The sequence below is a fragment of the Kiloniella sp. EL199 genome, from assembly GCF_900313065.1.
Taxonomy (GTDB): domain Bacteria; phylum Pseudomonadota; class Alphaproteobacteria; order Kiloniellales; family Kiloniellaceae; genus Kiloniella.
Genome location: NZ_OMPU01000014.1, coordinates 1 through 230,686 on the forward strand (window position 1 = coordinate 1; position 230,686 = coordinate 230,686).

Annotated in this window: 212 protein-coding genes, 1 tRNA gene, 2 other RNA genes and 2 pseudogenes (1 of these 217 cut by a window edge); 85 read left to right on the forward strand and 132 right to left on the reverse strand. The window is 45.6% G+C overall.

Annotated elements, in window-relative coordinates:
* Together D9A03_RS17830 and D9A03_RS17835 are read right to left on the reverse strand one after the other, a co-directional pair.
* A pseudogene (locus D9A03_RS17830) lies at positions 1 to 424 on the reverse strand (IS3 family transposase); the annotation flags it as partial.
* 118 nt (positions 425 to 542) lie between these two features.
* On the reverse strand, positions 543 to 1,466 hold the full coding sequence (locus D9A03_RS17835) for an OmpA family protein (protein ID WP_120498589.1): 924 nt from the start codon (positions 1,464 to 1,466) through the stop codon (positions 543 to 545).
* Between the two features lie 317 nt (positions 1,467 to 1,783).
* On the opposite strand from D9A03_RS17835, the gene D9A03_RS17840 reads away from it, so the two are divergent.
* Positions 1,784 to 2,632: a serine protease gene (locus D9A03_RS17840; protein WP_120498590.1), complete on the forward strand. Its 849-nt coding sequence runs from the start codon at positions 1,784 to 1,786 to the stop codon at positions 2,630 to 2,632.
* Positions 2,633 to 2,701: 69 nt separating this feature from the next.
* Here the strand turns inward: D9A03_RS17840 and D9A03_RS17845 are convergent, their stop codons facing one another.
* From D9A03_RS17845 to D9A03_RS17855, 3 genes are all read right to left on the reverse strand, one after another.
* Entirely contained in the window at positions 2,702 to 5,005 is a 2,304-nt protein-coding gene (locus D9A03_RS17845; protein ID WP_120498591.1) for a molybdopterin guanine dinucleotide-containing S/N-oxide reductase, read from the reverse strand.
* A 75-nt stretch (positions 5,006 to 5,080) separates the two neighbouring features.
* Positions 5,081 to 5,437: a hypothetical protein gene (locus D9A03_RS17850; RefSeq protein WP_120498592.1), complete on the reverse strand. Its 357-nt coding sequence runs from the start codon at positions 5,435 to 5,437 to the stop codon at positions 5,081 to 5,083.
* Positions 5,438 to 5,498: 61 nt separating this feature from the next.
* Positions 5,499 to 5,720 (reverse strand): hypothetical protein, encoded by a 222-nt coding sequence (locus D9A03_RS17855; protein ID WP_162938236.1) that lies wholly within the window; start codon positions 5,718 to 5,720, stop codon positions 5,499 to 5,501.
* Between the two features lie 262 nt (positions 5,721 to 5,982).
* Between D9A03_RS17855 and D9A03_RS17860 the strand changes: the two genes are divergently transcribed.
* Entirely contained in the window at positions 5,983 to 6,450 is a 468-nt protein-coding gene (locus D9A03_RS17860) for a hypothetical protein (RefSeq protein WP_120498594.1), read from the forward strand.
* Positions 6,451 to 6,537: 87 nt separating this feature from the next.
* On the opposite strand, the gene panB is transcribed toward D9A03_RS17860, so the two are convergent.
* The 6 genes from panB to D9A03_RS17890 all read right to left on the reverse strand — a co-directional run bounded on the left by panB (position 6,538) and on the right by D9A03_RS17890 (position 12,119).
* Complete coding sequence (panB, locus tag D9A03_RS17865) at positions 6,538 to 7,308, reverse strand: 3-methyl-2-oxobutanoate hydroxymethyltransferase (protein WP_120498595.1); 771 nt, start codon at positions 7,306 to 7,308, stop codon at positions 6,538 to 6,540.
* A 142-nt stretch (positions 7,309 to 7,450) separates the two neighbouring features.
* Positions 7,451 to 8,776 carry an acetyl-CoA hydrolase/transferase family protein gene (locus tag D9A03_RS17870; protein WP_162938237.1) on the reverse strand — a complete coding sequence of 442 codons (1,326 nt, stop codon included), beginning with the start codon at positions 8,774 to 8,776 and terminating at the stop codon, positions 7,451 to 7,453.
* Between the two features lie 102 nt (positions 8,777 to 8,878).
* Positions 8,879 to 9,334, reverse strand: coding sequence for a PAS domain-containing protein (locus D9A03_RS17875; protein ID WP_162938238.1), 456 nt, complete (start codon positions 9,332 to 9,334; stop codon positions 8,879 to 8,881).
* 98 nt (positions 9,335 to 9,432) lie between these two features.
* Positions 9,433 to 10,347, reverse strand: a complete 915-nt coding sequence (locus D9A03_RS17880) for a U32 family peptidase (protein WP_120498597.1) — start codon at positions 10,345 to 10,347, stop codon at positions 9,433 to 9,435.
* 6 nt (positions 10,348 to 10,353) lie between these two features.
* Positions 10,354 to 11,334, reverse strand: a complete 981-nt coding sequence (locus tag D9A03_RS17885) for a peptidase U32 family protein (protein WP_120498598.1) — start codon at positions 11,332 to 11,334, stop codon at positions 10,354 to 10,356.
* Entirely contained in the window at positions 11,334 to 12,119 is a 786-nt protein-coding gene (locus D9A03_RS17890; RefSeq protein ID WP_120498599.1) for an SCP2 domain-containing protein, read from the reverse strand. The genes D9A03_RS17885 and D9A03_RS17890 overlap by 1 nt, the downstream gene beginning before the upstream one ends.
* 125 nt (positions 12,120 to 12,244) lie before the next feature.
* On the opposite strand from D9A03_RS17890, the gene mog reads away from it, so the two are divergent.
* On the forward strand, positions 12,245 to 12,793 hold the full coding sequence (mog, locus tag D9A03_RS17895) for a molybdopterin adenylyltransferase (RefSeq protein ID WP_120498600.1): 549 nt from the start codon (positions 12,245 to 12,247) through the stop codon (positions 12,791 to 12,793).
* 40 nt (positions 12,794 to 12,833) lie between these two features.
* Here mog and D9A03_RS17900 read toward each other — a convergent pair whose 3' ends face one another.
* On the reverse strand, positions 12,834 to 13,253 hold the full coding sequence (locus D9A03_RS17900; RefSeq protein WP_120498601.1) for a secondary thiamine-phosphate synthase enzyme YjbQ: 420 nt from the start codon (positions 13,251 to 13,253) through the stop codon (positions 12,834 to 12,836).
* A 176-nt stretch (positions 13,254 to 13,429) separates the two neighbouring features.
* On the opposite strand from D9A03_RS17900, the gene D9A03_RS17905 reads away from it, so the two are divergent.
* From D9A03_RS17905 to dtd, 3 genes are all read left to right on the forward strand, one after another.
* Complete coding sequence (locus D9A03_RS17905) at positions 13,430 to 13,918, forward strand: PAS domain-containing protein (protein WP_120498602.1); 489 nt, start codon at positions 13,430 to 13,432, stop codon at positions 13,916 to 13,918.
* 150 nt (positions 13,919 to 14,068) lie between these two features.
* Positions 14,069 to 14,482 (forward strand): OsmC family protein, encoded by a 414-nt coding sequence (locus tag D9A03_RS17910; RefSeq protein ID WP_120498603.1) that lies wholly within the window; start codon positions 14,069 to 14,071, stop codon positions 14,480 to 14,482.
* 27 nt (positions 14,483 to 14,509) lie between these two features.
* Positions 14,510 to 14,959: a D-aminoacyl-tRNA deacylase gene (gene dtd, locus D9A03_RS17915; RefSeq protein WP_120498604.1), complete on the forward strand. Its 450-nt coding sequence runs from the start codon at positions 14,510 to 14,512 to the stop codon at positions 14,957 to 14,959.
* A gap of 22 nt (positions 14,960 to 14,981) precedes the next feature.
* Here dtd and D9A03_RS17920 read toward each other — a convergent pair whose 3' ends face one another.
* Together D9A03_RS17920 and D9A03_RS17925 are read right to left on the reverse strand one after the other, a co-directional pair.
* Positions 14,982 to 15,740, reverse strand: coding sequence for an aspartate/glutamate racemase family protein (locus D9A03_RS17920; RefSeq protein ID WP_120498605.1), 759 nt, complete (start codon positions 15,738 to 15,740; stop codon positions 14,982 to 14,984).
* A 69-nt stretch (positions 15,741 to 15,809) separates the two neighbouring features.
* Positions 15,810 to 16,937, reverse strand: coding sequence for a Xaa-Pro peptidase family protein (locus tag D9A03_RS17925; RefSeq protein WP_120498606.1), 1,128 nt, complete (start codon positions 16,935 to 16,937; stop codon positions 15,810 to 15,812).
* Positions 16,938 to 17,265: 328 nt separating this feature from the next.
* Here D9A03_RS17925 and D9A03_RS17930 point away from each other — a divergent pair, with 328 nt between their 5' ends.
* Positions 17,266 to 18,651, forward strand: coding sequence for a multicopper oxidase family protein (locus D9A03_RS17930; protein WP_120498607.1), 1,386 nt, complete (start codon positions 17,266 to 17,268; stop codon positions 18,649 to 18,651).
* 25 nt (positions 18,652 to 18,676) lie between these two features.
* Here D9A03_RS17930 and D9A03_RS17935 read toward each other — a convergent pair whose 3' ends face one another.
* Positions 18,677 to 20,623 carry a tetratricopeptide repeat protein gene (locus D9A03_RS17935; RefSeq protein ID WP_120498608.1) on the reverse strand — a complete coding sequence of 649 codons (1,947 nt, stop codon included), beginning with the start codon at positions 20,621 to 20,623 and terminating at the stop codon, positions 18,677 to 18,679.
* A gap of 89 nt (positions 20,624 to 20,712) precedes the next feature.
* Positions 20,713 to 21,582, reverse strand: coding sequence for a LysR family transcriptional regulator (locus D9A03_RS17940; RefSeq protein ID WP_120498609.1), 870 nt, complete (start codon positions 21,580 to 21,582; stop codon positions 20,713 to 20,715).
* A gap of 120 nt (positions 21,583 to 21,702) precedes the next feature.
* Between D9A03_RS17940 and D9A03_RS17945 the strand changes: the two genes are divergently transcribed.
* The 3 genes from D9A03_RS17945 to D9A03_RS17955 are packed head-to-tail and all read left to right on the forward strand — an operon-like array spanning position 21,703 to position 24,322.
* A complete protein-coding gene (locus D9A03_RS17945; protein WP_120498610.1) occupies positions 21,703 to 22,869 on the forward strand; it encodes a gamma-butyrobetaine dioxygenase in 1,167 nt (388 codons plus the stop codon).
* The gene (locus tag D9A03_RS17950; RefSeq protein ID WP_120498611.1) at positions 22,866 to 23,459 is read left to right on the forward strand and encodes an HD domain-containing protein; all 594 of its coding nucleotides are present in this window, start codon (positions 22,866 to 22,868) and stop codon (positions 23,457 to 23,459) included. The genes D9A03_RS17945 and D9A03_RS17950 overlap by 4 nt, the downstream gene beginning before the upstream one ends.
* Positions 23,460 to 23,488: 29 nt before the next feature.
* The gene (locus D9A03_RS17955) at positions 23,489 to 24,322 is read left to right on the forward strand and encodes an alkaline phosphatase family protein (RefSeq protein ID WP_120498612.1); all 834 of its coding nucleotides are present in this window, start codon (positions 23,489 to 23,491) and stop codon (positions 24,320 to 24,322) included.
* 56 nt (positions 24,323 to 24,378) lie between these two features.
* Here the strand turns inward: D9A03_RS17955 and D9A03_RS17960 are convergent, their stop codons facing one another.
* From D9A03_RS17960 to D9A03_RS17970, 3 genes are all read right to left on the reverse strand, one after another.
* Positions 24,379 to 26,724 carry a hypothetical protein gene (locus tag D9A03_RS17960; protein ID WP_162938239.1) on the reverse strand — a complete coding sequence of 782 codons (2,346 nt, stop codon included), beginning with the start codon at positions 26,722 to 26,724 and terminating at the stop codon, positions 24,379 to 24,381.
* Positions 26,654 to 27,436 (reverse strand): DUF3142 domain-containing protein, encoded by a 783-nt coding sequence (locus D9A03_RS17965; RefSeq protein WP_120498614.1) that lies wholly within the window; start codon positions 27,434 to 27,436, stop codon positions 26,654 to 26,656. Before D9A03_RS17965 ends, D9A03_RS17960 begins: the two co-directional genes overlap by 71 nt.
* Before the next feature lie 182 nt (positions 27,437 to 27,618).
* Entirely contained in the window at positions 27,619 to 27,984 is a 366-nt protein-coding gene (locus tag D9A03_RS17970; protein WP_120498615.1) for a hypothetical protein, read from the reverse strand.
* Between the two features lie 322 nt (positions 27,985 to 28,306).
* Here D9A03_RS17970 and D9A03_RS17975 point away from each other — a divergent pair, with 322 nt between their 5' ends.
* The 6 genes from D9A03_RS17975 (at position 28,307) to D9A03_RS18000 (ending at position 33,653) form a co-directional block, all read left to right on the forward strand.
* Positions 28,307 to 28,681: a DUF2946 family protein gene (locus tag D9A03_RS17975; protein ID WP_120498616.1), complete on the forward strand. Its 375-nt coding sequence runs from the start codon at positions 28,307 to 28,309 to the stop codon at positions 28,679 to 28,681.
* Between the two features lie 35 nt (positions 28,682 to 28,716).
* Positions 28,717 to 30,264 carry an ABC transporter substrate-binding protein gene (locus tag D9A03_RS17980; protein WP_120498617.1) on the forward strand — a complete coding sequence of 516 codons (1,548 nt, stop codon included), beginning with the start codon at positions 28,717 to 28,719 and terminating at the stop codon, positions 30,262 to 30,264.
* Positions 30,265 to 30,358: 94 nt separating this feature from the next.
* On the forward strand, positions 30,359 to 31,312 hold the full coding sequence (locus D9A03_RS17985) for an ABC transporter permease (protein WP_120498618.1): 954 nt from the start codon (positions 30,359 to 30,361) through the stop codon (positions 31,310 to 31,312).
* Positions 31,309 to 32,142 carry an ABC transporter permease gene (locus tag D9A03_RS17990; RefSeq protein WP_120498619.1) on the forward strand — a complete coding sequence of 278 codons (834 nt, stop codon included), beginning with the start codon at positions 31,309 to 31,311 and terminating at the stop codon, positions 32,140 to 32,142. Before D9A03_RS17985 ends, D9A03_RS17990 begins: the two co-directional genes overlap by 4 nt.
* The gene (locus D9A03_RS17995) at positions 32,136 to 32,915 is read left to right on the forward strand and encodes an ATP-binding cassette domain-containing protein (RefSeq protein WP_120498620.1); all 780 of its coding nucleotides are present in this window, start codon (positions 32,136 to 32,138) and stop codon (positions 32,913 to 32,915) included. Before D9A03_RS17990 ends, D9A03_RS17995 begins: the two co-directional genes overlap by 7 nt.
* A complete protein-coding gene (locus tag D9A03_RS18000) occupies positions 32,916 to 33,653 on the forward strand; it encodes an ABC transporter ATP-binding protein (RefSeq protein WP_120498621.1) in 738 nt (245 codons plus the stop codon). It abuts the gene before it with no gap.
* Positions 33,654 to 33,748: 95 nt separating this feature from the next.
* Here the strand turns inward: D9A03_RS18000 and D9A03_RS18005 are convergent, their stop codons facing one another.
* The 4 genes from D9A03_RS18005 to D9A03_RS18020 all read right to left on the reverse strand — a co-directional run bounded on the left by D9A03_RS18005 (position 33,749) and on the right by D9A03_RS18020 (position 36,720).
* Positions 33,749 to 34,714: a Gfo/Idh/MocA family protein gene (locus D9A03_RS18005; RefSeq protein ID WP_120498622.1), complete on the reverse strand. Its 966-nt coding sequence runs from the start codon at positions 34,712 to 34,714 to the stop codon at positions 33,749 to 33,751.
* A gap of 197 nt (positions 34,715 to 34,911) precedes the next feature.
* A complete protein-coding gene (locus tag D9A03_RS18010) occupies positions 34,912 to 35,652 on the reverse strand; it encodes an SIS domain-containing protein (protein WP_120498623.1) in 741 nt (246 codons plus the stop codon).
* A 6-nt stretch (positions 35,653 to 35,658) separates the two neighbouring features.
* Positions 35,659 to 36,396 (reverse strand): GntR family transcriptional regulator, encoded by a 738-nt coding sequence (locus tag D9A03_RS18015; protein ID WP_120498624.1) that lies wholly within the window; start codon positions 36,394 to 36,396, stop codon positions 35,659 to 35,661.
* 247 nt (positions 36,397 to 36,643) lie between these two features.
* Positions 36,644 to 36,720 (reverse strand) — tRNA-Met (locus tag D9A03_RS18020).
* Between the two features lie 276 nt (positions 36,721 to 36,996).
* Between D9A03_RS18020 and D9A03_RS18025 the strand changes: the two genes are divergently transcribed.
* Positions 36,997 to 37,500, forward strand: a complete 504-nt coding sequence (locus D9A03_RS18025) for a DUF6653 family protein (protein ID WP_371682970.1) — start codon at positions 36,997 to 36,999, stop codon at positions 37,498 to 37,500.
* Between the two features lie 38 nt (positions 37,501 to 37,538).
* Here D9A03_RS18025 and D9A03_RS18030 read toward each other — a convergent pair whose 3' ends face one another.
* From D9A03_RS18030 to cobA, 5 genes are all read right to left on the reverse strand, one after another.
* Positions 37,539 to 38,717 carry a winged helix-turn-helix domain-containing protein gene (locus D9A03_RS18030; RefSeq protein ID WP_254055089.1) on the reverse strand — a complete coding sequence of 393 codons (1,179 nt, stop codon included), beginning with the start codon at positions 38,715 to 38,717 and terminating at the stop codon, positions 37,539 to 37,541.
* 141 nt (positions 38,718 to 38,858) lie between these two features.
* Positions 38,859 to 40,013: a tRNA 2-thiouridine(34) synthase MnmA gene (mnmA, locus tag D9A03_RS18035; RefSeq protein WP_120498843.1), complete on the reverse strand. Its 1,155-nt coding sequence runs from the start codon at positions 40,011 to 40,013 to the stop codon at positions 38,859 to 38,861.
* Positions 40,014 to 40,345: 332 nt separating this feature from the next.
* On the reverse strand, positions 40,346 to 41,734 hold the full coding sequence (locus D9A03_RS18040; protein WP_120498627.1) for an alpha/beta hydrolase: 1,389 nt from the start codon (positions 41,732 to 41,734) through the stop codon (positions 40,346 to 40,348).
* A 143-nt stretch (positions 41,735 to 41,877) separates the two neighbouring features.
* Positions 41,878 to 43,260: a cobyrinate a,c-diamide synthase gene (locus D9A03_RS18045; protein WP_371682971.1), complete on the reverse strand. Its 1,383-nt coding sequence runs from the start codon at positions 43,258 to 43,260 to the stop codon at positions 41,878 to 41,880.
* The gene (gene cobA / locus D9A03_RS18050; protein ID WP_120498628.1) at positions 43,257 to 44,105 is read right to left on the reverse strand and encodes a uroporphyrinogen-III C-methyltransferase; all 849 of its coding nucleotides are present in this window, start codon (positions 44,103 to 44,105) and stop codon (positions 43,257 to 43,259) included. The genes D9A03_RS18045 and cobA overlap by 4 nt, the downstream gene beginning before the upstream one ends.
* Before the next feature lie 162 nt (positions 44,106 to 44,267).
* Between cobA and D9A03_RS18055 the strand changes: the two genes are divergently transcribed.
* The 7 genes from D9A03_RS18055 (at position 44,268) to D9A03_RS19820 (ending at position 49,258) form a co-directional block, all read left to right on the forward strand.
* Positions 44,268 to 45,374: a cobalt-precorrin-5B (C(1))-methyltransferase gene (locus D9A03_RS18055; protein WP_120498629.1), complete on the forward strand. Its 1,107-nt coding sequence runs from the start codon at positions 44,268 to 44,270 to the stop codon at positions 45,372 to 45,374.
* Entirely contained in the window at positions 45,371 to 46,171 is an 801-nt protein-coding gene (locus D9A03_RS18060; RefSeq protein ID WP_120498630.1) for a cobalt-precorrin-6A reductase, read from the forward strand. Before D9A03_RS18055 ends, D9A03_RS18060 begins: the two co-directional genes overlap by 4 nt.
* Positions 46,172 to 46,204: 33 nt before the next feature.
* The gene (locus D9A03_RS18065; RefSeq protein WP_120498631.1) at positions 46,205 to 46,438 is read left to right on the forward strand and encodes a DUF2164 domain-containing protein; all 234 of its coding nucleotides are present in this window, start codon (positions 46,205 to 46,207) and stop codon (positions 46,436 to 46,438) included.
* 142 nt (positions 46,439 to 46,580) lie between these two features.
* Complete coding sequence (locus D9A03_RS18070) at positions 46,581 to 47,579, forward strand: Gfo/Idh/MocA family protein (RefSeq protein ID WP_120498632.1); 999 nt, start codon at positions 46,581 to 46,583, stop codon at positions 47,577 to 47,579.
* Between the two features lie 188 nt (positions 47,580 to 47,767).
* The gene (locus D9A03_RS18075) at positions 47,768 to 48,037 is read left to right on the forward strand and encodes a hypothetical protein (RefSeq protein ID WP_120498633.1); all 270 of its coding nucleotides are present in this window, start codon (positions 47,768 to 47,770) and stop codon (positions 48,035 to 48,037) included.
* Positions 48,038 to 48,193: 156 nt separating this feature from the next.
* Positions 48,194 to 48,994, forward strand: a complete 801-nt coding sequence (locus tag D9A03_RS18080; RefSeq protein WP_120498634.1) for an ABC transporter substrate-binding protein — start codon at positions 48,194 to 48,196, stop codon at positions 48,992 to 48,994.
* Positions 48,995 to 49,084: 90 nt separating this feature from the next.
* On the forward strand, positions 49,085 to 49,258 hold the full coding sequence (locus D9A03_RS19820; RefSeq protein ID WP_162938241.1) for a YegP family protein: 174 nt from the start codon (positions 49,085 to 49,087) through the stop codon (positions 49,256 to 49,258).
* Between the two features lie 8 nt (positions 49,259 to 49,266).
* On the opposite strand, the gene D9A03_RS18085 is transcribed toward D9A03_RS19820, so the two are convergent.
* The 7 genes from D9A03_RS18085 to D9A03_RS18115 all read right to left on the reverse strand — a co-directional run bounded on the left by D9A03_RS18085 (position 49,267) and on the right by D9A03_RS18115 (position 56,588).
* Entirely contained in the window at positions 49,267 to 50,100 is an 834-nt protein-coding gene (locus D9A03_RS18085) for a hypothetical protein (RefSeq protein WP_120498635.1), read from the reverse strand.
* A 125-nt stretch (positions 50,101 to 50,225) separates the two neighbouring features.
* A complete protein-coding gene (gene cobM, locus D9A03_RS18090) occupies positions 50,226 to 51,044 on the reverse strand; it encodes a precorrin-4 C(11)-methyltransferase (protein WP_120498636.1) in 819 nt (272 codons plus the stop codon).
* Complete coding sequence (gene cobJ / locus D9A03_RS18095; protein WP_120498637.1) at positions 51,041 to 52,909, reverse strand: precorrin-3B C(17)-methyltransferase; 1,869 nt, start codon at positions 52,907 to 52,909, stop codon at positions 51,041 to 51,043. The genes cobM and cobJ overlap by 4 nt, the downstream gene beginning before the upstream one ends.
* Positions 52,909 to 53,616 (reverse strand): precorrin-2 C(20)-methyltransferase, encoded by a 708-nt coding sequence (locus D9A03_RS18100; RefSeq protein WP_046508982.1) that lies wholly within the window; start codon positions 53,614 to 53,616, stop codon positions 52,909 to 52,911. Before D9A03_RS18100 ends, cobJ begins: the two co-directional genes overlap by 1 nt.
* Positions 53,606 to 54,850: a precorrin-6y C5,15-methyltransferase (decarboxylating) subunit CbiE gene (gene cbiE, locus D9A03_RS18105; protein ID WP_120498638.1), complete on the reverse strand. Its 1,245-nt coding sequence runs from the start codon at positions 54,848 to 54,850 to the stop codon at positions 53,606 to 53,608. The genes D9A03_RS18100 and cbiE overlap by 11 nt, the downstream gene beginning before the upstream one ends.
* The gene (locus D9A03_RS18110) at positions 54,847 to 55,482 is read right to left on the reverse strand and encodes a precorrin-8X methylmutase (RefSeq protein ID WP_120498639.1); all 636 of its coding nucleotides are present in this window, start codon (positions 55,480 to 55,482) and stop codon (positions 54,847 to 54,849) included. The genes cbiE and D9A03_RS18110 overlap by 4 nt, the downstream gene beginning before the upstream one ends.
* A 23-nt stretch (positions 55,483 to 55,505) precedes the next feature.
* The gene (locus D9A03_RS18115; RefSeq protein WP_120498640.1) at positions 55,506 to 56,588 is read right to left on the reverse strand and encodes a sirohydrochlorin chelatase; all 1,083 of its coding nucleotides are present in this window, start codon (positions 56,586 to 56,588) and stop codon (positions 55,506 to 55,508) included.
* A gap of 123 nt (positions 56,589 to 56,711) precedes the next feature.
* Here D9A03_RS18115 and cbiB point away from each other — a divergent pair, with 123 nt between their 5' ends.
* The gene (gene cbiB, locus D9A03_RS18120) at positions 56,712 to 57,710 is read left to right on the forward strand and encodes an adenosylcobinamide-phosphate synthase CbiB (protein WP_254055090.1); all 999 of its coding nucleotides are present in this window, start codon (positions 56,712 to 56,714) and stop codon (positions 57,708 to 57,710) included.
* Positions 57,711 to 57,739: 29 nt separating this feature from the next.
* Here the strand turns inward: cbiB and D9A03_RS18125 are convergent, their stop codons facing one another.
* From D9A03_RS18125 to cobU, 6 genes are all read right to left on the reverse strand, one after another.
* The gene (locus D9A03_RS18125) at positions 57,740 to 58,498 is read right to left on the reverse strand and encodes a sulfite exporter TauE/SafE family protein (protein WP_120498642.1); all 759 of its coding nucleotides are present in this window, start codon (positions 58,496 to 58,498) and stop codon (positions 57,740 to 57,742) included.
* 70 nt (positions 58,499 to 58,568) lie between these two features.
* Positions 58,569 to 59,189, reverse strand: coding sequence for a flavin reductase family protein (locus D9A03_RS18130; RefSeq protein ID WP_120498643.1), 621 nt, complete (start codon positions 59,187 to 59,189; stop codon positions 58,569 to 58,571).
* 152 nt (positions 59,190 to 59,341) lie between these two features.
* Positions 59,342 to 59,986 carry a cob(I)yrinic acid a,c-diamide adenosyltransferase gene (cobO, locus tag D9A03_RS18135; RefSeq protein ID WP_120498644.1) on the reverse strand — a complete coding sequence of 215 codons (645 nt, stop codon included), beginning with the start codon at positions 59,984 to 59,986 and terminating at the stop codon, positions 59,342 to 59,344.
* Between the two features lie 52 nt (positions 59,987 to 60,038).
* On the reverse strand, positions 60,039 to 63,776 hold the full coding sequence (gene cobN, locus D9A03_RS18140; RefSeq protein ID WP_120498645.1) for a cobaltochelatase subunit CobN: 3,738 nt from the start codon (positions 63,774 to 63,776) through the stop codon (positions 60,039 to 60,041).
* 114 nt (positions 63,777 to 63,890) lie between these two features.
* The gene (cobW, locus tag D9A03_RS18145; RefSeq protein ID WP_120498646.1) at positions 63,891 to 64,925 is read right to left on the reverse strand and encodes a cobalamin biosynthesis protein CobW; all 1,035 of its coding nucleotides are present in this window, start codon (positions 64,923 to 64,925) and stop codon (positions 63,891 to 63,893) included.
* Between the two features lie 25 nt (positions 64,926 to 64,950).
* On the reverse strand, positions 64,951 to 65,499 hold the full coding sequence (gene cobU / locus D9A03_RS18150; protein ID WP_120498845.1) for a bifunctional adenosylcobinamide kinase/adenosylcobinamide-phosphate guanylyltransferase: 549 nt from the start codon (positions 65,497 to 65,499) through the stop codon (positions 64,951 to 64,953).
* A 193-nt stretch (positions 65,500 to 65,692) separates the two neighbouring features.
* Here cobU and bluB point away from each other — a divergent pair, with 193 nt between their 5' ends.
* Entirely contained in the window at positions 65,693 to 66,331 is a 639-nt protein-coding gene (bluB, locus tag D9A03_RS18155; protein WP_120498647.1) for a 5,6-dimethylbenzimidazole synthase, read from the forward strand.
* A gap of 50 nt (positions 66,332 to 66,381) precedes the next feature.
* Here the strand turns inward: bluB and pepN are convergent, their stop codons facing one another.
* Positions 66,382 to 69,024: an aminopeptidase N gene (gene pepN, locus D9A03_RS18160; RefSeq protein WP_120498648.1), complete on the reverse strand. Its 2,643-nt coding sequence runs from the start codon at positions 69,022 to 69,024 to the stop codon at positions 66,382 to 66,384.
* 313 nt (positions 69,025 to 69,337) lie between these two features.
* Positions 69,338 to 69,544 (reverse strand): bacterioferritin-associated ferredoxin, encoded by a 207-nt coding sequence (locus D9A03_RS18165; protein WP_120498649.1) that lies wholly within the window; start codon positions 69,542 to 69,544, stop codon positions 69,338 to 69,340.
* Between the two features lie 197 nt (positions 69,545 to 69,741).
* Here D9A03_RS18165 and D9A03_RS18170 point away from each other — a divergent pair, with 197 nt between their 5' ends.
* Positions 69,742 to 70,299, forward strand: a complete 558-nt coding sequence (locus D9A03_RS18170) for a nitroreductase (RefSeq protein WP_120498650.1) — start codon at positions 69,742 to 69,744, stop codon at positions 70,297 to 70,299.
* Positions 70,300 to 70,350: 51 nt separating this feature from the next.
* On the opposite strand, the gene D9A03_RS18175 is transcribed toward D9A03_RS18170, so the two are convergent.
* Both D9A03_RS18175 and D9A03_RS18180 read right to left on the reverse strand, forming a co-directional pair.
* The gene (locus tag D9A03_RS18175) at positions 70,351 to 70,773 is read right to left on the reverse strand and encodes a hypothetical protein (protein ID WP_120498651.1); all 423 of its coding nucleotides are present in this window, start codon (positions 70,771 to 70,773) and stop codon (positions 70,351 to 70,353) included.
* 14 nt (positions 70,774 to 70,787) lie between these two features.
* The gene (locus D9A03_RS18180) at positions 70,788 to 71,240 is read right to left on the reverse strand and encodes a hypothetical protein (RefSeq protein ID WP_120498652.1); all 453 of its coding nucleotides are present in this window, start codon (positions 71,238 to 71,240) and stop codon (positions 70,788 to 70,790) included.
* Between the two features lie 206 nt (positions 71,241 to 71,446).
* Between D9A03_RS18180 and D9A03_RS18185 the strand changes: the two genes are divergently transcribed.
* The gene (locus D9A03_RS18185; RefSeq protein WP_120498653.1) at positions 71,447 to 72,733 is read left to right on the forward strand and encodes a nucleotide sugar dehydrogenase; all 1,287 of its coding nucleotides are present in this window, start codon (positions 71,447 to 71,449) and stop codon (positions 72,731 to 72,733) included.
* Positions 72,734 to 72,785: 52 nt separating this feature from the next.
* On the opposite strand, the gene rodA is transcribed toward D9A03_RS18185, so the two are convergent.
* The 9 genes from rodA to miaA form a co-directional block, all read right to left on the reverse strand.
* Entirely contained in the window at positions 72,786 to 73,943 is a 1,158-nt protein-coding gene (rodA, locus tag D9A03_RS18190) for a rod shape-determining protein RodA (protein WP_120498654.1), read from the reverse strand.
* A gap of 2 nt (positions 73,944 to 73,945) precedes the next feature.
* Positions 73,946 to 75,844, reverse strand: coding sequence for a penicillin-binding protein 2 (mrdA, locus tag D9A03_RS18195; protein WP_120498655.1), 1,899 nt, complete (start codon positions 75,842 to 75,844; stop codon positions 73,946 to 73,948).
* 11 nt (positions 75,845 to 75,855) lie between these two features.
* Entirely contained in the window at positions 75,856 to 76,368 is a 513-nt protein-coding gene (gene mreD, locus D9A03_RS18200) for a rod shape-determining protein MreD (RefSeq protein ID WP_120498656.1), read from the reverse strand.
* Positions 76,365 to 77,246 (reverse strand): rod shape-determining protein MreC, encoded by an 882-nt coding sequence (gene mreC, locus D9A03_RS18205; protein ID WP_120498657.1) that lies wholly within the window; start codon positions 77,244 to 77,246, stop codon positions 76,365 to 76,367. The genes mreD and mreC overlap by 4 nt, the downstream gene beginning before the upstream one ends.
* 131 nt (positions 77,247 to 77,377) lie before the next feature.
* Positions 77,378 to 78,415 (reverse strand): rod shape-determining protein, encoded by a 1,038-nt coding sequence (locus D9A03_RS18210; protein WP_046509031.1) that lies wholly within the window; start codon positions 78,413 to 78,415, stop codon positions 77,378 to 77,380.
* 350 nt (positions 78,416 to 78,765) lie between these two features.
* Positions 78,766 to 79,785 carry a ketol-acid reductoisomerase gene (ilvC, locus tag D9A03_RS18215; protein WP_120498658.1) on the reverse strand — a complete coding sequence of 340 codons (1,020 nt, stop codon included), beginning with the start codon at positions 79,783 to 79,785 and terminating at the stop codon, positions 78,766 to 78,768.
* Positions 79,786 to 79,853: 68 nt separating this feature from the next.
* Positions 79,854 to 80,360 (reverse strand): acetolactate synthase small subunit, encoded by a 507-nt coding sequence (gene ilvN / locus D9A03_RS18220; protein ID WP_218044028.1) that lies wholly within the window; start codon positions 80,358 to 80,360, stop codon positions 79,854 to 79,856.
* A 96-nt stretch (positions 80,361 to 80,456) separates the two neighbouring features.
* Positions 80,457 to 82,220, reverse strand: a complete 1,764-nt coding sequence (locus tag D9A03_RS18225; RefSeq protein ID WP_120498659.1) for an acetolactate synthase 3 large subunit — start codon at positions 82,218 to 82,220, stop codon at positions 80,457 to 80,459.
* Positions 82,221 to 82,354: 134 nt separating this feature from the next.
* The gene (gene miaA, locus D9A03_RS18230) at positions 82,355 to 83,305 is read right to left on the reverse strand and encodes a tRNA (adenosine(37)-N6)-dimethylallyltransferase MiaA (RefSeq protein WP_254055091.1); all 951 of its coding nucleotides are present in this window, start codon (positions 83,303 to 83,305) and stop codon (positions 82,355 to 82,357) included.
* A gap of 109 nt (positions 83,306 to 83,414) precedes the next feature.
* Between miaA and serB the strand changes: the two genes are divergently transcribed.
* Positions 83,415 to 84,308, forward strand: a complete 894-nt coding sequence (gene serB / locus D9A03_RS18235; RefSeq protein WP_120498660.1) for a phosphoserine phosphatase SerB — start codon at positions 83,415 to 83,417, stop codon at positions 84,306 to 84,308.
* A gap of 82 nt (positions 84,309 to 84,390) precedes the next feature.
* On the opposite strand, the gene D9A03_RS18240 is transcribed toward serB, so the two are convergent.
* From D9A03_RS18240 to hflK, 4 genes are all read right to left on the reverse strand, one after another.
* Complete coding sequence (locus D9A03_RS18240) at positions 84,391 to 85,911, reverse strand: DegQ family serine endoprotease (RefSeq protein WP_120498661.1); 1,521 nt, start codon at positions 85,909 to 85,911, stop codon at positions 84,391 to 84,393.
* A gap of 180 nt (positions 85,912 to 86,091) precedes the next feature.
* Positions 86,092 to 86,280 carry a DUF2065 domain-containing protein gene (locus D9A03_RS18245; protein WP_120498662.1) on the reverse strand — a complete coding sequence of 63 codons (189 nt, stop codon included), beginning with the start codon at positions 86,278 to 86,280 and terminating at the stop codon, positions 86,092 to 86,094.
* Between the two features lie 102 nt (positions 86,281 to 86,382).
* Positions 86,383 to 87,264, reverse strand: a complete 882-nt coding sequence (gene hflC / locus D9A03_RS18250; RefSeq protein WP_120498663.1) for a protease modulator HflC — start codon at positions 87,262 to 87,264, stop codon at positions 86,383 to 86,385.
* 17 nt (positions 87,265 to 87,281) lie between these two features.
* Entirely contained in the window at positions 87,282 to 88,358 is a 1,077-nt protein-coding gene (gene hflK / locus D9A03_RS18255) for an FtsH protease activity modulator HflK (RefSeq protein ID WP_120498664.1), read from the reverse strand.
* Positions 88,359 to 88,623: 265 nt separating this feature from the next.
* Here hflK and apbC point away from each other — a divergent pair, with 265 nt between their 5' ends.
* Positions 88,624 to 89,745, forward strand: coding sequence for an iron-sulfur cluster carrier protein ApbC (gene apbC, locus D9A03_RS18260; protein WP_120498665.1), 1,122 nt, complete (start codon positions 88,624 to 88,626; stop codon positions 89,743 to 89,745).
* Between the two features lie 157 nt (positions 89,746 to 89,902).
* Positions 89,903 to 90,697: a DUF1194 domain-containing protein gene (locus D9A03_RS18265; RefSeq protein WP_120498666.1), complete on the forward strand. Its 795-nt coding sequence runs from the start codon at positions 89,903 to 89,905 to the stop codon at positions 90,695 to 90,697.
* A 17-nt stretch (positions 90,698 to 90,714) separates the two neighbouring features.
* On the opposite strand, the gene D9A03_RS18270 is transcribed toward D9A03_RS18265, so the two are convergent.
* A complete protein-coding gene (locus D9A03_RS18270) occupies positions 90,715 to 91,218 on the reverse strand; it encodes a dihydrofolate reductase (RefSeq protein WP_120498667.1) in 504 nt (167 codons plus the stop codon).
* 203 nt (positions 91,219 to 91,421) lie between these two features.
* On the opposite strand from D9A03_RS18270, the gene D9A03_RS18275 reads away from it, so the two are divergent.
* The 6 genes from D9A03_RS18275 (at position 91,422) to D9A03_RS18300 (ending at position 98,215) form a co-directional block, all read left to right on the forward strand.
* A complete protein-coding gene (locus D9A03_RS18275; RefSeq protein ID WP_120498668.1) occupies positions 91,422 to 92,105 on the forward strand; it encodes a GntR family transcriptional regulator in 684 nt (227 codons plus the stop codon).
* A 145-nt stretch (positions 92,106 to 92,250) separates the two neighbouring features.
* Positions 92,251 to 93,258, forward strand: a complete 1,008-nt coding sequence (locus tag D9A03_RS18280) for a proline racemase family protein (RefSeq protein ID WP_216825534.1) — start codon at positions 92,251 to 92,253, stop codon at positions 93,256 to 93,258.
* 316 nt (positions 93,259 to 93,574) lie between these two features.
* Positions 93,575 to 95,005, forward strand: a complete 1,431-nt coding sequence (locus D9A03_RS18285) for an aldehyde dehydrogenase family protein (protein WP_120498669.1) — start codon at positions 93,575 to 93,577, stop codon at positions 95,003 to 95,005.
* Between the two features lie 35 nt (positions 95,006 to 95,040).
* Positions 95,041 to 96,300 (forward strand): FAD-binding oxidoreductase, encoded by a 1,260-nt coding sequence (locus D9A03_RS18290; RefSeq protein ID WP_120498670.1) that lies wholly within the window; start codon positions 95,041 to 95,043, stop codon positions 96,298 to 96,300.
* Between the two features lie 62 nt (positions 96,301 to 96,362).
* Positions 96,363 to 97,364 carry a 4-hydroxyproline epimerase gene (locus D9A03_RS18295; protein ID WP_120498671.1) on the forward strand — a complete coding sequence of 334 codons (1,002 nt, stop codon included), beginning with the start codon at positions 96,363 to 96,365 and terminating at the stop codon, positions 97,362 to 97,364.
* 302 nt (positions 97,365 to 97,666) lie between these two features.
* Positions 97,667 to 98,215 carry an STM3941 family protein gene (locus D9A03_RS18300; RefSeq protein WP_120498672.1) on the forward strand — a complete coding sequence of 183 codons (549 nt, stop codon included), beginning with the start codon at positions 97,667 to 97,669 and terminating at the stop codon, positions 98,213 to 98,215.
* Between the two features lie 224 nt (positions 98,216 to 98,439).
* Here the strand turns inward: D9A03_RS18300 and D9A03_RS18305 are convergent, their stop codons facing one another.
* The 4 genes from D9A03_RS18305 to D9A03_RS18320 form a co-directional block, all read right to left on the reverse strand.
* Positions 98,440 to 100,227, reverse strand: a complete 1,788-nt coding sequence (locus D9A03_RS18305) for a methyl-accepting chemotaxis protein (RefSeq protein ID WP_162938243.1) — start codon at positions 100,225 to 100,227, stop codon at positions 98,440 to 98,442.
* A 118-nt stretch (positions 100,228 to 100,345) separates the two neighbouring features.
* A complete protein-coding gene (locus D9A03_RS18310) occupies positions 100,346 to 100,909 on the reverse strand; it encodes a rhomboid family intramembrane serine protease (RefSeq protein WP_120498674.1) in 564 nt (187 codons plus the stop codon).
* A 42-nt stretch (positions 100,910 to 100,951) separates the two neighbouring features.
* Entirely contained in the window at positions 100,952 to 102,082 is a 1,131-nt protein-coding gene (locus D9A03_RS18315) for an alanine racemase (protein WP_120498675.1), read from the reverse strand.
* 69 nt (positions 102,083 to 102,151) lie between these two features.
* A complete protein-coding gene (locus D9A03_RS18320) occupies positions 102,152 to 102,946 on the reverse strand; it encodes a thymidylate synthase (RefSeq protein WP_120498676.1) in 795 nt (264 codons plus the stop codon).
* A 192-nt stretch (positions 102,947 to 103,138) separates the two neighbouring features.
* Between D9A03_RS18320 and D9A03_RS18325 the strand changes: the two genes are divergently transcribed.
* The 3 genes from D9A03_RS18325 (at position 103,139) to D9A03_RS18335 (ending at position 104,952) form a co-directional block, all read left to right on the forward strand.
* Positions 103,139 to 103,855: a DUF3592 domain-containing protein gene (locus tag D9A03_RS18325; protein WP_120498677.1), complete on the forward strand. Its 717-nt coding sequence runs from the start codon at positions 103,139 to 103,141 to the stop codon at positions 103,853 to 103,855.
* 71 nt (positions 103,856 to 103,926) lie between these two features.
* Positions 103,927 to 104,289, forward strand: a transfer-messenger RNA (tmRNA) gene (ssrA, locus tag D9A03_RS18330).
* 105 nt (positions 104,290 to 104,394) lie between these two features.
* Positions 104,395 to 104,952 (forward strand): SspB family protein, encoded by a 558-nt coding sequence (locus D9A03_RS18335; protein ID WP_120498678.1) that lies wholly within the window; start codon positions 104,395 to 104,397, stop codon positions 104,950 to 104,952.
* 289 nt (positions 104,953 to 105,241) lie between these two features.
* On the opposite strand, the gene D9A03_RS18340 is transcribed toward D9A03_RS18335, so the two are convergent.
* On the reverse strand, positions 105,242 to 108,034 hold the full coding sequence (locus D9A03_RS18340) for a bifunctional aconitate hydratase 2/2-methylisocitrate dehydratase (RefSeq protein WP_120498679.1): 2,793 nt from the start codon (positions 108,032 to 108,034) through the stop codon (positions 105,242 to 105,244).
* A 187-nt stretch (positions 108,035 to 108,221) separates the two neighbouring features.
* Complete coding sequence (locus D9A03_RS18345) at positions 108,222 to 108,425, reverse strand: hypothetical protein (RefSeq protein WP_120498680.1); 204 nt, start codon at positions 108,423 to 108,425, stop codon at positions 108,222 to 108,224.
* A 63-nt stretch (positions 108,426 to 108,488) separates the two neighbouring features.
* Here D9A03_RS18345 and D9A03_RS18350 point away from each other — a divergent pair, with 63 nt between their 5' ends.
* The 4 genes from D9A03_RS18350 to D9A03_RS18365 all read left to right on the forward strand — a co-directional run bounded on the left by D9A03_RS18350 (position 108,489) and on the right by D9A03_RS18365 (position 111,451).
* The gene (locus D9A03_RS18350; RefSeq protein ID WP_120498681.1) at positions 108,489 to 109,127 is read left to right on the forward strand and encodes an alpha/beta family hydrolase; all 639 of its coding nucleotides are present in this window, start codon (positions 108,489 to 108,491) and stop codon (positions 109,125 to 109,127) included.
* Positions 109,124 to 109,486 carry a TfoX/Sxy family protein gene (locus tag D9A03_RS18355; RefSeq protein ID WP_120498682.1) on the forward strand — a complete coding sequence of 121 codons (363 nt, stop codon included), beginning with the start codon at positions 109,124 to 109,126 and terminating at the stop codon, positions 109,484 to 109,486. The genes D9A03_RS18350 and D9A03_RS18355 overlap by 4 nt, the downstream gene beginning before the upstream one ends.
* Positions 109,487 to 109,697: 211 nt before the next feature.
* Positions 109,698 to 111,104, forward strand: coding sequence for a class II fumarate hydratase (gene fumC / locus D9A03_RS18360; protein ID WP_120498683.1), 1,407 nt, complete (start codon positions 109,698 to 109,700; stop codon positions 111,102 to 111,104).
* Between the two features lie 71 nt (positions 111,105 to 111,175).
* Entirely contained in the window at positions 111,176 to 111,451 is a 276-nt protein-coding gene (locus D9A03_RS18365) for a ribbon-helix-helix domain-containing protein (RefSeq protein WP_085901268.1), read from the forward strand.
* Positions 111,452 to 111,534: 83 nt separating this feature from the next.
* Here D9A03_RS18365 and D9A03_RS18370 read toward each other — a convergent pair whose 3' ends face one another.
* Positions 111,535 to 115,023, reverse strand: a complete 3,489-nt coding sequence (locus tag D9A03_RS18370) for an AsmA family protein (protein WP_120498684.1) — start codon at positions 115,021 to 115,023, stop codon at positions 111,535 to 111,537.
* A 230-nt stretch (positions 115,024 to 115,253) separates the two neighbouring features.
* On the opposite strand from D9A03_RS18370, the gene D9A03_RS18375 reads away from it, so the two are divergent.
* Complete coding sequence (locus D9A03_RS18375) at positions 115,254 to 115,586, forward strand: Rap1a/Tai family immunity protein (protein ID WP_162938244.1); 333 nt, start codon at positions 115,254 to 115,256, stop codon at positions 115,584 to 115,586.
* The gene (locus tag D9A03_RS18380) at positions 115,579 to 116,772 is read left to right on the forward strand and encodes an MFS transporter (RefSeq protein ID WP_120498686.1); all 1,194 of its coding nucleotides are present in this window, start codon (positions 115,579 to 115,581) and stop codon (positions 116,770 to 116,772) included. The genes D9A03_RS18375 and D9A03_RS18380 overlap by 8 nt, the downstream gene beginning before the upstream one ends.
* On the opposite strand, the gene D9A03_RS18385 is transcribed toward D9A03_RS18380, so the two are convergent.
* The 7 genes from D9A03_RS18385 to D9A03_RS18415 all read right to left on the reverse strand — a co-directional run bounded on the left by D9A03_RS18385 (position 116,769) and on the right by D9A03_RS18415 (position 125,632).
* Positions 116,769 to 118,226, reverse strand: a complete 1,458-nt coding sequence (locus tag D9A03_RS18385) for a sigma-54 dependent transcriptional regulator (RefSeq protein ID WP_120498687.1) — start codon at positions 118,224 to 118,226, stop codon at positions 116,769 to 116,771. The genes D9A03_RS18380 and D9A03_RS18385 overlap by 4 nt on opposite strands.
* 119 nt (positions 118,227 to 118,345) lie before the next feature.
* The gene (locus D9A03_RS18390) at positions 118,346 to 118,648 is read right to left on the reverse strand and encodes an Hpt domain-containing protein (RefSeq protein WP_162938245.1); all 303 of its coding nucleotides are present in this window, start codon (positions 118,646 to 118,648) and stop codon (positions 118,346 to 118,348) included.
* A gap of 312 nt (positions 118,649 to 118,960) precedes the next feature.
* Positions 118,961 to 120,517, reverse strand: a complete 1,557-nt coding sequence (locus D9A03_RS18395; RefSeq protein ID WP_120498689.1) for a SpoVR family protein — start codon at positions 120,515 to 120,517, stop codon at positions 118,961 to 118,963.
* 63 nt (positions 120,518 to 120,580) lie between these two features.
* Positions 120,581 to 121,885, reverse strand: a complete 1,305-nt coding sequence (locus tag D9A03_RS18400; protein ID WP_120498690.1) for a YeaH/YhbH family protein — start codon at positions 121,883 to 121,885, stop codon at positions 120,581 to 120,583.
* Between the two features lie 47 nt (positions 121,886 to 121,932).
* The gene (locus D9A03_RS18405) at positions 121,933 to 123,876 is read right to left on the reverse strand and encodes a PrkA family serine protein kinase (RefSeq protein WP_120498691.1); all 1,944 of its coding nucleotides are present in this window, start codon (positions 123,874 to 123,876) and stop codon (positions 121,933 to 121,935) included.
* A gap of 298 nt (positions 123,877 to 124,174) precedes the next feature.
* The gene (locus tag D9A03_RS18410) at positions 124,175 to 125,212 is read right to left on the reverse strand and encodes a low specificity L-threonine aldolase (RefSeq protein WP_120498692.1); all 1,038 of its coding nucleotides are present in this window, start codon (positions 125,210 to 125,212) and stop codon (positions 124,175 to 124,177) included.
* Positions 125,213 to 125,266: 54 nt separating this feature from the next.
* The gene (locus D9A03_RS18415; protein WP_120498693.1) at positions 125,267 to 125,632 is read right to left on the reverse strand and encodes a hypothetical protein; all 366 of its coding nucleotides are present in this window, start codon (positions 125,630 to 125,632) and stop codon (positions 125,267 to 125,269) included.
* A gap of 99 nt (positions 125,633 to 125,731) precedes the next feature.
* On the opposite strand from D9A03_RS18415, the gene D9A03_RS18420 reads away from it, so the two are divergent.
* The 3 genes from D9A03_RS18420 to D9A03_RS18430 all read left to right on the forward strand — a co-directional run bounded on the left by D9A03_RS18420 (position 125,732) and on the right by D9A03_RS18430 (position 128,602).
* Positions 125,732 to 126,718: an RluA family pseudouridine synthase gene (locus tag D9A03_RS18420; protein ID WP_216825535.1), complete on the forward strand. Its 987-nt coding sequence runs from the start codon at positions 125,732 to 125,734 to the stop codon at positions 126,716 to 126,718.
* Between the two features lie 132 nt (positions 126,719 to 126,850).
* Positions 126,851 to 127,735, forward strand: coding sequence for an RNA polymerase sigma factor RpoH (rpoH, locus tag D9A03_RS18425; protein WP_120498694.1), 885 nt, complete (start codon positions 126,851 to 126,853; stop codon positions 127,733 to 127,735).
* 162 nt (positions 127,736 to 127,897) lie between these two features.
* A complete protein-coding gene (locus tag D9A03_RS18430; RefSeq protein WP_120498695.1) occupies positions 127,898 to 128,602 on the forward strand; it encodes a hypothetical protein in 705 nt (234 codons plus the stop codon).
* Here the strand turns inward: D9A03_RS18430 and D9A03_RS18435 are convergent.
* The 3 genes from D9A03_RS18435 to D9A03_RS18445 all read right to left on the reverse strand — a co-directional run bounded on the left by D9A03_RS18435 (position 128,595) and on the right by D9A03_RS18445 (position 132,123).
* Positions 128,595 to 129,062: a hypothetical protein gene (locus D9A03_RS18435; RefSeq protein ID WP_120498696.1), complete on the reverse strand. Its 468-nt coding sequence runs from the start codon at positions 129,060 to 129,062 to the stop codon at positions 128,595 to 128,597. The genes D9A03_RS18430 and D9A03_RS18435 overlap by 8 nt on opposite strands.
* Positions 129,063 to 129,070: 8 nt before the next feature.
* Positions 129,071 to 131,098, reverse strand: a complete 2,028-nt coding sequence (locus D9A03_RS18440; protein ID WP_120498697.1) for a serine/threonine-protein kinase — start codon at positions 131,096 to 131,098, stop codon at positions 129,071 to 129,073.
* 158 nt (positions 131,099 to 131,256) lie between these two features.
* On the reverse strand, positions 131,257 to 132,123 hold the full coding sequence (locus D9A03_RS18445) for a LysR family transcriptional regulator (protein WP_120498698.1): 867 nt from the start codon (positions 132,121 to 132,123) through the stop codon (positions 131,257 to 131,259).
* A 120-nt stretch (positions 132,124 to 132,243) separates the two neighbouring features.
* Here D9A03_RS18445 and D9A03_RS18450 point away from each other — a divergent pair, with 120 nt between their 5' ends.
* From D9A03_RS18450 to D9A03_RS18470, 5 genes are all read left to right on the forward strand, one after another.
* On the forward strand, positions 132,244 to 133,386 hold the full coding sequence (locus tag D9A03_RS18450) for an ABC transporter ATP-binding protein (RefSeq protein WP_120498699.1): 1,143 nt from the start codon (positions 132,244 to 132,246) through the stop codon (positions 133,384 to 133,386).
* The gene (locus D9A03_RS18455; RefSeq protein ID WP_120498700.1) at positions 133,386 to 134,306 is read left to right on the forward strand and encodes a carbohydrate ABC transporter permease; all 921 of its coding nucleotides are present in this window, start codon (positions 133,386 to 133,388) and stop codon (positions 134,304 to 134,306) included. Before D9A03_RS18450 ends, D9A03_RS18455 begins: the two co-directional genes overlap by 1 nt.
* Positions 134,299 to 135,216 carry a carbohydrate ABC transporter permease gene (locus D9A03_RS18460; protein WP_216825536.1) on the forward strand — a complete coding sequence of 306 codons (918 nt, stop codon included), beginning with the start codon at positions 134,299 to 134,301 and terminating at the stop codon, positions 135,214 to 135,216. The genes D9A03_RS18455 and D9A03_RS18460 overlap by 8 nt, the downstream gene beginning before the upstream one ends.
* 106 nt (positions 135,217 to 135,322) lie before the next feature.
* The gene (locus tag D9A03_RS18465; protein WP_120498701.1) at positions 135,323 to 136,591 is read left to right on the forward strand and encodes an extracellular solute-binding protein; all 1,269 of its coding nucleotides are present in this window, start codon (positions 135,323 to 135,325) and stop codon (positions 136,589 to 136,591) included.
* Positions 136,592 to 136,660: 69 nt separating this feature from the next.
* Positions 136,661 to 137,485 carry a metallophosphoesterase gene (locus tag D9A03_RS18470; protein WP_120498702.1) on the forward strand — a complete coding sequence of 275 codons (825 nt, stop codon included), beginning with the start codon at positions 136,661 to 136,663 and terminating at the stop codon, positions 137,483 to 137,485.
* A gap of 123 nt (positions 137,486 to 137,608) precedes the next feature.
* Here the strand turns inward: D9A03_RS18470 and D9A03_RS18475 are convergent, their stop codons facing one another.
* The 4 genes from D9A03_RS18475 to D9A03_RS18490 form a co-directional block, all read right to left on the reverse strand.
* On the reverse strand, positions 137,609 to 138,910 hold the full coding sequence (locus D9A03_RS18475) for an adenylosuccinate synthase (protein ID WP_120498703.1): 1,302 nt from the start codon (positions 138,908 to 138,910) through the stop codon (positions 137,609 to 137,611).
* A 1-nt stretch (position 138,911) separates the two neighbouring features.
* Entirely contained in the window at positions 138,912 to 140,069 is a 1,158-nt protein-coding gene (locus D9A03_RS18480; protein ID WP_120498704.1) for an ATP phosphoribosyltransferase regulatory subunit, read from the reverse strand.
* A gap of 250 nt (positions 140,070 to 140,319) precedes the next feature.
* Positions 140,320 to 141,897: a phosphoglycerate dehydrogenase gene (gene serA / locus D9A03_RS18485; RefSeq protein WP_120498705.1), complete on the reverse strand. Its 1,578-nt coding sequence runs from the start codon at positions 141,895 to 141,897 to the stop codon at positions 140,320 to 140,322.
* A gap of 12 nt (positions 141,898 to 141,909) precedes the next feature.
* The gene (locus D9A03_RS18490; RefSeq protein WP_120498706.1) at positions 141,910 to 143,070 is read right to left on the reverse strand and encodes a phosphoserine transaminase; all 1,161 of its coding nucleotides are present in this window, start codon (positions 143,068 to 143,070) and stop codon (positions 141,910 to 141,912) included.
* 262 nt (positions 143,071 to 143,332) lie between these two features.
* On the opposite strand from D9A03_RS18490, the gene D9A03_RS18495 reads away from it, so the two are divergent.
* Positions 143,333 to 145,111, forward strand: coding sequence for an SLC13 family permease (locus D9A03_RS18495; RefSeq protein ID WP_120498707.1), 1,779 nt, complete (start codon positions 143,333 to 143,335; stop codon positions 145,109 to 145,111).
* Here the strand turns inward: D9A03_RS18495 and D9A03_RS18500 are convergent.
* Genes D9A03_RS18500 through D9A03_RS18510 form a run of 3 tightly spaced genes read right to left on the reverse strand, consistent with a single transcriptional unit; the run spans position 145,108 to position 147,772 of the window.
* Positions 145,108 to 145,566, reverse strand: coding sequence for a GNAT family N-acetyltransferase (locus tag D9A03_RS18500; RefSeq protein WP_120498708.1), 459 nt, complete (start codon positions 145,564 to 145,566; stop codon positions 145,108 to 145,110). The two genes, D9A03_RS18495 and D9A03_RS18500, sit on opposite strands and share 4 nt — an antisense overlap.
* Before the next feature lie 45 nt (positions 145,567 to 145,611).
* A complete protein-coding gene (locus D9A03_RS18505) occupies positions 145,612 to 146,394 on the reverse strand; it encodes a PhzF family phenazine biosynthesis protein (protein ID WP_216825537.1) in 783 nt (260 codons plus the stop codon).
* 19 nt (positions 146,395 to 146,413) lie between these two features.
* Entirely contained in the window at positions 146,414 to 147,772 is a 1,359-nt protein-coding gene (locus D9A03_RS18510) for an aminotransferase class V-fold PLP-dependent enzyme (RefSeq protein WP_120498709.1), read from the reverse strand.
* A 158-nt stretch (positions 147,773 to 147,930) separates the two neighbouring features.
* Between D9A03_RS18510 and D9A03_RS18515 the strand changes: the two genes are divergently transcribed.
* On the forward strand, positions 147,931 to 149,325 hold the full coding sequence (locus tag D9A03_RS18515) for a PLP-dependent aminotransferase family protein (RefSeq protein ID WP_120498710.1): 1,395 nt from the start codon (positions 147,931 to 147,933) through the stop codon (positions 149,323 to 149,325).
* 54 nt (positions 149,326 to 149,379) lie between these two features.
* Here D9A03_RS18515 and glmM read toward each other — a convergent pair whose 3' ends face one another.
* From glmM to D9A03_RS18590, 15 genes are all read right to left on the reverse strand, one after another.
* Positions 149,380 to 150,735 carry a phosphoglucosamine mutase gene (glmM, locus tag D9A03_RS18520; protein ID WP_120498711.1) on the reverse strand — a complete coding sequence of 452 codons (1,356 nt, stop codon included), beginning with the start codon at positions 150,733 to 150,735 and terminating at the stop codon, positions 149,380 to 149,382.
* A gap of 45 nt (positions 150,736 to 150,780) precedes the next feature.
* On the reverse strand, positions 150,781 to 151,854 hold the full coding sequence (gene folP / locus D9A03_RS18525) for a dihydropteroate synthase (RefSeq protein WP_120498712.1): 1,074 nt from the start codon (positions 151,852 to 151,854) through the stop codon (positions 150,781 to 150,783).
* A 91-nt stretch (positions 151,855 to 151,945) separates the two neighbouring features.
* Positions 151,946 to 153,886 carry an ATP-dependent zinc metalloprotease FtsH gene (gene ftsH, locus D9A03_RS18530; protein WP_120498713.1) on the reverse strand — a complete coding sequence of 647 codons (1,941 nt, stop codon included), beginning with the start codon at positions 153,884 to 153,886 and terminating at the stop codon, positions 151,946 to 151,948.
* An 89-nt stretch (positions 153,887 to 153,975) separates the two neighbouring features.
* Positions 153,976 to 155,349, reverse strand: a complete 1,374-nt coding sequence (tilS, locus tag D9A03_RS18535; protein WP_120498714.1) for a tRNA lysidine(34) synthetase TilS — start codon at positions 155,347 to 155,349, stop codon at positions 153,976 to 153,978.
* Between the two features lie 24 nt (positions 155,350 to 155,373).
* Positions 155,374 to 156,423, reverse strand: coding sequence for a tol-pal system protein YbgF (ybgF, locus tag D9A03_RS18540; RefSeq protein ID WP_120498715.1), 1,050 nt, complete (start codon positions 156,421 to 156,423; stop codon positions 155,374 to 155,376).
* A 166-nt stretch (positions 156,424 to 156,589) separates the two neighbouring features.
* Positions 156,590 to 157,111: a peptidoglycan-associated lipoprotein Pal gene (pal, locus tag D9A03_RS18545; RefSeq protein ID WP_120498716.1), complete on the reverse strand. Its 522-nt coding sequence runs from the start codon at positions 157,109 to 157,111 to the stop codon at positions 156,590 to 156,592.
* A gap of 164 nt (positions 157,112 to 157,275) precedes the next feature.
* Positions 157,276 to 158,613, reverse strand: a complete 1,338-nt coding sequence (gene tolB, locus D9A03_RS18550; RefSeq protein WP_174233672.1) for a Tol-Pal system beta propeller repeat protein TolB — start codon at positions 158,611 to 158,613, stop codon at positions 157,276 to 157,278.
* 365 nt (positions 158,614 to 158,978) lie between these two features.
* Positions 158,979 to 159,941 (reverse strand): hypothetical protein, encoded by a 963-nt coding sequence (locus tag D9A03_RS19835; RefSeq protein WP_174233667.1) that lies wholly within the window; start codon positions 159,939 to 159,941, stop codon positions 158,979 to 158,981.
* Between the two features lie 11 nt (positions 159,942 to 159,952).
* Complete coding sequence (gene tolR / locus D9A03_RS18560) at positions 159,953 to 160,408, reverse strand: protein TolR (protein WP_120498718.1); 456 nt, start codon at positions 160,406 to 160,408, stop codon at positions 159,953 to 159,955.
* 1 nt (position 160,409) lies between these two features.
* The gene (tolQ, locus tag D9A03_RS18565) at positions 160,410 to 161,180 is read right to left on the reverse strand and encodes a protein TolQ (protein ID WP_085901230.1); all 771 of its coding nucleotides are present in this window, start codon (positions 161,178 to 161,180) and stop codon (positions 160,410 to 160,412) included.
* A 58-nt stretch (positions 161,181 to 161,238) separates the two neighbouring features.
* On the reverse strand, positions 161,239 to 161,685 hold the full coding sequence (locus D9A03_RS18570; protein ID WP_162938246.1) for a YbgC/FadM family acyl-CoA thioesterase: 447 nt from the start codon (positions 161,683 to 161,685) through the stop codon (positions 161,239 to 161,241).
* An 11-nt stretch (positions 161,686 to 161,696) separates the two neighbouring features.
* Complete coding sequence (gene ruvB, locus D9A03_RS18575) at positions 161,697 to 162,773, reverse strand: Holliday junction branch migration DNA helicase RuvB (RefSeq protein ID WP_120498720.1); 1,077 nt, start codon at positions 162,771 to 162,773, stop codon at positions 161,697 to 161,699.
* Positions 162,770 to 163,396 carry a Holliday junction branch migration protein RuvA gene (ruvA, locus tag D9A03_RS18580; protein WP_120498721.1) on the reverse strand — a complete coding sequence of 209 codons (627 nt, stop codon included), beginning with the start codon at positions 163,394 to 163,396 and terminating at the stop codon, positions 162,770 to 162,772. The genes ruvB and ruvA overlap by 4 nt, the downstream gene beginning before the upstream one ends.
* Positions 163,393 to 163,980, reverse strand: a complete 588-nt coding sequence (ruvC, locus tag D9A03_RS18585) for a crossover junction endodeoxyribonuclease RuvC (protein ID WP_120498722.1) — start codon at positions 163,978 to 163,980, stop codon at positions 163,393 to 163,395. Before ruvC ends, ruvA begins: the two co-directional genes overlap by 4 nt.
* Positions 163,981 to 164,008: 28 nt before the next feature.
* Complete coding sequence (locus D9A03_RS18590) at positions 164,009 to 164,761, reverse strand: YebC/PmpR family DNA-binding transcriptional regulator (RefSeq protein WP_120498723.1); 753 nt, start codon at positions 164,759 to 164,761, stop codon at positions 164,009 to 164,011.
* A gap of 262 nt (positions 164,762 to 165,023) precedes the next feature.
* On the opposite strand from D9A03_RS18590, the gene D9A03_RS18595 reads away from it, so the two are divergent.
* Positions 165,024 to 165,317 (forward strand): hypothetical protein, encoded by a 294-nt coding sequence (locus D9A03_RS18595; RefSeq protein ID WP_120498724.1) that lies wholly within the window; start codon positions 165,024 to 165,026, stop codon positions 165,315 to 165,317.
* Between the two features lie 9 nt (positions 165,318 to 165,326).
* On the opposite strand, the gene D9A03_RS18600 is transcribed toward D9A03_RS18595, so the two are convergent.
* From D9A03_RS18600 to D9A03_RS18620, 5 genes are all read right to left on the reverse strand, one after another.
* A complete protein-coding gene (locus D9A03_RS18600) occupies positions 165,327 to 166,148 on the reverse strand; it encodes a TIGR00282 family metallophosphoesterase (RefSeq protein ID WP_120498725.1) in 822 nt (273 codons plus the stop codon).
* A 146-nt stretch (positions 166,149 to 166,294) separates the two neighbouring features.
* Positions 166,295 to 166,918 (reverse strand): 5-formyltetrahydrofolate cyclo-ligase, encoded by a 624-nt coding sequence (locus D9A03_RS18605; RefSeq protein WP_120498726.1) that lies wholly within the window; start codon positions 166,916 to 166,918, stop codon positions 166,295 to 166,297.
* A gap of 43 nt (positions 166,919 to 166,961) precedes the next feature.
* Positions 166,962 to 167,118, reverse strand: a non-coding RNA gene (gene ssrS / locus D9A03_RS18610) — 6S RNA.
* Between the two features lie 9 nt (positions 167,119 to 167,127).
* Positions 167,128 to 167,469 (reverse strand): cell division protein ZapA, encoded by a 342-nt coding sequence (locus tag D9A03_RS18615; RefSeq protein WP_120498727.1) that lies wholly within the window; start codon positions 167,467 to 167,469, stop codon positions 167,128 to 167,130.
* A 4-nt stretch (positions 167,470 to 167,473) separates the two neighbouring features.
* Positions 167,474 to 167,698, reverse strand: a complete 225-nt coding sequence (locus tag D9A03_RS18620; RefSeq protein WP_120498728.1) for a hypothetical protein — start codon at positions 167,696 to 167,698, stop codon at positions 167,474 to 167,476.
* Between the two features lie 290 nt (positions 167,699 to 167,988).
* Between D9A03_RS18620 and tkt the strand changes: the two genes are divergently transcribed.
* The 9 genes from tkt (at position 167,989) to D9A03_RS18665 (ending at position 178,797) form a co-directional block, all read left to right on the forward strand.
* Positions 167,989 to 170,004 carry a transketolase gene (tkt, locus tag D9A03_RS18625; RefSeq protein WP_120498729.1) on the forward strand — a complete coding sequence of 672 codons (2,016 nt, stop codon included), beginning with the start codon at positions 167,989 to 167,991 and terminating at the stop codon, positions 170,002 to 170,004.
* Between the two features lie 29 nt (positions 170,005 to 170,033).
* On the forward strand, positions 170,034 to 171,032 hold the full coding sequence (locus tag D9A03_RS18630) for a class I fructose-bisphosphate aldolase (RefSeq protein ID WP_120498730.1): 999 nt from the start codon (positions 170,034 to 170,036) through the stop codon (positions 171,030 to 171,032).
* A gap of 102 nt (positions 171,033 to 171,134) precedes the next feature.
* Entirely contained in the window at positions 171,135 to 172,145 is a 1,011-nt protein-coding gene (gene gap, locus D9A03_RS18635; protein WP_120498731.1) for a type I glyceraldehyde-3-phosphate dehydrogenase, read from the forward strand.
* A 148-nt stretch (positions 172,146 to 172,293) separates the two neighbouring features.
* On the forward strand, positions 172,294 to 172,947 hold the full coding sequence (locus D9A03_RS18640) for a thiamine phosphate synthase (protein WP_120498732.1): 654 nt from the start codon (positions 172,294 to 172,296) through the stop codon (positions 172,945 to 172,947).
* A gap of 86 nt (positions 172,948 to 173,033) precedes the next feature.
* Positions 173,034 to 173,600 (forward strand): elongation factor P, encoded by a 567-nt coding sequence (efp, locus tag D9A03_RS18645; RefSeq protein ID WP_046508240.1) that lies wholly within the window; start codon positions 173,034 to 173,036, stop codon positions 173,598 to 173,600.
* Between the two features lie 86 nt (positions 173,601 to 173,686).
* The gene (locus D9A03_RS18650; RefSeq protein ID WP_120498733.1) at positions 173,687 to 174,487 is read left to right on the forward strand and encodes an inositol monophosphatase family protein; all 801 of its coding nucleotides are present in this window, start codon (positions 173,687 to 173,689) and stop codon (positions 174,485 to 174,487) included.
* 178 nt (positions 174,488 to 174,665) lie between these two features.
* A complete protein-coding gene (locus D9A03_RS18655) occupies positions 174,666 to 176,204 on the forward strand; it encodes an OmpA family protein (RefSeq protein WP_216825539.1) in 1,539 nt (512 codons plus the stop codon).
* Between the two features lie 103 nt (positions 176,205 to 176,307).
* On the forward strand, positions 176,308 to 177,468 hold the full coding sequence (locus D9A03_RS18660) for a flagellar motor protein MotA (RefSeq protein WP_120498735.1): 1,161 nt from the start codon (positions 176,308 to 176,310) through the stop codon (positions 177,466 to 177,468).
* A gap of 6 nt (positions 177,469 to 177,474) precedes the next feature.
* On the forward strand, positions 177,475 to 178,797 hold the full coding sequence (locus tag D9A03_RS18665; RefSeq protein ID WP_120498736.1) for a peptidoglycan -binding protein: 1,323 nt from the start codon (positions 177,475 to 177,477) through the stop codon (positions 178,795 to 178,797).
* Between the two features lie 106 nt (positions 178,798 to 178,903).
* Here D9A03_RS18665 and D9A03_RS18670 read toward each other — a convergent pair whose 3' ends face one another.
* Positions 178,904 to 180,736: an ABC transporter transmembrane domain-containing protein gene (locus tag D9A03_RS18670; RefSeq protein WP_120498737.1), complete on the reverse strand. Its 1,833-nt coding sequence runs from the start codon at positions 180,734 to 180,736 to the stop codon at positions 178,904 to 178,906.
* A gap of 237 nt (positions 180,737 to 180,973) precedes the next feature.
* Here D9A03_RS18670 and rpmE point away from each other — a divergent pair, with 237 nt between their 5' ends.
* Positions 180,974 to 181,198: a 50S ribosomal protein L31 gene (gene rpmE / locus D9A03_RS18675; RefSeq protein ID WP_046508232.1), complete on the forward strand. Its 225-nt coding sequence runs from the start codon at positions 180,974 to 180,976 to the stop codon at positions 181,196 to 181,198.
* Positions 181,199 to 181,232: 34 nt separating this feature from the next.
* Here the strand turns inward: rpmE and D9A03_RS18680 are convergent, their stop codons facing one another.
* Positions 181,233 to 181,631 (reverse strand): DUF1465 family protein, encoded by a 399-nt coding sequence (locus tag D9A03_RS18680; RefSeq protein ID WP_120498738.1) that lies wholly within the window; start codon positions 181,629 to 181,631, stop codon positions 181,233 to 181,235.
* 299 nt (positions 181,632 to 181,930) lie between these two features.
* On the opposite strand from D9A03_RS18680, the gene D9A03_RS18685 reads away from it, so the two are divergent.
* On the forward strand, positions 181,931 to 182,392 hold the full coding sequence (locus D9A03_RS18685) for an Hsp20 family protein (RefSeq protein WP_120498739.1): 462 nt from the start codon (positions 181,931 to 181,933) through the stop codon (positions 182,390 to 182,392).
* Positions 182,393 to 182,957: 565 nt separating this feature from the next.
* Here D9A03_RS18685 and D9A03_RS18695 read toward each other — a convergent pair.
* From D9A03_RS18695 to D9A03_RS18705, 3 genes are read right to left on the reverse strand one after another with little or no spacing between them, the layout of a single operon-like run.
* A complete protein-coding gene (locus D9A03_RS18695; RefSeq protein WP_120498741.1) occupies positions 182,958 to 183,746 on the reverse strand; it encodes a 3-hydroxybutyrate dehydrogenase in 789 nt (262 codons plus the stop codon).
* A gap of 33 nt (positions 183,747 to 183,779) precedes the next feature.
* Positions 183,780 to 184,739 carry an AEC family transporter gene (locus D9A03_RS18700; RefSeq protein ID WP_120498742.1) on the reverse strand — a complete coding sequence of 320 codons (960 nt, stop codon included), beginning with the start codon at positions 184,737 to 184,739 and terminating at the stop codon, positions 183,780 to 183,782.
* 42 nt (positions 184,740 to 184,781) lie between these two features.
* A complete protein-coding gene (locus D9A03_RS18705) occupies positions 184,782 to 184,964 on the reverse strand; it encodes a DUF1192 domain-containing protein (RefSeq protein ID WP_120498743.1) in 183 nt (60 codons plus the stop codon).
* A gap of 173 nt (positions 184,965 to 185,137) precedes the next feature.
* Between D9A03_RS18705 and D9A03_RS18710 the strand changes: the two genes are divergently transcribed.
* Positions 185,138 to 186,121, forward strand: a complete 984-nt coding sequence (locus D9A03_RS18710; RefSeq protein ID WP_120498851.1) for an NAD(P)H-quinone oxidoreductase — start codon at positions 185,138 to 185,140, stop codon at positions 186,119 to 186,121.
* 146 nt (positions 186,122 to 186,267) lie between these two features.
* The gene (locus tag D9A03_RS18715; RefSeq protein ID WP_120498744.1) at positions 186,268 to 186,921 is read left to right on the forward strand and encodes a DUF1013 domain-containing protein; all 654 of its coding nucleotides are present in this window, start codon (positions 186,268 to 186,270) and stop codon (positions 186,919 to 186,921) included.
* Positions 186,922 to 187,011: 90 nt separating this feature from the next.
* On the opposite strand, the gene D9A03_RS18720 is transcribed toward D9A03_RS18715, so the two are convergent.
* Together D9A03_RS18720 and D9A03_RS18725 are read right to left on the reverse strand one after the other, a co-directional pair.
* Positions 187,012 to 188,913, reverse strand: coding sequence for a propionyl-CoA synthetase (locus D9A03_RS18720; RefSeq protein ID WP_120498745.1), 1,902 nt, complete (start codon positions 188,911 to 188,913; stop codon positions 187,012 to 187,014).
* 240 nt (positions 188,914 to 189,153) lie between these two features.
* Entirely contained in the window at positions 189,154 to 189,324 is a 171-nt protein-coding gene (locus D9A03_RS18725) for a YdcH family protein (protein WP_120498746.1), read from the reverse strand.
* A 390-nt stretch (positions 189,325 to 189,714) separates the two neighbouring features.
* Between D9A03_RS18725 and D9A03_RS18730 the strand changes: the two genes are divergently transcribed.
* Positions 189,715 to 190,302: a UbiX family flavin prenyltransferase gene (locus D9A03_RS18730; RefSeq protein WP_120498747.1), complete on the forward strand. Its 588-nt coding sequence runs from the start codon at positions 189,715 to 189,717 to the stop codon at positions 190,300 to 190,302.
* Positions 190,303 to 190,424: 122 nt separating this feature from the next.
* Here the strand turns inward: D9A03_RS18730 and D9A03_RS18735 are convergent, their stop codons facing one another.
* Positions 190,425 to 190,970, reverse strand: a complete 546-nt coding sequence (locus tag D9A03_RS18735) for a TIGR02444 family protein (protein WP_120498748.1) — start codon at positions 190,968 to 190,970, stop codon at positions 190,425 to 190,427.
* A gap of 238 nt (positions 190,971 to 191,208) precedes the next feature.
* Between D9A03_RS18735 and D9A03_RS18740 the strand changes: the two genes are divergently transcribed.
* A complete protein-coding gene (locus D9A03_RS18740) occupies positions 191,209 to 191,424 on the forward strand; it encodes a YdcH family protein (RefSeq protein ID WP_254055092.1) in 216 nt (71 codons plus the stop codon).
* A 45-nt stretch (positions 191,425 to 191,469) separates the two neighbouring features.
* Here the strand turns inward: D9A03_RS18740 and D9A03_RS18745 are convergent, their stop codons facing one another.
* Positions 191,470 to 192,237, reverse strand: coding sequence for a GGDEF domain-containing protein (locus D9A03_RS18745; protein ID WP_120498749.1), 768 nt, complete (start codon positions 192,235 to 192,237; stop codon positions 191,470 to 191,472).
* 251 nt (positions 192,238 to 192,488) lie between these two features.
* On the opposite strand from D9A03_RS18745, the gene purE reads away from it, so the two are divergent.
* The 4 genes from purE (at position 192,489) to D9A03_RS18765 (ending at position 195,947) form a co-directional block, all read left to right on the forward strand.
* The gene (gene purE, locus D9A03_RS18750) at positions 192,489 to 192,986 is read left to right on the forward strand and encodes a 5-(carboxyamino)imidazole ribonucleotide mutase (protein ID WP_120498750.1); all 498 of its coding nucleotides are present in this window, start codon (positions 192,489 to 192,491) and stop codon (positions 192,984 to 192,986) included.
* A gap of 54 nt (positions 192,987 to 193,040) precedes the next feature.
* Complete coding sequence (locus D9A03_RS18755) at positions 193,041 to 194,141, forward strand: 5-(carboxyamino)imidazole ribonucleotide synthase (RefSeq protein WP_120498751.1); 1,101 nt, start codon at positions 193,041 to 193,043, stop codon at positions 194,139 to 194,141.
* Positions 194,142 to 194,311: 170 nt separating this feature from the next.
* On the forward strand, positions 194,312 to 195,076 hold the full coding sequence (locus D9A03_RS18760; protein ID WP_162938247.1) for an ABC transporter substrate-binding protein: 765 nt from the start codon (positions 194,312 to 194,314) through the stop codon (positions 195,074 to 195,076).
* A gap of 19 nt (positions 195,077 to 195,095) precedes the next feature.
* On the forward strand, positions 195,096 to 195,947 hold the full coding sequence (locus tag D9A03_RS18765; protein ID WP_120498753.1) for a hypothetical protein: 852 nt from the start codon (positions 195,096 to 195,098) through the stop codon (positions 195,945 to 195,947).
* Between the two features lie 25 nt (positions 195,948 to 195,972).
* Here D9A03_RS18765 and D9A03_RS18770 read toward each other — a convergent pair whose 3' ends face one another.
* Both D9A03_RS18770 and D9A03_RS18775 read right to left on the reverse strand, forming a co-directional pair.
* The gene (locus tag D9A03_RS18770; protein WP_120498754.1) at positions 195,973 to 196,611 is read right to left on the reverse strand and encodes a COQ9 family protein; all 639 of its coding nucleotides are present in this window, start codon (positions 196,609 to 196,611) and stop codon (positions 195,973 to 195,975) included.
* 38 nt (positions 196,612 to 196,649) lie between these two features.
* The gene (locus D9A03_RS18775) at positions 196,650 to 197,207 is read right to left on the reverse strand and encodes a peptide deformylase (RefSeq protein WP_120498755.1); all 558 of its coding nucleotides are present in this window, start codon (positions 197,205 to 197,207) and stop codon (positions 196,650 to 196,652) included.
* Positions 197,208 to 197,485: 278 nt separating this feature from the next.
* Here D9A03_RS18775 and rpsU point away from each other — a divergent pair, with 278 nt between their 5' ends.
* Positions 197,486 to 197,689: a 30S ribosomal protein S21 gene (rpsU, locus tag D9A03_RS18780; protein ID WP_046508209.1), complete on the forward strand. Its 204-nt coding sequence runs from the start codon at positions 197,486 to 197,488 to the stop codon at positions 197,687 to 197,689.
* Between the two features lie 141 nt (positions 197,690 to 197,830).
* Here the strand turns inward: rpsU and D9A03_RS18785 are convergent, their stop codons facing one another.
* From D9A03_RS18785 to D9A03_RS18805, 5 genes and pseudogenes are all read right to left on the reverse strand, one after another.
* The gene (locus D9A03_RS18785) at positions 197,831 to 199,129 is read right to left on the reverse strand and encodes an Hsp70 family protein (RefSeq protein WP_162938248.1); all 1,299 of its coding nucleotides are present in this window, start codon (positions 199,127 to 199,129) and stop codon (positions 197,831 to 197,833) included.
* Positions 199,130 to 199,323: 194 nt separating this feature from the next.
* Positions 199,324 to 200,727, reverse strand: a complete 1,404-nt coding sequence (locus tag D9A03_RS18790) for an NAD(P)(+) transhydrogenase (Re/Si-specific) subunit beta (protein ID WP_120498757.1) — start codon at positions 200,725 to 200,727, stop codon at positions 199,324 to 199,326.
* A gap of 12 nt (positions 200,728 to 200,739) precedes the next feature.
* The gene (locus tag D9A03_RS18795) at positions 200,740 to 201,150 is read right to left on the reverse strand and encodes an NAD(P) transhydrogenase subunit alpha (protein WP_120498758.1); all 411 of its coding nucleotides are present in this window, start codon (positions 201,148 to 201,150) and stop codon (positions 200,740 to 200,742) included.
* A gap of 239 nt (positions 201,151 to 201,389) precedes the next feature.
* Positions 201,390 to 202,580: pseudogene (locus D9A03_RS18800) on the reverse strand (Re/Si-specific NAD(P)(+) transhydrogenase subunit alpha); the annotation flags it as partial.
* Positions 202,581 to 202,821: 241 nt separating this feature from the next.
* On the reverse strand, positions 202,822 to 204,207 hold the full coding sequence (locus D9A03_RS18805) for an AarF/ABC1/UbiB kinase family protein (protein ID WP_120498760.1): 1,386 nt from the start codon (positions 204,205 to 204,207) through the stop codon (positions 202,822 to 202,824).
* 276 nt (positions 204,208 to 204,483) lie between these two features.
* On the opposite strand from D9A03_RS18805, the gene D9A03_RS18810 reads away from it, so the two are divergent.
* Positions 204,484 to 205,560: a PLP-dependent cysteine synthase family protein gene (locus D9A03_RS18810; protein WP_120498761.1), complete on the forward strand. Its 1,077-nt coding sequence runs from the start codon at positions 204,484 to 204,486 to the stop codon at positions 205,558 to 205,560.
* Here the strand turns inward: D9A03_RS18810 and D9A03_RS18815 are convergent.
* Entirely contained in the window at positions 205,557 to 206,189 is a 633-nt protein-coding gene (locus D9A03_RS18815) for an OmpW family protein (RefSeq protein ID WP_120498762.1), read from the reverse strand. The two genes, D9A03_RS18810 and D9A03_RS18815, sit on opposite strands and share 4 nt — an antisense overlap.
* A gap of 192 nt (positions 206,190 to 206,381) precedes the next feature.
* Positions 206,382 to 208,184: a M3 family oligoendopeptidase gene (locus D9A03_RS18820; RefSeq protein ID WP_120498763.1), complete on the reverse strand. Its 1,803-nt coding sequence runs from the start codon at positions 208,182 to 208,184 to the stop codon at positions 206,382 to 206,384.
* A 154-nt stretch (positions 208,185 to 208,338) separates the two neighbouring features.
* Between D9A03_RS18820 and D9A03_RS18825 the strand changes: the two genes are divergently transcribed.
* On the forward strand, positions 208,339 to 210,177 hold the full coding sequence (locus D9A03_RS18825) for a long-chain fatty acid--CoA ligase (protein ID WP_120498764.1): 1,839 nt from the start codon (positions 208,339 to 208,341) through the stop codon (positions 210,175 to 210,177).
* Here D9A03_RS18825 and D9A03_RS18830 read toward each other — a convergent pair.
* Positions 210,068 to 210,790: a BCCT family transporter gene (locus D9A03_RS18830; protein WP_120498765.1), complete on the reverse strand. Its 723-nt coding sequence runs from the start codon at positions 210,788 to 210,790 to the stop codon at positions 210,068 to 210,070. The genes D9A03_RS18825 and D9A03_RS18830 overlap by 110 nt on opposite strands.
* A gap of 581 nt (positions 210,791 to 211,371) precedes the next feature.
* On the opposite strand from D9A03_RS18830, the gene D9A03_RS18835 reads away from it, so the two are divergent.
* Positions 211,372 to 214,857 carry an acyl-[ACP]--phospholipid O-acyltransferase gene (locus D9A03_RS18835; protein ID WP_174233668.1) on the forward strand — a complete coding sequence of 1,162 codons (3,486 nt, stop codon included), beginning with the start codon at positions 211,372 to 211,374 and terminating at the stop codon, positions 214,855 to 214,857.
* A gap of 6 nt (positions 214,858 to 214,863) precedes the next feature.
* Here the strand turns inward: D9A03_RS18835 and D9A03_RS18840 are convergent, their stop codons facing one another.
* From D9A03_RS18840 to D9A03_RS18850, 3 genes are all read right to left on the reverse strand, one after another.
* Entirely contained in the window at positions 214,864 to 215,601 is a 738-nt protein-coding gene (locus D9A03_RS18840) for a hypothetical protein (protein WP_120498766.1), read from the reverse strand.
* Between the two features lie 204 nt (positions 215,602 to 215,805).
* Entirely contained in the window at positions 215,806 to 216,153 is a 348-nt protein-coding gene (locus D9A03_RS18845; RefSeq protein ID WP_174233669.1) for a DUF2312 domain-containing protein, read from the reverse strand.
* A gap of 177 nt (positions 216,154 to 216,330) precedes the next feature.
* Positions 216,331 to 216,630: a DUF1244 domain-containing protein gene (locus tag D9A03_RS18850; RefSeq protein ID WP_174233670.1), complete on the reverse strand. Its 300-nt coding sequence runs from the start codon at positions 216,628 to 216,630 to the stop codon at positions 216,331 to 216,333.
* Between the two features lie 151 nt (positions 216,631 to 216,781).
* Between D9A03_RS18850 and D9A03_RS18855 the strand changes: the two genes are divergently transcribed.
* Complete coding sequence (locus tag D9A03_RS18855; protein WP_120498767.1) at positions 216,782 to 218,932, forward strand: methyl-accepting chemotaxis protein; 2,151 nt, start codon at positions 216,782 to 216,784, stop codon at positions 218,930 to 218,932.
* A gap of 65 nt (positions 218,933 to 218,997) precedes the next feature.
* Here the strand turns inward: D9A03_RS18855 and D9A03_RS18860 are convergent, their stop codons facing one another.
* On the reverse strand, positions 218,998 to 219,786 hold the full coding sequence (locus D9A03_RS18860) for an N-formylglutamate amidohydrolase (protein WP_120498768.1): 789 nt from the start codon (positions 219,784 to 219,786) through the stop codon (positions 218,998 to 219,000).
* A gap of 359 nt (positions 219,787 to 220,145) precedes the next feature.
* Here D9A03_RS18860 and D9A03_RS18865 point away from each other — a divergent pair, with 359 nt between their 5' ends.
* Positions 220,146 to 221,432 carry a glycerate kinase gene (locus D9A03_RS18865; RefSeq protein WP_120498769.1) on the forward strand — a complete coding sequence of 429 codons (1,287 nt, stop codon included), beginning with the start codon at positions 220,146 to 220,148 and terminating at the stop codon, positions 221,430 to 221,432.
* 157 nt (positions 221,433 to 221,589) lie between these two features.
* On the opposite strand, the gene rarD is transcribed toward D9A03_RS18865, so the two are convergent.
* Complete coding sequence (gene rarD / locus D9A03_RS18870; protein ID WP_120498770.1) at positions 221,590 to 222,489, reverse strand: EamA family transporter RarD; 900 nt, start codon at positions 222,487 to 222,489, stop codon at positions 221,590 to 221,592.
* Between the two features lie 269 nt (positions 222,490 to 222,758).
* On the opposite strand from rarD, the gene D9A03_RS18875 reads away from it, so the two are divergent.
* The 3 genes from D9A03_RS18875 to D9A03_RS18885 all read left to right on the forward strand — a co-directional run bounded on the left by D9A03_RS18875 (position 222,759) and on the right by D9A03_RS18885 (position 225,389).
* Positions 222,759 to 223,139 carry a YciI family protein gene (locus tag D9A03_RS18875; RefSeq protein WP_120498771.1) on the forward strand — a complete coding sequence of 127 codons (381 nt, stop codon included), beginning with the start codon at positions 222,759 to 222,761 and terminating at the stop codon, positions 223,137 to 223,139.
* 31 nt (positions 223,140 to 223,170) lie between these two features.
* Positions 223,171 to 224,871: a DUF6596 domain-containing protein gene (locus D9A03_RS18880; protein ID WP_162938249.1), complete on the forward strand. Its 1,701-nt coding sequence runs from the start codon at positions 223,171 to 223,173 to the stop codon at positions 224,869 to 224,871.
* Between the two features lie 83 nt (positions 224,872 to 224,954).
* A complete protein-coding gene (locus D9A03_RS18885; protein ID WP_162938250.1) occupies positions 224,955 to 225,389 on the forward strand; it encodes a hypothetical protein in 435 nt (144 codons plus the stop codon).
* Between the two features lie 25 nt (positions 225,390 to 225,414).
* On the opposite strand, the gene glcF is transcribed toward D9A03_RS18885, so the two are convergent.
* The 5 genes from glcF to D9A03_RS18910 all read right to left on the reverse strand — a co-directional run.
* Positions 225,415 to 226,719 carry a glycolate oxidase subunit GlcF gene (gene glcF, locus D9A03_RS18890; RefSeq protein ID WP_120498773.1) on the reverse strand — a complete coding sequence of 435 codons (1,305 nt, stop codon included), beginning with the start codon at positions 226,717 to 226,719 and terminating at the stop codon, positions 225,415 to 225,417.
* A gap of 9 nt (positions 226,720 to 226,728) precedes the next feature.
* A complete protein-coding gene (locus D9A03_RS18895) occupies positions 226,729 to 227,934 on the reverse strand; it encodes an FAD-binding protein (RefSeq protein WP_120498774.1) in 1,206 nt (401 codons plus the stop codon).
* Positions 227,935 to 228,006: 72 nt separating this feature from the next.
* Positions 228,007 to 229,494 (reverse strand): FAD-linked oxidase C-terminal domain-containing protein, encoded by a 1,488-nt coding sequence (locus D9A03_RS18900; protein ID WP_120498775.1) that lies wholly within the window; start codon positions 229,492 to 229,494, stop codon positions 228,007 to 228,009.
* 209 nt (positions 229,495 to 229,703) lie between these two features.
* On the reverse strand, positions 229,704 to 229,829 hold the full coding sequence (ykgO, locus tag D9A03_RS18905) for a type B 50S ribosomal protein L36 (protein WP_046503444.1): 126 nt from the start codon (positions 229,827 to 229,829) through the stop codon (positions 229,704 to 229,706).
* A gap of 172 nt (positions 229,830 to 230,001) precedes the next feature.
* A protein-coding gene (locus tag D9A03_RS18910; RefSeq protein ID WP_120498776.1) for a class I SAM-dependent methyltransferase crosses the window boundary here: on the reverse strand, positions 230,002 to 230,686 show its 3' portion. 254 nt of this gene lie beyond the right edge of the window; the window shows 685 of its 939 coding nt (coding positions 255-939); its start codon lies beyond the right edge, outside the window; its stop codon occupies positions 230,002 to 230,004.

The following is a 230,686-nucleotide window of genomic DNA, read 5'->3' on the forward strand; positions in this document are numbered from 1 at the left end:
TCAAACAAAGGGCACACCCTTGCGAGCTGGATCAGTCCTTTTTCTTTACTGACCCAGAGAGTGTGCTTAAGTACTTTTTTCGCAGATCAATCCCGTATTCTTCGTGAATAACATTCATCATTTCCCCATAAACAATGTTCTTGAGCTGTTCATCCTCAAGAGCCCGTTCAAGGCGTTTGATCTTCTGGGCGGGAGTTTCTTTGTTCTTTGGCATGGCTAAATGGTTCAAAGGTTTCGACCAATCAAGTTTACCATGCTTGCGAAGCCACGTTAAGCAAGTACTCCGGCCTTGAATGCCATAAAGATCCTGAGCTTGCTTATAAGTCAGATCGCCTTTTTCTATCTCATCAACAACTGAAAATTTAAAGCCTAAAGGATAATCCTTTTGACTACGCCTAACCCGCTCTGTCTTTGAATGTCCCATTATAAGTCTCCAATATGTAAACTTATTTCAGGACGGGACATAGATAACAAAAAAGCCCCACCGAATCGGCAGGGCTTTTAGATGACCAGGAGGTCGAATTTTACATAGTCAAATCAGATTACTGAACCAGATCGATTTCCACGACGCGGTTACCAGGCTCACGAACACCATCTTCAGTTGGTACCAGAGACTGCGTCTCACCAACAGCATCTGGAACGATACGCCCGACATCAACACCGGCACGCGCCATTGCTTCCATCACGACAGATAAACGGCGCTGAGAAAGTGCCTGGTTGTAATCAACTGCACCGGAACGGTCAGCGTGCGCAACCATACGAACTGTTGTCGCATCATTGCTTTGCGCTGCCGAAAGCGCTTCTTCCAGAGATTGACGCCCGGCGTCTGTTGCAACAGTGCTGTCAAAGTTGAAGTACACAAGGAAAGAACTTGCCAGTGGTGCCTCTTCTGCAGCTGGTGCAGGAGAGATGTACGGCTGGAAGTCTGTCAGCTTGAAAGTTGCAAGCGCATCAAGGCCGTTCATCGCAGCATCGAAAGCTTCTTTACACTCAGCACCACGTGATGAGGGTTGATACTGAACAGAGCGCCCAGCTTCTGTTGCTTCAATCCAGCAATCATAATTAACCTGAGCTTTAGCAGCCAACTGAGGCGCAACAACGCGACCACCACGATCAAAAGCTTTGCGCATACGCAACAGTGCATCGGCAAACTCAGGCTTTTGATCATCGCGCAACCAACGATCATCCGGAGCATCCGGCAAGACAGAAGACCGACGCGCAGCAGTACGTGCTTTGTGATTGAAATGCTCGGCATCAACCAGATCCCAGTTATCATCACGCTCTTCGGAAAGAGCAAGATAACCGTCGTACAAGGCATTACTGAACTGAACACCTTCAACTTCAAGACCCTGAGCACTGTCAGTATCGAATAAACCACCGAACATAGCGTCCAGCGGACCAGCGTTTGCCGGTGCAGCAGCGATCACAGCCGCAACAGCCCCGAACAGAAAACTTTTGGTTTTCATTGTCCACCCCTTAATGAGTGCTGCAACCCACAGCAAGAAATAAATTCAGTGATAGCTATACCGTTTCAAACTCTTAAGAGCAAGTCATAGTATAGAATTTTCTCTTCTTCACCACTGTTTTTCATCTAAACAGGCAAAAACAGGGCTAAATTTCAATTGTCAAACTTAAAACCAGAATAGCTATAGGGGTTTGAATTTATTAAGAATCGGTTAAAAAAAGAACCCCAAAATGGTCACACTCACCCCCGAGACAACTTGATACCTTCGTTCTCACCACAGAGTTAGCCGTAGAGTTTTTAACAGAAGTTTGTTTGTAGATGTTTCATAAGTATCCAGCCTTGTCTGCTCAAATATCGAAGCTTTTTGCCCTCGGTCTTGGCGCCTTTATTTTATCAGTAGTAACCGTTCCTGCAACACAGGCTTCCTCCTTCTACAATGAGAAAGCTGTAAAGGTATCTTCCTCAAAAAAAATAGAGGATAACAAAGGCACAGTCGATGCACTGACGTATCCCTGGAGTACAATCGGGCGCCTGAACATTGGTGGTAAAAGTCATTGCACTGGCGTCATGATCGGGAAGAAACACCTCTTTACCCAGGCGAACTGCCTTTACAACAAAGCGGAAAAGCGATGGTGGAACAGCAATGAACTTCACTATCGTGCAGCCTATCAACATGACAGACACATGGCGTCTTCAAACATTGCACGCGTAGAGATATCTGACAGCTATGATCCCAAATCACCTAATAGTCTCGCCAGTATTGCGGGTGACTGGGCGATCGTCACATTGAAAGAACCCTTGGGACAATACACAGGCTGGCTTGGGTTAAAAAGCTTGAATAAAGGTATACGGCGTCACCTGCGATCAGGATCAGCCAAGATGTTTAACGCCGGATATCACAACGGCTGGGAACATGCTGTTCGCCTTTCCAGTGGATGCTCACAACAGGTTTCCAAACAAAGGTTGCCTCATGTTGGTGCCATTCCCTGCCGCGGAACGAATGTAGCACAAAGATCCTTGCCGACCTTTATATACCAGAATGGTGCCTATCATCTGATTTCATCAGCCGCTTTCAATAGAAATGACGCCCCAAGGAAAAACGACAGTTGGGTTTTCGCCAGCCTGAAAAACGCGACCTATAAATGGGGCACCAGCCATCGCCCATAATATCCCGGCCTCTAACCATCCCGGAAGTCGATATAATCTCTTGTGCAGAGGGATTAGTTAAGGGATTAGTTACAACAAGATCATTTCAGGGGGTATATAAGCTGTAACCTCGGGAACAGAGCCTTCATACTTTTCAACTTCAACCAGTGTTGAGTGAGCTGCAGGACCCTGCCCCAGTTCTGACGTACCTTCATCTCTTGTCAAGACATTGGGGTTACCAGCTTTATCCAAGCTTCCAATCACTCCAGGCTCAATCGGGTCGTACCATGCCCCTGTCGGAAGCTGGATAACACCGGGCTGTACAGCTGTGCTGATAATCACGCCTGCGAGGGTCGCACCACGTTCATTGAAAACCCGAACCACATCCCCGGCCTTAAGATCTCTCTCTCGCGCATCATCAGGATGTATTGTCATGGCTTCACGGCCAGATACCTTGCTTTCTTGACTGGTCTTCCCATGGTCAAGCTGGCTATGGAGGCGCGTTGTCGATTGATTGGATATCAGATGCAAAGGAAATTTCTTCGCACAAGAAGATCTCAACCACTCTTTAGGTTCCAGCCACATTGGATGTCCCTGGCAACTTTCCAGCTTAAAAGAAGCAACTGTCTGGGAATAAATCTCAATCAATCCAGATGGTGTTCTAAGCTTGTGACCTTCCGGGTCATTACGGAAATCTTCAAGCAGGACTAAATCTTTACCCGCAGGCAACGAATATTCGCCAGTTTCCCAAAAAGTGTCAAAGTCAGGCATATCAATCCCAAAACTAGCCGCACGCTGCCGATTTTTAGCGTGAAACAGCTTGAGCCAATCCATTTCATTGCGGCCTTCACTGAAACGATCCAGAGCGCCAATAGAGCGTGCAATCCCGCAAAAAATATCATAATCGTTTTTTGCCTCTCCGATGGGTTCAACAATCTGTTTCAATGCAAAAATATCATCGTCACGCTTGGCACAGGCAATATCATTGCGTTCCGCTGTCATCGTTGCAGGCAGAACAATATCAGCGTGGCGGGATAAGGCATTCCATGTCTGTTCATGCACAATAACGCTGTCCGGTTTTTGCCAGGCTTTCAATAACCTGTTCAAATCCTGATGGTGATGGAACGGGTTGCCACCTGCCCAATACACCACTTTTGTATCGGGATAGGTATAGCTTTGGCCATTATAGGTGAAACGCCCCCCGGGATTTAAAAGCAAATCGCTGATCCGTGCCACAGGGATAAAATCCCGAACACTATTAACACCCTGATCAAGCGACGCCCATATAAAATTCCTGAACTGATGCCCAATCCCATTAACACCAGCATAACCAAGCCCGAAGCCCCCACCCGGCAAACCGATCTGTCCCAGCATGGCTGCCAGAACGATTGTCATCCAATGGGTTTGCTCTCCGTGATCAGCACGTTGAAGGGACCAACTAGCCGTGACCATTGTTCGCTTGCTTGCCATGTCCACAGCAAGATTGCGAATGATCGATGCTTCTACACCTGAAATCTTCTCAGCCCAGTCTGCATCCTTGGCCTGTCCGTCGGTTTTGCCCAGTAAATAAGGTTTGAACTGGTCAAATCCGACACAGTATTTATTCAGAAATTCCTGATCATGAAGGCCTTCGGTATAAAGGTGATAAGCCAAGGCAAGCATGACGGCGACATCACTCCCGGGGAGCAATTGATGGTGTTGCGCGTCCAAAGCATCATCAACGTCTTCACGGATCGGGCCAAAGTTCACAAACTTGGTTCCCGCCGCTTTACAGGCGAGCAACCCTTCCTTTGCCGTATGGCGGCCAACACCACCGGCATTAAGCTGTCCGTTTTTAAGGGCAATTCCCCCAAACATTACCATCAGTCGGCAATGCTTTTCCAGAACAGGCCAGGATGTATGCTGTGCCAGTAACCAGTCCATCGTGCCAACAACATGAGGTAAAATTACTTCAGAAGCAGCATAGCTATATGTATTCACAGATTTGGTATAACCACCAATAGAATTCATAAAGCGATGAATTTGGCTTGGCGCATGATGAAAACGCCCTGCACTGGCCCAACCGTAAGATCCTGCAAAAATAGCCTGATTACCAAAATCGGTTCGAACACGATCCAGTTCTTTGGCAACCAGGTCAAAAGCAGTATCCCATTCCACCTCGACAAAGAGTTCTGCACCACGCTTATCTGTTGCGGCCCCCGGGCCTTTTTCCAGATAGCTTTTTCGCACAGCAGGACGCTTTATACGACAGGGATGTTGTATGCCATCAACAAATGACTGGCCGATAGCAGATGGATCGGGATCCATTTCATGAGGTTCAACAGCAGTAATCTTGCCCTGATCAACAGAAAGATAATATGTTCCCCAATGAGACGCCGTTAATCTCTTTTCCATCTCTGCAACACTCTTGTTCGGCCTATTAAGCCCTTAAGGCAAACCTGATCTTCTACGCCCGACAAACGGATTGAATTACTTCGGCGCTTGCAATCGAGAATCTGCAATAGCTTCTTCAACCAATGACACATCTGATCTCATTGCCATATGCCGGTTTGCAATAATATCATCAATCAACAAAATAAAAGCATTCCACTGGAATTCCTGCAAAGCTTCACCCTGTAAATTTTCCACACCTTTTTTCAAACCTGCAGAAAATTTCTTGATGGTAGATCGCAAGATTGCTTTGCGATGAGAACCTTTGATCGAAATCTGATCTTCGATTTCCTGCTTAATCACAGAGGCCTTTAGTGGAATAACAACCTCACTGCCACGCAAAGTAACAATTGCATCCCATGAGAATTCGTCTTCTTTGGTTTCGTTTTCGCTCATATCTTCGTTCTTTGTCTTCTAGGTCCCGCTTTATCTTCTAGGTTCTGGCCACTCGCACCACTCATTTCTTTGTCTTATTCTCACGGCGATAGGCTTTTACATAATCTTCCAAAAGATCAGCTACCAGTTCCGGATCACCCAGAGAATCCCAGATGGAAAGATCAATTTCATCATCATCTGTGTAGCGAAGACCAAAAACGATCAAGTCTTCCGCGCCAAACTCGACCAGCTCATCCCTCAAGCCATCAAGAAGCTCATCACTTTCAGTATTTCTTTCACTCACGTTCATGCCCTCATTTATAATATGTTGTCTATAATTTCATTGCGAGAAAGCAGGCATAAATCCACGCTCTCGTACCTGATGCTCTTATGTCAGAGCCAGTGAGATCATAAAAGAAAATTCGACCATTCGGGGATGTTTAAGCCCTCTTTCAGAAATTGAATAGCTCCATTCAACATAATTTTACTTTTTAAAGAGGCAGTAATCTTTAAAACAAAGACATTCACTTCCAATCACGTCAGCAATAATAATTACGGATCCCCCAATGCACGCTTTGACAGATAATTTTGAAACCAACGTGAAAGGTCAGATACATCTGCTTAATCAAGGACACGTCCTGGAAGCTTTGGATCTCTATTTTCACGACACAGGGATCATGTTCGAAAATGATAATTTGTTTGCACACAACAAAGCCGAGAGTCGAAAAAAACAAGAGCCCTATATCAATAGCGCAAAAAAAATAAGCGGAAAGATCGAAGGTTTGACGATTGTCCCAGAGCAACAAATTTGCCTGTTTTTCAACAAATCACTCTTTACGAATCAAAAAGATCAGGAGTTTCACATCAACGGTCTCCACTGGCAGCAATGGTATGGGAGCAGAATTCAGGAAGAACGATATTACAGCGGCTCACGTATGCAGGAACTCATAAAAAAGGGACTCACCGAGGCCCCTGAAAAGCTAAAATTCTGGTTAGAGAGAGAATATACTCCTAAACAAAACCGTAACCGTTAAACATCCCGAAACATGTTCTACAGAACAGATTGATTAAAAGGCCACCTGATTAAGAAATCATTCTTGCAGATCGCTAACTTCTTGTAGCTAATTATTAGGGAAATCCCGGTTGCGAACATCATTGGCATAATTCTGTACTGCTTTGGTGATGTCTTCATGCACCTGTGCATATCGTCTTACGAAAGAAGGAACATAGCCTGTTCCTTGCCCAATCATATCTTCGGTGACGAGTATTTGACCATCGCAATCAGACCCAGCGCCAATTCCAATTGTCGGAATTGCAATCTCTTCGCTTATCCGGTGCGAGATTGCAGGTTCAGTACATTCAATTACCGTTGCAAAAGCTCCTGCCTCAGTAACAGCATGGGCATCAGCCAGAATCTTTTCTTCATCACGTTGTGTCAAAAAACCACCAACTCTGTTGGCATGTTGAGGCAACAGCCCTACATGTGCCAAAACGGGCACACCGCGCTCTACAAGAAAAGCGATGGTTTCGGACATTTCCTGGCCTCCTTCAAGCTTTATCCCCGCACACCCCGTCTCGGACATAATCCGTGCCGCGTTTTCAAATGCTTGTGCAGGAGAAACCTGATAGCTACCAAAAGGCATGTCCACGATCACACAGGCCTTTTTGCTACCGCGAACAACCGCCGCACCATGAGCAATCATCATATCCAGTGTTACACCCAGCGTATTGGACATTCCGTATATGACCATTCCCATGCTATCGCCAACCAACAGAAGATCGACATGCTCGTCCAACAGATTAGCCAGCGATGCCGTGTAAGCCGTCAGACTCACAATAGGGCGTTGCCCTTTAAGGCGCATAATCTGTGGGATAGTTGTACGTTTAGTCATTCTATAAATCTCTGTAGTGTTCGGGATAATACTCGTGCTCAATGACACGCAAGAGATACTATAACCAGATCAATTGTGCACCGCAACAAAGCCCGTCATATAATTATAACAGGACTTGATCGCAGGAAGATAATTAATCTCGCTAACAACTTAACAAACCGCGTGATTTAGCCATTTCTCTTAATTCATCGCGAAAATCCGGATGGGCAATGGCAATCAGAGACTCTGCTCTTTGAGAAAGAGATAATCCCTTCAGATCAACCATACCATATTCAGTCACAACGTGATGTGTATCCATGCGAGGATCTGTCGCGGGCCCGTCCAGTTGCGATACAATCCGCGAGACACTGCCCGACTTTGCCGTTGAATGCAGAGCAACAAAAGATTTACCACCACGCGAGGCATAGGCTCCACGAACAAAATCAAGCTGTCCACCCGGGCCACTAAACTCCCTCCCCCTCAGATATTCAGCATTAATTTGTCCGGTTAAATCAACCTGTAATGCTGAATTTACAGAAATCATATTCTCATTCTGAGCAATAACTGTCGGATCATTAATGTAGGAAGCCGGATAGCCTGCAAGTGAGGGATTGTCATCCATAAAATCATAGAGTTCTTTATTACCCAGTGCCAAAGTAAAGAGGTGTTTCAATCTATGTAATGTCTTACGCTGACCGTTGATAACCCCACTTTTGATCAGGTTCATAATTCCCGGCGACAAGAGTTCACTGTGCAATCCCAAATCGTTGTGTTTTCCCAGATAACCAGCGACCGCATTTGGTACGCCACCAACGCCCATTTGAATGGTAGCACCATCCGGGATCAGCTCTACTATCTGCCTGGCAATTATTTCATCCACCTTTTGTGGTATTGACGGCAAAACTTCCTGAAGCGGAACATGATTTTCGACAATTGCATCCACTTCCGAGATATGAATCAACGCTTCGCCAAAAACCCTTGGCATTTCCCTGTTAACCTCAACGATCAATTTCCCGCAATTACGGGCAACTGTGGTTCCGTAATCACTATTGGTTCCCAGGCTAAAATATCCATGTCGATCCATAGGGGAAACGGTCGTAATAAAACAATCAGCTCCTAAAGTTTCGCTCATGAGACGGCCTACCTGATGAAAGGTACATGGAATGTATTCCAGCCAGCGCTCGCCTTGTTCCAAGCCAAGTTTTTCAATCTGTCGGTCATGGCTACTCATAAAGAATGAATGCGGTTTGATAACAGACATAACTTTTGGATCAAGAATTGTCTCACCCGCATGCGAGCTGGCATGCATGTAATAAGCTTTCAGACATGTAAGATCACCCCTCATTGCCCGGTCAGCAATCGCCCGCATTAACGCCGGGGGCATAGACACCCCCATAGAAATCATAAGATTGCTCTTGTCTTTAATCATCTGTGCTGCTGTGGATGCAGACATTAATTTTTCAAGATAAGACTCTTGCACGGCAGCCATAATTTTTCCTCGAGAAAATGAGTTACAGTTAAAATAACGTTTCATTAAGTTTAGAAAGAAAATGTTCTGCAAATATCTCAAACAGAACAAATACAAATGAAATTAAAAATAGACAGTTAAAGCTAAAATCATATTCACATCAGTACCATTTTCAGCCAACGGCAACATAATACGCTCAATCATTTTATAATTCGGAATGTGAAATGAAGCAGGACCTTTGCGATAACTTGATATTTTTTTATCGACAATACTTATATAATCACCATAAACCCCTGAACCCAAAAAGTCTGGAAAAGCCTCGTCAACCCACATCCCTGTACAATCCCGATCCATTGCACCATAATGCGCAGTACCAAACAGGCGAAACCGAAAACGCACCGGATCTTTAACAACATCAGTAAGCCAAACATTTGGTAATAATGATGGAATATCAATTGGGTCAAGGTGTTGCCGCCCCGGAAGCGTGTCTTTATCAGGATGAATGGAAAGCCAGTACTCGTATAGAATCCTGTTTTTCTCATCCCACGTCAGACGCTCTTGTTTAGAATATAAATCCAAGCCAACCTGCGAAGCGATATATTTCCCTACCGAGGAGCACTATAACACGTTCACAGCAGGGCTGCCATAATTGGAGCTACTGTTATACTCAGAGCTAATTATTCGACCAGCCTATTCCCCTCTACCCCATGGTAAAAGCCATTCGCAAAGGGCGCAAAATCAATAAGGTCTGACAAAGTTTCTTGCCCCTCTTTGTGTGTAATCGTTCCGTCCAGCTCCGCACGATAGGTTTCTATAACCCGAACCATATCAACCTGTTGTGGCCACAATCTGAAATGCGTCACCCCTAATCTGTTTAAATCGACAATCTCAGCCAACAGATTATTTACTGTGTAAGACATTGTCTGCGTTCCATTCACCGTAAGAAATGCCTCCCCATCCAGTGTTTCAACGTTCATACCATCAGGATCTTGTTCACATACATACAAGCAACCATCCTTACTCAGGCCATGAGATCTGGCGTGATAACAGCGTGCAGAAAGGGCCAGTGGAACACGCCCGAAAGCCTGAATTTCTATCTCTCTGTTTTTATTAGATGCCAGAAGTCGCTCGATAGCTTTCCCCGATAACTCGCACGGCAAGACAACCCGCTGTGCACCATTCCGATAAAAGTAATCCAATGTATCTTCGTTATAGACATTTACAAAGGGACCAACGATATGCGCGCGCTCCTTGAGTAATTCTATGGCCGAAAGGTCATTTGCTTCCAAAATCCAGGGATTATCCTGAACAAGTTCGTGCTGCTCCTTCCTCTCCCTCTTGGACATCACGAGTGAAAGGCTTGAGATAACAACTTCTTTGCCAGCCTTTTCCAGACGATCACAAATCTCTGGAATGAAAGGTGTAAAGAACGGCGCTCTCTTGGAACAGGTAACTTCACCAATATAGACAACGTCAACAGGTGCTTCGTCTGCTATCTGAAAGTAAAAATCACGCCTTTGTTCCGCTGGCCAATTATAAAGAACAGGACCAAGTGTCAGTTTCGCCTGTGAATTTATTACCCGTGAACTCATTAAATCTTATCTCCAGTTCTTTTCATAGGCACCTGCCGTTGACCGGGTTCCCTCGGTAATATTCCCCATATCTATAAATGGAACTGGTTCACCTTTCATTGCGGCATCAATGGCTTTTCGATAACCGGACACAACCTGATAAACGTAGGCTTTACCCCGTTGACGACCTTCTATCTTGAGTGCCCTTACCCCTGCCTGAATAAGTTCCGGCAGCATCATCATGACATTCAGCGATGTTGGCTCTTCAAAAAGATACGACGGATCGCCAGTGTGTCCGACAAACCTGCCTTTACATAGAGTTGGGTAGCCTGCAGCTTCATCATTAGGAAAAGAGTTAATGGTAAATTCCCCTAACCTCGACACAAGTTTTCCGCGACGCTGCTCATATTCAACATGGCTGGCTGGCGAACAAACACCGTTCATATTGGGGGATTTACCTGTCGCATAGGAAGAGAGTGAACACCGACCTTCCGCCATGACACACATCCCACCAAAGGCAAAAACCTCGGTCTCAACATCAATTTCTTTAATTAACTCTCCAATTTCGCGAACGGTTAATACACGCGGAAGCACGACACGCTGAACATCAAATGCAGAGCGATAAAAATTGATTGATTCGGGATTAGATGCAGAGGCTTGGACAGATAAATGCCGTCTTAATTCCGGGTGCTGTCGTTTGGCATAATCCAGCAACCCGATATCGGCCAGAATAACGGCATCAACACCGATTCTAGCAGCATTATCAACCGCTTTATACCAAGGGTCCAAATTTCCAGCTTGCGGATAGGTGTTGATTGCAACATAAACCTGACGTCCCATATCGTGAGCTTTTTGCAAACTCTCCCTTAGCTCCTCAGGGCTAAAATTCAGTCCCGGGAAATTACGGGCATTCGTTTCATCCCTAAAGCCGACATATACAACATCAGCACCCGCATCCAACGCAGCTCGCAAAGAAGCTGGTGTGCCAGCAGGACAAACAAGCTCCATTATCTAGCTCCTTGCACTTGCTGCGATGATTTCTTCAGGGATGTTTTCACTTTGACAAGCTCTTTATCCATCTTCATCATCCGATTTTCCATCCTGTCCAGCTCTTCATCCACTTCCCGCATATGCCGCGCCGCCGGAAGCAAAATCGATTGTTGTACCGTTACAAAATCTCTCTCAAGCTGTTCGAAAACAGAGCCAATTTTTGAGAGCATTTTGTCAAACCCGGGCTTCATAAAAGCAACTGGCCCACCCATCACATCAACAAGAGAAACATCAGCACTATCCACAGCATTCCGAAGTGTCAGCACAGCCTCGGTATCACCCTCGATATTCAAGGTTCTGGAAAAGAAAAGAGCATCACCATCGACGCGTCCTTCCAGCAATCTGATCAAGTCCAGCATTGGCCCAGAAATAACAGCCTGAAACTCGGGATGCTCAGTGCTATTATCCCTGACCTCAACATGTGTTTCACCTTCTTGAACAGACAGATGAAAGCTGTAATGCAAATCTGTCGGTCGAATGAGAAAATTGGTATTTTCCAAAATAGCCAACCGGGAAAAAATTTCTGGATATAACTTTTTCATCCTGTCCAGAACATGTTTGACAACTGGCTTGAAAGAAAATGCCGGGATCGGGCGGATCAGAAATCCGGCAAACAGCATTGGTGTAAAAGGCGGCACCCGAGGAGGTGCATTTTTGTTATACATCAGGAAGAGCTCTGAAATGAATCGATAATTGTGTCGCCGATAATGCTTATCACCAGCTATTGACGCCTTGATCTTCATCAAATACGCCACATCTTTAATTTACTATATGAGATGACAACGCTGCTCTTCTAACTTCCCTGTTGATTGCAAGAATAAAGATCAAGCGTTTAAAACAGTTATCAAATCTAGGAACCTTCAAGACCATGATCACCGATCCATCCTCCATTGCAAAAATTGGAATTGTTACCGTATCTGATCGGGCCAGCCGTGGTAAATATGAAGATCTTGGTGGTCCGGCAATTCACAAAGAATTATCACAAATTCTCACTTCCCCCTGGGAGCCTGTCACACGGATTATTGCCGATGACCAGGATCTGATAAAACAGACATTAATCGAACTTGCCGATACTGAAGGCTGCTGTCTGATTGTAACAACAGGTGGCACTGGGCCAGCCCCGAGGGATGTCACCCCCGAAGCAACGGAAGCCGTGAGTGAAAAGCTCATGCCGGGCTTTGGCGAGCTGATGCGACAGGTAAGTCTAAAGTTTGTGCCAACGGCCATTCTATCGAGACAGACAGCCGGTATTCGAGGGAAAAGCCTGATGGTCAACCTGCCCGGCAAACCATCGGCAATCAAAGACTGTCTGGATGCTGTTTTCCCTGCCATCCCCTATTGCATTGATCTGATCAACGGACCATTCTTGGAGACAGATACCACCTACTGCAAAGCTTTCCGCCCCAAAAGTAAATAATCGTCAACGTCAGAACAACTGAATAACCACAGGAAGTTATCTATTCCCCTATCAGATGAGTGACAACCTGACGTTCATGAGCCATAGCACGGTGCTCAAAAAGATAAATTCCCTGCCAAGTTCCAAGCGCCAGCGAGCCATGAACTATTGGAATGCTAAGTTGTACGTCCGTTAGGGCCGAGCGGATATGTGCAGGCATATCATCCGGCCCTTCACAGGTGTGCCGATAAAGGGAAGGATTTTCTTCGACGACTCGGCGAAAGAAATTATTCAGATCGAATTGCACGTCAGGATCAGCGTTCTCCTGAATTGTCAAAGAGGCCGAAGTATGCCGAATAAAAAGGTTTAATAAACCACAAACAAACCCTTGCTGCTCTGCCCACAGAGAAACTTCGCGCGTAAATTCATAAAGGCCTTGCCCTTTCGTATGAATATCAAATATCGTCTGCACCTGTTTCATTCAATACCCCGGCAATTCTAGCCTCTACAAGCCTTCAAGAATGTGAAATTTATCTTTTGACAGATAATTATCATATTTTTGCCGGATATTAACCCATGTTCGAATGAAACATGTTAAATACGGTGGCCTTGCCGCGATAGCGTCTCATTTAAAGTGTATTAAACAGTACTGTAACCATGGCAAAAACGTTTGATATAGTTAAAGTTTTGGAAGTGACCGAGCAGAATTTAAAATCTGTTGCTCAGGCCAATCTCTATCGCTATTGGCTGGACCTAAAAGCAGACAAAGAACTGCCTGTCTGGTCGGACTTTAATCCAGGTGTTGTGCGTGAATCCCTGCCGGACATCATGCTGTTTGACTCCCACAATGATGCAAATTTTTTTGTATCTATTACAGGCGATAATTGCCGGGAAAACTTTGGTATCAAAGCCAGTCGCTTACCCTTGGAAAAAGCTTTGCCTGAAAATGCTATTTCCGATGCAAAATCCCGCTTGACGCATGTCTATAATACCAGAAAACCACATCTGGTTGCCAAAGAGATGAGATGGGAAACAGCTATAAAGAAAGAACTGCAGCAACAGTCATATACTATACTCTTTCTTCCCTTCGATGTTGAGCATGATACAATAAAGTTGAAGATCCTGAATTCCCTCTATTTTGGATAGTCCTTGGCTATTTCGGATAACGCTTGGTTTATTCAACTAACGTCTTCTTGATCTTTTCATAAATTAGTGATCTCAGCACATTTCCTCTTGTACCGGTAAAGAAGTGAAAGCTACCTTGCGTGTGAGTTTATCTATTATGGAATAAAAGACATGAAAACGCGTATCAAATGGGTAGAGAATGTTGCCTTTATGGCTGAAAGTGGTTCCGGCCATGCTGTTGTCATGGATGGAGCCGTCGAAGGCGGAGGTAGAAACCTGGGACCACGCCCGATGGAAATGCTTTTGATGGGAATGGGAGGCTGTTCAGCTTATGATGTTGTTTACATCCTGAAACGTGGACGTGAAAACGTCGAAGATGTCAATGTGGATGTCGAAGCTGAACGCGCAGATACAGACCCTAAAGTCTTTACCAAAATCCATATGCATTTCCGAGTTAAAGGAGAGGGTTTGAACGAACGTAAGGTAGAGCGCGCTGTTGAACTCTCAGCTGATAAATATTGCTCTGCTTCTATTATGCTTGGAAAAGCTGCCGAAGTTACTCATAGCTTTGAACTGGTTAAATAACGAAATCCGACTAAGGAAAAGCAACACATGAGAGTAGTTCTACAACGGGTTAGTGAAGCTTCTGTCACCGTCGATGGCAATATAACCGGAGCAATCAAACAGGGGCTACTTGTTCTCTTTTGTGCTGAACATAACGATAACGATGATGAAGCGGCTTATTTTGCCAGAAAAATCAGCAAAATGCGGATTTTTACTGATGACGATGGCAAAATGAACCGTTCTGTTCTTGATGTTAGTGGCTCTGTATTAGCTGTCAGTCAGTTTACCCTCGCAGCCAACTGGAAAAAAGGCAACCGTCCCGGGTTTTCCGGCGCAGCTGCCCCGGCTGAAGGGGGAAGACTTTATGAATTTTTCTGTAGTGCTTTAAAAAGCGAGGGTCTCACAGTAGAAAAAGGTGTTTTTGGCGCGCACATGGATGTCAGATTACTTAATGATGGCCCCGTGACGGTTGTTATGGATTCAAAAGACAGTGCATAAATTTAGTGAAATACGAACACAATTAAGTTGCTCGAAGCTCTTTTGAAAATAACTTCCCTGGCACTGTGCCCTGCCCTTCGACCCCTGCAAGTCTTAACATATGCCATATAAGCGCCAAGTTACTTGAGACGACAGGTTTTCCAAGTATTTTCTCGGCTTCTTCCAATACCCCGAACGTACGTAAATTGGTGCAGGAAACAAAAACACCCTCGCAATCTGTCTCTTTACCAATCCTGACAATCGCTTCCAGCATGGAAGCTTCGGATATTCTTGAAACAACCTTCTCCTGATCCTGTTCAAAAGAACCAAAGCTGACAATTTGAAGCTCATTTTCTTCCAACAGAGTTCGCATTGCGTTTGAAACTTCAGGAAGATAGGGTGTTAAAAAACCCAACTTCTTTATTCTTAAAGTACGACAGGCAGTAATCACTGCCGTTATAGGATCAGTTACGGGAACTCCCGGATGTTGCGTATGTATTTTAGCAGCAACCTCGGATGGTCCGATAACGGTCGCACCGGATGTGCAGGCATAGGCCATCGCATTAAACGTTGTACTCTGGGGAAGCAGTCCTGCAGCTGTCGGCATATCTTCGGCCATTTGAGCCAAAGTTTCTTTGGTCACAGAGGGACGACTGGGAATACGCGAATGAAAAAGAGAAACATCAAAATCTCGAATAGCATGCCGGAATTCATTTTTCAGCGTTTCATCGGCCTGTAAAACGATCAGACCGAGGCAAACTTTGGCTGCGTTCCCCTTATCAAGCGTAAAATTCAGCTTCATCTTTCAATCCTACAGTTTTTCATCCCAGAATCTCTGCTTTCGAAATCTTGGAACAGATAGCTCTTATTTTTAAATTATCGGCAACTCAGGGGCAGCACGTTGCGTTAACAATACCGGCACCTCTTCTGTAATCAGAATATTTTCCTCATGAACCATTATTTTCCCTTCCGAAATTTCAAGGCTTGGTTCCAATGTCATGACCATTCCGGGTTTCAGGACTGTATGATCATGAGCATAAATAGATGGCCATTCCGTCAACTGCATTCCAAGTCCATGACCATAACGTCCAACATCAGAAGAACCACCACCCATGGCTTCATGCATCACGCTAAACAGATTGGAACAACGTGTACCGGGCCGCGCATGTTTCATGCCCACTTCTGTTGCGTGCCACAGTTTCTCATAGCCTTGTCTTGCCGCATCGTCTGCATGGGAAATTGCAAAATTCCGGTCAAAATCACAAAAATATCCCTTCAGGGTTGACCCTGTGTCCAGCATTAAAACATCGCCGTCACGCAAAGGCGTTTCTGTCGGCGGCGAGATAACATCGCCATAGCCACCTTGTCCTGCGGCACCGACAAGATAGGGAACATCCTCGGCCCCTTCTTGTAAAAGGGCGATTTTGAATTGTCGGAAAACATCATCCAATGGCTGTCCCGCAGAAAAAAGCTCCCCTGCTCTGGCGAAAGCAGAGCTGCCAATCTCACAGATGTTCTTGATAATTTTTAGTTCGGCCTCTGACTTCACCATTCTCAAAGCTTTGAGAAGATCGGTACAATCGACAAAATCAGCCCCACAGCTTGAACGCAATTCATCAAAATCGCGGACCGGAATACGCAAATTCGTCTCTGGTCCCATTGGCCATCCAATACGGGAATAATTGTTCAGGGCTTTCGTCAAAAGACTAATACCGTCATCTGTTGGATGTGGCGAAGACCAGGTTCGGATATCTTTCACCCAAGTCTTCTGCATTAAATCTGCACCAATTGCCGGAATAACGGCTATTGGTTCGCCCTTTTGGGGGAGCACCAAGAACCATGGGCGTGTCGGGCTTTGCCAAAAAAGTGTACGAAACCCGGTAAAATAGCGAACCTCTGCTTCTGTACAAAAAACCAACGCATCAAGGTTACTTTCACACATTGCCTTTTGAGCAAGAGACAGTCGTGTCTGGTATTCAACTAAATCAAAATCGCTCATTTATATTTCCTGAAACGAGAGGTCTTTTGAATGCATTTCATGGCTAAGAAACAATTCAGAAATCACAGTCTAATAATTATCCGGATACTAATTTACTCATTTTCGAAGATAGTTATAAAAAATATAATACTATTTTCCATTTTGATGCTTGAATTTAATCAACAGTCAATTTCCCGAGACAAGAAATATAATCCTGATTGAACCTCGCAAACACCACAGTTCTGGATGCGACATTCCGGCTCTTTGACTTCCCATCCGTATGGGATTACTCCTTAATTGATAATAATTCCTATTCACAAACCATTCTTTCCAAAGATTTTAGAACACGATGCTGAACAGAAGACATTTTTTAAAAGCCGGTTTGGCCACAGGTTCCACAGTTATTGGCGGTGGGTCACTTGGATTGCTCGCATCACAGGCAAATGCAACACCTGATCTGGTTCTCAAGCCAAGAATAATCGAACAGAATATTATAGGACATAATCCAACCAAGAATGTGTTTTCGTACAATGCATCCGGTCCAGCACCTATCCTTCGTGCGAAACAGGGCGAACCTTTCCATGTACGTCTGGAGAACAAGCTACCGGAGCCGACAACAATTCACTGGCATGGCTTGCGCTTACCCAATGCGATGGATGGCGTGCCATTTGTCACCCAGCCCTATATCTATAAAAACGAAACGTTTGATTACATCTTCACGCCACCTGATGCTGGAACCTATTGGTATCACCCCCATTGCAATACCTTGGAACAAATGAGTTATGGACTCACAGGGGTATTGGTTGTTGATGAAAAAGAAACTCCTGATTTCGACGCCGATGTTACTTTAAACTTGCGAGACTGGCGTTTGGGATCAGATGGTCAATTTATTAACCTGTACAAAGCCAGAAAAAGCGCACGCGCAGGTACTTTCGGGACGGTAAAAACCACTAACTGGGAAGAAAACCCGGTTTATAACGTTCCCAGCGGTGGTATCGTTCGTCTGCGAGCAGTGGTCAGTGACGTTACCCGGATTTTCAAACTAAAAACAGAAGGAGCAGACGCAACAGTCATTGCTTTGGATGGTTATCCAGTACCACAACACTTCCCCCTTGATCACCAAGCGGTTGGTCCAGGACAACGCATTGATATCGCGATTAGAATGCCCGATGACGAAGGTAAAGAAGTCAAACTTATCAACGCCTCTTCATCAAAAGCCTGGACGGTTGCCACCTTGCGATCACAGGGCTCACCCTTGAAACGTGATATACGCGACCTCAAACCTCTCCCTCATAATCCTGTGCCAATTCCCGATCTCAAAAATGCTGAGCACATTCCTTTCGAGTTTACAGCAACAGCAGAATCAGCCCCGAAAAACGGATTTTGCGGCACAATCGGTTTTTCTTTCTGGGCTATCAATCGAAAAGCATGGCTGGGCGTTTCGCCAGATCCAATGGAACCACTCGCAGAACTAAAATTGGGGAAAAGCTATATTTTTAGCTTCAGGAACAGAACACCCCATACACACCCGATTCACCTGCACGGGCTTTCCTTCACCCTGCTCAATTCCAATAAGCGACAGATTGCCCCCTTTGTCACTGATACCGCTCTTGTCTTGCCCGATGAACGTATGGAGGTCGCCTTTGTTGCCGATAATCTGGGTGACTGGCTTCTTCACTGCCACATTATCGAACATCAAAAGACCGGTATGAGCAGCTTTATCCGAATAACTTAGTAAAATAGCATAACGATTGTCCTAGCTATTCAAAGATAGAAAGAATTTTAATAAGCCAAAGCTTTCCAGATGCTGCCTCGTACCCTTGATCTACTGCCATCTGAAAATATTTTTCAGATTTTTGATAGTCAACTTCTGTTCCATTACCAGTCATATACAGCACGCCCGTTTCATATTGAGCTTCTGCATTTCCCCCATCCGCAGCAAGCTTAAACCAACGAAAAGCTTGGTAATAATCCAGCTCGACACCTCGTCCTTCGGCATAAAGCTGTGCCAACCTATTTGCCCCAAGTGGATTATCTTGTTTTGCGGCAAGCTTATAAAAGTGAACTGCCTGCGCCATATCGACTTTAGTTCCTTTTCCTTCTTCAAAAGAAAGGCCTAGATAATATTGACTATACGAGTGTTCCTGTAGCGCAGATTGTTGAAAAAACTCAAAAGCTTTCTCATAGTTTTTGGAAATACCTATGCCGCGAAAATAGAACCGAGCAAGATTATAGAGCCCATAAGCATTCTCTTGATTTGCAGCTTTTTCATACCAATAAACGGCCTTCTTAAGACTTCTAGAAACACCATCTCCTTCTTCATAAAAGACGCCAATACTGTTTTGAGCCAAAGCATCGTTTTGTTTTGCGGCCTTAAGATACCATTCAAACGCGGCGTCTGCGTCTCTCGCTCTACCCAAAGCATAATCATACATGTTAGCCAATTCATACTGACCGCCAGCATATCCTAGCTCAGCCGAACGCTTATAGTATTCGAACGCTTTATCGTAATCTTTCTCAACGCCAACACCAAACTCATACATCTCTCCGAGATTACTGAAAGCATAAGCATTATCTTGTTCAATAGCCTTTAAATACCAATGAAGCGCTTTATCATAATCTTGTTTAACACCATCGCCGCTTTCATAAAAAACACCAACCCAGTTTTGGGCATTAGCATCCCCCTGTTCACTAGCACGAAGAAACCATTTGAGGGATTGCTCATAATCAATTTCACCAAAATCACCGTCCATATACATATGTGCGAGGTAACTCTGCGCATCCAGATAATCCTGTTCAGCAGCTTTTTCTATCCATACTCTGGCTTGATTCAGGTCTTTGTCTCGCCCCAAACCTCTCTCATACATTTTCCCGATTTCTAATTGAGCCCCGGGATATGTTGCCGTCTCAACGGCCATACTATAAAGCTCAAAAGCTTTCTGGTAGTCAGGTTCTTTGTTAAGACTATAACGATAAACATCGCCAAGATTGGTCATCGCATAGTAGTTTTTTTGCTTTATAGCCTTTTCGAACCATTCAATCGCTAAATCTAAATCTTTAACAACCCCTTCCCCATTTAAATATTGCAACGCAAGATCATTCTGAGCATCGCCTATTCCCTTTTTTGCTGCTTTTAAATACCACTCATGAGCCAGTTCAAAATCAGGTTCACGGCCAAGTCCAGAATCATATATATAGCCGATGTGATACAGGGAATAAGCATGACCAAGAGCAGCTGCCTGTTCGTAATACACAAGAGCCTGATCATAATTCTGCTCTATGCCCAAACCTTCTTCATAGAGATAGGCCAAATTATAATACGCATACTGATTGTTTTGCTTTATCGATTTTAGGTATAATTCCCTGGCTTTTGTGTAATCTTGCTCTACACCACGTCCCTCTTCATAAAAAAGTCCGAGAACATTACTGGCATCATCATTCCCTGCTTCAAAAGACTGAAAATAGAGGTTGAAGGCTTTTTTATCGTTCTGTTCAACGACAAATCCATTATCATAAAACTTTGCCAGATAATACAAAGCCTCTGCGTTCCCTTCTTGAGCAAGAGGCTCTATGAAAGAAAATGCCTTTTGATAGTTTTCATTTCTATAAGCTTGTATTCCCTGAGTAAGCGATTCATTTGCCAAAGCATAACAGGTTACAAAAAAGCTTAAAAATGATACAACTATGGCCTTCTTAATCACACTCATAGCAAGAACTCGCGAGACAAAAAATTACAATAGGGAACAACTTTATTGATATATTTATTTAAAATCAATCAATTGAGCTTCAGGCCATATTAGAAAGCCTGTGCATGTGAAATCAATCGACAAACTTCTTCAATATCCGCCCTCATCTGCCCTGCTTCTTTTCTGACAAGCCAGTTTCCACTGGGCATCGCAAGCTCTATGGGGGACAGACGAATCACATCGCCGCGGGCCAAAGCTCCCTCACTTAACGGGAGTGAGGCCAGCAGCACACCGACACCTGCTTTTGCTGCATCCAGTGCAGTGATAAAACTATCAAAACGAATTGCTGTTTTTCGGGGGGGAGAGACCTTTGCTTCAATCGCCCATTCTGACCAACCACTCCGTCGCCCAGCCAACCGAATACATGGCAAATTTTGCCACATATTCTCATCAACATCTTTTAACAGTTGTGGTGCACATATCGGTGATAAAACCTCGGAGAAAAGGTGTGTCGCAATCTTCCCTTCCCAATTTCCAGCACCAAACCTGATCTCAATATCTGCATTAATTGCTTCATAGTCTGCTGGGCGATGAATAGACGCAATTGAAAGAGTGACATTGGGCCGTGCTTCTCTGATCCATGACAAGCGAGGCACCAGCCACAAAGACGCAATGGATGCAGGGCAAGCTATCGTTATGATTTTTGCCCCCTTCTTGCCAAACAGATCTTCAGTTGATCTCGCCAGAGCGTGGAGTGAGGATCGAACAGATGGAAGATACGCATCCCCCTCTGCGGTCAGTTCAACGCCTCGTGCCAAGCGATGAAACAAGGTAACGCCAAGATGAGCTTCCAGCTTTCTTATCTGTTGGCTAACCGCTGCTTGTGTCAGACCGAGTTCCAGACCAGCTTCTGTGAAGTTTTCATGACGGGCCGAAGTTTCAAATGTTCGCAACCAGTCCAAAGGAGGTAATGATGCCAATAACTTACTCCATAGCCATAAAAATAATTAGGTCATAGGGTTACATTATATTGATTGTTTTTATTCCTTATAACTGGACTAATCCAGTCAATTATAAAAATTCTGTCTTGGAGAGATGAAATGAAATTGGACGCCGCAACCATTTTAAATGACGGCAAGGCATTGCAAGTAACCTGGCAAGACGCTTCGTCTGCCCGTTTTCATGCGCTTTGGCTCAGGGATAATGCTCTGGATGCCGCAACACGATCAGAAGGAAATGGACAAAGACTCATCACCATTCTGGATCTGCCTGCCGATACCTCTATTTCAAGTGCAGTGATAGATGCCGAAGGTGTACTTGAAATAACTTTTCATCCCGAAAACAAAACCGTTGTTTTCTCTGGCGATTGGTTAATGGAACACGCCTATGATAAAACTCATTCCACAGATAAAGGCTGGGTCAACACCCGTATAAAAACATGGGATTCCAGCCTCTCTAATACGGCCAGAATTCCAACTGTTGATTACGCTACGGCCCAAGAAAAGGGAACTGAGTTTGGCAACTGGCTCGAAGCTGTAGAAGCCTACGGATTTGCCGTTATGACAGACCTGCCTCTCGAGAGTGGTACTCTTTGTGATGTGGCAGAGTTTTTTGGTTTTGTAAGAGAAACAAACTATGGCCGTTTCTTTGAAGTCCGATCAGAAGTCAATCCTGTAAACCTCGCCTACACAGGATTAGGATTACAGGCTCATACCGATAATCCCTACCGCGATCCGGTTCCAACACTTCAACTCCTCGCTTGTATGGAAAATTCCGCTGATGGCGGAGATTCAATTGTTGTTGATGGCTTTAAAGCCGCTGAAATCTTGCGACAGGAATCGCCAGAAAGCTTTGAGCTTCTCGCCAGTTTCCCGGTACGCTTTGAATACGCTGGAAGCGGTGATGTAAAGCTACAATCCAAACGCCCAACCATTGAACTCGGCCCTGACGGGGAAATGCTGTCGATCCGCTTCAACAATCGTTCGTCTGCCCCCTTTACTGACATTCCCTTTGACCAGATGGATGTTTTTTATACGGCCTATCGTAAATACGCAGAGATCATTGAACGTCCTGAAATGGAAGTCAGCTTTATGATGAAACCCGGCGACCTCTTCATCGTAGACAACACCCGTGTTATGCACGCAAGAAAAGGCTTCTCAGGTGCTGGGACCCGCTGGCTTCAGGGATGTTATGCAGACAAAGATGGTCTGTTATCAACACTCGCGTCAATTAAAGCCAAGGTAACCACGCAGGAGGCAGCCCAATGAGTACAGATAAATTCCAAACACTGACCAAAGAAAACATTGTCAATTTCATCGGTGATATTTTCCATCGCCGTGGTGCGGACTCCTATCTGGGCGAAGATGTGACAATGTCCGAACATATGCTTCAGGGCGCACAACTCGCAGAAAAAGCCGGAGCAGACGACGCTTTGATTGCCGCCGCGCTATTGCATGACATCGGACATTATACCAACGAATTCCCAGACGATGCTCTGGAAAAAGGTATTAATAATCATCACGATGAAGCTGGTGCTGCTGTATTGGAAAAGTTCTTTCCCCCAGTGATCACAGAATGTGTTCGTCAACATGTCGCCGCGAAAAGATATCTCTGCGCAAAAGACGAAGCTTACTTTTCACGCCTGTCAGATGCCTCGATCCATACTCTTAATCTTCAAGGTGGGCCAATGAGTGAAGCCGAGATGAAAGAGCTGGAAAAAAATCCGCATTTGAAGGAAATTATTCAGGTCCGTTATTGGGATGACGAAGGCAAAGATCCTGCAGTAACGACGCCCCCCTACGAATATTATGCACCGATCCTGCAACGCGTTGTTGACAACTTTTGTGTTGCTGCATAGTGACGAGACATCAAACAGGTTAAAATGATATGTCCAATAAAGTAATTCTCGTCATCATGGATGGTGTTGGTTATGACACCGCGCTCTCTCAATGTGGTTATCTGGAAGGAATGGTTGAACTGGGCCGAGCCCATCGTTGGAAAATGCGTACAGCTTTACCAACTATTTCAGCGGCAATGTATGAAACTATTCACACCGGCCTGTCGCCACTTGATCATGATGTCAGTGGCAACGAAGCTCTACGACGCTCAAACGTTCCAAATGTCTTTGATCAGCTACATCAGGCCGGACATAGCACGGCAGCTGTCGCACATTCCTACTTTCACACACTCTATAATGGACCTTACAATCCTGTTGAACATGTCGAAGTAGAAGATGAAACAAAAGTCATCCAGTACGGGCGTTTCTATTCGATGGAAGGCTATTCAGCAGCAAACATCTGCGCCCCTGCCGAAATTGACCTCTGCGCGCAGGCGACAAGCCTCATTCGTCGCCATACGCCGGATTATGTTCTATTGCACAGTTCATCTGTTGACAGTCTTGGTCATAAATACACTGCGGACTCTGCACAATACCGTATTCAAACCTGGCATATAGATAATGCACTGGCACGAACGGTACCAATCTGGCTAGAAGCCGGATACGACGTTTTCGTTACCGCCGACCATGGTATGAATGCTGATGGCCATCACGGTGGAACTGAGGAAATCATGCGCCATGTTCCCTTTTACTATTTTGGTGCAGCGCAAGTTCCTGCAAAAGATCAGATATTGGACCAACTCGCGATAGCCCCAACTGTCCTCTCACGGATTGGTGTTGATATTCCCGATAGCATGAGACAAAAACCTCTACTGCAGGAATAACAAACGTTACAAGAAGATGCTTGTTCAGGATTAATGATCTGAATTAATAGTCTTGATCAATGGATACTCAAGCCATAAGGGCCGCCATCCAGATATCCAAGATAGGCATCTTTTTCGTACCAGTATTCCTGATCCAGTTCTTCCCCGGCCCTGTTGATATAAACACCTGTATAAAACGGCAAATCGTAATACCAGTATTTAACCCGTTCTGATTTTGGATACTTCAAAGCCAGCGTTTCAAACCAGCCCTGAAATTTCTTTTTCGGAATATCTTTCCAACGCAAACAGTAACTGACGTTATTTGCACCTTTGGCACAAAATATCATGATTCGAAGTAATCTGGCTTGTTCAGCAGTCGTCCCTTTTTCCTGGCGATAGAGATCCAATGCTTCTGCAAACATCTCAATCGGTGCTCTTGGCTGATCAGCCGTTTTATTTTCCGTCCAAACACCTTCGGCAGCTAAATGTACATAAACAGGCTGACAGTCCTCAAGGTAACTGTTGATCAACTTGGTACGTGCATAACTACAGCGCGGCGCAATATGATTTTCGTATAGAAAATAGGCAACATTCGACAAGGCTTTAGCCCGATCCCGACTTTCTGCCTGCTTTAAAGCAAGTGCTTCCAAGTCTTGCCCAAGATCAGCATAGAGCTTTATTTCTTCCCTTAATTTGTTTGATTTCTCCAGCGCACTGACTTGAAGAACGGCTTTCCAATCCAGCTTTCTCGAGAGCATTATCGCACCCTGCCAATCTTCCTGAATCATTGCTTCATCCAGATGTGGGCGGATCAAAGCAAATTGTAACAAGGGATCTGCTGTACCAGACAAAGCCGAGATGAAATCATTAGCGCTTAAGAAATAACGAGACACCTGTTCATACAGCACAGTATCCAGTACTCTAAGTTCCGAAAACATCCCATCTTCGCCAACGTTAACCTGCTGAATACTATCTTCCAAAATAAAAGCCAGCGGTGTCTTGTTCTTTAATCGAGCTTCTAGTTGTTTGGTTCGCAAAGCGAATAGATTATCAAGCGAAGTTGCTTTTCTTGCTGCTATATCCGTGATTTGCGTTCGAACATTATCAAACTTGCCTTCTCCTAGGTTAACCATCATCTCAAAAGCTTGAGCATGACCGTAGAGTGGCGTGTTTATATATGGATCACTTGAAGGCCTTTTCCCTTCAAGCAGATAATCGCAAACCATTGTACTATAGCTTTCAATTTCTTCATACTCCCCAGAAACAACTGTCTTTATTTGCGAACACAGTCCCTCCAGTTCTTCTGGCTTGGTCCAATCTCCTGATTTGGAAAGACCTGACATAGAAAGAAGTGAAGCTAAAAGCGTAATCCCATCACGATGAGTAAGTGGGCGGGTCGCAATTTCATCAATATTGGCGCGCAAAGCATTGATCGCGAGATGATCAAGCTGATCTATTTGACCTTCATCACTGGTCAGCAACTGGCTATTAGAAATTTCATCCAGAAGTTCAGTGTAATAACGATCACGATCTCCATAATGCAGCCAAATGCCGATCTCCATATCCTCTACATGGCGTCGGTATTCTGATTGAGGAAAATCGGTCAGAAATGCTTCTGTAAAACTATTGAAAATTGCTGGCAGGAAAACCTTTTCCTGCCCCTCTCTGCCATTGTGAAACAGGGCCAGAACTTCCATATAACGAGCGGTTTCGATTAACCATCCGGCTTCACGACCTTCGTTTTTTTCCTCAAGCGCTATCATTGCAAAAAGTTCTGCAGCCTCGGGAAAGAAGCCGTCGTGATAAAAGGCTGCCGCTTCGATATATTGGGACCAGTTTTTATATAAACCCTGTTCTTTACCTATATGTTCCTGAAATATCTGAGAGCTTTTCAAATAGTCATCAAGGTTGAAAAGGCAATCTTGTACAAGAGCAAGGCGCATCACGGCCAGATGCCTGATTTCGTCCTGTTCCAAGTTGCTACTTTTCAAGCCAGTATAATAGCTGTGAAGGTTTGAGAAACTACCTCCGCTGTAACAATATCCTTGAGACAGATAGTCCCCATTGGCAAAAATATCTTCATTCTCTTCACGGACAAAGGCGCCTAATTCTTGCGATGCAAGTTCTTCAATACGATAGGCTTCATGGAAAGCTCCAACATCTGTTAAAATTTCAGAATCTTTATCTGACCTGTCAACACTCTCAAGTAATTCCAACCGATAACCACGAATCAATTGTTCCAAAAATGCCTTTGCGCGACTTTCTTGTGGAACAAGCATATCAAGTTGGGTTGACGAACAATAGCGCGAAGCGATGGGTTGCTGGCAAGGGGGACCGCCCCCTGCTGCGAGATCACGAGGGAGCAAGCTCGCGATTAACATGACACTCAGCAGTAATGAATATTGCCATGCGAAACGTCCCATATTTCTTTTGCTCCTTTAAAAGACTATGCCATCTATCATCATTACAGAGAAACCCGTATCTGATGTTATTCACCCCCTTTATGGCATCAAGAAGGTGGTCTGTTATCGGCGTTTGTTTTTGCCGATAAAACATCAACGAAACCTCTGCTACAACCACAGCCAGCTTCTTTGCAGCTTGTCGGTTGTCTTCATACCAGGTCGGTAAACCTGTTATACTGATAGAAACATCCTCGGGCATCTGCTTCGTTACAGCCTGTAACCAATCACGATAGTCATCAAGCTTTGAACTCGGGCTATCATAATCAATTTCAACACCAACAATGTTCCGGCCGGCCCGTTTCCAAATATTAATGTCACGATTAATGAAAGCAACAATTTCTCTGTTACTAACCTGTTTTTCCATGCGATATGTCAGTATAATTTTTTCTGTATCTGGAAAAGATTTCGGACTGTGATGCGGCGTTGATTTTTGACCATTCTCATGCCCCCAGGAGCGCACGAGGACTCTGATCTCACCCTTTTGACAGGCTAGCTCAAGCATTTCACAGCTATCTATAAATTTTTGCTGGTTCTGATCTCTGTCATTCAGCGATTGCCCCGCCCACACCCAATGATCAACAATCAGGTCTTGCGCACAAACGGGCGAGCAAAACAAAAAAACGAATATACCAAACAGCATTTTCGATGTTTTGCCTGAACCTATCCGCCTCATAAGTCTATTCGCCTATCATTCACTTAACTGAACACAAGCAGATTAACACAAAAAACTATACGTTAGACAAGCTTGTGAAAGAGTAAGGACTATTACTTCACAAAGAAAACACAAGGCAAAATCATCAACAGAACAATGCCCTTAAAAGATCTCTAATTGAGTGAATTGACACCCCAAATTTATCAAGGAGCTTTGGGAAGGTACAATTCAAGATCGTCTTTGTCACTGGTGATTTCAGCATGCATCAGAATTTTGGATGTAAAAGCCATCGACGTATCAATGACCCATCTTACATGCTTTTCACCAGCTTCATTCTGGGCCGCTACAACTTCTGGCAAAATTTGTTTCTGAAGAAATCCTGCAACACCGGCCAAAGCACGAGATCCCAAACGCAGATCCTCTGCCTTTAGCTTAAAAGCGGATTTTGTCTCAATTTGATTGGCAATGTCACCCAGAATATCCATCATTCTGGAGACCTCTTCATTCATCCGTCCGGTCCGATTGGCAATAAATCTTAAATGACCTACGTAAAAAGTATAATCAGACATTCATCTAATCCCAATAAGTTGCCAATCCGTCATCTCAGAACTCAAAAGTCAGTAGTCCTGCTGCATCCCCCCAAGTTTATCTATTCCAGTAAAGCCCGAGTTCAACACTCAATAACCATTCGTTCTGAAGCAGGCAATAAGATTACCGGCAATCAACCCAACTTTGACCTGACCTATATCATTGCCGATATCAAGCTGGGAGATAAACTATATTATGTGGATCATTAATGTCGAAGAAATACATTTGGACAATATAGCACATTGCATTCTCAAGGATGCTGACATAGCTTAGCAAAAATTACAGGACCAAAGGTTTAAAGTTGTGAGATTGATTTCGGCAAAAAGAGGGTTGTTTGCGCTATACTTCGCGCTGCTACAGCTTCTTGTACCGCCTGGTCTCATGGCAGCTAACGGTTCAGATGGTATTGAAATTGTCATCTGTACTGCGCAAGGCATGAAAACCATTGTGGTTGATGAGAACGGTCAACCAATAAAACCCGACCCCAAACAACAACAAAATTCTGTCTGTGGTTTTGCATCAAACGCTATAAAAGCAACAGCGTACCATTCGACGAATTTGCCCGTTCCGTCACAGGAACGTCAATTACACCTGTTGCCCCAAGATGATATTTGTCATCTTTTCTCTCCTCTTCTGACATCTTACCGCCCCCGGGATCCGCCTTCTATTTTGAGTTAACACCGAACTATTTCTCAAAATCCAAGGACAAGATCATGTCAGCATTTACCCGCACGTTACGTGCAGGGAGTATCGCAATTGCCTGTTGCTTATTGCCACTCTCACCTTCAGCAATTGCAGAAGAATCAACACATCTTCGTATTGCCGTCAAAAAAGACCGTTACAGCGTTGATGCAAAAAAATTCTCTTTCACAACCCGCCGTCCCTCTGCACAAATTGTTGAGACTGCGGTCAAGCCGGACGCAAACTTCAAACCACAAGGTGTCCTGTTTAAAGACTGGGATTATAAAAACGGAGTTTATTCAATTAATGTCCGTGAAGGCATCAAATTCCACGATGGTTCAGACTTTAATGCCGAAGCCGCAATCGCGGCGTTGAAGCTCTATGATCAGGGGAAATCCGACTTCCTTCAGATTGACCAAGCAAGCTTTGAACAAACAGGTCCCTATAGCTTTACATTCAAATCCGAAATCGGTTCTGCGCTCGTTATCGAAAACATGACACATCGCAGCGCTTCTTTGTTCTCGACCATGGGTGATCGCAGCAAAAACCCTATTGGGACAGGTCCATACCTGTTGGAAGATTACCAACCAAAACAATCCATCACGCTAAAACGAAACGACAGTTACTGGGGCGAAAAACCAGCAATTGAGAAAATCTCCTATCGCTTTATCGCTGATGATCAGGTCCGCCTTCTCGCTTTAAAAAACAACGAAGTTGATGTCATTGCCGAAGTCACCCCGCAAATGATGTTGGCACTACCTAAAGATGGCTCGATTGTTGTTCATCAATCTCGTCCTATCCGCTACGTTGCCCTACTGGCAAATATGCACGGCAAAACCCCTTTTGACACCATGCAAGACAAACGGGTCAGAGAGGCTATCGCCCATGCTATTAACCGTCCGCAATTGGCAGAGATCCTGTTCGATGGTCGCGGTGAAGTTGCCAAGGGCATATTGCCAAACTGGATGTTTGATCTGGGTGATGATCACGTAGATGGCTTTGCATACGATCCTGACAAAGCTGGTGCTCTTCTGGATGAAGCTGGCTGGGTCAGAGGGGAAAATGGCATGCGCGCAAAAGATGGGCGCCCGCTGAAACTCAGACTGGTTGCGGCCTATCCAAACGTTTCTTCCGTTCGTCCGATGCCAGAATTGCTGGAACAGATGTTCCGTTCCATCGGCATCGATATTGATCTGGTACAGGTGGATGATTCCGGCGTGTATGACGATACCTATCTCGCGACTGGTGAAGCTGATCTCTATATGGAGTTTGCATCCAACAACAACACAGACCCAACCTATCTGCTTTATAACCTGTTCCATTCAAAAACACCTTGGGGGTATCAGTACACAGCCCCGGGAAAAACAGTAGACGCCTTGCTGGAAAAAGCCCGGGCGGCGCAAAGTCGTGAAGAAATCATCGATTATGTTCGCAAAGCACACAGATCTATTGTGCAAGATGAGCTGGCCGCTATTCCAATCCTTATGGTGCCTAACTTCAACCTGTCACGTCCCGGCATGGAAATCCCTATGTTTGAGCACGCTGACTGGATTGATTATGGTCGTGTAACAGTCAAATAGTTCGACTTGTGAGTTCCGCAAGCTGATGTATCGGCCTGCGGATCGCGACTTGAGATCACGCATAAATAAGCCTTGAGCGAGGGAAGTATTCCACTTGAGAAGCTTTATTCTAAAACGAATGGCAACGGCAATTCCAACTCTACTTGGTATGTCCATGCTGGGTTTTTTCATGGTTGCCTTGACCCCCGGTGATCCTGTCGAGATGGAATTGCGCCGTCTTGGCGTTATTTTCACACCGGATCAAGTGGTTGCCCTGCGTCAGGAATATGGCTTGGATCAACCAATCTTCAAACGTTATCTCGACTGGTTAATACGACTCCTACACCTGGATATGGGACAGTCTATTGCTTCTGGCCGCTCCGTACTGGAAGAATTTAAAACACACCTTCCCCTAACCCTAACACTGGCATCTTTATCTCTCGCGCTGTCGATTTTACTCTCGGTCTTGTTCGGCATAACTGCCGCGCTAACCCGGTCAAAGGTTCTGGAAAGTTTTGTCCAGTTCTTTTCCATATTTATGGTTTCCATTCCTTCCTTTTGGCTTGCTCTCCTCTTGTTATTTATTTTTGCCCTAAGTCTTGAATGGATTTCGCTATTGGGATCAGGAGCATGGTATGACCTCGTCTTGCCTGTTTTAACACTTTCCCTCGGCAGTGCTGCAACAATGGGACGCTTGATAAGAGATCGAATTTTAGCAGTCATGAGTGAAGATTATATCCGTCTGGCAATAGCCAAGGGTCTTCCCCCTACCCTTATCCTGCGTCGTCACATTATGAAATCTATCCTGCCACCTTTGGTGACCAATTGGGCGGTGACCTTTGGTGCATTACTGGGTGGTTCCGTTATTGTTGAAAATATCTTCAACTTGCCCGGGCTTGGGCAAATGGCTCTACAAGCCGTCTTCGAACGCGACTTTGCTATTCTACAGGCTTATTTGCTTTTCATGGGATTGATTTTCTTTGTCAGTAATTTCATTGCAGATCTCCTGAACTATTGGCTGACCCCGCATTTTAGAGAACAGAACAATTCTCAGATGGCTACGAAATGAAGCTCTTGTCATTACGTGCAACACCGCTTGGCTTGAATACAGGTATTATCCTGATTGGATGTTTACTGCTGATCGCCTTCTTCGGGGAAAATCTGGCCCCGCATGATCCCAATAAAATGGATCTTGTCCGTCGGCTCGAGGGGATGAGCTGGACCTACCCCTTAGGCACAGATCATCTCGGTCGCGACGTGCTCTCGCGTTTGATGTCCGGGACACTGCTTTCCCTTGGATCTGCAGTAATGACCGCCGTAACCATTCTTTTTATCGCCTTACCGATCGGGCTTATATCCGCGATGCTCGGCGGCTGGGTGAACCACCTGCTCATGCGAATAACGGATATTTTCCTCGCCTTTCCCATGATCATTTTTTCATTGGTCATTATCGGATTTTTGGGGGCATCGCTTAACTCAGCCATCATCGGCGTCGCGCTGGCCTGGTGGCCCAGCCTTGCCCGTCTGGTTCACACGCTAACAACAGATGCACTCTCCAAAGATTTTGTATTGGCATCGCGCCAATGCGGCATCGGTCCGGTTAAGCTGGTTATACGTCATATCCTCCCTCAGATATTACCTCCTTTATTTGTCGTGATGAGTTTGGAAATGGCATCGATCCTGCTCGTACTTTCATCTCTCAGTTTTTTGGGAATTGGGGCACAGCCACCCGAAGCCGAATGGGGGGCAATGTTAAACGAAGCACGCCCCTTCTTCACCGAGCGTCCCGGTTTGTTACTTGCTCCGGGTCTCTTGATAAGCCTTGCCGTAATGGGATTTAACCTGCTTGGAGAGGGAATTCGTCACAAGCTTGATAACAGGAGCCCTTTCAGATGGTAGACAGCCCTCTTTTCAAGCTGGATCACTTAACAATCTGTCAGCAAGGTAACGATCACAAACCGATTATTGATGATGTCAGCTTCTCTCTGACACAAGGACAACGTCTCGGTCTTATTGGTCGTTCCGGTTGCGGAAAATCAGTTACAAGCCACGCCATTATGGACATCCTGCGCCCACCCCTTATCAGAAAGCAAGGGCAAGCAGTCTTACAGGGACAAGATATCTTTACTCTACCCGACATGGAAAAACGTCGCATCCGTGGTCAGGGAATTTTCTGTATCTTTCAAAGCCCGGGAAGCGCACTTCATCCTGCTCTGACGATTCAGCAACAGATGATGGAATTATCAACGGTTATTGAGCAAAGTCCAACGACAGTTACAAATGCTATTGAATATGCCTTTGATCGTATGCAATTACCATTACGATGCCTGACACAGTACCCACATCATCTCAGCGGGGGTATGAAACAACGTGTGTTAATGGCGATGGCTCTCCTATTAAAACCTAGGTTTCTAATCGCCGACGAACCAACAACAGGACTGGATGTTTTAACGGAACGGGACGTTATCGATACAATGGAAATTATGCTGGAAGAAACCCAAGCCGCCTGTCTGTTCATCAGTCACGATATCCGAATAGTCAAACGGGTCTGTCCTGATCTTCTCGTCATGCAAGACGGCAAGATCGTTGATCGTTGTACAAGGGATGAGCTCACCTATCGCGATCGCGCTGAAACCACCCGGGAAATTATTGATGCCATGAAGGTCGCCTGAATGAGTTTCCAAGTCAATAATCTGTCCCTGTCACTTGGCGGTGATAAAATTTTGCACGATATCTCGTTCACACTGGAACGTGGACAAGTTACCGGATTACTGGGCCGATCCGGTTGCGGAAAATCCACCTTGGCTAAAGCAATGGTTGGCATCCATAGAGTTGACCAATCCTGCCTGAAAATAGATGGCATGATATTCCAGCCCAAGTTCGGGCAAACTGGACACAAGATCCAATATATGTGGCAAGATCCCCATATGGCGCTTAGTCCGTTTTTATCCGCTGTTCGCTGTGTCGAAGAAGCCATGGAAACACAAGAAGGTACGACAAAAACACTACGGCATGAAAAAGCGCAAGACCTGCTACATCAGGTTGGTCTCACCCCTTCTCTTATGCAAAAGCGGCCTCACGCCTTATCTGGTGGTCAATGTCAACGCATCGCACTGGCGCGGGCTATTGCTGCCCAACCTGAATTTCTGATTTTGGATGAACCTTTTTCCGCCCTTGATCTTGTCACACAAAAAAACATTATATCGCTATTGGGCAACCTGCGGCAGCTTTATGATTTCGGCTTGATGATCATTTCTCATGACCTTCGAACACTCTGGCGACTGGCGGATAAACTCATATTGATTGATCAGGGCCACATTATCGAAGACAGACCAACATCTGACTTCCTTCATACCCCCCGTCACGATCTAACAAAAACCTTTGCCAGCTTTGCACTGGCTGACGCTTAATTTTTGCCCAAAACAAGAAGGAAGAGATGTCGATAAATCGTAACAAACGATGAAACAACGCTAAGAAAGAACTAAGCGAAGCACCTATACTTAACTTAGAATTCGCCTGATAGAATTGCTTCCACCTTTTCCTGAACCGAAAGAGCATCGGCAAAGCTCGCAATTGAACAGTCCTTACCTTCACTCCAAGCAATAAGGTTATCCAGCCCGCGCATATAGCCATGTTGCCGCGCATCTTCGATCTCGGAAAGTTCACGTTTCCAGTCGTCGCCCGTTGTTGAATAGAGCTGATCCCACATCGTCAGGCGATAGGACTTCTTCTCTCCCCAAACAGTGAACTCGACAACATCGGGACCAACACCGCCCGCGCTGGCATGAAAGGAAACAGGCGTATTATCACAGGCAAACTGCGCCTGAACACTTGTCTCACAGGAAACATCATCTTCCGGATATATCGCACAAGCGCTTAAAATTTCTGCAGCCCCCAAAAGACGCTCGGTCAAGTAAATGAAGTGCGACCCCACTTCCCGCACAAAGCCACCTTCTTCTCTCAGAGACAACCAGGTTGCATCCTGTTGCCAATCCCGAGGCCAAGGGGCGAAATGCAGACGAATATCGACGGAGTTAATCTTACCCAACTTACCAGCATCAATATCAGCTTTCATTAAATCGGCTGCCTGTGAATTCGCCAGCGGATAGTTGACCGCGTTTAAAATCCTTTTTTGTTTAAAAGCCGCGACCAGTTCCCGTGACTGTTCCACATCAATCCCCAAAGGCTTTTCACAGAAGACAGCTTTGCCTACATCCGCAGCGGCCAAGGCATAGTCCCGATGGGACGCCGGCGGACTGGCAATATAAACCACATCGACATCTGGATGCTTGATAACGCCTTCAACACCCTCAAAAACAGTCAACGAAGGATACGTTGTTTGAGCCGCAGTTCTCGCCGTTTCATTGGGATCCCAGGCAGCAACCAGATCAAATCCACCATGCACTGCCATATTTGTCAGCATACGGTTTCCCATGATACCCAAACCAACGAAACCAATACCCAACGCCATTTCACTGTCCCGATTTTAATCTAAACCCCAAGAGTTAAGTGGAAATCCAAGAGTTCATTTTTGAAAGAAGACTGATAATGCGGCACAAAAATTGGTTTGACCAGTTTTAAAATTAAATATCGTTTAGAAATTTATAACAACCGATAAAGACACTAATTGAGACTAAACAAAAACACCCAACACTTTACCTCTACGACTCAAAGCCCAACAATTCGATGGCTCCATCGTGAAGCAATCTCTTCGGCAGAAATACTAACGTCTTCAACATTTGAACTCCTGAAAACGTCGACATCATCACCTTGTATTGCAAGTTGTTCCACAACCTCTGCCATCAAAGCATTTAGCAAAAAGCAACCAAGTATAGTTGAAGTAGGCCCCATTCGTACCTTACGGTTAGGTATTTTTAGTGCTGCATCACCATATACGCTGCCATTATCAAGAACGATATCAGCCACATCACGTAAAAGAAATCCAGAAGCATGCCTAGAATCCACTTTATCAGTATGGTCTTGAGATGTGAGAGCAATGATCAACATACCCTTGGATTGACCAGCTAAGGCAAGCTCAATCGGATAGGCATTACGACCTGAATTTGAAACAACAATAAGGACATCTTCGGCATTAACCTTAAAGCGGGACAATGCTTTCTCAGCACGCCCTTGTTCTCTTTCAATTTGACTAGAGCGGCGGGCATTTTCGTGCAGCATTAAATCAGGCTCAAAAATAGGTTGAATTGCAGCAATACCACCGGCTCTATAAAATAGTTCTTCTGCGAGCATGTGAGAATGCCCGCTTCCACCAACATAAATAAGTTTCCCCTTTTTTAAAGCTCCCGAAATGGCATTACGTGCAGCTTCAAATGCTCCTGTTTGAGTGAAAAGAACTTTATCAAACAACTCAACCAACTTATCTCTATACTCATCTCGTAATTTAGCCATAAACGATTACTCCTTTATCTCTCCGACATATTTATAACGATCACCACGGTACCAACTAATGGCGTCCATAATCACAGAACCAGCCTCGTCATATCCAGTTTGCGATATTCTCAGAACAGCCGAACGAAGAGGAATGCCAAGGTGGCTTGAAATTTCATCACATGCCTCTATGGCCATCAGACTCTGCAATATTCTTTTCGGGCGAGAACTTTGTGCATCCAAATGCTCGAAAAGTGATGTTTTCCCATCATAATTTCTATCAATGTAGCTAATTGGAATAACAACATATTCGTATGAGAGCGCCTCATCACCAGCTAGACGCAAACGACGAAGAAGCATTGTTTCTGTTTCAAGCGGCAATCCAGAACGCAGTGCAGTATCATAAGGAACCGTTTGAATTGTACGTTCCAAAACTTTTGTTATTGGTACCAATCCACGCATCCGCATATCTTCGGAAAATCCCGATAATTTGGACATAACCTTGGGTACATACCCGGTAACAACAGTCCCCACACCTTGCCGCGTATGAACAACACCAGCTTCGGCAAGGTCTTTGAGACATTGGCGTATGGTAGATCTCGACAAATTTAATCGCGTAGCTAAATCACGCTCGGAAGGTAATGCTTCTCCTTCACTTAGCATTCCAGCTTCTATTACCTCAGTAAGACCAGAGCGTAAGCGATTCACTAATGGTCCATGTTGTTCAGAAATCCGTCGAACTAATATATCAAATACAGCATCCACTACTTTGCTCTCTCCTTAAAAGCTCACACACGCGCAACCAAGTGGTGTGGTATTGGAGTAATAAATTATATTAATTACGCAAATTCACGAGATTTCCTATACCTTCCCGGCAAAAAAATCAAACCAATAACATACCAGCTTGATCTAAACACCCTAATAAGTAATATTTTCAACCTGAAGCAAAAGACGCAGTAATTCTATGAACAAAAACAGAAAAAGCCCCGGCGTTTGCCGAGGCTTTTTGAATTGGTAGCGGAGGAGGGACTTGAACCCCCGACACGCGGATTATGATTCCGCTGCTCTAACCAGCTGAGCTACTCCGCCATAAGGCTTTGACAGTGCCGTTTTGATTAACTGATTCGTCAATCATTCGCGCTGTAAGAGGGGTGATAATGCCATGACACAAAACTGTCAATAGCGGAGTGATACGCTTTTTATTTTTTTTGAAAATCCGCTCCTCACTCAGCCAGGATCTTTAAGGAGGCAGAAGCAGGACAAATGAAAATTGTGCTAGTATTGGCTTGAATCCGGCTTTTCATATCACTACCCTCGCTTTATCTACTCTTTTCAAACTGAAAAAAACAATAGCCGAGCTATACCATGCGAAACATCTTCAAAATGTCGCAGAATACCTGGGAACACCATTCTCACCCAATGTCAGGGTGGTCACGCCTCGTAACAGGATGGCTCATGTTCCCGGCGATATGGTCTCATGAAGCTTGGGGTTGGCCTATAGCTGGCTTTCTTTTGTTTCTTTTTGCTTTCTGGATGTACCTCAATCCCCGTATCTTCCCCAAGCCACGTCACACTGACTTCTGGGCTTCGCAAGTCACCTTCGGTGAACGCGTCTGGCTCAAAGAAGTTCCCTTTGACGGGCTGGACGAACTGCTCGACATGCACAGATCCCAAACACGTGCGTTGGGCATCTTGGCCGGGTTTGGATTTTTGGGCGGCATTATCACGGCCTATCTGAATCTGTTTTGGCCAACCATGTTTTTTGGCTTTGCCATGATCATTGGAAAGATGTGGTTCTGTGATCGTATGGTTTGGCTTTTTAACGACGCCATCGAAATAAACCCAAAGCTTGCCGAGTGGATTTATTAAGGCCTTTTGACCTCTAGACTAGAAGTAAGATGATAGAGTTAGCCTGACTTCAAATAATCATCTGCAAAGGTCAGACTCTCACAGCCAACAAAACGCCTGATCCGCTCCAACTCGGATGTTAGGGCACTCAAGCGCCCTTTGCTGGCGCGCACTTTGGACTCAAGCCACAAACCTTTGACAAACAACTCCGTTCCTTGCCGTTTCATATCAATCCGGCCAATAAGGTTTTCCCCCTCAAGCAAAGGAAAAACATAGTATCCATATTGCCGCTTTGCTTCGGGAACAAAGACTTCGATACGGTAGTGAAAATCAAAGAGACGTTCGGTCCGCTTTCTATCCCGGATCAAAGGATCAAAAGGACTAAGCACCCGGACACGCTTCGGGGCAGTCGGCAAGCTATCCAACTGACTTATAATGCCCTCAAAAGCATAGACTTTACGGGGCTTGCTGCCATCGGCAGATAACACTTCAATCTCGACGATTTCCTTGCCAAGTCTGTCTTCGCACCAGACTTTGGCTTCGGCAGGTTTGATGCCATCCCAAAAAGCAGCGAGTTCCCCCGGCGTCGCAAAGCCGAGTTTCTCCATCGCAGAACGGCACGACCAATCTATAAAGCTCTCATGGTCGATATCTTGGGAAAGAATTTCTGACGGAATAATTCTGTCTGTGACGTCATAAACCTTCTGAAAGCCATCGCGCCGATCAACTGACAAAGCCCCGGTACGCCAAAGAAATTCCAACGCCGTTTTGGATGGGTGCCAATCCCACCAACCCTGATTTTTCTTTTTTGCATTCCCTATATCCGGCGCCTTATCCGGCTTTTTCATATCCCGAGAACGCGTGGGACCATTCACACAAATATGTTCCAGAACTGCCTTGAAATTTTCTTCAAAGCCTTCCCGTCGCCATTTGCGCCATCTTTCAAGCAAATAAGCTTCTGTACGTCCAAAACGATATTTCCAATAGGGATAAAAGATCGTCGGGATAACCGATGCATCGTGTGTCCAGTTTTCAAATAGCGAGCGATCTTTTTCCAAAAGCTGATCAAAGTGTTTTTTCTGATAGGTCTGATTTCGGGAAAAGAGGATCATGTGATGTGCGCGCTCGACAGTATTAATGCTGTCGAGCTGCACAAAGCCCATGCGTTCTATCAGGTCCAGTAACGCGGGTTTACTCTGTTTCGCTGTAGGGTTATCGCATAGCCCCTGTCGCTGCATAAACAGTCTTCGGGCTTGGGAATTACTTATCTGAGGGATCATGCACTGCTATTTCTGTGAAATGTGGGAAAAAACACATCAAAGAACATAACAGGAACAAAATTATATTTCCAGAAAGAAATAAACCTACTGGCTTAAAGGTTAAGCGACACCTTGTGCCTCTTCGTCTAGAACCTGCTTTTCAGTAGAAACAATCCAGCCACCGCCTAACACACGATCACCATCATAGAAAACGGCAGCCTGCCCCGGTGAAATTCCATACAATGGATCATGTAACACAACACGGGCACCGCCCATCCCCAATCCCTGTCCTTCAGGGTATACCGTGGCTGGGGTTGGTTTCGATGCAGAACGCAACTTGACGGTGACTTCACGGCCCTGATCAGTTAAAGGTTCCGCCAGCCAGTTAAGTTCATTCACAAGAACAACATCACGGGAAAGTGCCTCTTTCGGGCCAACAATAACCTGTTTCTTCTCTGCATCGAGGCGAATAACATAAATCGGATCGCTGGTACCACCAACACCGATACCGCGACGCTGTCCAACCGTATAGTTGATAATACCATCGTGCTGCCCCAGAACAGTGCCATCAAGATGAACAATATCCCCCTTGTCCAATGCCCCCGGACGCAAGCGCTCAACAACACGGGCATAAGATCCGTCCGGCACAAAACAGATATCCTGACTATCCGGCTTATCGGCGACCGATAGCCCCATGCGTTCAGCAATCTTGCGGGTTTCTGTTTTCGGCAATCCCCCCAGAGGGAACCGGAGAAAGTCCAGTTGATCTTCGGTCGTCGTGAAGAGGAAATAAGTCTGATCTTTTGTATAGTCAAAAGCCCGGTGAAGCTCAGGACCATTTGGACCATCGATACGCTGAACATAGTGGCCCGTTGCCATCACATCTGCACCAAGGTCCTTGGCCATTGCCAGCATGTCTTTGAATTTGACTTTCTGATTACAACGCACACAGGGAATAGGTGTTTCACCGCGCATATAGCTGTCGGCGAAATCTTCCATCACGTCTTGCTTAAAGCGTGATTCATAATCCAGAATATAGTGCGGGAACCCATAGCGATCAGCCACAGTACGGGCATCATAAATATCCTGCCCGGCACAGCAAGCACCGCTTTTCTCCAAAGCAATCCCATGATCATAGAGTTGAAGGGTAACGCCAATAACGTCATAACCTTCTTCTTTCATCATACACGCAACAACCGAGCTATCGACACCACCGGACATGGCAACAACAACGCGTGTATCTTTAGGCTCTTTATCAATACCAAGAGAATTCATGAGCTCGCTTATCTCGTAAAACTTACTGCGGTAAACGTACTTTGGCGCCAGCCGCCAGAGTTTGTCTGTTTGATGGCTATGTAAGGCCATCCCCTATGGTAATCAAGCCAGAATTGATCCCGACCTTTTACCCGTCACACCTAATCCTGTACCTGCAAAACAAGAATTGCAGTACAAATTTCGGGCAACATATCAGATAAGAGTGATCTTGTTAATGCCCAGTCTCACAGACCACTCGTGCCATAATTGCATGTGTAAAATCATCTACTCTTATTTGTGAACCCATCCGTTTTTTTGAGCCAACAGGTATCTGTAACAATGACAGCAAAAATCTACGATGTGATTTCAATTAATCGTCTCAAAACTATCGGATCGCGAATAAGGTCAATGAGTAAAGAAAAATGTCCCTTACCATTCCTGAGGAATCTATTTTCAGGGGGAACTCGCCAGCGATTGGCTAATTCCAGCCCACCTTTATAAGGTGTCAATTTATCCGCCTGCCCAAGCATAAAGATCACCTTTTCCGGCGACACGACTGAATGACCTGTTGGCTGTACAAAGGGCAAGCACTTCACATAATCGGCCTCACGCCAGCCCAGTTCATGAAGTTTTTTTGGAATACCAAGTGCTTGGGTCAAACATCCTTTGAGCAACACATCCAATACATTTCCGCTGGTGCCAATCAAAAGTAGTGAATCCGGTTTCAAATCATCATGCCAATTCCACGCGACAGAAGAATAAAGCTGTGCCGTTAACGCGCCCAAGCTGACACCGCCAAGAACAACGGGGCCACCACGTTGTTGCCGCACCCAGCCCATCAACACAGAAATATCTGAAATCCATTGCCTGTAGAGTTTGATCAGTCCCATAGGACCTTCGCTGAATATCTGTTCCCCGGCATAAAACCCCGGCGCTTTTCGAAAACCATGCCCCGGTTGCTGCATACGTAAAACGCGAAAGCCAGCGTCTGTCAGTGCACAAACAGGATCTTCCCGATCCTGAAAACAATCCTGTTCAACACCAAGCCCCTGTAAAAAAACAATCGTCGGAGCAGTAGGTTCCAATCCTGCGAGGGGTTCATAACAACGGACCCAGTTTTCTGCCCCGAATTCAGACTCATAGCGCAGCCAGTATTCACGCCCGTAAACGCCGTGAATAGAATGCGAAGAATGAACCGCAGGCAATTTTTTTGGTGGGGAATAGAAATGGTCTAAATCGTCCAGATAATCCCCGAACATTTTAAAAAACTCTTTTGAGGTTGGCAGTTGCCATTGGACAGGGGCGACTTCCCTACGAATTTCTTTAAAGAACAGAGACGCTTCTAATAGCCTTTGCTGCGTTTCTTGTCGCCGTCGTTCGGCAAAGACCCTTCCCGCGATACTTAGGCCATCGCCAAACATAACCACTTTCCAGCGTTCAAAAGCTGATTTTGCCACATGGTTACGAATGCAAACTTCTGTCAGCGCTTTGTCACAACTATCAGGCAAGGCATGCTTGAGGCCAAGATTATCGGCCAGCTTTTTGGCATCGCCCTCACTTACAATTGCCGTTTGCAAAACGTGTGTCAGCGGGAAAAGATATTTAACAAGAAGACGAAGAGCTAGCGCATCGAACCACGGACGTGCGAGATATCGACCAACAGTCCCCCGGATCATCGGGTAAGCTTGGGGTGGCGGTAAACACTGAGCAGAACTATGAAAACGTTCTCGGTTCACTTGCACGTGATACTTTCCTCTTGAGTATGAGAGTTCAAATTGAACTCTCAAACCCCCACGGAATTATAGTACCACAGTTTTTGTTTCTTTTCATCTTAAAGCGGTAAGAAATCAACATTCAAGTCATTGAGGACGCTCAGGCCAGTCTCTCAAGATTGATCAATAAGATGAATATAAGACCCTATAACAGAGCCATTTACGCATCCAACCTGTCCCTGTTTTTGACCCGCAGCATCCCTGACATCAAACAAAGGATTATCACCCTCATCTCCCACTACCGTAGAGTAATGAAATTCATGGGCTTTGAAGGTTGATCCCTTATCACCAAGAGCAGTGTTTCCGAGAGTCGTAACCTCGCGATACCCCAATGATCGACGCCGCACAGCAAAAGACGTCTCAAAAGGTAAAAGACCCGCCAACTCATGATGATCTCCGCGAGTATCTATTAGTCCCTTGCCCAGAACCATATAGCCACCACACTCACCATAAATCGTTTTGCTCTTCTTTGCTGCCTGACGCAGGCTTTCTATAAAGTTCAGGTTTGCACCAAGTTGCCCCACATGTAGCTCTGGGTATCCGCCGGGCAGATAGATCGCATCAACTTCTGCACTTGGCTTTTCATCTGCGAGGGGAGAGAAAAAACTCAGCTCTGCACCTGCTCTTTTCCAGCCTTCCAAAAGTGCCGGATAGATAAAGGAAAAGGCAACATCCTGAGCAATCGCAATCCTTTGCCCTATCGGTGGCACGAAACTATGCGTGTCTTTGCCCGAACAAGAAGAAAACCCTGAAAGAAGAGAAGGACGTGCCTGTTTCAGAAGCTCTTCACAGCGAACATCCCACCCCACCTGCTCTGCCGCTTTGTCGAGATAGTCATCAAGTTCGCTATGTTCAATTGCCTGTACCAAACCAAGATGTCTGTTTGGCAAAACTAGATCATCCTGCCTTTTCAGGTACCCGAGAACCGGAATTCCAAGAGGAGTACAAGCTTCTTTGAGCAACTCTGCATGTCGCGGAGATCCAACTCTGTTGAAGATAACACCGCCAACGGTCACTTTTGGATCAAAAGAGGCAAAGCCATGTAAAATAGCCGCCGCCGAAGCCGACATCCCCTTAACATCAATAACGAGGATAACAGGCCACCCGGTTTTTTTGGCCAGTTCAGCAGTTGATCCAGCGCCACCGGCCGCGCCATCAAAAAGCCCCATCACGCCTTCGGTCAGGATCACATCAACATCTTGTCCGCTATAGGTAATGATTGAAGCCAGACTTTTGTCTCTCATCGCCCAAGGATCGAGATTAAAACAAGGACGCCCGGCAGCGGCAGCGTGATAGGCCGGGTCAATATAATCCGGGCCAACCTTGGCCGGGTTAACACGAAGGTTGTTGTTTTTGAAATAACGCAAAAGCGCCAAAGTCAGCGTGGTCTTGCCACTGCCCGAAGAGGGTGCCGCAATAATCAATCCCCTAGGGGTCTCTGCTTTTACAGAAGTGTCCTGCTGTTTGACCTTTTTAGCACCATCTTTGGAAATCAAGCGTTCGCAACCTTATCGACATTTACGGATAGCTTCAGGGGATCAGATGTCAGAACGCGACCGTTCATCGCCCCCATCCAGTCTAGTCCAGAACGCAGACGAACAACTTCGCCAATCACAACAAGTGCAGGCGGTTCAATACCGCTTTTGGCGACATCATCTACACAGCGCCCCAAACTCGTTTCCAGAACTTCTTGTGACGGTGTTGACGCTCGACTGACGATGCCGACAGGCTCATCCCCAGATCGGCCATGAGCCATTAACTTTTGTGCGATATCACCCAAATGTTTGATCGCCATGTAGATCACAATAACGGGTGAGCCCTGTGCAAGCCCTTCCCAGTTAATGTTATCCGGTACAATACCGCTCGCATTATGCCCCGTTAGAAAGGTAACGGCCGAATTACAATCCCGGTGAGTAACAGGGATACCAGCATAAGCCAAACCGCCAATACCACTGGAAATACCCGGAACGACACGGAAAGGAACATTCGCCTCGACCAACGCAAGAGCTTCCTCGCCACCTCTACCGAACACAAAAGGATCGCCGCCTTTCAGGCGCAGGACTCTTTTACCTTCTTTTGCCAGCTGAACAAGGCGTTGCGAAATATCGGCTTGTTTTGAAGACGGTTTTCCGCCCCGTTTACCTGCGTATTCAAGAACACAGTCTTCACGGGCCATCTTCAGGATATCTTCACCAACCAGCGCATCATAGACCAGAACATCGGCAGATCGTAGTGCATGCAAACCATAGAGCGTCAAAAGGCCAGCATCGCCCGGTCCACCACCAACAAGCCAAACCCAGCCGGGTTCAAAATTTGGAAGGTCTAGAGGCAGTTTATCCATTTATCACACTGTCCTTCTCGTGTAGCTTCACTGTGAAGATATCTCAATTTGGGAAAAGACCCCAAACCGGGAAGATACTTCTAAACTGGTGTTACTTTCTAATTCTCTATTCAGAAGTAAAGCCGAACGATTAATAGAATAACGGTTTAGCATTATACTGTCATGGCACGAAAACCAGAAGGAAAATTGAAAAGAGGCTGGACCACCGGTGCCTGTGCCACTGCGGCAACCAAAGCGGCCTATACAGCTCTTGTAACAAATCAATTTCCTGATCCTGTTACTATAACTCTCCCAAAAGGAGAGCAACCCGCTTTTGCCCTTTGCAGAGAAGAAAAAGACGATTGCTCTGCCATGGCAGCAATTATAAAGGATGCGGGCGACGACCCGGATGTCACCCATCGTGCCACGATAATCTCTCGGGTTCGACATGGCGTGCCTGGAAGCGGCATAGTCTTTCACGCTGGCGAAGGGGTTGGCATGGTGACCAAGCCGGGCCTACCCATTCCGACAGGTGAGCCAGCGATCAACCCGGTTCCCAGAAAAATGATGACCGAGGTCATCACGGAAATTGCCAACGAACACAATCTGCCCGGCGACGTGGAGATTGAAATATCCATTCCCGACGGCCAAGAACTGGCCCAGAGGACATGGAATCCGCGATTGGGCATTCTTGGTGGCCTGTCCATTCTGGGAACCACGGGTGTGGTTATTCCCTTTTCCTGTTCATCCTGGATTCATTCCATACATCGCGGCATTGATGTTGCCATAGCCACCAATCGCCCACATGTTGCCGGTTGCACCGGATCAACATCGGAAAAGGCTGTTATGGATCTCTACGGCCTTGAAGATACAGACATGCTTGATATGGGGGATTTTGCCGGAGGTATGCTCAAGTATCTCCGAGATCATCCTGTCCCCAAGCTCACCATTGGTGGTGGATTTGGCAAGCTGACCAAACTTGCCATGGGTCATATGGATCTTCACTCTGGCCGCAGTCAGGTCGATATGTCGTGGCTCGCCGATAGATTGCGTGAAATAAACGCCCCTGAAGATATCATTGAAAAAGCACAAACAGCCAATACAGCCAATCAAATCCTTGTTCGCTGTGTTGCTGAAAAAGTTCCACTGGCTGAAAAAGTTGCTCAACTTGCCCAGACAGAAGCCTTGAAGATTCTAAGAGGAAGCTCCCAAAAAAATAACACCGAGTTAGAGATTATTATCATTGATCGCCCCGGAACCATTGTTGCCAAAACCGGTTTTGCAAAATGACATCAACAGTCGCCAAGAAAACAGCCGGACAATCAAATCAGAACAAGGCTCAAACACGCATTTTGATTTTGGGTGGCACGACCGAAGCCAACCAACTCGCAGATCAACTCTCTTCATATCCCACCTATCATGTGACGACATCACGTGCCGGCGTCACAACAAACCGTAAGAAGGTATCCAGTAACGAAAGACTTGGTGGTTTCGGCGGCATAGAGGGCCTCATAGAATATCTGGAAACAAACACCATCGACATCGTTATAGATGCCACGCACCCCTTTGCCTCAACTATAACCAACCATGCCTGGATAGCCTGCCAAAAACTTGAGATCCCTCACCTTATTTTACAACGCCCGGCTTGGAAAAAAGAAGAAAACGACACATGGATTGATGTTCCAGATATGCAATCTGCACAGGACCATTTGCAATCTCTGGGCAATTCTTTAACTGTGTTTTTAACAACAGGACAAAAAGAACTCAGCGGTTTCACCGCACTAAAAAAGCATAACTTCGTGGCAAGAATGATCGAACCGCCCGCTACAGAGACAGAAGCATCTAACCTGAAAATCATCTTGCAACGTGGCCCCTTTTCGGTTCACGACGAAATCCAGCTTATAAAAGAAGACAAAATTGATCTGATTGTTAGCAAAAACTCTGGCGGTTCCGCAACCAGTGCAAAAATTACCGCAGCCCGAAAGCTCAACATTCCTGTCTTGATGATAGCGCGGCCCTCCTTATCCCCTGCACAGGTCAAGACGACAATAGAAGATTGCCTGGAATGGCTAGGCAACCTCTCTTGAATTCAGCTTTAAATACAAAAAAGTATTGATATTATGCGCATCAAACTTGAAAAAGAACGAAAAGCCGACATTATCCAAGCTCTGGTCAACTTTCACTACTCAGAGTTTGACGAAGATATCAGTGAATTTCGAGCAGCAGAGGTCGTCGATTTCCTGTTACAGAAAATTGGCCCATCACAATACAATCAAGGCATCGCAGATGCGCGAAAATACTTTTCCGAAAAACTGGATGATCTGGATACAGAGTTTTACGAACCGGAAGATTAAGCAATACTTTCAAACGAAGTAATGGAACTCATCGTTTGAGGTAAATAAGAGACAGAAATTACCGTTAACTTATTGGCATAATTTTTATTATCTCTTTAATATCAGATAGGTACATAGAAATAATTTTAAACAGGAACGAAAAATGCTGCGTTGGGGAATTCTATCAACTGCCAAAATTGCTGTAGAACACGTTATTCCGGCAATTTTAAATGCTGACAATGCTGTGATCACAGCTATCGCAAGCCGTGACAAATCAAAAGCAGATGCCCTTGCAGAACGCTTTGCAATTCCACATGCATTTGGATCATATGAAGAACTCTTGGCAAGTGATCTTGTAGACATTGTCTACATCCCCCTTCCCACTTCACATCATGTGGAATGGTCGATCAAAGCAGCAAATGCCGGGAAACATGTTCTCTGTGAAAAACCAATTTCATTAAAAGCGTCTCAAATAGAAGATATCATTCAAGCCAGAGATAAAAACAGCGTTCTGGTTTCAGAGGCTTTCATGATCACGTACCACCCCCAATGGCACAAAGTACGTGATTTAATTCAAAGCGGTGCCATCGGTGCTCTGTCACACGTTCAGGCCGCTTTCACCTATTTCAATAAAGACAGCAACAATATGCGGAACATCCGCAAGTTAGGCGGCGGCGCATTGCCTGATATCGGTGTTTACCCAACTGTTGCAACCCGCTTTGCAACAGGAACAGAACCAGTCGCCGTTTCCGCAAAGGTCAAATACGATCAAAACTTTGGCACAGATACCTTTGCATCCTGTCGCGCAGATTTTGGCCGATTTGAAATGACCATGTATGTCTCAACACAGCTCGCACATCGCCAAGAAATATCATTCCACGGTGACAAGGGATGGATAGAAGTGTCTGCCCCTTTCAATGCAGGCCTTTATGACGCAGACAAAGTCATACTCCACAACACAAATCATTCCGAGCAGCAGGAATTCCATTTTTCAGGTGTCAACCAGTACAAGCTGGAAATTGAAGCTTTTTCCCAGGCAGTGATCGATAAAAATTCAGCAGATAAGGCAAAAGTATTCAGCCTTGAAAACTCGCAAAAAAATCAACGCTTGATTGATGCAATTTACGCCGCAGGCGAAAGTGGGCTTTGGGAAAAGATTTAGCGAAACTTACGGTCAAAGCATATTCAAATCTCTAACTCGATTAGGTAAAACTTGCTTTTTTGCATTTTCACTTTTATGGTTTCTTCGCATTTCAATACGTGACAACACTTAAAGTTTAGAAAAAATTTACAATACATCTTTTAGTGTTGCCTTCCGAATTCACTTACTCATAGTCCTGAGTACCAAAAATGACAATTAAAGCAGTTCTTCAAAGCGGAGATGAAATTCAGGTCAATGGCCCCTTGATGCTGATGGCCGATGACGGACATATTGTCATAAGCCCGGAATTGTTTTCCTGTGCCCAGAACGGCGAGTTTATCAAGGTCCATATTGATAAACTCAGGGATGCAAATTTTTCCGAAGACAGCCTTGGTAAAATAAAAGAGCTAATGTCCTCTGAACTGCCAAGCGTTAAAGAAGCTTGGAAAAAGCTGCATAATCACCACATTCAGAATTAAAATCGCAATCAAAGTACTTCCGTTAGTCGATATCCCTCCCGCCGATAATGCGGCTTGGACTCCACTGAAATGCACCCAAAGATAGAAAAATATCTGTCAACACAAATATTATGATACACTGAACGCTTACTTTAGCTTGCAGCAAAGATTATTATCATGACCAATGATCTTCGTAGTGTATCTATTTCTAACGTCCGTTATATGGCTTTAACGTTCATCGTAAGTCTGGCTTTTGGAATATTTTTTCCCTTGAAAATCTCCATAGCCACTGAATATCAGATTTATAGCTATCACAATGTTCCCCCGTTTGTTGTCAGTGATAATAAAGGCTTAAGCCACGACCTGGTGAACTATCTGAACAGGCACGGTAACAAAAGGTTCCAATTCAAACTCAAGATTCTACCCAGAAAGCGACTGGACAATCTGCTAAAAGCAAACAGTGATATAATTATCCCTTGGGTTTCACCCGACTGGTTTGGCTCAGATGCAAAAACTCGCTTTGAATGGACAGCCCCTCTAATCTCTGATGGAAATGTTTATTTTTCACGGAAAGATCGTTCCATAGAGGTCAAAAGCATGGGGGATCTTGAGGATTTATTATTGGGCGGCGTTCTTGGTCATCGTTATGCACGAATTGACAATGAAGTCGCAAAAGGAGCTTTTTCCAGAATGAACGCCCCCCATGAGCGCAACCTCATCAAGATGGTCGTCGGCAAACGTGTTGATATCGGCTTAATGGCGGAAAGCTCTGCACGTTATCTCGTATGGGAAGAAAAGCTTAGCGAAGAAATTTATTTCAGCACATACAAACACAGCATCTTTCTTCGACGCTTTCTCGTAAGCGGATACCTTCCACAGGTCCGAGAGTTCCTTGACAGCATGATATTAAGAATGAAAGACGATCCGGAATGGGCCGCCATTAAATCACGCTACCAACTCCCCATCGAAATCAATTAATTCTCCTTTACCGTCAAAATATCTCCCTAGTCTCGTCATCGCCTTGGCATAAAGATTGAATGTACTTTAAGCATAGGAAGGATAGTTCCCATGTTTAAAATTACTTTTTTCCTCATATCGTTTTTGAACGGAGAGCAGGAAATGATCATTGGGGGATCAGAAACCTACGCAACTTATGAAAGCTGCAAGGCCTCGGCCGAGTTTGTTGCCCAGAACTCACCCGAAGGTTATCGAACGATTTGGGAATGCACGGAAGTGGGTTGATATGATTATTATTTCGTTATTTGTATATGAATATGATCATCATGGCGAGCCGCTTTGCATCCTTGGAAGCGGATAATCTCATTTGAAACTCCTAATCGCTTCGTCAAATAAGGTTCAATAAAAACCTTTGATACTCCATAAGACCTTCCCTCGGTCGTTAGCCACCGTAATGCCGTTGAGGTTCTTTTGGGATCAAGTTGGTAGTGCTGTTTATTCAACATTTGAAACCAATCCATATCCCACCGAAAATCCCAATTCTGATTACTATTAGAGCACAGCTGGCTATGGCTACCAGTAGGCTGTTCGAACCCCCAATACCCTATAGGAGATTTCGTTTCCCCTGCAGCATACATATTTTTATTGTCACGGTAATAGAATGCAATATCCAGTTTTTTCCCATCATCATGAGATAAGTGTGGCAGCAAAGGAAATCCGTCAAAAAAGGGAAAGTTTGCATCAAGCGCCAGTGTGTATGTGCCAGGAAACCTTGTATTCATATCAGTCGCCAAAGCATTACCAACGTGCAATAACTTTGGAGATACATACTGCCTATTCAACATACAATAAAGAGGCGACTGAACTAAAATTTTGTCTGGCTGATCTGAGAAACAAGGTAGTGCTACACGGCCAAACTGTGGTGCGATAAATATAGAGCTTCCCCATAGAAAGCCGTAAAAAATAATAAACAGAAGAAAGCTATAGCCAAATTTCAATTTACAATTTCGAGCTATATATCTTCTAAAAAATAAAGAGAGAAGGTAAGCAATACCGCCAATTTGTGTAACTACTGTAAAAACCACAAAAATGATAAAGTGCAAGAAGCCCTGAAAAATCTTAATCATTAAATTTGTTTAAGTGTTTTAATTAATAGAGTTTAAAATCTGCCTTGCATCCTATACATAAATTGTGTCCAAAATAAAAAGAGAGGCTCTCAGGCCTCTCTTTTCACTCATAAACCTAATAAATTTCAATCCAATCCACCCGGCACATTTGCTTCGCGTTCCACGACCGCTGCTTTTTTCTTATCCTTACCAAGGCGCAGGACATGAACAAAATCTGGATCGTATAGTTTGCTGTCGATGAAGTCTTTATCATCTGCAAGGACATGTCCGACCAGGATCAGAGCTGTACGGGTGATTTTGGCTTCACGGGCTTTTTCCCGCACGTCTTTGAGCGTACAGCGAATAATCAATTCATCCGGCCAGGTCACACGATATGCAATCACTACCGGACAATCTTCGCCGTAATGCGGAATTAGCGTTTCCTGAAGGTGTTTGAGGTTACGCACGGACAGGTGAATGGCAAGGGTTGCACCTGATTTGCCAAAGGTATCCAGATCTTCGTTGTTCGGCATTGCCGAAGATTTCATGGCTGTCCGTGTCAGAATAATCGACTGACTGACTTCCGGTAGTGTCAATTCCTTCTGGATAACCGCAGAAGCCGCAGCATAGGCTGAAACACCGGGGACAACTTCGTAATCGATACCTAGCTGATCAAGACGGCGCATCTGTTCGGCAACAGAACCATAGAGGCAGGGATCACCAGAGTGCACCCGCGCAACATCCTTACCATCTTTATGAGCCGTGCTGATGTCTTCGATGATCTCATCAAGATTCATCGGCGCAGTATCTTTGATCAAAACATCTTCTGGTGCAAAAGCAATAACGCCTTCCGGTACCAATGATCCCGCATAGAGACACACAGGGCACTTGGCAATGAGATCACGGCCTCGAATGGTTATAAGATCCGGTGCACCCGGACCAGCACCAATGAAATATACCGTCATGCTGCTGATCCTTCTGTGATCGTTTTCACTTCGCCTGTCTCGTCAAAGTTCTCATAGAGGTGGGCTTTCTTCTCATAACCGCGTGGGGTGTACACCCAACATGAACCGTCTGACTTTTCAATCTTGCGTGACGTCGAGGATCCGACAAGAACAACGGTCAACATATCAACCTGATCCGGCGTCAATTCATCAAGACGTAAAACAGTCATACTTTCCCCTTCGCGACCAAGGTTGCGGCCCAGCATAACCGGCGTATCTGCCGGGCGGTGTTGAAGGAGAATTTCAACCGCTGTGGCAAGCTGCTTGGTACGGCGTCTGGAAACAGGGTTATAGAAGGCAATAACAAAATCCCCCTGTGCCGCAGCATTCAAACGCTTTTCAATGGCTTCCCAAGGGGTCAAAAGATCAGAGAGAGAGATTGTGCAGAAGTCATGCCCCAAGGGTGCCCCGATACGAGCGGAAGCTCCCTGCAGTGCAGAAATACCCGGCGTCACCTGAATATCTACACGATTCCAATCGGCCCGTTCTCCACGATCCAAAAGCTCAAAGGTCAGTGCCGCCATGGCATAAATACCGGGATCACCTGAACAAACCAGTGCAACAGAGCGCCCTTCGGCAGCAAGGTTCAGGGCGATACGAACACGCATCTCTTCTTCGCCCAGTTCATAGCCGTGACGGTCCTTGCCTTCGGCCAAGGGACCAAGCAAATCAAGGTAGAGATGATACCCAACCAAATCCGTTACACCGCGGACCACACGATCCACTTCCGGTGCACGCCAACTCTGATCGCCGGGGCCCAAACCAACGACAAAGAGTTTACCGCGCGCCTGTCCCAAAGTTGATGTCTCGATGATCTTTTTTGATTGTCCAATAGCACAAGTCGCACGTTTGGACTTGTTCTTGGCAACAAGAAGTTTACCTTCATCACCAACAGCTGCGAGCGCAGATCCTTCGGACACCCCATGGCAGCCAACCTCGGCAAAGACGATATCTGATGGTGTTTCCAACCTCGGCGTCTGCTTTTCAAGTTCTTCAGCCGGGAAGAAACGCGCAGGAACATCCAGTTCGGCAGCAAGCGCCTCTACAGCCGTTTCATCCGCTTTGACATCAATAGAGAACACGCCCGCCAAGGCTTTAGGAGAAAGTCCCTCAGCTTTGAGAGTCTCATAAACAAGCTTTGAAAGTTCTTCTGATTCTGCATTTCGTTCACAACCAACACCAAGCGAGAGCGTTGCCGGGTGCAGTATCAGTTCTTTCTCAGAGCCAGTGAGATCCTTCTCGGTAACAGTGATAACAAGCTCACCGTCGTCAGAGATTGGAAGACTCCCTGTCTTCACCCAATCAGCATCCCCATTGAGTTTCACCTCTGCACCAGCCAGCACAGCCGCAATAAAGGCTTTATAATCTTGTGGATTACCAAGCTTCCAACCCGAAGGCGGATTATCCAGCGCGATGCCAAAACGATTATCAGAAGCCGTTGTAATTGAGGCAACAACATCAAGTTTACTGCTCAAGGCCTTTGCCAGGTCATTTGCCCCGTGATGGCCACCGAGTAGAGGAACCACAGCAGAGCCATTCTCTGCAACAGCAATGACAGGCGGTTCTGCACGCTTGTCGGCTAATAGTGGAGACAAACCCCGAATAAGAACACCGGCAGCACAGATACCGACAATGGCGCGCCCTTCGCGGAAAAGCGATTGAAGATGCGCAATGGTTTCATCAAAAGAAACATCAGCGCCTTCCACACGGCCCACGCGACCATGAATTTCGCCGACGCCATAGGCATCGCGTAATTTTTTAGCAAGTTTCGCGCCTTCTGCAGTCAGAGCTACGAAGGCAGGAGAGTGATCAAATTTTTGCGTCATTACAGTGTCCAGGCCTCACCACGTTTGTGGACCAAAATCATTGAGAAGTAAGGTGCCTTGGCATCCCCCACTTCGCTTAAAGGCATTACTTTCTGGTTTTCCATGGTTGCGCGTTCCACATAGCGAGCACAATCAACCAAATCCAGTTCTTCAAGAATGCTGCGAATTTTTTCAAAATGGCGACCAACCTTGATGATCGCCGCTGCCTGCACATTGCGCAGGCGTTGTTTCATAATATCGGCATCAACAGGGCCGGGAATGATTGTCATGACATCATTCCGCGCAGCCAAAGGAGCGCCAACCATTGCTGAACAAGCCATAAGGGACGAAACACCCGGTACGACCTCGACCTCGAAACGTTCCATCATGCGTCCAAAGAGATACATAAAGGACCCATAGAAAAACGGATCGCCTTCGCAAAGCACAACAACATCCTGTCCAGCTTCCAGAAACTCTGTAATATCCTTGGCCGCCTGATCATAAACGTCCTGTGCCGGAAAACGTTCTGTCACCATAGGTATACGGATAGGATATTCTGTTTGCCCGCCCGGTAGATGTTCCGCCACGATTGTCCGCGCCAGACTATCGCCAACATCCGGTGCCGGATAAGCCAACACCTTGGTTTTTTGAATCAACCGCAAGGCTTTTAAAGTCAAGAGTTCTGGATCGCCGGGGCCAATGCCGACGCCATAGAGTTTACCCGTCATATTTTTTCGTCACTGCATACTGGGTTACAGGCATCGCCGCCCGCCAGCCATGATAAGGTCCAATGGGGGATGCCTGACTAATCGAAATACGATTGAGTTCTCCCCCGACTTTTTTATGCCATTCAAAGAGTTTCATTTCACCTTCGAGCGTCACAACGTTTGCAACAAAGCGACCACCGGGCTTTAAAATCTTCCAGCAAATATCAAACAGCCCTTCTGAAGTGGCTCCCCCACCCACAAAAATCGCATCAGGGCGTTGCTCTTCTTTTATCAACTCACCAAGGACAGAAAGCAGTTCACCTTCTTTAATAGATAAAAAGGGCGTCCCCAAAGCCTGAGCATTCGCTGCGATGCTCGAAAGACGCTCTTTATCCCGCTCAATCGCAACAGCCTTTGTTCCCCGGGCCGCACGCATCCACTCAATAGAAATGGATCCACAACCAGCCCCCAGATCCCAAAGAATCTGTCCCGCCATCGGCATCAAAGCTGACAGGGTCGATGAACGCACAATCTTTTTGGTCAACTGCCCATCATGCACAAAAGCATCATCGGGTAATCCGGGAACCGTCGGCAATATTTCAGCACGGTGTGTTGCAATACACTCAACAGCAATCGTGTTAAGATCTGCACAGGTTGGGTAAGACCAACAGTGCGCAACCCCATCCAGTACCTGTTCTTTCTCTCCGCCCATGTGCTCAAGAACGGTAATCTTGCTATCGCCAAAACCACGATCTGTCAGCAATGAGGCGACTTCGGCAGGCGTTGTCCCGTTCTCACTTAGCATAAGCAATTGTGCCCCCGGCTGAACATGGGGATGAAGCAGGCTCAAAGGACGCCCGTGTAATGTTAACATATCAACATCCATCATGGCCCAACCAAGTCTGGAACAGGCCAGCGAATAGGATGAGATACCGGGAACAACAAGCATTTCACAAGCAGGAATGCGTTTGGAAAATGTGGCCCCAACACCGAAACACATCGGATCGCCCGACGCCAGAATACAAATATCTTCGCCCCTACGGTCGAGTATCTTTTCGACCATTGATGAAAAAGGTGAGGTCCAGGTTATCTGCTCTCGCTGGTCTTTGCCCAACATAGCCAAGTGGCGTTCTCCGCCAACAAGTACCTTTGTCTGATCAAGCAAACGACGGGCGACGGGTGTCAAGCTACCCAGCCCTTCTTCGCCAATGCCTAAAATGGTGAGCCAGGCACCCGTGTTTGCTTCAGAGGTCATTTGTTATCCTTTGCCACTGCATTCAGGGCAGCAGATGCAATTGCACTTCCCCCGCGACGACCACGCAATGTCATGTAAGGAACGTCAATCTTTGCATCGATCAAGGCATCTTTTGATTCAGCAGCCCCAACGAACCCAACTGGAAACCCAAGGATCGCGGCCGGCTTGGGCGCACCATCATGCAAAATTTCCAGTAACCGGAACAGTGCCGTCGGGGCATTCCCGATAACAACAACAGCCCCCTCAAGATGCTCTTTCCATAACTCGACTGCCGCAGCGGAGCGGGTATTACCAATTTCCTTGGCAATGTCAGGTACGCGCTCATCAATCAGGGGACACAGGATCTGATTATTCGCAGGAAGTCTGTTTCGAATAATACCATCACGTGCCATACGACAATCAACAATAATGGGTGCCCCGGCTATTAGCGCAGCCCTTCCCTTGGATGCAACATCATCAGTCCATGCAAGATCCTCAACCACCTCTGGCATACCGCAAGCGTGAATTACTCGCACTGCGACATCCACGACATCAGCAGGAAGAGCACTCAAGTCAGTCGCCGCTTCTATCTGAGCAAAGGACTCGCGATAGATCTCTTGCGGGTCCCGAATGTAATCGTATTCGACTGTCATGACCTTGGCCTTATCCCGAGATGTTATGCAATACCATCTTCTTTTTTCATGGTGACTGGCCCCAGCGGGTGGTCAGCATGCGGGTATGGATGGTGGTGATGGTCGTGATCATGTCCGTGACCATGCGAATGGCCATGGCTATGCCCGTGACTGTGATCATGTGAGTGGTCGTGAGAATGAGAGTGTCCATGATCGTGATCTTCTGCAGGGCCTGTACCGATCCCTTCCACATGGTGATGATGACTTTCTTGCGGTAGGCCGATTTCGGCCTCAAAACCCAGAACCTGCTCTCTGTACTTACAGAGCTTACAATTCATGACATTGGCACCGTCCAGGATCTCCTGAACACGATCTGCGAATGCGTCCAGAACCTGTGGGTGGTCAGAAAGGTATGGGGCTTTGACGAAATCAATCTCAGGATGGCGCTCAGCGACAAGGTCTGTATAGCTGTAAATACGCTTCACAAGAATACCCGTGAAAAGGAAATACGGGAAGACAATAACCCGCTTATAACCGAGCTTCGCAGCATGCTCGAGGCCAGGTTCAACAAGCGGGAAGGTTACGCCGGAATAACAAACTTCGCCCCAGCCGAAACCAAAACCTTCCCAAAGAAGACGCATTACCTTACTAACGTTGGAGTTCGCATCAGGGTCTGACGCGCCACGACCAACAACCATCAGCATAGTTTCACTAATCGGCACTTCACCGTTTTCTTTATTGGCACTATCCACAGCTTCCTGAATGCGGTCCCCAGCAGCCTTGATCAGCTTGGTATCAATACCGAGCTCACGACCGTATTCAATTTTCATCCCTGGGTTTTGTGCTTCGTAGGTACGTAAAACAGATGGAATATCGTTTTTGGCATGACCAGCAGCAAAAAGCATTCCGGGAATAGCCAAAACAAGATCATGTCCAGATTCACGCAAGTTATCCAGACCCGTTCGAATAATTGGCGTTGCGAATTCCAAAAAACCGCTATCAACTTCGTATTGAGGCAGACGTTCGCGAATACCCCGGGCAACGGATTCAAATTCACGGACGGCGCCTTCATCACGGCTGCCATGTCCACAAACCATTACACCAATTTTAGGACCGTTTTCGGTCATTATACTCACCTCATCCATCATTTTTTAGCAACAGGGGGGCGTTGCTGCGATACACTTTTATCAAATTATGGCTTACGACTACTTGACCTGTAACAAGACTGCTAACATTCTCGCGCCATGTTGATGTCGTATTTGGTCCAAGAACCACTTTTTTTACCAATCCTGATCCTGATTACTGCTATTTTCATAGATATCATAATCGGTGATCCTGCGTGGCTCTATCGCTATGTTCCTCACCCCGTGGTCATTATCGGGAAGGCCATAGAAATCAGTGAACACCGAATGAATAATCCCAAGAACAGCCGGATAAGCGGCATCTTTCTCGGGACCTTACTCTCAATCGTAATCATTGCTCTGGCCGTTGCTGTCGGTCTTATACTCTCCCGAACGCTGGGGCAAGTATCTCATGGCTGGATCATCGAATCCATCCTTGCTTCCAGCCTTATTGCCTATCGAGGTTTGGGGACAGCGGTTCACAATGTATCAACGGCACTTGCACAAAGCTTAGGGGAAGGCAGAAAGGCCATCGGCCATCTGGTTGGACGAGATCCGGAAAGTCTGGACGAGGCAGGCATCTGTCGGGCAGCAATCGAAAGCATGGCAGAAAATTTTTCTGACGGTGTTGTCGCCCCTGTTTTCTGGTTTGCTCTTTTTGGTCTGCCCGGACTTTGTGCTTACAAGGCAATCAATACTTTGGACAGTATGATCGGGCACAAAAACGAACGTTACGATGCCTTTGGCAAATTCGCTGCTCGTCTGGATGATCTGGTTAATCTGGTTCCCGCACGTCTGGCCGGATTGTTATACGTGTTTGCCGGTCTCTTGGTTCCCAAAGCATCAGCAGTCAGAGCCTTTAAAGTTATGGTTCGTGATGCCGGTCAACATCGGTCCCCCAATGCTGGATGGCAGGAAGCAGCTGTTGCAGGTGCGCTAGGTTTTGCCCTTGCTGGTCCTCGTAAATATCCGGGTTATGTCGTTGATGATCCCTGGATGGGTAACGGTGGCCGAAGCAACCTTTCTGCCAAGGATATAAAGTTGGCTCTGAAACTCTACATAGGTGCCGGTTTTTGGATGCTCTGTCCTTTCGCTGCCTGCTTGGGAATACTGGTCTTCCAGTTTTAGGTTCTTTCAACTCCCTTTTTCTGAACAAATCAGATGAGGGATTTGATTAAGCCCGAGATGGATAACACCATCAAGAGGATCAGAACCACATAGCGATAATGATTAGCTGAGCTACGCTGGAAAATATAATTGCCAAGATAGATACCCAGAGTTACTGGAACAACAAGAAGTAGTGCCCGTGCAATCGTAACCTGATCTAAAAGCCCGGCAAAAAACAAGGCTCCTGTGCCATAGGCATCTAGTACTAGAAAATACAGATTCATCGTAGCCCGAACGGCCTCTGCCGGAAGCGCCGCAGCCATCATATAGATCGCAACAGGTAATCCCCCCAAGGATGCAGCGCCATTGGCAACACCTGATACTAAGCCGACGGATAGATTCTTTGGATCACTTTCTTTTACTCTGAAGCGTGCACCCAAAAACAACAGAATACTTGCGATCAATACACCCAACGAGATGGCAATACGTAAAGGATCAGCGGGTATTATTTTCAACAGAAAAACACCTGCCGGCACACCAATTGCGGCACCGACACAAAGCCATTTCAACAGGCCCCAGTGGATAGCTGTCCAAGTCATCCGGGCCATTACCAAGCTTGAAATCATTTCAAGCAACAGCGCAATCGGGACAACCTCGACAGGTAGAAGCACTAGGGTTAATGATGTGACAATTAACGCAGAAAGGCCAAAACCAGCAAACCCACGACAAAGCCCGGCAACTGACCCGCAAAACAAAACGTACAACAGATCAAGAGCATCTAACTGAACTTGCTCTAATGAAAACACCATCACTCAGCCCTGCTTTCTCGGTACGAATCTTTTACAGCATCGAACCTTCTATATTTTACACTCGTTCAATTTAGGCAGAAGGACGTACCAACTGCACAACTTCATTTACAACGGAATAATCCTGATAACCAAGGCGCGCCAAGGGCTTCATTTTAGTCGCATCAACCATACCATCCGTAAGATAAGCCTCATCAATGTGCATTCCGACCACTTCCCCAAGAACCAGGGTATAGTGTTTGCCGCTATCGTTTTTCGGCAGGTCCACAGTTTTGAAAAGTTTGCATTCAAAGTGAACCGGTGCCCCCTTCACACGAGGAGGTTTGACTATCTGCGAAGGAAGTTTCTCAAGACCCGCCTCTTCAAACTCATCCACATCAACAGGGGCAGGCTTTGAGCTTTCGTTCATCGACGTTCGTTGTTCCCATGAAACAAGATTAAAAACGAACTCTTTTGTTTCTAGAATATTCCGAAGTGTATCCTTTGTACCTTCTTCCCGGCTATCCGGGGCTATGCCCACACCAATAATGGGTGGCTCATCCGCAAAAGCATTGAAAAAACTATAAGGTGCAAGATTACAAACACCCTCGGCTGACTGCGTTGAAAGCCATGCAATTGGGCGCGGAAGCACACAAGCTTTAAAAGGGTTGTAAGGCAAACCATGATCTTTGTGTTTGCCGGGAACGAAAAACATCTATGTCTCCGAAGAATAAAGGATCGCAATTAAAAGCTGCAACAAAGAAAGTACAGAAGCTTAGGACGTTCCAGTTAAAATCTAAAGCTTCATTTGCTCTCAACGAAAAAGGCGGCAAAAAGCCGCCTTCTTTTTAAAATTATTTTTTCTGGCTAGAACTCAATACCACGTTGAGCTTTAATGTTCTGATCTCTAAAGGGATGCTTAACCAAAGTCATCTCTGTCACAAGATCTGCGATTTCGATCATCTCTTCCTTGGCATTTCGTCCCGTAATAACAACGTGTAAGTCTTCTGGCTTGTTTTCAAGGAAATCAATCACTTCCTCCAAAACCAGATGATCATAGCGAAGTGTAATATTCAGCTCGTCCAAAACAATCATGTCATATTTCGGATTATCACCACGGCACGCATCTATCATTTCTTTGGATTTAGCCCATGCTTTTTCAGCGGCAGCAATATCACGTTCTCTATCTTGCGTATCCCAGGTAAAACCTTCGCCAAGTGCATACATTTCAACCTGATCAGGGAATTTTTCCAGAACGTATTTTTCACCTGTTTCCCACTTACCTTTTACAAACTGTACAACGCCTATTTTCATACCATTGCCAACAGCACGTGTCGCCAGACCAAATGCGGCTGTGGATTTACCTTTACCCTTACCCGTATGAACTATGATCAAACCTTTTTCATTGACCTTGTTCGATAGCATTTTGTCCCGGGCGGCTTTGCGCTTTTTTGATTTTTCATTGGCGCGTTCAAAATCTTCCGCGCTTGGTTTATTTTCTGTATCGCTCATTTAATGTCTCCCCAATGTCTTCTCTAACTATACGTTCTATAAAACAGCTTATTTAGCTGGCAACGATATTTTCCAACAGAGCACGTGCAGAATTGGAACGTGCTTTCCACAAGTTCCTGTCTTGCGCTTCGATCAGCCGCTCTGCCATTTCCCGCAAAGCAGCAGGATTATTTTGCTCCAAAAATTCGCGAACTTCTGCATCATCCAGATAGGCATCAAAAACAGCATCAAAATGATGATCTTCAACTACTTTTGCTGTCGCTGCAAAGGCAAAAAGATAATCCACTGTTGCCGCCATTTCAAAGGCCCCCTTGTAACCATGACGTCTGACACCATCAATCCACTTAGGATTAACAACACGCGCCCTGACGACACGGCCGATTTCTTCCTGAAGTGTTCTGATTTGCGGGCTTTCAGGGCGAGAATGATCATTGTGATAAACAGTTGGCTGTTCACCCGAAAGATGCCGAATAGCCGCGGTTATTCCACCTTCAAACTGGTAATAATCATCAGAATCCAGCAAATCATGCTCTCGATTATCCTGATTATGAATTACCGCTTCCACATCTCTCAGACGGCTTTCAAACAGGCCGTGTTCTGCTTCCCCAGCACCTCCGCTTCCATAGGCATAACCACCCCAACCTATATAGGCCTTGGCAAGATCGGCTTCTGATTCCCAACCGCGCTCATCAATCAATGCCTGTAATCCAGCGCCATAGGCCCCCGGTTTAGAACCAAAAACACGATATCCAGCACGCTTGACCGCCGTTTTTTCATCCAGACCTTTTGCAATGAGATCCTTAGATTCTGCGGATACTCTTGCAGCCAAGGGGTTCATTTTTTCTGTTTCGTCATCCAAAGCAGCAATAGCGCGGCAGGCAGAATCAAACAGATCAATCTGAGCGGGGAAAGCATCGCGGAAAAAACCGGAAACACGCAAAGTGACATCAACACGCGGCCGATCAAGAACAGACAAGGGCATGACCTCAAACCCCACGACACGTCTTGAAGTAGGTTCCCATTTTGGTTGAACTCCCATCAGAGCGAGGCCTTGTGCGATGTCATCCCCTCCTGTTCGCATATTGGATGTTCCCCAAGCAGAAAGCGCCATTCGCTTTGGCCAGGACCCGTTTTCCTGACGATATCGTTCAATCATCAAGTTTGCTGATTTCCAGCCTAAATGCCAAGCCGCTGGGGTCGGAACAACGCGGGAATCAACTGAATAAAAATTACGCCCCGTTGGCAGCACATCCGGACGCCCTCTCGTCGGAGCACCAGAAGGACCGGGTTCAACAAATTGTCCGTTAAGACCGCGCAGAGTGCCCTTAATCTCTTCGGCACCACAAGAGATTACAGTTGGTCCGATCGTGTTGTTTATCTCGGCAAGAACTGGGCGTGTATTCTCCCATTCATCTAATGCCTGCACCTCTCCGGATACCAGCTTTTGAGCCAAAATTTCCAGACGCTCTACAGTATCTCCGTTGGTTCGCCAGCTATCTCCCGCTGCGAGAACATCAGGCTTAGGACCAAACCAGGGATCACCAAACCGACAATCCAGGGGATCAAATTCAATCGGGAAGTTCAAATCTTTTGACAGCGATCTGATCAAAGAGGCATCCCCTTTTTTCCCTTCCCCACGCGGCAAACGCGTCAAGGCAATGAGCAGATCATCCAAAAGACGCCCTTCCGGGGCCAGGCCAAAGACATGCAGACCGTCGCGTATTTGCATTTCTTTCAATTCGCAAAGATAGTTATCCAGCTTTGAAAGCGCGGCATCTTCATCATCCGTTTGCTCAATCCCGCAATCTTTGTCCAGACCAATTCGCTGGGTAATTTTGAGAATTTCGTCCCTTAAAACTTTCAAACGTCGGGGATCAACCCCAGCAGCTTCGTAGTACTCATCACAAAGCTGCTCAAGGTCTGCCAGCGGACCATAGGATTCAGCCCGCGTTAATGGCGGCGTTAGGTGGTCGATGATCACCGCTTGGGCACGGCGTTTTGCTTGTGTGCCTTCACCGGGGTCATTCACAATAAAGGGATAGAGGTGCGGTGTTGGTCCAAAAACAGCTTCCGGGAAACATTCCCCGGAAAGTGCTAACGACTTACCGGGCAACCATTCCATATTTCCATGCTTGCCCATATGGATAATGGCATCAACCTTTTCTTCCTGTCGCAACCAAGCATAAAAGGCCAGATACCCATGTGGCGGCACCAGATCGGGATCATGATAGGTTTCAACAGGATTGATGTTATATCCACGCGCAGGCTGAAGTCCGATGATGATCTTGCCACAATGAAACGCAGATACAGCAAAGGCACCAGCATCTGGCATGTAAAAAGGATCATTCTCGAAAGCCCCCCATCTATCCTCTATAGCTGTTTTCACAGCAACAGGCAGAGCCTCCCAGAACTGTTCATAGGCACTTAAAGAAATCTTTGATCTGATAACGCGTCCATCAATGGCAGCATTGGTTGGTCCCTCTGCCATGCGCTCGACCAAAGCATTCCCGTCCGCAGGAATATCTGAAACGCTATACCCGGCGCCAACCATTGCCTTTAAAAGCTGTATTGTGCCTGCAGGTGTGTCGAGGCCAACGCCGTTCCCCATGCGCCCGTCCCGATTGGGATAGTTCGCCATAATCACCGCAACTTTGCGTTCAGAAATTTCTTTATTTCTAAGCCGCAGCCACGCTGCTGCCAAATCAGCAACAAAATCAATCCGGTCTGTTACCTCCTGATAACTGACAACAGAGCTTTGGGTTGCTTCGTCATAACGGGCTTCTGACTTGAATGAAACGGCACGGGAAAGGATACGCCCATCAACCTCTGGCAGCGCAACATTCATTGCAATATCGCGGGCTGAAAGACCGCTTAGACCCTCTCGCCACCCAGCCTCGTTCCCGCCAGAGAAAATAACCTGCAGAATTGGCGCATCAACAACATCGAAAGGGGTTTCTTTTCTGCTCACGCCGGGCGTTGAAATTGCAAAGCCCGTGGCATTCAGAATAAGTCCAGTATCTGCATCCTTTAACAGTGTGCTGATGATTCCTGCCGAAATCGGTTCTTTTAGCGAAGCACAATAAACAGGTAAGGGATTAATACCCTTTTCTTTCAGCGATTTGATCAAGGCATCAACCGGTGCCAGATTGGCAGCCTGTAAAAGCGCGCGATAAAAAACAATCGCAGCGACTGGTGCGCCAGCAACCCAGTCCCGACGCAAATCATTCAGCTCAGGATTATCACTTCCGGGCCAGTAAATGCCTGACCGCAATAACGGCTTTGGCTCTACCCACTCAAAATCGCGATCAATTAATCCAGCAAGGTAACATAACAGATTTCGGGAATTGTCCGGTCCACCGTGAATGAGATATTGCCAAACCCGATGATAAACATCCTGTGCTACTGTCGAATGGGCAGCAAGTTCTGCATCTGGCTGATCGTCACCCGGTAATAAAACCAGAGGAATATTCTTTTGCTTACAAATAGCCCTAAGCTGTTCGACCCCATAGGGCCAATAGCCCGCCCCTCCGAGGATTCGTGCCACAACAATCTTTGCATTGGCAATAATATCATCAACATACAAGTCGACTGACATGTTGTGAGATAGTTGCATCAAATTCGCCAAACGCAGAGACGGATATGCATCACCAATTACCTGTCTGGCCTGAACCAGACTGGCCAATTCGGTATCTGCCGCAGATACAATAACAATATCCCCTGGCGTTTGCCCCAGGTCGATTGCTTCGGATCCATCAGCGATTGCCCCGGGTTGGGCTTGTAACAGATGCATAGAGTATTTCTCTTGGTTTGCGTTCTTCTTCCTGGCTCAATATAAGCGTCGGATTGATATCGTAAAATCACCGGAACCGGGAGATTAGTATCTCGGTCTCGGTGTTATACTTTTTTAGGCCGCAAATGCAGCACGAATGGCAGGCTCATCCATATCGTGATCACCTATAATCACAAGACGGGAACGGCGCTCAACACCATCAGACCATTCCTGATCAAAATAATGTTGGAATCTGCTCCCAACACCTTGGATGACAAGGCGCATGTCTTTGTCAGCGACAGCAGCAAACCCCTTAACCCGAAGAATATCGTGCTCGGCGACAATCGGAAGCAACTTTTCAACTAACGCATCAGGGTTTGTGATCTCGCCCAACTCCACGGCAAAGCTCTCGAAATCATCGTGATCATGTTCGTGCCCATCATCATGGTGCGAAGGACGAGAATCCAAATCATCCTCGGCCGCAGCTTCCAACCCAAGCAGAACAGATGCGTTAATCTCACCATGAGATATTTTCACGATCTTTACTTCAGGGCGAATTTCTTTCCGGATAGCCTCCAGAACCGTGTCCATATCATCTTCGTTAAGCAGATCAAGCTTATTCACAACAACCATGTCAGCACAAGCAAGCTGTTCTTCAAAAAGCTCTTCCAAAGGACTTTCGTGATCAAGATTTTCATCCGCTTCACGTTGTTGCGCAATTGCCTCTGGGTTCGTGGCAAACAAACCATCGGCCACAGCTCTGCCATCAACCAAAGTAATAACGCCATCAACGGTTACGCGGGTACGGATCTCAGGCCAGTTAAAAGCTTTCACCAATGGCTTGGGTAAGGCCAGACCAGACGTTTCAATGATAATGTGATCAGGGGGTGTTTCGCGATTTAACAGCTTTTCAATTGTCGGAATAAAATCGTCCGCAACTGTGCAACAGATACATCCATTGGCGAGCTCGAGAACATCATCGTCATTACATCCTTCGATGCCACAACCTTTGACAATGTCACTATCGACACCCAGGTCACCAAATTCATTAATAATAAGCGCAATTCTTTTACCACCAGCCGTCTTCAAAAGATGTTGTATTGTCGAAGTTTTTCCAGCGCCCAGAAAACCTGTAATAACAGTGGCTGGAATTTTTGCTGCTTGAGACATACGTCAAAATCCTGCTTTTAAAAATTTAGTCAGAGCATATTGCAGATGGCTTAATCTGCATTGGTAACCCCGACACCATAAATGTTACGGAAGGGACTACTGCAGCAAGGCGTTGATGTAAACGCCCTGCATAGTCCCTGAAATCTCTGGACATCTTGTCCATGGGGACAATCCCTAAACCTACTTCGTTTGAAACTAACACAACAGGACATGATAACTCGGCCAAAGACGCGACCAGTTGTGCACCTTCTACGTCAGGATCACGCCCTTCCATCATCAGATTTGTTACCCACAAAGTCAGACAATCGACGAGAATAGCTGCATCAGGTCGATGAACTTGTTTCAAGCATTTCACTAAATCCAACGGCTCTTCAAAGGTTGTCCATCGCTCGCCACGACGTTCTTTATGCTCATCAATCCGATCAGCCATTTCGTCATCCCAGACTCTCGCTGTCGCGACATAAAGGCAATCTCCCTTTTGTCTCTCCACCAACTGTTCGGCATAACTGCTTTTCCCGGAACGAGCTCCACCCAAAATTAATGAGTGGGCAGCTCCAGCGTTTGTTTTTGACATCACTTTGAACTCTTTGTCCTCACAGGTCACATACCCGTTTTCATCAAATTCTTACCTAACTCTTTTCTCTTGGACATAAAGTTGTTGCAAGGCAAATATGAAAAACGGCTAATATGAATAAAACCATCGACAGTTCCCAACATTCCATGCATTTTCTACAGGCAATAAGTAGCGACGATTGGCTTCGAGTGTAATGAACAAACCAGATTTCAACGATAATTTTTGTAACAAATTAACCGAATTGCTGGAATGGCGCCGAGATGTACGTCAATTCAAGACTGATCCGCTACCAGAAGGCACACTTGACGAGCTATTAGACCTCGCCTGCCTTGCCCCATCTGTAGGAAACAGCCAACCCTGGCGTTATGTACTGATCGAGAGCAAAACAAAGAAGAAAGAAATCAAAGAAAACTTTGAGAGCGCAAATGCCCAGGCGCTTAGAGGCTATGATGGAGAAAAAGCAAAGCTATACGCCAAGCTTAAATTGTCAGGAATGGATCGCGCCCCAATACAGCTCGCGGTTTTTGCACACGAAGAAACCGAACAAGGCCATGGTCTGGGGCATCAATCCATGCCAGAAATGCTGCGATACTCTGCAGTGTTATCAGTCCATACTCTCTGGCTCGCAGCCAGAGCAAAGGGCATCGGCCTTGGATGGGTCTCTATCATCGATCCTGACGCAGTAAAGCAAACACTGGAAGTCCCGGACGAATGGGCACTTGTAGCCTATTGCTGCATTGGCTACCCGACCGAAGAAAAAGACACACCCGAACTGGTGACACTCGGTTGGCAAGATCGTTTGGGCGATTGCCGTAAGCTTCTTATTAAATAAAAAATGCCCGCTAAAGCAGGCATCTTTTCCAATTCATAACGCGATTTAATCTACGAAAGAGATTTAGATGCAATCTCGTAGACATCATTAGAAAGATTTTCAGTATCCAGAATTCGCTGTAATTCAGCCTTCATCATTTTCTGATGTGTCGCATTCATTCGGCGCCAACTCCCTAAAGGAGCCAGGATCTTTGAAGCAACTTGTGGATTAATTCCGTTCAAATGAATAATACTGTCGGCCAAGAAACGATATCCTTCGCCACCTTCGGCATGAAATCGTGCCGGATTTGCACCAGAGAATGATCCAATAAGAGCCCTGACTTTATTTGGATTCTTATAAGAGAATGCCGAGTGAGTCAGCAGTTTTTTCACCTCCCCCAATGCATTTGGAATTGTTGATGTCGCCTGAACAGCAAACCACTTATCCATAACCAAAGCATTATCAGCATAACGGTTTTCAAACACGCTGAGTGCCTTTTCTCTTTCCTCACCCGGAATGTCGGCCAATAAGGTTAAGGCGGCCATCCGATCCGTCATATTGTCGGCCATTTCAAATTGTTCAACAACAAGCTTCAAACACCCGGGATCATTTTCAATAACTGACAAGTATCCAAGCGCCGTATTACAAAGAGCACGACGCCCGGCAGAAACAGAATCCGGGCTATAGGCTGCGGTCTCTTTACCAGATGAATAAAGCTCTTTGAATTGTCCAAACAAGGCCTTCGCAATACCTGCTTTAAATACTGATCTGACCTTTTCGACAGCAACAAAATCAGCAACTTCCATTTGCTCTGTGACATAGTCAATAGATGGTAAGGTAAGCATCTGTGCCAAAAACGCCGGATCAAGTGACTTGTCTGCAATATTCAACGCCAAAGCATCCGCATATTGACGATCAAATTCAGCAACTCCACCAGCCTGAACAGACTTCACCATCTTAAGCATCAATCTGGAAGCATATGTTTGCGCTACATCCCACCGACTAAAAGCATCTTTATCATGTCCCATCAGGAACGCAAGATTTTCAGTTGTATATTTGGTCGATAGTTTTATTGGTGCTGAAAAGTTTCTATTTAAAGAGGGAATTGGCTGCTCACCAACATCAACAAAGGTAAATGTTTGCTTTTCCTGATCAAAACGGAGAGTACGTTTTGTTTCCTGATTTTCTGCATTCTCTCCCTCAAGCTTTAAAGGGAGTTCATTACCATTCTGTCCGATCAGACCAATGGTGAAAGGTATAAGCAGCGGTTGCTTTATATCCTGACCTGGTGTTGGTGCTGTGAACTGATCAAGCGTTAGGGTAAAAGTTTCCTGTTTTGCATCATAAGACCAGTTAGCTTCAACTTCAGGTGTACCCGCCTGGCTATACCAAAGACGGAAGTGCTTAAGATCTGCACCATTTGCATCTTCCATCGCCGCGACAAAATCGTCACAGGTTACCGCTTGGTTATCATGCCGTTCAAAATAAAGATCCAGTCCCTTGCGGAAACCATCCTTCCCAAGAAGTTCAGCCATCATCCTGATCACCTCTCCGCCTTTTTCATAGACGGTCGAAGTATAGAAGTTATTTATCTCTATATAAGACTCTGGTCGGATCGGATGAGAAAGAGGGCCAGCATCTTCCGGGAATTGTCGCGCACGTAACGTACGAACATCCAGAATTCGTTTTACTGGCGCAGAGCGCATATCTGCACTGAATTCCTGGTCCCTGTAAACCGTCAAACCTTCTTTTAAACTTAACTGAAACCAGTCACGGCACGTAACTCTGTTCCCTGTCCAGTTATGAAAATATTCATGCGCAACAATTGCTTCGATGCGTTCGAATTCAAAATCCGTCGCAGTATCAGGGCTTGCAAGAATACATTTTGAATTAAAAATATTCAGGCTCTTGTTCTCCATCGCGCCCATATTAAAGTCGCTAACAGCCACAATATTAAAGATACCCAGATCGTACTCTAGCCCGAACCGCTCTTCATCCCACTTCATCGAACGGATAAGAGAATCCATGGCGTAAGCGCACTTGTCTTCGTTTCCATGTTCAACAAAGATTTTAAGGGTCACGTCCCGACCAGAACTTGTTTTAAAACTGTCTTCGTAACAAGCCAAATCACCGGCAACCAAGGCAAACAAATAACTTGGTTTCGGGAAAGGGTCATCCCATCGCGCCCAGTGACTACCGTCATCTCCAATACCCTGATCAACTAAATTGCCATTCGAGAGCAGGATCGGATAACTGTTTCGATCAGCATGAACAGTCACCGTGTATGTCGCCATAACATCAGGACGATCCGGATAGTAGGTTATCCGGCGAAAACCTTCTGCCTCACATTGCGTGCAAAAATTCCCGCCAGATAGATAAAGACCTTCTAGCTTGGTGTTCTGCACAGGATTGATGCAGGTAATAATCTCAAGTACAGCTTCTGCAGGAAAATTTGGAATCGAAAGCGAAAATTCCCCGAGTTCATATTCATCACGCCCTAATATTCTTCCATCAATGGCGACAGAATCCAGACCAAGTTTATCCCCATCCAAAACAAGTGCTTGTTTGCTATCAGAATTTTGCCTGATCTTTAACTTGGAATGAACTTTTGTTGCTTCGGGTTTGAGAAAAAACGTTAAGTCAACATGATCTACCAAGAAAGCCGGCGCCACATAATCCTTTAACTGCGTAGCTTTCACCTGTGCCTTTTTCATAATTCCTCACCAAAAAACAACTTTAATTTATACAATATAATATTTACCTAATACTATTAGGTAAGAGCAGTAACAACAACGCCAAAACTACTATTTTCAATTGTTAATATATCAAGTTTGTTTTTGGAACCATGCCGATCATATTAAATTCGGAAAGCACAAAACGCCCTCTACGTGAGCTTTTACAGTCTTGAAGCTGTTTAAAATTGTATTGGAGCTACGCCGTAAAATTGAAATTCAAAACGATTTCATCACACGCAAAACGTTTGAGTGCAATATACGTATAAGACGGTATTATTATGTTGATTAATGCCTATTCGGCCGCGAGATGTTTCATCTTTGCAAACTGTGCATTAAGGGACTTTTCCTCATCAAGCATGTTTTTGATATCACACCCACACTTTCCACACTGTGGCGAACAATCCATGGCTTTATAAACACCCGCGACAGAAGAAGCGCCAAGGCCGACAACATTCTTCACATCTTTTTCTGTAAAGCCATTACATATGCAAACGTACATTTTCTCTCTCGCCGTTGAGAATGATTTTCATCCACGATCAACATATAGTGTAAATGATAATCGATTGCAAATAGATTAATAATGATAACTATATTTAAATGCACCATCACCTTTCTGGCGATCATTTAGATCAAAAAGAAGATGTAACTTTACGCATTATCATTTATGAGTTGGATAAAGCTTATTAGGAGATTATCTTGTCATTTCTTTTATCTCGTAAATCTATCGTTACCCAATGGATGGTAGATCCCGCCCCAAGCAAAGAAGATATTAATTACATGCTTCGTGCAGCCGTCACTGCGCCAGACCATGGATGGTTACGCCCATGGCGTTTTATCGTGATCGAAGGCGAGGCAAGACATAAGCTATCTGACCTTTTTATAGAATCACTCAAAAAACGAAATCCTGACGCAACTGCGGAACAGCTGGAAAAAGAAGGTAGTCGCCCCAAACTGGCACCACTCGTCATCGTTGTCTGCTCTGTCATGACAGATGAAAAACCCGGTGTACCGAAAAATGAACGAGTTCTTTCCGCAGGCGCAGCAGCTCAAAATATCATGCTTGCTGCTCATGAGCGGAATTATGGAGCAATCTGGCTTACTGGAAATGCTGCCTATGATCAAAATGTCAAACAAGGATTAGGTCTTGAGGACAATATGGATATCATAGGCTTTCTCTATGTTGGTAGTGTCGAGAGAGATGTAAAAGAACGTAAACGCCCAGATCCGGAAGACTTCACAATTTATTGGAAATAAATTAGATCGTAATGGCAGGGCTTCGATCATAAGTCCTGCCGATAACAATCATCATAAACGCTGCAAATAATAAAGCAGTGTTGCCCCGCTTGCGAGTATAGCGACAAGCCATAACAACAATACCCACAAACTAGGACCATTTTTCTTTGCTGCCTTAGCCTTAGGTTTTACAGCTTGGCGAGGGCGTTTTTTCAGGGCTTTGCGTTCTGACCGATCAACCTTTGCAGCTTCAGCCTGATGTTTCGCTGTTCGATTATCCCGATCAGCAACAGTGGTCTCAAAAATTACTCGTTCTCGACTGGAATTACTATCTTCATCAAACGTTTCCTGTACCACTCGCACAGCAGAAAACCGTTTGGAATCATACAATCTTTTCGCTGTAGACAGTGCCATGTCCTTATCATCAAGAACGCACTCAAGCACCCACCGATTATTCTGATATGTATCAACTTCGAAAGAAACAGCCTGAGGCATCGCGGCTAAAACCTTTATTTGTTCGTGACTTTTCGGCAATTCGCACCACCAAAGAGTGCATCAACAAATTCATCATCCGATGATAAAGGCATTAACGTACTACGATAAAGAAGCTTATCCCCACCGTCCATACACTCACCACCAATACTCACAGGAACCCCCAATTCCATCACTCTTGGCATAAAGCGTGCTGCCTGCTGAATAAGGCTATCATCAGGAGTAGCGCTTACCTCTTTACCAATCAACGGTTCACGATCAGCCGGCCAAATCAAAGATCCGATATGATGAAAGGTTGCGTCTTCACCTTCATCCCCCAGCAAAATCAAGAAGCACCAATCCCAGTCGTCTCCGAGTTCGGATGCTTTAATGTCATCCAGACTTGGCATTTTCCGACCGTTTTTTTTCTTCTCCCAGTAATCAAGCAGGCGAAAAACGAGACGTCTTTCGATACCTTTATATTCTGCCATCAAGACAACCTTTTGATTTCATGACCAATTTGCACCACTTTTAAGTAACATCAAAATGGTAAACAAATGGTCAAACATCTATTTTTACCTTTATTTGATCTAAGCTGAATTCACTCCTTACCTTCTTTGCAGAATTAATATTGCCTGGGTACCAGCGATCACTTACAACGAACAAAGATTAATTTTGATTTATTCAAGCTGGTATTATGACAGAGAACTCAAAAATCAGTATTATTGGCCTAGGTTACGTCGGCCTACCACTGGCTATTCATTTGGCAAAATATTACAAAGTTACAGGTTTTGATATAAATCAGAACCGTATCTCGGAACTTCTAGACGGTTTTGATCGCACAGGCGAAATCGAAACACCTGATTTACGAAATTCGACTCTTCATTTAACAAGCGATAAAACAGAAATCAGAGATCACAATGTTCATATCGTGACTGTTCCAACACCCGTTGACAGCACAAACACACCTGATCTCACGCCTGTAAAAATGGCATCTGAAACTGTTGGCGGTTTTTTAAAAAAAGGTGATATCGTTGTTTATGAAAGTACTGTCTATCCTGGCGTAACCGAAGATATATGTGGCCCTATTCTCGCCAAATGCTCAGGTTTGGAATGTGGAAAAGACTTTTTCCTCGGCTATTCCCCCGAACGAATAAACCCAGGAGATAAAGAGCATACCGTTGATAATATCACAAAGATCGTCGCGGGGCAGACCCCGGAAGTAGCTCAAACACTTAAAAGCATCTATGGCACCATGAATGGCGACAGAATATTTGTAGCAAAGAACATTAAAACAGCCGAAGCAGCAAAAGTAATTGAGAATGCACAAAGAGATATCAACATCGCATTCGTAAATGAAATCGCCGTTATCTTCCAAAAGCTAGGCATTTCAGTTTATGACGTTTTAGAAGCCGCGGGCACAAAATGGAACTTTCTAAACTTTCAACCAGGCCTTGTCGGGGGGCATTGTATTGGTGTTGATCCATACTATCTTGCTCATTGTGCAACAGCGGCAGGACACGATCCAAAAGTTATCTTGTCAGGACGTTCAACCAATGAGGCAATGAGCAAAGCGGTAAGCAATGCCATCCACAACACAATACTTGCCAGAGATCCCGGCATACAAAAGCCTCGAACTCTTGTCCTTGGATTAACCTTTAAAGAAGATGTGCCGGATCTACGAAACACAAAAATAACTGATATTGTTAATGACTTGAAAGAATTGGGACATGAAGTGGATGTTCATGATTCCATGGCAGATCCTCTGGAAGCCAAACAGTTTTTTGATATAGAGCTAAAACCATCTCTCGAAACTGACGAACCTTATGATTGTGTAATTGGTGCTGTTCCTCATAATGGATACAGAGCACTCACGAACACGAACATTCAACAAATAATCAAACCAACTGGCTTGATTGCTGACATGAAGGGAATGTGGAGAGACCGTCGCTTCGATAATGGATACGGATATTGGTGTCTCTAAAGAAGACTTTAAGAGGCACCAGTTTATCAACATTCAGCATAGAGATGTTAAGTTACTCATCATGAACACCATGGCGAGAAATTTTAATGTCTCTGTGAAGCCATACAGACATTACAAGTCCAAGCCCCATCATAACGGTCAACATCACAGTTCCACCATATGAAATAAGGGGTAAAGGAACACCAACCACAGGGACCAACCCCATGATCATGGCGATGTTGATAAAGACATAAAGAAAAAGATTAAAGGTCAAACCAATCGCCAATAGCCGGCCAAACTGATTTCTTGAGCGCAAAGAAATCGCCAAACCATAAATCATCAAAAGCACATAGAGGCCCAAAAGAACAAGTCCCCCGACCATTCCAAACTCTTCAGCAAGCATCGTAAAGATAAAGTCAGTTTGCTTTTCGGGTAAAAAGTTCAAATGACTTTGCGATCCTTGAAGAAAGCCTTTCCCGAAAACGCCCCCTGATCCAAAAGCAATTTTGGACTGATGAATATGATACCCTGTCCCCAGAGGATCCTGCTCGGGATTTAAAAAGATTAAAACGCGATTTTTTTGATAGGTATGCAAGAACTGCCACCCAATAGGTATCGCAGCCAGACCAGAAACAACCACGACGGCAAACTTCCAAAGCCGCACGCCAGCACAAAAGAAAACAGCCCCTGATGCCATAACGAGCATCCCGGTTGTGCCCAAATCAGGCTGTCTCAAGACAAGTACAGAAGGGGTAAAAACCATAACTAAAGGAATAATCAGAAACGTAATTCGTCCGATATCCTCTTGTGAAACGCCATGAAAATACCGAGCCAAAGCGAAGACAATCGCTATTTTCATCAGTTCTGATGGCTGTAACTGAATAAACTTAAGATCAATCCATCGCTGCGCGCCCATTCCGACACTGCCCATAACCTCAACGCCGACTAAAAGAACTAAGGCAGCAAAGTAAAACAGGTAACTAACACGGAACCAAAAGCGTATATCCACCAAAGCCACAGTAACCATCAAAACAAAGCCAACAGCAAAGCGGATCGCCTGCCTTGAAGCCCAGGGATCAAAACTGGCGTTTGCAGCAGAATAAAGCATTCCCAAGCCAATTGAGGCAATCATACAAATGAGAACAATCATCCCCCAGTTTAACTGCCAGAGTTTTTGACCAAGAGTAATTTCAGGGTTATGTCGTCCAAGATAATGAGGCTGCTGACCCATATTTATGACTCTCCAGCCAAATTAATCATTTCTGCACTTTGCTCCAAAGGTAAAGCTGTCGTACGCGCAGGATCTCTTCGCTGTGTTTCTCGTAGAATATCACGTGCAATCGGTGCTGCGCTTTTTGAACCACCGCCATGCTCAACAATGACAGCACAAGCATAACGGGGATTATCAACCGGGGCATAGGCTACAAACAGGCCATGATCTCTACGACGCCATGGTAGATCTTCGTTTTTGAAAATTCCGGCTTGCCTTTCCGCAAGTGTAATTCTGCGGACCTGCGCTGTACCTGTCTTGCCAGCTAGCTCCCAACCTTCATCTTTTATACGATATTTATAAGCTGTACCACGAGGGTTATTCGAGACAGCATCCATGCCCTGATAAATCATCTTCATATGCTCTGCTGGAATTCCCAGGTCCTCAAATTCTGGAACAGGATAGGCTACGGTTTTCTCACCTTCCCGATACCCTCGCGCAAGGCGTGGTACCACTTTTTTACCGCCTGAAGCTATTCTAGCCGTCATAACACCTAACTGAAGTGGAGTTGCAAGCACGAACCCTTGCCCAATAGAGGTGACAAGTGTCTCTCCTCCTTGCCACGGCTCTCCTATATTAGCCTCTTTCCATGCCTTCGTCGGAATAACACCAGAACGTTCGCCAGGTAAATCAATGCCAACCTTCTCGCCCAGGCCGAACTTGTTTGCCATTTCCGCAATCTTATCAACCCCGATGCGCCGGGCAACATCATAGAAATAGATATCACAGGAATGCTGTAATCCTTCTATCAAGTTGACCGTGCCGTGCCCTCCACGCTTCCAGCAATGGAAACGTGCATTTCCAAGCTTCATAAAACCGGGGCAATAGGCCGTATGGCTCAAAGCGCCAATACCCTCTTTCATTGCAGCCAAAGCAACCACCATCTTAAAGGTTGATCCCGGTGCATAAGTTCCGGCTATTGCTTTGTTCGTCAACGGTGTATAGGGATTATTAATCAACCCGTTCCACTGTTTGTTACTTAGACCAAGATTAAAGGCACTTGGATCGTATCCGGGTACAGATCCCATAGCGAGAACATCCCCGTTTTGAATATCAAGGACAACACTCGCTGCAGATAGCTCACTCATCAATCTTTGCTGGACAAATGTTTGCAGGCCAGCATCAACCGTCAGGATCATTTCCCGACCACTACCACCTTCATTTCTTGAAAGTTCCCGAATGACACGACCATATGCATTGACTTCAAATTCACTGGTACCCGCTTGTCCGCGCATATCATCATCGTGATATTTCTCTATACCGCTTTTACCAATCCTAAAACCCGGAAGTTCCAGTAATGGATCGCCAGTTAGCTCTTTCTCGGAAACAGCTGCTACGTAGCCTAAAATGTGGGACATATTAGCACCGTAGGGATAGAACCGGGTTTCACCAACTTCGATACTTGCCCCAGGCAAGTCCGCTGAATTCACTTCAATACTGCTAACCTGATCCCAGCTCAGATTATCTTTCACGGTAACCGGCACAAAACCTCTTTTGCGTTTTACATCGCGAAGGATACGTTTGTAGTCATGCTCAGAAAGCCTGATAAGCTTAGCCAGGGCATCCAGAGTTGCCATAAGATCAGGTGTCTGCTCTTTGACCACAACAACTCGGAAATTTTGCTGATTGTTTGCGACTTCGACACCAAAGCGATCAAGAATATTACCGCGCCTAGGGGGCAATAAACGAAGATTAACACGATTATCTTCAGCCAAGGTTTTATACTTCTCAGCCTCGATAACCTGCAGATAATACATACGGCCAACAAGTGCAGACAACAATGCCGCCTTCCCACAAGAAAGCATCAGTATTCTGCGTGTGAAACCTTTATGACGGTCCTGGTCTTCGTGAACCATCGGCATAAACTTAATTCCTAATCCTTGAGTAACGTTCGCTGAATCAAGGCAAAAATCCATGAAAAAGCAGGGTATACAGCAACAGTCGTCAGGTTTTGAAAGATCACTGGCCTATAATCAGGAATACCCGGTTCCAACAAGTATATTAAGACCCATTTAAATAGAAAAGCCAAACTGGAAAGAATAAAGAAATTAATCCAAAGTGCTGAGAAAGACGCGCTAACAAGAAACTTACGCTGACCATTTAATGCGAGGCAAAACAGCAGGAAAATTAAGGGGCCAACACCCAGCAAAATACCAGACAGCAGATCATGTATGAAAGCCAATCCGAAAACAGCCCATATCGGCATCAAATCAGGACGGTATAATGTCCAATAAAAAACAGAAATCAGCAAGATTGAGGGAACAACCTCGGCCAAGCTTGGAATACGTAAGGGAACAAGGAATAATACAGTAAGCAGAAGCGTAATCGTAAAAGGACAAGCAGAACGGGCTAATCCATCAATACGTTGCCAGAAGGTCGGGTTCACTTTTGTCCCTCGGCCCCGCTATCCGAGTACAAAATATCCAGATTTTGCTTCAAGCCATAATCTTCCAAGCGTAAAAACTCTAGATGGCCCCAGTCGGCATAAGGTCGTACTTTAATTGCAACATCCGTCAAGGAATGTACAACTCCGACAGGCAGCCCGGCAACGAAACCACCGCCTTGACCAGAAGTGTATATCGCATCCCCAACTTTTACATCAGCACCTTCGTCAAGATAAAGTAGTGATGGAGAAGGAGAGTTATCCCCAGCCAAAATCGCTCTGGATCTCGAAGACCCGACAAAAACAGGAATACGGCTACTCAGATCTGTCAAAAGAATGACACGCGAAGAATGGCGACCAACTTCTGCCACACGACCAGCCAAACCAAGACCAGTCATGGCCGCTTGACCTTTTGCAATTCCCTCTAGACTACCAGCATTGACAACAACAGAACGCACAAAAGAGCCACCCTGATCTGCAACAACCATCGCTGTTGTTATGCTTGGAGCACGTGTAGGAGCAAGATTTAACATTCCACGCAGGGAAGCGTTTTCACCTTGCAGCTTGGCAGCAGCAATTTGCCAACGACGTAGATTTTCATTCTGACGTCGCAATTCCTCATTTTCGGATTTCAGAGCAACATAGTTTTGAGCAGTTTCAATCGTATCACTGATCATAACAACAGGACGATTGGCGATCTCCATTAAAGGAGACACCCCGTCAACAACGGCAGTACGCACTCGTTCAACGCCAACATTTCCCGTTTTAGCTAAAACTATCAATGCGATAGCGACAACAATCAAAACAGCATAAGCAGAACCGTGAAGCCACGCCTGAACAGGCGTTGTCACATGACTGATGGCTCCAATCCTCTTATTCAAGTTCTGCTCCTGTTACATTTAACATGAGATAACTGCCACAAACCTTTGAAAATATTCTATATACTATACACCAAAAAGTTAAAAAATAACTTTTAAATTGGTGAAAACACAAAATAATTTCAAATTTGACGTTAATACATCTGAATGAGAACGTGTTGAAGTGTTTTCCAATCTTCCAGGCAACGACCAGTTCCCATAGCAACACAGCTAAGAGGGTCATCAGCAATGGATACAGGCAAGCCAGTAGAGGCGCGTAAAACATAATCAAGGTTACGCAGCAATCCGCCACCACCGGTCAAGACAATACCCTTATCGACAATATCGGCTGCAAGTTCCGGTGCTGTATGCTCAAGAGCAACTTTCACAGCCTCAACAATACCGCCAACTGGCTCAGCAAGGGCTTCAGCAATTTGACGCTCTGAGATGATCAACTCTTTAGGCACGCCGTTCATAAGGTCGCGGCCTTTGATTTCCATTGTCATGCCTTCACCATCTTCTGGCGGGCAAGCTGATCCGATTTCCTTTTTAATCCGTTCAGCAGATGCTTCACCGACAAGAAGGTTATGATTACGACGGATATAAGCGATAATCGCTTCATCCATTTTGTCACCACCAACGCGAACAGATCTGGAATACACAATCCCGCCAAGAGAAAGGACAGCAACCTCTGTTGTTCCACCACCGATATCAACAACCATAGAACCGGTTGGTTCGGTTACAGGAAGCCCGGCACCGATTGCAGCGGCCATTGGCTCTTCGACAAGATGAACTTCGCGTGCACCAGCAGATTCAGCGGATTCCTGAATGGCACGACGTTCTACCGCAGTAGAGCCGAAGGGAACACAAACAACAATTCTTGGGCGCGCAAACGAACGGCGACCATGCACCTTGTGAATAAAGTGTTTGATCATTTCTTCTGCGACATCAAAGTCAGCAATAACACCATCGCGCAATGGTCTAATAGCCTGGATGTTACCCGGTGTACGACCAAGCATTAACTTGGCTTCATCACCAACAGCAAGAACTTGTTTCTTGCCTTTCTTCTCACCGATTGCAACCACAGAAGGTTCATTGAGGACAATGCCCCGTCCCTTCACATATACCAAGGTGTTGGCGGTACCGAGGTCAATGGCCATATCGGTAGAAAACATGCCAAACAAAGAGACCATGAATTAGCTATCCCTAAATTTCAAACGTCATACACAATTATGCGAGGGATACTCCTGCAAAGCACACTTTGCAAGGCACTGCCCCGTAATGTTTGGAGAAAGTCACAAAATTCCCCCCGAAACAGAATGTCCCGATGGTCGGGTACAATAACACTTTTCACGCGTTGTGAAAGGCCGAAAATCGCAGTTTGTTTACTCTTTCTCGATTTCCTTGTTATCACCCTGTATTTAGATCAATCCCCCCACGGACATATCGTGCAAAGAAAGAGCTTTAAAGATGGTTAACAAATCGCAACAAACACAAAAAAAGGCGAGATAAACCCGCCTTTTCTCTAATAGATCAAAGAAAATTAATTCTTTTCTTTGTCAACAAGCTTGTTAGCACCAATCCATGGCATCATCGCACGCAGGCGAGAGCCAACTTCTTCGATTGGGTGCTCGGCATTCAAACCGCGTGTCGCTTTAAGTTCTGGCTGGCCAGCTTGATAGTCCAAAACAAACTTCTGAACAAAACGACCAGACTGAATGTCAGCAAGAACACGCTTCATTTCAGCTTTTGTTTCGTCAGTAATAATACGTGGGCCAGTTACATAGTCACCAAATTCCGCTGTATTGGAGATGGAATAACGCATATTTGCCATACCACCTTCGTACATCAGATCAACAATGAGCTTCACTTCGTGCAAGCACTCGAAGTAAGCCATTTCAGGCGCATAACCAGCTTCGGTAAGAGTTTCGAAACCAGCTTTAATGAGGTCACATAGACCACCACAAAGAACTACCTGCTCACCAAAGAGGTCAGTTTCACACTCTTCACGGAAAGTCGTTTCAATCACACCAGAACGACCACCACCAATAGCAGAAGCATAAGAAAGTGCTATTTCCTGTGCGTTACCAGAAGCATTCTGATGAACCGCAATCAAGCACGGCACACCACCACCTTTTAGGTATTCACTACGTACTGTGTGGCCTGGGCCTTTTGGTGCGATCATGAAGACATCAAGGTCAGCACGTGGTTCGATCAGCTTGAAGTGAACATTCAAACCATGTGCAAAGACGATCGCGGCACCTTCTTTGAGGTTTGCAGCAAGGTCAGCGTTGTAAAGAGCCGCTTGGTTTTCATCAGGTGTCAGAATCATAACAACGTCTGCCCAAGCAGCTGCATCAGCCGGAGCCATAACTTCAAAACCAGCAGCTTCAGCTTTAGCAGCTGAACCAGAACCCGGGCGCAGTGCTACACGCACATCTTTAACGCCACTGTCTTTCAGGTTGTTAGCATGGGCATGACCCTGGCTACCGTAACCAACGATTACAACCTTCTTACCTTTAATCAGATTTACATCCGCATCACGGTCATAATAGACACGCATCGCTTATTCCTTCCTTACTGTAGCTATTCATAGCTATATCAAATAGAAAATCTCGTGGGTTGTATCGCCTAGAGCGCCTTTGCCCCGCGGGAAATGGCTACAACACCTGTCCGACTGACATCAATCAGCCCTAAGGGTTGCATTAGATCAACAAAGACATCCAGCTTGTCACTTTTGCCTGTCATTTCAAAAACAAAGTGATCGTGACTGGAATCAACTACACGGGCACGGAAAATATCCGCAATCCGTAAAGCTTCAACACGCTTTTCACCAGCACCAGCAACCTTGATCAAAGCAAGTTCTCTTTCAACAGAAGTCCCTTCCTTTGTCAAATCACGGACGCGATGAACAGGAACAAGACGCCCCAACTGGGCCTTAATTTGTTCCAAAATCTGGGCTGTACCAGATGTTACGACTGTAATCCTAGAAAGACCGTGCGCGACATCTACTTCGGTCACAGTCAAGCTTTCAATGTTATATCCTCGACCTGAAAACAGGCCAATAACTCTGGCGAGAACGCCAGGCTCATTATCAACAAGAACCGCTATCGTACGGCTTTCAATATTTGTATCCATCGGCGCCATGGGACGCATATCCTACTAATAGTTTTTGTCACAATCTATTTCGCGTTACCTCTCAAAAAGTAACACGAATAACAAATCAATCCGCGATTAGACGAGAACCATTCCTTCTTCGGAAATTGGCTTCGCAGCTGTATCTTCAGGGCCAAGCAACATTTCATAATGTGCTGCACCTGATGGTATCATCGGATAGCAGTTTTCTTCTTTTGCGACCTGACAATCAAAGATAACCGGCTCGGGGCAGTCAATCATTTCCTGCAGCATTTGATCCAGGTCTTCTGCCTTTTCACAGCGCATCCCTTTCAACCCGAAAGATTCAGCCAGTTTCACCAGATCAGGCAATGCATCTGAATAGCTTTCAGAATGACGGTTCCCATGAAGTAGCTGTTGCCATTGGCGTACCATGCCCATCCACTGGTTATTCACCACAAATATCTTAACAGGTAACCTGTACTGAGCAATTGTCCCCAGCTCTTGCATATTCATCATGAAAGAAGCTTCGCCGGAAATATCAATAACCAGATCCTCACGGTGCGCAAGCTGAGCACCAACTGCCGCCGGAAGACCATAACCCATCGTCCCCAATCCACCAGATGTCATCCACTTCTTCGGCTCATCGAAATGGAAATATTGTGCGGCCCACATCTGATGCTGGCCCACTTCTGTGGTAATATAAGGTTTACGATCTTTGGTTAGCTCATAGAGACGCTTAATCGCATGTTGAGGCTTGATAATTGGGCCATCCTGAACATAGCCAAGACAATCTTTCGCACGCCATTCATCGATACGAGACCACCACGCCTTTAGAGATTTGGCATCAAGAGAATGCTTCTTTTCTTTCCAGATCCGAAGCATCTCTTCAACAACACGCCCGGCATCACCAACAATCGGAATGTCCACCATGACATTCTTGTTGATAGAGCTCGCATCAATATCAATATGAATTTTCTTTGAATCTGGTGAGAACTCATCGATAACACCGGTAATACGGTCATCAAAACGCGCACCAACGTTGATCATGACATCACAGTTGTACATGGCAAGATTGGCTTCGTATGTGCCATGCATACCAAGCATGCCGACAAACTGTTTATCTGTCCCCGGGTAAGCCCCAAGCCCCATCAACGTTGTCGTACAAGGCGCGCCCGTCAAACGAACAAGCTCGGTCAAAACTGTTGAGGCAGAAGACCCTGAGTTAATTACGCCACCGCCAACATAAAAGATTGGCCGTTTTGCATTCGCGATCAACTCAACAGCTTCGTTAATGTGATCTACTTCACCGTTTATTTGTGGGCGGTAGCTTCTGTGTTTCACATCTTCCGGCGCAAGATAACTATCAATCTTACCTTGTTGAACATCTTTTGGCAGATCAATAACAACAGGACCGGGGCGGCCATTTTGCGCAACATAAAATGCTTCGTGCATTGTGCGAGACAAACTCTCGATATCACGAACAAGATAGTTATGTTTAGTACAAGGGCGTGTAATACCTGTTGTATCAGCCTCTTGAAACGCATCGTTTCCGATCAAATGTGTTGGAACCTGTCCTGTAAGACAGATCAAGGGAATTGAATCCAAAAGAGCGTCCGTCAGACCAGTCACAGCATTTGTTGCGCCAGGACCGGATGTGACGAGGACCACACCGACTTTACCAGTAGATCTTGCGTATCCTTCCGCTGCGTGCACCGCACCACCTTCTTGACGAACGAGAACATGTTTAATGTCGTTCTGTTTGAAGATCGCATCATAAATCGGTAGCACTGCACCGCCAGGATAGCCAAACACGGTGTCCACACCCTGATCTTTCAGGGCTTTGATCACTATTTCCGCGCCGGTAAACTGTTCGGTCGCCATTGGTTTCATTCCTCTCAAACAACTGGCTTTTCAATGATGTGCAATCCTAACTCCAATGCCTGTAACAAGAAAAGGAGTAAAAGGCCAAGATTCTCTAGCCTTTCTTTTTGGTTGCGAGCGCGAAAACTAGCCTCTTAGCAAGAAGGGGTCAAGCCGCTTTGGCGAATAAAATTAAAAAAATCACCCCGTAATCTTTCCGAATATTTCTCATTTACGATTTTAGCGTCATTATATTGTGTTCTGATCCATGTCATCTGCCTTTTTGCATAACGACGGGTGTTTTGCTGCGCACGCGAAATTGCGTTTTCCAGACTCACCTTTCCCTGAATATATTCAGCTAGTTCCGGTACCCCCAAAGCCTTCATAATTGGCAATGAAGGATCAAGGGACAGCGCAAGAAGATCTTCGATTTCTTTTAAACCATCCAGATCCAACATAATCTCAAATCGTTTGTTGCAGTTATCGTAAAGATCTTCGCGGGGCGGCACCAAAGCAAAACGGATAAAATCATAATCAGGCACTTGTCCCTTAGCTTCTCTTTGCCAATGCAAAAGCGATTTTCCAGTATAAGAGGCAACTTCCCAGGCTCGCGCCAATCTCTGACTGTCACCGGGGTTAAGTTTCTCGCCTATTTCAGGATCAAGAAGAGAAAGTTCAGCTTTAAAAGCCTCCCCCCCAATCTGTGCTAAACGGGCTCGCCCCTTTTCTCTAATAGCATCAGGAATATCAGGAATCTCGGCGATCCCCTTTTCCAGTGCCCGGATATACATCCCCGTGCCACCGACAAGGATTGGTATTTTCCCCTGTTCATGTACCTGATCAATTTCACGAATAGCCAGAGTTCGCCACTGTTCAACAGAACATCTTCGGGCACCAGAAAGGCTGCCATATAAACGGTGAGGTACCTTTTCCAATGCAGCCTGATCCGGGCGCGCCGTGATCACATCAAGCTCTTTGTATATCTGCATGGAGTCAGCGTTAATAATCTCACCATCCAGCGCAAGTGCTGCATCAACACCCAAAGCTGATTTCCCACTGGCGGTCGGTCCTGTAATGACAATTACTTTAGGCTTATCGTTGATCACGTCTGACTTCTCTGCTTTAACAAGGTCTATCTGGTTCCTACTATAACCTGATCTGAAGAGCCACAAAAACAAATCAGAACCCACTAATCAGACCCGAGGTCACGTCCCAATGCGTTTTGTTGCCACCCTTGTTGCCCGCCCGAATAGCTCCCTGCTTGATCATGCAACGGTTCAATCAATTTCTACATGCCTGACAGAACATGGTGCATCGTTAGAAGAGCAGGACTGGCTCTCAGACGGGGAAGCATGCGATATTTTCTTCTCAGGCCTCACAGTTAGGGAAGCCAAGGAACTTATATCACAGGAATTGTTGGGCAGTTCTTTTGATTTTGCCGTTCAGGAAACAGCAAATCGACGTAAAAAGTTGCTCGTTGCGGATATGGAATCGACCATTATCGATCAGGAAATGATTGATGAGCTTGCCTTACGCCATGGAATAGGCGACCAAATAGCCAAAATTACTGAGCGTTCGATGCACGGAGAGTTAAATTTTGAAGAGTCTCTAAGAGAAAGAGTAGCCCTTCTAAAAGATATTCCTGAAAGCGAACTCTCAGAAATATCAAGTCTGATGGAATTAAATCCGGGCGCTGATACTCTTGTCAAAACCATGCGAAAACATGGTGCCTATACGGCACTGATCTCAGGGGGTTTTACGTTTTTCACAGCGCAAATTCGAGATCTCTGTCAATTTAATGAAGACCGAGCCAACACACTTAACATTAAAAACGGCAAACTGACTGGCACAGTAACCGAGCCCATTCTGGGGAGAGAAGCCAAACTGGAAGCGACAGAAGACCTTATTCAAAAACTGGGAATTACCCTGAACGATGTTTGCGCGGTTGGCGATGGCGCCAATGATCTAGCCATGTTGTCAGCTGTTGGCATGGGCGTTGGTTACCACGCGAAACCAATCGTACAGGAGACTGCAGAATATCAGGTCAAACACACTGATCATCTGGCCCTCCTCTACTATCAAGGCTACAGCAAAGAAGATTTTGCCTGAAAATTTTCAGTATCCCGAAGAAGGCCATAACAAAGGGCGTCACCGATAAACGGGACGCCCTTTTCATAAAAAAGTACTCTGTTTACGAATCAAGCTTGATTGCAACCCAGGAATATTCGCCTTGTTTGAAGACCAACAGAGTAACAACTCTGAAGCCAGCGTCTTTGGCTTTACCAACAAGTGATGCCACCTGTCCTGGATCAGAAACTTCTTCCTGATCGACTTCGACGATAATATCACCCGGACGCAAGCTTTTCTCCGCTGCACTGCTATTGGGAACAACATCAGTGATCACGACACCGTTAACGCTGTCGTTCAATTTAAAGCGCTGTCTGGTGTCTCCATCAAGCTTACCAAGATAGAGACCAAGATCATCGACCTTACTTGTCTTACGTTCATTTTTTTTCTCGGACTTGGAAGGTGCAACCGCAGCGACAACATCATCATCCAGTTGGCCGAGGTCAACCTGAACCGTTTTACGTTTTCCTTTGCGCCAGACAACGACATCAACTTCACGACCAATCGGAGTTTCAGCCACCATCAGAGGAAGTTTGCGCATTTCAGGAACTTTGCGACCATTGAATTCCAGAATAACATCACCTTGCTTGATACCAGCTTTCTCGGCCGGACCACCTTCGGCAACAGAGGCAACCAGCGCCCCGCTTGCCTCATCCAAACGCAGACCTTCGGCCAATTCTTCAGTTACAGTTTGAATGTGCACACCAAGCCAGCCACGTCTGACTTCACCGTGAGATTCTAGTTGCTCAATAATATTCTTCGCCATAGTCGAAGGTATAGAAAAACCAATACCCACTGAGCCACCTGATGGGGAATAGATTGCAGAGTTAACACCGATAACTTCACCGTCCATGTTGAAGAGTGGGCCGCCAGAATTCCCACGGTTAATCGCGGCATCTGTCTGAATAAAGTTATCATAAGGACCAGAGCGGATATCACGTGAATGCGCCGAAATGATACCAGCAGACACAGAGCCGCCGAGACCAAAAGGATTTCCAATCGCGAGAACCCAATCACCAATCCGGGATTTGTTAGAATCACCCCACTTGGTTTCCGGAAGATCAATTTTTGTATCAACCTTTAACAAAGCTAAATCAGTTTTTTGGTCTGTACCAATAATTTCTGCGTCAAGAACTGTACCATCCTGCAAGCGAACAGCAACTTCGTCTGCGCCTTCAATCACGTGATGATTAGTTACGATCAAGCCATCTGAGTCGATAATAAAGCCTGAGCCCTGAGCTCCACCGCGACGAGGCTGTTGAGGGCCTCGTCCTCCTCTACGTTCAAAGAAGTCACGGAAAAATTCTTCAAAGTTTTCACCTTGAGGAATTTGTTGATCTCCGTCGGTTTGCTCACTCGGCTCAATCGTCTGCGTTGTGATAATATTAACAACTGAAGGCAACAGCTCTTCAGCCAAATCAGCAAAGCTATCCGGCGCTGAACGGGCCTTCGCCGCAGCAGCCATTGAAAGCATCCCAATAGCAACAGTCACACCAACAAGCCATTTTTGTATATTGTGACTATTGGTTACAGCTTCCGCCACTGCCACCGAGCGGTTGATTGTATAATCCGCTTTTTTTATCATTCGTGATTTCTCCAACAATTCTTGCCGCACGAAGCGACTAACGAATATTTATGCTCAAACCAATCAGTTTCAAGCTATGTTGCCTCTGACGATGGGGGACGAAATGGGCGTAATTGTGACTTCCGCGTGACATTTCGCTCTTTATTGCCCCTTTAATCCCTTCACTATTAAAGCCGTTATCTAAACAGATCTGATAATCCAGATCAGAAAAACACCAATAACCGCACAACTCAACCCACCGACACGCAATGCACTTGGCGACATATCGTCTAAAAGTTCCAACAATTGCCGTAACCGATGGGGAAAAAGCGATAGAAAAACCCCCTCAATGACAAGTACCATTGCCAAGGCCGTTAGAAATTCAGTCATATCAAAATCACTACTTTTTCATCAAATATCAGGGTCAATATCTACCACAAAAAACGGCGATACCCCGAAAGATATCGCCGCCTTTATAATCATTAAATCAACTTATTCAGCTGATTTAGTCGGTGCATTCACGCCAGAGAAGAATTCAAAGAAATCACTATCCGGTGAAATCACCATATAGGTTCCTTTGGTGGCTAACGCCTCTTCATATGCCTGCATGGAACGATAGAACTTGAAGAACTCTGGATCTTGCCCGTAGGCATCGTTCAAGATTTTTGTAAGAGCTGCATCGCCCTGACCACGAAGAATTTCAGATTCTTTTTTGGCTTCCGCCGTCAGAACTGTCACTTCACGATCAGCGCTTGATTTGATTCGTTGCGCCAACTCAAAACCTTGGGCACGAAATTCAGCCGCTTCTCTTTCACGTTCCGTTTTCATACGAGCAAAAACAGCTTGGCTTGTTTCATTTGGTAGATCAGCACGGCGGATACGAATATCCAGTACATCAATACCAAAACGCTTAGCCTGCTCATTCACATGCTTTTTAACTCGCGCCATAAACACATCACGCTCTGGAGACAGCACGGTGCTCAAAGTTGCTTTACCAAGTTCGCCACGAAGACCCGCATTAACAATTGTTCCCAAACGTGCACGTGCACCATCTTCAGAACGAACTGTTTTGAAAAACTGTAGGGGATCATCAATTTTATAGCGGGCGAAAGCATCAACCAGTAGAGGCTTCTGATCTGAAAGGATCATACGCTCGACAGGTGGGTCCAGATTTAGGACACGCTTTTCATACTTTTGCACATCTTGCCATGGAAGCTTCCATTCCAACCCTGGCTCGGAAACCGTTTTGATTGGATTACCAAATTGAAGAACCATCGCCTGTTCGCGTTGGTCCACAGTGAAAAGCATACTGCTCGCAAGAAACGCAACAGCAATGACAACAACTCCAACAATGAGAGTAATTTTATTATTCATAATACTAACTCCCGATCTTATTGGCTATTTTTACGAAGTTGATCAAGCGGCAGGTATGGCACAACGCCATCCTGCTCAGATCCCAAAATCACCTTATCGGTTGTCTTGAGAACTTTTTGCATCGTTTCAAGATACATCCGTCGTTTGGTCACTTCTGGGTTTTGTTTATATTCACGATAAACTGAAAGGAAACGATCAGCTTCACCAGTCGCTTCATTTACAAGACGTTCTTTATAAGCTTCAGCTTCCTGAATTTGTCTTTGCGCTTCACCACGAGCACGCGGGATAATGTCATTGCGGTATTTCTCCGCTTCATTACGTGCTCTGTCTTTATCCTGCAAAGAACGTTGTACATCATCAAAAGCATCAATCACAGCCGCTGGAGGCTGAACGTTCTGAAGCTGAACCTCTGTAATCAAAATACCTGCTTCATAATCATCAAGGATAGACTGCAAAAGAACTTGTGTCTGTGACTGAATGTCATCACGCGCTTCGGTCAATGCCGGCTGAATATCTGTTCGACCAATAACTTCACGTAGCGCTGACTCTGCCGCAATTTTAACCGTTGCTTCCGGCTCGCGAATATTAAACAGGAACTGCCCAGGCTCTGCGATCTTCCACTGAAGGGTCAGATGAATATCAATAATATTCTGGTCCCCGGTCAGCATCAAACTCTCTTCGGCAACAGCTCTGGTCTGTGTACGTCCACCCGTATTGTTTCCACGGAAACCAATATCAATCTGATGAATGGTTGTGACTTCCGGCGTTAGGACTGTCTGGATTGGATAGGGATAATGCCAGTTCAAACCAGCTTCTGTTGTCTTCACCCACTTACCAAACTGAAGGACAACACCCTGTTGGTTTGGTTGAACACGATAAAACCCGGATGCAAGCCATAGAAGCAAAACAACACCGAGGATAAAGACAAAGCCTTTACCGCTGAATCCACTACCACCTGGGATCATTTCTTTAACCCGGTCCTGACTCTTTCGAATCATATCTTCTATATCTGGTGGTCGTTGTCCACCACCACCGCCGCTATTACCACCGCCCCAAGGGCCGCCGCCGCCAGAACCTTTATTTTCCCAAGGCATCTATTTTCCCTGTGTTAATCAATTAATAATGCAAACGAATTTGCTTGAATCTGTCACTAAATGCACCTGTTTTTCAAGCCCAGCGCAACAGAAAACTGAATATTTTCTGCAAAGGGTGCGTCAATTCCCCCTTATCTTTGTCGTGGACCCTACCATATAATCAAGGCATAACACCTAAATCAACGTGCAAGAGACCAACCAAGAGTACTGCACATATTGTACAAGTCGCGGAAAATTCAAGTGCGAATTCAAAGGGAATTCAGGGATGAGTAAGGTTACAGAACAAAAAATTCTCGATACTTTGAGAACGATTGTAGAACCTCAGAGTAAAAAAGACATTGTCAGTCTCGGCATGATTTCTGGCCTTATCATAAAAGATGGAAATGTCGGGTTCTCTATTGAAATTGATCCTGCGCAGGCTGCAGAGATGGAATCTTTACGCAAATCTGCAGAAAAAGCAGTTCATGCTCTTGATGGCGTTTTATCAGTCAGTGCGATTCTTACCGCTGATAACGCCCCGGGACGGACAAAGCCTCAAGCAGCCTCACAACCTCCCAAGTCCCCACCGTCTCCTGGTCCCGGCAACAAAATTGAGCTTAAGGATATCAAGCACATTATTGCTGTTGCCAGTGGTAAAGGTGGTGTTGGTAAATCGACAACCGCTATCAATCTTGCCCTGTCACTCGCCAAACAAGGCCTAAAGATCGGGCTGATGGATGCCGATATATATGGCCCGTCCCAACCCCGTATGATGGGGATCACCGGGAAACCCTCCTCTCCCGATGGAAAAACCCTGTTGCCAATGGAAAGGCACGGCATCAAGTGTATGTCTGTAGGCTTTCTTGTTGCAGAAGACACCCCCATGATCTGGCGCGGCCCTATGGTTCAAAGCGCTTTAACCCAGATGTTACGAGATGTTGTTTGGGGTGAACTGGATCTGCTGATCGTGGACATGCCCCCCGGTACCGGCGACGCACAGCTAACCATGGCACAACAGGTTCCCCTCAACGGTGCCGTCATTGTTTCAACACCACAGGACATTGCCTTGCTTGATGCACGCAAAGGCCTAAACATGTTCCGCAAGGTGGATGTGCCTGTTCTGGGTATTATTGAAAACATGAGCGTATACATCTGTCCGGAATGTGGGCACGAAGCTCACATCTTTGGTGAACACGGCGCTCGTGCCGAAGCAGAAAAAATGGAAACACCTTTCCTTGGTGAAATGCCGCTGCACATCGACATCCGTATGACATCTGACGAAGGTGAGCCTATCGTAATCTCCTCACCAGACGGCGAACACGCCAAGCGTTACACAACCATTGCAGACAAGGTTTGGTCGAGCCTATCCAGCGCAGAACGAAAAGCACCTTCAATCTCGATGGAATAATCCAGCCCTTTCAGTGAAACACTCCGGTTCTGATACATAAAAAGCCCAGTAAAAATTTCACTGGGCTTTTTATTATGAGGCTTTTTCATACGATTTTGAGAATTTCGCTTTTTGTGAGAGGCTTCAAAAACAGATCAAACTGTTTTTGGTATATTTCATGGCAAGGGTGACAATAAAAAATTTCAGGCATCTGCTTGGTATCTCTGTTAGCCTGTTTCTGAACAGTTCTCTTTGTACTAAAACCAACTATGCAACAGAACTAAGCCCCGTCGACCTTGAATTGGTTCTGGCTGTTGATGTTTCCCACAGTGTCGATAAATACGAAGCAAGCCTCCAACGCAGTGGTTATGTCGAGGCATTGAAAGATTCGGAGGTAATCAACAGTATTAGCTCTGGTCCTCTGGGGCGCATTGCCGTGACCTATATCGAATGGGCCGGAGAGCAACATCAAATCAAAGTCGTTGAATGGTCCATACTTGATAGCCGTGAAAGCGCAGAGATCTTTGCTGACAAACTTACACGTCGCCCAATCAGCTCGGCCCCATCAACATCCATCAGCAGAATAATAGACGTTGCCAGCTTTGAGATTAATCATAATGATTTCATTGCCCCACGATCCGTCATTGATATTTCTGGCGACGGCCCAAACAGCGATGGACGTCATGTCCAGCTGGCCAGAAATGACGCGATTAATCAAGGCATTACGATCAATGGGTTGCCTGTTTTATCCTTTCGGCCCAACCCCAACGGACTCGGAGCACCATCGGCCTGGCTTGGGGCATACTACCTGAAAAATGTTATTGGTGGCGAAAATGCTTTCCTGATTGAAGTTCTCGGCTTTGAAGCTTTCAGTGAAATTCTAAAAGAAAAACTAAAACGAGAGATCAAAGGCACATCAGAGATTGCCTTCAACAAGCCTCAAGTCCTCAAAGAAGGAGGCAGAACTTACTAATTCACTAATTCGCGCTCTCATACTCGATTGGAAATAACAAAGGCATATCCGGGTGTACTATTATCCGGTGCATGCACTTCCCGGGAAACTTCGATCCATTCTTCAGTTTTCGTTTCAGGAAAAAAAGCATCAGCTTCAGGCGCAAGATCAACTTCTGTAATATAAAGGCGATCCGCAAGTTCAATGGACTGCGTATAGATTTGTGCGCCTCCGATGATCATTAACTCGTCACCGCCTGTACGCTGAACTTCTTCACGAGCCAGTTTCAAAGCATCTTCCAGGCTTGAACTCAAACTTACACCTTCTGCTGCAAAGTTTTCATCCCGGGTAATCACGATGTTAAGGCGTCCGGGCAATGGATGACCGATTGACTGAAATGTTTTGCGCCCCATGATCACCGGCTTGCCCATTGTCTGGGCTTTGAAGAATTTCAAATCACCGGGAATATGCCATGGCATAATGTTATCTTTCCCGATCGCTCGGTTTTTTCCATGGGCTACAATCAGGGAAACAGTCGTCATACACTCACTCTCTTCAATTACACATAACTAGAGAAAAACACTAAAAGCATGGCTCGTAGATTGCGTCCATTAACCTTGATTTCAGATTATCTATGAAAGCTGCTGGTCAAAGACGGATAAAATATCCTATTATGCAGCCCAGCCGTCATTGGCAATGAAGGCATCATAATTAAGCAATTATAAAAACGGAAGCCCAAAACCGAATGGCCGACATCAACAATAAATCAGGCGGATTTAAGCGCCAGACAATCACCGAAGCGGTGGCAGAGGCTCTCAGAGAAGAAATACTTTCAGGACAGCAAAAAGAAGGAGCACAACTAAGGCAAGATGCCATTGCTTCACGCTTTAACGTCAGCAGAATTCCCGTACGAGAAGCATTGCGGCAGCTGGAAGCAGAAGGTCTGGTTACCTTCTATGCCCACAAAGGCGCCGTTGTATCGGCTTTATCCCGCGAAGAAATCCGTGAACTTTTTGACGTCAGACGCTTGCTGGAAGGTGATTTGATCTCTCGTGCAATTCCCAGAATGCCGCCAGAGCTTATTCAGGATGCAGAAAACATCCTCAACCGTTATGATATAGCCCTTGAGAATGGTGAAGTATCTTTGTGGGGAGAACTAAATGCAGAGTTTCACCACATCCTTTATATCGCAGCCGAACGTCCAAAAACCTTGGCAATCGTGCAAAACCTGCACAACAATATTGACCGCTATCTAAGAATACAGCTCCACAGTGTCGGCGCTCGTGCCAAGGCACGCGACGACCATTGGGACCTTCTCAAATTCTGTAAAGCCGGGGATGTACAGTCAGCCGCCGATCTACTGGGTCGACATATTGAAGCTGGGTGCGAGAATTTAATAGAGTTTCTGGACGAACAGTCCGCCGGATAATATCAATCCCTCTGATAACATCATTGGGCGTGCCTCTAAGGACATGTACAAAAAAAGAAAAAAGCAGCTTTATCATTTGCTGCTTTTTTCTTTTTATGAACTTATTGTATAAAATATTCATATCATATTATTCAGGTCGAATGCGATGACTGATCTTCAAATAAAAACAGTAGAAATGCATACCGGTGGAGAACCTCTGCGCATCATTACTGATGGATACCCTGCAATCAAAGGGGCCAGTATTCTCGAAAAACGTCGCTATGTCAGGGATAATCTTGATCATCTGAGACACCTTCTAATGTTCGAGCCCCGCGGACATTATGATATGTACGGGGCTCTTCTGGTCGAACCGTCTCATCCAGAAGCTGATCTTGCTGTGCTCTTTTCACACAACGAAGGTTACAGTACCATGTGCGGGCACGCTGTCATTGCCTTGGGACGATATGCCATCGATCAAGGCATTATAGAAGCAGTAGAACCAATCACTACAGTTAAGATTGAATGCCCCTGTGGCCTTGTCGTTGCCGATGTAGATGTAAAAGATGGCAAAAGCGGTGCAGTTTCTTTCCGTTCCGTTCCTGCCTTTGCTTTCCTTACAGGCCAAAGCATTGATGTACCGGGATACAACACTGTCACATTCGATATTGGATACGGCGGCGCTTTCTATGCATTGGTTTCAGCAAAACAACTGGGATTAGATATACATAATTCCCCAACGAAAGATCTTGTTGATGCTGCTGATGCTATCAGTTCTGTCCTAAAGTCATCAATCGAATTAACTCACCCGGAATCCGATGACCTTGCATTCCTCTATGGTACAATTTTAACGGATGGTGAAGATTCCTATACAACAACACCAACCGCCAATATCTGTGTCTTTGCAGATCGACAGGTTGATCGAAGCCCAACCGGCTCAGGTGTCACTGCGCGTATAGCAGTGCAGATTGCAAAAAAACAAATCGAGATTGGGCAAACCCGCCAATTTAAGAGTGTCACCAAGAGTCTTTTTGACGCAACAGCTGAAGAGCTTATCAGCTACGGACCTTATCAGGCAGTTCATGTTCGGGTTAAAGGAAAAGCAAACTATACAGGTGAATCCACCTTCACGATAGAAGACGACGATGTAATTGGTCGGGGCTTTCTGTTAAAGTGATGAAAATTCAATATGATAAAAATAAATGACAGATAAATCGTCTCTTTAGCATTGAAATATTGTATATAATATCCGATAAACAAATATAATAATCTCAACACAAGTTAAAACAGGCAAAAACTTACACCATCCACAAACTTCGTGCCTTCATAATAGGCAGTCAATTCAAGAAAGTTCAGTGGATTAAAAAACCAATACCGGAACCCGGCATGAACGGGCTATCGATTTTAGAATGATCGCCAGTCGTCTAAATCAAAAATAACAGATCAAACAGACAGATGATAATCATCATCCCCAACTCAAGGAAGTATAAGTCTTGAAACAGAATTACATTAACGGTCAGTTTGTTGAAGGTTCAGCAGCCCGTGATAATATCAACCCATCAAACACATCTGAAATCGTTGGTGTTTATACTCAGGCTGACGCGGCACAAACCCGTGAAGCAATTGATGTCGCGGATGTGGCTGCGAAAAGCTGGTCACAGTCAACACCACAACAACGCTTTGATGTACTGGATACAATCGGCACAGAACTTCTGGCTAGAAAAGCGGAACTCGGTGAGCTCCTTTCACGCGAAGAAGGTAAAACCTTAGCTGAAGGTATCGGCGAAACTGCGCGTGCAGGACAGATCTTCAAATTCTTTGCAGGCGAAGCACTGCGCCTTAAGGGCGATAAACTTGCTTCGGTCCGTCCCGGCGTAGAAGTCGAAGTTGTCAGAGAAGCGTTGGGGGTTGTGGGCATCATTACCCCATGGAACTTCCCGATTGCCATTCCGGCATGGAAAATTGCCCCGGCAATCTGTTATGGTAATGCCATCGTTTTCAAACCAGCCGACCTTGTTCCCGGCTGCGGTTGGGCACTGGCTGATATCATTTCACGCTCTGGCTTACCAGAAGGCGTCTTCAACCTTGTCATGGGTCGTGGTTCTGTTGTTGGTGAAGAAATCCTGACCAATCCTAAAGTAAATGGTGTCAGCTTCACCGGATCAGTTGCGACTGGCCGACATGTTGCCGCAACCTGTGCCGGGCGTATGGCCAAATTCCAGCTCGAAATGGGTGGTAAGAACCCTCTGGTTGTTCTTGATGATGCAGATCTTGATATTGCGGTTGAGACAGCCGTTCAGGGCGCATACTTCTCGACGGGTCAGCGCTGTACGGCATCCTCACGCCTGATTGTTACAGAGGGCGTTCATAATGAATTCGTCGCGAAAGTAATCGCCAGACTTGAACAACTCAAAATCGACAATGCCTTGTCAGATGGTGTCCACATCGGTCCGGTTGTCGATGAAAATCAACTAAAACAGGATCTGGATTACATTCGCATTGGTCAGGACGAAGGTGCAAAACTTGCTTATGGCGGTGAACTTCTGGAACGTGCAACCAAAGGATTCTATCTGTCTCCGGCCCTCTTTACAGAAACCGGCAATTCAATGCGCATCAACCGCGAAGAAGTCTTCGGACCTGTTGCCTCTGTTATTCGTGTTACCGACTATGATCAAGCCCTTGCCGTTGCCAATGATACAGAGTTTGGTTTGTCATCCGGTATCTGCACAACATCCCTGAAATACGCATCACATTTCAAACGGAATGCCAAAGCAGGTATGGCAATGGTGAATTTGCCCACAGCAGGCGTTGATTACCATGTTCCATTTGGGGGCACCAAAGGATCTAGCTATGGCAGCAGAGAACAGGGCAGCTACGCTGCTGAATTCTTCACAACAGTGAAAACTGCCTATACGCTGCCATAAGGGAACGAATACGACTCAGCCTATGGAGATTATGGATGAGCGCGGGAACGAAAAAAAACATACTCGTTATTGGATCGGGTATCATTGGTCTTTGCAGTGCAAGCTATCTTCTAAAAGACGGCCATTCTGTAACCATTGTTGAACGCGATCCACTCGGTGATGGTGCATCTTGTGGTAATGCAGGTGCAATTGCCGCAACAGAAATCGTTCCCTTCGCTCTTCCCGGGCTTTGGAAAGATGTACCAGGTTGGCTACTGGATCCCCTAGGTCCTCTATCCCTTCGCCTGACCTATTTGCCAAAGTTCCTCCCCTGGCTGTATCTGTTCCTGAAATCCAGCAGTCATCAACAGGTAGAAAAAACAGCTTCGGCAATGAGTGCCTATCTGAAAACGGCTTTTGATGACTACGCCCCTCTTCTGGGCGAAGCCGGCCTGCAATCCCTTTTGAAAACAGAAGGTTCGCTAACAGTTTACAAAAGCGAAAAGGGAAGAGAAAAAGACTCCTATTACTGGGATTTAACCCGTCGAAACGGTATCAAAGCCCGCAACCTCTCCCGATCAGAAATTCTGGACCGCGAACCACAGTTGGGAGAGCTGGCAAAATGTGGTGTCTACACGCCTCAATGGGGACACTTTGCTGATCCGGCGGATTTAATCAAAGGCCTTGCAGAACAGTTTACCCGCAATGGCGGCACCTACCTTACAGATGAAATAGAACATATTGAACACCAGGATAATCGCCCTGCATCAGCAATAACCAAGGGCGGCAAGAATATCGCATTTGATCAGCTGGTGATCTGTGCCGGAGCCTGGTCCGCACGTTTGGCAAAAAAGCTTGGAGATTCTTTTCCACTGGATACTGAACGTGGCTATAACACTACACTGCCAACCCCCGGAGTTAGTCTTAACAACATGGTCCTTTTTGCAGAGGACAAGTTTGTTGCCACGCCCATGAGCATTGGTCTGCGTATCGGCGGGGCTGTTGAATTTGCCGGGATCGAAGCCGAGCCCAATTATAAACGATGTGATGCGCTTCTAACGCTAGCAAAAAACTATATGCCAGATTTGAATGGTACAGACGGAACCAAATGGATGGGGCGTCGTCCGTCCACCCCCGACAGCGTGCCGGTTATTAGCCAATCAAGCCAACATACAAATGTCCACTATGCCTTTGGTCATGGGCACCTTGGCATAACCGGGGGGGCTGTCACAGGACGCACCATTGCTAATATGGTGTCTGGCCAGCCAACAGGATTTGACCTCACCCCTTTTAAAATTGATCGCTTTAGCTCTTAAACTAAAAACCCCGAGCGCAAAACCACGACTTGGCTAGAAAGCTTCCATAAGGATAAATACACGTGGCAAACCATACTTTTTTCTGTGTTGATGCACATACTTGCGGAAACCCGGTCCGGGTTGTTGCTGGCGGCGGGCCTCTTCTTCAAGGGAACTCAATGCTGGAACGGCGCGCGCATTTCCTTGCCGAATATGACTGGATCAGAACAGGATTAATGTTTGAACCGCGCGGACACGACATCATGTCCGGCAGTATTCTCTATCCCCCGACCCGTGAAGACTGTGATATCGGGATTCTATTCATTGAGACCAGTGGCTGCTTGCCCATGTGCGGGCACGGTACGATTGGCACTGTCACGATCATGATTGAGCGCGGTCTGATTACGCCAAAGGAAGAAGGTGTTTTGCGTCTGGATACCCCCGCGGGTCTGGTGATCGCAGAATACAAAAAGAACGGTGATTATGTTGATTCAGTTCGCATTCGCAACGTAGCCTCTTTCCTTCATTCAACCAATCTTAACGTTGATGTACCTGACTTCGGCAACCTGAAATTTGACGTCGCCTATGGCGGTAATTTCTACGCCATCGTAGAGTCGCAGGAAAATTATCAGGATCTCAATGACATCACACCGGGCGATATTCAGCGTCTTAGCCCCATGATCCGTAACTTGATAAACGAAAAATACGACTTTGTTCATCCTGAAGACGATCGCATTCGCGGTTGCTCACACCTACAGTGGACGGGAACACCGGTACATCCAGAAGCCCATGCCCGAAATGCCGTCTTTTATGGAGACAAAGGAATTGATCGTTCGCCCTGTGGCACCGGTACATCCGCCCGAATGGCACAGTTAGCCGCCCGTGGGAAACTGGATATCGGTAGCGACTTTGTTCACGAAAGCATCATTGGCAGCTTATTCAAAGGCCGCGTCGAAGATCGAATAAAAGTTGGTGAATATGATGCCATCATCCCATCTATAGAAGGTTGGGCGCGTATTCACGGCCTAAACAACATCTTTATTGATGATCGCGACCCCTACGCAAAGGGTTTCTTGCTTGCATAACCCCCATCAAATCAAAAGCCGTGTTTGAACAGTTAGAATTTTAACAACTTAATCAACCGTACCAAAGGTTTGCTACATTGAAACCATGTTCAATGATGATCGAAGCAGGAGATCAGACGGTTACGCTTCTTCGAGGCTATCTTCTATAAAATAAATTTGTAATTTAACCTGCATCTCAAAAAATTACATTATTTTAGATTGTAGAAACAAGGCTAACACGGCAACATCATCCTCACCAAACCATCATTAAAACATATCCCTGACCATAAAGTATCGAGCATTAATGTAAAAAGAGGAAAGATATGGAATCGGGCATGGAAAAAAACATTCCACTAAGCAAGAAAAGACTCACCTTGCAAGTGATTGCTGCCATAATGTTTGTCGTCTTGGGAAGTTGGATACTAACTCTATCTCCTGACAGCATTGAGAATAATCGTCGTTTCAACAACATTTATCTTGTTTACGGCGTAGGCATTCTAGGCGTCACATTTTTTGGATATTGCGCTCTTATTGGTGTGAAAAAAATGCTTACTTCGGCCCCCGGCCTGATCTTTAATAAAGAAGGTATTATAGATAATTCCAGCGGTGTAAGCGTTGGCTTTATTCCATGGAAAGACATCACTGATATCAAAATTTCTCAAATAGCACATCAAAAATTTATTTCTATTGTAGTTAACCATCCAGAAAAGTATTTCAAAAAAGGAACCCGCATCCAGCAACTTTTAAACAAAGGGAATATCAGCATGTGCGGTACACCTATTAACATTTCCTGTAACACCTTAAAAATAAAGCACAAAGACTTACTTTCTCAGCTCCAAGAATATCATCTGGCCTACAAGACTTCAGGTTAGAAATAGATATAATCCCCATCTCTAATCAAATCATTATAATATGGGCTGAAATAACACATTAGGCTTTTGGCAACCAGTATTAACGTCACACTGTAAACATTCATCAGGCGTTTATGTTCGGCCAAGTGAAAGATGGGGTAAAGGTACTAAAAGCTTCCCATTAATATAAGAAAAGCTTTTAGTACCAGATATATTTAAACTGATAGTCCACTAATTAGTGAAAATCATCCTATTTTATTAATAAAACCGTCAACCTGCCTGGATAAGTCACTGCTAAAACCTTGTAACTCTGTCGTCGCAGCAAGAACATTTTGAGATGCTCCATTTGTTTGATTTACAGAATTTTCAACTAAAGAAATCTGCTCAGATGCAGTAGAGGTATTTTGAGAAGCAACAGATATACTGCTCGCAATTTCAGTTGTCGCACTACTCTGTTCTTCTATAGAAGAAGAAATGACGGTAGAAATTTGGTTTATTTCCTCAATAATCGTTTGAATACCCTTAATCGCACCGCCAACAGATCCCGTAGCAGATTGAATATCATTTACTTGCTGTTCGATTTCTTCAGTAGCTTTGGCTGTTTGAGATGCGAGACTCTTAACTTCAGAAGCAACAACAGCAAATCCTTTACCGGCTTCTCCTGCTCTTGCGGCTTCGATTGTCGCATTAAGTGCTAACAAGTTTGTCTGCTCAGCAATTTCTGCAATTAAACTGACAACTTCTCCTATTTTTTGTGCCGCTGTTGTCAACTGTTCCATTTTATCATTTGCGCCAATAGCTTCATCTGTTGCGCTTGTTGCAACAGTGCCAGATCTTTGTACTTGCTGCATGATTTCGTTTATTGAAGCAGCAAGCTCCTCAGATGCAGCCGCAACTGCATTTACACTTTCAGTCGCATGGCGTGTAGATCCTGTTGCCTGATTAGTCCCAGCAAGAGCCGCTTCTGAATCCTTAGACATATTTTGGGCAATCTCGGTCAAATTCCCTACTGACGAAGAGACTTGCTTCACAATACTTTCAACAGAAGCTTTAAACTCTTCAGATAAGGCCTTTCTTTCTTGTTGCGCAGAAGCTTCATATTGCTTTTCAGCTTCAATACGCTCTCGCTCCAACTGCTCTTTTTCTTCCGCATTCGCTCGAAAAATTTCCAATGCTTGAGCCATTTCGCCAACTTCATCTTTTCGATCAATGTAGGCATTTTCAATGTTCAGATCACCGCCTGCGACCTTCTCCATCATAATTGCAAGCATCGGAATTGGGCGCATCAAACTACGAAGAACAATAATCGTAATGATTGCACCAATAAGAGTCGCAATCAATGAAGCAACAATGAGCGCATTAATAATATTATTTAAGCCCAGATTGATCTTTTCTTTAAGAACACCAGCATAGAGAATACCAATTTTTTGCCCTTCAGGAGAAAGAATTGGTTCGTAAATAGTATAATAATCTTTTCCAAGAATATTAGCTTCTCCGTTAAATGTTTTTCCAGATAATATAACTGGATATACTTTCCCCTTTTGGCCTAGTGGTGTTCCAACGGCTCTGGCTCCATCACCTTTAATTATGTTTGTTGTAACCCGCCAAAAATCTTTACTCTCATCTTCCCACCGGAAAACAGTAACCGTTTCACCAGTTATCTTTCCAATTTCATCAATCATATTATGATCCTTGAAATCGCTAATCCCAGCCATAACTAAATCCCGAACTTTACCTTTATTGTCGACAGAAAAGGTCGTTTCAGGATACTGCTTTTTCAAAAGAGCAGCCGCTGTTCGCAAACTAGAATTTTGCTGCTCAATCACTGTTTGAGTTAAATCGGCTTTAAAAGTCCATGCAGCCCAACCACCAACCATGGAAGCCGTGATTGCAATAATAAATACAAACAAAAAGACAATTTTCGTACTAATTTTCAATGACTTCATCATAACAACCCCTAATTTTTGGCAACTTTCCCTGTGAATACTTTTACGGCCATAGTATTTATTTTTACTTAACTGAAAGACATACAAACAATTAAACTCATCCGAGAATAATCAACAAACAAAATATGTGCATTATAAAAAAGTTATTACTAATCAAACAATTAAATAGGTTCAAATATTAAAATCCCCTAAGTGTAACCCTACATTAAATATATTTTTTTGATACATTAGATATGTATGAAATCAACCCACCAGATAAAAACCCAAACAGATGTGCTTCGAATGAAACGCCCCTCGTAGGAATAAAAAGTCCCGAGATTAACCCGCTATAAAGCGCGAGAACAAATACTGCGATGACGATTGATCGAAAATCTCTTCGCCACCATGCAGATCCCAAGAGATAGCCTAGTAACCCATAGACAAGACCACTCGCACCAATATGAAGTGCTGTGCGCCCAAAGCACCATACCAGCCCGCCCGAAAAGAGGATAAGTGCCAAACACACCGAACGAAACTGACCCTTTCTGTCTCCGCGCCTTTCCAATGACACCAAACAGCCAAGGATTAACAGAGGGACCGAATTAGATATCAGATGGACATAGTCAGCGTGTAAAAAAGGAGAAACAAGAATTCCCGGAAGTGTTCCAATGTGTCTGGGGACAAGACCGTATTGATAAAGTGCGCCTGACAATACCCAGTTCAAGGCAAAAACGACCCAGAGGCCGCCCACAAAAATAAAGACATCCCGGAAGCGATTAAGAAAATTCATCCTAATTTCATAATGTCCAATATCACGAAGCCCGTTTGCATGTCACCAACGATTAACCCGTTCCCATTTCCCCAAAAGCTCTCCTTCAGTACTATGTACGTCATAATGAGAAAAATTTGCGCAGGACATACAGGTATGAATTGGCAAGATCCGAAGACGGCTGCCAACCGGAAATTTATCGTAGGGCAAATCACCGGAAACGGATGTAATAAGACCGTGTTCCTGATGAACAGATTCAACATATAATTCTTCAATAACGTCGCCATCCAGTCCACACACAAGACCATAGCCTGTGTGGGAAGAGAACTCGCTAGCACTTATATCTTTCGATAAAGCTAAACCGCCAGCATCAATTAAAAGACGTTTTGCCGTTTTGTTATGCCCGATGACTGAAGCCAGAACCGTCGCTGCAATCTCATTTTGCTTGCATGCTCCGATAAACATCTGGTCAACATCACCAAACATATAAACGCCCGGTCTTATTTCTGTCAGTCCTTCGTAGCTTTTGGCAAAAACAGCTGTCGGTGTTGAACCGGCGCTGACAACAGGGCAAGCAAACCCTGCCTTCAAAAGACGTTCTGAGGCTTTAACAACAGATACCCTCTCTTGCTCGGCTATTTCAGCAATCTCTTCTGGTGTAGAGAAATGATAAGAATGACCGGCATGAGTCATTACACCTTCCAAGCTCAAGCACCGGGACGCTATAATAGCCGTTGCCAGATTCAAAAGATCTTGAGAATCAACAAGTACACCTCCGCGTCGCCCGCCACTGTCAATCTCGATTATAATTGGAAAAGTTGTCCCGAGCCTCTTGGCTTCATCATCCAGCAAGGAAATGGCATCAGAATTATCAGTGATCAACGTCAGTTTGACGCCCTTATCCTGCACTCGCTGCGCCTGAGATAGTTTTGATGGAACAATCCCCACACCATAGAGAATATCTGTTACACCACCACTGGCAAAGAAATCTGCTTCAGCCAAGGTAGAAACCGTAATGCCATCAAAACCATCTTTTGTCGCACAGTGATAAGCTTCGAGAGTTTTCGCCGTTTTCATATGCGGGCGTAACTTTATTCCGGCTTCTTTGACGCGCTCTTGCATCACCCGACAATTTTCTTCAAACACATCCTTATCAAGCAAAAGCGCTGGCGTATTCAGAGTATTGAAAGGCATGATTTTGTCCCCTAAAGGTGCTTGTGTTGATGAAATGTAAAACGGGTCAATCAGTACAAAGATTTACGTTTAAACAGATACTTTTCCTGCGATATGTGGGTGCGCTTCGTAATCAAGAATCTCAAAATCATCAAAGGTATAATCAAAGATACTGTCGGGTTTTCTTTTGATCCGCAGGCTCGGCAATTTGAGCGGTTCACGTTGTAATTGAGTTTTCACCTGCTCAAAATGATTGGAATAGATATGAGCATCACCAAAGGTATGGACAAAATCACCCGGTTCCAGATCTGCTTGCTGTGCAATCTTATAGGTCAGAAGCGCATAGGACGCGATATTAAAGGGAACGCCCAGAAAAATATCCGCAGATCTTTGATAAAGTTGGCAAGATAACCGACCTTCGGCAACGTAGAACTGAAACAGACTATGGCACGGCGGCAAGGCCATATTGTCCACCTCGGCCACATTCCAGGCAGAAACAATATGCCGTCGGGAATCAGGGTTACTCTTGATTTGCGCCATCAAATTCGTGATCTGATCTACCGTTGTGCCATCAGGTGTGGGCCATGAACGCCACTGGTGTCCATAGACAGGACCAAGATCGCCATTTTCATCAGCCCATTCATCCCAAATCCGCACCCCGTTTTCCTTAAGGTATTTAATATTCGTATCCCCGGACAAGAACCAAAGCAACTCGTGAACGACCGACTTAAGGTGAAGTTTTTTTGTCGTCATCAAAGGGAACCCTTGAGACAGATCAAAGCGGATCTGTCGCCCAAAAACACTTCTAGTGCCTGTACCTGTACGATCTCCTTTATCCGTTCCGTTCTCCAGGACATCTTTCATGAGATCGAGATACTGACGCATTAATTTTCCTTTCAAAAGTTATGGTGTGCAAAAGTTAGGATGGGAAGAATCCGAAAACCTGTTTGAAATATCATATCACGTGTCAGGATTTAGTCATCAGTTGAGCAGATGTCCTTTTGCAAAAAATGTTAATCTCTCATAATTTATCTATCCAACCGCCTTGCCAGAACGCTCAATGAAGAAGTGTCCCGAATGAAAATAATCAGAACTCTTAAATATATTTTTATCGGTGTAGGCCTCATCGCCCTGCTCTCTATGGGGGCATGGTCCTATATGACATTTCAATTTATCGATACGGCTCATTCTGCCCAAGGAACAGTGACTAACTTGATCCGGTATCGCTCTTCATCAAGCTCGTCCACAAGCAACTCTTATGTCTATCGTCCTGAAGTTGTCTTTCAGACCTTAACAGGCGAAAAGATAACCTTCCAATCAAGCACCGGGGCAAATCCACCAGCTTATAGCAGAGGAGAGACCATTAGCATTCTCTATGCCCCCCAAGCCCCACAAGATGCGAAAATCAATGACACCTTATCGCTTTGGTTTGGCCATATCATTTTGGGAATAGTGGGTTTCATTTTTTCCGCTTTTGGTCTTGGTATATCGGCCTATCTATACAAAAAAGAAAAACTGAAAAAGTACCTGTTACGTCATGGTTCTCCCGTTACGGCCCAAATAGATTCTATTAGTGAGAACACGAGCATAAGGGTTAATGGCAAATACCCGTTCCAGATTATAGCGCGCTGGCAAAACCCGATAAACAACACGCAACACCTCTTCAAAAGTGAAAATATATGGTTTAATCCCAGCCCTCATATACAGCGAGATACCGTCATTGTTTTAGTTGATCATTCAGATCCGGAAAAATATTTTGTCGATATTTCCTTCCTGCCCAAAACAGCGGGATAATTCTTGGTTTTCGCTATTTAAAATAACGCGTAAATCCTTTTGGCTAAGAAAAACACTCTTTTTAGACATCTACTCTTGTGAAGTCCTACAGATAGTTACTATATTCAAGGTGTCGGCTTCGGTCGTCTATGGTGCTAAACGGACTTATGGAATAAGCGTTGTGGACCCGGGGGCGGTACCCGGCGCCTCCACCATTCCTTACATTCAGATGAATGTGAATTATGGGGGCGAAACAGGATCGACACGCGTGGTAAAGATTTGTTCGGTGCCCGGCATGGTTCCGCCGTTATCGGGCCGTTTTGAGTAATTGCAAATGACAATTCTCGTGAGGTAGCTCTCGCTGCTTAATTGCAGTCTGAGCAACCGCTTTTAAGCCCTAGGCTGTCACAAGCCTAGGCGGGGTTCGGGGGCACCTGGCAACAGAAGCCCCCACTTTTCATGTCTGGACTCTGGCTTTGTGTTAGAGTAGCAGATAAAGGTATAAAATGAATCAGAGCGACAAAACGTTCAGATAAGCAGTGGCCGGGTAAATTAGAAGTATGTCGGGAAACAACGAGATTTCAGAAAGCGAACTCCGCTACGACCATATGGTCGAAAAAGCTCTCTTGAATGTGGTTCGGGAATCGCTTGAATACGCCGCAGAACATGGCCTGCCCGGCGACCATCATTTCTACATCACCTTTAAAACAGCTCAGGAAGATGTCAGTATCCCTGACCACCTGAAAGCGCGCTACCCCGGTGAGATGACCATCATCCTTCAATATCAATTCTGGGATCTTGAAGTTGGTAAAGATGGCTTCAGCGTAACACTAAACTTCTCTGATGTTCCGGAACGCATGAGCATTCCCTATTCTGCTATCGTTGCCTTTGCCGATCCATCCGTACGATTTGGCTTGCAGTTTGATATCACAAATGGTGATGACGAAGATCTGGAAGAAGAGTTAGAAGATCTTCTGGAAGATTTTGACGAAGACGGTTTCGAAAATAGCGATACAGCTGCCAATGCAGATGACAGCCCGGAAGAGCAAAAACTCAAGGAAAAACAGCGTGAATCCGGTGATAACATTGTCACGCTGGATACATTCAGAAAAAAGTAATCCTTCTTCATCCGAATATCTAGGCATAACTGCTTCAAAACTCGACTTGAATACCATCCTGTTATGATTTGATGGAATGATCTTTTGTATGCTTCAATACAAGGGATAAGAGGTTATTGCTCTCTCAAAAATGCACAGCTATGGCATAGAACTGCTCACGCAGAAATATAGCCAATTTCTAGCTCATTTGATCTTCCAATCATCAATAACCGACCTGCCAAAGCAATTAGGGGGCAGCCATAAAAGGCCGCCCCCGCATACAACTTTAGAAAAATCGTGTCAAAAGGTGCTAGAAGTGAGCTGACTTTGTATTCCCCGGCTTTTGAAGCGGCGGCGCAAACTTGGTGAGGTCAATACCTTCAACAGACGCCTTGTACTCTTCCATTGTTGGGGTACGACCAAGAATTGCAGAGAGAACAACAACCGGCGTAGAAGCCAGTAAAGATTCACCTTTTTTGTCCTTGGAATCTTCCACAACGCGACCTTCAAAAAGACGCGTTGAGGTAGCGAGAACAGTGTCACCCTTAGCAGCTTTTTCCTGGTTCCCCATGCAAAGACTACAGCCAGGTCGCTCAAGATAGAGAATATTCTCATATTCTGTACGAGCCTCAAGTTTTGGGGCTTCATCATTAAATTCAAAACCAGAATATTTTTGCAAGACGGTCCAGTCACCCTCTTCCTTCAACTCATCAATGATGTTGTAAGTCGGTGCGGCAACAACCAATGGCGCTTTGAATTCGACACTACCGTGCTCTTTCTCAAGATTACGAAGCATTTGCGCTACAATTTTCACATCGCCTTTGTGAACCATACAGGAACCAACAAATCCAAGATCGACTTTCTTCTCTGCCTGATAATAGGAAATAGGTCTGATTGTATCGTGTGTATAACGCTTGGAAACATCGGCATTGTGAACGTCTGGATCTGCAATCATTGGTTCATCGATTTCATCCAGATCAACAATAACTTCTGCAAAATATTTGGCGTTATCATCGGGGATCAATGCTGGCTTTTCACCGGATTTGACTTGGGCAATACGCTTTTCAGCAATATCGATCAAGCCATGGAGCATTTTATTATCGTTCTCCATACCCTTGTCGATCATAATCTGAATGCGTGATTTCGCAATCTCCAGCGATTCAATCAGGGTCTTGTCTTCGGAAATACAGATTGACGCTTTGGCTTTCATCTCAGCAGTCCAATCTGTGAAGGTGAAAGCCTGATCAGCCAGAAGCGTACCGATATGCACCTCAATAATACGCCCCTGGAAGACGTTATCACCGAACTGGTTAAGCATCTGTGCCTGTGTCGCATGAACCACATCACGGAAATCCATGTGATCAGCCATAGTACCTTTGAAGGTAACCTTAACTGATTCAGGGATTGGCATCGTTGCTTCACCAGTTGCCAAAGCCAAAGCCACTGTACCTGAGTCAGCACCGAAAGCCACACCTTTTGACATTCGTGTATGAGAGTCACCACCAATGATGATGGCCCAGTCATCCACAGTGATATCATTTAATACCTTGTGAATCACGTCTGTCATGGAATGATAGACATCTTTCGGGTCACGTGCTGTGATCAGTCCGAACTTGTTCATAAAAGCCATCAGCTTGGGCGTATTTTCCTGAGCTTTAAAATCCCAGACAGACGCCGTGTGACAACCAGACTGGTAGGCACCATCTATTGTCGGGGATAAAACTGTCGCAGCCATAGCTTCAAGTTCTTGCGAAGTCATAAGGCCTGTTGTGTCTTGAGAACCAACAATATTAACCTTTACACGAACATCGGAACCTGCATGCAAGACAGCCCCCGGACGAACACCAACAGCATTTGCATTGAAGATTTTTTCAACGGCTGTAAGCCCTTGCCCTTCATGATAAATCTCTCTTGAAGCAGCAAAAGCTGATTTCAATTCCACACCCAGAGTTTCAGCAGCAAAGGTCTGAAGCTTTTTACCGAATACGATAGCATAAGACCCGCCGGCCTTCATGAACTCAACCTTTTGCGGACTAAAAGAAGAAGTCACGTCAGCAAGTTCTTCATCACCAACATCATTGAGAAGCTTTTTGTCTTTTGTATTGATGGTGAGAACAGTCCCCGTTTCTACAGAGAATTTCTGTTCCAGAATTGGATTGCCATCATTGTTCAGAATTGGCTTGCCTTCCGGACTTAGCTTCTTAACCCAATTCTTCAGATCAATACCAATACCGCCAGTTACCCCAACTGTTGTCAGGAAAATCGGCGAAATCCCGTTTGTACCCGCAACAATCGGTGCAACATTAACAAATGGAACATAAGGACTGGCCTGTTTACCTGTCCACAAGGCAACATTGTTAACCCCGGACATACGTGAAGATCCGACACCCATGGTGCCTTTCTCAGCAATCAGCATCACCCGCTTATCAGGATGCTGCCTTTGAAGTTCCTGAATTTCATCCTGTGCGTCTTTGGAGATAAAGCATTTACCATGTAGTTCACGATCAGAACGAGAGTGTGCTTGATTCCCCGGCGACAGCAAGTCGGTGGAAATATCGCCTTCAGCTGCGATGTAGGTAACAACCTTGATCTCATCTTCTACGTCAGGAAGCTTGGTAAAAAATTCAGCCTTGGCATAACTTTCCAAAACATCACGTGCAATAGCGTTTCCGGCATCAAAAGCCGCTTTCAGGCGTGTCGTATCAGCATCGTAGAGGAAAACCTGTGTTTTCAGCACTTCTGCAGCTTGTTGAGCAATCGAAAAATCATCACCAAGAGCCAAATCAAGAAGAGCTTCAACAGAAGGTCCACCTTTCATATGAGAAAGGAGTTCAAAAGCAAAAGAGCTAGTAATCTCTTCAACGACTGCGTCACCAAGAATAATCTCTTTGAGAAACGCCGCTTTTTCGCCAGCTGCGCTGGTTGTGCCGGGCAAGGTGTTGTATATGAAATACTTCAGAGAATCTTCTCTGTGTTCGTTTTTCGTATCTTTGATTTGAGATATGATTTCTCGAGTAAGCGCATCATCTTCTATAGGTTTAGGGTTTAATCCCTGTTCTTTACGCGCTTCGATCTCTTCTAGGTAGGCTGTATACAGGCTCATGGTTATCCCGACGTATGACGTTAGATAAGTTATTAAATACCAGGTCTTGATAAAGGGACTAGGAGGACCCGGGAAGTTTTTTGTATGTCGGTGTATAGCAAATTCATGCCGCGTTGCAATATATTCTGCGGCAGCAACACGAGCTTTCCCAAGTCTCTATCGTAGCAACACAGTATCTTTTAACTGTTTATTTCTTCGATGCACGTCCCATAGTTTTGGGATCCCACTTTACCACTTTCTTGGGCTTTTCAGGCGTTGCGAGAATAGAATCATTGTTCTGACCGACCTGGCTGGCAAACTCTTCAAAACGCCGACGCATTTCTTTCTTCTCTTCAGAAGACATCTCCTGAACAGATTTGTCAGATAAATCTTTCTGGCGAATATCACTCATGCTCTATACCGTAGATCTGTGCATAAAAAGTCATAACCTGTTCTAAATATACACGAAAGCATCATGACAAGCATCCATTTTCTACAAAACGGTCCGGATAAGCCTTGCAATACAGATAAGGCCACTATCCTTTTCGCCCATGGATCAGGTGCCCCCATGGATAGCGACTTTATGAACTATTTCGCTGAAAAATTAGGGAATGACGGTCACCACGTTATCAGATTTGAATTCCCCTTTATGGCAGAACGTAGAACAACCGGGAAGAAGCGCCCTCCGGATAAAGCACCTAAACTATTGGAATTCTGGCAACAGATTATAAACCAGCACCCGCAACGTCCCCTTTACATAATGGGGAAATCTCTTGGTGGGCGTATGGCCAGTATGATTGCCGATGAAATGAACGTTACAGGCACAATCTGTCTCGGTTATCCTTTTCATCCGCCCGGGAAACCAGAAAAAACCAGAACGGCACACCTTGAAAATGCAAAAACACCCTGCCTTGTTATCCAAGGAACACGGGATCCCTTTGGCAAACCAGACGAAGTTAAGCATTATTCATTATCGGATAAAATAAAGCTCTATTGGTCAGAAGATGGGGATCATAATTTAACCCAACGGAAAAGATCAGGTCGAACGAATGAACAAAACTGGTCCGAGGCAATTGAGGCTGTAAACGTATTTATTAACGAGACAAACCCATGAACAAAACCTTACCAAGCTGCATAGAAGAAACAATAAATCTCTGTCTTCCTCTGGGTGAAATCAGAGTCAGACCAATGTTTGGCGGACATGGTCTTTATTTTGAAGATATCATGTTTGCCTTGGAAGCTTTTGGAAACATCTATTTAAAAGCTGATAAAAAAAGTGAGAATCTTTTTATCGAGGCTGGCAGCGAACCCTTCACTTATGAAGGTAAAAACAAACCGATAAAAATGTCATATTGGCTTGTCCCTGAAACAGCACAGGAAGATCCAGAAGAATTTATTTACTGGGCCGAGCTCGCAATTGCCGCATCAAAACGTGCTCACGCAAAAAAGAAACCAAAAAAAAGAAAATTATAATCGAACCAACAACAACATCCTTTGAACGCAAAAAGCTAATTAGAAAGAAAGAATAACAGTCACCGAGAATAAATAGTGCAGATAGCCTGTTTTTCCATGACGCATTCTGTGTATACTGCGGCGCAACATTACAATTGAACAGATAACAGACAAATCTGTTACTGCTCTGATTATTATACCAGCTGCCAGAGAAAGTTAGGGAGCCACCAGCATGTCCGATCAAGGCAACATCCGTATCGAAACAGATTCCATGGGCGAAATTGAAGTCGCAGCAGACCGTTATTGGGGTGCACAGACTCAACGCTCGCTACAAAACTTCAAGATCGGTGGTGAAAAAATGCCACCAGCTTTGATTAAAGCACTTGGCACACAGAAACTGGCCGCAGCCCGTACAAATATTGAACTGGGCGTGCTGGATAAAAAGCTGGGTGAAGTAATCTGTCAGGCCGCGCAAGAAGTTATCGACGGCAAATTAACCGATCATTTTCCGCTGGTCGTTTGGCAAACAGGTTCTGGTACACAAAGTAACATGAACACCAATGAAGTCATCGCAGGTCGTGCAAATGAACTGCTGACAGGTGAGCGTGGCGGAAAATCCCCTGTACATCCAAATGATCACTGCAATATGGGACAGTCATCAAACGATACTTTCCCGTCAGCAATGTCCATTGCGGGTGTCAGGCAGTTGAGCGAAGAAACCATTCCTGCACTGGAAAAATTACATACTTCCCTTGATGCCAAAGCAAAGGCTTACGAAAAAATCATCAAGATTGGGCGTACCCATTTGATGGACGCAACACCACTGACTCTCGGCCAGGAGTTTTCCGGTTACGCCAAACAGATTGAATACGGCATTGCCCGGATCAAGAACACTCTTCCGCGTCTAGCAGAGCTTGCGCAGGGCGGCACAGCTGTTGGTACTGGCTTGAACTCTGTCGAAGGTTTTGCCGAAAAGTTTGCTGCACAGGTTTCAGACATTACAAAACTGCCCTTCACAACTGCGCCAAACAAGTTTGAAGCACTTGCTGCTCACGACGCCATTATTGAGGCATCAGGCGCATTGAATGTCCTCGCAGCTTCATTGATGAAAATTGCCAACGATATCCGCATGCTTGGATCAGGTCCTCGTTGTGGATTGGGTGAACTTCTGTTGCCGGCAAATGAGCCCGGCTCATCGATCATGCCAGGTAAAGTAAACCCAACACAGGCAGAAGCCATGACAATGGTTTGCGCACAGGTTATGGGTAATCACACGACAATAACGGTATCCGGATCTAACGGACACTTTGAACTGAACGTCTTCAAGCCTGTGATGATTTACAACCTGCTGCAATCCGCCAAGCTAATCGGTGATGCCTGTGATTCATTCCGTGAGAACTGTGTTGATGGTATCGAAGCAAACGAAGAACGCATCACAACGTTGATGCAACAATCTCTGATGTTAGTCACAGCCCTCAACCCACATATAGGCTATGACAACGCTGCTAAAGTTGCCAAAAAAGCTTACGTTGAAAACAGTACCCTCAAAGAAGCCGCTGTGGCTCTTGGTCTGCTGACAGCAGAAGAGTTTGATGAAAAGGTCCGCCCCGAAAACATGGTCGGCCCCCGTAAAACATAAGTAGATTTAAGGCGGGTGGTAGATCCACATCTGCCCGCCTTATTCTTCTTTTGTTGCATTAAGAGAACGACATGGTTCTGGACTTCAAATCAGAAGAAATCAAAAAACGTTCCGTAACTATATCCGGGCACCGAACCAGCTTTAGTCTGGAAGAAGGCTTTTGGCAGGAAATAAAACTGCTCGCAAAACGCGAAGGCTTATCGCTCAACCAGTTTGTTGAACAAGTCGACGAAGCCAGAACAAGTAACCTTTCAAGCGCGCTTCGAATTCTTGTCCTCAATCACCTGAAAGAACGGCTTGAAGACAGTAACAAAGATACGGCTTCTGAACCGACCCCAGAAAAATAGAGCGCCTTTCCAACGGAGAAGCGCTCTATTTTTTATGTTCGATTACCTTACCCAGTAATCGCTTCAAACGAAAAGACTAAGGCTTAGCCACCAAGTTCTTTAAATAGGCCTTTCAAGAGTTCTTTAGCCTTTTTCTTTTTGGATTTTTTATCTTCAACAACAGGCTCGTTTGTTTGTTCAGCAGGTTCACCCGTTACCTCTGATTGCGGTTCAGGCACATCTGAACTTGGAACTTCGCCACCTAGAAGCTGATTGATCGTGTTGGACTTGTTTGATTGAAGGAACTGCCCTTTGACTCTGGGGTTTGGTTTATCCAACTCACCGTTCAAATGAACAGTCAGGTAAGGTTTGGTAGGATCTTCACCTTCCCTAAACAGATCGCTTTGACTTTTAATTAACCATGCTGGTAAATCAACTGTTGCGGCTGTAAAGACCGATGTTCTATTGCCATCGACGCGAAGATCTTTGGTAACCAATACCCCGTTATGAATTGTATAGGTTCCCTTCAACTGAGCAGGGTGCCCGGCAAAAGATTGCAACAATGTTGTTGTGGCATCACCAACGCCTTGAATTCCTTTTAATTTCGAACCAAGAACACCGAGCAAAGCACCGCCAACAACTTCTTTCGTTTTAACCTTTGCAGTTAAGACACCACTAATTTGACCATTACCATTCAGCCCTTGAACAAGATCAGCTTCTGAGCGCCCTTCTGATGTTACCTTGCTCTGAAGTGAAATGGGGCCAGACACCCGTTTGAAATCAGCGACGTCGCGAAGCAATGCACCACTATCGATGTTTTGGCCATTTATATCCATATCTATGCGCAGTTGATCCCGACCATCAATAGTACCCGTTGCCGTCACCCCACCGCCATAGGCAATGCCTGAGAATTGGGACAAGGTCAAAGTGGCGTCCTGCAGCGTCGCTTTTGCCTGTACATCTGCAATACTGATGGCATCGCTTCGCACTGCATCAGATATAAGTGAAACGTCTGCATTCAGGGAAGACAAAGCAGCCAGATCAAATTTTTCCTGCGACCAGCGTCTGTTCAATCCCGCGGAAACCGAACTGCCGCCACCGCTTGCGCCACCAGAAGCACCCCCTTGAACAGGCCGTGGCAAAAGATTACTCAAATCCAATTTGCCTGTCATAAGGTTCGCAGTTACTTTTGGTTTTGTACCTGTCAGGTTTGTAATAACGCTCCCCTGAATACGCGTATTTGCAATGGTTCCATCAAGTTCTGAAAGCTCTATTTCAGAAGCATCGGCCTTTACCATCGATTTAACGGAAACACGCCCCCACTTGGAATTTGTCGCTGCTTCAGGGTTAATGCGTCTAACCAACTGGGCTGCATCGGGATGATCAATAGCTACCAGACCTTGATATAAAGAAATTTCTCCAGGCCGAAGCACTCCTTTGGCCTGGTAAGAGCCCCCCATTGCTGCTCCAAGAAGATCCAAGGACAAATTTTCCTTGGTTCCCTTGATATTGCCACTGACTTCCACAGACCCGAGTTGCGCTAACCCATCAACTTTTTCTTGCCCCGCAAGCGTCAGGAGTTTTGGTAAATCGATAACTTTGGCAATAACAGTTGTATCAAAAGCAGGTGTCGCAGTCTCAAAGTCTTTAATCGTACCGGACAAAGCCAAGGAGGACCCTTCAATATCATCCAGAGAAGCATTTTTGATTTGCAAGCGACCTTGTTGAAGCGTGGCATCAAGCTTCACACCACGAAAGGGGATACCCTGATACACAGCTTCACCAAGTGTAATGTCCAAATTTGCATCGGCGCGTGTTAATATCGATCCTGCTTTATTTCTTTCAGATGCCTGTTCTTGCTGCTTGCCATTAATATTATTTGTTTCAGAAGAGTTCTCAGATACGCTGGTATTTTCATTCGCGGGGAGAGCCGGGTCTGCTATTTGTCCAGCTTTGTATGCATCCAGATCAATCCGATCAATGACAAGGCGTGCGCCAATTCCGGGACGATCCCGAAGAGCAATTGTTGCCGCACCATCCAAATGTGTAACATCCAAAGTCACAGAAACCGGATTTAAAATAACCTGATCAGGCTTCAAACTAAATCGTACCTTGCTATCCAGACGTCGTAATCTGTCATTGGGTACATCAGGAACATCTATATCAAGCCAGGTCAGAAGCCCTCGCAGATCTTCTGTTCGCGCATTCAGTTGCCCATTTACTGTTTGATTTTGGTAATTTGCAGCAAGGGCAATTTGGCTCCCGCTTGGAAGCTGGGCACTTAAATTCTGTAACTCAAACAACCCGTTCTGAAGGCGTGCTTGCATCACCAGCCCCCGCACAATCTGTTGATTATAAATAATATCATCAACACTTAACTGTGCCTTCAAAAAAACATCAGGAGAAAAGGTTGGCCACGATGACGCTGGCAATTGTTCAGATCGGCTCTCGGCCTTTGTCTTTCCTGTTGACGATGTACTTTGCCGGGGAACATCCTCTTGTGTCATTCCCTGATTCTTTTGCATTGCATCTTGAACAGCAAGAATATCGTCCAAATTAACTCTTGGACTAGCCAAGTTCATTGAGATAGCCACACCATCCTTAAGACCGACATTAACACCACCTGTTATTTTTTGTGCTCCGACACGCACCACAATGTCGTTCACGGCAAGCTTATTCAAATTACCTTCAAGCTCGGCAGATAATTCAAAGTCACTTTCAGCACTTGTCTTCATATCAACTTTAAACAATTCAGAAACCAATGAACCCAAATCGCTACCATCACCTTCAAATTTACCGCGATAGGAAATACTGTTTACATGACGAGAAACCGAACCGTTGAATTTTAATTTTGCTTGAGAGTCTGGTAGACGAACACCTGTGTTAATTGCTGTTGCCCCTTCTTCAGCGAACCTACCCAAATCCAATTCAACTTCGGTCCGCTGCCCTCGCAAGAGAAGATCTCCACTCAACGAAAAAGGTCCTGTAAGACTATTTGCAGCAATCTCGACATTAATCCCTTCAAGGGTTTCATGAGTAGTTCTCTCTGCATCATCATAATGGATTGTACCATCAACAATCCGAAAACGATCCAGAGTTACACCAGAAAAAAAAGTGCTTTCTGGCTTACTTTGATTGCTCTCTTGAGCTGAGAAGCCGCTATTATTAATTTCAGCAGTATTACCAGCCTCTTTCTTTATCTCTTTTGAGGAAAACACCCAATTCCCCGAACCATCCGAAAACTTCTCAATATGAATTGTCGGTTTTCTTAAAATGACCTCATCGACACGCAAACGGCCACTCAAGAGAGGAAATATCGCGACTTTAACGCCCAGTTCATCAAGAGTAACCATCGCTTCATTACTGGATCTTGGATCATTCGCGAAACGAACATCAGTTGCAGAAAAACTTGGTATAGGTAGCACCCTTAGATTAAGATCCCCTTCAATATCCATAGTTCGCCCGGTATAGGCATAAACCTGTTCTGTGATATCGCTTTTATACTTGTTCCAGTTAACAAATCCTGGGCCGAACAACACACCGGCAACAACAAGCAACAGTATTACAGATATCGAAATCGTAAATTTACGCACGATCCAACCTTTTATGATGTTTTATGGTTTAGTGTGAAAAATCACACCCTATAATTGTTAAGAATTAACCTACTCATAAGCTTGTATTTAATCAATCATTCGCAAGAAATACTTCTATTTAAAATCTGTCAAATTCAATAAAATTCACGTATGAAAGTTAAAAATAAACCATTACGTGCAATTCCATGATAGACTCCCTTTTCAACATTTTTAAGACCGGATACGACATATTGCCTAGAATATTATTTGTTTGTTTCTTTCTCTTCATTCCAAACCTTAGCTTTGCAGCGAATCAACTCTCCAGCAAAGAACTTACTCAACTGTGTAGTTCCGAAGATCGCTGGTATGGTGGCCTGTGTAACGGCTATATTACCGGCACCGTCGAAAGTTTATTGGAAATGCGAGAGCAAGGATTGATTGCAGAAGCATTTTGCTTCCCGCCAAATATACAACGCGGTCAATTCATTGATGCCATAAGACAGTCTTTGGAAAAAAAGGTCGATACTAAACCAGCATTTGAAAGCATCGTATTAACATTAAGGGAAAAATATCCGTGTGAGTGAGATTTCAGAGGAAAACGAAAATCCTTCGATACGCCCCAATAATCTTAAAGATTTGATAGCAGTTATTTCCTGCGTATCAATTGCTGGAATCAGTATGGGGTTCACCCTTCCTTTGATGACAATATCCCTTGATCGCGACGGGAGCAGCGGCTCGTTCATTGGTCTTATCGGTTCAATGCTGGGAATTGCGATTGTTCTTTTCTCACCCTTTGTTCCAGCATGCATTTCCTTTCTTGGCATGAGAAAGTTTGTCATCATCTGTATGTTGGGCGAAACATTGATGTTTGTCTGCCTATTCCTCTTCCCCGCACCCGTTGCCTGGGTTCTTATACGTTTTGTAATGGGAATGGCCGTTGCCGGAATCTTTATAGCCAGCGAAAGCTGGATCAATCATCTTGCCATTTCATCACATAGAGGCCGAATACTCGCTCTGTTTAATATTTCATTAGGCTTAGGATTTGCGTCCGGGCCGTTACTTTTGATTTTAACTGGCACTGACAACTGGCTTCCCTTTATAACCGGGGCTTGCATTTGTTTTATTGCAACAATGCCTTTATTGCTTGTAAATGATCCAGAGATGGATTTGGAAACTCCCGGCAGTTTTAACCAGTTTTCATTTATACTCATTGCTCCCGCCTACTGTGCTGCAGTTGTGCTGGCATCAGGCACCGAAACTCTAATGGGCACTTTCTTTCACTACTACGGTTCGAGAGTCGGATACGCGCAACCTGACATGCATGTTATGCTAACTCTGTTCTTCCTTGGCGGACTAATCTTCCAATACCCCATTGGATGGCTCGCCGATCATATGAATATTCCACGCCTACTACTTATTCTGGGTTTGGTTTGCATAATCTGCATCATTATGACTTTCCAATTTTCACATATAATCTTGTTATTCAAATTCCTGTTATTTTGTTGGGGTGGTATTTTAACATCTATCTACAATACAGTTCTTACTGCCGTGGGGCATGAATATAAGGGGGCTGATCTAATAGCCGCAAATGCGTCATTTGGCTTTTTGTGGGGAGTTGGTGGCCTAATGCCACTCATAGGGGGACAGGCAACACAAGCATTTCAGGGAGAAGCTCTGATTTATGTGTCTCTGGCTCTGGCAATACTTTTTGTTGTCCTTATGATTGGCACACTAACAAAAGCAAAGATAAGAAAAAAGAACTATAACTAGCTTGTCTTCTTTTCGTGTGCTTTCCATTGAGCTTTTTTGCGATATATCGTCGAAGGATTTATGTCCAACAAACTTGCAGCTTTAACAATATTGTCGCCACAAGCTTTAATTGCAGCTTCAATTGTCTCTTTTTCAACAATCCAGAGAGGAATAACTTCGGTTGATTGCGGCAGTTCTGCCAAGTGATTCGCTGTAGATAATAACTCGACAGAATCGTGCTTGTTATTATCCCGAGAATCATCACCAGTTCGTTCAGGAACATTACCTTTATATTCTGTAAAACCAGCATTTTGCCCCCCCAAGGAAGGCAACATATCTACGGTTAGAATTTGTCCTTCATTCAAAACTATGGAATTTCTTATAACGTTTTGTAGTTGTCGAATATTACCCGGCCAACTGTAATTATTAATCGCTTTGATTGCTTCTGCAGAAAAACTTGTAAATTCTTTCCTTTCTTCCTTTGCATAATCAAGTAAAAAAGATTTCGCGATTTCCAGTATATCTTCATCCCGATCCCTCAAAGGAGGAAGATGAATGGGAATAACATGAAGTCGGTAATACAGATCTTCGCGAAACCTTCCCGCCTGAACTTCTTGCAAAGGACTGCGGTTGGTCGCACAGACAATTCGAATATTAACCTTCTCAAGCCGTGTACTTCCAACTTTGTGAAACGTACCACTCTGAATAAAACGCAACAGCTTGGTTTGCAAATCAAGATCCATTTCACAGATCTCGTCCAGAAATAACGTACCACCATCTGCTTGCGTTGCAGCACCGTCTCGATTACCAATTGCCCCGGTAAAAGCCCCTTTTACGTGACCAAATATTTCAGATTCCATCAAATCCTTTGGTATGGCCCCGCAATTGAGTGGCACAAAAGGTTTATCAGCACGCGGGCTGCATTTATGAATTGCTTCAGCGCAAACCTCCTTACCGGTACCACTTTCACCCGTAACAAAAACAGTTGCCTTGGATGTGGCGGCAGAATCAATTGTCCGATAAATCGCCTGCATAGCAAAGGAAGAGCCAATGAAACCATAAAAATGCGTCCGCTCCTTAATGGCTTCAACCATCTCGGATAACTGCATGTGTTTCAGAGCATTTCGTACCGTGACAATTAATCGGTCCGCAGAGAACGGCTTTTCAAGGAAATCATATGCCCCCAAACGCATTGATTCGACGGCAACATTCACTGATGCATTCGATGTGATAATAACAACAGCAACAGGAAGATTCTGCTCCTGCACCATTCGCAGGATCTCAATACCGTCCATATCCGGTAATTGCAGATCAAGAAGCATAACTTTGTATTCTCCCCCATCCAATTCATAGAGAGCTTCTTTTCCCGACATTACCTGTGTTGAATCATATCCAGAGCGCTTTAGGTAGCTTGTATACACAGCAGCTAGCGATGCTGTATCTTCAACAAGAAGAATGGGGGGGGTCTCTGCCATCAACTATACTACCAAAATCAGGAAATACTGAACGGAACAAGCTTGTTACAAATGATACGAAGGAACCGGCACCTTGCCAAGCAATTCAAGACAAGCCCTACCTACCTCTTGGGAAGCACTTAGCTACCTTGATGATAAGCTTCCATAGTTAACGCCCCAACCACATCTGCATTTGCAGCAAGCTCAATTGCATGTTTATGGTCACCACGCCGACAAGATTCATTTATAAGACGCATCTGTTCTTGCAAACGAAGAGCACCAAAAGTTCCACTCACACTTTTTAAAGTATGGCTCTCTCTTTCCAACTCTTCACCGTTGTGCGTGCGTGCCGCATTTATAACACCAGCAAGGTGCGTTTTGAGATCAGCGCAAAATTGCTCAACCAGAGAAGGAATGATCTCTTCTCCGACTTCATTTGACAAAGCCTGAATTACCAACTCATCCCGGACAGGATAGGTTTTACCTAATTCTTGGATATCTAGTTCATTAAACGAGCTAATTGTCCTGTGCTCCCCTCTGAAATCGGCACGACAACCGACATTCCAGGATGATTAATCCTGTTCTTCAACGTTCCGAACACCTGTCCGAAAGAAATATGCTCACAAATAAAGGCAACTGCAAACAACGATCTGCAACGGACAGTAACGACTCTAACAGAATAACAGCTATCAAATAGTTACTCACTATAAAAGTTAGGGATTATACATACCCTGATCCATATCAATGAAGTATTGTCATGAAGCCGTCACATCGTAGGTGGCAAGAATTTTCCCAGAAAGTGCATCTTCGCAATAGAGGCTGACATCATATCCCCATAATTGAGCAATTCGGCGCATCACCTGCTCGGCTTCCTTACCGTCAATTGGCACATCATCATGGACCATATGACGCAAAGTAATCGCCCTGTCACCTTCAAACTCTACATCGGCAACCTGAATATCCAGTGTCATAGCCGAGACTGTATACGACTTTGCCAAAGCACTCCGGATTTTTTTATATCCACGACTATCGTGAATGGCATCAACCTTTAAGTGAGGCAGAGAGGAATTATCATGGATCTGAAACAACCTGAAATCCCGGATAAGTTTCGGGCTTAGAAATTGTAAAATAAAACTCTCATCCCTGTAGTTTGCCCAGGCGTCTTTCAGAACTTCAATACCATTTTTAGATCCCGCTATATCGGGAAACCATAACTTATCTTCATCAGTCGGATCATCGCAGATACGGTAAATATCCTGCATCATTGCAAAGCCGAGAGCATATGGATTAATACCACTCCATCTCTGATCATCGAAATCCGGTTGAGCGACTACACGGCTGTGATAATCAATGAACTCAAGCATTGCACCCTCGGTAATCAACCCCTTATCAAAAAGCCTGTTCATAATGTAGTAATGGCAAAAACAAGCACAGCCTTCATTCATCACTTTGGTTTGCTTTTGCGGATAAAAATACTGGGCAATATTTCGAACAATTCTCAAAATTTCACGCTGCCAATCTTCCAGTATGGGGCTATGCTTTTCAAAAAAATAAAGAAGATTGGCTTCAGGTAATCCAAACTTGGCCATATTAGCTTCTTGGCGCTTGCTCTTTACCTCTTCGTCCTCTGCATCAGCTTCTTTATGCGGCAATGTCCGCCAAATGTCCCTATAGTCAGTGCGTTTATGCTCTTCGCGATCATCTATACGCTGTTGCGCCATTTCTCGGGACATCGGAACAGGTCTTGAATAGTGATCGACAGCATTTTCACGAAGTGCGTGTGCTGCATCCAACAATTCTTCCACCGCTTCAACACCGTGTCGCTCTTCACACTTACTAATATATTCGCGGGCAAAATGCATGTAATCAAGAATTGCCTCGGCGTCAGTCCATTGTTTAAAGAGATGGTTATTCTTGAAGAAATGGTTATGCCCAAAAGCAGCATGGGCCACGACCAGCGCCTGCATCGTCATGGTGTTTTCTTCCATGATATAGCTAATGCAGGGACTTGAATTTATCACAATTTCATAAGCGAGACCGCGCATGCCTTTGCGATAATAAAATTCATCCTGAACAAAGCTTTTGCCAAATGACCAGTGATTATACATCAACGGCATTCCAATACCTGAATAGGCATCCAACATCTGCTCAGAAGTTATAACTTCTATTTGATTAGGATAAACATTCAAGCCCAGCTCACTATTCGCGATTTCTTCTATGGCATCATAGACACGATCAAGCTTCTCAAAGCTCCATTCAGCACCTTCATAGAGATGTTTCTGAGGCTTTTGTACTTTCTGCGCCTTCGCCATAGGGACTCCTTTCTATAGCTTCACGAATTAAACAGCTTTTAGGATCTCAAAGTTACTCGGTACTTAACTGTCTGCGGCATTCTCCTTGGAAAATAAATCTTGAAAAACAGGGAAGATGTCATTCGGCTTAACCACTCTTCGCATCGCAAACTGTTCAAACCCTGCAGTAAGTTGCGCATAAATCCGCCAGAGATCAGTCATGTTTTGTTCGTCTTTAAAAATTTCCAGTTCTTGTTCATCCATAACTTCAATATAGGCAAAATATTGGCACGCAGGTAAAATCACATCCCCCATAATGGCCAGACACTTTTCCCGGTCACTGGCAAAATTATCACCATCAGATGCTTGCGCCGCATAGACATTCCAATCGCCAAGTGGATAGCGATCTTCCAGAACTTTCTGCATTTCTTCCAAGGCAGAGGAAACAATGGTCCCGCCCGTTTCTCTGGAATAGAAAAAGGTCTCTTCATCAACCTCTTTGGCCATGTGCGTATGGCGAATAAAGACCAGTTCAACCCGCTCGTATTGTGTAGAAAGAAACAGATGCAGGAGCATAAAAAATCTCTTCGCCAGATCTTTCATGCTTTCACTCATAGATCCGGAAACATCCATCAAACAGAACATGACAGCACGTGTGTTCGGTTTTGGAATTTTTGTGAAAGATTTATACCGTACATCCAGGGGATCTATATAGGGAACAAATCGCCGACGATGCTCCAACTGCTCAAGTTTTTCCTGTAACTCTTTCAGCTTTTTGGTTTTCCGTCCTCTCGCCTCCAGTTCAAGGATCTCTTCACGTAGCGTGTTGAGCTCTTCGTTACCTGGCCGCTTCATAGAAATTCGCCGGGCAAGGCTATGACGCATTGTCCGCTTCAAGTCCATATTGCTTGGTGATCCAACGCGGACATATCCTGCACGCTGTTTCTCGAATTCAACTTCTTCTTTCAATGAAGTCTTCACTAGGTCGGGCAGCTCCAGATCTTCAAAGAAGACATCCAAAAACTCTTCTCTTGAAAGAGAGAACTGAAAGCTGTCCTCCCCTTCTCCATCTTCACTGGCTTTTTTACCACCCTGACCTTCCCCGCCTTTTGGTGGTCGCTTTATTTGATCACCTGTCGAAAACTCTTTGTTCCCGGGAAGAACACGATCATGTTTGCCCTTGGTGTAATCATATTTAAACCGAGGTTCGTTTAAGCCCTTAGAGGGGATGGTTATGCGGCCATTATGACCAATATCAGTCACTTTACCGCCATTCACAGCCTCTTTCACAGCTTTACGGATCTGGCTTTGAGCACGACGAATAAACCGCTGCCGATTGGGTAAACTCTTGCCCTTTGGGTTTAGCCGCCTGTCAATAAAATGCATCATGCTGTTTAATCCACTTAATCCATTACCTCCCAAGGTTTCCTGCTTACTTAGCCTGCTTTATTCACACGCATGTACCAGTCAACCAAACGATGGACCTGTCGCTTGCTATACCCACGATCAACCATCCGATCGACAAATTCATTGTGTTTGGACTCTGTCTTCTTATCTTTTTTGGATCCGAAGGAAATCACAGGCAACAGGTCTTCCACCTGACTAAACATCCGCTTTTCAATAACTTCCCTTAACTTTTCATAGGACGTCCAACGCGGGTTTTGCCCTTTATTATTTGCCCGGGCACGCAAAGTGAATTTTACGACTTCATTTCTGAAGTCCTTGGGATTTGAAATTCCTGCAGGCTTTTCAATTTTGGACAACTCTTGATCCAGAATACGCGGATCCAACAATTGTCCTGTATCCGGATCTTTGAAATCATGACCCTCAATCCATGCATCCGCATAGGAAATGTAACGGTCAAACAGATTTTGGCCGAAGTCAGAATAAGATTCCAGATAGGCTTTTTGAATTTCATTCCCGATAAATTCAGCATAACGAACTGATAGATAACCTTTGATGAATTCAAGGTATCGTTTTTCTATCTCATCCGGGAATTGTTCCCGCTGTATTGCCTGTTCCAGCACGTACATCAAATGGACAGGATCGGCAGCAACTTCATTCGGATCATAGTTAAATGTTTCCGCCAGAACCTTGAAGGCAAAACGAGTAGAAACGCCATTCATTCCTTCATTCTGCCCCGCAGCCTCCCGATACTCTTGGATTGGCTTTGCATTTGGATCGACATCTTTGAGATTATCACCGTTATAAACGCGCATTTTCGAGAAAATATTGGAATTCTCATGCTCTTTTAAACGCGTCATGACACTGAACTGTGACATCATTTCCAAGGTTGCCGGAGCACAGTGAGTTTCGCTTAAATCACTGTCTCTGAGTAGTTTATGATATATGTCAGCTTCTTCGTTTGCCCTTAAGCTATAAGGAACCTTGATTACACAGACACGATCAATGAAGGCTTCGTTATTTTTGTTGTTCTTGAAATTTTGCCATTCAGATTCATTTGAATGTGCCAAGATGATGCCCTGAAATGGAATAGCGCCCAAATTTTCTGTTCCCACATAGTTGCCCTCTTGCGTTGCAGTCAGTAAGGGGTGCAGCATTTTAATCGGCGCCTTAAACATCTCGACAAATTCAAGAAGTCCCTGCGTCGCCATATTCAGACCACCACTATAGGAATAGGCATCAGAATCATTTTGGCTGTAATATTCCAGTTTTCGAATATCAACTTTTCCGACCAGCGTCGAGATATCCTGATTGTTTTCATCTCCAGGCTCTGTTTTGGAAATACAGATTTGACGTAACTTTGACGGATACATCTTCACCACAGTGAATTTAGAAATATCTCCTTCAAACTCTTCTAATCGCTTAAGCGCCCAAGGCGATATCAACCCCGTCAAACGGTGTTTGGGAATCTGATATTTGTCTTCCAGCAAATCGCCCATGGTTTCCGGGTTAAACAAACCAAGCGGAGATTCAAAAATAGGACTGATATGGTCTCCGGCTTTCAAAACATAGACCGGGCAGTTTTCCATTAAGATCTTCAATCTTTCGGCGATCGAAGATTTACCACCCCCTACCGGCCCCAATAAATAAAGGATCTGTTTCTTTTCTTCGAGCCCTTGGGAAGCATGTTTGAAGAAACCAACAATACGTTCGACAGTTTCTTCCATACCATAAAATTCGCTAAAACTCGGATAACGCTTGATCGTCCGGTTCATAAAGATCCGCCCCATACGCTCATCCTGACTGGTATCGAAAAGTTCAGGTTTGCCAATAGCATCCAGCATTCGTTCTGCAGTTGAGGCGAACATACCCTTGTCTTCACGACACCCGGACAAGTAATCCCTCAACGACATTTCGCTTTCTTGCCGGCTATCATATAGCTCGGAATAAGCTTCGAAAATATCGGTCTTGGGCATTATGACCTCCTCTGTATATATTGGCGTAGCCTGTGATGCATTCCTTCATAAATCAGCCTGTGTCATCTGTTTTAACCAATGGAACTTCAGAAGGCTGAAACCAAAATCCATCAAAAAGCGCACAAGAAAATCAATAAAACTCTAATCACTTGATACTGCTCTTATATTTTTTACGCTTCATCCAAGAAGGTGGATTAACTATTTTTGTTTTTATTTCATAAAAAGTTTTATCCACAAAAAAAGCCTCGGTAAAACCAAGAGGCTTGACCGAGGCTACTTCACAAGACAAAAGATCGTTTTATGTCCTCAATTCTTTCGCGACTTCAGCAAAACGATCAACATCAGATTGATTTGAATTAAAGGACATAACCAAACGAACCAATGATCTTTCTTCCCCCGGGATCATTTCATAAAACTCAAATCCGGCACTTTTGAGAGAAGTTACCATCGCTTTTGGCATCATCAGGAACAAAATATTGGCCTCCACAGGATGAATAAATTTAATCTCTGAGTGATCGGATAAAAGTCTCGCCATCCGTTGTGCCATGTCATTAGCCTGTCTGGCATTTTTCCGCCACAAATCATTATCCAGATAGGCAGTTAACTGGGCAGACAAAAAACGCATTTTTGAAATAAAATGCCCACCACGAACTCGCCTGTTTTCCAATTCTTTGACGTTGGCTTTATCGAAAAAAACAACGAGCTCAGCACCCATTGCTCCATTTTTTGTCGCCCCGAAAGAAAGAACATCAACACCGGACCGCCATGTAAGGTCTGCTGGTGAACAGCCTGTTCCCACAACAGCATTGGCAAAACGCGCACCATCCATATGAACCTTGAGATCGTTCTTTCTTGCAACCTCCGTTATCGCTGCAATTTCATCTGGTTGATATAACGTTCCTGCTTCTGTTGTTTGAGTTAAGCTAACCAAAGAGGGTTGAGCATGACGAGGAACACCTCGGCCAAAAATAGCATTTTCCAACTCAGTATGAGAAAATTTTCCATGGTCACCAGCCAGAGGAATAAGCTTCGCGCCACCTGTATAAAATTCAGACGCACCACACTCATCTACATTAATATGTGCCTCTTTATGACAATATACCGTGCCATAGCCTGGGGTTAACGAGGCAATAGGTAAGACATTAGCAGCTGTTCCACTAATAACCGGAAATACAGTGACATCTGTTTCAAAAACTTCTGACACTTTGCCAGACAGACTATCAGTCCATTGATCAGCACCATAACTCATTGCCGCGTGCTCATTATTTGCACGCATTAATGAGTCCATAATCTCTGGCGATACACCTGTTACATTATCAGAGGCAAAATTAGTCATATAACTTGTCCCATAAGTCTTTCGCTATTGCTGAAAACATTCCTTGGCAACACTTCAATCCGTCGAAATATCAATCTGCCAGCCGCCGATTTTGGTACCATTAAGACTGTCATAAAGTTCCACACGCTGACAGTCACGCGTAAGCTCGCCATCAAATCTAAAGAGAACACGGCCTTCAAGTAACTGTGTATCAGCCAAACGACAGCCTGCTGGAATCTTGATAGAGACAGTATCAAAAGGCTCACCCGATCCATCAGCTAACTTTCCAGCAACTTTCTTTTCAGAAAGCATTTCCACTTCTTCGCTTTTTTTTGAAAGGGTGCCATCGCTTAATCGTGTAGAGATCGTGTAAATCACTACAGCAAAACCGACAACAAGTAGAATAGTCATTATAGCGACGGCTATCTTAATAGCTTTCATCTTGTACAACCCACGAGTAAAAGGAAATCATGTAATAAGCGAGCAAGATCTGTTCGGCAAGCCAAAGCAGCTTAAAAGAAAAGCCTATACGAGGGAAACATGCCAGATAACGGCGATATCGCGAATGACTCACAGATGTACAGTTTGATCGTCTCTGATGCTGAAAAGAAACAACGCCTTGATCGCTTTCTTGTTCAACACCTTTCTGATCTTTCCAGAAGTCGTATTCAGGCTCTTATTACTGAAAAGTGCCTTACCATTGACGAAATGATCATCGAAACACCAAACTATCGATTAAAGCCCGGACAGACAGTTCGCTTAATCGTTCCCTCCGCAGCAGATCCTGAGCCTGTTGCCCAGAACATCCCACTCGACATCGTTTATGAAGATCCCTATCTCCTCATTGTGAACAAACCATCAGGCATGGTTGTTCATCCCGCACCAGGAAATAGTGATGGTACCCTGGTTAATGCACTACTCTACCACTGCGGAGATGATTTCAAAGGTATTGGTGGTGTACGTCGCCCCGGCATTGTTCACCGTATTGACAAAGATACCAGTGGCTTAATGGTTGTTGCTAAAACAGACGAATGCCATCAAGGGTTAGTTCAGCTTTTTGCCACACACGACATAGAACGAAGTTACAATGCAATTGTATGGAGTTTTCCAAAACCTTCTGTAGGCGAAATAAAAGGAAATATTGGACGCAGCCCAAAAAACAGAAAAAAAATGGCTGTTGTTCCGACAGGAGGTAAAAGGGCTATTACTCATTATAAGACCCTTGAGATCTTTTCAGCTGGTGCAGCAAGTTTAATAGAGTGTCGATTGGAAACCGGACGAACGCATCAAATTCGCGTTCACATGACCCATATAGGCCATCCACTTCTAGGGGATCCGCTCTATGGCAGTCAAAGCCAGAGCAGAACCAAGAACCTCCCTGAAGCGGCTCAAAATCTCATGAAAAATTTTCAAAGGCAGGCTTTGCACGCCAAAACACTCGGATTTATTCACCCTATAACAAAAGAAAAACTGTTCTTTACGAGCGAACTATCAAGGGATTTGAAAGATTTGATTATTAGTTTATAATAATTAAAAATCGCATTTAGAATCAAGTTACCTCTTGTGCACCGCGGCATGACACACCATATGTAGCATCACGCAGAGAATATGCCGTTGTGAGCATTGCATCATAACTAGCTATCAAAAGGGGAACGCAAAATGGTATCATCAAAAATTCCAGCCCTGACACCAGAGGGAAATCTGTCACGATATCTTCAGGATATTCGCAAGTTTCCTATGCTAGAACAAAATCAGGAATACATGCTCGCCAAACGCTGGCGTGAACATGACGATACTGATGCTGCTCATACCCTCGTCACCAGTCATCTGCGTCTCGTGGCAAAAATCGCTATGGGTTATCGCGGTTATGGATTGCCAGTCTCGGAACTGATTTCCGAAGGCAACGTGGGCATGATGCAGGCTGTGAAACGTTTTGATCCGGAAAAAGGTTTCCGCTTGGCAACCTATGCCATGTGGTGGATCCGCGCATCTATCCAAGAATACATCCTACATTCCTGGTCTCTCGTTAAAATGGGAACAACCGCTGCACAAAAGAAACTTTTCTTCAATTTGCGTAAGCTTAAAGGACAGATGTCTGCGATCGACGACGGAGATCTTTCACCTGAACAGGTAACGCATATTGCTGATACCCTGAAAGTTTCAGAGAACGACGTTGTCCAGATGAATCGCCGACTTGCAGGGCCGGATAATTCCCTCAATGCTCCTCTACGCATTGACGGTGATGGAGAATGGCAGGACTGGTTGGTTGATGAAACAGAAAGTCAGGAAGTTCAGTTTGCTGAAACAGAAGAATTAACAAAACGCCGAGCCCTTCTGGAAGATGCCTTGCTTACCCTGAACGAGCGTGAAAGACATATCCTTCAAGAACGCCGTTTGAAAGACAACCCAACAACGCTGGAAGACCTTTCTCACATCTATGATATTAGTCGTGAGCGTGTCAGACAGATCGAAGTTCGTGCGTTTGAAAAACTGCAAAAAGCAATCAAGAACGCAGCGATTGAACAAAAGCTCGCAACGTCATAAATCACATAAAGTCAACTACAGACACAATAAGTCAGCTAGATACTACTCTAGCTGACTTTTATTTTGGCATTCATATAAACAATAAGAAATTTTTCTGGAAAGCAGTTCACTGAGAAGTTAGTTTCCTAGAACAAAATTCAAAAAGTGGTAACCAGGTAAATCATGACATCCTCAAACAATGCATTCGAAGACGATCTTCCCAAATGGATGTGGTTGTGGTTACCTATTGCTCTAGTATCAGTATTACTGATTACCGGCCTCCTTCTTCCAGAAGAGACTTATGCTCGCTGGATTGGAAATGAGCGAACAGGCATACTTGAGACATCTCATGCAATTATTCCTGCAATCTCTTTGATTCTAGCCCTCAGGATCATTCTTCATCCCAACGTTTCCACCTTTTCCTTCCTCTGGTTTTGGATATTGCTTGCTGCCCTGGGGAGTTTTTATATGTCAGGGGAAGAAGCCAGTTGGGGCCAACATTGGTTCCAATGGGATACGTCAGCTGAATGGTCAAGGATTAATGATCAGGGAGAGACCAACTTTCACAACACAAGCTCTTGGCTTGATCAGAAGCCGCGCACAATTCTGGAAATTGGCATCATCTTGGGCGGCATTGTTTTACCGCTTGTTTTTCGAAAGAAACCACATCTAAAAAATCATCCCTACGCGATTATCGTCCCAACACTGGTTCTAATGCCAACGGCAATCATTGCAGAAACTACCCGGATGACAGAGCGCTTGCTTGCAGCTCTGGATGTCCCTTTTCGCTTCTTCCAAAGAGCGAGTGAAGTTCAGGAATTGTTCTTTGCCCTATTTATACTTTATTACCTGATCATCATCTTAAAAAGAGTGAAAAAGCTCAATTAACCTCCTGTTCCTGTGGTTCCACCTCTTCCACAGCAGCAATATTTGCAGATTGCTTAACACCTTCGCCCCAAGCTTGAATCAAGTCGTCTTGATAACGTCGGATAGATTTAATTTTCCCTTCTGTTGAAATACTCAGATAACTGGAAACAAAAACAGGTGCTCCCAGGTAGAGAATCCATCCTAATCCTGCAGCACCATATGAAATCATCATATTCCAAGGATCCGCGATAGCGCTAAAGGCACCGTCAAAAGACTGTCCCCGTTCCCATAACTCCATCAATGAGGGCAACACACCACAAAAATTTGGCAGGCTGATTGTAACTGTAAAATATCGGTGCGGATTACGATCAATAACATAAACGACAAGGCTGGGTACCATCAAAACAGCCAAGAGAATGGCTGAAGGCATTAAGACCGCTGCCAGCACGAGAATAATTAACAGAAGAGGTAAACGTCCCATAATACCCTCTAAAAAACCCAGGCTATTGTCATAAGAACCAATGCTAAACTAGAACACACACCGGAAATAACGGCAGATGTTTTATCACTGACATGTCGAACATTCTCATCTGAAACAAGTCCTCCCTGTTCCAACCATGTTGCTTGGGCTTCCAGATTAGAAAAAATCACCTGAGCCTGATCAAACCCGATCTGATCTTGATCCTTGATCTGAGAATTATCCAAAATTGACTGTAGTGTTGTTAACTTACCTTCAGAAGTCGCACTTTCCACAGCTTCGCGTAATTGCTTTCGAAAAGCTGTATTATGAAAGTTCTCAACAGAATCTATAAGTAAATTCGCCATGTGCGCGGACAACGCTGGCAAGTTTGGCGGCCCAAACTGTTTTTGCATATCGGACAGAATTCTTAATGAGGCACCATTATAAACATCTCGGTTAAACGGGTCTTCAAAACGCTTTAACAAAGCATCAAAATTTCCGCGCATATGATTCATCGCAAAAGCCAGAATATGCCGATCCACAGGTGCACCTTCTATACGGCCAGCAGTCACCATGCTTTCCAAAGCCGGCAGAAGGTTTTTTACATCATCAACATAATGATCACCAACCAGTGGTGACATACAGGGCCAACCTTCATTACCTGCATAAACCGCACGTTCCATACCATAACCGGGAACCATGCTTTTTACATTCTGAGCTAAGCTCTCTATCTGTTTAACAATCGCAACGAATTCAGGTTTGGTTCTCGTTTGTGATGTGACCCAGGCCTGGGACAATTTCATTCGAATAATATCAAGAAACTGTTCGACTTTGCCCGGCTCAAAAAACTCCAACGCTGTAGCTTGGGCAATAGCGTCAACACGAACAGCGACATCTTTGTATATAATAGGCGCAGAAGGATCCAATGCCATAATCGAAGCAGATACTGCCCGATCATCACCGCTTCCTGTTGTCGCCAATGCGTGAGATGTTCTTTCAGCAAGAACAATTAAATCCCCCATGTCATCATTTGAAAGCGCCCGCCGAACCCAGGAATCCAAATGATCTGAAGAGATTAATCCTTTACTTTCCGACCAGTTCAACCTCATCGCATTTGCCAACATAGGTGCTGTTAAATAGTCTTTTCCGGCAAATGATATCGACCTTACAGCTTTAGGGGGAAGCGGAACCTGTTTAGGGCTAAGATGTCGCCCATTTGCCCACATCTCAATATCTTGCATTGCCCATCTCTCGTAGGGATCATCACTCAATAATCCACGTAGAGGTTCCATTAATTTAAGAGGTACACGCGTTTGACCGACCAATGCGCCGTAAGACCCCAGCTTTATTTTAGCTTCAATAATCTGCTCATCAGACTGCCCCTGAACAAGGGTTCCCCCCATAGCCAGTTCAGCAAGCAGAACACCAAAGGAATAGAAATCATCAAGCACACCGCCATCACCACGACCAGCGGGAGAAGCCATACCAGAATCAATCGGTTCGTACAATACAGGTTGGGCATAAGCAGCTGGTGTTGAAAGACATTCACCCAACATTGCCCTACCGTCGGATGTCATGAAAATATTTTCAGGACGAATAGCCCGATGCATTAATGTTCGCGCTGAAAGCTCTCTCAAAGCAGGCAACAGGTTATAGATAACCCCATTTATGATAGCTTCTTCATCCATCTTGGGAACTGGGTGACCCACTTGCGGTATCAGACGCTTTCCTGAGGGACGTTCATATACAAGAACAAAACGACGAATATTATCATCAGGGAAAACAACCGTTCCTGATCCCACAGGGGTCATCATCACAGGGCAGGAAACACGGCTCATTAATCTGATCATGGAAAACCGTGGTGCCGCTTCTTTTTGGCAGACCAGAGCAAAAAGAGAATTATTCCCCTTAAGGCTCGCCGCTGCTATCGCCATCGTTCCCGGAGATTGGAGTTCGGGCAAGCGTTCAGCAGGCAAAAGTCGAAACTTGTCCTCAAACTCTACAGGTTGTTGTAGATGCACCAATTCATTGGCAATTTCCTTGATATGAGCAGGCATTACTTCCTCAACCCGAGAACAGGCCCCCCGGCCTTCACAACACAAAAGATAAATACAGTTCTAGAGCTATAACAGAGAAAGGTAAAAAAGATAGTTAACAAAGTTTTTCTTTTTGTTCAGCGGCCCTGCCTTTAATCACTATCCTCCCCCGAATTCAGCTACCTCGGCATGGCATCAAAAACAAAGCTCTGAATTAGCCGCAAATCATATTTATCTTTTGGAATAACAATCGAAATATCATAATCCTTTGGCATTTCCCTGATTGGTATCGCGCTTAACGTATCATTACTTGTTGTGCTATTATCCAGAAAAATTCCAAGGCCAACATCGTGTAGTATGGCTTCTTTCATAACCGGAAAGGTTGTTGTTTTTATTATTCTTTTAATATGAATATTTTCACGCTTTAAGGCGATACGTACTTCTTTCTCAGTCAAAGATCCTTTCTCTGGTAGCAAGAGCGCCTCGCCTTCCAGTTCGTGCAAAGAAATGCTTTTGTATTTTGAAAACCTATGACTTTTAGGCACGTACAGAACATAACGACAGGTCGCTACTTTCTGATACATCAACTCATCTGAAATTGGAGGTTCTGTAATGAATGCGATATCAACCTTTCTATTTCGTAACAAAGATACAGAAGTCGTCCAGTCATATAACGTAAAATCGATCTCAACATTTGGATGAGCCCGATTAAAGCGTGAAATGTATCCCAACGCGGGCAAAGGAGCATTACCGATAATCGTTAAATGTCCCTCTCCCAGTTGGGAATATCTTGTCAGCTTTTCCTCTAATAAACGATCCAGCGTTAGGTATCGATCTGCCAAATCAAAAAACTCACTACCTGTTTTAGTCAGGGTAAATCCTTCCCTGTCACGTAAAAATAACTTGGACCCAATAATATTTTCCAACTTGGAAATATGTTGACTCACAGCAGATTGAGACACTTGCAGTTTTAAGGCTGCAGCTGAAAAACTGCCTTCGCGAACGGCATGAGCGAATGCAATGATTTGGTGAGAATTAGGGCGCATAAATCAACATATCCGATTAATTGAGTTCATAACTCTAACAGACATTAGCGTCACTTATATGACGTCATACAAACGTCTCTGAGGCTTATTAGATTGCTGGCGAAACTAACGGAGACCATCATGGCCAATATTCGCCTCAGCAATATCTCAAAGCGGTTTGGAAACACGGACGTTCTAGATGGAATCGACCTTGATATTAATGATAAAGAATTTGTCACCCTTGTCGGACCATCTGGATGCGGGAAATCAACTCTTCTAAGAATTATTGCGGGTCTCGAAAGCGCAGATACAGGAACTGTTTCTATTAATGATACGGATGTAACTGGCATACGCCCTGCAAATCGAAACCTATCGATGGTTTTCCAATCCTACGCCCTCTATCCGCACCTCAGTGTAGCGCAGAACATGCTGACACCACTCAAATTAAGAGACCTGAGCTTTCTACAGCGGCTTCCAATGATCGGCCCTCTATTAGCCAAAACAGAGTACCAAACACTTTATCAACAAGTAAAAAAAACGGCACAGATACTCAAAATCGAAAACCTGCTTGAGAGAAAACCCGGACAACTTTCTGGTGGACAACGACAACGTGCAGCTCTGGGGCGTGCAATGGTAAGAGATCCATTAGCATTTTTAATGGATGAACCTCTTTCCAATCTTGATGCTGCCCTGCGGGTTCATATGCGATCAGAATTAACCCAACTGCACCAGCGCCTGAAAACCACTTTCGTGTACGTTACTCACGACCAATCCGAAGCCCTTACCATGTCAGACAAAATGGCTGTCATGATGAAAGGGAAAATACTACAGTATGGTCCTCCGGACGAGATTTATCACAATCCACAAACGACTGATGTTGCGCGTTTTGTTGGTTCTCCTGCCATAAATATAATTCCTGGATCTACTGATGAAACTGGTTGTGTCAGCTTGCTTGGCAGATCTTTAGGGATCTATATTTCAAGCCCGCGTACGTCGATACAAATAGGATTGCGGCCAGAACATCTTTCCCTTTCAGAAGACAGTTCAAACAGCTTTCCTGGAATTATCAGACACATAGAAAACTTGGGTTCAGATCTGTTTTACCATCTCGAAGTAGAGGGGATGCGGCAAAGAATTGTTGTGCGAACCTCTCAGAGTGAAGGCAGAAGACTTCCTCTCGGTAGCCTCACTTGCTTCACGGCAGAAAAAGACAAACATCTTGTCTTTGATGAAAATGGCAATCGATTAACAACCAAATCGCAGAAACTGGCAGAGGTCGCGTGATGAGCCAGTCACGTGCCTACCTATGGCTGATTGCCCCTGCGTTATTTTTGATGCTGCTGATACTCATCATTCCAATCTTTGCGGCATTGGGATTGAGTTTCACCAACTATTCTCTCGGAAATCCTCAAGCAAACTTTGTTGGTTTACAGAACTACGAACAAATTTTCACACGAACAACCTATCAAAAAATGTTCGGGGCAACCATTCGTTATGTCTTTGTTGTTGTCCCGATTACAGTTGGATTGGGATTAGGCGCGGCACTATTGATTAAATCCCTTACACGGTTTGGCGACCTTTATAAAACCATCTATTTTCTTCCTGTTATGGCCGCGCTAATTGCCATGGCTATTGTCTGGGAGTTTGCTTTCCACCCTACCATTGGAATCATAAATTCCACTCTGGAACAAGGCTGTGGAACAGTTCTCGAAAACTGGTCTTGGTATGCAAATGGCTGCGAACGAACTTTTCCTCTGTGGCTAACAGATCGAAACTATGCGATCTGGACTGTTTCTTTCATTGGCATATGGCAAGGATTTGGCTTCAATATGGTACTTTACCTTGCCGGGCTAACCTCTATTCCAAAAGAACTCTATAGTGCTGCCGAAATGGACGGTGCTAAATCATCATGGGAGCGTTTCAGGTTGGTTACCTGGCCTATGCTTGGCCCAACAACTGTTTTTGTTGTCACAATCAGCTTTATCCGCAGCTTCCAGGTATTCGACATGGTGGAAGCCTTCTACCCGCAAGGCGGTGGTCCATCAAAATCTGTCTATGTGATGATGTTTGCACTTTACGAAAAAGGTATCCAGCAAAACCTCATGGGTATAGGTGCAGCCATAACTGTTATCTTTTTAATCTTCGTAATGCTTCTAACCATAGTTCAAAGATGGCTGGTAGATAAGAGAACCCATTATGTCTAATTTTGATACCTCTCAGAGAATGTTCCAGTTTTCTACCTCAGAAACCATCAAACATATGGTTCTGATTTTCGGTGCCCTGATTGTGCTTTTACCATTCTACGTGATGTTAAGCTATTCACTCAAGGCACCAGCAGAAATTATGCAGAACACGGGTGGATTTCTCGGCGCGCAGGAACCATTTCGCGATGATTATTGCATTAAACTAGGGAATGCTATCGCAGACTGCATGGTGACACCGTGGATTTATAATTATAAGACGGCATTCGAAAAAGCACCTCTCCTTCGCTATTTATTAAATGGTGTGTTGGTCACTTTTTCAATATTTTTCATACAGGTTGTGATTGCTCTCCCTTGTTCCTATGCCTTGGCGAAACTAAAATTTTGGGGCAGAGACACCGTTTTTGCGCTCGTTCTCTTTTGCTTGCTGATACCTGTCCATGCCATCGCTTTACCACTTTATATCATGCTGGCAAAGTTGGGATTGACCAACAGCTATGCCGCCCTTGTCATTCCCTGGACAATCTCTGTTTTTGGAATTTTCCTGATGCGGCAGTTTTTCATGACCATTCCCGATGATTTGATTGATGCCGCTCGGATGGACGGCATGAGCGAGTACTCAATTATATGGAATGTTATGCTTCCCGCAGCAATTCCGGCACTGATGGCCTTTGCCATATTTAGTGTCGTGGCGCATTGGAATGATTATTTCTGGCCACGGATCGTTGTTACAGGAAACAGAGAACTTTTCACGCCACCCTTAGGGTTACGTGAATTTAAAGGTGATGCTGATGGCGATAATTTTGGCCCCATGATGGCAACTGCTGTTGTAATTGTTACGCCCCTGCTGGTTGCTTTCGCCTTGGCGCAAAAACGGTTTATCGATGGCATCACACTTTCTGGAATGAAATGAGGAAGAACAGCTATTCCTCCTCATTACAAAATCCCTAACGGGATCAACAAGATCTGGATAGATCAGCAAAACCGGATCCAGATCAAGGGTAACTGGAGATAAGATAATGAAAAAACTTCTAACTGCAATAGCCTGTACGTTTATTGCAACATCTGCAATTGCGGATGACAAAGTCACGATCGAATTCGCATATCCCTATTCTCATCTGTTTGATGTGACATATGAGAAAATACTGCCACAATTCAACAAGGCCCATCCAAACATCGAAGTGAAATTCCGCGCAACTTATGAAAGTTACGAAGACGCATCAAACACTGTGTTGCGTGAAGCCGTCGCGAATGAGCTCCCCGATGTCACGATGCAGGGGCTGAACCGTCAGGCTATTCTTGTCGATAAAGGAATTGCCAAATCTCTGGAACCATTCATCGCTAAAGAAACAGACTTTGCCAAAGATGGATACCATCAGGCAATGCTGGATCTGGGCACTTTCAATAATGAGGTCTATGGTCTGCCATTTTCCATTTCATTGCCTGTCGGGTATTACAACATGGAAGTGATGGCAAAGGCAGGTATTACAAATAAAGACCAATTGCCAAAAACCTGGGATGAAGTCATCGCAACATGCGGCAAGCTTCGTGAAGCAGGTGTAAAAAACCCAATGTTCTGGGGTTGGAATATTACCGGAAACTGGTTCTTGCAGTCATTGATGTGGAGTCAGGACAAACCAACAGTAAATGGTGTTGATTTTACGCTGGATGAAACCGAAGGTCTGACTGCTCTTAACACAATGAAATCTCTGTTCCGTGGCTGTGATATGCAGAACATTGAATGGAAAGCAGCCCTGGCCTCTTTCTCAGCCGGCGAAATCGGAATGATGTACTGGTCAACATCTGCTGTCGGTGCTGTTGAACGTTCAATGGGTGACTTTACGCTTGTTACTCATGAATACCCAGGCATCGTTGCCGGTGGCCCACTTGGTTTACCTGCTGGTGGTAACTCGGCAATGTTGACATCAACATCTAAAGATCCCGCCGTTTTGGACGCATCATGGAAATGGCTAAAATTCATTACATCTGGTGAAGGCGCAGCTGAAGTTGCCAGAACAACAGGATACATGCCACCAAATCAGGCTGCCAACGATATCATCCTAAAAGATTTTTATAACAAGAACCCAGCAAAGGCGACAGCTGTCCGTCAGTTACCACTCCTACGTGAATGGCAAGCCTATCCAGGTGATAATGGTCTCGCAGCCACTCAAGTCATCTATGATGCCATAGAGGGTATTGTTACCGGAGAGTATGAAGATATGGAGGAACTTCAGCAAGAATTGTCCGAAGAAGTTCAGGATCTATTGCCTGCAGCTGCAGGTTCTTAAGCTTATCTGTAAGAGCACTCGCAGTTTTTGCGAGTGCTCTTTTTCATTTTCAGACAATTTGGTAGCCAAATGAAAATTCTTCAATTAACAGACATTCATCTTACCACGCCGGGACAAACGATTGCAGGTCGTGACCCTAATGAAAATTTCAACAAAGCTTTGAAGCACGCACTGCAAAATCATTCCGATGCAGAAGCAATATTCATAACAGGAGATTTATCTGATTGGGGTGAAGCAAAAGATTACCAACACCTAAAATCAATAATAGGCTCACTCCCTATCCCGGTTCATTTATGTATTGGCAATCATGATGACCGGAACACCCTTATTGATGAATTCCCGGATCTTAAAGGCGAAGGTGACTTTGTACACAAGGTAATTCCATTATCCCTTGGACACGCGATTGTATTAGATACATGGGGAGAAGAAACCCACGCGGGGCACTTTTGCGAAAGACGCAGTAAATGGTTAACCAATCAACTGACAACACTTAAAGGCCCCATCTGGCTTTTCATGCACCATAATCCCGTTCCGTTAAATATTGCTCCTCTGGACAAGATTATGTTGCTGGATGCAGATCGTTTTGCAGAAACAATCAAGCCCCATAAAGAGAAAATAGCCCATATTTTTCACGGGCACTGTCACTTACCCCTATCGGGTTCACTTCACGGTATCCCCTTCAGTGCCCCCCGAGGGACAAACCACGCAGGGTGGCCAAATTTTTCTGCAACAGATTTACTCACATCTTCTGACTTGGCTGAATCCTATTCAGTTATTTTTGCAGAAAAAGATCATACAATGGTTCACATGGTTGAATATGGGTATCAAGGTGAATTACGCATAGAAGGAAGCCCCGACTATGCTGACTGGAATAAAATAACGATGATACGTTAAATTTTAGAGTAGTTAAGATTCAAACCAGAAATTCGTCGCCAGAAATTCGTCGGACGTAATAAAAAAGCGCTTTCTATTTCGAAGGCGCTTTTTTGTGAGAAAAATCACATTGATATGCAGATCTTATGACTTCGGATGGAATGGATCCTGAACAAGAATTGTATCATCGCGTTCCGGGCTTGTTGACAGCAATGCAACGGGAACATCGATAAGCTCTTCAATACGGCGGATGTACTTAATTGCCGTCGCAGGCAGATCTGCCCATGAACGTGCGCCATACGTGCTATCATCCCAACCTTCGAGGGTTTCGTATATCGGTTCAACTTTGGCCTGCTTACTTGGTAGCGATGGCAAGTGATCAAATTCTTCACCATCAATACGGTAGCCAACACAAACCTTAAGTTCTTTGAAACCGTCAAGAACATCAAGCTTGGTCAAGGCAATACCCGTGATCCCACCAACCTTACATGCCTGGCGTACCATCACGGCATCGAACCAACCACAACGACGTTGGCGACCAGTCACCGTACCAAACTCGTGTCCACGTTCGCCCAGACGTTGCCCGACATCATCAAACAGTTCTGTTGGGAAAGGCCCGGAACCTACGCGTGTCGTATAGGCTTTTGTGATACCCAGAACATAACCAACAGAGCTAGGACCAACTCCAGAGCCAGCAGAAGCCTGACCTGAAATTGTATTGGATGATGTCACAAAAGGATATGTACCATGATCCACATCCAACATTGCCCCCTGAGCACCTTCGAACAGTACACGTTTGTCTGTTTTGCGGCATTCTTCAAGGCGTTGCCAGACGACATCGACAAAGGGAAGGATCTTTGGTGCAATTTCCAAAAGCTTTTCAACAACACCAGCACCGTCAATCTCAGGCTGCTTCAATCCTCTTAGCAAAGCGTTATGGTGAAGCAGCAATGCCTCAACACGCTCTTTTAGAAAATCAGCATCAGCCAAGTCACAAATGCGAATTGCACGACGGCCAACCTTGTCTTCATAGGCCGGGCCAATACCACGACCTGTGGTACCAATTTTGGCATCGCCCTTCGCAGCCGCTTCACGTGCGCGATCAACTTCGCCATGCAGCGGCAAAATAAGGGCTGCATTTTCAGAAATTTTCAGATTCTCAGCTGTAAGCTCTACGCCTTGCTCGCGCAGACGATCCATTTCAGCCAATAAAGCCCATGGGTCAACAACAACACCATTACCAATAATGGACATTTTGCCCTTGCGGACGATACCGGAAGGTAAAAGAGAAAGCTTATAAACTTCGCCATCGATAACCAGTGTATGACCGGCATTATGACCACCTTGAAAGCGGACAACGACATCTGCCCGCTCGGACAGCCAGTCAACGATTTTACCTTTACCTTCATCTCCCCACTGGGAGCCAACAACAGCAACATTAGACATGTCAGTTATTTCCTAACTCGTGTATGTGGTCATTCTCTAGGAGATGACTACAGGATAAACGCAGCGCTTCCGCGCGATCATTCTCAGCAGGTTCAAGACCTGAAATTGTTATCCACCCCTGTGCGCGCAATGCAGCACCTTCGTCACGTCGTGTTCCATGCGGAAGAAAAATACGGCGTGCGACCTTTGGTTTGGGGAGGGCTCGTAAAACGGTATCCATAAAAAGAGTGAAACCCGTGGCAGGCTCTGTAACGTTATCTACGCTGACAGAATCATATCGTCCGCCACGTCCAAGTTCTCCACGGACACCTTTGGCAAAAAAGATAAAACTTGTTCCTGTGTGGTATTCAAAACCGCGGTGTTCGACCAGATCCAGCGTTATCGTTAATTTTGGAGCAGCTTTTGCGACCAGTTCTACCACATCAATAAGTTTGGCAAACTCGTCAGCAGCAACGCCAGAAAACTCCAAATCCTTGGCATAATCAATAACATGCTGGGCTGAACCCGCTGCATTGAGAAGCTTCAAAAAGAAAGTTGCGTTTTCCCCGGCAATCTTTTCAACTTCGGCCGCATCCTTACGATCCAAAGCAACCCGCAGTTCCAAAGCCTGTTCAGCATCATAGCCAAATCCATTTGCAATAGCCGGAACCAGCGTTGGCAGATTGATATCAACACTCAGATCCTTGACGCCCACAGCTTCAAGCGCGGTAACAGCAGCCAAAATAACCTCGGAATCTGCTGTATTCTCGGTAATACCTATCAGTTCACCACCCACTTGGGTAAACTGTCTTTCCGGACGAAGTTGACTACCCGTCACTTGCAGAACATCCCCACCATAACAAAGGCGCAGAGGTCTCGGCGCCTTCTGAAGGCGCGAGGCCGCAATTCGTGCGATCTGTGGCGTGATATCTGCGCGAACCCCCATCATACGATGGCTGGATGGGTCCATAAGGCGGAAAATTTGATCGGATAAAGTTTCGCCAGCGCCAGAAAGCAGCGCATTTTCAAACTCCAGCAACGGAGGTTTGATGCGGTCATAACCTTCTGATGAAAAACTATCTATAAGACGGCGCACTACTTCGGCTTCATGCGCGGCTGCAGGCATCAACAAATCCTGTAAGCCAGCTGGTAACAAAGCCTGGTTCCCATTTTTTTTCATGGTCTGCGTTCCGGGTCGTTTTTAAGCTCATACGATGCGAAAAAACCTGCCGTGACCGGAAAGGGTCTAACCTTGGGCTCTTTCGGTGATTGACTACAGGTTTTACCCCTCAAGAGCAACCTGATTCCCTGATTCAGAGCCGAAAAGTTACTCTTTTCTGACAACAACGCTGAAATATGTAGCGAATTCAAAAAGAAGGCTGCAAGAAATACTCACAGCCTTCCCAAGTCTTCACAAAAAAGAGTGCGCTCTAGAAGTTAAGTTGCACAACCTGTTTCGTTTGTGGAAGCTGTTTAACCTTATCCAGCTGCGCAGCGTCCAACGGGCTATCCAGTTCGATAAGAGCAATCGCATCTTGTCCCGGTGCTGTCCGGCCCAAATGGAAGGTAGCAATGTTTACACCTGCTTCGCCCAGCTGCATACCGAGAGCCCCGATATATCCCGGAGAATCTTCATTGGTCAGATAAAGCATGTGTTTGCCAAGCTCTGCCTCAATTTCGATACCTTTGATATTAACCAAGCGAGGACGTTTGCCACCAAAAAGAGTTCCGGCAACAGAACGCTCACCTTTTTCGGTTGTAACTGTCAGGCGGATCAAAGTCTGGAAGTCACAGTCACGTTCGTGCTTGGCTTCACTGACATCAATATTGCGTTCCCGTGCGATCACAGGTGCGCTTACCACATTCACAGAATCCATAATTGGGGCCAAAAGGCTGGCAACAATCGTCTGTGTCAAAGGGCGGCAATTAAGGGAAGCAACAGAGCCTTCGTAATCAATCTTGATTGCCTTCAGGCCTGTTCGTGTAAGCTGACCAGCAAAACTACCCAACTGTTGAGACAACGCCATATAAGGTTCCAGCTTGTTGAACTCTTCAGCAGTCAGAGATGGCATGTTCAATGCATTCGTTACAGCACCAGTCAGAAGATAGTCTGAAAGTTGCTCCGCAACCTGTAATGCCACATTTTCCTGTGCTTCAGCAGTTGATGCCCCTAAATGAGGCGTCGCAACAAAGTTTGGAACGCCAAAGAGAACAGAGTCTTTTGCAGGTTCAACTTCGAACACGTCACTCGCTGCACCAGCAACATGACCGCTCTCCAAAGCCTCTTTTAGATCCGCTTCAACAACGAGACCACCACGGGCACAGTTAACAATGCGGACACCCTTTTTCGTTTTGCTCAACGCCTTGGCATCAATAATTCCCTTGGTCTGATCAGTCAGAGGAACATGGAGCGTGATAAAATCGGCCCGCGCCAGTAATTCGTCCAGTTCAACCTTTTCTATGCCCAAGTCCTTGGCACGTTCAGGAGACAGGAAAGGATCAAAAGAAATCACTTTCATCTTCAGTCCCTGCGCACGATCCACAACAATAGAACCGATATTCCCACACCCAATCACACCCAGGGTTTTCGCTGTAAGCTCAGAGCCCATAAAGCGAGATTTTTCCCACTTACCGGCCTGAGTAGATTCGTTTGCTTCCGGAATTTGCCGCGCTGCAGCAAACATCATCGCAATCGCGTGCTCAGCAGTGGTAATGGAATTACCATGTGGCGTGTTCATGACAACAACACCTTTGGCAGATGCAGCATCAATATTCACATTATCAACACCGATACCTGCGCGGCCAACAACTTTCAGCTTTGTCCCAGCTTCTAAAACCTGCGGCGTCACCTTTGTTGCTGACCGTATTGCCAAACCATCATAGTCACCAATGATGGCGATTAGTTCTTCTTCAGAAAGACCAACTTTGGTATCAACTTCGACACCACGATCACGAAAGATATCCGCTGCTTTCGGGCTCAACTTATCACTTATGAGTACTTTTACCATTTTTCCAACACTCTATTTGAATTCTGTACGTACTTGCTCAATCGCCCAGTCCAACCAAGGCAGAAGAAGCTCGATGTCTGCGGTTTCAACTGTGGCCCCGCCCCAAATGCGTAATCCCGCAGGTGCATCGCGATAAGCACCAATATCAAGCGCAGCATTTTCATCTTCCAACAACGCGGCAAGTCTTTTTGCCGCTTTAGCCTGCGCATCATCGGAAAGGGCAGTAAACCAGTTCGCCGTAACCTTTAAACAAACCGATGTTGTCGAACTCGTTGATGCCTCTTCAGCAAGAAAGGCAGCCCAATCGCTTTTGGATACCCAATTTGAAATTGCAGCAAAATTGGCATTACAGCGTCGAACAAGCCCTTCCAGACCACCAACGCTTTCGGCCCACCGAAGAGAATCCAAAGCATCTTCGACACACAGCATCGAAGGCGTGTTTATGGTCGCACCAGTAAAAATCGATTCGTTTAATTTTCCACCTTTTGTTAAGCGGAAAATTTTCGGCATTGGCCAAGATGGCTCATGGCTCTCTAATCGTTCGACGGCACGTGGACTAAGCGCAATCATACCGTGAGCACCTTCGCCCCCCAGCACTTTTTGCCAAGACCATGTTGTGACATCCAGTTTATCCCAAGCTAAAGGCATCGCAAAGGCAGCTGATGTTGCATCGCAAATAGAAAGTCCCGCACGATCAGAACTGATCCACTCTCCATTAGGTACACGAACACCAGAGGTCGTACCATTCCAGGTAAAGACCACGTCACGATCCCAGGAAACCTGTGATAAATCAGGCAGCTTCCCGTAATCAGCTTCAAAAGTACGTACGTCATCAAGCTTCAGCTGTTTGATTACATCTGTAACCCAACCTTTACCGAAACTTTCCCATGACAGCATATCAACACCCCGAGGGCCAAGAAGAGACCACAACGCCATTTCTACAGCACCAGTGTCAGAAGCTGGGACGATTCCGACATGATAATCTTCGGGGATATCAAGGATTTTGCGAGACAGTTCAATCACTTCCGCGAGCTTAGCTTTTCCGCCTTTTGCGCGATGAGATCGACCATGCCAGCAAGAGCCTAGTGAATCCAGAGACCAGCCAGGACGCTTGGAACAAGGGCCTGATGAGAATCTTGGATTTAAGGGACGTTCACTAGGTTTTTCTTTCATTGGACATTTTACTCCAGTATGGCAGTTTTTTGACTGCACGAAACAAACCACCCTGAATTTAGGGTCGCAAACCGACTTTTTCAGGTCGCAGGTGCATCATAAACATATTGCATCGCAAAATGCTTCCTTTTATTTACCAGATTTTCACAGAAATGAAATTTTTGCATAAGCACGGCATTGTAGGCAGTGCTATTCCAGAATATTTTCTATATAGTTAGAGGAATTGACTTCGCAAAGTTAGGTGAGCCAAAGCAGGGTGGAAATGAATACCGATCAATTTGTCGTTTTTGCCATTATAGGTCTCGCATTAATTTTGTTTGTATGGGGCCGTATAAGGTACGATGTTGTCGCAATGATGGCACTTATTGGGTCTGTGATCCTTGGTGTTGTCCCAGCTGACACGGCTTTCGAAGGGTTCGGGCATCCCGCGGTCATAACTGTTGCCGCCGTTTTAATAATCTCACAGGCCTTACGTAATTCAGGCATCGTAGAGCTGGCAACTCGTTTTTTAGAACCCGCTGCGGGACACCCCACGATTCACATTCTAGCCCTGACAGCTGTTGTCGCCGTTTGCTCTGCATTCATGAACAACGTCGGCGCACTTGCCCTCATGCTACCAATAGCGATTGGTAGTGCCTACAACAGCAAAAGGCCCACAAGTGAAGTCCTTATGCCCCTCAGCTTTGGCTCATTACTCGGTGGTCTCACCACACTGATTGGTACACCGCCAAACATTATTATCTCGAGCTTTCGGCAAGCTGAGACGGGCCAAAACTTTGCCATGTTCGACTTTTTACCCGTTGGACTCGGCGTGGCGCTAACAGGCATTCTTTTCATCTCTGTTGTCGGCTGGCGTCTGTTACCAAAACGAGCCGTAAACAACAGTGAGAATGAGGACCTTTTCCAGATTGAAGACTATATTGCCGAGGTTCGAATTCCGGAAAACTCTCCCTATGTGGGTCATCGTCTTGTTGACTTGGAGACATTGGCCCAAGGTAACGTGGCTGTTGTAGCTTTGGTTAGGCGCGAAGACCGTATGCTCGCACCATCTGGCTATATGCGCCTAAAAGCAGAAGATATTCTTACTCTGGAATCAGATACCGATACACTCCAACGGGTTGTTGATGAAGCCAATCTTGAGCTTGTCGGCTCTGCAGACGAAAGCTCTCAAGAGCTTCAGTCTGATCGTGTTGGTATATTAGAAGCTGTGGTTACACCAGGATCCAGACTCGAAGGACGCACAGCTCATAACATGCAATTACATACACACCACGGGATTAATACCCTTGGTGTTGCAAGGCAAGGCCAGCCAGTCAATGAACGAATCGGACGGGTTCGCTTTATGCCAGGTGACGTTCTTCTCATCCAGGGTATCAGAGAGGAAATGCCTGAGACTCTGGCGTCTCTAGGCCTTTTACCACTCGCAGAAAGAGAACTTTCCTTAACCCCCAAACGCGGGTCAATTGTTGCTCCTCTTCTATTTGCGCTCGCAATTTTGCTGGTTGTTTTTGGCATTTTACCGCCACAAATCTCTTTCCTTGGTGCCGTTGGCACAATGGTTTTGCTCGGAGAACTCAATCTCAAGGAGCTTTACGAATCTGTGGATTGGTCAATTATTGTACTCTTGGCTGCAATGATACCCGTAGGAATGGCTCTGGAAACGACAGGAGGCACAGCAATGATTGCCTATCCTCTTGTATCTTTAAGCGAACATATTCCTATCTGGGTCATACTGGGATTACTGATTCTCATCACCATGATACTATCCGACGTCATGAATAACGCTGCGACTGCCGTTCTTATGGCCCCTATTGGTATCTCCATAGCCAATAGCCTCGGCGTTAATATTGATACTTTCCTGATCGCAATTGCCATCGGCAGTTCATCAACCTATCTGACCCCTATCGGGCACCAATCCAATTTGCTTGTTATGGGTCCCGGTGGTTATAAATTTGGTGACTATTGGCGTATGGGGCTGCCACTCGACATCATTATTCTTGTTGTGTCGGTGCCTCTTATTCTCTGGATATGGCCACTCTAAAAAGTGTAGGCCATTTTCAAAATATTGCTATTTTCATCATATTCGGTCTGCCGGAAACCCAAATTTTCGTAGAGTGCTATTGCGTGATCCATTTGGCCACGAACAGTTTCAAGCAGAATTGAGTGCGCCTTCTGTTCTTTGGCAAAATCAAGAACAGTCATTATAAGGGCCTGCCCTGTATGATGACCTCGCCCCTGAGGTTCAATCCAAAGCCGTTTCAGTTCACAGCAAGCGCCCTCTTTAAATTGAACACCAACGACGCCAATAGCCTTTCCATCGGAAGATTTTACAAGCCACAAACGCCCATAGGGAAGCGAGTAGCGCTTATCAATTTCATCCAGTTCTTTTTCAAAACCTTCAAAGCAAGGGCATGCCTGTGCCCATTTTTCATAACTTTTGAAAAGCGTCACAGCAGAAGAAAAATCTTCAGGGGAAGTCACTATTTCAATGTTCATGTATTCAATCTCTTTATTGTGCCCACTGAAAATAATCAGGGGATACTATAAATAAACTGTTCCCTTGAGATAAAGCACTGCTGTTCCGGTTAAAAGAATTCGATCTCCACAATCTTCTATCTCTAACACGCCCCCCCGTTTAGATATCTGTTTTGCAATCATCTTTGTCTTGCCCAACTGTTCTTTCCAATAGGGGGCACAAACAACGTGTGCTGAACCCTTTACGGGATCTTCCGGAATGCCACAGTGGGGGCCAAAGTATCTGGCGACATAATCATATTCACGGCTGGTTGATGTGATAATCAAGCCATCACCGGGTAGTGCCGCAACTTTGTCAAAATCAGGTTCAACAGCAAGCACACTTTCTTCATCCTCAAGCACAGCCATCAACTTACTTGATTTGAGGGTCGTTTTTGGGCGTACTCCAATGGCCTCTTCAACCATAGATACGCCATCAAATAACGACGGCGGGCGAGCCGGAAAATCGAGTGTGTAGTGTCCATCAGCACAAGAGACTTTTAACACTCCGCTTTTGGATTCAAACAAAATCTCTTTGATATTTTTATCCAGTTCGCTTGCAATCACGTGTGCAGTTGCCAATGTCGCGTGTCCACAAAGATCAACCTCTGTTGTCGGCGTAAACCAACGCAAATGATATCCCTGTTGTGTCCTTACAAAAAAGGCCGTTTCAGAAAGATTATTTTCTGCAGCAATCTTATATAGCAAGTTATCAGGCAGCCATTCAGCCAGAGGACACACTGCAGCCGGGTTTCCCTTAAAAACCTGATCTGCAAATGCATCAACTTGATACAGAGAAATTTCCATCATGCTTCGGACTTCTTCTTTTCTATTTTGGTGTCTCTATTTTTTTCATGCAATTTTCAATCGCTTTCAAAGATAGATCAATATCCTGGCTCGTAATCTTCCATGATGAAACCGAAAGCCTGAAAGCATTGTGACCTTTCCAGACCGTCGGACCAAACCAGCAAGTACCATCCTGCTGAACAGCTTGAATCAAAGCTTCTGTTTTCTCAGCGCTATCCCAGGAAACCACTATCTGATTAAGGACGACATCATTCAGGATATTTAATCCCAAAGCTTCCAAGCCGTTGGCAAAATATTGAGCCAAGTTACAACAGCCCGAAATCAAGTCATTAACACCTTCACGGCCTAAGAATTTAAGCGCTGCCCATATATCCACACCGCGGGCACGCTTGGAAAATTCTGGAATATAATTTTGAGATTCGCCGTCTCGTTCTTTGAGATAAGCAGCAGATACAGACATTGCCCCATGAAGAGTCCCACCATCACGACACACGACAACCCCGCCATCATAGGGCGTGTTCAACCACTTATGTCCATCTGTAGCCCAGGAATCTGCCTTATCAATGCCACGTGTTAAATAGGCTCTGGATGATGAAGATCGCGCCCAAAGACCAAACGCACCATCCACATGCACCCATGCGTCAGCAGATTGCGCAAGATCACAGATCTCATTAATAGGATCAAAAGCCCCACTATTCACATTTCCCGCCTGCGTACACACAATCGTCTGACTATCCAGTACAGGTAGCTCTCGAATATCCATTGCCCCATTTGTGTCGGTTGGAATTTTTATAACTCTGCTTTTACCAAAACCAAGCAGAGATAGTGCCTTCAAAACGGTCACATGTACTTCATCGCTGACAATGACTTTGATTTCAGGTGCACCAAAAAGCCCATCGTCTTCAACATTCCAACCTTGTTTTTTCAGGATTTTGTGCCGTGCAGCTGCCAAGGCTGTAAAGGTGGCCATTGTTGCCCCGGTCACAAAACCAACTGCTGATTGCCGTGGTAAATCCAACACATCCAGAAGCCATTGCGCTGCCACCTTTTCAATCTTATCAGTCGCAGGTGACGTAACAGAAGACGAAGCCACCTGATCCCAAGCTGTCGCCATCCAGTTTGCACCAACAGAGACAGGCAGGCTTCCTCCCACAACGAAGCCGAAATATCGACTCCCTGTTGATGCAACAGTGGCCGGAGAACCTACTTCATCCAAATGCCTTAAAATATCATTGGGATCATGCCCTTTCTCGGGGAAAGGTTCTTCAAATCCTCTCAGAGCCATAAGATCAGGATTGGCAGGGAAGACCCTTTGAGTATCAATCTCAGAAAGATATCTTTCACTTCTAACATATGCATCACGTAACAATTCATTTGACATTGTACTCACCTTTTCCTGTGAACATAAACGGCCAATCACAACATAACCATTTGAAATTTAATAATTTCCCTTAAATCGAAAGAAACAATTTTTTGAATCTTCACAATTGTCACAGTTAAAACTTGATTTAATTAGGGGTCAATGATTACATTGTCACCATGACAAATTGGCTTCCAAAAGTAAAATTCGGGGCAGGCCCCCGCTATATGGCAATTGCTGACGCCCTTTCTGAAGATATTCGAAACGGCTTTCTGCAGCAGGGTGATCGTCTTCCAACGCATCGTGATCTCTCCTGGCACCTTGGCGTAACTGTTGGTACGGTCAGTCGCGCATATGCAGAAGCTGAACGTCGAGGTTTAACATTTGGCGAGGTTGGTCGCGGCACCTTTGTTCACGGCCCATCTGCAGCCGAACGCCATATGCTTAATCAAACCAGATTCAAAGATCACAATTTAATCCAGATGGATTTTGCTTACCCCCCACCGGGTGAAGTTGAAGAGAAAGAAATGACCTCAACACTTCAAAGTATTTCCACTGACCCAGAGGTTTCATCTCTCCTCAGCTATCAGCCTCATTCCGGTTTGCCGCATCACCGTGAAGCTGGCGCGAAATGGTTCGATATGAACGGCCTGACAGTAGAGCCAGATAACGTCATTCTTACCGCAGGTGCGCATCATGCCATCGCCGTAGCCATGGCAGCACTGGCGCGACCGGGTGATCGTGTCTTATGTGAAGAGATGACGTACCCTGGCATACAATCAGTATGTAGAATGCTGGGCTTGCGTCTTGATGGCCTTGAAATGGATGCCAATGGCATTCTGCCAGAGGCATTTGAAGAGGCCTGTAAAGCTGGTGACGTGAAATTTTTATATTGCGTCCCGAACTTTCAAAACCCGACAACACGTTTGCTTCCGATGGAACGGCGACAAGCCATTGCAGATATCGCTCGCCGCCACAGGGTTTCAATTATTGAAGATGATGTTTTTGGGCTTGTTGTTGAAAACGCCTTGCCCCCCATTACCAATCTCGCGCCAGAACGCTGCTATTACATCAGCTCGCTTGCAAAAACCATTGCGCCGGGCTTAAGAGTTGGATATCTGACCGGTCCTCAACACAGCATTGCAAGTTTGATCGCCGCCGTGCGTGCCACCTGCTGGATGGCTTCTCCCATCACCGCTGAAATTGCAACAAGATGGATCATGGGAGGTTCTGCTGAAAAAATTCTGGAAGGCAGAAAAAAGAGCGCTCGCCATCGTGTAGAAATCGCCAGAGAGATCTTCGCCGACTACGAAATGGAAAGTGAGACATTGGGCATCTATGTCTGGCTTTACCTGCCAGCACCATGGAGATCCAGTCAGTTCACTCATGCCGCAAACAGAGCAGGTGTTACAATTTCTGCTTCAGAGGCTTTTATTGTTGGCCGGAAAGCCCCCCCGCATGCAGTCAGAATTTGTCTGGGCCAACCGGATTCAGAAGAAAAGCTGGTAAGGGGCTTGGAAATTCTTGTCGAGATCTTAAAAAAAGGTCCAGATGTTGGTACCTCTGTTTTTTAGGTGAGAGACACAAATCACTCATCTAAAAAACAGAGGAAAAACGACCAAAGCAAATTACGTTACGTTAGAGATTGTATCAGAAATCTCGGACACAACAGTGCGCACCAGATCAGAATCTTCGCCTTCCGCCATAACACGGATCAATGGTTCTGTACCCGATTTTCGGATCAAAACACGACCTGTACCATCCAACTGCGCTTCCCCTGCTTTAATGACATCTTGTACCTTACCCATCCCTAAAACATCATCCAAGGGCACACCGCTTGTAATACGGACATTTTTCAGCAGTTGTGGCAATGGCGTAAAACCACGAACGACTTCACTGGCCGGACGATCAGCTCTAATAACAGCAGCCAACACCTGTAGGGCTGCAATCAAGCCATCCCCGGTTGTTGTATGATCACTGATCACCATATGACCGGACTGTTCACCACCAAGATTATATCCCTGTTCACGCATGGTCTGGACAACATAACGATCTCCAACAGGTGTACGGATCAGCTCTAGCCCCAGATCTTTCAGATAAGTTTCCAACCCCATATTGGACATAACCGTTGCGACAACACCACCACCCTTGAGGAGTTCACGCGCGTGAAGTGTCTTGGCAATAATAGCCATCACCTGATCACCATCAACGATTTGACCATGCTCATCGGCCAAAATCAGACGATCTGCGTCTCCATCAAGTGCAATGCCTATATCTGCACCATGTGCAACAACAGCCTCTTGCATCAGGCTGGTGGCCGTTGCACCACATTCTTTATTGATGTTAAAACCGTCTGGCGTCACAGCAACCGGAATAACCTCTGCCCCAAGCTCATAAAGAACCGTAGGTGCAACTTTGTAGGCCGCTCCATTTGCACAATCGATAACAACTTTCATCCCATCAAGACGTAGATCCTTAGGGAAAGTATTTTTCACGAACTCAATATATCGCCCAGATGCGTCATCCAGACGGCGCGCACGGCCTAATTTAGAGCTAGAGGCAAGAGGAATAGAGTTACTATCCTGAAGACGAGCCTCGATTTTGGCCTCGACATCGTCTGACAATTTAAAGCCATCAGGACCAAATAGCTTGATCCCGTTATCTTCAAACGGATTGTGTGATGCCGAAATCATCACCCCCATATCCGCCCGCATGGAACGGGTCAACATACCTACAGCTGGGGTTGGGACAGGCCCCAGAATAACCACATCCATACCAACAGAAATAAAACCAGCCGTTAACGCAGGCTCCAGAAGATAACCTGACAAACGCGTATCTTTGCCTATCACAACAGTGTGGCGATGATTACCACGCAGGAAATGTGCCCCCGCAGCCTTTGCAACAGCCAATGCAATCTCTGCTGTTACCGGTTCTTCATTGGCTTTGCCACGGATACCATCTGTTCCAAAATACTTACGGCTCATCTATTTTATAACTCCAACACAACGGTAATATTCTAATCGTGTATTTTACACAGCCTGCTTAATCGCCTGCCCAATTGCAAAGGCCTGACTTGTTTCAGCAACATCGTGAACACGGTACATCTGCACACCACGATCCAGTCCAGCCAACGCACAAGCAAGTGATCCTGCTATACGATCTTTAGGTTCTTCGCCCTTGGACAGCTTTCCAATAAAGCTTTTGCGGCTCACACCAAGTAAAACCGGACATCCAATGCCATGTAAAAGCGACAAGTTATCCAACAATCTAAGATTATGATCTACAGTTTTTCCAAAGCCAATACCCGGATCAATCGCAATCATATCTTTTGGAATACCAGCATCCAGACAAGCCTGAACACGTGACTGTAAATAGTCATATATATCCAGTGCAGCATCCTGATACTGTGGGTTAGTCTGCATGGTTTCTGGCGTTCCCTGCATATGCATCAGGATAACAGGAACATTCGCCTTTGCTGCGGCTTCAAGGCTTCCCGCATCACCTTCCAAAGCTGTGACGTCATTAATAATAGCTGCACCGGCCTGTACCGCTTCGGTCATCACCTTTGCATGTCTGGTATCGATAGAAACCAATGCGCCTGCTCCGGCAAGTCTCTCAACAACAGGAATGACACGTCTCAGCTCTTCGTCTAATGAAACAGGATCTGCACCGGGCCGGGTTGATTCGCCGCCCACATCAAGAATGGTTGCTCCCTCGTCAAGCATTCGTAATCCAACATCGACAGCTGTACTCGTCGAATAACGATCCCCCCCGTCAGAGAACGAATCCGGCGTTACGTTGATAACCGCCATAACATGTGGACGTGACATATCCAGCCCAGCAAAAGAAGACCTTGGCTTTCCCAAGATCGCCAAAAGATCAGATGCAGTGGGGGTTAAATCGGTATGTTTGTTGTCTGTCAGCCACAGAAGAATTTCGGAAGTTGGAAGGGTACGACGTTCTCGAATATCACCGGACAGCGATCGAATTGTAACCTCGGCAGCGGCAAAGCAGTTACCATTTCCCATAAAGGGCAATGCTTTGCCAACGGAACTGTAGCTAGATGATATTCCGATCGGGCGAATATAGAGTTTATCGGGCATGAGATACCTGCGGATATCTGTGAAACCACCAAGGCCTCACAGAATGCGAGGCCTTGGTTCAAGTTAATCAATAAGAACAGAAGAAAACCGATCAGCTCTCTGGCTGAGGTTCCGGTGTTGCGCCGCCCTTATCATCTTTTTCGTCATCACGATGAACTTTACCGCTCTTTGGAACCGATGCGCGAGGAACTTCAGAACCATGACCTGAGCTACTATCATCACTGCGATCTATTTTGCCTGTTTTAAGGAGTTGATCAACGTCTTCTCCTGAAAGGGACTCATATTCCAACAGCGCTTTTGTGATAAGCTCAAGTTGATCACGGTGATTTGTCAAAACTTCGCGAGCTTGCTGTTCAGCAGTCTCGATAATGCTCCGAACTTCATCATCAATCATCTTCTGGGTTTCACTGGAAACACTCAGGCCATTATCACCGCCACCACCATAGCTAAATGGATCATCCTGACGAGATACGTAGCGCAGACGACCAAGCTTTTCGCTCATGCCGTATACCATCACCATGGAGCGGGCCATGTTTGTCGCCTGCTGAATATCATTTCCAGCACCCGTCGTAACATTATCCGCACCATAGATAAGTTGTTCGGCTTCGCGCCCACCAAACATCATCGCCAGACGCGCCTTCATTTCCATGACTTTATAGCCGAGACGGTCACGTTCTGGCAGGTTCATGGTTACGCCCAGCGACTGGCCACGAGGAATAATTGTCACCTTATGAAGCGGATCATTGCCTTTAATATGGATACCGACCAAAGCGTGACCAGCCTCATGATAGGCAGTCATTTCTCTTTCTTCATCGGTCATCACCATGGAACGGCGTTCTGCGCCCATCATGACCTTGTCTTTTGCATCTTCAAAGTCGGACATGGTGACCACGCGCTTACCAGATCTCGCGGCAAGCAGAGCAGCTTCATTGACCAGGTTAGCCAAAGCAGCACCAGAAAATCCAGGTGTTCCCCGCGCAACAACACGCGCATCAACATCCGGTGCCAGAGGTACTTTCCGTAAGTGAACCTTGAGGATTTTTTCGCGACCAAGAATATCCGGGTTGGATACCGTAACCTGTCGGTCAAAACGCCCCGGACGCAACAAAGCATTGTCCAGTACGTCTGGACGGTTTGTTGCAGCAATAATGATCACACCTTCGTTTGATTCAAAGCCATCCATCTCGACCAACAACTGGTTGAGTGTCTGCTCGCGTTCGTCATTACCGCCGCCCATGCCAGCACCACGGTGCCGACCAACAGCATCAATCTCGTCAATAAACAGAATACACGGGGCATTCTTTTTACCCTGTTCAAACATATCGCGAACACGGCTAGCACCAACACCCACGAACATTTCAACAAAATCAGAACCTGAAATGGTAAAGAAAGGAACATTTGCTTCGCCAGCAATTGCTCGTGCCAACAAGGTTTTACCAGTACCCGGAGGACCAACAAGCAAACAACCTTTCGGGATTTTACCACCCAACCGCTGGAATTTTTGCGGATCTTTCAGGAATTCAACAATTTCCTGAAGCTCTTCCTTGGCTTCATCAATACCCGCAACGTCGTCAAAGGTAACGCGACCTTGCTTTTCGGTCAGTAGCTTGGCCTTGGATTTGCCAAACCCCATTGCTTTACCGCTATTGCCCTGCATTTGACGGAAAAGGAAAATCCAGACACCAATCAAAAGAATCATAGGGAACCACGAGATCAGGATCTGTATCAGAGTTGACCCTTCTTCCAATGGAACTGCTTTCACTGTCACACCGGCATTACGCAGCGTTTCAACCAGTTTGGGATCATCCGGCGCATAACTGGAGAATTGGCGCCCATCACTGGAAACCCCTTTGATTTCACGCCCCTGAATAGTGACAGAGGAAACTTGTCCAGATTCGACCTGGGTTAAGAACTCAGAATAAGCTACCTGTTGTTGCCCGCTCTGAGACGATGGTCCCTGAAACAAATTAAACAAAGCAAACAAGAGCAGGGCCACTACAATCCATAGGGCTGCATTACGGCTGAAATTCAAGGTAACGACCTTCCAAAAAATCTAGGCTGCACATAAACAGGTACAGCAAAATGAATCACTTCTTCCTAGAAGATAATGCGCTTACGCTCCTAAGCAACCGTAAAGGGCAACTGAATCAGCATATTTTTTGGTTCGAATCGCATTTTCATCAAAATTTTATCGATCCAGTCCGGATTCAGGTACTCTAAATGGGGAACGGTTATGATTTTATCCCCAAGATAAACAGCTGGCAGACTATATCGGACAAAACGAGAAACCCCTACATTTTTAACTGCCGGGTGTAATGAACACAGATCCTGCCAACCTTTTTCACCCAATGTTTGTAACATTAGGCTGTCACTTTGCATTAGATCATTCACCTGGACGAAAAATCTGTTATCCCACAAGCATTCTTGTCCCGGATTTAACGGCAACTTTGGCACCAATCTGTTCTCGCGAACGATAAAAACAACCTCATCTTTTTTTACAATTTCACACCCAGCAAGAGTCGCTTTGACAGATCCGGTACTCATCAGCGATTGAACCAAACGATCCAGTTTACTGGTTTTAGGAGAATAATTTCCTCCACCAATTGTCAAAAGCGTGCGTTGCAGAACTCGCTGGAATATTTCTGTTTGAAATTTTTCCGATTCGCGAAAATCAATTTCTGCATATCCAACCGGGTTCAACCGCACCCTTTGATCAATAAAGGCGTCGGCTCTTTTTTGCAGCGAGCGACGAATTCGCCCCAGACTATGGGTGATGCGCTCTAAACTGTTTTTTCTAATTCCTTGCCGATCCAACATTGGTAACTGATGTCGGATCCGATTTCTCAGATAGTCTGACTGCTGATTACTTGGTTCTTCAATCCATCCCCAGCCCCAATACCTGAGCGTTTCGACCAAGCGCTCTTTGGGAAAGCCAAGCAAGGGACGGATAAGCGTCATAGCCCCTTCTTGTCGCTGCATGGAGATACCAGCCAAACCGTCAGATTTACTCTGACGGACAAGCCGCATCAAAAACGTTTCAATCTGATCATCGAGATGATGTCCCAAAGCCAGAAAGAAGATTTCCTTATCTTTACACCATTTCGCAATCAAATCATGGCGCGCTTTTCGCGCCCGAACCTGTGAACTCCCCGTTTCTTTCTGATCATCGGGAAAAACTCGCGTGAGAACAACGTGCGCAATTCCTTCGGCCACAAGACGGGCATGAACCCATTGAGCTTCAATTCCGGATTCCGGGCGTAGACCATGGTCTACAGTGACAGCAAAAAGCTCCCCTCCTTTTGTTTTCAGCCAATTCCTGAGCAACAGACATAACGCCATGCTATCAGCACCACCTGATACAGCAACACCAAGCCGAAAAGGATTTCGGGGAAGAGTTATCACAGACATCAACTGTGCAAACTCTTCCTCTTCAATTGCTTGTATTTTGTTAGCTGTCTTTGCTTGAAACACCTTTTCAGGCGGGTGATCACTCACAGGAAACTCTTTGCTTAAGGGAACTTATGGACAGTTCAAACGTTGAGCTTCCTGCCCAGCGCGCTGCTTAACAATCGCACTTGCATTTGGATAGCGATTAATAAGTTCACCAAAGGTACCACAGGCATCAGATGTATTACCAAGAGAAGATAGTGAAAGGCCCAGTTTCAAAAGGTTATCAGGTGCTTTAGAGGAATTTGGATATCGCTGGAAAGAATCAGCAAAAGTGATCGCAGCTTGCTGATAATCACCACGCACATAATAGGTCTCGCCCAACCAATAGGTTGCGTTACCAGCCAGTGAATCTTCAGGGTGGCTTTCAACAAAGGTAGAAAAAGCCTGTTCAGCTTCATCATAACGGGCCTGACGAAGCAACCCAAAGGCATAGTCATACTGTTCTTTAGGGGTATCACCTGGCAAGATATAGCTTGCCACTTCGTCAGAACGTAATCCACCCTGGATCAAGCTTTGTGGTGATGCACTATCAACAGCCGTATTAGGTGCAGTCGCCGCCTGTTGTTGTGTGTTGAAATTATTCAGATCTTCAGCTGGAATCGTTCCCAAAACACCGGGTTGTCCAGATGCTGGTGGTTGCCCTGTTGTTTGTTGAACTGGCGAGGCTGTATTCGTTGAAAGAGACGTACCTTGCTGCCCAGTTCCAGATTGGGCTCCAATTTGGGTTCCATTTTCCAGATTCTGCAAACGCAGATCTGTATCCGCAACAAGCTTATCCAACCTTCTGCCTAACTGATCGAGACGGAAATTCACTTCTTCAAACTGCCCGGTCAAGCTTCTCATCTGATTTTCAACCTGGGAAAGACGAAGTTCCAGCCGCCCGGCATTGGCACCACCTGTGTTAGTGCCAACAGCGGCAAGTTCTTCAGCGGATGGCGTTTTACCCTGGTAAACGTGTTGTTGCAGTGTCACCAGTTCACGTTGCAGGCGGTCAATTTTATTAACCAGCCCCTGCACTTGTGAATTTTGCGCCCAGGCACTTGCCTGCATTACCATAACAACAAACGCAACCCCGACCCCTAAACGAAACGTTTTCAAACTTACAGCCGTCAATGACATTTTTTCTTGCACCCTTAAACGGTAATAGGTCCTAAATCTATATAGCCTTATATTGGTGAGATTATGGCACACCAATTAACAAGCATACAGAAGCAGTAATTTAACAAAAAAATCCCGTTTGGTTTACACAACCAAACGGGATTTTTAATAAGGTCAGTCTATGCGCTTAGTTTACAACGAAGACTGCACGACGGTTTTGAGCCCATGCTTCTTCGGTAGAACCGAGAACTGTAGGGCGTTCTTTACCGTAGCTTACGACCTGAACGCGGTTAGGATTTACACCAAGAGCAACAAGGTAATCACGTACAGAGTTTGCACGACGCTCACCAAGAGCCAAGTTGTATTCGCGTGTTCCACGCTCATCAGCGTGACCTTCAACAGTCAATGTTACAGCTGGGTAGCTGTTCATCCAAACTGCAAGAGCTTCAGTTGTTTTCTGACCTTCAGCCTGAAGATCACTTTGGTCATAGCCAAAGAAAACACGGTCACCAACGTTTACAACGAGGTGCTCCAGAGTACCAGGTTGTGGTCCCTGAATAGAAGAAGAACTTACAGAGGAGGACTGGTCAGTTGTACCAGTTGTCGCAGATGAACCGTCGTTAGATCCGTCTGCATTGTTATCAGAATTGCTGGCACAAGCACTTAGGAACAGTGCGGCTGCAAACATGGTGAGCAACTTAAAGCGCATAATTTTTTCGCCCTCTCGAGTAATACCCGAATACTAAAATTGTTAGGTGATCCGTTTGAAACAACAGATCAACGAAGAAACTCAATAAACCCCCAGTTACACCGATTAAATCGGGAAACGTACCCGACTATAACGATATAACTGTTATTTATCAAGCATACAGCTTATTGCAATAGCGGAGACCAAGCCGGATCAACTCCATCAAGAGGCGTAACAACCTCTCTTTCGTTATATCCTGACAGATCAACCGTATAAACTTTGCTTTTCACTTTTCCCCGGCTATCAGATTTGCCCTGTTTAAAATAAGACAGAACCCGACCATTCGGAGACCAGGTAGGCCCTTCAACATGGTATCCCTCTGCCAACATACGCTCGCCTGATCCATCGGGCTTCATAACCCCGATATAGAACTTTCTACCGGAAAGACGTGTAAAGGCAATCAAATCACCACGCGGAGACCAGACAGGTGTCGCGTAACGCCCTTTGTTAAAAGAGATTCTCTTAACATTACCACCGTTAATATCCATCACATAGAGCTGCTGGCTACCACCGCGGTCAGAGTTGAATACAACCTTAGATCCATCAGGTGAATAGGACGGCGATGTGTCAATAGCTGGATGATTTGTCAGGCGAGAAAACTTTCTGGTCCGCAGATCCATTGTATAGATTTCGGTGTTCCCACGGTCAGCCAAGCTCATCACCACAGAATTTCCATCTGGAGAGAATCGTGGCGCAAAGCTCATTCCCTTGAAGTTACCAAGAGTTTCTTCACGGCCTGATGGAATATCTAGTAACTTCACTTTCGGGACATTGCCCTCAAATGACAAATATGTGACTTCTTGTGAAGTTGGCGAGAAACGAGGTGTAAAAACATCCCAGCGACCATTTGTGAGGAATTTATGATTGAATCCATCTTGATCCATAATCGCCAAACGACGTTGACGTCGATTTTGAGGTCCGGTTTCAGATACGTAAACAATACGGGTATCAAAGTACCCTTTCTCGCCAGTTAACTCCGTATATATATAATCAGAAATCTGATGAGACATTCTACGCCAAGCAGTTTTAGGAGCCGTTAATTTTCGCCCCTCAAGCATTACTTCGCCATAAACATCAAAAAGCCTGAATTCAACTTGAAGACGGCCATCTCCCAACAAAGCAGCTTTACCAGAAACAAGAGCCTGTGCATTAATTAAACGCCAGTCACCAAACCGAACACCAGTTGAAAGAGATCTAACGTCTTGAATAAATGCTTTATTATCAATAGGCTTAAACAGCCCTGTTCGTTCAAGGTTACCGGAAATCACCTCAGAAATATCACGCCCAATCAATTGTTCTTCAGGCTGACCACCATTAAAATCTGCTATAGCGATAGGTAAAGGCTCGACAAAACCTTCCGTTATGCTCACATTGATTTCAGCCTGAACAGGAAAACTACCAACCGCAATTCCCAACACACCAACCACAGCAATCAGCAAACCGCGCGTTGCTTTTATTAACATCACTATTCTTCTCCCGTTCATTGTCCGACCATTTTTGACGGATCAAATCGAATATTAATCACTTTCCAATCATCATAAAGATCGACTGGTAATCTGTAAGCTTCACATTCCGCGAGCGCTTGACTGAGTTCGCTAGATACAGAATTAAGACATCATCATGATCAACAACGACAATCTATTCAACACGATCATCCCCAAGCAACTTCATAGTAAACTTAACAAGAGTATCTAACTAAGAATTGGGGCCAAATTTTGTTTCAACCGTTTCGATAAGCACAATCGGCTATGCGACTGCTATAAATTACGAACAAAAACAAAGCCCCCCCTTAAACCACAGGAAAAGGCATTTAAGTCAAATCTTAAAATCATTGCCCGAACATTTCAGCAGGATTAAAGGTCAAATTAACTGTCTGCCAGTCAGCATAAACATTCTTATACTGGATCGGAAGTTCTTTATATGGGGAACATTTAAGAATTGCCGCCCTAGCCTTGACCGCTGCTGCAGTATAATAAGCATCTTTATTAAAACGCCCACTTGGATCCACAATTTGGACATTCGCGACACTTCCATCTTGGCGCATATTTACTGAAACCTCGATAACCATTTCATCAGCCTGTAAAGCACCAGCATCAACGGACCAACAGCGCTTCATGTACTGCACGAACAATCTTTGGATGCTGTTAATCTGTGCAGCAGAAGCCCGTTGACGTGTCGGTGTTGTTGGTGCCTTACCTTTGGTTGTCGTTTTCTTTGGCGCTGATTTCAACTTGTCGACATTTTTCAAGATAGACGCAAGCGCATCAACCTTTGGCTCGTCCTCTTTCTTCACAACTTCCGGTTTGGGCTCAGGACGCTTAGGTGGTTTTGGTCGCGCTTTAGGTTTTGGTGGTAAAGCCTTTTTCGCCTCTTCAGGTTCTGGCTCAATATTTTCAATGATTTCTGGCTCAGGTGCTTCAACCTTCAACGGTTCCGGTTCGGGAGCAGGCTCCGGCTCTGGAATTGGCTCCGGCTGTGGTTCAGGCTCAGGAATTGGTTCTGGTTCTGGTTCTGGCTCAGGTTCCGGCTGTGGTTCAGGCTCAGGAGTTGGTTCTGGTTGAGGTTCTGGCTCCGGCTTGGGTTCCGGCTCTGGAAGCTCTTCCGGCTCGGGTTCAGAAACATCCTGTTCTGGTGCCGGTGGTTTTTCCAAATCAAGCTCTGCAAGTACAACAAACTCGACAGGTACAACCTGCTCAGCAAGAAAAGGCTTGTTAAAGCGTGGTAATCCAAAAATTACAAACGCCAACAACGCCATGTGCATTAATAAAGAAACAGCAATGCCTGTACGCATATTCTTAGCGACTACTTCTTTTCTTTGGGTAATTCAGCAATCAAAGCGACCCTGTCATAACCCGCACTGTTAACAAGACTCATCACCTGCATGACACGACCATAATCGATAGATTTATCGCCACGCACATAAACCCGCGTATCCGGTTTATTCTCTGTAATTGCATTCAGGCGAGGAACCAACTGTTCTTCTGTAACCTTGGTTTCTTGCAGAAAAAGCTCACCAGTTGCACTTACAGAAATGACCAAGGGTTCTTCCGAAGCATTCAGTGTTTTGGCTTGCGCTTTGGGCAAATCGACGGGCACCCCGACGGTCAACAGAGGCGCCGTCACCATAAAGACAATCAGAAGCACAAGCATAACATCGACAAAGGGCGTTACGTTGATATCACTCATCGGTTTACGACTGGAACGCTTCCAACGACCACTTCCTTTGGATGAACCACCACCAAGTGTCGGCGCTGCCATTCTAGTGCTCCTCTAGCTGACGAGAGAGGATGGCACTGAACTCACCGGCGAAAACTTCCAACCGTGCACCATAACGCCCGATGTCACTAGACAATTTGTTATAGGCAAGCACAGCAGGAATAGCCGCAACAAGACCAAGAGCGGTTGCAAAAAGAGCTTCTGCAATCCCGGGGGCAACCACAGCAAGGCTAGTATTCTTAGAAGCAGCAATCGAGGTGAAGGCATTCATAATGCCCCATACTGTCCCGAAAAGACCAATGAAAGGCGCAGAAGACCCAACAGAGGCAAGGAAGACCATACCTCTTTCGAGAATATCCATCTCCCGGTTCAGGCTGATATCCATGACACGGTCAATACGCTGTTGTAAACTAACGCGAGCATGATCGCTACGGCTACCATTACCTCGACTACTAGCACGACGCCATTCACGCATCGCAGAAATAAAGATACTGGAAACTGGGTCAGAGGGGCGTTTTTCAATACGATCATAAAGATCATCCAAGGATCCACCAGACCAGAAAGCTTCGTCGAATTGGTCCGCACGGCGGCGCAAGCTACGCAATTTCACGATTTTATCAATCATGATTGCCCAGGACCAGATAGAGGCAATAATGAGAATAAAGATAACGATTTTTACAATCAGGTCAGCCTGAAGAAATAATCCCCACACACTGAGATCATGAACAGCGGCTGCCCCACCCAATGCAACAGAATCCACAACTTCGCCACCAAGACCAACTGTCTCGACTGTTTCTACAACTTCATTTGCCATCGGCTTTGACAGCTCCTTTTAGTACTCAAAACTCATTCCTCAAACTTGCGTCCCGGGTTTACACCCCGAACTTACTCAAAGTCTGACTTATTTCTGACGGGATCCTCATCGGTCCCCCCTTTTCATCCACACAAACAATATTAATATCGCAGTGAACTAATGGAACATCGTCCCGATAAACAATCTGTCCAAACGAAAAGCTTGCACCTTTCATTTTGGTAATTCTGGATTTAACAACCAGCAAATCATCAAGATATGCTGGTTGCGCGAACTTAAGAAAGCAATCTTTTACGGCAAAAAAAAGGCCAAAACGTCGGCTTAGATCTGTCTGTTCCAAATCAAGAAGCCTCAAAATCTCTGTACGGGCTCGCTCTGCAAACTTCAAGTAATTGGCATGATAGACAATTTTAGCATTATCCGTATCTTCGTAATAAACGCGTACGGGATAATAGTGATTGCCCTTTTCGAACACCCCGGAAAGAGGAAGATCACAAATTTGCTTCATGTTTGCCCCAATCATCCGATCTCATTACTATCTTCCGACGTTCCTGCGCCAGTAAGGAGATCCATTTGTGATGATCTTCGAGCCTTACTCTCAACAGGTTCGTTCAAACCCAGATATGTATACCCCGTTGAGCTGAGCAATCGCCCACGTGGTGTTCGCTGTAAAAAGCCCTGTTGGATCAAATAGGGTTCAATGACATCCTCAATGACGTCTCGTTGCTCGGATAAAGCAGCAGCAATAGTTTCGGCACCGACAGGCCCCCCCCCGTAGTTTTCGGCTATGACCCGCAGATATCGACGATCCATGGCATCAAGCCCCTTTTCATCGACATCCAGGCGACGCAAGGCCACATCCGCATCAGCAGCTTCGATCAATTCAACACCAGCGACAGCGGCAAAATCCCTCACCCGTCGCAACAAACGCCCGGATACCCTTGGTGTACCTCTTGCACGGCGCGCGATTTCAAAAGCGCCGTCATCACTCATGGGCGCTTCAAGAATTTTGGCACCACGGGCAACAATCTGCTGTAGCTCATCTGGCTCATAGAATTGAAGCCTTAAGGGGATTCCAAACCTTTCACGCAAAGGCGTTGAAATCAGGCCTGAACGTGTTGTGGCTCCGATTAAGGTAAAGGGCGGAAGATCAATTTGCACAGATCTTGCGGCTGGTCCCTCACCTATAATCAAATCCAGCTTGAAGTCTTCCATCGCTGGATAAAGTATCTCTTCAACTACCGGGGACAAACGATGAATTTCATCAATAAAAAGAACATCGTGGGGTTGTAAATTCGTCAAAATCGCAGCCAAGTCGCCGGCTTTGGCAATAACAGGTCCTGATGTTGCCCGAAAACCTACGCCAAGTTCACGAGCAACGACCTGAGCCAAAGTCGTTTTACCAAGGCCAGGTGGCCCAAAAAACAACACATGATCAAGTGCATCACCGCGCTGTTTCGCGGCCTCAATGAAAATATGCAGATTTTCGCGTAATTGACGCTGTCCGATAAATTCCCCAAGACTTAATGGACGTAGAGATTTCTCAGCCCCATCACCTTCCGAGAATTCATTAGATACTAATCGATCATCACTCACCGCATTAACTCCGCAAGACCACCGCGTATCAGTTCTTCCAGCGGCGTATCAGCCCCCTGCTCACTGGATACTTTTGCAACAGCACTATAGGCTTCAGAACGTCGATAACCCAAATTAACCAATGCAGAAACTGCATCCTCTGAAATAGCCATCGGCGTTGCCTCAGATTTCCCCTCAGCTGCAGAGCCATCAACAATTTCGCCTGAAGTTCCCAGAGAAAGCTTGGCAATTTTATCTTTTAATTCGTTCATGATGCGGATGGCCAACTTAGGCCCAACACCATTAGCGCGGGTTATGGTAGTTTTATCCTGAGCAGCAATAGCCACAGACAACTCGTCCGGAGATATAGCAGACAAGATCGCAAGACCAACCTTTGCCCCGACCCCCTGAACGGTACCAAGCAAAAGATACCATTCTTTTTCAGCAGCCGTTGCGAACCCAAAAAGATGGATATGATCTTCTCTGACATGGGTTTCAATCAACAGGCTTGCCACTTCGCCTTGGCCGGGAAGAACAGAGAGGGTGCGACTGGAACAGAAAACGATGTATCCAACGCCCCCAACATCGAGCATAACCCAGTCATCCCCTGTGGAATCAACCTTTCCGGTCAGCTTGCCGATCATCTAAACTTCTTCCCCCACGCTTTGCCTGCTTTCTTTACCGTTCTAGGGTCTTCAATTCCCGCTTTTTTCAAAGCTGCACTGATTGGGTCTTCTGTTCCTTTTGCCCATTTTCTGTCAGTCGAAGCATTATGGGCATGACAGATTGCAATAGCCAAGGCATCCGCAGCATCAGAAGAGGTAATTTTACATCCTGGCAACAGGCGTTCAACCATCATCTGAACCTGTTCTTTTGTTGCGTGACCAGTCCCAACCACTGATTTTTTGACAATCATTGGCAAATATTCACCAACAGGCAAACCAACCAATGCCGGGGTAATAAGGGCAATACCACGCGCCATACCAAGTTTAAGCGTTGAGTTAGGGTTCTTATTGGCCAACGTAATTTCGACGGCAGCTTCATCGGGTTGATAATCGGCAAGAACAGCTTGAATACCGTCATGGATTTCCACAAGTCGTTTGGGCAATTCGTTTGTCGACAACGTTTTCACAACACCATTTGCAATATGGTGTAGCCTGCTACCTTCTGATTCGATAATTCCCCACCCGGTAAAACGAAGGCCGGGATCGATTCCAATGATCCGCATACTCTCTGGACCCGGCCTCCTTTATGACTTAGCCAGCTGTAAGCTTGGCCATAATTTCATCGGCGATTTCAAAATTTGCACTAACGTTTTGAACATCGTCGTTATCGTCAAGCGTATCAATCAATTTCAACATTGTTGATGCCTGGTCTTCATTCAAACTGATCGTGTTTTGCGGTTTCCATTGAAGACCTAGCTCTGTCGGGGGGCCAAACTTCTCAATCAGAGCATCCCGGACAGCGGCAAAATCACCGGGGTCACAAATTATTTCATAATCGTCATCAGTGCTTTCCACATTATCGGCACCGGCTTCAACGGCAGCTTCAAACACTGTATCTGCATCAGCAACAGATGCGGGATAGGTCAAGGAACCCACACGGTCAAACATGAAGGAAACACTACCCGTCTCCCCCAGATTACCTCCAAGTTTGGAAAAGGCTGTCCGAACTTCGGATGCCGTCCTGTTACGGTTATCCGTTGACGCATCAACAATCACAGCCACACCAGCAGGACCATAGCCCTCATAACGCACATCCTCGTAATTTGCGACTTCTTCCCCGCCGGCAACACGTTTAACGGCGCGATCAATGTTGTCTTTCGGCATGTTCGCAGCACGTGCCGCCATGATGGCATTACGCAAGGTAGAGTTTTGTTCCGGATCCGGCAATCCAGAACGCGCTGCAACCATAATTTCACGTGTGTGTCGTGCGAAGATTTTTGCACGTTTTTTATCCTGAGCACCCTTGCGGTGCATAATGTTCTTAAATTGTGAGTGGCCTGCCATGAGCAGAATTCCTAGCTATCGTATTATTAAACAGTATTTTTAATTGCCTTCTAGCAGGATTTCACGGCCAGAAGAAGCCCTAATAAAGCTGTTTTCTTTTTTCGATCACGACCATATAGGATGATCATCCTGTATTATCGACCATGTTCTGATCTTGAAGTTTGAGATCCCTGGTCAAAATTATTAACTAAAGTTTAAGTTAAAATTCATAAAATAACCTATCATCAATAAAAGAACGCGATATCTGGATCGGCAATACACCATGGCAGAGAAGTTCCATATCCTTGATCTCCCCGAGGACGACCAACTTGATGCAAAAGAATTCTCAAAACTGGCAGAACAAGCTGCTGACCTGACAGAGGATTACGCATTCTATTCAAATCTGGATGCCTTAAGCACACTTATTAAAACAGCTGAACCTTCAGCGAATCAAACGTCAGAAGCGGCTTCACAGGTAATATCTATCGCAAATGACACACTTCAACAAACCGATATGATGATTGACGAGGTACAGCGTTTTAAATCTTTGTCAGAAAAAATAGCTAAGCACTCATAGCCATTGGCGTCAATCGGCCTGTGGAATCGTTTGAGACAATCGTCCACCAACACGAACGGGTTCTACACGAGTCGCCAAACCGGTTGCATCATCGGTTTCAATGTACAACGCGCACAATGTTGCTTCACCAATCGCCGGACTCATGCGCTCTGTTGGCAATTTTTTTGTAAAACGCGCAACAGGAACTTCTTTTTTCATACCTATAACCGAATCGTAATCTCCGGTCATACCAACATCACTCTGATAGGCTGTCCCATAAGGTAACACCGTGTGATCAGCAGTTGGTACGTGGGTGTGCGTCCCAACAACAAGGCTAACCTTGCCATCCAGAAAATGTCCCATGGCCATTTTTTCACTGGTTGCTTCTCCGTGGAAATCAACAACAACAGCAGAAAGTCCCTGTTGCCCCATTTTATAGCGATCCAGGATTTTAGAGATAGCGGCAAAAGGATCATCCAGCGGATCCATAAAGACACGTCCCATGGCATTCATAACCATGATTTTACGTCCACCCGACACTTCGTAGAGCGCCGCCCCGCGACCCGGGGCACCTTCGGGGTAGTTCAACGGACGCAACAAACGATTTTCGTTGTTGATATAAACCATGCAATCCCGTTGATCCCAACTGTGATTGCCACCGGAAACCACGTCCGCACCATGATCAAAAAACTGCTTACAGATTTTTTCCGTGACTCCAAAGCCCGACGCCGCATTCTCGCCGTTCACGATAACAAAATCCAGTTTCAGGTCCCGTCGAAGACCCGGCAAGTGTGCAACAATTGCATCTCGCCCAGAACGCCCGACAACATCACCACAAAACAATAATCTCATAATAGTCTCTCATATAATGGGACAGCTATAGAAAAGCAGCCTTTTCTCAACACACCGTCCTACTACCCTGTGCAGGACAGCTTGGCAAAGAGTTTACCCGAGCGAAGTCCACTCCCGATAACATCTTCGCTTAAAAATATAAGGAATTAATGAGAGATTGAATCAGGAGAGACAATAACTTCCTGCTCGGTCACGATATAGTTCAATGGCTGATCATAAGGTCCACGAATAACTGTTGGCATTTCCTGCCCTGCATAGGCAACTCCAATCGCCGTGACCGCTTTTTTAGCCCGTAATTTATCCAGCGTCCGGTCATAAAACCCCCCGCCATAGCCAAGGCGATAACCAGCGCGATCAAAAGCAAGGAGCGGAACAAAAAGAATATCAGGTTCCAGCTCTTGCTTGTCGACACCTGGCTCTTTGGTACCAAAGCCAGCATCATCAAGCGCATCACCCGGTGCCCAGCTTCTGAAAATCAAGGGTTTTCCAGCACCAAGCATAACGGGCAATACGGGTTTGAAACCTTTGTCATATAGCGTTTGCAATAGAGGCATCGGATCAAGTTCATCACCCAGGGGCCAATAGGCAGAAACCACAGCCTGTGCAGGTAGAGGAATCGCCTCAAACAAGCGTTTGCATAGTCGCTCCGCAGCATCAGGATTGTGCTCATAGGCTTCAGCACGATTCTTCTTTGCTTCTTTACGAAGCAATTTTTTGCGCTGATCAATCTCATCGACATTCTGTGTGGTCATCATCCCCCCAAAATCCATATCTATTCACCCTGATCAGGGTCCAATAAACCAGAGAGGAAAACGTGGTGCCGCGGCAGCCGTCGGCTCAAAGTCCTCTTGCGGCCTGCATAAGCAGGTGGGCGCCATATACCGAGACCACGATCCCGGCAGGGACAGCTCCCTAAAGAAGATTATTGGCCCCAGGGATTTTACCAGCCTAACGCACTCCGCAGCACCAGTGAGATCTTTTACTGATTTTCCAATCGGGCGGCAATAGATTCCAAGCGATCAGCACAACTTTCCAGCGCGCTTGCGACTTTCTCTGCTTCAACTTCGTCAACAGCAGTATCTTTTTTACCGCTTGCCGATTTACCATCATCAATTTCGATATAGGCTTCGTGTAATTCATCAGCAAGAAGCAAGCTCGCCATGAGCATTAAATGAGCTTCACTGACTTGCCCCATTGATCCTTTAAGTTCATCAATTTTTTGATTGATATACTTGGCCAATCCCAAAAGATGATCTTCCTGCCCATCCTGACAACCAACTGAATAGCGGCGTCCGTTCACATTAAGTGTTACTTGCGCCATACTCTTAATTCTCCAGCGATGCCGAAAGTTGTCCGATCACTTTATCCAGGCGATCACCAACTTCCCGTTTGGTATTTTTAAGTTCAGCGTTCTCTTTCAAACTCTGATCGAGATTTTTTTGCAACTCTCGAAGCTCATCATCGGATTCGTTTGATGTTGCTTCAATGTTTTTCTCAATTGTATCCACTGCAAGAGCAAGACGCTCCACAGCTTTTAGTAATCTCGTCATATCAAGAAACAGCCATTTGCTGAAATTTTATCCCCAGATCAGTAACCCGGCTCAATTACAGGGTAATATCAATATTCACCAGAATAAGATGCCCATCTTACATAGGTCAACAGCCTGTCTTACAAGTCTTTTCATTGTGACCTTTATAAGGTTATTTTTCCGAACATGACAATCATTCCTCAGATCACTGTTGACCTTGGCGGTGCAAAGGGGCATTTTGCCGCCGTTAATGGCCCCCTGTCTTAAACATTACAGACAGGATAATCTGAACCCAACCGGGGACCTTGAATATGACTGCACTGCGCCTTCCCGTATCTGCTGCGGACGCCGCGCCAGGTAGCAACCACACTGATATGGCAAATGCCATTCGTGCTCTTTCCATGGATGCCGTTCAACGCGCGAACTCTGGACATCCAGGAATGCCAATGGGCATGGCTGATGTAGCTACCGTACTTTACAGCCGTTTTCTTAAATTTGATCCATTACGCCCTGACTGGGCAGATCGCGACCGTTTTGTTTTGTCTGCTGGTCATGGATCAATGTTGATCTATTCCTTGCTGCATCTTACTGGCTATCCGGATATGACGATGGATCAGATCAAAAATTTCCGCCAGCTGGACAGCATCACAGCCGGTCACCCTGAATTTGGGCATGCCCCCGGCATTGAGACAACCACCGGTCCTCTTGGACAGGGTATTGCGACCGCTGTTGGTATGGCCCTGGGTGAGCGCATGATGAATGCCCGTTATGGCGACGAGATTGTGGATCACTATACCTATGCCATTGCGGGGGACGGCTGCCTTATGGAAGGCATCAGTCACGAAGCAATTTCAATGGCCGGTCACCTGAAACTGAACAAACTAGTTGTTCTTTTTGATGACAATGGCATCACCATTGATGGTTCAACGGACATGTCCGTTTCTGATAATCAGATTAAACGCTTTGAAGCCTGTGGCTGGGATGCGGTTGCCATTGATGGTCACGATCCCGAAGCCATTGCTACAGCAATCGAAACAGCACGTAACAGTGACAAGCCTTCACTGATTGCCTGTAAAACAGTAATTGGTTTCGGTGCACCGACCAAAGCAGGAACATCGAAAACTCATGGTGCGCCGCTCGGCGATGACGAGATTGCAGGCACCAGAGAAAAGATTGGCTGGCCGCACGCTCCGTTCGAAATTCCTGAGAACATTCTCAAGGCATGGCGATCAGCCGGTGAACGTGGTGCAGAGTTCTCGGCGGCATGGGATGCTGAACTCGCAAAAATCCCCGCTGACAAGCGTAAGCTTTTCGAAGATCAAATGGCAGGTAAGTTGCCAGATGGCTGGAAAGAAACTTTCCGGGCTTACAAAACCAAAATCAGCGAAGAAGCACCAAAACTGGCAACACGTCAGTCTTCTCAAAAAGCTTTGGAAGAACTTACAGCACTGATCCCGCAAATGATTGGTGGCTCTGCTGACCTCACAGGCTCTAACAACACCAAATCCGGTGTTCAGGGCCCTGTAAGCGCAGACAACTATGGTGGCAGCTATATTTATTACGGTGTACGTGAACACGGTATGGCAGCTGCCATGAACGGCCTAGCCCTTCACGGCGGTTTTGTACCTTATGGCGGAACCTTCCTTGTCTTCACAGACTACTGTCGCCCGTCTATCCGTCTTTCTGCCCTGATGAAACAACGCGTTATCTACGTCATGACGCATGATTCTATCGGTTTGGGCGAAGATGGTCCCACACACCAACCTGTCGAGCATATAGCCTCTCTTCGTGCGATCCCGAATCTGAATGTGTTCCGTCCTGCTGATGCGATTGAAGCTGCCGAGTGTTGGGAACTCGCGCTTGAAAGCGAAGATACTCCTTCTGTAATCGCTCTGACCCGCCAGGGACTTCCCGCACAGCGCAAGGATATATCCGTAAACTATTCCAGTTACGGTGCTTATATCCTTAATCCTTCTGTACTTGATCGTCAGGTCACGCTGTTGGCAACCGGATCAGAAGTAGAGATTGCGCTTGCAGGTCAGAAACTTCTTGAAGAAATGGGCATTGGTACAGCCGTTGTTTCCATGCCATGCTGGGAACTGTTCAAACAACAGCCACAGCATTACCGTGATGAAGTTCTCTCACCCGGCACATTGACAGTTGCCGTTGAAGCAGCTCTTCCATTTGGATGGCACGAGTGGATTGGATCACAAGGCGCATTTGTCGGGATGACTGATTTCGGCGCGTCAGCCCCAATCGATCAACTCTACAAGAAGTTTAAAATTACACCTGAAGCAATCGTAGACGCGGTTAAAGCGCGCCTGTAAAGCTTGGGATCTGTTAAAGGATTTTAGATATGACTGAATCACTTGCAGATATTGCGCAGGCTCTTGTAACCAGCGGCAAGGGGATTCTTGCCGCTGATGAGAGCACAGGTACTATAAAAAAACGGTTTGATTCTATAGATGTAGAATCAACAGAAGATTCCCGACGCGATTACCGCGAACTCCTTTTCCGGGCAAAAGGCGGAAATGATTTTATCAGTGGCGTCATCCTTTATGATGAAACTCTGCGTCAGAATGCAGCCGATGGCACGCCTCTAAGCAAAATACTTCAGGATCAAGGCATTATTCCTGGTATTAAAGTTGACCTAGGTGCCAAACCACTCGCCGGACATGACATAGAAACAATCACCGAAGGCCTTGATGGCTTGCGGGATCGTTTGAAAGAATATGCCAAGCTTGGCGCTAAGTTCACCAAGTGGCGCGGTGTTTATAAAATCACCGACGAAACCCCAAGCTTTGCTGCGGTTAATGCCAATGCCCATGCTTTGGCACGTTACGCTGCTCTTGCGCAGGAAGCAGGATTGGTTCCAATTGTAGAACCAGAAATCCTGATGGACGGCGATCATGACATCAATGTCTGTCAGGCCATTAGCGAAGAAGTTCTACGCTCCGTTTTTGCCGAATTGGCAAATCAGGAAGTTGAGTTGGAAGGCATTCTTCTAAAGCCAAACATGGTGATTGCCGGACAAGATTGCCCAGAACAAAATTCTGTGGAAGAAGTCGCTGAACGCACAGTTGCAACCCTCTTGCGTTGTGTGCCAGCCGCTGTTCCGGGCATAGTTTTCCTTTCCGGAGGTCAAAGTGATGAACTGGCAACAAGCCATCTCAATGCCATGAACAAGATCAGTAGCAATCTGCCATGGAAGCTTAGCTTCTCTTATGGTCGTGCCCTACAAGCAGCCCCCCTCAAAGCCTGGGCTGGTAAAAAAGAAAATGCCGGTGCAATGCAACAGGCGTTTTTGAAAAGAGCCGAAGATAATAGCAGGGCGTCGACAGGCACCCTCGATTAATCTTCACCCTAATGAGCACCCCATCCGAAAGGTTGGGGTGTTGTATTAAGAGGCAAAAGCCTCGAACACGTGTAACTAAATAAAGAAAATAGGTTCCAAATCATGACAGTCAAAGTTGGAATCAATGGTTTTGGTCGCATTGGTCGCCTCACGCTTCGTGGAGCAATTGAAACCAATCGTGACGACATCGAAATCGTTGCTATTAACGCATCTGGCGATCCCTCTATCCACGCCCATATGCTTAAGTTTGATTCCGTCCACGGTACCCTCAATGCCGAGGTCGATGCGGATGAAGAAAACCTCATTATCAACGGCAAAAAAATCAGAATGCTGCATGATCGTGATCCCGCGAAGTTACCTTGGAGCAATTATGGCGTCGATATCGTACTGGAATGTACCGGTGCCTTTAACAATGTAGAGGGTTCTTCCCTGCATATGGTTGGTGGCGCAAAGAAAGTTTTGATTTCCGCCCCTGCCAAAAAAGGTTGTGATCTGACTGTCGTGTACGGTGTTAATCACAAGCAACTTAATGCAGACCACAAGATTGTGTCTAACGCATCTTGCACAACAAACTGCCTAGCCCCGGTTGTTGACGTTCTTCAGAACCAAATCGGTATCAAGAATGGTTTCATGACAACCACACACGCTTACACAGGTGATCAGACAACGGTTGATTCCAAGCATAAAGACCTGCGTCGTGCACGTGCTGCTGCCGTTTCAATGATCCCGACATCAACAGGTGCTGCCCGGGCAATCGGTGAAGTTCTTCCTGAACTGGAAGGTAAGCTGGAAGGAAACGCAATACGTGTTCCAACCGCCAATGTCAGCTGTATTGATCTGACGTTCACTGCCGAACGGGATACAACAGTCGAAGAAATCAACAACGCCATGATTGATGCTTCCAAAGGATATCTGAAGGGTATTCTCGGCATTAATGCACTGCCACTGGTTTCCTGCGATTTCAATCACAACCCATCATCGTCTGTTTTCGATACCACACAAACCCAGATTATCGGCGGCAATTTTGTCCGCGTTCTAGCCTGGTACGATAACGAATGGGGCTTCAGCCTGCGTATGCTGGATACAGCTATTGCGATGGGAAAACATCTGTAAAAAGCAAATAATTCTTTGATTTGTATGGGGTTCTTTTGAACCCCATTTTCTTTTCAACTTCTTTTTTAACACGACCTATTCACTTTTGTGATATGAGCTATTCTTTTCTATCCATTGTCAGCTATCCCCCGCTTAGGTATGAAAAGACATGAATTCAGAAATCTATCTTCTTACCCCTTCCGACTTGTTGTCTGATGACAAAAATGTCGAACAGTTCAAAGCCTTATACACACAGGCCTTGGATCGTGGCAGGGTTTCTTGCGTTTTGCTGAGTGGATCAGCTAGTAACCCAAAGACATTGAAAAAAACGGTTGAAGCCCTTCAGTCTGTCACGCAAGAACGAGACATCGCCTTTCTTATAGAAGATGACTATGAAAATGCCAAAACTTTGGGATGTGATGGTGTACATCTAAATGATGCGGGCCGCTATAAAGAAGCGCGCGAATATCTTGGGACCGATTATATTGTCGGTGTTGATTGTGGTATCTCACGGCATGACGCAATTCTGGTTGGTGAGGCCGGGGCTGACTACGTTGCCTTTAACAATAGGCGCCCTTTACCGGAAATTGAAGACCCTGACGTTCGTGAATTTGAAGAAGGTGGTCCCAAAGGTCTGGAGCTTTTGACCTGGTGGCAAACAATGATGACGCCGCCTTGTGTATCCATGGATGATATCCCGATCGAGGCCGTAAAATCACATGCAGATGCTGGGGCTGATTTCATCGCCGTACAAACAGCCATATGGAACCATAGGGATAATCCGGCAACAGCAATCACAGAAGTAAATGAGGCGATTGCCTGAACGCTTAGGACCTGATAGTTTCCCCAGCGAAATAAAAGTACACACACGAATTGATGTTATTTGACAACTGAAGACGGGCACAGATCATGAAAATTAACGGTAATGCCATTCGCCCTGGCAATATTATTGAGCACAAAGGCCGCTTGATGCGCGCCATGAAAACTCAACACACTCAGCCGGGCAAAGGTGGAGCGTACCTGCAGGTAGAACTAAAAGATATCCGTGATGGTACCAAAATGAATGAACGTTTTCGCGCCAGTGAAGATGTTGATCGTGTCCGCCTTGATCAAATTGAGTATCAGTTCCTGTTCCGCGAAGATGACATGCTTACCTTCATGAACAATGAAACCTATGAACAAATTTCTCTGCACGAAGACATGGTCGGTGAACCTGTGATCTTCCTTCAAGACGGCATGACAGTTTCTATTGAGCTTTATGAAGAAGAGCCAATCTCTGTTGTTCTTCCTGACACCGTCATTTGTGAAGTTGTCGAAGCTGATGCAGTTGTCAAAGGACAAACAGCATCTTCTTCCTACAAGCCGGGTGTACTTGATAATGGTGCCCGTATTCTTGTTCCACCACATATCGCAGCCGGCACACGCATTGTTGTTAACACTGCTGACGGTAGCTATGTGGAACGTGCTAAAGATTAACTCGTTTATGTTAGAGGGATTTTCATTGCTCCTCTCTCAACACGGCCCCTTAAAATAAGGCCTCCTGAACACGGAAAGTAATTTCGATGGTATATCGCTCCCCCCGTATTACGGTTATGATTCGCGCCGCTGAAAAAGCTGCTCGTAGCCTGAAACGTGATTTTGGTGAGGTTGAAAACCTGCAGGTTTCAAAAAAAGGACCTGCGGATTTCGTTTCAACAGCAGATCTTAAAGCTGAAAAAATCCTCAAGGAAGAGCTGAAAAAAGCACGCCCTGAATTCGGTTTTTTGACAGAAGAAGCCGGGGAAGAAAAAGGCAATAGTAAAGACGAGAGGTGGATCATTGATCCCCTTGATGGCACGACGAATTTCCTGCACGGGCTGCCACATTTTGCCATTTCCATTGCCTTGGAAATTCGTGACGAAATCGTTGCCGCGGTTGTTTATGACCCAATCAAGGATGAAATGTACACAGCTGAAAAAGGCAACGGCGCATATTTGAACGATCGTCGCTTGAGGGTTTCTGGTCGTGTTAGCCTGGACAGCACAATCATTGCGACGGGAACACCTTTCCTTGGGCGCGGAGACAGAGGTCCCTTCCTTCGTGAGATTAACGCTGTAATGGCACAGACTGCAGGTATTCGCAGATGGGGCGCAGCTGCTTTGGATCTAGCTTACGTTGCTGCCGGGCGCTATGACGCTTTCTGGGAAAGGGATCTATCGCCGTGGGACATGGCAGCAGGCTTGCTTCTTGTGAGAGAAGCGGGCGGATCAGTCACAGAAATTGACGGACGGGCATTAAAACTTAAAAGCCAGAGCATCCTTTGTGCAAATATTGATCTGCACCCCAAGATGGTAAAATTGTTTAAAGAGTCCGGTAAATACTAGCTTTCCGCACTTTCAAAACCTCAATTTGTACTGTTTTACAAAGGCTCATCTTGCATGAGCCTTTGTTTCTTTTAGCCTTCCCTATTGTCGTATCCCTCTATGAGCATTAAGCTACGGACAAAGATTCACATTTGGGAATCATCCTGGGGGATGGAAATTGTTCAAACCTATGAGCTATATGCATAAAAATAGACACCAAAATCGCTCAACAATGCTACAGGCAAGCTGTGCCACACTCGCACTACTATGTAGTACATCAGCCGTCGTTGCACAGAACACAACGATCATTGGCGGCTCCGGAAGCTCAGGCGTTTATGTTAACGAACAGCTAATTGGTTCTGTTCCGGCTTATTCCAATGGATATTCTTATGGTGCCCAAGGCGTTCCCTCGGGCTACCCCGGTGCTGGAAACAATCAATATCTCAGCAGACCCGGCAACTTGCTTTTTCCGCCTGCACGCTTTCCGCATAGCCAAGTAACAATAAACAATTTCGCTGACTTTCAAGGTTCTGGTTATAACCAAACAGCCTATACAGCACAAAATAATCCACAGGTTTATAATTCCTGGCAACAGCGCTATGGTCAAGACCTCTACGCACGGGGCGGTTATCTCCAGCAACCACAGCAAACAGCAGCCTCAAACCTCTATAACCCATATGGCCAGCCGCTTGTCCCCTTGTCACAAGTATCCAGTACACATGTCGCAAGTACCGGACAACAGCCACAATATCCGTCTCAAGTTCCGGCGTCTTCACCTCAATCACAGTTGCTGGTTCCGCCCCCCAATGGTGGAAACCGTGTTGTACAAAGAGCATCAACTGTAACGAGATCAACGCCTGAGCCAACGACGCAAGAACCTGTGAGACAAACAGCCTCTATCACCCCACCTGCTGCGCCGAAAGTAACCTCTAAAAAAGCAGAACCTGTCAGTCAAGCACAGGCACCAAGTTCTACTATTCCGCCGGCACCAGTGGCAGAAGAAACGCAACCGACCAAGATTGAACCAGTTGCAACACCACAAACCGTTGCCCCCAAAACTCCGGCTGTAGAAGCGACTGTCAAAGCAACAACGACAGCAGCGACCGAGGGAACAACATTTTCTGCACCAGATCCGGTGGCATCACCCCCATCAATTACAACCCCGGCAGTCACAGCCCCAGCTCCGGCGATTGAAACGGTTACAGCAGAGCCTGTATTAACCCCGCCGCCAGTACCAGAACCAACGACACCGACAGCAGGAACAGACATCCCTACAGCGCCTGCAATTGCCGGAGCGGCGTTGACAGAGAGCACTGAAGAGCTTTCTCCGCCACCTCCACCGCCGGCAGAAGTACCTTTAACTGAGACAGCACCGGTTGAGCTTCTTCCAACGACAGAAGAAACAGCCGCAATTACGCCGCCGGGTGAACTGGGTCCGCTTCAATTGTTGTTTGAACAAGGCGAAGCCGACTTGGGTTCGGAAGCAAAAGCACAACTAAATACACTTGCGGATCAACTTCTGGCTGATGAAAGCAAAATCATACAGCTTCTCGCCTACGCCGGTGATAGTGAAAGTAATGCCCAGGCGCGCCGCATATCCCTTTCCAGAGCACTTGCCGTTCGCGGCGTTTTGATGGAACGCGGTATTCCAAGCACACGGATGCATGTGCGTGCTTTGGGTAATAAAGCTAAAAACGGCAACCCGGACCGGGTGGAGATAATTCCAGTACAAAACTAGTTCTTTGACCTACTCTCGATAACGGGAAATAGCTGTCTTAGTTTTGCCTAATAAAAGCTGTAGCCTGCAGAAGAGTTTCTAAACACCAGAGGGCGCTTTACGCATGAAACGGCCAACACGCTACCTAATCCGAATGGGGATTTTCTTAGGAATAGTTAGTCTCGCTGTTGCAGCACTTGCACCAAGTCTCCACGAAGCTTTCATAGCCAATGCGGTTATGAATGGTATGATTCTAGGCGTTCTTTTCCTGGGTATAATCTACATTTTTCGGCAGGTCTTGTCGCTTAATCCAGAATTAGCCTGGCTGGAGCACCTCAAAAGAGAAACAGAAGGTGGCTTGGTCTTCGCTGGCTCTATGAATGAAATCAGAGAACCAAGACTTCTCGGCCCCATGGCAACTATGATCGGAGAAAAAAAAGGCAAACTGAGCCTTTCCACTCTTTCCATGCGGACACTTCTTGATGGCATCCAAAGCCGTATAGAAGAAAGTCATGATATTTCCCGATATTTGATCGGCTTGCTAATCTTTCTGGGGCTTCTGGGAACGTTTTGGGGACTGCTGGAAACAGTTAATGCTGTCGGTGATACCATTGCCGGCCTTAGCACAACGGCCGATGATCCCTCTTCTATGTTTGATGAACTGAAATCCGGTTTGGCAACACCATTATCCGGCATGGGCACAGCCTTTAGTTCCTCACTATTTGGACTTGCAGGTTCACTAGTTCTCGGTTTCCTGGAGCTACAAGCCGGACAAGCACACAATCGCTTCCTTAATCACCTGGAAGAATGGCTCTCTGGTATCACCAAACTTTCCAGTGGTGGCCCTGGTGCTGAAGGAGACCAGTCTGTTCCCGCCTATATATCAGCATTGTTGGAACAAACTGCTGAAAGCCTTGAAAAGCTGGAAAGAACCATGGCTCGGGATGAAGAAGAGCGTGTCAGGGCAAACCAGTCTTTGGTCACTTTGACGGAACGCATGTCCACTCTGACCGATCATATGCGTGCAGAACAAAGTGTTATGCTCAGCATTGCGGAAACTCAGGCACAGCTAAAACCAATACTGAGTCAATTAGCACAAAAACAATCAACACCGACAAACGCAGGTATCGACGAAGCTTCCAAGGGACACCTAAGGAATATGGATCTCCGACTGGAACAACTTTCTGGTGAGATTGCTAATGGCAGAGAAAGTTCTGTTCAGGAAATAAGAAGCGAAATACGACTGTTAACACGCACATTGGCCGCTATGGCAGAAGGGGAATAACCCCGCATGTTTTCGGCAAGTCGCAGAAGCAGCAAAAGATCAATCAACATCTGGCCTGGTTTCGTCGACGCCTTGGCAACACTGCTACTTGTGATCATTTTTGTACTCATGGTCTTTATGGTTGCCCAGTTTACCCTCAGTAATGCACTAAGTGGTAAAGACAAAGCCTTATCAAACCTGAACAGAGAAATTAGTGAACTTGCCGAATTACTTTCGTTAGAGAAATCAGCGAATACCAGATTACGTTCCAGCGTTACACAGCTCACAACTGAGCTGCAGAGTTCGATATCCTCACGAGACAGTCTTGCAAACCAGTTAGCCGCGCTTTCTGAAGACAAGGAAAATCTGGAAGGCGAATTACTCTCGGTCAGTAAAGAGCTCAAAGACCTTGTGAGCGCGCAAGCGTTATTACAGGAAAACAATGATCAGCTTGAAGCGGAAAAGCAAAAGCTTCTGGATGACAAAAAGGGCATTGAGGATCAACTATCAGCATTGGAACTGGCAGCTGCGAAGTTATCCGCAGAATCTGCAAAGGTGAATGCTGAACTGGAAGATGCTTACAAAGTAATTGAGGCTGACAAAGAAAAAGTAGAAACTCAACTTGCCGAAATAGCTCTGCTGAAAGAACTTCGTGACAACCTCACAGAAAAACTCGCAACAGCAGAATCTGATATCTCTGGCCAAAAAGCACTTACAGAAGAAGCACAAACAGAAGTCGTTCTATTAAATCAGCAAATTGCTGCGCTTCGCAAGCAGCTATCAGATATATCGGCAACGTTGGAAATCACCGAAGCCATCAATGCAGCACAGGAAACTCAAATTATCGACCTTGGCAAGCGCCTCAACGTTGCGCTCGCGACCAAAGTGCAACAGCTAGCAAGGTACAGATCAGAGTTTTTTGGCAAACTTCGTGAAGTTCTTGGCAATCGCCAAGACATCCGAATTGTTGGGGACCGCTTTGTCTTTCAATCCGAAGTTCTTTTTTCCAGTGGTTCAGCAACACTGGAAGCTGGTGGACAGGATCAGTTAGGCCAACTTGCAAAAACACTCAGAGAGCTTTCCGCCAACATTCCTGATGATATCGACTGGATTTTACGTGTTGATGGCCATACCGATGTACAACCAATTTCTACAGCTGAGTTTCCTTCAAATTGGGAGCTTTCAACAGCAAGAGCCATATCCGTTGTAAAGTTCCTGATTACGCAGGGCATACCTGCATCCAGACTGGCTGCAACAGGCTTTGGTCAATTCCAGCCATTGGACAGCAGCCGCGATGAAATAGCTTTCAGACGCAACCGCCGCATAGAGTTAAAACTGACACAGCGTTAAAGAACAGGATGCTCTTCTCAATAACTTTTTAAACCTGTACTCGGAAACCCCTTAAAATCGCGCACAGTTTCACTTGTTACTAAGAAGAAAAGATCAGCAAAATAATCTAACTGGCAGCCTGAACGGTTAACTCCGCGTCCATATCCTGACCGAACTGTAATTCAGCCAGACGCGCGTAGAGACCATCCTGTTTAACCAACTCAGCATGCGTTCCGCTTGCCACAATACGACCTTCGTCCATAACCAGAATACGATCTGCCTTCAAGACCGTCGCCAGGCGATGGGCAATCATCAGTGTTGTCCGACCATCCAGAAGATTATCCAAAGCTTTCTGAACCGCCACTTCACTTTGAGAATCCAGAGCTGAGGTCGCTTCATCAAGGAGTAAAATCTCGGGGTCTCTCAAAATCGCCCGGGCAATGGCAAGACGCTGTCTCTGTCCACCAGAAAGGCGAACCCCCTTTTCGCCAAGATAGGTATCATACCCTTCAGGAAGCTTCTCCAGAAAATCGTGTGCAGAAGCAGCTCTGGCAGCATTGAGAATTTCTTCGTGACTGGCATCAGGACGACCATAACGAATGTTCTCGTATGCAGTGGCAGAAAACACCACAGGTTCTTGCGAAACCAGACCGATGTGCTTACGCATTTCAACAGGGTCAAAGTCGCGAAGGTCAACATCGTCAATCTTCACAACACCCTGCTGCACATCATAATAACGGAGCAACAGCTGAAAGACCGTAGTTTTTCCTGCTCCAGAAGGGCCGACAATTGCCACCTTCTCCCCCGCCTTGATATCAGCAGAAAAACCAGTCATTGCCGACTGTGTTGGCCGGGATGGATAATTAAAGCTCACATTGGAAAAAGAAACAGCGCCTTTAATTTTTGCAGGCAATGGCATTGGTGCTTCCGGTGCGGCAATATCTGTTTTAAGGGCCAAAAGGCTTAACAACCTTTCAGTTGCTCCAGCTGCACGCTGCAAATCCCCAATAACCTCGCTAAAGGCACCTAGAGAGCCCGCAACAACGATTGCATAAAAGACAAAGGAAGAAAGCTCACCAGCTGTTATACGTCCTTCCAAAACATCGCGTCCACCAACCCAGAGAATCGCACTGATAGAACCAAAAACCAGAACAATGACGATTGCTGTCAGCAATGCGCGGAATCGGATTCGTGTTACAGCCGTCGAAAAGGCATCTTCAACCCGACCAGAAAAATACTGACGATCAAGGTCTTCATGGCTAAATGCCTGTACAGTACGAATCGCCCCAATTGTCTCGTCAGCATACACACCAACATCCGCAATCCGGTCCTGACTATCCCTACTCAGTGCACGCACTTTCCGACCAAAAAATAGAATCGGGATCAAAACAAAAGGAATAACAAGCGCAACAAATCCGGTTAATTTGGGGGATGTAATAATGAGCAGCACTAAACCACCGAAAAACATCAATAAGTTACGAAGAGCAATGGAAAAGGATGAGCCAACAACAACCTGTAAAAGTGTTGTATCCGTTGTTAATCTGGAAAGAACTTCACCACTTCTGGTGACTTCGAAAAAAGCTGGCGACATCTTGATAATGTGCCCGAACACAGCAGAGCGAATATCAGCAACAACACGCTCTCCAATCCACGAAACAAGAAAATAACGGGAATAGCTGGCCAGGGCTAGAAGCACTGTAACACCGAATAAAACAAAAACGGCTTGATCGAGCAATTCGCTATTACCACTGGAAAACCCCTGATCAATCAAAGCCCTAAGCCCTCGACCAAGCCCAAGGACGGTGCCTGCGGCAACGACAAGAGCAATCATCGCCCCGCAGATCTGAAGCTTGTAGGGACGCACAAATTGCCATAGCAGCAACAGATGTTTTAACTCTTTGCTTTTAGATACGTCTTCGTTTGATGACACAGCTAAATTCTTTTCACTGTTTCGGCTCATACCTGTCTTTCCTGAAGAGAGACTCCATTTCCGGATCCCATAAAAATAATTACTTACCTAATAACGGAATTGACCTTTCCACTCCAGTATGAGAAACCACAATTTATTAACGGCTTCAATGCGACCCTATGCCCCTGGCATGTAAATTTCAGGTAAATTTTTACGATTCGTGGAATTAACTTGCCTCTTGGCGCAGGTTCGGTTAAATAGCCCCCGCTTCCTAAGGGGATACGGACTATGAAAAAAGATATTCATCCAGAATACCACACCATCAAAGTTGTTATGACTGATGGTAGTGAATTCGAAACACGATCTACATGGGGCAAAGAAGGCGATGTAATGCGTCTTGATATTGACCCCAAGAGCCATCCAGCTTGGACTGGCGAACACCGCTTGGTTGATACCGGTGGTCAGGTTGCCAAGTTCAACAAGCGTTTTGCAGCTTTTGGCATCAAGAACTAAGCCAAGCTGTTGAAATATTAAGAAAGGTTCCGTATTACGGAGCCTTTTTTTCTGCCCTATCCAATTGAGAATCCAATCGAACGACTCTCGTATAGAGTTGATGACTACGCCCCATCAAGTCAGCCATTCTGGGGTCAGCGCCATCTGGTAACTCATCGAGTATCTCACAAACATTCTGACCAGATATTCTGTTATCAGGGTTTCTGGCTTCATCCATGCTGATCTCTCCATCAAGAACAGCTCTTTGCACCAATAGCCAAGCCATAACCTGAGTAAGGCGCGCTGTAAGGCGCATACTTTCACAACAGATTTGCAAACGATCCTCTGGCTTTAACCACAAGTGTCGATGACGGGCTCTATCCGCCAGATAGTCCCTTGCTTCTTTCGTCAGGGACAAAGCTTCTTGATAAGTCGAATCCAGATACGTAACCATAAACCGCCTGATAATCTTTACTCTCTGCATTCAACACAACAGTTCGTGCAGAGTTTTCCTCAATCTATCATAAGGGCCTTAACAAATTGTTGGTCAAGCAAGCAAAGCCCAGGATCATTCACTTTCTGCTGATCAAAAGGCTCAAAGAATTATTTTTTGGCAGGCCGTATCTTGAAAATAATTGCTACCTTTCTTAACTCAATTATTACAGGAAGTGCCATCCGGGCTTCCGTATATTCACTGGCCTGACCACAAGGTAGGCTAATTATTAAGCTTGTTGCTCAAAAGGAGAACACGCAATGCACCATCGTGACTTAACACCATTACTACGCGCTACTGTTGGCTTTGACCGCATGATGAACATGCTTGATGCATCTGCCCGACCGGATACAGCATCATCCAGTTACCCCCCCTACAATATAGAAAAAACAGCCGAGCACGATTACCGTATTACAATGGCTGTCGCAGGTTTTTCCCGGAACGACCTTGAGATTACAATCAAGGAAAACTCCCTTCATGTCGCCGGAAAAAAAGAACGTGATGAAGATGATCAGGTAACTTATCTCCATAGGGGAATTGCAAACAGATCTTTTGAAAGAAGTTTCGATCTGGCAGATCACATAAAGGTAACGGGTGCTAATCTTGAAAACGGGCTTCTGATCATAGATCTCACACGCGAGATTCCTGAATCAAAGAAGCCACGCAATATCCCCATTTCAAATGGCGCATCAAATGCATCTGAACTGATAGATCAGCAATAATCTTCCGATCATAAACGCCAAAGACCGGGCTTATTTTTTATAAGCCCGGTCTTTGTTATTTTTGGCAATATATCTAACAGATATTACGATCTATGTCGTTTGATCTGTTTGTCCACCCTGTCAACTTGCCTTTGTTACGCAAGAGGTTATGAAGACTCGAGCCTCTCGTCAAGGACTTGTTTTATTTTTTGGCATTTTTACGACAAATTTTGCCTTCTTTCAGGCATTTTTCTTCGTTCGAATATAATTTAAAAGCAAATAAGATCAGAATATTAATCAAAAAAAATCCGCCGGCAAAAAAACCGGCGGCAAGTCAACAGGGAGGCATCAAAAAAAAGATAAATAGTAATAAAGAAACTAAAAAACTCTTTTTGACATTACAAGATTATAACAAATCAACTAAAAAATAGTTAACAGCATAATCCTTGCTTCTACTCATAGAGATTTAAGGTGTTATTTCTGGTTTTCAAGAGGCAAAAATGAAGGGAAGCATAATAAAAAGCTCCCCCTGCGTATATTTATTTCCTTGGGATAAAATAAATAGCAATAATAATGGCTTGTTAGATTATTGCGCCATCCAGCCGCCATCAATTGAATAAGGTGCACCGGTCATTTGATCCGCAGCATCACTACATAAAAAAGCAGCAAGCTTTCCAATCTGTTCTGGCGTCGAAAAGCCCTGGGAAGGGGTTTTTTCCGAAACAAGAGCTCGTTTTTCTTCATCAAAAGATTGACCGCTCTCTTTTGCTCTTGCCTCAATTTGCGCACGAACCAAATCAGTTAAAACCCAACCGGGACAAATCGCATTTACCGTAATCCCCTGTGTTGCAACTTCCAAAGCGACAGCCTTCGTTAGTCCGACAACGCCATGTTTAGCCGCAACATATGCCGATTTGTTTGGTGAGGCCGTTAAACCATGCGCTGAAGCAACATTGATTATGCGCCCCCACCCCTTTTCCTTCATCTCGGGTAATGCAGCCTTAATACTATGAAAGGCTGAAGAAAGATTAATGGCAATAACCGCATCCCACCGCTCTTCGGGAAATTCATCAACGGGCGAAACATTTTGAATGCCTGCGTTATTTACAAGTAAATCAACCCCACCAAGTTTTGTTTGAGCCTCAGCGATCATACCCCGGATATCATCAGGCTTGCTCATATCAGCAGCGGAATAAGCAACCTTAACAGCGTGATCTTTAGCCAGTTTTTTCTCAAGTTCAGCGATTTCAGATCGATCACCAAAACCATTCAACATGATATCGGCCCCTTCAGCAGCCAAGCATTCAGCAATTCCCTTACCGATACCACTGGTTGATCCTGTAATAACCGCCACTTTCCCTTTGAGGCCGGGCATTTACTTTCTCCTGTAAACAATAATTGAGGAATATCACCTAGGTAAGACGTGCACATAGTATGCGATTAACAGGGTTACCGTGACAACTGATAGAATCGTAGAAGATAAGACGACAGATGCCGCTCTGGCAGTGAAAACACCATATTGTTGCGCCAAGATAAAAACATTCACTCCTGTCGGTTGCGCGGCCAGAATAACGGCAACAGCAGCCCACAAAGGCGGCACTTGAATCACGTTAAAAACAAGGTATGCAACAATACTTGGGTAAATAACTGTTTTTAATCCCACGATTAGAAAGCTCTGTTTTAAGTCACCAGCCAATTTGAATTCGGTTAGGGAAACTCCCAACGCAAAAAGGGCGCAGGGAACAACAGCACCGCTTAATACTGCGGTAAAACGATCCAGAACGGCGATAAATTCAACACCGGAAAGCTGAAAAATCCCCCCGAAAATCAAGCCCAGAATAATTGGATTGCTCCAGATTGCCTTTGCCAGAGAAAGTGCAATAGCCTTTAGGCCTTCGCCACCATCCCCTTCCCGTGACAGATCATATTCCGTAAGCATAGAGGTCAAGGCCATTAGGATCGGAGCCTGAAATGCAATCAGCATAGTCAAAGGAACCATGCCTTCATCACCGAAGGCTGAATAGATCAAAGGAAAGCCGAGTAACAACAGATTTCCATAGGTTGCCCCCATTGCCATGACAGCGGATTCTTTAAGCCCATGACCATATAAAAAACGGCCCAGAAGAGCACTGCAGATGAAAATTGTCAGAGAGACACTATAAAAGGTCGCAATTAAGGGAAAATGGATATCCGCTGACAAATTACCCCGAGCCATTGTTCGAAACAAAAGGGCAGGAATAGCCAGATAATAAACAAAAAAAGACAATCCCTTCAAAGCAGAAGACGAGACCCAATGCCTTTTACCAGCCACATATCCGGACAAAATTATAAGGAAAACTGGTATGACAATTTCTAGGCTGACAAACAAAAGATCACCTGATGCGACTAATAAATATTTTCATTATTGAGTTTAACTCTTAAAGAGGCCATCCAATCCTTGACGATGTTTTTCTTTGCGATCGATTTCATCACGGGTTCGGGCAATCTCATCTTCCAACAGCGAAATATATTCCCGTAATTCTTCCAACCCCATAGGTTCAAGATTTTTGAGTTGGGGTTTGCCTTTTTTGGGTTCAAGATCATCAAGGTCCATATCACAAACTTTCTCTGTTTCATTCCCCGTTTAAATCGCGGGTAACTCCATTGTTACCATTGGCAAGAATCTTCCCAGCATACTAGACTGAATATCAAGAAGAAAAACAGTAGATTAATAATTGGCAGGGCAAGCAAGTGGCACAAAATACTTTCGGGGAAATCCCCGAACAAATGACGGCAATTGAAATCAAAGAATACGGTGATGCAGATCAGCTTGTACCAACAGAGTGTGCAGTTCCGACTCCGGCAGAAGATGAAGTACTGATCAAGATCAGTTATGCCGGCGTAAACCGGCCAGATGTAATACAGCGAAAAGGCCTGTATCCTCCGCCCCCTGGAGAATCGGATATTCCGGGCCTCGAAGTTTCAGGGACAATCGTAAAGTTGGGAGCACAGGCAACACAATATGCGCTCGGGGATCAGGTTCTCGCACTGGTTGGCGGCGGAGGCTATGCAGAATATTGCACAGCACCAGTAGGGCAATGCCTGCCGATACCGAAAGGTCTTTCTCTTGAACAGGCAGCAGCTTTGCCCGAGACATACTTTACTGTCTGGAGTAATATTTTTGATCGTTGCGAACTTAAATCAGGCGAAACGATTCTGATTCACGGTGGAACCTCGGGCATAGGTACAACCGCAATTCAACTGGCAAAAGCTTTTGGAGCCAAAGTTATTGCCACAGCCGGAAGTGACGAAAAGTGCCAAGCTTGCCGCAATCTTGGCGCAAATCTCGCGATTAACTACAAAACCCAGGATTTTGTTGAAGAATCTAAAAAATTCACAGAAAAAAAGGGGGTCGATGTTGTTCTCGATATGGTCGGTGGTGACTATATACAACGTGATATTTCAAGCTTGGGAACAGACGGGCGCCTCTGCTTTATTGCCTTCTTGTCCGGATCTCAAGCAAATGTAAATTTCATGCCTGTAATGCTGAAACGCCTAAAGATTACCGGGTCCACTCTTCGTGCACGTTCCAGAGCATTCAAGGCACAGATAAGCCAAAACCTGACAGAAAAAGTCTGGCCACTCATTGAAGATGGGAAGCTTGGACCATTAATCTACAAGACCTTGCCTTTGGACAAGGCAGCAGAAGCACATAAATTAATGGAATCATCGAAACATATTGGTAAAATCGTTTTAAAACTTGAAAAATAGCCCCAAAGCCAACTAATTAACAAAAAAAAACACCTTGATCCTTTATTTACTGCTTGGCCTCGCGGTATATTCGGGGTAAGCCACCCGTTGGATACGTATTACCGTAGCCGAAGGATCATTAGCCGACGGCACGATTAGGAGAACCAATGTCTCAACCACTAATGCCAAAAGCGACCGCCGTTTGGTTGGTCGAGAACACATCGCTCACTTTTGAGCAGATTGCTGAATTCTGCCAACTTCACACACTGGAAGTGCAAGGAATTGCCGATGGTGAAGTCGCTGTAGGTATTCGGGGAATGGACCCCATTGCGAATTCTCAGATTACTCGCGCGGAACTGGAACGCTGCGAAAAGGATTCGTCAAAGTCCCTGCGTTTTTATCAACAGGATGATTTGCCACAACCCTCCAAACGGACAAAAGGCCCACGCTACACACCAATTGCAAAACGTCAGGATAAACCGGACGGGATTGCATGGTTGGTTCGCCATCACCCTGAACTTACGGATAATCATGTTTCAAAGCTGATTGGGACAACAAAGAAAACCATTCAGGCAATCAGAGATAGATCTCACTGGAACATCAGCAACATTCGTCCTCGTGACCCTGTATTGCTTGGCCTTTGCAAACAGGTTGATTTGAACGCAACAATCGATAAAGCGATCAAAGAAGCTGAAAAAGCTGGCCGTATCATTCCAAAGCCAGAGCCGATGGAAGAAGAAGTTGTTGAAGCCCCCGTAAAAGAAGAAGTGCCGGAAGATCCGTACGAAGCTTTTACAAGAGCTTTTAAAACAACAGATTAATCTCTCGATACAGCAAAAATCAAAAAGGCCTCTTATTTTAAGAGGCCTTTTTCTTGGTTAAATAACAGAGGTTATGTACCAACAATCGCACTACGTCGTCATGCCATATCCAATGCTTTGTAAAGCCATCCGTATCTCGTCCAGAATAACTGGATCATCAATAGTCGCAGGAACTTTGTAATCTTCGTTATCAGCAATTTTACGCATTGTGGCGCGAAGAATTTTTCCTGATCGTGTTTTTGGCAAACGATCGACGACGACTGCAAGTTTGAAAGCCGCAACGGGACCAATGTCATGTCTGACCTTCTGCACAACTTCGGCAACAACATCACTATGTGATTTTTCCGACCCGGCCTTTAAAACCATAAAGCCCAGTGGCAGTTGACCTTTTAATTTGTCAGCCACACCAATGACTGCACACTCCGCAACATCTTCATGGGCGGCAAGAACCTCTTCCATAGCTCCCGTTGACAGGCGATGCCCTGCGACATTGATGATGTCATCTGTTCGGGACATAACATAGATATAGCCGTTTTCATCTTTATAGCCCGCATCCCCTGTTTCGTAAAATCCCGGAAAGCCTGTTAAATAAGCCTGACGATGGCGTTCTTTAGCATTCCAAAGAGTAGAAAAGGTTCCCGGCGGCAAGGGAAGTTTGCAAACAATCGCTCCGATATCGCCAGCAGGCATTTCATTATGATCTTCAGCATCAAGAATACGAACATCCCATCCCGGAACAGATCGAGCGGGGGACCCGGCCACAATTGGCAACTCTTCAATTCCCAGACAGTTAGAGGCAATCGGCCATCCAGTCTCGGTCTGCCACCAGTGATCAATGACCGGAACTCCTAGCTTTTCCAGCGCCCAATTCAGTGTATCAGGGTCACATCGTTCGCCAGCCAAAAACAACGTTCTGAAATGGGACAAGTCGTATTTATCCAGATAGGTCGCATCAGGGTCCTGTTGACGGATCGCACGGAAAGCTGTGGGAGCCGTAAAGAGTACAGAAACACTATGCTCTGAGATAACGCGCCAAAAAGCCCCGGGATCTGGTGTTCCCACGGGTTTGCCCTCGTACATCACCGAGGTTGCCCCATAAATCAAAGGACCATACACAATGTAGGAATGCCCAACGACCCATCCAACATCCGATGCGCCCCAAAAGACTTCCCCTGGTTCAACATTATATATATTTTTCATAGACCAATGAAGGACAACAGCATGCCCACCGTTGTCACGAACAATTCCCTTGGGTTGCCCCGTGGTGCCAGAGGTATAGAGAATATAAAGTGGATCAGTTGCCGCAACGGGGACACAATCAACACCCGATGCCTTTGCTTCGGCATCCGCCCAATCAATATCGCGCTCCACTATCATTGATGCCGCTGCTTGAGGACGTTGCCAGATAACACAATGATCAGGCTTATGAGTAGAAAGATCAATCGCCTCATCCAGCAAGGGCTTATAGGGAATAACCTTGCTAACTTCTATACCGCAAGAAGCAGAGACAATAACTTTCGGACTACAATCATCAATTCGCGTTGCCAGTTCATTGGCTGCAAAACCACCAAAAACAACGGAATGAACCGCACCAAGCCGTGCACAAGCCAACATAGCAATCGCAGCTTCCGGTATCATTGGCATATAAATGATAACCCGATCACCTTTTGAAACCCCGAGTTCAACCAGCGCCCCCGCAAATTTTGAGACACGCTTCAGAAGGTCAGAATAGGTAATATGTTCTTTTGTATCTGTAACCGGACTATCATAAATCAATGCGGTTTGCTCGCCACGCCCCTGTTCTACATGTCGATCAAGCGCATTGTAACAGGTATTTAGTTCTCCACCGCTAAACCATCGATAAAAAGGCACGTCTGTGTCATCCAGCACCTTGGTAAATGGTTTATGCCAGTTAATTTCTGATGCAGCTTCGGCCCAGAACGCTTCTGGTTCGGCCAAAGAACGCGCTTGCACGTCATCAAATGAACCCATGATGTGTCCCAACATGATTATATAATTTTTATCTCCAGCCTCCCCGACCGGTACGAATAGCTTGCTGCATATTCAAGAACGGATCAATTTTCCCTATAGGCAGAAAGTCACATTAGATAATTATTTTACAAATTTTTTACAGAGAAGATAACAGAAAAACACCCGCCGGATTATAAACTAGGCGGGTGTTTTCTTTATTCCAACGCGAGCATTAGGTACTTAAAAGCACCTCAGCATTTATTAATGGAGATCACTCAACATTTGCATTTCGTCTTTAACGCGAAGCTTTTGCTTTTTAAGTGACATCAACAGGGATTCATCGGGATGCGGGCGCAGACTCTCCTGATCAATAGCGCTCTCTAAAGTAACATGTTTTGTACGCAAGGACTCGATGCGTTCGGCAGTGGCCATATTCGTCTCCCTCTAATACCAAAGTTTCAATTGCTACCAATCACACTTAATGTCGCGAATATTGACTTCAAACAGCTTTCTCAAGAATCGTTATTGCACCAAGTATTTCAATGGAAAATCTCCATTAAAATACCTGAGAAAATTTTTGGGAAGTACTGATCGTGTCTGAGATGGCGTAACCAAGGCTGCTGGCCGTTTGTTCGGCTTTAGTGTATGGGATATTTCCAAAGCGTCCCAACCGCAGTTATCTTGTTTATTTCGTACCAACCCAAACCCACAACATTGTTGAGAAGACAGCGTGTGTATATGGTAGACCTGTTGGGTGAACTTGCCAAGGGTTAGCCAACATATATTTCATTTTTCCATCATAAATGTGAAAGATAGTTACTCATGACCAAACAGAGAATCATTGTCGGGATAAGCGGTGCAAGCGGCGTAATTTATGGCATCCGGCTCTTGGAACTATTACGGTCTACTGACATTGAAACTCACTTAATCATGAGTAATTCTGCAGAAATTACATTAACTTATGAAAACAACCTCAAAGTTGCCGATGTCAAAAACCTTGCGGATGTGGCCCATAATGTCAAAGATATTGCTGCTTGCCTTTCCAGTGGCTCTTATCGGACTTTTGGGATGATTATCGCCCCCTGTTCTGTCAGAACCATGTCTGAAATATCAAGCGGCGTGACTTCGAGTCTCTTGACCCGTTCGGCTGATGTTATTCTAAAAGAGCGCAGAAAACTTGTTCTCATGGTTCGGGAAACACCACTCCATACCGGGCATCTTCGTACCATGACCAACCTGTCAGAACTTGGGGCCATTATTGCGCCCCCCGTTCCCGCATTTTATGCCAAACCCGAGAACTTGAACGATATGGTGGATTATAGTCTGGGCAGAATTCTTGATCTGTTTGATATTGAGCTTCCGAACATGAATCGATGGGACGAAAACAGTAAGAAACGCCCAGCTCATTAACCCTGCGCATTAAATTATCAAATGTCATAATTATTGTTGAGCTTTTTGCGAAATAAATGCGTCATAACCGAACTGGTCTATTCATTTACAGCTCGCAATTTATAGAAACCAGCGAGTTTCTCTTATTGAAAAAGCCAAACAGCTTCCAAAGGAGGCAATTCCGGGAATCCGCCACGTACAATTGCTGCTAAATCAGCGCAATCTACAGTACCGATTGCATCAACTTCACAGAGTTCCAGATACAAAACCATGTTCTTTGCAGCCATTTCGGAAGACGGTAAAAGAGCTGGCCGCAGGGTCATATGAAGATGCATGACGTTTTGCTGTAGTGCTTCGGCCCATAACTCGGAATCCTTTACCAGATTGCGTAAACCTTCTGTATGGCGAAAACCGTTGATCGTTTCCGACCTCATCCAGGTTCGGATATCTCGCAATGGCTGGATTACATGATCTCGCCACTTTTCTATACCAGAAATCAAACCGGACAGTTCTTTAGAACTCAACTGTTTACCGCAAAAGCCAGCCCAGCAACAAAAAAGCAATAAATTTACATCTAGATCATATTTTTCCTGTAAAACCAGACAAGCAGGGGCAACCCCTTGTTGTCCATAGACATCAAGTGAGAAATTCCAAAAAGGGTTTACAGGCAACTGACTTTGATCAAACATATTCACACCAGCTTATAGCGCACTGTGAATAAAGAACAAACTATCGAATCGTTTCGGCACACATTCCAAATTACTATTTTGAAGCAACAAATCTACTGCTTTTTGACCGTGCCATATTGTTATCTATCACGAGAATTCGGCACATCAGAAATAAAACTTACACAAAAACTATGTTTATTTTTAAAGTCAGAGTATAAGTAACTCCTTCAGTTAATGTGAGTTTAAGAGACCCCGACACGTGGCAAATACAACAGGCAGCAGTAGAAAAGAGCTAATCGAAGAACTTGAAAGGCTCAAACAGGAACATCGAGACATGGATGATATCATTGCCCGCCTGCAAGAGCATGCCCCTTTTGATCAATTACAACTCGTAAGGCTGAAAAAGAAAAAGCTTAACCTAAAAGACAGCATGAACAGAATTGAAAGTCAGCTGCTCCCGGATATTATTGCCTGAGACATCGCAATCCAAAAATGCTTCATATGTTATGAATCTGCGGCTTTAACTTTGTTGAGAAGCGTCCGTTTCTTTTGAAACGTCCTGTTTCGCCTTTTTCTGCTCATACATTGCTATATCAGCCGCTTTAAGGGCCGCATCAGCATCTCCCCCCTGGAAACTATGAACACCATGTGAAACATGGACATGCACCGAATTCCCCTCGTAATCAAAAGGCGTCTTGGCAACTTCACCAGATAAAAATTGTGCCTTTTCGGCAGCTATATCCGGTGGAGCCTGAAGCAAAATGACACCAAATTCATCCCCGCCCAATCGCCCTACAATATCAGACGAGCGTACATTTCTAAGCAAGGTAGATGCAACATGTTTAATCACCTCATCACCTGCTTCATGTCCCAAGCCATCGTTAATTTCTTTCATGCCATTTACATCAATGTAAATGACACTGCCCGGGACTTCGTAACGTTCACTGTAAGCCATCATTCGATCGAGTTCGCGCACAAAGGCTCGGCGATTTAGAACAGGAGTCAGAACATCTTGATCCGCAAGCTTCTCAAGGTAATCCACTCTCTTTTTAGCCTGATCAAGCTCCTGCCGAACGTCTTGAACCTCTTTCATTAGCTTCTCGATAGCGGCGCGAACTTTTGGCGTGAACTCAGCTTCAGGGATTCCACCAATAGAGGCAACATCCACAGGAGCCGTCGCATTAGACACGCCTTCTACTTTTTGTGCAGGCTTTACGCTAGGTGCGGCTGAAACACGCCCGACACTGCTCACAGAGCCAGTTCCACCAGTTGGTCTTTGGACCTTCATTCCACAAGCAATCCCTTTGCTTTATTTTTCATTCGGGCTTCCTGCCAGAATATCAGTTATTTTAAAGCAATCTCCATAAACGAGAAGGCATAAAAATAAATACTTTAATAGACTTTATATAGAATCATTTTACATAACGTTACCAAAAAAACAGTAACTGGAGAGCAAAACCTGGTGTTCTCTTTACTTGCCTTCTTTTCTTTCACGTCTTAATAATGCGCTCCGATGCACAGCTAAATCAGGATTAAGCAATGTCCGAGAAATCTCCGCAAGTTGGTATAATCATGGGTAGCCAGTCCGACTGGCCCACGATGAAGCATGCGGCCGAAACCCTCGAAACTCTGGGTATATCCTACGAAAAACGTATTGTATCTGCTCATAGAACGCCGCAACGTCTTGTCGAATATGCAACGACAGCACGAGACAGAGGCCTGAACATTATCATCGCAGGGGCAGGTGGCGCCGCGCATTTACCAGGGATGGCGGCTGCTATGACACCATTACCTGTATTTGGTGTCCCAATCGAAAGCAAAAGCCTGAAAGGCCAGGACAGCCTGCTCTCTATTGTTCAGATGCCCGGTGGTGTACCCGTCGGAACGTTGGCAATTGGCAAGGCGGGTGCAATTAATGCCGCTCTCCTCTCAGGGTCTGTACTCGCACTGCAAGATGAAAACATTGCAAAAGCTTTGGATACCTGGCGGCAAAAACAAACTGATGCCGTGGCCAATGAACCGGTTGATACCCCTTAATTAAAAAATACCTATTCAGATAACGTTTTACGGACATCCGTGGAGACAACGATCATGAGCAAGTCGCTTTCAGCCCCTCTGGCCCCAGGTTCCATCATCGGCATCCTCGGGGGTGGACAATTAGGTAGAATGGCGGCTTCTGCAGCCGCAGAATTGGGCTATCATTGCCATATTTACTGCCCCGAAGCTGATAGTCCAGCAAGCGAAGTTTCCAAATACTCAACAACTGCAGCTTATGACGACGAAAAAGCGCTTGCTGCCTTTGCTGAACATGTTGATGTTGTCACCTATGAATTTGAAAATGTTCCGGCCAAAACAGCCGCTTTTCTGATTGATCGCATTCCGGTTAATCCCGGACCAAAGGTCCTGCACATTTGCCAAAATCGGTTACGTGAGAAAGATTTTTGTAACTCTATTAATGTCCCGACAACACGCTATATGGAAGTCACAAATCCAGAATCACTTGATCGCGTTGTCAGAGACATGGGGCGTCCCTGCATTTTGAAGACCACCGAGATGGGGTACGACGGCAAAGGACAAACTTTCATTTCTGCAGATACCGATTTGGCTGACGCATGGAATGCTGTAGCTCCCAATATGGATCAAGCCGAACTGGTTGTTGAAGCACTTGTTGATTTTCGTATGGAGATCTCAGTTATTGTAGCCCGTAGTATTCAGGGGGATTGTCAGGCTTACATTCCTGTAGAAAACAGACATAAGAACCATATTCTGGATCAAACAATCGTCCCTGCGCGTATCTCACAGAAAATTAGTGATCGCGCGGAAGCTCTGGCGCGACATATGGCTGAAGAAATGGAACTCATCGGCATGATGGCCGTAGAGATGTTTGTCACAACAGATGACGAGATCCTGATTAACGAAATGGCTCCCCGCCCGCACAATTCGGGTCACTGGTCCATGGACGCCTGTGTTACATCCCAGTTTGAACAATTTATGCGCTCCATTGCAGGGTTAAATCTGGGATCAGTTTTCCGCCATTCAGATGCTGTGATGACGAACCTTCTTGGTGACGACGTTGAAAAGTGGGAAGAAATACTTTCTGACCCAGCAAGCAAACTGCACCTCTATGGTAAAGATAAAGCCAAACCCGGACGGAAGATGGGGCATTACACCCGTATTATTCCCAGAAATTAATTTTTGATAAGATTATAATTATATCCTGTTAATTCTTTTTCAAGCAAAACAGGATATAAGTATAAATTGAGGGGGCGTCCTATTAAAGGGAGGATGCCTTGGGAAAAGGTCAACTAAGCAGATTTTCGAAACGGTTATGCTCTGTCTGTTGCGGAGCAATATGGGCAACAGTGACGTTGTACGCCACGTCTATCAACGCAGAAGATTTCATACTTTACAGCTATCACAAAGTTCCACCGTTCGTCACAAATAACACCACAGGTCTAACCTATGATCTAGCTCAGCAACTTGAAAGAATGAGCCAAGGCAAACATCGTTTTACGGTAAGGCTTGTACCTCGTAAACGCCTAAACGAACTTATGACCAAACAAAAGGTTATCGTTCCCTGGGTTACGCCAGTTTGGTTTAAAGGGCAAGGATCCGACTCCTTTGCGTGGTCAGCGCCAATTATGATAGACAGCAGTGTTTATATATGGAGATCTGATAATCCTCATAACTACAGAAAACCCAATGATCTTATTGGAACCAGATTAGGTGGCATCAGAGGGTATAAATATAAAGGTGTCGATGACCTTGTGAAAAAACAACAAGTCGTTCGCACCGACACCAGTAGTGAATGGCAAGTCATGCAAATGGTTATGTCAAATCGGGTTGATGTTGCCATTATCCCCGAAGCAGGTGCCTGTAACCTGATACGGAAACACAAACTTTATGGTAAATTCAAAATATCCCAACATCATAGTTTTACTCGGAAATTGATGATCACAGGGAACTCGGACAGACATCTTCTCAGCTATATGAACAATCTTGAAAATGATCAGGCATGGGAAACTCGATTGGCCGGATACGGCGCCAGAATAACACCACTGGGCAAACGGGATGAAAGTAATTATTGTGATGAAACACTCACAACATCATTTCTTTTGAACGACTAATATATCTGAACAAGATTTAATGCGCATCATTCTGAGCCGAAAAGGTTTTGACTCTCAATACGGAGGAAGCCCAAGCCCCATATTGCCGGATGGACAAATGTTCTCTCTGCCCATTCCGCATCCTGCAGGGCTCAAAACGTACAACGATATTGACTCGCCATTAGGAAACCTTGGAAGTGTCCTTCAACAATTAAAGCCCAAAGCAGCATCTCCCCAAGACAGAACCCACTTAGATCCTGATCTCTATCCTCAGAGTCTTCCTCGTCACCCAGATTGGAGCAGTTGTTTTGGGCAGTATGGTGCAGCTCAACAACATCTTGCTAATCAAGGTGTATCTTCAGGGGACCTCTTCCTTTTTTTTGGCTGGTTCAGGCCCGTGGATGAAAAATTTCGTCCTGTGGCCAAGCAACCTGATTTACACGTTATCTATGGCTGGTTACAGGTTGAAAAAATAATCAACATCGGCACCGATATTCACTCTGCGGCAAAACAGTATCCAGCCTTTGCTGACCACCCTCATCTCACACATTCTTTCGGTGTGAGTAACACACTCTATATTGCAAAAGACAAACTAAAAATCGGAACACTAGAACCGAACATGCCAGGTGGGGGCATTTTCTCTCACATAAATGACAATAGAATTTTAACGGCATCGGGCTCTACGCGATCCATCTGGAATTTGCCCAAATGGTTTGCACATCCGGCTCCAGCACTATCTTATCATCTAAAAACAAATAAATGGACGGCAACATCCAAAGGCTGGAAGTTGAAATCAGCCCCTAAAGGACAAGAGTTTGTGATTAATACTCAAGGTCGCAATCGCCCAGCCAACCACTGGCTCAAAAAGCTATTCCACGACCAAATTTCATAAGAAAACAAAGAAATCTGATTTACTTCTAAGTGCTCTTCTTGGCGAAGGGTGAGCAGGCATGAAACTTATTCGCGAACGCACTTATTTTACCCACTGTCTTTCCAAGAGCTCCGCCGATTTTGAGGACTTCAGCAATACGCCGATCAAGAAAAGCCCAGGTTTTTTCGAAATCTTCAGAACCATCATCCAGCCAGAATAAAAGGGTGGAACTATAGACACCTGCAAGCAATAGCCGCTTACTATAGAAATTGTAATCGGTAGATGTATCACCCGCAGCCAACCACATTGCATCAACAGTATCATATACGTTGTGCATCCCCTCGGTTGCCTTAAGTGGCATTGTAAAAAAGCTCACTCCTTTGCGAATAGCTTCGCGATCCGGTGTCATCAGTTCCAACTTGGTTCGCACAGCCAAGGTAATTCGGTCACGCACTTTCATGTCCGTTAGGCCATTTTTTTCCAACGTTTCCATGACCTGATGATCAAGCTGCTGGTTATAAAACCGCAACACGTCTGTTACGCCCCTTGGAAAAAGAATAGAAATGTTTTGGGATGAAAGATCACAATTGGCTCCAGCCTCTGACAGAGCAGCCTCACTCCACCCTTCAAAAGGAACAATGGATAACAGAGCTTTTAACAGTTGGGCTTTTTTTTCTTCGCTCATATCGCGACCCTTTAAACTTCCAAATTCACGTCATAGTCTCATTCGTCAGGCTTTTGATAACCGACCTCTGACGAAAAAATAAGTGACTTAATATCTGTCATTCGTTCTGTGTAAAGAACACCATCCAAATGATCATATTCATGCTGAACGACACGCGCATGAAATCCCGAGGCTTCACGCTCGATAAGCTTACCATCAAGGCCTAAGCCACGATAGCGAATTGATCTGTGACGGGGAACTTTTCCCATCAATCCGGGCATAGACAGACACCCTTCCCAGCCTTCATCAATTTCATTACCAAGAAACTCAATTTCCGGGTTCACAAGAACCGTCAAAGGCACCCCAGCCTCTGCCTCTTGCGAAATGCCCAATCTTTCAGCTTCCGCTTTGGCGCGTTCGCCAGAAACAAAGAAGGTAAAAATACGTTTCGACTCGAAAACCTGCGGTGCCGCTATCCCTGTACCGCCAACCTCTGTCATAGTTTCAACCATGCTTTCAACAAGCTCGCGAATTTCCGGTACAGTCGGATCAGGAACAGGCTCTGCAACCCGTCGCAAAACAGGATGCCCCATTTTTGATATCTTTAGTAAGGTCATGTTTATACTATGTAACTCTGGTTACAGAGGGTCAAAACAAAACACTTAATCTTGGCAAGAATTATCATATTACCTCGCTAAGGCGCAGAAATACTGAATAAAAGAATCTCGTCTTGCCTCTATTCTTCCCTTCACATTCATAATAGCCTGTGATAGGTACTGCCATGAACCTGCTGTGCCATTGGCTCAGCGGATGTTCTTTATGTGTTCAACTCGGGTAACCGAGAAAACTCTGTCAGACCAATCATGGACTGACGTTAGAAAGGAGCTGATCGCCCGTGCAAGTACACGTTCGTGATAATAATGTTGATCAGGCTCTTCGCGCGCTTAAGAAAAAGCTGCAACGCGAAGGTGTCTTCCGTGAAATGAAGTTGCGTCGTCACTTCGAAAAACCATGTGAGCGCAGAAAGCGCGAGGGTGCCGAAGCAGTTCGTCGCTATCGCAAACTTCTTCGTAAGCGTATGGAACGTGAAGGCTATTAAGGTCTGATCGACGTTCGTTGAACGTCGCTTAAGGCGAGATATCTTCCTCTGGAAGAAGGACGGGCTGCCCTCTAACTCAGACGGCGGCCCGTTTTGCGTCTAGAATAAACCTAATCATTTATCAGAGAGAACAATCCTATGCTACACAGCCCAGCTTTGTGCATCAGGATCCTGCCCAACCAGTGCAAGGCCATAAGCAACGGATTCAAGCTGTTTCCCGCTTGCCAATTTATCCTGACCAAACAACTTGGCAAAAAGTGCCTGTACAGCTGGAACATATGATGTCCCACCCGTCATAAAAACCTTATCAATCTGGGACAGAGGAATTTTGCTTTCCTGCAACAAACTATCAACCTTCTTTTCGATCACAGACAGATCTTTGGCAATCCAGCTTTCGAAATCTTGTCGGCAAATCGTTTTTTCAATTTTTTTGTCACTGAAATGAACTGAAAATTCGGTCTCACTCTTGTGAGTTAAAGCCATTTTCGCTTTGGAAATGGCGTCATAAATATCCATGCTCCAGTCATTATCGACAACGTCGATAAAGGTTTCGATCATTTCCGGATAAACTGCCACTGACTTTAATTCACGCAACTCACGTAAAGTTGTTGGGCTTTTCAAAATCCCAAGCTCATGCCACTTGGAAAAACGATTATAGAAGCTATTGGGCATATCCAGGATTTTACGATCCAAAGAATAGTATCCACTCCCCTTACCAAGAGATGGTGAAACCACATGATCAATCAATCTACTATCAAAGGTATCACCGGCAATACCAACACCTGCATACCCTAAAGGTGTTGATCGCAAGATCGAACCCGAACGTTCAAACTTGATAAGAGAGAAATCGCTTGTCCCTCCACCGAAGTCAGCAACAAGAATCGTTGCTTCCTTTTCAATATTTTTTGCGTAGTAATACGCCGCCCCTACAGGCTCATAAACATAACTTACATTGGAAAAGCCAACGCTTTGGTAAGCAGCATCGTATCGGTCTCGGGCCAAGCCTTCATCCGGAGAATGCCCGGCATAAATAATCGGACGCCCAGCAATAACCGTGGTTTTATCTTCCGGGATCTGATCTCCAGCATCAGAGACAAACTGTTTAAAAAAATCAGCCATAATATCTTGCAGCGTAAAACGTTTAGAGAAGATCTGCGTTTCCTGAAACAGCTTACTAGCGATATGGCTTTTGAAGGACTGTAGAAAACGCACTTCACCCCGTGCCGTGAGGTATTGTTCCAGCGCCCAAGGGCCACCGGCGACATCTACTCTGGAATTTTTAGCTGGGCTGTGCTTTTCGTAGCAAAGCAGGCTACGATAGACATCATATAAAACATCATCGTGCTTGAACTTTACGGACTTGACCGCCCCCTTTGAATCAGCCAAAGCAATCACAGTATTCGTCGTACCGAAATCAACACCAATTGAGGTATTACTCATGGCTTCATCCTCGTCTGTATAAGTTGGAAAAAAGGGACGCGATACATGATCCCTTTCAAGCCAACTATCAAGCAATAATTTGTAAAAATCCCGCTCTCTACTACTTTATCCTCTGTAGAACTCTTCTACCTTTCACAAACAAAAAGAGCACCACAAGGGTGCTCTTTTCTAATAGGCCAAAAGAATAGAAGCTCTTAGAGCTGCTCCAAGGATTTAACAATCTTTTCGCACATCTGTTTTGCGTCACCAAAAAGCATCATGGTGTTATCACGGAAAAAAAGTTCATTCTGAACACCTGCGTACCCCGCAGACATACCACGCTTTACGAAAAGAACGGTCTGAGCCTGATCGACTTCCAGAATAGGCATTCCGTAAATCGGGGATTTTGGATCAGTCTTGGCAGCCGGGTTTGTAATATCATTCGCTCCAATAACAAAAACAACGTCCGTCGATTTGAAATCACGGTTGATTTCATCCATCTCCAGCACTTCGTCATAAGGTACTGATGCTTCTGCCAATAACACATTCATATGTCCGGGCATACGGCCAGCAACGGGGTGAATAGCGTAACGCACATTGACGCCGTCAGCTTTGAGCAGATCAACCATTTCGCGCAGCGTATGCTGAGCCTGCGCAACGGCCATTCCGTATCCCGGCACGATAACAACTGATCCTGCATTTTTCATCAGGAAGGCTGCATCATCACCAGATCCAGATTTCACCACCCGATCATCATCACCACTGCTTCCTGCAGGACCATCTTCACCTTCGGCACCAAAACCACCAAGAATAACGCTGATGAACGATCGGTTCATGGCTTTACACATAATGTAACTAAGGATTGCACCTGAAGAACCAACAAGAGCACCAGTTATAATCAACAGGTTATTTTGCAGGGTAAAACCAATGCCACATGCAGCCCAACCTGAATAGGAATTCAGCATGGACACCACAACAGGCATATCGGCACCGCCAATTGGTAAAATCAACAGGAAACCAAGCAACAAAGTAACTGCGATTAAGATCCAGAGATAAACAGGCTCCTGCGTTGTGCAGAGAAGAACAAGCAGAACGACCACCAACGCCCCAAGCGCAGCATTAAGCATGTGCTGCATTTTGAAAACCAGAGGTGCGCCAGAAACCAGTCCCTGTAATTTGGCAAAAGCAACCACGGATCCTGTAAAGGTAATGGCACCAACTGCGGTACCTATTGCCAACTCAATCAAGCTCGAAATCTGAATATCGCCAACACGTCCGATGCCATAGGCTTCGGGCTTATAAAACGTTGCCAATGCAACACAAACGGCAGCAAGACCGACAAGACTATGGAAAGCAGCAACAAGTTGCGGCAAGGCTGTCATTTGGATACGCAAAGCAATAACGGTACCAATCGCACCACCCACGAGAAGCCCCAAAAGAATGGTTCCAAAGCTCATCACGCCAGGTGCCATAAGGGTTGTTCCAATCGCCAGAACCATCCCTACGATACCAAAAACATTTCCCTGTCGACTTGTAGTCGGATGAGAAAGTCCACGAAGCGCCATAATAAAGCAGACTGAAGCAGCCAGATATAACAGAGCAGAAAGATCTGATGACATAATAAGCTCCCCCTATTGCTTTTTCTTGAACATTTGCAGCATACGCTGCGCGACGATAAAACCACCAAAGATGTTCACCGCTGCAAGTACAATGGCGATGAACCCCATGATCTCGCTAAAACCAACATCCGCAGGTCCCGCGGCAATCAATGCACCGACAATAATCACCGATGAAATGGCATTGGTTACCGCCATCAAGGGCGAGTGCAACGCGGGCGTTACATTCCAAACCACGTAGTAGCCGACAAACATGGCCAAAACCAACACAGTAAGCCCCATTATGAAGGGGGACCCAGCGCTCTGCCCTGCCGTCTCAACAGCAAGACGACTGGCTTCAGATGCAAGGGATGCAACTTCGTCAGATAAGGCACGCGCTGAGTTAGCGACATCAGTTGCCTTGTTGATAAATTCCTCACTAGACATCAGACATTCCCCCCGTCTTTAGGCTCCGTTTTAGTTCCGGGTTTACTTGCTGTTGGCTTCGTAGTCGTTTTCTTCATGGGTGTTTTCTTTGGAGCAGCAGTCTTGGCCAGTGTTTTCTTTGCTGGGGCGCGCTTCGCAGGCGCTCTTTTAGTGGTAGCCGTTTTTTTTGCCGGTGTTTTAGCTGTAACGGTTTGCGCCTCTGTTGTTTGCGCCCCTGGGGGTTTCGCAGGAACAGCCTCGCTCTCAGCGGACACCTTTGATTCAGATTTAGAAACCGGTTTCTTTTCAGCGTGGGCCAAAGCAGGATGAACAATTGAACCTTCGTGCGTCACGCAGGTTCCTTTAACAATTTCGTCATTCCAGTCAATTTTTAAATCCTTGGTTTCTTTATCGAACATAAGCTCGAAGAAATTAAAGACGTTCTTCGCATAAAGCGAAGATGCATCCGTGGCCAAGCGTCCGGGAACATTGTTATAACCAACGATAGATACGCCGTCTTTCTCAACAACTTTCCCAGCAACAGACAATTCACAGTTACCACCGTTTTCAACAGCAAGGTCAACAATCACCGATCCCGGCTTCATTGATTTGACCATTTCCGCCGTCACCAGAACGGGTGCGGGGCGCCCCGGTATCAGAGCTGTGGTAATAACCATATCAACCTTGGCAATGGTCTCAGCAATCAGTGCTGCTTGTTTTGCCTTATAAGCATCCGACATTTCTTTTGCATAACCGCCAGCGGTCTCTGCCTGCTTGAACTCGTCGTCTTCCACAGCAACAAACTTTGCCCCGAGAGATTCAACCTGTTCTTTCGAAGCAGGACGAACATCAGTTGCAGACACCACGGCACCAAGACGTCGTGCCGTTGCAATTGCTTGCAACCCTGCAACACCGGCTCCCATAACAAAAACCTTGGCCGGAGCAACCGTGCCAGCCGCAGTCATCATCATCGGAAACGCCCGATTGAATACTGCTGCACCATCCAGAACAGATTTATATCCAGCAAGGTTTGACTGACTGGACAGAACATCCATTGATTGTGCGCGGGTGATACGTGGTACAAAGTCCATCGCAAAGGCTGTTAAGCCAGCTTTGGCATAAGCGTCGAGTTCTTTCTCGGACCGATATGGATCCGCAATAGCAACAACAACCGTGCCTTTGGACAAAGCTTTTAACTCATCATCTTTACCACCCGCGATGGGTTTCTGCACTTTTAAAACAGCTTTAGCATCCTTGTAGGTCGTCGCCGCATCTTTCCCAATGGTCGCGCCAGCATCTCTAAAAGCTGTATCCGTAAAACTGGCAGCTACACCTGCCCCTTTTTCCACAAAGACATCACACCCCAAAGCAACCAGTTTCTTCACTGTCTCTGGAGAAGCAGCGACCCGTGTTTCATTCGGGCGACGCTCCTTGGGAATAGCAATTTTCATATTATCTCCCCATATCAATTCCCCAGTCAGTTCATCATGAACCAACCATATATTATTTTTATTAAAGCTCTTTTCCACCGCATGCTGCAAGTGTGCACTGCACAACAACACAATAAATCAATCTTATTATGTGGGTTAAGGCTCACTCTAGGAAGGAAAATATTAGTTATTAGAAAACTTTATAATCAAGTTCAAAAGAAGATATCACCCGGATTCTCATGTCTATACAGATAATTGCCATCTAGGCTATTAATTGGGGCAAGTTGTTCTGTTGCAGAGCACAAGATTGTCTGATGTTTAATTCATCATAATTAAAACTCCCGATAAGTTGATGAAACAATTGATGCCAATTGATCTCAGCTTTCAAATGCATAAAAACAGATCCCAAGCCAACAGCAGCCCGGTCCATTAAAACAAACTCTCTCGGCGGTTTCACCCCACCCAGTCGGCGCAATTCCTGATGAACTTTATTAGCGACTTCAGCTCCATAAGCCCCACCTTTATAATCATCAACAATCGTTCTTTTTCTGTCCTGAAGCAGCGGACCGTATAGAAAATGTGCCCAGATATTCAAGGTATCGAGCATCTCCCGGCTTTGAATTTTAAATCCCCAGCTTTCATACGCTTGAACAGCCAGATTTTCGTCATCCCGCTCTAGTCCGAAATAGAGATCAATGACCCCTTTAACAAAAGATACATCAAAAACACGGATACAGCCAAAATCCAACAGATTGACATCACCATTCTCGCGTATGGAATAGTTACCTAAATGAGGATCACCGTGAATAACACCGTATTGATAGAACGGAACATACCAGGCACGAAACATGTTCATTGCCACCTGATTACGCATTTCCAGATTGTTTTCATAGAATTTGACGTGGTCCAGCAGCGGGACACCATCAAGCCAACTCATCGTAATTAAACGATTTGTCGTTAACTCGGGAACAGCTTTCGGCACACATACATGTTTTTCATCAGCAAGCATCAACCCGTAAAGCCCCATGTTTTGTGCTTCGCGCTGATAGTCCAGCTCTTCACGCAAACGATCTGTTAATTCCTGTAAGATATTCGAAGGATCAATTGCCTTGTCATAACGCCGATAGATACCGAATAATAAAGCGAGCTGTTTCAAATCAGCCTCAACGGCCGAAATCATGTCCGGATACTGCAATTTACAGGCAAGTTCTTGCCCATCGGCACCAATCGCACGGTGAACCTGCTCAAGCGATGCAGCCGCGGTTGCCTCTTGATCAAAAGATTGAAACTTCTTTTGCCACCCCGCCCCAAGCTCGGTCTTCATGCGACGCTTCACAAACAACCACCCCATGGACGGTGCATTTGACTGGAGCTGACGGAGTTCTTCTGCATACTCTTTGGGAAGCGCATCCGGGATGGTTGCCAGAATTTGTGCGGCCTTCATCAAGGGGCCCTTCAGCCCTCCCAAAGCCTTCTTCAATTCAGCGGAATGTTTCGCAGAATTAAGGCCTGTCCCCAGAACACGGTTTCCAACAACCTGCGCAGCCAACCCTCCAACAGAACTTCCAACCTTTACATAGCGCTTTAAACGTCCAGACAGACGTGATCCTGAATCACTTATATCCTGAATATCTTCGTCATCCTGCATGCTGCTGGTCTTTCATAAAGCCTCTCAAGCTTGCTTAACCCTAAAACACCTGATTTTTATATGGTGTCAGAATATCCAAAGTGCCAACTCAATCTTACACCATCAAAAAAAACCAGCAACATTTGAGAAATTATCCCAAAATATATTTCAATTACATTTATATTTGAGAAAAAATAGTGTCTTTACTCATATACCTTCCTCCGTAAAGATATCAGTAGGATCAAGGTCTATGCTATCCTGTGATTATTAAGAACAATGATTTTTCGGAACAAGATAATGAATAAAAGACTTTGGGTTCAGCAAGCTCTCAACAAAATCGAAGCGGACTACAACCGTTCTTCTGACACACATCTCATTAAGCTGAATTTGCCAAGTTGTCTTGACGTGGATTTATATTTTAAAGATGAAAGTACTCACCCAACAGGCAGCCTGAAACATCGTCTGGCAAGATCTCTCTTCCTCTATGGCCTCTGTAACGGATGGATTGGCCCGGATACAACGATTATTGAAGCTTCATCAGGTAGCACGGCAATATCCGAAGCATACTTTTCCAGATTGCTAAATCTTAGATTTATAGCCGTTGTGCCCAAAACCACAGCCCGCAGAAAACTTGCGCAAATCGAATTTTATGGCGGTGAATGTCATCTGGTTGATGCCAAAGATATCTATACTGAATCTGAACGACTGGCACGCGAGCTAAACGGACATTATATGGATCAGTTCACCTACGCAGAGCGTGCAACCGATTGGCGAGGCAACAACAACATCGCCCAATCCCTGTTTTCACAAATGTCACTGGAACCTCACCCCTGCCCGGAATGGATTGTTGCCAGCGCAGGTACCGGTGGTACATCGGCGACATTGGGTCGTTTTATACGGTATGACCAATCCTGTACCCACGAGACAAAATTATGTGTGGTTGATCCGGAAAATTCAGTCTTTTATGACTTTTACAAAACAGGCGATAAAAACCTGACCAGTCCGGGATCACGGATTGAAGGTATTGGGCGACCAAGGGTTGAGCTTTCTTTTGTACCCAGTCTGGTTGATCGTATGATCCGAATTCCGGATGCAGCCTCTATTGCTGCAATCAACGTTTTAGAGAAATTACTTGGACGGAAATGTGGCGCATCAACAGGGACAAACCTTTATGGTGCTTTCCTCCTTATGTCCGAAATGAAAGCCCGCAAAGAAAAGGGCAGTATCGTTACGCTAATCTGCGATTCTGGTGATCGTTATCTCGATACTTATTACAATCAGGAATGGCTTAATCGCCATAATATCGATACTGCACCTTACATCAAAAAACTTGAATCATTTCTTGAAATGGGCTCACTTTCTCTAACAAACTAGAACCTGTACCCAAGACCCACACCCACAATCCAGGGGTCAACATCAACGTCGCCCTTGATTGCCCCTCCATTAATTGTCGCATCCGTATTCAACCAAAGACGCTTTACATCCAGATTGAGTGACCATGCATCATTAAGCTCATAATCAACACCGATCTGGGCTGCCGCACCAAAGTTGTTGTCATAATCGACATCAAGTCCGTTTGCGCCATCGGCATTGTAGAAAACTGTGTAGTTAACCCCTGCACCGACATATGGCTTGAATTTACCGAAATTGGTAAAGTGATATTGAAGAGTTAAGGTCGGGGGCAACAGCATTACATCACCGAGATCAGCAGTTCCGCCACCATTAATGTTTTCAACTTTCGCATTATGTTGCGTCGTTGCCAGAATCAATTCAGCAGCGATATTTTTGGTAAAGAAGTAACTGATGTCCAATTCTGGTACATAGGAGTTACTTAGATCAGGCTTACCACCAATTGTCGTATTCCCGCCATCATCAGGGATAACACCAATACCACGCAATCGAATAAGGATGTCGCCTGCTTCACTGGCATAAGTAGGAACATAAGAAAGGATTGCCCCTGCACTAACGGCCAATATTGCAAGAGATTTTAAAATTTTACACATGGCAAATGACTCCATTTCCACAACACCAATGAACAAAATATCTCATTGTGGATTCAAACACTTAACTTGATGGAGAACTATTATCCCTGCTTCAATGCCAGAACATTGAGACAGATCAAAAGATAATATTATGATTAAAAAAAAGACCCTCCTAAAAAGGAAGGTCTAGAGATTAATCAAATCGTGAAACTATTATTCCATTTCTTCCAGCTCATCAATAAAGCCAGATACAACTTTAAGCCCCTGTTTCCAGAAGTCAGGATCACTTGCATCCAAACCAAAGGGAGCAAGCAGTTCTTTATGGCGTTTAGAACCGCCAGCAGAAAGCATATCCAGATATTTTTCAGCAAACCCGTCTTCGCTTTGCTGGTAAACTGCATAGAGTGAATTAACCAGGCAATCACCAAATGCATAGGCATAGACGTAAAACGGCGCATGGATAAAGTGCGGCACATAAGACCAATAGGCTGCGTATTCATCTTCGAAACGAATGGCAGGCCCCAAGCTGGCTTTTTGGGTTTCCATCCAGATTTCCCCGAGTTGTTCGGGCAATAATTCACCCTTGCGACGCTCATCATGAACCCGTGTTTCGAACTGATGCATAGCCACCTGCCGCACAACAGTGTTCAACATATCCTCAACCTTCGAAGCCAGCATGATCCTGCGAGCCTTGGCATCTTCTTTCTTTTTCAAGACAGACTGGAAGGTCAGCATTTCACCAAAGACAGAAGCCGTCTCGGCAAGAGTTAATGGTGTAGCGGCCATAAGCGGTCCTTGAACACCAGCCAACACTTGATGCACACCATGTCCCAGTTCATGGGCCAAGGTCATAACATCTCTTGTTCGACCCTGATAATTGACCAGCAAATAAGGGTGAGCACAGGGGACAGTTGGATGCGCAAAAGCACCTGGCGCTTTACCTGGACGAACAGGCGCATCAATCCAGGGGTTATCAAAAAACTTCTGTCCAACTTCCGCAAGTTTTGGAGAAAAACCTGCGTAAGCGGTCAAGACGGTCTCTGTCGCATCGGCCCAGCTGATCACATCATCGTCGTCATCCGGCAGTGGCGCATTTCGATCCCAGTATGGAAGTTGCTCAACTCCAAACCACTTTGCCTTCAGCTTGTAATAACGATGCGCCAGATCCTGATAAGAATCAGCAACAGAACTCACCAACGCATCGACAACTTCATCTTCCACAACATTAGCAAGGTTTCGGGAAGAAACAGGGCGAGAGAAACCGCGCCATTGGTCTTCAATTTCTTTATCTTTGGCCAGCGTGTTAGTAATATGGGCAAAAAGGCGCTGATTTTCACCCAACACCTTCCCCAGTGACTGAGCTGCTTCCTTACGTGCTTTTGGGTCGCGATCACTGAGTTTATTCAGAATCTGCGCAGAACTGTATTCTTCTCCCATATATGGGAAGCGAAGGCTCGCCATTGTTTCATCGAACAGTCGGACCCATGCGGAACGACCCGACACGCACTTCTCATGCAGGATTTTCTCCACATCATCAGAAAGCTGATAGTCCTTTTGTGCTCGTAGATCTCTCAACCATGGTGCATATTTGGCAAGAGAGCTACCCGTAATCTTCGATTGCAGATCACCATCGCCCAGCTGATTAAGTTCCAAAGTAAAGAACAGAACATGAGACGAGATACCCGTGCTGCGTTCTTGCATGGATTGGAAAAACTTTCCAACTTCCGGATCGCTCATATTTCCCGCGTAAACCAGATAGGCATAGCTCATCACTTTGCCCATAATCTCTTGTGCGTTTTCAAAAGATTCAATCGCGGCGCAAAGGGCATCCCCGTCAAGATCAGCTAATTTACCTGCATATTTATCTTTAAAAGCAATAGCTGATTCCTCGATCGCAACCAGATCATTTTCCAACTCGGCAGAATCTGGTGCGGGATAAAGATCCGTCAAATCCCAAGCGGGTAAAGTACCAAGCTTTTCATCAATAACTTCTTTGGGGTGAGCAGCTTCGGTCATAAAAATTCCTCTCATTCCGCAAACGCGGTCTTCAAATACGAACGTTGTCTCTATAAGTTAGGATCTAGAAATTGAAAACAAGGCGTGAATCGCCAAATATTACAAGACATAATGATAAGAAATCACAAGAACAGGTAAAGGCCTAACAAGGAACATGGAACAAACTATTTCTCCCCCGCATTACAAAAACCTTGTCAGTCTCTTCTACGCGCATGCAAAAGAGAAAAAAGAACAGCCTTTTCTTTGGTTTAAAGAAAACAAACAATACTGGCCCATAAGCTGGGAAGAAACATCCCGACGCATCACTGCAATGGCACGTAGTCTGAAAAAGCTGGGACTTGAAAAAGGCGACCGGGTTGTCCTTGTCGCAGAAAACAGACCCGAATGGTTTATTGCCGATCTTGCCATTATGACTGCAGGGGGAATATCCGTTCCCGCCTATACAACGAACACTCATGCCAACCACAAGCATGTTCTTGATCATTCCGGTGCCAAAGGAATTATTGTTTCCACGACAGCACTTTGTAAAAAATCGCTCCCCGCGGCACAGAAAGCATCCACCTGTCAGTGGGCCATTACGATGGAAACCGTCGACAAAGATGACATGGATATCTTTGATTTTGATGAGAATGATACGGAAATAGCAATACATGAGTGGGAACATCTGATCGCTGAGGGGGATAGCCTCTCCTATGATATCGAAGCCGAGGCTGAAGAACTCACCAGAGAAGACATTGCCTGCCTCATCTATACCTCGGGAACAGGCGGTCTGCCCAAAGGGGTAATGCTCAGTCACGGTGCCATTCTCTGTAACTGTGAAGGTGCCTGGGATGTTCTCTATCATCTTGGCTTGGGGGATGAAGTATTCCTTTCTTTCCTTCCCCTCTCTCATGCTTACGAACATACAGCGGGGCAATGCTTCCCTCTGTTGCTGGGTGCGCAAATCTATTACGGCGAAGGCGCAGAACATCTTTTGCGCAACATGGCTGAAGCGCGTCCGACGATAATGACTGCCGTTCCCAGACTATTTGAATCCATGCATAGTCGTATTACACGCGGTCTGGAAAAAGAAAAACCGCTCAAACGCAACCTGTTCTACAAAGCCGAAGCCCTCGGGCGAAAGAAGTATCACCAATCGGACAATCTGGGGCTGATCGAAAAACTCCAGGATCGGCTTTTGGAAAAATTGGTTCGCAACAAGCTTCGCCAGCGTTTCGGCGGGCGGTTAAAAGCCATGGTTTCCGGTGGAGCAGCCCTTAATGAAGATATCGGGCTTTTCTTTCACGCGCTTGGGCTGACAATTTTGCAAGGCTATGGGCAGACTGAGGCTGCCCCTGTTATCGCTGTTAACCGACACGACAAGATAGACATGTCCACTGTCGGCCCTCAGCTTAGAGGCGTCGAAATCAAAATTGCTGATGACGGCGAAATTCTCGCTTCAGGTGAACTTTTAATGTCAGGATACTGGAATAACCAAAAATACACTGATGAAACAATCAAAGACGGATGGCTTCATACCGGGGATATTGGCGAAATCGATGATCGTGGTCGCCTAAAAATCACAGATAGAAAAAAGGATATCATCGTCCTGTCCGGAGGTGACAATGTTTCCCCCGCCCGGGTTGAAGGTGAACTATCTCTACATCCCTCAATTCATCAAGCCATGGTTTACGGAAACAAAAGACCTCACCTAACCGCAGTTATCGTCCCGGATGATGAATTTCTTGATCGTTGGGGTGAAGCCAACGGGATCGCAGCAGTTCTCGCCTCTGTACACGACAATGCCTCTTTAAAAATCTCCATTGCGAAGGCTGTTGATCAAATTAACCAACAACTCTCTCCCCTAGAGAAAGTACGTAAATTTGTGATCGCCAAGGAACAGTTCACCATCGATAACGAGATGATGACTCCAACACTGAAAGTAAGACGTCACAAGGTGTTAGAGGTATATGGGGAAGAAGTTGAAGCACTCTATCCGAAAATATCCAAATAGAGTTCCCCCCCAAATAAAGATGCCCAATGAAAAACGCCAAAATGGCAATAGACAGCCACAGATTGACCTCTGACAGGATTTTGACTCCACGACCAACGCCCGAGACCACAGATACAGTGGCCAAACCAGAAATAATCGCAATCAGAACCATCATTGCTGCCAACGCAGGTTCGGTTCTAGTAACACCATCCGTTACAGTTTCCGTCACCCAGAATCCCCAGCCTGTAATTTCAAAGAGTCCAGTCGCCATCTGTTGCACACCAAGCCCAAGAGACGTCGCAACACCAAAGACCGTACCATTCACAGCCAACAGATCAGCAAGATGCCCAAGCGGGCCATAAATTCGATCACCGATCAGCGGGTAAAGTGATGACCGAATGGTCAACGGCAGGTCTTTACGATAGGCAAAATACGCCAGCGCAAGAGCCACAATCACATATATTGCCCAGGGATGGAATCCCCAGTGGAACAGAGTAATGCGCATGGCAACTTGTGCCGCTTCTGCTGTTTGCGACACATCTTCTGTTATGAAGGGGTTAGACTGGAAATGGTAAATTGGTTCGGCAATTGACCAGAAGACCAGACCAATCCCCATGCCAGCGCCGAACAGCATTGCAAACCAGGAAATTATTAATTCCTGTAAAAAAATCCCCTACGCCTTCGGTGGCAATAAACGCCATAATTACCAAGGCAAAGACAAGAAACTTCGACCATATTGCCATGGTCGGATTCAAGCCTTTCAGAAAGCCTGATTTTGCCCTCATACTTAATCCTCCCTGAATGAGCCCGAATTGGGCCGAGGACATAATGAGAAGACCTAAATCCTTTTCATGGCTAGAAGCGACCTCTTAATAGAGGTTTCGAGGATAAAAAGACCGGCAGTTCCTTCTGAACACGAACATTTCATTACATTGCAGCATTTAATTGCAACGAAAAATATCAATAAAAACAAAATGAAACACACATCAGAGTTTTGCTGAGGTCTCAACGACTAATTTTATCTAAAATGTAATTTCAGCTTCTCTTTTTCCATCATTTCCTTTCATCCTGCTTGACTGTAGTCAAGAATATCATTAAAAATAAGTGATCGCTCACTTATTTTTACAAATCAAGAAAATCATAAAGTTCGTTTATATTGCCGAAACAATTCGGCACTATACAGCAAAAGACGATTAGAGATGCGGAGTATCAAGGATGTCACCAGAAGATCTGATCAGGGAAGAGAAAACGTTGGAAAACCAAGATCCTGAGAAACAAGTTGGTGACGAAAACCTTTTGCACCTGTTGCAGAGCAAACGCTTTCTGCCTCTTTTCCTCACGCAAGCACTGGGCGCTTTAAACGATAACGTCTTTAAAAATGCGCTTGTCGTCTTGATTACCTTCAAAATGCTTCACCTATCCCCCGAGGAAGCAAAAGCAATGGTCACTCAGGCTGCGGGCATCTTCATCCTCCCCTTTTTCCTTTTCTCCGCGATCGCAGGACAACTATCAGACAAGTTTGAAAAATCACGCTTGATCCGCCTGACAAAATACCTCGAAATCATTATCATGGGGCTTGCCAGCTATGGCTTCTTAACAAACTCACCCATTTATCTTATGGTTGTGTTGTTCCTGATGGGAACACAGTCAGCTTTCTTTGGCCCCCTCAAGTACAGTATTCTTCCCGATCATATGCGGGATGAAGAGCTTATCGGTGCAAACGGGCTTGTCGAAGCGGGAACTTTCTTGTCCATCCTGATCGGCACCATCATCGGCGGCATTGTCATTATGACAGAAAATGGGTTGGAGACTGTCTCCCTCCTCATCATAGCGCTGTCCCTTATTGGCCTTGCCACAAGTTACTTCATTCCCAAAGCCGAAGCTTCTGAACCATCCTTAAAGATCAACCCGAACTTTCTGGCAGAAACCTATAACCTGGTTAAACACAGCGCAGGCAACCGCCCGGTATTTCTCTCTATTATGGGTATTTCCTGGTTCTGGTTTTTTGGCGCAACGTTTCTCTCTCTGTTCACACCATTGGCTAAGCAGATCATCGGTGGCAACGAGTTAATCGGCGTTCTCTTTCTTACGATGTTTTCTGTCGGTATCGCTCTCGGTTCGCTGATATGTAACAAATTGCTCAAGGGTGAAATCACAGCACGCTACGTTCCCTTTGGCGCTCTGGGTCTATCCCTTTTCAGCTTTGACCTGTACCTCGCATCCAACACCATTACCCCCACGTCATCCTCGTTGATTGGCCTCGCAGAATACTTCCAGCATCCCGAACTTATCCGTGTTTTGATTGATCTACTGCTTATTTCTATCAGTGGTGGCCTCTATATCGTGCCGCTTTATGCCATCCTTCAGCATGAAAGTAGCGATAGTCACCGGGCAAGGAATGTTGCCAGCAACAACATTCTCAACGCACTGTTCATGGTTGTGTCGGCTATCGGGGCAATGGGGCTGTTCAAGCTTGGCTTTACCATTCCTGAGGTATTTTTGATCGTTGGGATACTCAATCTTTTTGTTGCTCTATATGTCTGCAAATTGCTGCCCGAAGTTCCGACAAAGCTTTTCTTCAGACTATTACTTAAAACATGCTTTCGCGTGGAAGTCAGAGGGGAAGAAAATCTTGAGGATCTCGGCCCCAAAGCCGTTATTGTCATCAATCATGTATCTTTCCTTGATGGCATTCTCCTCGCGGCCTTCCTGCCCGGTCGCCCTACCTTTGCCATCGACACCTATGTCGCCCAGTGTTGGTGGGTAAAACCATTCCTTTCCGTCGTTGATGCTTATCCGATTGACCCGACCAATCCCATGGCAACCAAAACCATGATCAATGTGGTCAAATCCGGAAAACGTTGCGTGATCTTCCCCGAAGGACGTATTACCGTCACCGGCGGCATGATGAAGATATTCGAAGGCCCCGGCATGATTGCGGATCACGCTGATGCTCCTTTGCTACCCGTTAATATCGAAGGCGCGCAATACACACCCTTCTCACGTCTCAAAGGTAAAATACGTCAGCGCTGGTTCCCCAAGGTTATTATCACCATTCATCCGCCCAAGAAACTTCGCCTCAGTGACGATATTCGCGGCAGAGAGCGTCGATCTGCCATAAGTGTCGGCCTCCATGATCTGATGAGTGAAACCGCTTTTAGCTCATGCCCGCCAGAAGGTGGCCTATTCAAAAATCTGCTGGATGCCCGTGATATTCACGGTGGTGACGCCGCAGTTGTCGAAGACATTCAACGCGCGCCGCTTTCCTACAACAAACTCATAACATCAAGTTTTGTTCTCGGTGACAAGTTTGCCGGCTTTACAAAACCGAAAGAGATCGTCGGCCTCTTGCTCCCCAACTCTTCGGCAGCGGCAGTATCTTTCTTTGCCCTACAGGCAATCGGGCGCGTTAGTGCCATGCTCAACTTCACCATGGGCGAAAAGAACCTGTTGTCTTGCTGTAAAACCGCAGAGATCAAAACCATCATCACATCTCGTAAGTTCATCGAACTAGGACGTCTTGATGATCTGGCTGATGCGCTAGGCCGTGAACACAAGATTATCTATCTCGAAGATCTCAAAGAAGAAATCTCTCTCGGGAACAAGCTTTGTGGTTGGGTGAAAAGCCAGTTTGCCAGAGCATTCCACAACAAATCAGCTCCAGAGAGTAACGATGCAGCTGTCGTACTGTTCACATCAGGATCAGAAGGTGTGCCAAAGGGCGTCATGCTCAATCACAACAACCTTCTGTCCAACAGAAGTCAGCTTGCCGCCGTGGTGGATTTCAACTCGACAGACACCGTTTTCAATGCCCTGCCCATTTTCCATTCATTTGGCTTAACAGGCGGCCTTCTGCTGCCCATCCTCTCTGGCATTAAAACCTTCCTCTATCCCTCACCACTCCATTACCGCATCGTTCCCGCCCTTGTATATGACACCAATGCGACCATCGTCTTTGGAACAGATACTTTCCTGACAGGCTATGCCCGGGTTGCCCACCCCTACGACTTCTATTCGGTACGACACATCTTTGCCGGGGCGGAAAAGGTCAAGGACAGCACCCGAAAAACATGGTCAGAGAAATTCGGCCTTCGCATTCTGGAAGGCTACGGCGCGACAGAGACTTCGCCGGTTCTATCCACCAACACACCATTGCAGTACAAAGCAGGCACCGTCGGGCGCTTCCTGCCCGGTATTGAAAGCAGGCTGGAACCTGTACCCGGTATCCCCACGGGCGGGCGCTTGTTTGTCAAAGGTCCCAATGTCATGAAGGGATACCTGCGCGCCGAAGCCCCCGGGCAGCTTCAACCACCGGAAGACGGTTGGTACGACACCGGAGACATTGTGGTCATGGACATTGATGGCTTTGTCTCCATTCAGGGCCGCGCCAAACGCTTTGCCAAGATAGCAGGTGAAATGGTTTCCCTAACCGCCGCCGAAGACCTCGCAAGCAAAATCTGGCCCGGCTTTATGCACGCCGTCATCGCCCGCCCTGACATCAAAAAAGGCGAGCAACTCATCCTCGCCACAGAATGCCCCGACGCCACCCGCGCCCTTCTGCTAAAAGAAGCGCAGGAACAAGGCATCAGTGAACTGATGATCCCCCGCGAAATCGAAATCATGGATAAAATCCCCGTCCTCGGCACAGGCAAGACCGACTATCAGACATTACAGAAGACACTTGTGCCTGAGGAAATATGAGTAAAATCATTCAATACAAACAGCTTGTTCTTTTTCAATGCCAGGCACCATCGCATCGAGGCCATACCAATATTGAATCAAAGGAGTGTGAGACGAATTGGTTAGTGGCGAAAATTCTACTGCTTCAACGCCAGTAAGACTGATAACAGCCGTATCACTATTATAAGGGAATAATGAGGCAGTAACTGCAAGCTCTATAGTCTTTTTATTTTCTTCAAAAATCTCTATAGATTCTGCACTCATAGGAGCTTCAAATATCCCTACATTATAAACCATCTGCTTACTTGTGGGAGTTTTATCCTGAAGGAAAAAATTCCAATGACCGATTTCAGCATTTTTCTTATAATATTCGTATAAATCTAATTTTTCAGAATACCAATTCTTAAACAATTTCTCGCCAGTGACCAGCGCATAGCGATATATGTCTTCCCAAAAAACAAGAGCAATACTTACTTTTTTCGATGTATAAACAATTTTAACATTGGTTAACTGTTCAAATTTTGTGAACAGTTCTTTTGCATAAGCTACTTCTGCATCTTCGCCATCAAGAAAAACCTTAAGTTCATGGCTATTCCAACGCGAAAAATAAGCATCATCATTTGGAAAGACGAGTTTCTTAAACTCGCGACAATACTCTTCTTTTGATATGTCGTTTGTAGAGCCAGAATCTGCATGAGCACTTAGTGGGACAACCAAAAAGCTCATAACAATCATAAATAAATAACTATAACCGATATTTTTCACAGAATTTCACCACTTAAACCAGACGAAAGAACTCACGCATAACGTGTAGTCTCAAATGTATGACACAACAACATTTAGGAGACAATTAGGATTTCTGCTCCGAAGAGCTATAACAATCAGTAAAAAACTTAAAATTACTCTATACAAATCTCACAAAAAAGCCCGCCAGTTTGCGGGCTTTTTCTTCAACGATGTGCGGTGAAATTACACCATGCCAAGAGCGTGTTTATAGACGTCAATTAGCTCTTCCTGCTCCATGCGTTCTTGCTGCTCCAGTTTGCGAAGAGAGACGATCTTGCGCATGATTTTGGTATCGAAGCCAAGTGCTTTAGATTCGGCATAGACTTCCTTGATGTCGTCGGCGATGCCTTTTTTCTCTTCTTCCAGACGCTCGATCCGCTCGATAAAGCCGCGAAGACGGTCCGCTGTTACACCGGCGATTTCACCTGGCACAGCCGCCGCGCTAGAGGAACTTGTTGTTTCTGTTGCCATATCATCTGTCTGGCTTTCATCAGAAGTATTTTCTTCGTAGCCTGATTCGAAATCGCTCATGCCCGGGGCCCTTTTATAAAATCACGTGTAATGAGTTGTCTCATAAATTATCTGCTGCGGAAATTAACGTCCTGCGTCAGCTTTGGCAATGCCCTGCAACAGGCAGGGAAAAGTTTTTAGCCACATGTCTCTCGCTTACCACAGTCTGCTTAATCGCTGGCTGAATCAACAGACAGGCTAATCGTGCGCGGGTTTGCTTTTCTCAAAGGCCGCTTTTTGTTCAGCCGTTGCTTCCAACTGGTGCTTCGATTTCCATTCATCATAGGGCATACCATAAACAATCTCACGCGCCTGCCCGTAATTCATGGCCTCGCCCTTTTCTTCGGCAGCGGCCATATACCATTTAGACAGACAGTTCCGGCAAAATCCGGCGAGGTTCATCATATCGATATTCTGAACATCTGTGCGATCTTGCAAATGAGAAACAAGGCGCCTGAAGGCAGCCGCTTCCAGCTCCAGTTTGGTTTGTTCGTTCATACTTATTACTACCCTCAGTTCTATATTCATTCTGTTGCTTCAATTTATAAATCGAGCCTGGTCACAGAACTTACAAAATTTATAACTTATTCTGTAATTTAATCTGATTACAAAAGCATTCAAGTTGAATGAAATAGATTAGGTCATACCTATGCGAGTCTTTGATGCGCCCATAGCCTATAAACTGCCCTTGGTAATTGTTACCCTTATCGTAATAGCCGCTATTACTGTTGGCATAATACTTACAAATCTAGCACAATCCGGCTTGAAAGAAGCTGCGGAAGCGAAGCTCACGGCCCTTACCCAGTCTCGCAAAGCAACGCTACAAAATTATCTTGAGACAATACAATCGGACATCCAAATTCAAGTGAACCACCCAACAACTCTGGTGGCTCTCAACGCCTTTAACAAAGGCTGGCACGAGTTAGACGGGAATCAACAACAGAAGCTGAAAAAGCTGTATATCCTTGATAATCCCTTTCCTACAGGGGAAAAAGAAAAACTAGACAGTGCGAATGATGGGTCTAGCTATAGCCATGCTCATGCAGAATACCACCCCATTTTCAAAAGTTTCCTCAAAGCCAGAGGTTATTACGATATTTTTCTTTTCGCTCCCGAAGGTGATCTCATTTATTCTGTTTTTAAAGAAAAGGACTTTGCAACGAACATTATAACAGGACCTTGGAAAGAGACAGACCTTGGTCAGGCATTTATTTCAGCAAAGAAAAACCCCCGTTCGGGTTTTCAATCCTTCTATGATTTTAAACCCTATGCACCAAGTAATGGAGCAGCGGCTAGTTTTATATCAGCCCCCGTATTAGATAAAAACGGAACGCTCGCAGGTGTGCTCGCATTTCAAATGCCAATTGGCAAAATCAATGATCAGATGCAAATTTCGGCAGGTATGGGCCAAAGTGGGGAAACTTATCTTGTTGGACCAGATTTTTTCATGCGAAGCGATTCACGATTCAGCCAAGAATCAACGCTTCTTAAAACCAAAGTTACAGGAAATAATGTCACCAAAGCTTTAAAAGGAGAAAGCGGCGTAGAGACAATTGTTGACTATAGGGGCGTGGAAGTAATCTCTGCCTATACACCGTTAAAGTTTATGGGGACCACATGGGCAATACTCGGCGAGGTCGATGTTGCAGAAGCCGATATCCCGATACAGAACATGTTGATGACTGCTTTGGTAACCGTACTTATCGTTCTCGGTATAGGAGCAACCATCGGCATTTTTTATGCACGGCATTTGTCTGTTTCTTTACAAAAAATGGCTCACAGAATGAAAACTCTCGCCAACGGAAATTTGTCTGATCAAATCCCTTATAGTGACAAAAAAGACGAGATTGGTGAAATGGCTCAATCCGTTCTTGTGTTTAAAAACAATGCCATTGAAATGGAGGGTCTTCGCAAAAAACAAGAAGAAACAAAGAAAAATATTGAGTTACAAAAAAAGCAGGTAATGAAAGATCTTGCAAACGATTTTGAAGGCCGGGTGAAGGGCATTGTAACATCGGTATCGTCATCATCCACTAGTCTGTTTTCAACATCAGAACAGTTAATGTCAACAGCTGAAGAAGCTGCTAACCAATCATCATCGGCTTCCGCTGCCTCACAACAAACATCGGCTAACGTTCAAATGGTTGCAACAGCAACCGACCAGCTTTTAGCATCTATAGCCGATATTACACGGCAAACAACTTATGCCGTAGAAATGTCCCATAAGGTTTCCGATCAGGCAGAAACCAGTACACAAGTCGTGAACAGCTTAAATTCAGCAACGATTAAGGTGAACAAAATCGTCAACATTATTTCTGATATAGCCGAACAGACAAATCTTCTTGCTCTCAACGCAACCATAGAAGCAGCCCGAGCCGGGGAAGCCGGAAAAGGCTTTGCTGTTGTCGCTAACGAAGTGAAAGGCTTAGCATCGCAGACTGCCTCGGCAACAGAAGAGATACTATCCCAAGTTGATAATATTCAATCCTCAGTAAACGAAGCGATCGAAACAATTAATACGGTGGCAAATGGGATTAGTGAGATAGAAGCAGTAGTCACGTCAGTCGCATCGGCAACCAATGAACAAGAGGCAGCCACTAATGAAATATCCAGAAATGTGAAAGAAGCTGCCCAGGGAACAGAGGCCGTCATGCAGAGTACTGTTACTGTGAAACAGGCTTCAAAGGAAACAGGACAAGCCTCGCACACCGTTCGAGATTCAGCATCTGTACTTGCAGAAGAATCTTCGCACCTTACTCGGGAAGTTGATGCTTTTCTCCAGGAAATCAGGGCAACCTAGCTATACGTCGTCAAAGGCTGATAAGTAATGCGCTTATTTCTTGCGTCCTGTTTATTTCTTCGCCCTTACAGGTAGCACTTTATTTCTTTCAGTGACGGGCAATGCAATACCTCTTCAAAGGCATTGATCATATGTGCCGTCCATTGATCTATTCCGGCCTGATCAGAAATCAAGTCCTGACGAATTTCAATCAGAACATTGGGCAAGCCCCGACGGTCAGCGTGCCTTTCCATGGTATGTCCATGATCATCCCGTCCAGAGTAAGGAACGTTATCGCCACAGGTAAAGCCCTGACGCGTAAACGTTTCGATGAGCGGCAAAGGAATGCGCGGGTCCTGGTTCCATAACACACAGACAGGCCACGGTCGGGCAACACCCGCCATTTCGTGGGTCATACTGTGCATGGAAACGACAATCGGCACCTGTCCCTGTTCAATCATGCCATCCAGTGTCGCCTCAATTTGATTGTGATAGGGCCAGTAAAAAGTGTTCAGGCGGGCTTCGCGTTCTGCCGTGGGCATATCCTGATTGGCAGGGACATGGCATCCGTCACTGACCACAGGCATCAGGCCATCGTTATCCAGCTTGCGGTTCGGGTCGACAAGCAAGCGCGAAAAGTTACTGAAGATCGCACGGGATTTAAAATGTTCGGCAAGGCCCTCGGTCACGCCCTTGATGCCGATATCATAGGCGACATGCCGCGTCAGATGATGGTCTTCAACGCCCAGATTTTTGCGGGATTTAGGAATAAAGGATGTCGCGTGGTCGCATAAAAAAACAAAAGGTGTGTCTGCATCTTCATTAATGACGTTCACCGGGCTTGGTTCATCCGCAGCCAGAATTTGGATATCCATTATCTTCCTATTACTTTTACCTTAACACAGCCTTGAGCACGGGGCCTCAGCTCGGGGCCTTTACTTTGCACAATATCTATTGGTCATTACATCAGAGCGCAAGGCTTCGAGCCTCTCTCAATATTGTAATGACTTGATGTGATTTCCAGAAGGATCTTTGCCATGACAACAGAAAGTCGTTTCATGCAAAGCCCGACAAGCTATCTACCATCAAAGACAAAAACCGACCAGATTTTTCATCACAACGTCAAATAAAGACAGGAATCACCCCTTTTGCAAAGGCTTCTCTTGACGAAGGGCACTGTTCATTTCCATAAAGGCATCTTGGTTATGACACTTGATAAGCGAAGGCCCTGTAGATGAACGCGATATCCCCCCAAAAGTTCCTACGAGATCTTTTTCAGGCTGGTTTGGATGCAGCAAATCCCCGATTGGCTGTTCCCAGTTATTTACCACAGCCACCCAAGGGAAAAACCGTGGTTATTGGTGCCGGAAAAGCGGCAGCTGCCATGGCCAAAGCTGTCGAGGAAAATTGGGAAGGCCCTATCGAAGGTCTTGTCGTCACCCGTTATGACCACGATATGCCCGAGGGCAAAAAATGCACCCGCATCGAAGTTGTCGAGGCCGCCCACCCGGTACCGGATGCAGCTGGTCGTGAAGCGGCAAAGCGGATCTATGAAATGGTTCAGGGGCTCAGTGCCGATGATCTTGTTCTTTGCCTTATTTCCGGCGGCGGGTCGTCTCTGCTGGCGCTCCCCGCCGAGGGTCTGTCTCTTGAAGACAAACAGACAATCAACAAGGCTTTGTTAAAATCCGGTGCAAACATCATCGAAATGAACACAGTGCGCAAGCATCTGTCGGCCATCAAAGGCGGTCAGCTTGCCGCCGCTGCCGCCCCCGCACAGATAGTCAGCCTTTTGATCTCTGATGTGCCCGGGGATGATCCTGATGTCATTGCATCCGGCCCAACGGTTCCAGACCCCAGCACCTTTGCAGATACCCGTGCCATTTTGGCCAAGTACGATATCACGCCGCCAGCATCCGTTGCTGCGCATCTGGAAAAAGCGGCTAAGGAAACGCCCAAACCAAACGACCCGGTTTTTGCCAACTGTTCAATGCACATGATTTCCCGCCCTCAAGATTCTCTTGATGCCGCCAGACTTGTTGCTGAAAAGCATGGCTTTACGCCTGTGGTTCTTGGCGATTCAATCGAAGGAGAAGCACGGGAAGTTGCCAAGGTTATGGCCGCCATTGCAAGACAAGTTACCAACCACCATCAACCTGCACCGGCACCTTGTGTTCTCTTATCCGGTGGTGAGACAACCGTAACAGTCAAGGGAAATGGCCGCGGCGGCAGAAATGCAGAGTTCCTGCTCGCCCTTGCCGTAGAGCTTGATGGCGCCGCAGATATCTATGCCCTTGCCTGTGACACCGATGGCATCGATGGCAGCGAAGACAATGCCGGCGCAATTTTGAGTCCCGATACCCTTGAACGTGCTGAAAAGCTTGGCGTTAGTGCCAAAGAACATCTTGCCAATAATGATGGCTATAGCTTTTTTCAGGCTCTTGACGATCTCATCATCACCGGACCAACACGGACAAACGTCAACGATTTCCGTGCAATTGTGATTATGCCCAAGAGCTAATCGTTACTAAACAGAACTTTACGCCATCGCTGTTTAGCTTAATTTTTGCTCAAGGCGTGAAGAGTGAAGTGTAGTTTTCCGACATAAACGATGAAACAACCCATGAAATACTGGGAAGGAAAAGTTGAGATAAACGGCTATAAATGAAACAGGTTGCCTAAAGCGCAACCTGTTTTTTTACCCGCTTCATATCAACAAAGGACTGCGCACTGAACAAGAAAACTGCAAACCAGATCAACCCAAAAGATATGGCATGTACTTCTGTAAAGGCTTCACCAAAAAGCAACGTTGCCAGCAGCAGGTTCACTGTTGGTCCTACGTATTGAATCATACCAATTGTTGAATAGTTCAGGCGTCTGGCAGCCGCAGCAAAACAAACCAATGGCACGGTTGTAACAACCCCGGCCAGCATCAACATCAGACTGATTCCAGCGCCGCCAGCAATATAGATCACCTCGTTCTGAGTTCCAATCCAGATCAGATACCCCAAAGCGATGGGTGTGACCATTGCTGTTTCAGCAAAAATTCCAACCTGCGCCCCGACGGGCAAACGTTTTCTGATTAGTCCGTAAAACCCGAAAGTTGTTGCCAAAGTCAGCGCAATCCAAGGGAACTCCCCGCCAATGTAGGTTAGATAACCAACCGCTATCGCAGCCAAACCAACGGCAACAGCCTTCAAAAGTTTCAACCGCTCACCAAGAACCGCCACTCCCAAAAGAACATTCACCAGTGGGTTTATGTAATAACCCAGGCTTGCCTCAACCAACCGACCGTTGGAAATAGACCAGATAAAAATCAACCAGTTCACAGCAACAAGTAAGGCGCTCAACAACAGCCAGCCCCAAATTTTAGGTGAACTAAAGATTTCTTTAATTTCGGGCCACCTTTTCCGCAGAAGCAGCAAAAAAGTCAGAAGAACCAAAGACCAGATAACACGATGGCTCAAGACCTCGAAAGATCCTGCCGCCTCTACCTGCTTGAAATAAAGCGGCGTCAGGCCCCACCATAAATATGCGGTCAGTGCGAGAAATACGCCCTGAATAGTGTCACGTGTCATTTTGGAAATCCTTACCAGAGACTTTCAGACTACTCTGGGTCTATAAACTTTGCTAGCCAGATTACGTCACCAACACATTTATTTTATAAAATATGCTATAAAGGATTTTTCAACATTCTCAAATGCTTCGCCATTGGTCGACAATACCATCCCTTATCGCTCTTGGACGCAGGTTCAGGTTATTTTATTCTTAATCTAGTAGCTTCTTGTCGGTTTCAGGCTTTCTCGAACGTCCTTCGCTTAATGACACTCAATGAAGAGGAAATATAATGCTCTATTCGTTCCTAATTTATTCTGCCGAAGGTATTCATGGACGCCTTTCTCCCGAAGAACAGGAACTCGCCCTTGAACAACATCGATTACTCCAAAAGAAGCTGGACGAAAGAGGTGATTTTGCAACGGCAAAACTTATGCCTGTCAGTAACGCAGTGACCCTAAAATCCAAAACAGATCAAGGTCATAAAACCTTGATAACTGATGGCCCCTTTGCAGATACCAAGGAACAGTTCGTCGGTTTCTATCTGGCAGATTTTCCAAACCTTGACGAAGCCATTGCGATGGCAGATATGATCTCGACCCCCTATCACAGTATAGAAGTCAGACCTGTTTCATGGTCAGGCGGAACCCTGTCCAGCTTTCAAGATGGTTGATCCCGCATGCCACTAATCGGAATAATCTAACATGCCTCACCACCCCTGGCTTCAGGCCCGATTTTCAGATATCCGCCCCAAGGCCATCGCCGCATTGATAAGCTATTTTCGGGATATTGATCTTGCCGAAGAAAGCTTTTCTCTCGCCTGTACTAAAGCTCTGGATGGTTGGCAAAAACAGGGATTACCCGATGATCCCTTTGCCTGGCTTCTAACCGTTGCTCGCAATGCCGGACGGGATATCATTCGCAAGAATAAAACGCGAGACGATCACAAAACACAACACGCTCAAGATAACACAAGTCACGACGCTTTCGATGACGTTCAGGAAGAAAATGAATTCCGCGATGATGTCCTACGCCTGCTTTTTATCTGCTGCCATCCAAAACTCTCTATTCAGGATCAATCAGCACTTGCCCTGAAAATCGTTATCGGCTTGTCCGTTGAAGAAATTGCCTGTGCATTTCTTGTAAAATCCAAAACGATGGAACAACGTATTACCCGGGCAAAAAAAACGATCGCAAAAGATAATATTCCCTTTCAAAGTCCGGATTTGATCGAGCGCGCAGAGCGCCTCAAAACTGTGTCCCTGATGCTTTATCTGCTTTTTAACGAAGGTTGGTCCGCCAGCACTGGCGACGTACAGATAAAGGTCCTGTTGTGTGAAGAAGCCATTTACCTCGCCAGACTCCTTTTGAGTCTCTTCCCCTCTCAAACAGAGACAATGGGCTTACTGGCTCTGATGCTGTTTCAACATGCCAGATATCCGGCTCGTATTGAGAATGACAAGCTTATCCTTTTGAAACATCAGAATAGAAACCTCTGGAACCGTACGATGATTGCCGAGGCTCATGTGCTTTTGGAAAAAGCACTCCGACACGGTACTCCGGGTTCATTTCAAATCCAGGCAGCTATCGCAGGCGTCCATTCCAACGCATCGGCTTACGAGGCAACAGACTGGGCCGAAATCGAACGCCTTTATGCCGTGCTGTATCAATTTGAACCCACCCCGATTGTTAAGTTAAATCACGCCGTCGCCATTGCCAAAACCAAAGGATCAGCAGAAGCACTCAAAATACTCGATGATCTTGATAAAGAGCTTCAAAACTATCGCTGGTTTCATTCAACTCGTGCTGCTTTTTTGTTCGAACTCGGTCAAAAAGACAGGGCCAAAACAGCGTATCAAACGGCTTTGGCCTTAACACCAACAGAACCGGAACAGGCAATTCTTCGAGAAAAATTCTCGAATGTAAAAAATAATTATCCGCTTTGTCGGAATTTACCTCTGTCACGCGTCCTTGGTTTATCTGCACTAGGCAGAAAGCATAAACCAAAGGATGAAACTATGTCACAAACAACAATGACAACACCCGGCGCAGCCGGATGGATTGGCTATTCCAGCCCTAACAGAGACGAAGCCGTAAAATTCTATCGCAATGTTATGGAATGGACCTTAACCGATCTACCCATGAAAGACGGATCAAGCGTCCCCGGCATTCTTGTCGAAGATGAATTGATCGGCGGCTTTTCACCGGAACCTGCCGACAAAGGGGTATGGACAATATACATTACCGTCAAAGACGTTGATGATGCCACAGATAAAGCCCGCACAGCCGGAGCAAAAATTATCAGGGAACCAACGGATGTATCCGGCGTTGGTCGCATTGCAATCATCAATGATCCCCATGGTGCCCGCATTGCTATGATAACCTACGAAAGCATGCAGAAATAAGTCGCACACATCAACTCATGAACAAAGCTGCGAACACAAGTGTTGGCAGCTTTTGCCCTCATACTATCTCCAAGGATTTTAAGATGAAGCACTTTCTATCCCTGCTTGCCTTTGTGATCATCACCTTCGCAACTCAAGGCACATCGCATATGCTGATCAATATTGAACATTATGAAGCCCTGGGTTTCCTGCGGGCTGAACCAATTTTTCTGCTGGGTTTTATTGCCATGCTTATCCAAGGGACGATCATGACCGGGTGTCTCCACCTTTTGGCCCCCGAGGGTGCAACGATCAGACTGGGACTGATTGTTTCCCTCGGTTTCGGCCTTTTCCTCTCGTCCTATATAAGCTTCGCGTCGCCCGCAAAGTATGCCGTACCCTCAATCTGGGAATGGATCGCCGTCGAACTGTCAGTCAGTGCCATCCAGTTCATCGTCTTTGGTATAGCCCTTGGTTTCATTCACTCTCTTTTCAATGCTAAAACCCGTGTAGAGTTTAAAGAAGAATTTAAAACCTAATCCAACTTGTTAGGAGGAAGATTCATTACTCCAAAACTTCTGGCTTTGGTCCACCTGTGGCCCAGTCTAGGAGTTCAACGTTATGAACAACGGGAATATCTGTTCCCGATGAAATCTGGCACTGACATCCTATATTTCCTGTCGCAATAATATCCGGTGTCAGTGTTTCAATGTTTTTGACTTTGCGATCACGGAGCTTCTCAGCCAGTTCAGGCTGCATAATATTATAAGTTCCGGCAGAGCCGCAGCACAGATGCCCCTCAGGCACATCGCGTACGACAAAACCTGCACCTGTTAGCAGCTCTTTCGGTTGTCTGGTTATTTTCTGGCCGTGCTGGATTGAACAGGGGGCGTGATAAGCAACTATCTTAGCAGCCTCATCACCCTTTTCCTTATCCACCAGCGCTACAGGTTCAAGCTCTGCAAGATATTCTGTGATATCTTTTGCAAGGCCAGAAATCTTTGCCGCACGCTCGGCCCAATCGGGATCATTGCGCAGCATAAAACCATAGTCTTTTATGGTTGTTCCGCATCCAGACGCATTAGTGATAATGGCATCCAGTCCCTCTCCTTCGATTTCAGTCATCCAGCCTCGAATAGCAGCCTTCATCTGCTGTTCTGCCATTGCCTCCTTACCCATATGGTGAACAAGCGATCCGCAACACCCCACGCCCTTGGCAATAACAACTTCGATACCGTGCTTCGTTAAAAGCCTGATAGCTGCTTCATTTATCGATGGCGCAAGAACAGTTTGCGCACAGCCAGATAACAACGCAACGCGTCCTTTCCTCTCTCCGACTGCTTTGAAGGTTTGAGGTTGGTCGACAACACTTGCAGCGGGCAGATCTTTAGGGGCCAGATCAATAAGTGCCTTTACTCGCCCTGAGACAAAGTTCTTCACCAACGGCTTTGTCAAAGAGGCAATATTCAATGCGCCACGAAACCAGAAAGGCCGGGGAATAAGATAGCTGAGAAGATTGCGTAATAACCTCTCAAACAAAGGGCGTTTATAGCTGTGTTCCACATGATTACGTGCGTGATCCACCAGATGCATATAGTTCACCCCTGACGGGCAGGTTGTCATACAGGATAGACAGGACAAACAGCGATCGAGATGTTTTGTCACCTCCGCCGTTGCCGCAACGCCTTCTTCCAGCATCCCCTTGATCAAATAAATTCGTCCACGAGGGCTATCCAGTTCATCCCCCAACAGCACATAAGTCGGACATGTTGCCGTGCAAAACCCGCAGTGCACACATTTGCGTAAAATACTCTCTGCTTCTTCAATGTTAGGGTCCGCCAACTGCGCGAGAGAAAAATTGGTTTGCATTTGTCTCTCCTATAGATCTGCGTATAAACGGCCAGGGTTCAAAATAGCTTTGGGATCAAAGTTATCCTTTATGCGCTTCATCAGGGCATACTCTCCCGGTTCAAGAGGCTGTTGAGGGCTTTCAGCGTCCTCAATACCTGTAGCCGACCTCACTAACGTCGCATGTCCGCCAGCACTCTTTAGCCTACCCCGAAGAAGAGAAGCATTATGATCTCCTGTAAGTGACAGCCAGATAAGTCCGCCTGCCCAGTCATAATAATACTCAGCCTGCTCGTTGAACTTCAAACTGTCAATAAAAGCACTTCCTTGTGCAGGCGGGAGTGATATACGCCATATAGATCTTTCTTCTGACTTTAATAAAACCTCTGCATCACGAAGTTTTTGCCATAAAGATCGACTTTCCGGATCAGCAATCAAACTTCCCTTGCCAAAACCTGTCAAAAGCGATGTCAATTTGTCCGTTCTATAGGTGATTGAAGGGCCATGTCCTTCTAGCCTGAGCAGTGTCATCGCGCGCTCTTCTGCTTCCAGGGATAGCTTCGAGGAAATGATTTGTGGTATATGTGCAGCCGAAGACACTTCGCGCGAAGAATTTAAGGCGACTGACATGGCCCTGTTTGCCTGTTCATCTGAAAGCCCGTAGAGGACATAACTTTTTTCTTCCAGAGGTGCAGGCAATACCTTGATCGTAATATCACTCATCACAGCAAGGGTCCCATAAGATCCCGCCATAAGTTTCATAAGATCATAACCCGTCACATTCTTGACCACCCGACCACCGGATTTGAATGTTTCTCCCCGGCCAGAAACCCCGGAAAAACCAAGGAAGTGATCTCTGGCAGCACCAGCTTTTAGTCGACGTGGCCCCGATAGATTACAGGCAACCATCCCACCAAGCGTCCCTGCGTCCGGTGTTCCCTTTAAAAGAGCACCATAATCCATAGGCTCAAACGCCATGTACTGGTTGTTCTTGGCAAGCTCTTCCTGAATTTCAATAAGTGATGTCCCCGCCCGCGCAGATAGCACTAACTCTTCTGGCTCATACAAGGTAATGCCAGTTAAAGCAGACACATCCAGTAAGTGATCGGCACAAACAGCACGCCCAAGCTTCTGTTTACTTCCAGAGCCGATAATCTCCATAGACTCTTCCTGGGATAACCCCCACTTAACCGCTTCTTCCAGCTGACCTGCGTTCTCGGGTTTGATATGGCTCATGAAAACTCTCGTAACGTTTTTTTATTATTCTTTTTAGATCTTTATTTCTGGGCACATAGCTCCAGAACAATCCTAGAAGCGGGGAATATCGGGAAAGGGTAACTTGCCCTTATGTATATGCATACGCCCCAGTTCTGCACAGCGATGCAATTCCGGGAAAACCTTGCCGGGGTTTAAAAGCGCCTTGCTATCAAACGCACATTTCACCCGTAGTTGTTGCTTCAGATCAATCTCGTTAAACATTTCAGGCATCAGATCACGTTTTTCAACACCAACCCCGTGCTCCCCAGTCAAAACACCACCAACCTCGACACAGAGTTTAAGTATGTCCGACCCAAAGTCTTCTGCCTTTTCCAATTCCCCCGGATTATTCGCATCATACATAATCAAGGGATGTAAATTACCATCCCCTGCATGAAAGACATTGGCCACTCTCAGACCGTAATGCTCACTCATTTCTCGCATACGTTTGAGAACGAGAGGCAGCTTGTTGCGAGGAATTGTGCCATCCATACAATAATAATCCGGCGTCAGACGACCTACGGCCGGGAATGCCGCTTTACGGCCAGCCCAGAAAAGTTGTCGTTCTTCTTCATTCTGGCTAATACGGCTGGTAATAGCCCCGCATTTCTCTGCTATCGCTGAAACTTGATCAATAAGGTAATCTACTTCAGCCTGGGGACCATCCAACTCTACAATCAGAAGCGCCTCGACATCCAAGGGATACCCCGCATTCACAAACGCTTCCGCGGCCTCGATGGCAGGCTTATCCATCATCTCCATACCACCAGGCACAATACCCTCGGATATGATCGCAGCGACACAATCACCCGCACTCTCTGAACTGGAGAACCCCAGCAATAGTGCTCTTGCAGTTTCCGGTTTTGGCAAGATGCGGACAGTTACTTCTGTCACAACCCCAAGCAGCCCTTCCGAACCTGTCATTAACCCCAGCAGATCATACCCGGGACTATCAAGGTGTTTTCCTCCAAATCTTAAAACCGTCCCGTCAATCAGGACCATTTCAATGCCCAGAAGATTATTTGTCGTCAAACCATACTTGAGGCAATGCACACCGCCTGCATTTTCGGCAACATTCCCTCCAATAGAGCAAGCAATCTGGCTGGAAGGATCGGGCGCATAATAAAAACCTTGTCCTTCTACAGCTTTTGTAATTCCCAGGTTCGTGACACCGGGTTGGACAACGGCACAACGGTTATCGTAATCCACCTCGACAATCTGATTAAATTTGCCCATACACAGCAAGATCGCATCTGCCAGTGGCAAAGCTCCACCGGACAGAGATGTTCCCGATCCACGGGGAACAACTTTAATGCCCTCGGCATGACAATAGGTCAAAACCTGACTGACCTGCTCAACGGTTTGAGGCAGAACAGCCATCAGAGGAGGTTGTCGATAGGCCGTCAGGCCATCTGATTCGTATACCTGTAATTCCCGATCACTTAAAATCACGCCTTCGCCGGGAACAATCTCTCTCAAGGCTTCAGCAATCTCATTTCTTTTGGCCATGATCGATTGATCAGGATCAGGCATCTTCATCTGGTTTCTCCCGGATTTATCATTCTTGTCATAGCCTCGCCTAACTTCGCGACAAGAACAAGTCCGGAGATAAAGAGTTTCTGTCACAGTATTTGAGACATATCGTCATATTTGAGATTTATCAGGCAAAAAAGAAAAAACCGCTCCCTCTAGCGAGAGGCGGTTTTTTTTCTTAACTTCATTCTGACCAATGGCCAGACTGAACAAGATTAGCCCTGACGCGCTTTAAAGCGAGGGTTCTTCTTGTTGATGACATAAACCCGGCCGCGACGACGAACAACACGGCAGTTCTTATCGCGCAGCTTGGCAGTCTTCAGAGAGTTTACAACTTTCATGGTCCTACCTTTGGCAAAAAATGTGCCCGCTGATCGGGCTGTCGAGAAGTCCGGACAATATGTAAGGACCTCTTGGATGTCAACTGCCTGATCAAACAGAGTGAAAACTGAGCGCTTCTATACGCAACTTTTTGGGTAAACAAAAGAGAAAAGAGACTCTTTTTCGGATTCTTTACCAATCAGACAGCATTTGAGTCTGAGATTGCCTGATTGCGAGGAATCGATAGAGCCTGATCGTGCCGGATTCAAGGGCATGCGTACGGCGCGCCCATAATTCCATCTCGCTGACTAAAACTTCTTCCATCTTCTTGTCAGCACCATTTTCCTTCATCTGGCCTAAATAATCAGCCCAGCCGCTTTTGACCATCTCCAGATAGCGATCTGTCATATCTTCAAAAATACGGCTTTGAACATTACCTGCGGTAAAGCCTTTTTCATATTCAAGTTTGGTCCAGATCTGAAGGCCATCACCTTCGCTCTCTTTCCATGATTTCAATATTTCTTCATCCGGCTCATCAGCAACGATGAAATCAGTAAAAAGAAACTGCCCGCCATCTTTCAAGGCACGACAGGTATCTTTGAAAAACTGTTCTTTGTTCTGAATTGTATAAAGAGATTCTTTTGAAAAAATACAATCAAATGATTTAGGCTTAAACTCAAACTTTTCGGGGTCAAAAGCCAGAACAGGGGCTTTTTTTGCCATACCTGCCATGGTCGAGATTTCCATCCCTGCATCGACCATTTCATGGTCACGTTCCATACAGGTCACCCAAACACCAAACTTATCAGACATCGTCCGACCAACGCCACCAAGCCCAGCGCCGATATCAAGTACATTTTTGGAAGGATCTAAACCA

Bases quoted from the DNA above. Each gene is read 5' to 3' on its own strand.
- D9A03_RS17835 (WP_120498589.1), bottom strand. From the start codon at position 1,466: ATGAAAACCAAAAGTTTTCTGTTCGGGGCTGTTGCGGCTGTGATCGCT.
- D9A03_RS17840 (WP_120498590.1), top strand. From the start codon at position 1,784: ATGTTTCATAAGTATCCAGCCTTGTCTGCTCAAATATCGAAGCTTTTT.
- D9A03_RS17845 (WP_120498591.1), bottom strand. From the start codon at position 5,005: ATGGAAAAGAGATTAACGGCGTCTCATTGGGGAACATATTATCTTTCT.
- D9A03_RS17850 (WP_120498592.1), bottom strand. From the start codon at position 5,437: ATGAGCGAAAACGAAACCAAAGAAGACGAATTCTCATGGGATGCAATT.
- D9A03_RS17860 (WP_120498594.1), top strand. From the start codon at position 5,983: ATGCACGCTTTGACAGATAATTTTGAAACCAACGTGAAAGGTCAGATA.
- panB (WP_120498595.1), bottom strand. From the start codon at position 7,308: ATGACTAAACGTACAACTATCCCACAGATTATGCGCCTTAAAGGGCAA.
- D9A03_RS17870 (WP_162938237.1), bottom strand. From the start codon at position 8,776: ATGGCTGCCGTGCAAGAGTCTTATCTTGAAAAATTAATGTCTGCATCC.
- D9A03_RS17880 (WP_120498597.1), bottom strand. From the start codon at position 10,347: ATGAGTTCACGGGTAATAAATTCACAGGCGAAACTGACACTTGGTCCT.
- D9A03_RS17885 (WP_120498598.1), bottom strand. From the start codon at position 11,334: ATGGAGCTTGTTTGTCCTGCTGGCACACCAGCTTCTTTGCGAGCTGCG.
- D9A03_RS17890 (WP_120498599.1), bottom strand. From the start codon at position 12,119: ATGAAGATCAAGGCGTCAATAGCTGGTGATAAGCATTATCGGCGACAC.
- mog (WP_120498600.1), top strand. From the start codon at position 12,245: ATGATCACCGATCCATCCTCCATTGCAAAAATTGGAATTGTTACCGTA.
- D9A03_RS17900 (WP_120498601.1), bottom strand. From the start codon at position 13,253: ATGAAACAGGTGCAGACGATATTTGATATTCATACGAAAGGGCAAGGC.
- D9A03_RS17905 (WP_120498602.1), top strand. From the start codon at position 13,430: ATGGCAAAAACGTTTGATATAGTTAAAGTTTTGGAAGTGACCGAGCAG.
- D9A03_RS17910 (WP_120498603.1), top strand. From the start codon at position 14,069: ATGAAAACGCGTATCAAATGGGTAGAGAATGTTGCCTTTATGGCTGAA.
- dtd (WP_120498604.1), top strand. From the start codon at position 14,510: ATGAGAGTAGTTCTACAACGGGTTAGTGAAGCTTCTGTCACCGTCGAT.
- D9A03_RS17920 (WP_120498605.1), bottom strand. From the start codon at position 15,740: ATGAAGCTGAATTTTACGCTTGATAAGGGGAACGCAGCCAAAGTTTGC.
- D9A03_RS17925 (WP_120498606.1), bottom strand. From the start codon at position 16,937: ATGAGCGATTTTGATTTAGTTGAATACCAGACACGACTGTCTCTTGCT.
- D9A03_RS17930 (WP_120498607.1), top strand. From the start codon at position 17,266: ATGCTGAACAGAAGACATTTTTTAAAAGCCGGTTTGGCCACAGGTTCC.
- D9A03_RS17935 (WP_120498608.1), bottom strand. From the start codon at position 20,623: ATGAGTGTGATTAAGAAGGCCATAGTTGTATCATTTTTAAGCTTTTTT.
- D9A03_RS17945 (WP_120498610.1), top strand. From the start codon at position 21,703: ATGAAATTGGACGCCGCAACCATTTTAAATGACGGCAAGGCATTGCAA.
- D9A03_RS17950 (WP_120498611.1), top strand. From the start codon at position 22,866: ATGAGTACAGATAAATTCCAAACACTGACCAAAGAAAACATTGTCAAT.
- D9A03_RS17955 (WP_120498612.1), top strand. From the start codon at position 23,489: ATGTCCAATAAAGTAATTCTCGTCATCATGGATGGTGTTGGTTATGAC.
- D9A03_RS17960 (WP_162938239.1), bottom strand. From the start codon at position 26,724: ATGGGACGTTTCGCATGGCAATATTCATTACTGCTGAGTGTCATGTTA.
- D9A03_RS17965 (WP_120498614.1), bottom strand. From the start codon at position 27,436: ATGAGGCGGATAGGTTCAGGCAAAACATCGAAAATGCTGTTTGGTATA.
- D9A03_RS17970 (WP_120498615.1), bottom strand. From the start codon at position 27,984: ATGTCTGATTATACTTTTTACGTAGGTCATTTAAGATTTATTGCCAAT.
- D9A03_RS17980 (WP_120498617.1), top strand. From the start codon at position 28,717: ATGTCAGCATTTACCCGCACGTTACGTGCAGGGAGTATCGCAATTGCC.
- D9A03_RS17990 (WP_120498619.1), top strand. From the start codon at position 31,309: ATGAAGCTCTTGTCATTACGTGCAACACCGCTTGGCTTGAATACAGGT.
- D9A03_RS17995 (WP_120498620.1), top strand. From the start codon at position 32,136: ATGGTAGACAGCCCTCTTTTCAAGCTGGATCACTTAACAATCTGTCAG.
- D9A03_RS18000 (WP_120498621.1), top strand. From the start codon at position 32,916: ATGAGTTTCCAAGTCAATAATCTGTCCCTGTCACTTGGCGGTGATAAA.
- D9A03_RS18005 (WP_120498622.1), bottom strand. From the start codon at position 34,714: ATGGCGTTGGGTATTGGTTTCGTTGGTTTGGGTATCATGGGAAACCGT.
- D9A03_RS18010 (WP_120498623.1), bottom strand. From the start codon at position 35,652: ATGGCTAAATTACGAGATGAGTATAGAGATAAGTTGGTTGAGTTGTTT.
- D9A03_RS18025 (WP_371682970.1), top strand. From the start codon at position 36,997: ATGCGAAACATCTTCAAAATGTCGCAGAATACCTGGGAACACCATTCT.
- D9A03_RS18030 (WP_254055089.1), bottom strand. From the start codon at position 38,717: ATGCAGCGACAGGGGCTATGCGATAACCCTACAGCGAAACAGAGTAAA.
- mnmA (WP_120498843.1), bottom strand. From the start codon at position 40,013: ATGAATTCTCTTGGTATTGATAAAGAGCCTAAAGATACACGCGTTGTT.
- cobA (WP_120498628.1), bottom strand. From the start codon at position 44,105: ATGGATAAACTGCCTCTAGACCTTCCAAATTTTGAACCCGGCTGGGTT.
- D9A03_RS18055 (WP_120498629.1), top strand. From the start codon at position 44,268: ATGGCACGAAAACCAGAAGGAAAATTGAAAAGAGGCTGGACCACCGGT.
- D9A03_RS18060 (WP_120498630.1), top strand. From the start codon at position 45,371: ATGACATCAACAGTCGCCAAGAAAACAGCCGGACAATCAAATCAGAAC.
- D9A03_RS18065 (WP_120498631.1), top strand. From the start codon at position 46,205: ATGCGCATCAAACTTGAAAAAGAACGAAAAGCCGACATTATCCAAGCT.
- D9A03_RS18070 (WP_120498632.1), top strand. From the start codon at position 46,581: ATGCTGCGTTGGGGAATTCTATCAACTGCCAAAATTGCTGTAGAACAC.
- D9A03_RS18075 (WP_120498633.1), top strand. From the start codon at position 47,768: ATGACAATTAAAGCAGTTCTTCAAAGCGGAGATGAAATTCAGGTCAAT.
- D9A03_RS18080 (WP_120498634.1), top strand. From the start codon at position 48,194: ATGACCAATGATCTTCGTAGTGTATCTATTTCTAACGTCCGTTATATG.
- D9A03_RS19820 (WP_162938241.1), top strand. From the start codon at position 49,085: ATGTTTAAAATTACTTTTTTCCTCATATCGTTTTTGAACGGAGAGCAG.
- D9A03_RS18085 (WP_120498635.1), bottom strand. From the start codon at position 50,100: ATGATTAAGATTTTTCAGGGCTTCTTGCACTTTATCATTTTTGTGGTT.
- cobM (WP_120498636.1), bottom strand. From the start codon at position 51,044: ATGACGGTATATTTCATTGGTGCTGGTCCGGGTGCACCGGATCTTATA.
- cobJ (WP_120498637.1), bottom strand. From the start codon at position 52,909: ATGACGCAAAAATTTGATCACTCTCCTGCCTTCGTAGCTCTGACTGCA.
- D9A03_RS18100 (WP_046508982.1), bottom strand. From the start codon at position 53,616: ATGACGGGTAAACTCTATGGCGTCGGCATTGGCCCCGGCGATCCAGAA.
- cbiE (WP_120498638.1), bottom strand. From the start codon at position 54,850: ATGACCTCTGAAGCAAACACGGGTGCCTGGCTCACCATTTTAGGCATT.
- D9A03_RS18110 (WP_120498639.1), bottom strand. From the start codon at position 55,482: ATGACAGTCGAATACGATTACATTCGGGACCCGCAAGAGATCTATCGC.
- D9A03_RS18115 (WP_120498640.1), bottom strand. From the start codon at position 56,588: ATGACCGAAAACGGTCCTAAAATTGGTGTAATGGTTTGTGGACATGGC.
- cbiB (WP_254055090.1), top strand. From the start codon at position 56,712: ATGTCGTATTTGGTCCAAGAACCACTTTTTTTACCAATCCTGATCCTG.
- D9A03_RS18125 (WP_120498642.1), bottom strand. From the start codon at position 58,498: ATGGTGTTTTCATTAGAGCAAGTTCAGTTAGATGCTCTTGATCTGTTG.
- D9A03_RS18130 (WP_120498643.1), bottom strand. From the start codon at position 59,189: ATGTTTTTCGTTCCCGGCAAACACAAAGATCATGGTTTGCCTTACAAC.
- cobO (WP_120498644.1), bottom strand. From the start codon at position 59,986: ATGAGCGATACAGAAAATAAACCAAGCGCGGAAGATTTTGAACGCGCC.
- cobN (WP_120498645.1), bottom strand. From the start codon at position 63,776: ATGCATCTGTTACAAGCCCAACCCGGGGCAATCGCTGATGGATCCGAA.
- cobW (WP_120498646.1), bottom strand. From the start codon at position 64,925: ATGTCTCAAGCAGCAAAAATTCCAGCCACTGTTATTACAGGTTTTCTG.
- cobU (WP_120498845.1), bottom strand. From the start codon at position 65,499: ATGTCAAAAACAAACGCTGGAGCTGCCCACTCATTAATTTTGGGTGGA.
- bluB (WP_120498647.1), top strand. From the start codon at position 65,693: ATGAACAAACCAGATTTCAACGATAATTTTTGTAACAAATTAACCGAA.
- pepN (WP_120498648.1), bottom strand. From the start codon at position 69,024: ATGAAAAAGGCACAGGTGAAAGCTACGCAGTTAAAGGATTATGTGGCG.
- D9A03_RS18165 (WP_120498649.1), bottom strand. From the start codon at position 69,544: ATGTACGTTTGCATATGTAATGGCTTTACAGAAAAAGATGTGAAGAAT.
- D9A03_RS18175 (WP_120498651.1), bottom strand. From the start codon at position 70,773: ATGCCTCAGGCTGTTTCTTTCGAAGTTGATACATATCAGAATAATCGG.
- D9A03_RS18180 (WP_120498652.1), bottom strand. From the start codon at position 71,240: ATGGCAGAATATAAAGGTATCGAAAGACGTCTCGTTTTTCGCCTGCTT.
- D9A03_RS18185 (WP_120498653.1), top strand. From the start codon at position 71,447: ATGACAGAGAACTCAAAAATCAGTATTATTGGCCTAGGTTACGTCGGC.
- rodA (WP_120498654.1), bottom strand. From the start codon at position 73,943: ATGGGTCAGCAGCCTCATTATCTTGGACGACATAACCCTGAAATTACT.
- mrdA (WP_120498655.1), bottom strand. From the start codon at position 75,844: ATGCCGATGGTTCACGAAGACCAGGACCGTCATAAAGGTTTCACACGC.
- D9A03_RS18210 (WP_046509031.1), bottom strand. From the start codon at position 78,415: ATGGTCTCTTTGTTTGGCATGTTTTCTACCGATATGGCCATTGACCTC.
- ilvC (WP_120498658.1), bottom strand. From the start codon at position 79,785: ATGCGTGTCTATTATGACCGTGATGCGGATGTAAATCTGATTAAAGGT.
- ilvN (WP_218044028.1), bottom strand. From the start codon at position 80,360: ATGGATACAAATATTGAAAGCCGTACGATAGCGGTTCTTGTTGATAAT.
- D9A03_RS18225 (WP_120498659.1), bottom strand. From the start codon at position 82,220: ATGGCGACCGAACAGTTTACCGGCGCGGAAATAGTGATCAAAGCCCTG.
- serB (WP_120498660.1), top strand. From the start codon at position 83,415: ATGCGTTTTGTTGCCACCCTTGTTGCCCGCCCGAATAGCTCCCTGCTT.
- D9A03_RS18240 (WP_120498661.1), bottom strand. From the start codon at position 85,911: ATGATAAAAAAAGCGGATTATACAATCAACCGCTCGGTGGCAGTGGCG.
- D9A03_RS18245 (WP_120498662.1), bottom strand. From the start codon at position 86,280: ATGACTGAATTTCTAACGGCCTTGGCAATGGTACTTGTCATTGAGGGG.
- hflC (WP_120498663.1), bottom strand. From the start codon at position 87,264: ATGAATAATAAAATTACTCTCATTGTTGGAGTTGTTGTCATTGCTGTT.
- hflK (WP_120498664.1), bottom strand. From the start codon at position 88,358: ATGCCTTGGGAAAATAAAGGTTCTGGCGGCGGCGGCCCTTGGGGCGGT.
- apbC (WP_120498665.1), top strand. From the start codon at position 88,624: ATGAGTAAGGTTACAGAACAAAAAATTCTCGATACTTTGAGAACGATT.
- D9A03_RS18265 (WP_120498666.1), top strand. From the start codon at position 89,903: ATGGCAAGGGTGACAATAAAAAATTTCAGGCATCTGCTTGGTATCTCT.
- D9A03_RS18270 (WP_120498667.1), bottom strand. From the start codon at position 91,218: ATGACGACTGTTTCCCTGATTGTAGCCCATGGAAAAAACCGAGCGATC.
- D9A03_RS18275 (WP_120498668.1), top strand. From the start codon at position 91,422: ATGGCCGACATCAACAATAAATCAGGCGGATTTAAGCGCCAGACAATC.
- D9A03_RS18280 (WP_216825534.1), top strand. From the start codon at position 92,251: ATGACTGATCTTCAAATAAAAACAGTAGAAATGCATACCGGTGGAGAA.
- D9A03_RS18290 (WP_120498670.1), top strand. From the start codon at position 95,041: ATGAGCGCGGGAACGAAAAAAAACATACTCGTTATTGGATCGGGTATC.
- D9A03_RS18300 (WP_120498672.1), top strand. From the start codon at position 97,667: ATGGAATCGGGCATGGAAAAAAACATTCCACTAAGCAAGAAAAGACTC.
- D9A03_RS18310 (WP_120498674.1), bottom strand. From the start codon at position 100,909: ATGAATTTTCTTAATCGCTTCCGGGATGTCTTTATTTTTGTGGGCGGC.
- D9A03_RS18315 (WP_120498675.1), bottom strand. From the start codon at position 102,082: ATGCCTTTCAATACTCTGAATACGCCAGCGCTTTTGCTTGATAAGGAT.
- D9A03_RS18320 (WP_120498676.1), bottom strand. From the start codon at position 102,946: ATGCGTCAGTATCTCGATCTCATGAAAGATGTCCTGGAGAACGGAACG.
- D9A03_RS18325 (WP_120498677.1), top strand. From the start codon at position 103,139: ATGAAAATAATCAGAACTCTTAAATATATTTTTATCGGTGTAGGCCTC.
- D9A03_RS18335 (WP_120498678.1), top strand. From the start codon at position 104,395: ATGTCGGGAAACAACGAGATTTCAGAAAGCGAACTCCGCTACGACCAT.
- D9A03_RS18340 (WP_120498679.1), bottom strand. From the start codon at position 108,034: ATGAGCCTGTATACAGCCTACCTAGAAGAGATCGAAGCGCGTAAAGAA.
- D9A03_RS18345 (WP_120498680.1), bottom strand. From the start codon at position 108,425: ATGAGTGATATTCGCCAGAAAGATTTATCTGACAAATCTGTTCAGGAG.
- D9A03_RS18350 (WP_120498681.1), top strand. From the start codon at position 108,489: ATGACAAGCATCCATTTTCTACAAAACGGTCCGGATAAGCCTTGCAAT.
- D9A03_RS18355 (WP_120498682.1), top strand. From the start codon at position 109,124: ATGAACAAAACCTTACCAAGCTGCATAGAAGAAACAATAAATCTCTGT.
- fumC (WP_120498683.1), top strand. From the start codon at position 109,698: ATGTCCGATCAAGGCAACATCCGTATCGAAACAGATTCCATGGGCGAA.
- D9A03_RS18365 (WP_085901268.1), top strand. From the start codon at position 111,176: ATGGTTCTGGACTTCAAATCAGAAGAAATCAAAAAACGTTCCGTAACT.
- D9A03_RS18385 (WP_120498687.1), bottom strand. From the start codon at position 118,226: ATGGCAGAGACCCCCCCCATTCTTCTTGTTGAAGATACAGCATCGCTA.
- D9A03_RS18395 (WP_120498689.1), bottom strand. From the start codon at position 120,517: ATGGCGAAGGCGCAGAAAGTACAAAAGCCTCAGAAACATCTCTATGAA.
- D9A03_RS18400 (WP_120498690.1), bottom strand. From the start codon at position 121,885: ATGATGCATTTTATTGACAGGCGGCTAAACCCAAAGGGCAAGAGTTTA.
- D9A03_RS18405 (WP_120498691.1), bottom strand. From the start codon at position 123,876: ATGCCCAAGACCGATATTTTCGAAGCTTATTCCGAGCTATATGATAGC.
- D9A03_RS18410 (WP_120498692.1), bottom strand. From the start codon at position 125,212: ATGACTAATTTTGCCTCTGATAATGTAACAGGTGTATCGCCAGAGATT.
- D9A03_RS18415 (WP_120498693.1), bottom strand. From the start codon at position 125,632: ATGAAAGCTATTAAGATAGCCGTCGCTATAATGACTATTCTACTTGTT.
- D9A03_RS18420 (WP_216825535.1), top strand. From the start codon at position 125,732: ATGCCAGATAACGGCGATATCGCGAATGACTCACAGATGTACAGTTTG.
- rpoH (WP_120498694.1), top strand. From the start codon at position 126,851: ATGGTATCATCAAAAATTCCAGCCCTGACACCAGAGGGAAATCTGTCA.
- D9A03_RS18430 (WP_120498695.1), top strand. From the start codon at position 127,898: ATGACATCCTCAAACAATGCATTCGAAGACGATCTTCCCAAATGGATG.
- D9A03_RS18435 (WP_120498696.1), bottom strand. From the start codon at position 129,062: ATGGGACGTTTACCTCTTCTGTTAATTATTCTCGTGCTGGCAGCGGTC.
- D9A03_RS18440 (WP_120498697.1), bottom strand. From the start codon at position 131,098: ATGCCTGCTCATATCAAGGAAATTGCCAATGAATTGGTGCATCTACAA.
- D9A03_RS18445 (WP_120498698.1), bottom strand. From the start codon at position 132,123: ATGCGCCCTAATTCTCACCAAATCATTGCATTCGCTCATGCCGTTCGC.
- D9A03_RS18450 (WP_120498699.1), top strand. From the start codon at position 132,244: ATGGCCAATATTCGCCTCAGCAATATCTCAAAGCGGTTTGGAAACACG.
- D9A03_RS18455 (WP_120498700.1), top strand. From the start codon at position 133,386: ATGAGCCAGTCACGTGCCTACCTATGGCTGATTGCCCCTGCGTTATTT.
- D9A03_RS18460 (WP_216825536.1), top strand. From the start codon at position 134,299: ATGTCTAATTTTGATACCTCTCAGAGAATGTTCCAGTTTTCTACCTCA.
- D9A03_RS18465 (WP_120498701.1), top strand. From the start codon at position 135,323: ATGAAAAAACTTCTAACTGCAATAGCCTGTACGTTTATTGCAACATCT.
- D9A03_RS18470 (WP_120498702.1), top strand. From the start codon at position 136,661: ATGAAAATTCTTCAATTAACAGACATTCATCTTACCACGCCGGGACAA.
- D9A03_RS18475 (WP_120498703.1), bottom strand. From the start codon at position 138,910: ATGTCTAATGTTGCTGTTGTTGGCTCCCAGTGGGGAGATGAAGGTAAA.
- D9A03_RS18480 (WP_120498704.1), bottom strand. From the start codon at position 140,069: ATGAAAAAAAATGGGAACCAGGCTTTGTTACCAGCTGGCTTACAGGAT.
- serA (WP_120498705.1), bottom strand. From the start codon at position 141,897: ATGGTAAAAGTACTCATAAGTGATAAGTTGAGCCCGAAAGCAGCGGAT.
- D9A03_RS18490 (WP_120498706.1), bottom strand. From the start codon at position 143,070: ATGAAAGAAAAACCTAGTGAACGTCCCTTAAATCCAAGATTCTCATCA.
- D9A03_RS18495 (WP_120498707.1), top strand. From the start codon at position 143,333: ATGAATACCGATCAATTTGTCGTTTTTGCCATTATAGGTCTCGCATTA.
- D9A03_RS18500 (WP_120498708.1), bottom strand. From the start codon at position 145,566: ATGAACATTGAAATAGTGACTTCCCCTGAAGATTTTTCTTCTGCTGTG.
- D9A03_RS18505 (WP_216825537.1), bottom strand. From the start codon at position 146,394: ATGATGGAAATTTCTCTGTATCAAGTTGATGCATTTGCAGATCAGGTT.
- D9A03_RS18510 (WP_120498709.1), bottom strand. From the start codon at position 147,772: ATGTCAAATGAATTGTTACGTGATGCATATGTTAGAAGTGAAAGATAT.
- D9A03_RS18515 (WP_120498710.1), top strand. From the start codon at position 147,931: ATGACAAATTGGCTTCCAAAAGTAAAATTCGGGGCAGGCCCCCGCTAT.
- glmM (WP_120498711.1), bottom strand. From the start codon at position 150,735: ATGAGCCGTAAGTATTTTGGAACAGATGGTATCCGTGGCAAAGCCAAT.
- folP (WP_120498712.1), bottom strand. From the start codon at position 151,854: ATGCCCGATAAACTCTATATTCGCCCGATCGGAATATCATCTAGCTAC.
- ybgF (WP_120498715.1), bottom strand. From the start codon at position 156,423: ATGTCATTGACGGCTGTAAGTTTGAAAACGTTTCGTTTAGGGGTCGGG.
- pal (WP_120498716.1), bottom strand. From the start codon at position 157,111: ATGCGCTTTAAGTTGCTCACCATGTTTGCAGCCGCACTGTTCCTAAGT.
- tolB (WP_174233672.1), bottom strand. From the start codon at position 158,613: ATGTTAATAAAAGCAACGCGCGGTTTGCTGATTGCTGTGGTTGGTGTG.
- D9A03_RS19835 (WP_174233667.1), bottom strand. From the start codon at position 159,941: ATGCGTACAGGCATTGCTGTTTCTTTATTAATGCACATGGCGTTGTTG.
- tolR (WP_120498718.1), bottom strand. From the start codon at position 160,408: ATGGCAGCGCCGACACTTGGTGGTGGTTCATCCAAAGGAAGTGGTCGT.
- tolQ (WP_085901230.1), bottom strand. From the start codon at position 161,180: ATGGCAAATGAAGTTGTAGAAACAGTCGAGACAGTTGGTCTTGGTGGC.
- D9A03_RS18570 (WP_162938246.1), bottom strand. From the start codon at position 161,685: ATGAAGCAAATTTGTGATCTTCCTCTTTCCGGGGTGTTCGAAAAGGGC.
- ruvA (WP_120498721.1), bottom strand. From the start codon at position 163,396: ATGATCGGCAAGCTGACCGGAAAGGTTGATTCCACAGGGGATGACTGG.
- ruvC (WP_120498722.1), bottom strand. From the start codon at position 163,980: ATGCGGATCATTGGAATCGATCCCGGCCTTCGTTTTACCGGGTGGGGA.
- D9A03_RS18590 (WP_120498723.1), bottom strand. From the start codon at position 164,761: ATGGCAGGCCACTCACAATTTAAGAACATTATGCACCGCAAGGGTGCT.
- D9A03_RS18595 (WP_120498724.1), top strand. From the start codon at position 165,024: ATGGCAGAGAAGTTCCATATCCTTGATCTCCCCGAGGACGACCAACTT.
- D9A03_RS18600 (WP_120498725.1), bottom strand. From the start codon at position 166,148: ATGAGATTATTGTTTTGTGGTGATGTTGTCGGGCGTTCTGGGCGAGAT.
- D9A03_RS18605 (WP_120498726.1), bottom strand. From the start codon at position 166,918: ATGGATTTTGGGGGGATGATGACCACACAGAATGTCGATGAGATTGAT.
- D9A03_RS18615 (WP_120498727.1), bottom strand. From the start codon at position 167,469: ATGGCGCAAGTAACACTTAATGTGAACGGACGCCGCTATTCAGTTGGT.
- D9A03_RS18620 (WP_120498728.1), bottom strand. From the start codon at position 167,698: ATGACGAGATTACTAAAAGCTGTGGAGCGTCTTGCTCTTGCAGTGGAT.
- tkt (WP_120498729.1), top strand. From the start codon at position 167,989: ATGACTGCACTGCGCCTTCCCGTATCTGCTGCGGACGCCGCGCCAGGT.
- D9A03_RS18630 (WP_120498730.1), top strand. From the start codon at position 170,034: ATGACTGAATCACTTGCAGATATTGCGCAGGCTCTTGTAACCAGCGGC.
- gap (WP_120498731.1), top strand. From the start codon at position 171,135: ATGACAGTCAAAGTTGGAATCAATGGTTTTGGTCGCATTGGTCGCCTC.
- D9A03_RS18640 (WP_120498732.1), top strand. From the start codon at position 172,294: ATGAATTCAGAAATCTATCTTCTTACCCCTTCCGACTTGTTGTCTGAT.
- efp (WP_046508240.1), top strand. From the start codon at position 173,034: ATGAAAATTAACGGTAATGCCATTCGCCCTGGCAATATTATTGAGCAC.
- D9A03_RS18650 (WP_120498733.1), top strand. From the start codon at position 173,687: ATGGTATATCGCTCCCCCCGTATTACGGTTATGATTCGCGCCGCTGAA.
- D9A03_RS18655 (WP_216825539.1), top strand. From the start codon at position 174,666: ATGCATAAAAATAGACACCAAAATCGCTCAACAATGCTACAGGCAAGC.
- D9A03_RS18660 (WP_120498735.1), top strand. From the start codon at position 176,308: ATGAAACGGCCAACACGCTACCTAATCCGAATGGGGATTTTCTTAGGA.
- D9A03_RS18665 (WP_120498736.1), top strand. From the start codon at position 177,475: ATGTTTTCGGCAAGTCGCAGAAGCAGCAAAAGATCAATCAACATCTGG.
- D9A03_RS18670 (WP_120498737.1), bottom strand. From the start codon at position 180,736: ATGAGCCGAAACAGTGAAAAGAATTTAGCTGTGTCATCAAACGAAGAC.
- rpmE (WP_046508232.1), top strand. From the start codon at position 180,974: ATGAAAAAAGATATTCATCCAGAATACCACACCATCAAAGTTGTTATG.
- D9A03_RS18680 (WP_120498738.1), bottom strand. From the start codon at position 181,631: ATGGTTACGTATCTGGATTCGACTTATCAAGAAGCTTTGTCCCTGACG.
- D9A03_RS18685 (WP_120498739.1), top strand. From the start codon at position 181,931: ATGCACCATCGTGACTTAACACCATTACTACGCGCTACTGTTGGCTTT.
- D9A03_RS18695 (WP_120498741.1), bottom strand. From the start codon at position 183,746: ATGCCCGGCCTCAAAGGGAAAGTGGCGGTTATTACAGGATCAACCAGT.
- D9A03_RS18705 (WP_120498743.1), bottom strand. From the start codon at position 184,964: ATGGACCTTGATGATCTTGAACCCAAAAAAGGCAAACCCCAACTCAAA.
- D9A03_RS18710 (WP_120498851.1), top strand. From the start codon at position 185,138: ATGACGGCAATTGAAATCAAAGAATACGGTGATGCAGATCAGCTTGTA.
- D9A03_RS18715 (WP_120498744.1), top strand. From the start codon at position 186,268: ATGTCTCAACCACTAATGCCAAAAGCGACCGCCGTTTGGTTGGTCGAG.
- D9A03_RS18720 (WP_120498745.1), bottom strand. From the start codon at position 188,913: ATGGGTTCATTTGATGACGTGCAAGCGCGTTCTTTGGCCGAACCAGAA.
- D9A03_RS18725 (WP_120498746.1), bottom strand. From the start codon at position 189,324: ATGGCCACTGCCGAACGCATCGAGTCCTTGCGTACAAAACATGTTACT.
- D9A03_RS18730 (WP_120498747.1), top strand. From the start codon at position 189,715: ATGACCAAACAGAGAATCATTGTCGGGATAAGCGGTGCAAGCGGCGTA.
- D9A03_RS18735 (WP_120498748.1), bottom strand. From the start codon at position 190,970: ATGTTTGATCAAAGTCAGTTGCCTGTAAACCCTTTTTGGAATTTCTCA.
- D9A03_RS18745 (WP_120498749.1), bottom strand. From the start codon at position 192,237: ATGAAGGTCCAAAGACCAACTGGTGGAACTGGCTCTGTGAGCAGTGTC.
- purE (WP_120498750.1), top strand. From the start codon at position 192,489: ATGTCCGAGAAATCTCCGCAAGTTGGTATAATCATGGGTAGCCAGTCC.
- D9A03_RS18755 (WP_120498751.1), top strand. From the start codon at position 193,041: ATGAGCAAGTCGCTTTCAGCCCCTCTGGCCCCAGGTTCCATCATCGGC.
- D9A03_RS18765 (WP_120498753.1), top strand. From the start codon at position 195,096: ATGCGCATCATTCTGAGCCGAAAAGGTTTTGACTCTCAATACGGAGGA.
- D9A03_RS18770 (WP_120498754.1), bottom strand. From the start codon at position 196,611: ATGAGCGAAGAAAAAAAAGCCCAACTGTTAAAAGCTCTGTTATCCATT.
- D9A03_RS18775 (WP_120498755.1), bottom strand. From the start codon at position 197,207: ATGACCTTACTAAAGATATCAAAAATGGGGCATCCTGTTTTGCGACGG.
- D9A03_RS18785 (WP_162938248.1), bottom strand. From the start codon at position 199,129: ATGAGTAATACCTCAATTGGTGTTGATTTCGGTACGACGAATACTGTG.
- D9A03_RS18790 (WP_120498757.1), bottom strand. From the start codon at position 200,727: ATGTCATCAGATCTTTCTGCTCTGTTATATCTGGCTGCTTCAGTCTGC.
- D9A03_RS18795 (WP_120498758.1), bottom strand. From the start codon at position 201,150: ATGTCTAGTGAGGAATTTATCAACAAGGCAACTGATGTCGCTAACTCA.
- D9A03_RS18805 (WP_120498760.1), bottom strand. From the start codon at position 204,207: ATGCAGGATGACGAAGATATTCAGGATATAAGTGATTCAGGATCACGT.
- D9A03_RS18810 (WP_120498761.1), top strand. From the start codon at position 204,484: ATGAATAAAAGACTTTGGGTTCAGCAAGCTCTCAACAAAATCGAAGCG.
- D9A03_RS18815 (WP_120498762.1), bottom strand. From the start codon at position 206,189: ATGTGTAAAATTTTAAAATCTCTTGCAATATTGGCCGTTAGTGCAGGG.
- D9A03_RS18820 (WP_120498763.1), bottom strand. From the start codon at position 208,184: ATGACCGAAGCTGCTCACCCCAAAGAAGTTATTGATGAAAAGCTTGGT.
- D9A03_RS18825 (WP_120498764.1), top strand. From the start codon at position 208,339: ATGGAACAAACTATTTCTCCCCCGCATTACAAAAACCTTGTCAGTCTC.
- D9A03_RS18830 (WP_120498765.1), bottom strand. From the start codon at position 210,790: ATGCTGTTCGGCGCTGGCATGGGGATTGGTCTGGTCTTCTGGTCAATT.
- D9A03_RS18835 (WP_174233668.1), top strand. From the start codon at position 211,372: ATGTCACCAGAAGATCTGATCAGGGAAGAGAAAACGTTGGAAAACCAA.
- D9A03_RS18845 (WP_174233669.1), bottom strand. From the start codon at position 216,153: ATGAGCGATTTCGAATCAGGCTACGAAGAAAATACTTCTGATGAAAGC.
- D9A03_RS18850 (WP_174233670.1), bottom strand. From the start codon at position 216,630: ATGAACGAACAAACCAAACTGGAGCTGGAAGCGGCTGCCTTCAGGCGC.
- D9A03_RS18855 (WP_120498767.1), top strand. From the start codon at position 216,782: ATGCGAGTCTTTGATGCGCCCATAGCCTATAAACTGCCCTTGGTAATT.
- D9A03_RS18860 (WP_120498768.1), bottom strand. From the start codon at position 219,786: ATGGATATCCAAATTCTGGCTGCGGATGAACCAAGCCCGGTGAACGTC.
- D9A03_RS18865 (WP_120498769.1), top strand. From the start codon at position 220,146: ATGAACGCGATATCCCCCCAAAAGTTCCTACGAGATCTTTTTCAGGCT.
- rarD (WP_120498770.1), bottom strand. From the start codon at position 222,489: ATGACACGTGACACTATTCAGGGCGTATTTCTCGCACTGACCGCATAT.
- D9A03_RS18875 (WP_120498771.1), top strand. From the start codon at position 222,759: ATGCTCTATTCGTTCCTAATTTATTCTGCCGAAGGTATTCATGGACGC.
- D9A03_RS18880 (WP_162938249.1), top strand. From the start codon at position 223,171: ATGCCTCACCACCCCTGGCTTCAGGCCCGATTTTCAGATATCCGCCCC.
- D9A03_RS18885 (WP_162938250.1), top strand. From the start codon at position 224,955: ATGAAGCACTTTCTATCCCTGCTTGCCTTTGTGATCATCACCTTCGCA.
- glcF (WP_120498773.1), bottom strand. From the start codon at position 226,719: ATGCAAACCAATTTTTCTCTCGCGCAGTTGGCGGACCCTAACATTGAA.
- D9A03_RS18895 (WP_120498774.1), bottom strand. From the start codon at position 227,934: ATGAGCCATATCAAACCCGAGAACGCAGGTCAGCTGGAAGAAGCGGTT.
- D9A03_RS18900 (WP_120498775.1), bottom strand. From the start codon at position 229,494: ATGAAGATGCCTGATCCTGATCAATCGATCATGGCCAAAAGAAATGAG.
- ykgO (WP_046503444.1), bottom strand. From the start codon at position 229,829: ATGAAAGTTGTAAACTCTCTGAAGACTGCCAAGCTGCGCGATAAGAAC.